This is a genomic window from Enterobacter sp. MF024 (genome assembly GCF_005843915.1).
GTDB lineage: Bacteria > Pseudomonadota > Gammaproteobacteria > Enterobacterales > Enterobacteriaceae > Enterobacter > Enterobacter barmai.
Map to the genome: position 1 here is coordinate 1 of NZ_VCBB01000015.1, position 175,513 is coordinate 175,513.

General features: G+C 57.9%; 163 protein-coding genes and 2 pseudogenes. 92 read left to right on the forward strand and 73 right to left on the reverse strand.

The genetic code is table 11. From position 1 onward, the window contains the following. Positions 1 to 116: 116 nt before the first annotated feature. From murB to FFB58_RS18965, 5 genes and pseudogenes are all read left to right on the forward strand, one after another. Positions 117 to 1,145, forward strand: a complete 1,029-nt coding sequence (murB, locus tag FFB58_RS18945) for a UDP-N-acetylmuramate dehydrogenase (RefSeq protein WP_039032450.1) — start codon at positions 117 to 119, stop codon at positions 1,143 to 1,145. Next, entirely contained in the window at positions 1,142 to 2,104 is a 963-nt protein-coding gene (birA, locus tag FFB58_RS18950) for a bifunctional biotin--[acetyl-CoA-carboxylase] ligase/biotin operon repressor BirA (RefSeq protein WP_039032451.1), read from the forward strand. The genes murB and birA overlap by 4 nt, the downstream gene beginning before the upstream one ends. A 186-nt stretch (positions 2,105 to 2,290) precedes the next feature. Continuing rightward, on the forward strand, positions 2,291 to 4,297 hold the full coding sequence (gene hmsP / locus FFB58_RS18955; RefSeq protein ID WP_205735747.1) for a biofilm formation regulator HmsP: 2,007 nt from the start codon (positions 2,291 to 2,293) through the stop codon (positions 4,295 to 4,297). A 158-nt stretch (positions 4,298 to 4,455) separates the two neighbouring features. Continuing rightward, positions 4,456 to 5,742: a C4-dicarboxylate transporter DctC gene (gene dctA, locus FFB58_RS18960; protein ID WP_039032453.1), complete on the forward strand. Its 1,287-nt coding sequence runs from the start codon at positions 4,456 to 4,458 to the stop codon at positions 5,740 to 5,742. Positions 5,743 to 5,967: 225 nt separating this feature from the next. After that, positions 5,968 to 7,380: pseudogene (locus FFB58_RS18965) on the forward strand (pitrilysin family protein); the annotation flags it as partial. A 102-nt stretch (positions 7,381 to 7,482) separates the two neighbouring features. On the opposite strand, the gene FFB58_RS18970 reads toward FFB58_RS18965, so the two are convergent. After that, positions 7,483 to 8,412 (reverse strand): sugar kinase, encoded by a 930-nt coding sequence (locus FFB58_RS18970; protein ID WP_138370702.1) that lies wholly within the window; start codon positions 8,410 to 8,412, stop codon positions 7,483 to 7,485. 232 nt (positions 8,413 to 8,644) lie between these two features. Here FFB58_RS18970 and pdeH point away from each other — a divergent pair, with 232 nt between their 5' ends. Together pdeH and FFB58_RS18980 are read left to right on the forward strand one after the other, a co-directional pair. Next, positions 8,645 to 9,415, forward strand: coding sequence for a cyclic-guanylate-specific phosphodiesterase (pdeH, locus tag FFB58_RS18975; RefSeq protein ID WP_138370703.1), 771 nt, complete (start codon positions 8,645 to 8,647; stop codon positions 9,413 to 9,415). 120 nt (positions 9,416 to 9,535) lie between these two features. Continuing rightward, a complete protein-coding gene (locus tag FFB58_RS18980; protein ID WP_138370704.1) occupies positions 9,536 to 11,578 on the forward strand; it encodes an AsmA family protein in 2,043 nt (680 codons plus the stop codon). 90 nt (positions 11,579 to 11,668) lie between these two features. Here the strand turns inward: FFB58_RS18980 and FFB58_RS18985 are convergent, their stop codons facing one another. The 3 genes from FFB58_RS18985 to FFB58_RS18995 all read right to left on the reverse strand — a co-directional run bounded on the left by FFB58_RS18985 (position 11,669) and on the right by FFB58_RS18995 (position 15,258). Beyond that, the gene (locus FFB58_RS18985) at positions 11,669 to 12,991 is read right to left on the reverse strand and encodes an MFS transporter (RefSeq protein ID WP_039032457.1); all 1,323 of its coding nucleotides are present in this window, start codon (positions 12,989 to 12,991) and stop codon (positions 11,669 to 11,671) included. 272 nt (positions 12,992 to 13,263) lie between these two features. Next, the gene (gene yhjD / locus FFB58_RS18990) at positions 13,264 to 14,307 is read right to left on the reverse strand and encodes an inner membrane protein YhjD (RefSeq protein WP_039032458.1); all 1,044 of its coding nucleotides are present in this window, start codon (positions 14,305 to 14,307) and stop codon (positions 13,264 to 13,266) included. 51 nt (positions 14,308 to 14,358) lie between these two features. After that, positions 14,359 to 15,258, reverse strand: a complete 900-nt coding sequence (locus FFB58_RS18995) for a LysR family transcriptional regulator (protein WP_138370705.1) — start codon at positions 15,256 to 15,258, stop codon at positions 14,359 to 14,361. Between the two features lie 119 nt (positions 15,259 to 15,377). On the opposite strand from FFB58_RS18995, the gene FFB58_RS19000 reads away from it, so the two are divergent. Continuing rightward, positions 15,378 to 16,136 (forward strand): SDR family oxidoreductase, encoded by a 759-nt coding sequence (locus FFB58_RS19000; protein ID WP_138370706.1) that lies wholly within the window; start codon positions 15,378 to 15,380, stop codon positions 16,134 to 16,136. 32 nt (positions 16,137 to 16,168) lie between these two features. On the opposite strand, the gene FFB58_RS19005 is transcribed toward FFB58_RS19000, so the two are convergent. Further along, positions 16,169 to 16,696, reverse strand: coding sequence for a GNAT family protein (locus FFB58_RS19005; RefSeq protein WP_039032461.1), 528 nt, complete (start codon positions 16,694 to 16,696; stop codon positions 16,169 to 16,171). A gap of 152 nt (positions 16,697 to 16,848) precedes the next feature. Here FFB58_RS19005 and FFB58_RS19010 point away from each other — a divergent pair, with 152 nt between their 5' ends. Continuing rightward, positions 16,849 to 18,450, forward strand: coding sequence for an STY4199 family HEPN domain-containing protein (locus FFB58_RS19010; protein WP_039032462.1), 1,602 nt, complete (start codon positions 16,849 to 16,851; stop codon positions 18,448 to 18,450). A 12-nt stretch (positions 18,451 to 18,462) separates the two neighbouring features. On the opposite strand, the gene FFB58_RS19015 is transcribed toward FFB58_RS19010, so the two are convergent. Both FFB58_RS19015 and FFB58_RS19020 read right to left on the reverse strand, forming a co-directional pair. After that, positions 18,463 to 20,112 (reverse strand): alpha,alpha-trehalase, encoded by a 1,650-nt coding sequence (locus FFB58_RS19015; RefSeq protein ID WP_039032463.1) that lies wholly within the window; start codon positions 20,110 to 20,112, stop codon positions 18,463 to 18,465. A 234-nt stretch (positions 20,113 to 20,346) separates the two neighbouring features. Further along, positions 20,347 to 21,072, reverse strand: a complete 726-nt coding sequence (locus FFB58_RS19020; protein ID WP_138370707.1) for a hypothetical protein — start codon at positions 21,070 to 21,072, stop codon at positions 20,347 to 20,349. Between the two features lie 191 nt (positions 21,073 to 21,263). On the opposite strand from FFB58_RS19020, the gene FFB58_RS19025 reads away from it, so the two are divergent. After that, the gene (locus FFB58_RS19025; protein ID WP_138370708.1) at positions 21,264 to 21,668 is read left to right on the forward strand and encodes a hypothetical protein; all 405 of its coding nucleotides are present in this window, start codon (positions 21,264 to 21,266) and stop codon (positions 21,666 to 21,668) included. Between the two features lie 19 nt (positions 21,669 to 21,687). Here FFB58_RS19025 and gorA read toward each other — a convergent pair whose 3' ends face one another. Further along, positions 21,688 to 23,040 (reverse strand): glutathione-disulfide reductase, encoded by a 1,353-nt coding sequence (gorA, locus tag FFB58_RS19030; protein ID WP_138370709.1) that lies wholly within the window; start codon positions 23,038 to 23,040, stop codon positions 21,688 to 21,690. Between the two features lie 70 nt (positions 23,041 to 23,110). Then, positions 23,111 to 23,953 (reverse strand): 23S rRNA (adenine(2030)-N(6))-methyltransferase RlmJ, encoded by an 843-nt coding sequence (locus tag FFB58_RS19035; protein ID WP_039032467.1) that lies wholly within the window; start codon positions 23,951 to 23,953, stop codon positions 23,111 to 23,113. Positions 23,954 to 24,156: 203 nt separating this feature from the next. Here FFB58_RS19035 and prlC point away from each other — a divergent pair, with 203 nt between their 5' ends. Both prlC and rsmJ read left to right on the forward strand, forming a co-directional pair. Beyond that, entirely contained in the window at positions 24,157 to 26,199 is a 2,043-nt protein-coding gene (prlC, locus tag FFB58_RS19040) for an oligopeptidase A (protein ID WP_138370710.1), read from the forward strand. Positions 26,200 to 26,206: 7 nt separating this feature from the next. Next, positions 26,207 to 26,959: a 16S rRNA (guanine(1516)-N(2))-methyltransferase RsmJ gene (rsmJ, locus tag FFB58_RS19045; protein ID WP_138370711.1), complete on the forward strand. Its 753-nt coding sequence runs from the start codon at positions 26,207 to 26,209 to the stop codon at positions 26,957 to 26,959. Between the two features lie 92 nt (positions 26,960 to 27,051). Here rsmJ and uspA read toward each other — a convergent pair whose 3' ends face one another. Continuing rightward, positions 27,052 to 27,489: a universal stress protein UspA gene (uspA, locus tag FFB58_RS19050; protein ID WP_032615029.1), complete on the reverse strand. Its 438-nt coding sequence runs from the start codon at positions 27,487 to 27,489 to the stop codon at positions 27,052 to 27,054. A 283-nt stretch (positions 27,490 to 27,772) separates the two neighbouring features. On the opposite strand from uspA, the gene uspB reads away from it, so the two are divergent. After that, the gene (gene uspB / locus FFB58_RS19055; RefSeq protein WP_032615027.1) at positions 27,773 to 28,108 is read left to right on the forward strand and encodes a universal stress protein UspB; all 336 of its coding nucleotides are present in this window, start codon (positions 27,773 to 27,775) and stop codon (positions 28,106 to 28,108) included. 55 nt (positions 28,109 to 28,163) lie between these two features. Here uspB and pitA read toward each other — a convergent pair whose 3' ends face one another. After that, positions 28,164 to 29,663, reverse strand: coding sequence for an inorganic phosphate transporter PitA (gene pitA, locus FFB58_RS19060; protein ID WP_039032469.1), 1,500 nt, complete (start codon positions 29,661 to 29,663; stop codon positions 28,164 to 28,166). 229 nt (positions 29,664 to 29,892) lie between these two features. Here pitA and FFB58_RS19065 point away from each other — a divergent pair, with 229 nt between their 5' ends. The 3 genes from FFB58_RS19065 to FFB58_RS19075 all read left to right on the forward strand — a co-directional run bounded on the left by FFB58_RS19065 (position 29,893) and on the right by FFB58_RS19075 (position 32,793). Next, positions 29,893 to 31,086 carry an NAD(P)/FAD-dependent oxidoreductase gene (locus tag FFB58_RS19065; RefSeq protein WP_138370712.1) on the forward strand — a complete coding sequence of 398 codons (1,194 nt, stop codon included), beginning with the start codon at positions 29,893 to 29,895 and terminating at the stop codon, positions 31,084 to 31,086. A gap of 126 nt (positions 31,087 to 31,212) precedes the next feature. Continuing rightward, on the forward strand, positions 31,213 to 31,611 hold the full coding sequence (locus tag FFB58_RS19070; RefSeq protein ID WP_138370713.1) for an ion channel: 399 nt from the start codon (positions 31,213 to 31,215) through the stop codon (positions 31,609 to 31,611). 156 nt (positions 31,612 to 31,767) lie between these two features. Further along, complete coding sequence (locus tag FFB58_RS19075) at positions 31,768 to 32,793, forward strand: TerC/Alx family metal homeostasis membrane protein (RefSeq protein WP_039032472.1); 1,026 nt, start codon at positions 31,768 to 31,770, stop codon at positions 32,791 to 32,793. Positions 32,794 to 32,883: 90 nt separating this feature from the next. Here FFB58_RS19075 and FFB58_RS19080 read toward each other — a convergent pair whose 3' ends face one another. The 3 genes from FFB58_RS19080 to FFB58_RS19090 all read right to left on the reverse strand — a co-directional run bounded on the left by FFB58_RS19080 (position 32,884) and on the right by FFB58_RS19090 (position 35,349). Beyond that, positions 32,884 to 33,546: an HAD family hydrolase gene (locus FFB58_RS19080; RefSeq protein ID WP_082019625.1), complete on the reverse strand. Its 663-nt coding sequence runs from the start codon at positions 33,544 to 33,546 to the stop codon at positions 32,884 to 32,886. Between the two features lie 93 nt (positions 33,547 to 33,639). Continuing rightward, positions 33,640 to 34,434, reverse strand: coding sequence for an SDR family NAD(P)-dependent oxidoreductase (locus tag FFB58_RS19085; protein WP_039032473.1), 795 nt, complete (start codon positions 34,432 to 34,434; stop codon positions 33,640 to 33,642). A gap of 54 nt (positions 34,435 to 34,488) precedes the next feature. Continuing rightward, on the reverse strand, positions 34,489 to 35,349 hold the full coding sequence (locus FFB58_RS19090) for a LysR family transcriptional regulator (RefSeq protein ID WP_138370714.1): 861 nt from the start codon (positions 35,347 to 35,349) through the stop codon (positions 34,489 to 34,491). Between the two features lie 99 nt (positions 35,350 to 35,448). On the opposite strand from FFB58_RS19090, the gene FFB58_RS19095 reads away from it, so the two are divergent. After that, entirely contained in the window at positions 35,449 to 35,955 is a 507-nt protein-coding gene (locus tag FFB58_RS19095; protein ID WP_039032475.1) for a phenolic acid decarboxylase, read from the forward strand. A 5-nt stretch (positions 35,956 to 35,960) separates the two neighbouring features. Here FFB58_RS19095 and acpT read toward each other — a convergent pair whose 3' ends face one another. The 19 genes from acpT to FFB58_RS19190 are packed head-to-tail and all read right to left on the reverse strand — an operon-like array spanning position 35,961 to position 52,215. Then, on the reverse strand, positions 35,961 to 36,542 hold the full coding sequence (acpT, locus tag FFB58_RS19100; protein ID WP_138370715.1) for a 4'-phosphopantetheinyl transferase AcpT: 582 nt from the start codon (positions 36,540 to 36,542) through the stop codon (positions 35,961 to 35,963). Between the two features lie 2 nt (positions 36,543 to 36,544). After that, on the reverse strand, positions 36,545 to 37,774 hold the full coding sequence (locus FFB58_RS19105; protein WP_138370716.1) for a beta-ketoacyl-ACP synthase: 1,230 nt from the start codon (positions 37,772 to 37,774) through the stop codon (positions 36,545 to 36,547). Continuing rightward, the gene (locus FFB58_RS19110; RefSeq protein WP_138370717.1) at positions 37,771 to 38,502 is read right to left on the reverse strand and encodes a 3-ketoacyl-ACP reductase FabG2; all 732 of its coding nucleotides are present in this window, start codon (positions 38,500 to 38,502) and stop codon (positions 37,771 to 37,773) included. The genes FFB58_RS19105 and FFB58_RS19110 overlap by 4 nt, the downstream gene beginning before the upstream one ends. Further along, entirely contained in the window at positions 38,499 to 38,972 is a 474-nt protein-coding gene (locus FFB58_RS19115; RefSeq protein WP_138370718.1) for a 3-hydroxy-fatty acyl-ACP dehydratase, read from the reverse strand. Before FFB58_RS19115 ends, FFB58_RS19110 begins: the two co-directional genes overlap by 4 nt. Next, positions 38,972 to 40,135 (reverse strand): beta-ketoacyl-[acyl-carrier-protein] synthase family protein, encoded by a 1,164-nt coding sequence (locus FFB58_RS19120; RefSeq protein ID WP_138370719.1) that lies wholly within the window; start codon positions 40,133 to 40,135, stop codon positions 38,972 to 38,974. The genes FFB58_RS19115 and FFB58_RS19120 overlap by 1 nt, the downstream gene beginning before the upstream one ends. A 1-nt stretch (position 40,136) precedes the next feature. Next, entirely contained in the window at positions 40,137 to 40,724 is a 588-nt protein-coding gene (locus FFB58_RS19125; RefSeq protein ID WP_138370720.1) for a DUF3261 domain-containing protein, read from the reverse strand. Further along, positions 40,721 to 43,036, reverse strand: a complete 2,316-nt coding sequence (locus FFB58_RS19130) for an MMPL family transporter (RefSeq protein ID WP_138370721.1) — start codon at positions 43,034 to 43,036, stop codon at positions 40,721 to 40,723. The genes FFB58_RS19125 and FFB58_RS19130 overlap by 4 nt, the downstream gene beginning before the upstream one ends. Next, on the reverse strand, positions 43,005 to 43,610 hold the full coding sequence (locus tag FFB58_RS19135; RefSeq protein ID WP_138370722.1) for an outer membrane lipoprotein carrier protein LolA: 606 nt from the start codon (positions 43,608 to 43,610) through the stop codon (positions 43,005 to 43,007). The genes FFB58_RS19130 and FFB58_RS19135 overlap by 32 nt, the downstream gene beginning before the upstream one ends. Beyond that, positions 43,607 to 44,029, reverse strand: coding sequence for a thioesterase family protein (locus FFB58_RS19140; RefSeq protein WP_138370723.1), 423 nt, complete (start codon positions 44,027 to 44,029; stop codon positions 43,607 to 43,609). Before FFB58_RS19140 ends, FFB58_RS19135 begins: the two co-directional genes overlap by 4 nt. A 3-nt stretch (positions 44,030 to 44,032) precedes the next feature. Then, positions 44,033 to 45,724 (reverse strand): glycosyltransferase family 2 protein, encoded by a 1,692-nt coding sequence (locus tag FFB58_RS19145; protein WP_138370724.1) that lies wholly within the window; start codon positions 45,722 to 45,724, stop codon positions 44,033 to 44,035. Continuing rightward, on the reverse strand, positions 45,715 to 46,068 hold the full coding sequence (locus FFB58_RS19150; protein WP_039032486.1) for a hydroxymyristoyl-ACP dehydratase: 354 nt from the start codon (positions 46,066 to 46,068) through the stop codon (positions 45,715 to 45,717). Before FFB58_RS19150 ends, FFB58_RS19145 begins: the two co-directional genes overlap by 10 nt. After that, on the reverse strand, positions 46,055 to 47,401 hold the full coding sequence (locus FFB58_RS19155) for an AMP-binding protein (RefSeq protein ID WP_138370725.1): 1,347 nt from the start codon (positions 47,399 to 47,401) through the stop codon (positions 46,055 to 46,057). The genes FFB58_RS19150 and FFB58_RS19155 overlap by 14 nt, the downstream gene beginning before the upstream one ends. Further along, positions 47,394 to 47,969: a hypothetical protein gene (locus FFB58_RS19160; RefSeq protein WP_138370726.1), complete on the reverse strand. Its 576-nt coding sequence runs from the start codon at positions 47,967 to 47,969 to the stop codon at positions 47,394 to 47,396. Before FFB58_RS19160 ends, FFB58_RS19155 begins: the two co-directional genes overlap by 8 nt. A 6-nt stretch (positions 47,970 to 47,975) precedes the next feature. Next, a complete protein-coding gene (locus tag FFB58_RS19165; RefSeq protein ID WP_039032489.1) occupies positions 47,976 to 48,230 on the reverse strand; it encodes an acyl carrier protein in 255 nt (84 codons plus the stop codon). 13 nt (positions 48,231 to 48,243) lie between these two features. Next, positions 48,244 to 48,501, reverse strand: a complete 258-nt coding sequence (locus tag FFB58_RS19170; RefSeq protein WP_039032490.1) for a phosphopantetheine-binding protein — start codon at positions 48,499 to 48,501, stop codon at positions 48,244 to 48,246. Further along, complete coding sequence (locus FFB58_RS19175; protein ID WP_039032491.1) at positions 48,476 to 49,297, reverse strand: lysophospholipid acyltransferase family protein; 822 nt, start codon at positions 49,295 to 49,297, stop codon at positions 48,476 to 48,478. The genes FFB58_RS19170 and FFB58_RS19175 overlap by 26 nt, the downstream gene beginning before the upstream one ends. Then, a complete protein-coding gene (locus FFB58_RS19180) occupies positions 49,294 to 50,016 on the reverse strand; it encodes a beta-ketoacyl synthase chain length factor (protein ID WP_039032530.1) in 723 nt (240 codons plus the stop codon). Before FFB58_RS19180 ends, FFB58_RS19175 begins: the two co-directional genes overlap by 4 nt. A 58-nt stretch (positions 50,017 to 50,074) precedes the next feature. Continuing rightward, positions 50,075 to 51,136, reverse strand: coding sequence for a methyltransferase (locus tag FFB58_RS19185; RefSeq protein ID WP_138370727.1), 1,062 nt, complete (start codon positions 51,134 to 51,136; stop codon positions 50,075 to 50,077). 5 nt (positions 51,137 to 51,141) lie between these two features. Next, entirely contained in the window at positions 51,142 to 52,215 is a 1,074-nt protein-coding gene (locus FFB58_RS19190; protein ID WP_052246260.1) for an AI-2E family transporter, read from the reverse strand. Positions 52,216 to 52,323: 108 nt separating this feature from the next. On the opposite strand from FFB58_RS19190, the pseudogene FFB58_RS19195 reads away from it, so the two are divergent. After that, a pseudogene (locus FFB58_RS19195) lies at positions 52,324 to 53,563 on the forward strand (MFS transporter). Between the two features lie 4 nt (positions 53,564 to 53,567). Here the strand turns inward: FFB58_RS19195 and FFB58_RS19200 are convergent. Then, a complete protein-coding gene (locus FFB58_RS19200; RefSeq protein ID WP_039032494.1) occupies positions 53,568 to 54,125 on the reverse strand; it encodes a DcrB family lipoprotein in 558 nt (185 codons plus the stop codon). Positions 54,126 to 54,197: 72 nt separating this feature from the next. Beyond that, complete coding sequence (locus FFB58_RS19205; protein WP_138370729.1) at positions 54,198 to 54,863, reverse strand: 7-cyano-7-deazaguanine/7-aminomethyl-7-deazaguanine transporter; 666 nt, start codon at positions 54,861 to 54,863, stop codon at positions 54,198 to 54,200. A gap of 170 nt (positions 54,864 to 55,033) precedes the next feature. Between FFB58_RS19205 and tusA the strand changes: the two genes are divergently transcribed. The 4 genes from tusA (at position 55,034) to FFB58_RS19225 (ending at position 58,295) form a co-directional block, all read left to right on the forward strand. Then, a complete protein-coding gene (tusA, locus tag FFB58_RS19210; protein WP_039032496.1) occupies positions 55,034 to 55,276 on the forward strand; it encodes a sulfurtransferase TusA in 243 nt (80 codons plus the stop codon). 228 nt (positions 55,277 to 55,504) lie between these two features. Further along, the gene (locus FFB58_RS19215) at positions 55,505 to 56,476 is read left to right on the forward strand and encodes a TRAP transporter substrate-binding protein (protein WP_039032497.1); all 972 of its coding nucleotides are present in this window, start codon (positions 55,505 to 55,507) and stop codon (positions 56,474 to 56,476) included. A gap of 12 nt (positions 56,477 to 56,488) precedes the next feature. After that, positions 56,489 to 56,998 carry a TRAP transporter small permease gene (locus tag FFB58_RS19220; RefSeq protein WP_138370730.1) on the forward strand — a complete coding sequence of 170 codons (510 nt, stop codon included), beginning with the start codon at positions 56,489 to 56,491 and terminating at the stop codon, positions 56,996 to 56,998. 10 nt (positions 56,999 to 57,008) lie between these two features. Next, complete coding sequence (locus tag FFB58_RS19225) at positions 57,009 to 58,295, forward strand: TRAP transporter large permease (RefSeq protein WP_138370731.1); 1,287 nt, start codon at positions 57,009 to 57,011, stop codon at positions 58,293 to 58,295. Between the two features lie 89 nt (positions 58,296 to 58,384). On the opposite strand, the gene zntA is transcribed toward FFB58_RS19225, so the two are convergent. Then, positions 58,385 to 60,571, reverse strand: a complete 2,187-nt coding sequence (gene zntA / locus FFB58_RS19230) for a Zn(II)/Cd(II)/Pb(II) translocating P-type ATPase ZntA (RefSeq protein ID WP_138370732.1) — start codon at positions 60,569 to 60,571, stop codon at positions 58,385 to 58,387. A 72-nt stretch (positions 60,572 to 60,643) separates the two neighbouring features. Beyond that, positions 60,644 to 61,270 (reverse strand): lysoplasmalogenase, encoded by a 627-nt coding sequence (locus FFB58_RS19235; protein WP_039032500.1) that lies wholly within the window; start codon positions 61,268 to 61,270, stop codon positions 60,644 to 60,646. 128 nt (positions 61,271 to 61,398) lie between these two features. Between FFB58_RS19235 and FFB58_RS19240 the strand changes: the two genes are divergently transcribed. Continuing rightward, positions 61,399 to 61,758: a DUF2500 domain-containing protein gene (locus tag FFB58_RS19240; RefSeq protein ID WP_138370733.1), complete on the forward strand. Its 360-nt coding sequence runs from the start codon at positions 61,399 to 61,401 to the stop codon at positions 61,756 to 61,758. 57 nt (positions 61,759 to 61,815) lie between these two features. Here FFB58_RS19240 and FFB58_RS19245 read toward each other — a convergent pair whose 3' ends face one another. Continuing rightward, positions 61,816 to 62,097 carry a DUF1145 family protein gene (locus FFB58_RS19245; protein ID WP_039032502.1) on the reverse strand — a complete coding sequence of 94 codons (282 nt, stop codon included), beginning with the start codon at positions 62,095 to 62,097 and terminating at the stop codon, positions 61,816 to 61,818. Further along, entirely contained in the window at positions 62,081 to 62,683 is a 603-nt protein-coding gene (gene rsmD / locus FFB58_RS19250) for a 16S rRNA (guanine(966)-N(2))-methyltransferase (RefSeq protein ID WP_138370734.1), read from the reverse strand. The genes FFB58_RS19245 and rsmD overlap by 17 nt, the downstream gene beginning before the upstream one ends. A gap of 137 nt (positions 62,684 to 62,820) precedes the next feature. On the opposite strand from rsmD, the gene ftsY reads away from it, so the two are divergent. The 5 genes from ftsY (at position 62,821) to FFB58_RS19275 (ending at position 68,554) form a co-directional block, all read left to right on the forward strand. Next, entirely contained in the window at positions 62,821 to 64,323 is a 1,503-nt protein-coding gene (gene ftsY / locus FFB58_RS19255; protein ID WP_138370735.1) for a signal recognition particle-docking protein FtsY, read from the forward strand. Positions 64,324 to 64,325: 2 nt separating this feature from the next. Continuing rightward, positions 64,326 to 64,991, forward strand: a complete 666-nt coding sequence (gene ftsE / locus FFB58_RS19260) for a cell division ATP-binding protein FtsE (protein ID WP_039032505.1) — start codon at positions 64,326 to 64,328, stop codon at positions 64,989 to 64,991. Further along, complete coding sequence (gene ftsX, locus FFB58_RS19265; protein WP_138370736.1) at positions 64,984 to 66,042, forward strand: permease-like cell division protein FtsX; 1,059 nt, start codon at positions 64,984 to 64,986, stop codon at positions 66,040 to 66,042. Before ftsE ends, ftsX begins: the two co-directional genes overlap by 8 nt. Before the next feature lie 255 nt (positions 66,043 to 66,297). Continuing rightward, positions 66,298 to 67,155, forward strand: a complete 858-nt coding sequence (rpoH, locus tag FFB58_RS19270; RefSeq protein ID WP_138370737.1) for an RNA polymerase sigma factor RpoH — start codon at positions 66,298 to 66,300, stop codon at positions 67,153 to 67,155. A gap of 298 nt (positions 67,156 to 67,453) precedes the next feature. Continuing rightward, positions 67,454 to 68,554: a branched-chain amino acid ABC transporter substrate-binding protein gene (locus tag FFB58_RS19275; RefSeq protein WP_082019626.1), complete on the forward strand. Its 1,101-nt coding sequence runs from the start codon at positions 67,454 to 67,456 to the stop codon at positions 68,552 to 68,554. A 174-nt stretch (positions 68,555 to 68,728) separates the two neighbouring features. On the opposite strand, the gene panM is transcribed toward FFB58_RS19275, so the two are convergent. Then, on the reverse strand, positions 68,729 to 69,112 hold the full coding sequence (panM, locus tag FFB58_RS19280; protein ID WP_039032508.1) for an aspartate 1-decarboxylase autocleavage activator PanM: 384 nt from the start codon (positions 69,110 to 69,112) through the stop codon (positions 68,729 to 68,731). A 424-nt stretch (positions 69,113 to 69,536) separates the two neighbouring features. Between panM and livK the strand changes: the two genes are divergently transcribed. The 10 genes from livK to ugpQ all read left to right on the forward strand — a co-directional run bounded on the left by livK (position 69,537) and on the right by ugpQ (position 79,587). After that, the gene (gene livK, locus FFB58_RS19290; protein ID WP_039032509.1) at positions 69,537 to 70,646 is read left to right on the forward strand and encodes a high-affinity branched-chain amino acid ABC transporter substrate-binding protein LivK; all 1,110 of its coding nucleotides are present in this window, start codon (positions 69,537 to 69,539) and stop codon (positions 70,644 to 70,646) included. A gap of 50 nt (positions 70,647 to 70,696) precedes the next feature. Next, positions 70,697 to 71,623 (forward strand): high-affinity branched-chain amino acid ABC transporter permease LivH, encoded by a 927-nt coding sequence (gene livH, locus FFB58_RS19295; RefSeq protein WP_039032510.1) that lies wholly within the window; start codon positions 70,697 to 70,699, stop codon positions 71,621 to 71,623. Continuing rightward, on the forward strand, positions 71,620 to 72,897 hold the full coding sequence (locus FFB58_RS19300; RefSeq protein WP_039032511.1) for a high-affinity branched-chain amino acid ABC transporter permease LivM: 1,278 nt from the start codon (positions 71,620 to 71,622) through the stop codon (positions 72,895 to 72,897). Before livH ends, FFB58_RS19300 begins: the two co-directional genes overlap by 4 nt. Beyond that, on the forward strand, positions 72,894 to 73,661 hold the full coding sequence (livG, locus tag FFB58_RS19305) for a high-affinity branched-chain amino acid ABC transporter ATP-binding protein LivG (protein WP_039032512.1): 768 nt from the start codon (positions 72,894 to 72,896) through the stop codon (positions 73,659 to 73,661). The genes FFB58_RS19300 and livG overlap by 4 nt, the downstream gene beginning before the upstream one ends. Position 73,662: 1 nt before the next feature. Beyond that, entirely contained in the window at positions 73,663 to 74,376 is a 714-nt protein-coding gene (gene livF, locus FFB58_RS19310) for a high-affinity branched-chain amino acid ABC transporter ATP-binding protein LivF (protein WP_138370738.1), read from the forward strand. A 243-nt stretch (positions 74,377 to 74,619) separates the two neighbouring features. After that, positions 74,620 to 75,936 carry a sn-glycerol-3-phosphate ABC transporter substrate-binding protein UgpB gene (ugpB, locus tag FFB58_RS19315; RefSeq protein WP_138370739.1) on the forward strand — a complete coding sequence of 439 codons (1,317 nt, stop codon included), beginning with the start codon at positions 74,620 to 74,622 and terminating at the stop codon, positions 75,934 to 75,936. 112 nt (positions 75,937 to 76,048) lie between these two features. Then, positions 76,049 to 76,936 carry a sn-glycerol-3-phosphate ABC transporter permease UgpA gene (ugpA, locus tag FFB58_RS19320; RefSeq protein WP_039032515.1) on the forward strand — a complete coding sequence of 296 codons (888 nt, stop codon included), beginning with the start codon at positions 76,049 to 76,051 and terminating at the stop codon, positions 76,934 to 76,936. Further along, positions 76,933 to 77,778, forward strand: coding sequence for a sn-glycerol-3-phosphate ABC transporter permease UgpE (gene ugpE / locus FFB58_RS19325; RefSeq protein ID WP_138370740.1), 846 nt, complete (start codon positions 76,933 to 76,935; stop codon positions 77,776 to 77,778). Before ugpA ends, ugpE begins: the two co-directional genes overlap by 4 nt. A 1-nt stretch (position 77,779) precedes the next feature. After that, the gene (locus FFB58_RS19330; protein ID WP_039032517.1) at positions 77,780 to 78,850 is read left to right on the forward strand and encodes a sn-glycerol-3-phosphate import ATP-binding protein UgpC; all 1,071 of its coding nucleotides are present in this window, start codon (positions 77,780 to 77,782) and stop codon (positions 78,848 to 78,850) included. After that, positions 78,847 to 79,587 (forward strand): glycerophosphodiester phosphodiesterase, encoded by a 741-nt coding sequence (gene ugpQ / locus FFB58_RS19335; protein ID WP_138370741.1) that lies wholly within the window; start codon positions 78,847 to 78,849, stop codon positions 79,585 to 79,587. The genes FFB58_RS19330 and ugpQ overlap by 4 nt, the downstream gene beginning before the upstream one ends. Here ugpQ and FFB58_RS19340 read toward each other — a convergent pair. Then, positions 79,584 to 79,964 (reverse strand): DUF2756 family protein, encoded by a 381-nt coding sequence (locus tag FFB58_RS19340; RefSeq protein WP_138370742.1) that lies wholly within the window; start codon positions 79,962 to 79,964, stop codon positions 79,584 to 79,586. The two genes, ugpQ and FFB58_RS19340, sit on opposite strands and share 4 nt — an antisense overlap. A gap of 125 nt (positions 79,965 to 80,089) precedes the next feature. Here FFB58_RS19340 and ggt point away from each other — a divergent pair, with 125 nt between their 5' ends. After that, entirely contained in the window at positions 80,090 to 81,832 is a 1,743-nt protein-coding gene (gene ggt, locus FFB58_RS19345) for a gamma-glutamyltransferase (protein ID WP_138370743.1), read from the forward strand. A 137-nt stretch (positions 81,833 to 81,969) separates the two neighbouring features. On the opposite strand, the gene yhhY is transcribed toward ggt, so the two are convergent. Further along, positions 81,970 to 82,458 (reverse strand): N-acetyltransferase, encoded by a 489-nt coding sequence (yhhY, locus tag FFB58_RS19350; RefSeq protein WP_138370744.1) that lies wholly within the window; start codon positions 82,456 to 82,458, stop codon positions 81,970 to 81,972. A gap of 217 nt (positions 82,459 to 82,675) precedes the next feature. After that, a complete protein-coding gene (locus tag FFB58_RS19355) occupies positions 82,676 to 83,323 on the reverse strand; it encodes a polymer-forming cytoskeletal protein (RefSeq protein ID WP_138370745.1) in 648 nt (215 codons plus the stop codon). A gap of 173 nt (positions 83,324 to 83,496) precedes the next feature. On the opposite strand from FFB58_RS19355, the gene FFB58_RS19360 reads away from it, so the two are divergent. The 5 genes from FFB58_RS19360 to gntU all read left to right on the forward strand — a co-directional run bounded on the left by FFB58_RS19360 (position 83,497) and on the right by gntU (position 88,446). Beyond that, positions 83,497 to 84,534 carry an oxidoreductase gene (locus tag FFB58_RS19360; RefSeq protein ID WP_138370746.1) on the forward strand — a complete coding sequence of 346 codons (1,038 nt, stop codon included), beginning with the start codon at positions 83,497 to 83,499 and terminating at the stop codon, positions 84,532 to 84,534. Between the two features lie 123 nt (positions 84,535 to 84,657). Next, the gene (locus tag FFB58_RS19365) at positions 84,658 to 85,353 is read left to right on the forward strand and encodes a pirin family protein (RefSeq protein WP_138370747.1); all 696 of its coding nucleotides are present in this window, start codon (positions 84,658 to 84,660) and stop codon (positions 85,351 to 85,353) included. A 99-nt stretch (positions 85,354 to 85,452) separates the two neighbouring features. Continuing rightward, complete coding sequence (gntR, locus tag FFB58_RS19370) at positions 85,453 to 86,448, forward strand: gluconate operon transcriptional repressor GntR (protein ID WP_039032524.1); 996 nt, start codon at positions 85,453 to 85,455, stop codon at positions 86,446 to 86,448. Between the two features lie 126 nt (positions 86,449 to 86,574). After that, positions 86,575 to 87,102, forward strand: coding sequence for a gluconokinase (gntK, locus tag FFB58_RS19375; RefSeq protein ID WP_039032525.1), 528 nt, complete (start codon positions 86,575 to 86,577; stop codon positions 87,100 to 87,102). 3 nt (positions 87,103 to 87,105) lie between these two features. After that, on the forward strand, positions 87,106 to 88,446 hold the full coding sequence (gene gntU, locus FFB58_RS19380; RefSeq protein WP_138370748.1) for a gluconate transporter: 1,341 nt from the start codon (positions 87,106 to 87,108) through the stop codon (positions 88,444 to 88,446). Between the two features lie 1,482 nt (positions 88,447 to 89,928). Here gntU and yhgN read toward each other — a convergent pair. Then, positions 89,929 to 90,522 carry an NAAT family transporter YhgN gene (gene yhgN / locus FFB58_RS19400; protein ID WP_039031487.1) on the reverse strand — a complete coding sequence of 198 codons (594 nt, stop codon included), beginning with the start codon at positions 90,520 to 90,522 and terminating at the stop codon, positions 89,929 to 89,931. Between the two features lie 177 nt (positions 90,523 to 90,699). Here yhgN and asd point away from each other — a divergent pair, with 177 nt between their 5' ends. From asd to glgP, 6 genes are all read left to right on the forward strand, one after another. Then, on the forward strand, positions 90,700 to 91,803 hold the full coding sequence (asd, locus tag FFB58_RS19405; protein ID WP_039031488.1) for an aspartate-semialdehyde dehydrogenase: 1,104 nt from the start codon (positions 90,700 to 90,702) through the stop codon (positions 91,801 to 91,803). Positions 91,804 to 92,052: 249 nt separating this feature from the next. Then, positions 92,053 to 94,239, forward strand: coding sequence for a 1,4-alpha-glucan branching enzyme (glgB, locus tag FFB58_RS19410; RefSeq protein ID WP_138370752.1), 2,187 nt, complete (start codon positions 92,053 to 92,055; stop codon positions 94,237 to 94,239). Continuing rightward, positions 94,236 to 96,209, forward strand: a complete 1,974-nt coding sequence (glgX, locus tag FFB58_RS19415; protein WP_138370753.1) for a glycogen debranching protein GlgX — start codon at positions 94,236 to 94,238, stop codon at positions 96,207 to 96,209. The genes glgB and glgX overlap by 4 nt, the downstream gene beginning before the upstream one ends. 18 nt (positions 96,210 to 96,227) lie before the next feature. Next, positions 96,228 to 97,523 (forward strand): glucose-1-phosphate adenylyltransferase, encoded by a 1,296-nt coding sequence (gene glgC, locus FFB58_RS19420; RefSeq protein ID WP_039031491.1) that lies wholly within the window; start codon positions 96,228 to 96,230, stop codon positions 97,521 to 97,523. Then, on the forward strand, positions 97,523 to 98,956 hold the full coding sequence (gene glgA / locus FFB58_RS19425; protein ID WP_039031492.1) for a glycogen synthase GlgA: 1,434 nt from the start codon (positions 97,523 to 97,525) through the stop codon (positions 98,954 to 98,956). Before glgC ends, glgA begins: the two co-directional genes overlap by 1 nt. A gap of 19 nt (positions 98,957 to 98,975) precedes the next feature. Further along, positions 98,976 to 101,423 (forward strand): glycogen phosphorylase, encoded by a 2,448-nt coding sequence (gene glgP / locus FFB58_RS19430; protein ID WP_138370754.1) that lies wholly within the window; start codon positions 98,976 to 98,978, stop codon positions 101,421 to 101,423. Between the two features lie 234 nt (positions 101,424 to 101,657). Here glgP and glpD read toward each other — a convergent pair whose 3' ends face one another. Beyond that, positions 101,658 to 103,166, reverse strand: coding sequence for a glycerol-3-phosphate dehydrogenase (glpD, locus tag FFB58_RS19435; protein ID WP_138370755.1), 1,509 nt, complete (start codon positions 103,164 to 103,166; stop codon positions 101,658 to 101,660). A 220-nt stretch (positions 103,167 to 103,386) separates the two neighbouring features. On the opposite strand from glpD, the gene glpE reads away from it, so the two are divergent. Genes glpE through FFB58_RS19450 form a run of 3 tightly spaced genes read left to right on the forward strand, consistent with a single transcriptional unit; the run spans position 103,387 to position 105,368 of the window. After that, on the forward strand, positions 103,387 to 103,716 hold the full coding sequence (gene glpE, locus FFB58_RS19440; protein ID WP_039031495.1) for a thiosulfate sulfurtransferase GlpE: 330 nt from the start codon (positions 103,387 to 103,389) through the stop codon (positions 103,714 to 103,716). Positions 103,717 to 103,760: 44 nt separating this feature from the next. After that, on the forward strand, positions 103,761 to 104,591 hold the full coding sequence (glpG, locus tag FFB58_RS19445) for a rhomboid family intramembrane serine protease GlpG (protein ID WP_039031496.1): 831 nt from the start codon (positions 103,761 to 103,763) through the stop codon (positions 104,589 to 104,591). A gap of 18 nt (positions 104,592 to 104,609) precedes the next feature. Continuing rightward, a complete protein-coding gene (locus tag FFB58_RS19450; protein ID WP_039031497.1) occupies positions 104,610 to 105,368 on the forward strand; it encodes a DeoR/GlpR family transcriptional regulator in 759 nt (252 codons plus the stop codon). A gap of 79 nt (positions 105,369 to 105,447) precedes the next feature. On the opposite strand, the gene malT is transcribed toward FFB58_RS19450, so the two are convergent. Then, positions 105,448 to 108,153: an HTH-type transcriptional regulator MalT gene (malT, locus tag FFB58_RS19455; RefSeq protein ID WP_039031498.1), complete on the reverse strand. Its 2,706-nt coding sequence runs from the start codon at positions 108,151 to 108,153 to the stop codon at positions 105,448 to 105,450. Positions 108,154 to 108,737: 584 nt separating this feature from the next. Here malT and malP point away from each other — a divergent pair. Continuing rightward, complete coding sequence (gene malP / locus FFB58_RS19460) at positions 108,738 to 111,131, forward strand: maltodextrin phosphorylase (protein ID WP_138370756.1); 2,394 nt, start codon at positions 108,738 to 108,740, stop codon at positions 111,129 to 111,131. Positions 111,132 to 111,140: 9 nt separating this feature from the next. After that, positions 111,141 to 113,225, forward strand: a complete 2,085-nt coding sequence (gene malQ / locus FFB58_RS19465; protein WP_138370757.1) for a 4-alpha-glucanotransferase — start codon at positions 111,141 to 111,143, stop codon at positions 113,223 to 113,225. A 148-nt stretch (positions 113,226 to 113,373) separates the two neighbouring features. Here the strand turns inward: malQ and gntT are convergent, their stop codons facing one another. The 3 genes from gntT to gntX all read right to left on the reverse strand — a co-directional run bounded on the left by gntT (position 113,374) and on the right by gntX (position 116,308). Further along, on the reverse strand, positions 113,374 to 114,690 hold the full coding sequence (gene gntT, locus FFB58_RS19470) for a gluconate transporter (RefSeq protein ID WP_039031501.1): 1,317 nt from the start codon (positions 114,688 to 114,690) through the stop codon (positions 113,374 to 113,376). Between the two features lie 300 nt (positions 114,691 to 114,990). After that, positions 114,991 to 115,566 (reverse strand): Fe-S biogenesis protein NfuA, encoded by a 576-nt coding sequence (nfuA, locus tag FFB58_RS19475; RefSeq protein ID WP_039031502.1) that lies wholly within the window; start codon positions 115,564 to 115,566, stop codon positions 114,991 to 114,993. 58 nt (positions 115,567 to 115,624) lie between these two features. Continuing rightward, positions 115,625 to 116,308, reverse strand: coding sequence for a DNA utilization protein GntX (gene gntX / locus FFB58_RS19480; RefSeq protein ID WP_138370758.1), 684 nt, complete (start codon positions 116,306 to 116,308; stop codon positions 115,625 to 115,627). Between the two features lie 36 nt (positions 116,309 to 116,344). Between gntX and bioH the strand changes: the two genes are divergently transcribed. Both bioH and FFB58_RS19490 read left to right on the forward strand, forming a co-directional pair. Continuing rightward, a complete protein-coding gene (bioH, locus tag FFB58_RS19485; RefSeq protein WP_138370759.1) occupies positions 116,345 to 117,118 on the forward strand; it encodes a pimeloyl-ACP methyl ester esterase BioH in 774 nt (257 codons plus the stop codon). Between the two features lie 114 nt (positions 117,119 to 117,232). Next, positions 117,233 to 117,502, forward strand: a complete 270-nt coding sequence (locus FFB58_RS19490) for a YdgH/BhsA/McbA-like domain containing protein (RefSeq protein ID WP_039031505.1) — start codon at positions 117,233 to 117,235, stop codon at positions 117,500 to 117,502. Between the two features lie 39 nt (positions 117,503 to 117,541). On the opposite strand, the gene feoC is transcribed toward FFB58_RS19490, so the two are convergent. The 5 genes from feoC to greB all read right to left on the reverse strand — a co-directional run bounded on the left by feoC (position 117,542) and on the right by greB (position 123,572). Further along, a complete protein-coding gene (gene feoC, locus FFB58_RS19495) occupies positions 117,542 to 117,778 on the reverse strand; it encodes a [Fe-S]-dependent transcriptional repressor FeoC (protein ID WP_138370760.1) in 237 nt (78 codons plus the stop codon). Positions 117,779 to 117,786: 8 nt separating this feature from the next. After that, entirely contained in the window at positions 117,787 to 120,105 is a 2,319-nt protein-coding gene (feoB, locus tag FFB58_RS19500) for a Fe(2+) transporter permease subunit FeoB (protein WP_138370761.1), read from the reverse strand. Between the two features lie 30 nt (positions 120,106 to 120,135). After that, complete coding sequence (gene feoA / locus FFB58_RS19505; protein ID WP_039031508.1) at positions 120,136 to 120,363, reverse strand: ferrous iron transporter A; 228 nt, start codon at positions 120,361 to 120,363, stop codon at positions 120,136 to 120,138. Between the two features lie 326 nt (positions 120,364 to 120,689). Then, positions 120,690 to 123,011: a Tex family protein gene (locus FFB58_RS19510; RefSeq protein WP_138370762.1), complete on the reverse strand. Its 2,322-nt coding sequence runs from the start codon at positions 123,009 to 123,011 to the stop codon at positions 120,690 to 120,692. Positions 123,012 to 123,098: 87 nt separating this feature from the next. Next, positions 123,099 to 123,572: a transcription elongation factor GreB gene (greB, locus tag FFB58_RS19515; protein WP_039031510.1), complete on the reverse strand. Its 474-nt coding sequence runs from the start codon at positions 123,570 to 123,572 to the stop codon at positions 123,099 to 123,101. 226 nt (positions 123,573 to 123,798) lie between these two features. On the opposite strand from greB, the gene ompR reads away from it, so the two are divergent. Both ompR and envZ read left to right on the forward strand, forming a co-directional pair. Beyond that, entirely contained in the window at positions 123,799 to 124,518 is a 720-nt protein-coding gene (ompR, locus tag FFB58_RS19520; RefSeq protein WP_001157751.1) for a two-component system response regulator OmpR, read from the forward strand. Beyond that, positions 124,515 to 125,861, forward strand: a complete 1,347-nt coding sequence (gene envZ, locus FFB58_RS19525) for a two-component system sensor histidine kinase EnvZ (protein ID WP_138370763.1) — start codon at positions 124,515 to 124,517, stop codon at positions 125,859 to 125,861. The genes ompR and envZ overlap by 4 nt, the downstream gene beginning before the upstream one ends. 95 nt (positions 125,862 to 125,956) lie before the next feature. Here the strand turns inward: envZ and pckA are convergent, their stop codons facing one another. From pckA to FFB58_RS19550, 5 genes are all read right to left on the reverse strand, one after another. Then, positions 125,957 to 127,573, reverse strand: coding sequence for a phosphoenolpyruvate carboxykinase (ATP) (gene pckA / locus FFB58_RS19530; protein WP_138370764.1), 1,617 nt, complete (start codon positions 127,571 to 127,573; stop codon positions 125,957 to 125,959). 378 nt (positions 127,574 to 127,951) lie between these two features. Next, positions 127,952 to 128,830, reverse strand: a complete 879-nt coding sequence (gene hslO, locus FFB58_RS19535) for an Hsp33 family molecular chaperone HslO (protein WP_039031513.1) — start codon at positions 128,828 to 128,830, stop codon at positions 127,952 to 127,954. 23 nt (positions 128,831 to 128,853) lie between these two features. Continuing rightward, on the reverse strand, positions 128,854 to 129,255 hold the full coding sequence (hslR, locus tag FFB58_RS19540) for a ribosome-associated heat shock protein Hsp15 (protein WP_138370765.1): 402 nt from the start codon (positions 129,253 to 129,255) through the stop codon (positions 128,854 to 128,856). Further along, the gene (yrfG, locus tag FFB58_RS19545) at positions 129,252 to 129,935 is read right to left on the reverse strand and encodes a GMP/IMP nucleotidase (protein WP_039031515.1); all 684 of its coding nucleotides are present in this window, start codon (positions 129,933 to 129,935) and stop codon (positions 129,252 to 129,254) included. Before yrfG ends, hslR begins: the two co-directional genes overlap by 4 nt. Positions 129,936 to 129,998: 63 nt before the next feature. Next, a complete protein-coding gene (locus tag FFB58_RS19550) occupies positions 129,999 to 132,134 on the reverse strand; it encodes an intracellular growth attenuator family protein (protein WP_138370766.1) in 2,136 nt (711 codons plus the stop codon). Between the two features lie 322 nt (positions 132,135 to 132,456). Here FFB58_RS19550 and nudE point away from each other — a divergent pair, with 322 nt between their 5' ends. Beyond that, on the forward strand, positions 132,457 to 133,017 hold the full coding sequence (nudE, locus tag FFB58_RS19555) for an ADP compounds hydrolase NudE (protein WP_039031517.1): 561 nt from the start codon (positions 132,457 to 132,459) through the stop codon (positions 133,015 to 133,017). A gap of 40 nt (positions 133,018 to 133,057) precedes the next feature. Here the strand turns inward: nudE and mrcA are convergent, their stop codons facing one another. Next, complete coding sequence (gene mrcA, locus FFB58_RS19560) at positions 133,058 to 135,610, reverse strand: peptidoglycan glycosyltransferase/peptidoglycan DD-transpeptidase MrcA (protein WP_039031518.1); 2,553 nt, start codon at positions 135,608 to 135,610, stop codon at positions 133,058 to 133,060. A gap of 120 nt (positions 135,611 to 135,730) precedes the next feature. Here mrcA and pilM point away from each other — a divergent pair, with 120 nt between their 5' ends. The 12 genes from pilM (at position 135,731) to trpS (ending at position 145,689) form a co-directional block, all read left to right on the forward strand. Further along, positions 135,731 to 136,513, forward strand: coding sequence for a pilus assembly protein PilM (gene pilM, locus FFB58_RS19565; RefSeq protein WP_138370767.1), 783 nt, complete (start codon positions 135,731 to 135,733; stop codon positions 136,511 to 136,513). After that, the gene (locus tag FFB58_RS19570) at positions 136,510 to 137,049 is read left to right on the forward strand and encodes a PilN domain-containing protein (protein ID WP_138370768.1); all 540 of its coding nucleotides are present in this window, start codon (positions 136,510 to 136,512) and stop codon (positions 137,047 to 137,049) included. The genes pilM and FFB58_RS19570 overlap by 4 nt, the downstream gene beginning before the upstream one ends. Continuing rightward, positions 137,033 to 137,494, forward strand: a complete 462-nt coding sequence (locus FFB58_RS19575; RefSeq protein WP_138370769.1) for a HofO — start codon at positions 137,033 to 137,035, stop codon at positions 137,492 to 137,494. Before FFB58_RS19570 ends, FFB58_RS19575 begins: the two co-directional genes overlap by 17 nt. Continuing rightward, complete coding sequence (locus FFB58_RS19580) at positions 137,484 to 137,876, forward strand: HofP DNA utilization family protein (protein ID WP_138370770.1); 393 nt, start codon at positions 137,484 to 137,486, stop codon at positions 137,874 to 137,876. The genes FFB58_RS19575 and FFB58_RS19580 overlap by 11 nt, the downstream gene beginning before the upstream one ends. Then, positions 137,791 to 139,026, forward strand: coding sequence for a DNA uptake porin HofQ (gene hofQ, locus FFB58_RS19585; RefSeq protein WP_138370771.1), 1,236 nt, complete (start codon positions 137,791 to 137,793; stop codon positions 139,024 to 139,026). Before FFB58_RS19580 ends, hofQ begins: the two co-directional genes overlap by 86 nt. Positions 139,027 to 139,322: 296 nt before the next feature. Continuing rightward, positions 139,323 to 139,844 carry a shikimate kinase AroK gene (gene aroK / locus FFB58_RS19590; RefSeq protein WP_010436374.1) on the forward strand — a complete coding sequence of 174 codons (522 nt, stop codon included), beginning with the start codon at positions 139,323 to 139,325 and terminating at the stop codon, positions 139,842 to 139,844. 57 nt (positions 139,845 to 139,901) lie between these two features. Continuing rightward, the gene (gene aroB / locus FFB58_RS19595) at positions 139,902 to 140,990 is read left to right on the forward strand and encodes a 3-dehydroquinate synthase (protein ID WP_138370772.1); all 1,089 of its coding nucleotides are present in this window, start codon (positions 139,902 to 139,904) and stop codon (positions 140,988 to 140,990) included. Positions 140,991 to 141,082: 92 nt separating this feature from the next. Further along, on the forward strand, positions 141,083 to 142,339 hold the full coding sequence (gene damX / locus FFB58_RS19600; RefSeq protein ID WP_138370773.1) for a cell division protein DamX: 1,257 nt from the start codon (positions 141,083 to 141,085) through the stop codon (positions 142,337 to 142,339). A gap of 67 nt (positions 142,340 to 142,406) precedes the next feature. Further along, entirely contained in the window at positions 142,407 to 143,219 is an 813-nt protein-coding gene (gene dam, locus FFB58_RS19605) for an adenine-specific DNA-methyltransferase (RefSeq protein WP_039031524.1), read from the forward strand. Positions 143,220 to 143,260: 41 nt separating this feature from the next. Then, on the forward strand, positions 143,261 to 143,938 hold the full coding sequence (rpe, locus tag FFB58_RS19610) for a ribulose-phosphate 3-epimerase (RefSeq protein WP_039031525.1): 678 nt from the start codon (positions 143,261 to 143,263) through the stop codon (positions 143,936 to 143,938). Continuing rightward, positions 143,931 to 144,692 carry a phosphoglycolate phosphatase gene (gene gph, locus FFB58_RS19615; RefSeq protein WP_039031526.1) on the forward strand — a complete coding sequence of 254 codons (762 nt, stop codon included), beginning with the start codon at positions 143,931 to 143,933 and terminating at the stop codon, positions 144,690 to 144,692. The genes rpe and gph overlap by 8 nt, the downstream gene beginning before the upstream one ends. Next, positions 144,685 to 145,689 (forward strand): tryptophan--tRNA ligase, encoded by a 1,005-nt coding sequence (trpS, locus tag FFB58_RS19620; protein ID WP_039031527.1) that lies wholly within the window; start codon positions 144,685 to 144,687, stop codon positions 145,687 to 145,689. The genes gph and trpS overlap by 8 nt, the downstream gene beginning before the upstream one ends. Before the next feature lie 112 nt (positions 145,690 to 145,801). On the opposite strand, the gene FFB58_RS19625 is transcribed toward trpS, so the two are convergent. The 5 genes from FFB58_RS19625 to nirB form a co-directional block, all read right to left on the reverse strand. Further along, positions 145,802 to 145,972 carry a YhfL family protein gene (locus FFB58_RS19625; protein ID WP_039031528.1) on the reverse strand — a complete coding sequence of 57 codons (171 nt, stop codon included), beginning with the start codon at positions 145,970 to 145,972 and terminating at the stop codon, positions 145,802 to 145,804. 133 nt (positions 145,973 to 146,105) lie between these two features. Further along, positions 146,106 to 147,479 carry a siroheme synthase CysG gene (gene cysG / locus FFB58_RS19630; protein WP_138370774.1) on the reverse strand — a complete coding sequence of 458 codons (1,374 nt, stop codon included), beginning with the start codon at positions 147,477 to 147,479 and terminating at the stop codon, positions 146,106 to 146,108. Positions 147,480 to 147,493: 14 nt separating this feature from the next. Continuing rightward, positions 147,494 to 148,303, reverse strand: a complete 810-nt coding sequence (gene nirC / locus FFB58_RS19635) for a nitrite transporter NirC (RefSeq protein WP_138370775.1) — start codon at positions 148,301 to 148,303, stop codon at positions 147,494 to 147,496. A gap of 199 nt (positions 148,304 to 148,502) precedes the next feature. Continuing rightward, entirely contained in the window at positions 148,503 to 148,829 is a 327-nt protein-coding gene (nirD, locus tag FFB58_RS19640) for a nitrite reductase small subunit NirD (RefSeq protein ID WP_039031530.1), read from the reverse strand. Next, the gene (gene nirB, locus FFB58_RS19645; RefSeq protein ID WP_138370776.1) at positions 148,826 to 151,369 is read right to left on the reverse strand and encodes a nitrite reductase large subunit NirB; all 2,544 of its coding nucleotides are present in this window, start codon (positions 151,367 to 151,369) and stop codon (positions 148,826 to 148,828) included. The genes nirD and nirB overlap by 4 nt, the downstream gene beginning before the upstream one ends. A gap of 240 nt (positions 151,370 to 151,609) precedes the next feature. Here nirB and FFB58_RS19650 point away from each other — a divergent pair, with 240 nt between their 5' ends. Continuing rightward, entirely contained in the window at positions 151,610 to 152,926 is a 1,317-nt protein-coding gene (locus FFB58_RS19650; RefSeq protein ID WP_138370777.1) for a cytosine deaminase, read from the forward strand. Positions 152,927 to 152,929: 3 nt separating this feature from the next. On the opposite strand, the gene tsgA is transcribed toward FFB58_RS19650, so the two are convergent. Continuing rightward, the gene (gene tsgA, locus FFB58_RS19655) at positions 152,930 to 154,114 is read right to left on the reverse strand and encodes an MFS transporter TsgA (protein ID WP_039031533.1); all 1,185 of its coding nucleotides are present in this window, start codon (positions 154,112 to 154,114) and stop codon (positions 152,930 to 152,932) included. A 278-nt stretch (positions 154,115 to 154,392) separates the two neighbouring features. Between tsgA and ppiA the strand changes: the two genes are divergently transcribed. The 5 genes from ppiA (at position 154,393) to FFB58_RS19680 (ending at position 157,735) form a co-directional block, all read left to right on the forward strand. After that, positions 154,393 to 154,965, forward strand: a complete 573-nt coding sequence (gene ppiA / locus FFB58_RS19660) for a peptidylprolyl isomerase A (RefSeq protein WP_039031534.1) — start codon at positions 154,393 to 154,395, stop codon at positions 154,963 to 154,965. A gap of 108 nt (positions 154,966 to 155,073) precedes the next feature. Further along, positions 155,074 to 155,241, forward strand: coding sequence for a YhfG family protein (locus FFB58_RS19665; RefSeq protein ID WP_138370778.1), 168 nt, complete (start codon positions 155,074 to 155,076; stop codon positions 155,239 to 155,241). After that, complete coding sequence (locus FFB58_RS19670) at positions 155,231 to 155,833, forward strand: putative adenosine monophosphate-protein transferase Fic (protein ID WP_039031535.1); 603 nt, start codon at positions 155,231 to 155,233, stop codon at positions 155,831 to 155,833. The genes FFB58_RS19665 and FFB58_RS19670 overlap by 11 nt, the downstream gene beginning before the upstream one ends. A gap of 30 nt (positions 155,834 to 155,863) precedes the next feature. Beyond that, a complete protein-coding gene (gene pabA / locus FFB58_RS19675) occupies positions 155,864 to 156,427 on the forward strand; it encodes an aminodeoxychorismate synthase component 2 (RefSeq protein WP_138370779.1) in 564 nt (187 codons plus the stop codon). 87 nt (positions 156,428 to 156,514) lie between these two features. Further along, positions 156,515 to 157,735 carry an aspartate aminotransferase family protein gene (locus tag FFB58_RS19680; RefSeq protein ID WP_039031537.1) on the forward strand — a complete coding sequence of 407 codons (1,221 nt, stop codon included), beginning with the start codon at positions 156,515 to 156,517 and terminating at the stop codon, positions 157,733 to 157,735. Positions 157,736 to 157,811: 76 nt separating this feature from the next. Here the strand turns inward: FFB58_RS19680 and FFB58_RS19685 are convergent, their stop codons facing one another. Then, on the reverse strand, positions 157,812 to 159,899 hold the full coding sequence (locus FFB58_RS19685; RefSeq protein WP_039031538.1) for a YccS/YhfK family putative transporter: 2,088 nt from the start codon (positions 159,897 to 159,899) through the stop codon (positions 157,812 to 157,814). Between the two features lie 57 nt (positions 159,900 to 159,956). Continuing rightward, on the reverse strand, positions 159,957 to 160,589 hold the full coding sequence (gene crp / locus FFB58_RS19690) for a cAMP-activated global transcriptional regulator CRP (protein ID WP_000242758.1): 633 nt from the start codon (positions 160,587 to 160,589) through the stop codon (positions 159,957 to 159,959). A 310-nt stretch (positions 160,590 to 160,899) separates the two neighbouring features. Here crp and FFB58_RS19695 point away from each other — a divergent pair, with 310 nt between their 5' ends. Beyond that, a complete protein-coding gene (locus tag FFB58_RS19695; RefSeq protein WP_039031539.1) occupies positions 160,900 to 161,304 on the forward strand; it encodes an OsmC family protein in 405 nt (134 codons plus the stop codon). Between the two features lie 69 nt (positions 161,305 to 161,373). Here the strand turns inward: FFB58_RS19695 and FFB58_RS19700 are convergent, their stop codons facing one another. The 4 genes from FFB58_RS19700 to FFB58_RS19715 are packed head-to-tail and all read right to left on the reverse strand — an operon-like array spanning position 161,374 to position 165,412. Further along, on the reverse strand, positions 161,374 to 162,243 hold the full coding sequence (locus FFB58_RS19700) for a phosphoribulokinase (RefSeq protein WP_039031540.1): 870 nt from the start codon (positions 162,241 to 162,243) through the stop codon (positions 161,374 to 161,376). A 30-nt stretch (positions 162,244 to 162,273) separates the two neighbouring features. Continuing rightward, on the reverse strand, positions 162,274 to 162,492 hold the full coding sequence (locus FFB58_RS19705; RefSeq protein WP_039031541.1) for a YheU family protein: 219 nt from the start codon (positions 162,490 to 162,492) through the stop codon (positions 162,274 to 162,276). A 2-nt stretch (positions 162,493 to 162,494) separates the two neighbouring features. After that, the gene (locus tag FFB58_RS19710) at positions 162,495 to 163,511 is read right to left on the reverse strand and encodes a hydrolase (protein ID WP_138370780.1); all 1,017 of its coding nucleotides are present in this window, start codon (positions 163,509 to 163,511) and stop codon (positions 162,495 to 162,497) included. Next, a complete protein-coding gene (locus FFB58_RS19715) occupies positions 163,508 to 165,412 on the reverse strand; it encodes an ABC transporter ATP-binding protein (RefSeq protein WP_138370781.1) in 1,905 nt (634 codons plus the stop codon). The genes FFB58_RS19710 and FFB58_RS19715 overlap by 4 nt, the downstream gene beginning before the upstream one ends. A gap of 124 nt (positions 165,413 to 165,536) precedes the next feature. On the opposite strand from FFB58_RS19715, the gene kefG reads away from it, so the two are divergent. The 4 genes from kefG (at position 165,537) to slyD (ending at position 168,787) form a co-directional block, all read left to right on the forward strand. After that, a complete protein-coding gene (gene kefG / locus FFB58_RS19720) occupies positions 165,537 to 166,088 on the forward strand; it encodes a glutathione-regulated potassium-efflux system ancillary protein KefG (protein ID WP_039031556.1) in 552 nt (183 codons plus the stop codon). Next, positions 166,088 to 167,893 carry a glutathione-regulated potassium-efflux system protein KefB gene (gene kefB / locus FFB58_RS19725; RefSeq protein ID WP_039031544.1) on the forward strand — a complete coding sequence of 602 codons (1,806 nt, stop codon included), beginning with the start codon at positions 166,088 to 166,090 and terminating at the stop codon, positions 167,891 to 167,893. Before kefG ends, kefB begins: the two co-directional genes overlap by 1 nt. 11 nt (positions 167,894 to 167,904) lie before the next feature. Continuing rightward, a complete protein-coding gene (locus FFB58_RS19730; protein WP_039031545.1) occupies positions 167,905 to 168,105 on the forward strand; it encodes a YheV family putative zinc ribbon protein in 201 nt (66 codons plus the stop codon). A 94-nt stretch (positions 168,106 to 168,199) separates the two neighbouring features. After that, positions 168,200 to 168,787 (forward strand): peptidylprolyl isomerase, encoded by a 588-nt coding sequence (slyD, locus tag FFB58_RS19735; protein ID WP_039031546.1) that lies wholly within the window; start codon positions 168,200 to 168,202, stop codon positions 168,785 to 168,787. Positions 168,788 to 168,838: 51 nt separating this feature from the next. Here slyD and FFB58_RS19740 read toward each other — a convergent pair whose 3' ends face one another. Then, positions 168,839 to 169,057 (reverse strand): protein SlyX, encoded by a 219-nt coding sequence (locus tag FFB58_RS19740; protein WP_039031547.1) that lies wholly within the window; start codon positions 169,055 to 169,057, stop codon positions 168,839 to 168,841. Between the two features lie 236 nt (positions 169,058 to 169,293). Between FFB58_RS19740 and fkpA the strand changes: the two genes are divergently transcribed. From fkpA to FFB58_RS19785, 9 genes are all read left to right on the forward strand, one after another. Continuing rightward, the gene (fkpA, locus tag FFB58_RS19745; RefSeq protein WP_039031548.1) at positions 169,294 to 170,112 is read left to right on the forward strand and encodes an FKBP-type peptidyl-prolyl cis-trans isomerase; all 819 of its coding nucleotides are present in this window, start codon (positions 169,294 to 169,296) and stop codon (positions 170,110 to 170,112) included. A gap of 164 nt (positions 170,113 to 170,276) precedes the next feature. Next, the gene (locus FFB58_RS19750; protein WP_039031549.1) at positions 170,277 to 170,999 is read left to right on the forward strand and encodes a transcriptional regulator; all 723 of its coding nucleotides are present in this window, start codon (positions 170,277 to 170,279) and stop codon (positions 170,997 to 170,999) included. After that, the gene (gene tusD, locus FFB58_RS19755; RefSeq protein ID WP_138370783.1) at positions 170,999 to 171,385 is read left to right on the forward strand and encodes a sulfurtransferase complex subunit TusD; all 387 of its coding nucleotides are present in this window, start codon (positions 170,999 to 171,001) and stop codon (positions 171,383 to 171,385) included. Before FFB58_RS19750 ends, tusD begins: the two co-directional genes overlap by 1 nt. Continuing rightward, complete coding sequence (gene tusC, locus FFB58_RS19760; protein ID WP_138370784.1) at positions 171,385 to 171,744, forward strand: sulfurtransferase complex subunit TusC; 360 nt, start codon at positions 171,385 to 171,387, stop codon at positions 171,742 to 171,744. The genes tusD and tusC overlap by 1 nt, the downstream gene beginning before the upstream one ends. A 7-nt stretch (positions 171,745 to 171,751) precedes the next feature. After that, the gene (tusB, locus tag FFB58_RS19765) at positions 171,752 to 172,039 is read left to right on the forward strand and encodes a sulfurtransferase complex subunit TusB (RefSeq protein WP_138370785.1); all 288 of its coding nucleotides are present in this window, start codon (positions 171,752 to 171,754) and stop codon (positions 172,037 to 172,039) included. A gap of 124 nt (positions 172,040 to 172,163) precedes the next feature. Then, entirely contained in the window at positions 172,164 to 172,538 is a 375-nt protein-coding gene (rpsL, locus tag FFB58_RS19770) for a 30S ribosomal protein S12 (protein ID WP_003023654.1), read from the forward strand. A gap of 96 nt (positions 172,539 to 172,634) precedes the next feature. Next, entirely contained in the window at positions 172,635 to 173,105 is a 471-nt protein-coding gene (gene rpsG, locus FFB58_RS19775) for a 30S ribosomal protein S7 (protein WP_004106370.1), read from the forward strand. 96 nt (positions 173,106 to 173,201) lie between these two features. Then, on the forward strand, positions 173,202 to 175,316 hold the full coding sequence (gene fusA / locus FFB58_RS19780) for an elongation factor G (RefSeq protein WP_138370786.1): 2,115 nt from the start codon (positions 173,202 to 173,204) through the stop codon (positions 175,314 to 175,316). A gap of 69 nt (positions 175,317 to 175,385) precedes the next feature. Further along, the coding region (locus FFB58_RS19785) for a GTP-binding protein (RefSeq protein ID WP_016197641.1) at positions 175,386 to 175,513 on the forward strand (128 nt) is incomplete at its 3' end.

The following is a 175,513-nucleotide window of genomic DNA, read 5'->3' on the forward strand; positions in this document are numbered from 1 at the left end:
TGCGCGGAAAAGCCGGGTGGCGGCTCCGCCTTACCCGGCCTACATGTCCCGATTCCAGCCGACAAAGATCCCCCGATGGGGTAAACTATCCCGGTTTTTGCATCTGGATAGCCTTTATGAATCACTCCCTTAAGCCCTGGAATACCTTCGGTATTGACCGAAATGCCCGACAGATCGTGCGGGCCGACGATGCGCAGCAACTGCTGGCCGCATGGAATCACGCGACGCAACACCAACAGCCTGTTCTTATTCTGGGCGAAGGCAGCAACGTTCTTTTTCTGGAAGACTTTTCTGGCACAGTGATCGTTAACCGCATCAGCGGGATCGAGGTTGAAGAGACGCAGGATTGCTGGCGTCTGCACGTGGGCGCCGGAGAGAACTGGCATAACCTGGTGCAGTTTACCCTTGAAAACAACATGCCGGGGCTGGAAAACCTCGCCCTGATCCCCGGTTGCGCGGGTTCATCTCCTATTCAGAACATAGGTGCCTATGGCATCGAACTCAAACACGTCTGCGACTATGTCGATTGCATCGAGCTTGCAACGGGCAACGCGCTGCGTTTAAGCGCAGAACAGTGCCGTTTTGGCTATCGTGACAGCATTTTCAAACATGAGTATCAGGATAAATATGTCATCGTCGCGGTTGGCCTGCGCCTGACAAAAAACTGGCAGCCTGTTCTCACCTACGGCGATCTCACCCGGCTGGACCCTGCAACCGTCACTGCGAAAGACATTTTCGATTCGGTTTGCCACATGCGCATGAGTAAACTGCCCGACCCGAAAGTGAACGGCAATGCCGGGAGTTTCTTTAAAAACCCGGTGATCTCCGGCGAAAAAGCTGATGCCTTAATCGCACAGTGGCCGAATGCACCGCACTATCCCCAGGCCGACGGCAGCGTCAAGCTGGCTGCGGGCTGGCTGATCGATCAGTGTCAGCTTAAAGGCACAACCTGTGGCGGCGCGGCGGTACATCGCCAGCAGGCACTAGTACTGATCAATGAAAACAATGCGACCAGCGACGATGTCGTACAGCTGGCTCATCAGGTGCGTCAGCGCGTAGGTGATAAATTTGATGTCTGGCTGGAGCCAGAGGTGCGCTTTATCGGCCATCATGGCGAAGTGAATGCGGTGGAGGCCATTGCATGAAAGACCATACCGTCCCCCTGAAGCTGATCTCTATTCTGGCCGACGGCGATTTTCATTCCGGTGAGCAGCTGGGTGAACAGCTCGGCATGAGCCGCGCCGCCATCAATAAACATATTCAGACCCTGCGTGACTGGGGAGTGGATGTTTTTACCGTGCCGGGCAAGGGCTACAGCCTGCCGGAGCCAATCCAGCTGCTGGATGAAGGCTTTATCCACAGTCAAATTACCGACAACAGCGTCGCCGTTCTGCCGGTGATCGACTCTACCAACCAGTATCTGCTCAACAGGCTCAACGAGCTAAAGTCCGGTGACTGCTGCGTAGCAGAGTATCAGCAGGCGGGTCGTGGCCGTCGGGGACGTAAATGGTTTTCGCCTTTTGGCGCTAACCTTTATCTCTCTATGTACTGGCGTCTGGAACAAGGGCCTGCCGCGGCGATCGGCCTGAGTCTGGTGATTGGCATTGTGCTGGCAGAAGTTCTGCAGTCGCTGGGCGCCGATAAAGTGCGCGTGAAGTGGCCAAACGATCTCTATCTGAACGATCGTAAACTGGCCGGTATCCTCGTGGAACTGACGGGGAAAACCGGTGATGCTGCGCAGATCGTCATGGGAGCCGGGATCAACCTGATGATGCGCAACGTGCAGGCCGAAGACATCAATCAGGGCTGGATCAACCTGCAGGAAGCGGGGATCGCTATCGATCGTAATGTCCTCGCCGTGCGTGTTATCAATGAGCTGCGCCACTCGCTGAAAATCTTCGAACAGGAGGGGTTAACGCCGTTCCTGCCTCGCTGGGAAAAGCTGGATAACTTTGCCCACCGTGCGGTAAAACTGATCATCGGCGACAAAGAGATTTACGGCACGTCGCGCGGTATCAACGAGCAGGGCGCGTTGTTACTGGAGCAGGATGGGGTGATTAAACCCTGGGTCGGCGGCGAGATTTCGCTGCGCAGCGCCGAATAAATTACCGGGAGCCGCTGGCTCCCGCGTTCTGAAGCTATACCGCCGCCAGCCTCTGTGCGAAGCGGCAACCAGAATAATCCCTAAACACCTGGTTACACTCTCTTAATCAGTTCCCGATAAGGTATACTCTCAAAGCAGCAGGGCACTCGTAGATTAACCTGCCTTTCGCGTTTCTGGAGATACATTTTGCGTGTCAGCCGCTCTTTAACTATCAAACAAATGGCGATGGTCACTGCCGTCACCATGGTGTTTGTTTTCGTCTTTTGCGTCATTTTGCTGTTTCATGCCATTCAGCAGAATCGCTACAACACGGCTACACAACTCGAGAGCATCGCCCGCTCAATCCGTGAGCCCCTTTCTGCCGCCATTCTGAAGGGTGATATCCCCCAGGCGGAGTCCATTATTAAAAGCATCAAGCCGGCAGGCGTCGTCAGCCAGGCGGATGTCGTACTGCCGAACCAGTTTCAGGCGCTGCGCATGAACTTTATCCCGGAGCGTCCGGTACCGGTGATGATGAAACGCCTGTTTGAGATGCCGGTGCAAATCTCTTTGCCGGTCTATTCGCTGCAACGGCCGGCCAACCCGCAGCCGCTGGCCTATCTGGTGCTGCAGTCTGACTCCTGGCGGATGTACAAATTCGTTATCAGCTGGGTCTCCACGTTGGTAACCACTTACTTATTATTGACGCTGATGCTGACTGTGGCGCTGACCTGGTGCATTAACCGGTTGATTGTCCACCCGTTACGTCGAATTGCCCGCGAGCTCGACTCCCTCTCGCCGCAGCAACAGATGGTGCACCAGCTGCCCCTGCAGCGCCTGCACCATGATGACGAAATCGGCATGCTGGTACGCAGCTACAACCTCAATCAGCAGCGCATGATGCGCCAGAATGATGAGCTCAACCACAATGCCACCCGCTTCCCGGTGTCGGAGCTGCCCAACAAGGCGTTTCTGATGGTGCTGCTGGAGCAGGCGGTGAAGCGTCAGCACACCATGGCGCTGATGGTGGTGGCCTGCGAAACCCTGCAGGATACCGCCGGCGTGCTGAAAGAGAGCCAGCGGGAAATGGTGTTACTGACGCTGGTCGAAAAGCTGAAAACTGTGCTGGCGCCCCGCATGGTGCTGACCCAGGTAAGCGGCTATGACTTCGTCATTATTGCCAATGGCGTTAAGGAGCCGTGGCACGCCATCACATTAGGTCAGCAAGTGCTCACTGTTATTAATGAGCGGTTGCCGGTGCAGGGGATCCAGCTGCGTCCGAGCGCCAGTATTGGTATCGCGATGTTTTACGGCAACCTGACCGCAGAACAAATTTACCGCCGGGCGTTTTCCGCCGCGTTTACCGCTCGCCAGAAGGGTAAAAATCAGATTCAGTTCTTCGAGCCTGAGCAGATGGAGAAGGCTCAGCAGCGGCTGTCAGAAGAGAACGACATCCTCACCGCGCTGGACAGCAACCATTTCGCCATCTGGCTGCAGCCGCAGGTGGATCTGCGCACCGGCAAGGTTCATAGCGCCGAAGCGCTGCTGCGGGTGCGGCAGGCCGATGGCAGCTGGGCGCTTCCGGAAGGGCTGATCGACCGTATTGAGAACTGTGGCCTGATTGTGACCGTGGGTCACTGGGTGCTGGAAGAGTCCTGCCGATTGCTGTCAGCCTGGCAGTCGCGGGGGGTGATGATGCCGCTGTCGGTCAACCTGTCGGCACTGCAGCTGATGCATCCGAACATGGTCCCGGACCTGCTGGCGCTGATTCACCGCTACCAGATCAAGCCCGATACCCTGATTCTTGAGGTCACCGAGAGCCGCCGGATTGACGATCCTAACGAAGCCGTGGCAATCCTTCGCCCGCTGCGCAATGCCGGGGTGCGTATTGCGCTGGATGACTTTGGCATGGGATACGCCGGGCTGCGTCAGCTGCAGCATATGAAAACCCTGCCGGTAGACGTGCTGAAGATTGATAAGGCCTTCGTGGAGGGGCTGCCAGACGACAGCAGCATGGTCGAGGCGATTATCCAGCTGGCGCGTAGCCTGAAGCTGAGGATTATCGCGGAAGGTATCGAAACCGAAGCCCAGCGTCGCTGGCTGGCCGATGCCGGGGTTGAATGCGGACAAGGATACCTATTCGACAAAGCGGTGCCGGGCGATATTTTTGAAAGTCGTTATCTGAAACAGGATGACAATAGCGCAGATGACTGAAATGTTGCTGGCTTGTGCGAGCCAGCTCAAAATTCTTAACATTTTCGTTTCAAATTCAGCCTGAACTCCTATCTGTCCTGATTTATGGGTGGTATTTTAAGGCCGCAGGTGAGCAGCAACCCTACAAAACCTGTGGCTTTTCTTCCCAAGGACACCTTATGAAAACCTCTCTCTTCAAAAGTCTTTATTTTCAGGTCTTAACCGCGATTGCCATCGGTATTCTGCTTGGTCATTACTACCCTGAATTAGGCGCCCAGATGAAACCGCTTGGTGATGCCTTCGTTAAGCTGATTAAGATGGTTATCGCGCCGGTTATTTTCTGTACCGTTGTGACCGGCATCGCAGGCATGGAAAGCATGAAAGCCGTTGGCCGCACCGGTGCGGTAGCGCTGCTCTATTTCGAAGTGGTCAGTACCCTGGCGCTTATCATTGGTCTGGTGATTGTTAACGTCGTGCAGCCCGGCGCGGGCATGAACGTTGACCCCTCGACGCTGGATGCAAAAGCAGTCGCGGTCTACGCCGATCAGGCAAAAGATCAGGGCGTGGTCGCCTTCCTGCTGGATGTGATCCCCGGCAGCGTGATTGGTGCCTTCGCCAGCGGGAATATCCTGCAGGTGCTGCTGTTTGCCGTGATGTTTGGTTTTGCCCTGCATCGTCTCGGCAGCAAAGGCCAGCTGATTTTCAACGTCATTGAGAGCTTCTCGCAGGTGATCTTCGGCATCATCAATATGATCATGCGTCTGGCACCTATTGGCGCCTTCGGGGCGATGGCATTTACTATCGGTAAATATGGCGTTGGTACCCTGGTGCAGCTGGGCCAGCTGATTATCTGTTTCTACATCACCTGTATTCTGTTTGTGGTGGTGGTACTGGGAAGCATTGCGCGCGCGACCGGCTTCAGCATCTTCAAGTTCATCCGCTATATCCGTGAAGAGCTGCTGATTGTACTGGGTACCTCCTCGTCCGAGTCGGCGCTGCCGCGCATGCTCGACAAGATGGAGAAGCTGGGCTGCCGTAAATCGGTGGTGGGACTGGTTATTCCGACCGGGTACTCCTTCAACCTCGACGGGACGTCCATCTACCTGACGATGGCGGCGGTGTTTATTGCCCAAGCCACCAACAGCCATATGGATATCTTCCATCAAATCACGCTGCTGGTGGTGCTGCTGCTCTCCTCGAAAGGGGCGGCAGGGGTGACGGGAAGCGGCTTTATCGTGCTGGCGGCAACGATCTCCGCCGTCGGACACCTGCCGGTGGCCGGGCTGGCGCTGATCCTCGGTATCGACCGCTTTATGTCTGAAGCCCGTGCCCTGACTAACCTGGTCGGCAACGGTGTGGCGACGGTGGTTGTGGCGAAGTGGGTGAAAGAGCTGGACCACAAAAAGCTCGACGATACGCTGAATAATCGTGCGCCAGACGGCAAAACACACGGTTTGTCCTCCTAAAATCTTCCCTCTGGCCCGCATTCCCTTGTCGGGGTGCGGGCTCCTGCGCATAATGGCCCTGATTACTTGTCATAATTCGATAAGATTTATTTCGGGTAAATTTCACTTCATGCCGTGACGTTTCGCTTCATGCGCGGTCTAATCGGAGTGTTTTGAACATCATCTTTAGAGTGCGACAGGGCGTGTGGCACTCTTTGTAACCAGGAATGTTGATCAGGGGTTCACATGCAGGGCACAAAAATTCGACTCTTAACCGGCGGTTTGCTCATGATGGCAGCAGCCAGTTACGTGCAGGCTGACGCGCTCCAGCCGGACCCGGCCTGGCAACAGGGAACGCTGGCGAATGGGTTTCAGTGGCAGGTATTAGCCACCCCACAACGCCCCAGCGACCGCATTGAAATCCGCCTTTCCGTCAATACCGGCTCCCTGACCGAGAGCACGCAACAGAGCGGTTTCAGCCACTTTCTGCCCCGCCTGGCGCTGACGCAAAGCGGCAGCCTGCAGGCCGTGCAGGCCCGTTCATTATGGCAACAGGGCATCGATCCAAAGCGCCCGCTGCCGCCTGCAGTCGTCTCCTACGACTACACCATGTTTAACCTCAGCCTGCCAAACAACCGCAACGATCTGCTCAAAGAGGCGCTGACCTGGCTTTCCGATACCGCCGGTAGTGTCTCCATTACCCCTGAAACGGTGAATTACGCCCTGAGCAACAGCGATATGGTGGCGACCTGGCCGGCAGATACCAAAGAGGGCTGGTGGCGTTATCGCCTGAAAGGATCTGCGCTGCTCGGCCACGACCCGGCAGAGCCGCTAAAGCAGCCGGTTGATATTGAGCAGGTGAAGTCCTTCTACCAGACCTGGTACACCCCGGATGCCATGACCCTGATTGTGGTCGGCAACGTTGATAGCCGCGCGGTGATTGAGCAAATCAGCAAAACCTTTGGCGAGCTGAAGGGCAAACGCAGTACGCCTGCACCGGTGCCAACGCTTTCGCCTCTGCGCGCAGAGCCGGTGAGCATCATGACCGATGCCGTGCGTCAGGATCGTCTCTCTATTATGTGGGACAGCCCGTGGCAGCCGATTCGCGAGTCTGCCGCGCTGCTGCGTTACTGGCGCGCCGATCTGGCCCGTGAAGCGCTGTTCTGGCATGTTCAGCAAACCCTGAGTAAGAACAACGCCAAAGACATTGGTCTGGGCTTTGATTGCCGGGTGCTGTTCCAGCGTGCCCAGTGCGCCATTAACGTTGAGTCGCCGGGCGACAAGCTGAACGCCAATATGGCGGTGGTGGCGAAAGAGCTGGCGAAAGTGCGCGACAACGGCCTGAGCGAAGAGGAGTTCAACGCGCTGGTGGCGCAGAAAAACCTCGAGCTGCAAAAACTGTTCGCCACCTACGCCCGCACCGATACTGATATCCTGATCAGCCAGCGTATTCGCTCCCTGCAAAATCAGGTGGTGGATATCGCGCCAGAACAGTATCAGAAACTGCGTCAGGATTTCCTTAACAGCCTGACCGCGGATATGCTGAGCCAGGATCTGCGTCAGCAGCTTTCTCAGGATATGTCGCTGATTCTAATGCAGCCGAAAGGTGAGCCGGAATACGACATGAAGGATCTGCAGGCGACGTGGGACGGGATTATGGCGCCAGCGAAATAAAAGCAAAAAGGCAACGTAAGTTGCCTTTTTTAGTGTTTGCTCCCTCTCCCTGTGGGAGAGGGCCGGGGTGAGGGCATCAGACCGCAGTTACTCCGGCATTGCTTCGCGCGGAATAATGGCCCCGCGATACTGGATCACCGTGCTGGCGGTGAGGTGGCCGCGCTGGGCTGCTGCCTGTGGCGTACCGCCCGTCAGACGCACTGCCAGATACCCGGCGCTGAAGGAGTCACCCGCCGCGGTGGTATCAATCACTTTCTCTTTCGCCAGCTTCACTGCAGGCACTTCGATAACCGCTTCACCGGTAATCGCCACCAGGCAGGAATCCGCGCCGCGCTTAATCACCACTTCGCTGACACCGGCGGCCTGCGTGCGGGCAATCACCTCATCAACCGGCTTCTCGCCCCACAGCGCATCTTCGTCGTCGAGGGTCAGGAAGGCGATATCGGTGCACTCCAGCATCTGGCTATAGACCTGCTGCGTCTCTTCGCGGCTGGCCCACAGGCGTGGACGGTAGTTGTTGTCAAAAATCACCTTCCCGCCGTTGGCGCGACATTCGCGCAGCAGGGAGAGCAGTTTTTCTCGGCTGCTCTGGCTGAGGATCGCCAGGCTGATGCCGCTCAGGTAGATGTAGTCGAAGTGGGCCAGCGTTTCGCAGATCTGCGCCGCGCTGTCGCTCTCCAGCCAGAATTTGGCGGCAGCCTCGTTACGCCAGTAGTAGAAGGTACGCTCGCCGGTGCTGTCGGTTTCGATGTAATAGAGACCCGGCAGGCGGTTCTCCATCCGCTGGGTCAGCGAGGTATCGACGTTCTCACTCTGCCATGCGTCAAGCATCTGCTGGCTGAAGTTATCGGTGCCCAGGGCAGTAACATAGTTTACCGCCAGCGCGTCAGCATCGACCTGACGGGCAATATACACCGAGGTGTTTAAGGTATCGCCGCCGAAACCGCGGCTGACTTCCGCCCCTTTCTGGGACAGTTCGATCATACATTCGCCGATCACGGCAATTTTCTTGGACATAGTCGTGAACCTGGATAATTAAACTGCGGTTAGTTTGCGCTGGAGGCCGGGAGCGGTCAACTGTATTAAAACGACGTTCCATTATTTTTTTGAACTCGGACAAGTTCCTGGCGGGTAAGAGATCCCAGATTTTCATTTTCGTCCGCAACCGGACATAAAGTTCTCTTCCCTGAGGCCGATAATCCTTTGACCAGTCCCGACAGGCTATTCCCCATTCAACAGGATATGTGAAATGAAGTTAAGGCAGGACATCCAGCTGCTGAGCATCCCTGAAGCGAGTATTGAGAACTTACAGGAACATCGCTACTGGCTGCAATGTGAGCGCGCTTACACTTATCAGCCGATCTACCGCACCGACGGTAAGCTGATGGCGATTGAGATCCTGACCGTCGTGACTCATCCTTCAAATCCGGCTCAGCGGATCGCCCCGGATCGCTACTTCGCGGAAGTACCCGTGCGCCATCGTCTGGATATTCTGGAAGAGCAGCTCACCATGCTGGCGGCCAGGCAGGAATTTTTCGCCGACAACAACATTCTGGCTTCGGTTAACGTCGATGGCCCAACCCTGCTGGCGGTGCGTCAGGATGAGAGCCTGCAGAAGCTGATCCAGCGGCTGCCGTGGCTGCGCTTTGAGCTGGTGGAACATGTTCGTCTGCCGCAGGATTCCTCGTTTGCCACCATGTGCGAGTTTGGCCCACTGTGGCTGGACGATTTCGGCACCGGCATGGCTAACTTCTCCGCCCTGAGTGAAGTGCGTTACGACTACATCAAAGTGGCGCGTGACCTGTTCATCATGCTGCGCCAGACCCCGGAAGGCCGTAATCTGTTCACGCTCCTGCTGCAGCTGATGAACCGCTACTGCCAGGGCGTGATCGTCGAAGGCGTCGAGACGCTGGAAGAGTGGCGCGATGTTCAGAACTCACCAGCCGCCGCCGCGCAGGGCTATTTCCTCTCCCGTCCGGTGTCGATGGAGACGCTCGACAACGTTATCATCACCCTCTGAATTCCGGCAGCTTCCCATAATAGCGCGTGCTTAACGCGTTATTACCGGACGCTGCCGCCCCTTTCCCCTTGTCTGGACTATATTCATGAAAGGCAAGTGATTACTGAAAGGGAGAATGGAATGACAAAAACAACAAAGATTATCACCTGGATCCTGGGGGTCTTCTTGTTGTTGATTGTGGTGGCAATCGTCATCATTGCGACGTTTGACTGGAACCGCCTCAAACCGACCATCAACCAGAAAGTCTCAACCGAACTTAACCGACCTTTCGCCATTCGCGGCGATCTGGGCGTCGTGTGGGAGCGCCAGAAGGACGAAACGGGCTGGCGCAGCTGGATCCCCTGGCCGCACGTTCACGCTAACGATGTCCTCCTCGGCAATCCGCCGGAGATACCCGATATCACGATGGTCCATCTGCCGCGCGTTGAAGCCACGCTGGCGCCGCTGGCGCTGCTCACCAAAACGGTCTATCTGCCGTGGATCAAACTGCAACAGCCCGATGCCCGGCTGATCCGCCTGTCGGAAAAAACCAACAACTGGACCTTTGATCTCGCTGATAGCAAAGACAAAGAGGAAAACGCGCAGCCTTCGGCCTGGTCGTTCCGGCTCGACAACATTATTTTCGATCGCGGTCGCGTCGCCATTGATGATGCAGTGAGCAAAGCCGACCTCGAGATCTTTGTCGATCCGCTCGGTAAACCGCTGCCGTTCAGCGAAGTGACCGGCGCGAAGGGGAAAGATGAGAAGGGCAAGGTGGGGGATTACGTCTTTGGCCTGAAGGCCGAAGGGCGCTATAACGATCAGCCGTTACGTGGCACCGGTAAAATTGGCGGCATGCTGGCGCTGCGCAGCGAAGGCACGCCGTTCCCGGTGCAGGCCGACTTCCGCTCCGGTAATACCCGGGTGGCCTTTGTCGGCACGGTGAACGACCCGATGAAAATGGGGGGCGTTGACCTGCGGCTTAAATTCGCCGGGGATTCACTGGGTGAACTCTATAAGCTGACCGGCGTTCTGCTGCCGGATACCCCGCCGTTTGAAACGGACGGCCATCTGGTGGCGAAAATCGATACGGAAAAATCCTCGGTCTACGATTACCGCGACTTTAATGGCCGGATCGGTGACAGCGATATTCACGGCTCGCTGACCTACAGCACCGGTAAACCGCGACCGAAGCTGGAAGGCGACGTGGAATCACGTCAGCTGCGCCTTGCCGATTTAGGGCCGCTGATTGGCGTCGATTCCGGTAAAGGCACGAAAGCGCAGAAGGTCAGAAAGGAGGCACCGCCGTCGGGCAAAGTGCTGCCGAATGACCGCTTCGAAACCGATAAGTGGGACGTGATGGATGCCGACGTGCGCTTCAAGGGGCGTCGAATCGAGCATGGCAGCAGCCTGCCCATCAGCAACCTCTCTACCCATATCATTCTGAAAAATGCCGATCTGCGCCTGGAGCCGCTGAAGTTCGGCCTGGCCGGGGGGACCATCTCGTCAAATATTCATCTGGAAGGGGATAAAAACCCGATGCGGGGTCAGGCGGATATTCAGGCGCGACGGCTGAAGCTGAAAGAGCTGATGCCGGATGTGGAACTGATGCAGAAAACCCTCGGCGAAATGAACGGCGATGCCAAAATTCGCGGCACCGGCAACTCGGTGGCGGCCCTGCTGGGCAACGGCAACGGCAACCTGAAGCTGCTGATGAATGACGGGCTGGTGAGCCGTAACCTGATGGAGATCCTCGGTCTGAACGTCGGCAACTTTATTATCGGGCAGATCTTTGGCGATGATGAAGTGCGGGTGAACTGTGCCGCCGCCAATATCGACCTGGTGAACGGCGTGGCGCGTCCGCAAATCTTTGCCTTTGATACCGAAAATGCGGTGATCAACATTACCGGCACGGCCAGTATGGCCTCGGAGCAGCTCGATCTCACCATCAACCCGGAAAGCAAAGGGATTCGCATCGTGACGCTGCGCTCGCCGCTGTACGTGCGCGGTAGCTTTAAAGATCCGGATGCGGGGGTGAAAGCAGGGCCGTTGATTGCTCGCGGCGCGGTGGCTGCGGCGCTGGCGACGCTGGTGACCCCGGCAGCGGCACTGCTGGCGCTGATCTCGCCGTCAGAAGGGCAGGCTAACCAGTGTCAGACCATTCTGTCGCAGATGAAGAAATAGTGCGGGAGTTGTTGCCCGGCGGCGCGATGCTTGCCGGGCCTTGAGTTTTACAGGCCGGGTAAGGCGTAGCCGCCACCCGGCCTTGTCATATTACAGCGACTGGTGACGGGTTTCGTGGGTCAGCAGCAGCGCAATCAGCGTCAGTGCCGCCATCGCTGCCAGGTAGAACCCCACATACTGCAGACCATAATTCGCCTGTAACCAGGTGGCGATATACGGCGCCACGGACGCGCCCAGAATCGAAGAGACGTTATAGGAGAAGGATGCTCCGGTATAACGCACTTCGGTCGGGAACAGCTCTGGCAGCAGCGCGCCCATCGGGCCGAACGTCAGCCCCATCAGGCTCAGACCAATCAGCAGATACGCCATCACCAGGGCCGGGTTACCGGAACCGAGCAGCGGCGGGAAAACGAACAGCGCAAACACGATAATCAGCGAGGTGATGACGATCATGCTCGGGCGACGGCCAAAGCGGTCGGCCAGCAGGCCCGCGATCGGCACCATCACACCAAAACCGATTACCGCCATCATCAGCATCCACAGCACTTCGTTACGCGGCAGACCCAGACCCACCGGCGCAGCCGTGGTGCTGAAGGTCATGGAGTAGACTGTCATGATGTAGAACAGCGTATAGGTCGCCAGCATGATGAAGGTGCCCAGCACGGTCACGCGAACGTGTTTGGTCAGCAGCGTGCCCAGCGGAACTTTTACCTGTTTCTTCGCAGCGGCCACTTTGGCAAACACCGGCGTTTCGTGCAGGGAGACGCGCACATACAGGCCGATCAGCACCAGCACCGCCGAGAAGATAAACGGAATACGCCAGCCCCAGGTCATGAACTGCTCGTCGGTCAGCAGCCAGGAGAGCAGCAGGAAGGTGCCGTTGGCAAAGAAGAAGCCAATCGGCGCGCCCAGCTGCGGGAAGGAGCCATACAGCGCACGCTTGCGCGGCGGCGCGTTTTCGGTGGCCAGCAGCGCCGCGCCACCCCATTCACCACCCAGCCCCAGACCCTGACCAAAACGGGCCAGCGCCAGCAGCAGCGGTGCCAGAATACCGATGGTTTCATAGGTCGGCAGCAGGCCGATGGCAACGGTGGAGATCCCCATGGTCAGCAGCGAGGCGACAAGGGTCACCTTACGTCCGACGCGATCGCCGAAGTGACCGAACAGCGCAGAGCCGATAGGACGCGCGACGAAGGCGATGGCGAAGGTCGCCAGCGACTGCAGCGTTGCCGCCGTCGGGTCGCCCTGCGGGAAGAAGATATGCGGGAAAACGATAACCGCAGCGGTAGCGTAAATATAGAAGTCGAAGAATTCGATGGCGGTGCCAATCAGTGACGCGACGACGACTTTATTGCGCGAGTTAACCGGGACGTTTTCCTGCTCTGAATTGAGTGTTGTGGCTGTGGCTTGCATAAACTTTTCTTATTTTTGGCGAACGAAAGGCCATATTACGCACAGCAAAAGCGACATTTCAATCTGTAACAAACGCAGCGGGCGGTGAAAAAGGCAGCAAAAAGCGGATAATTTTCAGACCAGGAAAATCACATCTATGAAATGCTTCACAGAAATTAAAAGTTAGAGGATAAAACTGGTTTTCGGTTAAATAAAAGTTACAGGCTGGATTTATATGCTGAAATGATGAATCGGGCTGATATATTTCATTCTTATTCAGCCCGATGGGGTATTTAACGGTGCGTTTTGCCGGGCATTCGCCGGTCATCCGGGTACTCGGCGGTGGCGATCCAGGCCGCGCAGAACAGGGTCAGTCTGGCGAAGAAGTAGAAGAAGGCCATCAGCCCCAGCACGGAGCCAAACGCCGCCCCGGACGGGGAGGTCATCAGCGATGGCAGGGTGTACGTCATCACGATTTTGATCACCTCAAAGCCGATAGCGGCAATGAACGTGCCGCGGATCAGCGCCTTGCGGCGAGGCCGGTGACGCGGCAGACGCCAGAAGATCCAGAAGAACAACAGATAGTTCGCCAGCATCGAGATACCTAACCCCACCAGATGCCAGACGGGTTTCAGCCACTCAATAGTGTCGAGATAGAGCGCGGAGATGATCATCTGCTGCGCCGAGCCCGCCACCGAGGTGATGGTGAGGGTGATAACCAGCGCCACCAGCAGCCCAATCAGCGAGACGAAGTCGCGGAAATATTTGGTCCAGATCTTCTCCTCATCCTGCGGCTTACGTTCCCAGACGTCGCGCGACTGGGCGCGGATCGCCTCCCGCAGGTTACCCATCCAGTTAACGCCGGAGTAGAGCGCCACAAACAGCCCGACAATCCCCACGGTAGTACGCTGCTGGACGGCGGTACTGATGGTGCTTTTCAGGGTGGTGGCCAGCGTCGGATCGCTGACGTTCTGCAGGATTTTAGTGAAGATGTCCTGCAGCAGCGTCGGATGCGACACCAGCACAAACCCTGCTGCGGCAAAGGAGAGCATCAGGATGGGGATCATCGACAGAAATGAGAAGTAGGTGATCGCCGCGCCAAACTGATTGCCCAGCCGATCGTTAAACCGCTCGGTCGCGCGCAGCAGGTGGGCAATCATCGGCCTTTGCTGAATCAGCTGAATGACGTCTTTCGCCTTGTCGAGCAGACTGCCCGTTTTACGCACGGCGGTAATTTTGGCTTCAGCTGGCTTCGGGGGCGGGCTGTTTTCCAGTTTCTTAATCGGCTCGTAATCCAGATCCTGGGTGGGACGTTGCGGGTTGCTATCCGGCATCAGTCACGTTTTCCTTATCGTTTAGCGAGTAGTCCCTGCAATTATAGCCTGCGCTCAGTCAACGTAGGTTTTCATGATTTCCGTGAGCCAGGCCATAAACAGATGCACCCGGCGGGAAAGATTGCGGCGATGGGGATAAATGAGCGACACCGGCATCGGTCTGGCGCGGTACTGCGGCAGGATCTCCAGCAGCTTTTTGGCGCGCAGCGCGTCACGCACGCCGACCCTTGGCACCTGAATAATCCCGAGTCCGGCGAGGGCCGAGGCGTGGTAGGTCTCGGTGCTGTTGACCGTCAGGACGCCGCCGGTCTTGATCCAGTGGCTAATGTCGCCATCAAAATATTCGAACCCCTGGGGGCGGGTGCCGAGATGCGTCGCGTAGTGCACCACCGCATGGGAGGCTAAATCATCCAGCCCGTCCGGATAGCCAAAACGCGACAGATAATCGGGGCTGGCGCAGTTAATCACCGACAGCCTGCCGAGCGGGCGGGCGATTAAGCCGGAGTCCTTCAGGGTGCCGACGCGCACCACGCAGTCAAATCCTTCGCGGATCACATCCACCAGCCGGTCGCTGCTGCTCAGCTCCAGTTCAATGCCGGGATACTGCTGTAAAAAAAGCGGCAGTTTGGGGATGACTAAATTTCGCGCAACGCCTGTCGGCATATCCACGCGTATTCTTCCGCTGACGCTGGCAGGGTCGTGCAAAAAAAGACCATCCAGTTCATCCATGTTTGCCAGCAGATCTTTGGCCCGCTCGTAATAGACCATGCCGTCCTGCGTCAGGCTGACGCGCCGCGTGGTGCGGTGCAGCAACTGCGTGCCAAGCCCGTTCTCCAGCGCCTGAATCTGGCGCGATACGCTACCTTTAGGAAGGCCCATTGAGTCCGCGGCGCGGGAAAAACTCTCCAGTTCAGCGACGCGAATGAACAGCTGCATTGCGTGAATTTTATCCATAGGGAGCGCTCATTGTTGTTGAGTTTGAAACAGTGAAGCGTTGCAGAGCGTATTTATTGATTTTCTATCACCTAATAAGCTCTTTCTCAATCACCACAACAGCCGAAACGAGGTTTCTTATGACTGAACGTATTGCAATAGTGACTGGCGGCAGCCGCGGGCTCGGTAAAAACGCGGCATTGAAGCTGGCAGCGAAAGGTGTCGGGATCCTGCTCACCTTCAACCGCAGCGAGCAGGAAGCGCTTGATGTTGTACGCGAAATTGAGCAAAAAGGGGTGAAAGCGGCAGCATTGCAGCTGAACGTCGGCGATGTCGCCAGCTTTGAGAGTTTTGTTGCTCAGGTGACCGAAAAACTGCATTCGGTGTGGCAGCGCAACACCTTCGATTATTTGTTGAACAACGCCGGCGTGGGTTTATACGCCCCTTATGTGGAGACCACGGAAGCCCAGTTTGATGAAGTGATGAACATCCATTTCAAAGGACCCTTCTTTCTGACCCAGGGCCTGTTACCGCTGATGAAAAACGGCGGGCGGATCCTCAACGTCTCATCCGGTCTGGCCCGTTTTGCCCTGCCGGGCTCCAGCACCTATGCGGCGATGAAAGGGGCGATGGAAGTGCTCACCCGCTATCAGGCCAAAGAGCTGGGCGCGCGTGGCATCACCGCCAATATTATCGCCCCCGGGGCCATCGAAACCGATTTTGGTGGCGGTCGCGTGCGTGATAATAAAGAGATCAATCAGCAGATTGCCTCCCAGACGGCGCTGGGACGCGTCGGGCTGCCGGACGATATCGGCGATGCGATTGCAGCGCTGCTCAGTAACGAACTCGGCTGGATGAATGCCCAGCGCATTGAAGTTTCCGGAGGGATGTTCCTGTAAGAAGGTGCCGGGGAGGGAGCCCCGCGGCACGTTTAGTCGTACTCTTTTCTTAACAGCCCAAACAGCCAGTCGTTATGCCACTCGCCTGCCAGCCAGTAGCTTTCGCGCAGTTCACCTTCCAGCACAAACCCCACTTTTTCCAGCAGGCGTTTCGAGGCCACGTTGCCCGCCGTCACCGTGGCGGTTAAGCGGCGGATGCCCCCCTGAGTAAAGGCGTAATCGCACACTCCCTGTAAAGACTCAAAGCCGTAGCCTTTTCCCTGCGCCTGCGGAGCAAACAGAAAGCCCACTTCGGCGCAGTCATCATCATGATGGATATAGCCCGTGACCCCGAGCGGCGTCTGGCTGGCGTTATCGCGCACTACCAGGCACAGCCAGTGGGCGCTGCCCGGCGTCCACGCGGGCAGACGCGCCGTAAAGGCTTGGCGGATGGCCTCTTCCGGGCGGGCTTCGGCGACGTAGCGCATCACATCGGGGTGTTGCTGCAGCGAGAGAAAAAAGGGCCAGTCTTCTTCCTGTAACGGGGAGCAGGTTAAACGCGGGGTGTGCAACACAGGCATGCCAGATCTCCGGGAGCTTTTGTAAATGATTTTAACATTATCACTGAAATAGTAGCGGTTATCGGTTATGTTTAATCTGGTATAACCACTTAAAAAATAAACGCTCTCCGTTAGCTGCGCCTGAATCTTTGCGCGGCATTTAAAGGAAAATGATGACCCTCAGTAATTCGCACGTGATCCGCGAGCAGTTTGAACGCTGTCTGGGAATTATTCGTCAGGCCTCCGTGGAGATCCTGCTCCTGTTAAAGGTGCATGTTGCCGAAGGCAAAGATCCCCGTTGGTTCCTTGAGCAGCTGGATTCCGCCAGGCTGGCGTTGGGCGGCTGGGCGAGCGTGGCAAAACGGCTGAACCTCAACGATGCCGAGCTGTCGCAGTTCACCCTGCAGCTGCGGCTTTTACAGCAGCGGGTTCCGCAGTATGAGAGCGGGCAGGAGGTGAGCGATAACCAGCTGATTGCCGCGATGCGCTTCGTCACGGCGCTGGAACATCTGCGTTTGCAGCAGCCGCTGCTGACCTACAGTACGGAATTGAGTCCCGGCGATGAGCTTCGCCAGCAGCACGCCCAGAAACAGGTGCGGGCGCTGGAGCTGATGATGAAAGGGCTGATCGTGCAGGCCTGGCCGGACCCGACGCGCCTGAACAATCATCTGAAAACCTTGTTTGGTGCCGATCGGGTTCGTCGCTGGCTGCAGCAGGGCGAACGCAACGACGCCCTCGGCGGCATGATGTTTAGCGAGCTGGCGCTGATGCTGGTGGATAAAAAAGAGTATTCCCGCTCTTATTCGGCGCTGTTCAGCGATCCGGCCCTGCTGACGTTAATGGTGGAGCCGCGTAAAACGCTCCAGTCCTTTCTTGATGATATCCGCCTGATCCGCAATAACATTATTGCCCGGCAGCCGCTGACCTCCGCGCAACTCCTCCTGCTGGATAACTATTACGCCCAGATCGCCAGCCCCGTTCAGCGCGCCTTTAACGAGGGCCGCACCACCGTGAACCCGACGGGGCTGATGGCAGAGGGCACCCACGAGCTGGATCTCTTTTGGGAGAACGCGAGGAAAAAAAATCAGCTCACTGGCGACGACATCTTTGAGGTGCGCGACACCATCGATAAACCGAACCGTCGGCCTGCGCGTACCCCGGAGCAGCGCGATTACCTGATCTCGGTTGTTCTGTGGGGCGCGGTCGGGGTGATGGTGATGGGCATGCTGATGATGGGCACCTGGCTGTTAATTGAGAGCAGCGGCCCGACCCAGGCGGCCAGCACCGTGGCACCCCCTGTGAAGACGGTGGCAACGGAAGAGATGCGCGAGACGCCTTCCTCCCGCGAAACGCTGACGCGTATGGGTGTCACCTGGGATGAAAATAACTTCCGCGCGGCAATCGACAGAAACGACACACGCGTGGCGAAGCTGTTTCTGAAAGCGGGAATGGAGTGGAAACTCTCCTGGACCGAGCATGCGCTCTCCATGAACCATCGCGAGGTGCTGGACCTGCTGATGCGCTACCGTCTGCAAATGGGGCAGGAGAAGCCCTGCCGGCAGTTTATCAATACCCTCGGGCACGCGATGGCAGGCGGTGAGCCGCTGACGGATCTGCGTAAAGAGTATCTCCAGGCCTTCTGCACCGTTCCGGCGGTGGTTGAGCGCCAGCGGCACGATATGGACCAGGCGAAGCGGCGGGCGCAGGCCCAGCCGGACGCCAGCACCAAAAAATGGCAGACCATTCAGACGGCCATTTATGAGGTCATCCGCTGACACGGCGGGGAGTTACGGCTCCCCGTACAGGCCAATCAGTCTACGCACCACGCCGTTGGTCCAGCCAAACCCATCCTGCAGGGGATACTCACCCCCGCCGCCTTCCCGGGGCTGGCTGCTGGCGATGTGATACTTCTCAATCAGCTTGTGATGCGTTTTGTAGAAGTGGTTTACCGTGTGCAGCCAGCTCCAGGCAATTTCATCCCCCAGGGAGTCGTTACCGTATTGCTTGAACCCCTGGATCGCCATCCACTGCAGCGGTGCCCAACCGTTGGGTTTATCCCACTGTTCGCCGGTTTCGTACTCGGTGGCAAGAATACCGCCCGGCGTCAGGAGCCGCGCTTTTACCGCATCGGACAGGCGTTCAGCCTGTTCATGGGTGCACATGCCGACGTACAGCGGCACGATGCTGGCCGCGGAGAACAGCGCCAGCTGCTCACGACGCCAGTCGTAATCGCGATAGCAGCCGTTCTCGTCATCCCACAGATAGCGGTTAACCGCCGCGCGGCGATCGCTCGCCTTCTGGCGGAAGAGTTCTGCGGTCTCTTTATCCCCTTTCGATGCCGAAATATTGGCGATGGCGCTCTCCAGCTTGAACAGGAAGGCGTTGAGATCGATAGGGATAAACTGGGTAGTGCGAATACTCGCCAGCCGGCTCGGATCCCGCAGCCAGCGGGAGGAGTAGTCCCAGCCGGAAGCGGCCCCGGCGCGCAGGTCGCGGTAGACTTCGTTAGGCGGACGTCCGGAGTGGCGGGCGGTTTCGACGTCCTCTATCCAGGATTCGTCCCGCGGCGTGTCACGGTCATCCCAGTAGCGGTTGAGCAGAGAGCCGTCCGGCATACGTACCGCGCTACGGTAGGCCTGGTTGAGCAGCAGCGACTCCGCGCCGTCCATCCAGAAGGCGTACTCCATTTTCAGGTGATCCAGATAGCGCTTGGCGCCGCGCACGCCGTCCTCTTCAAACAGCTCCACCATCAGGGCAAACACCGGCGGCTGGGAGCGGCTCAGGTAGTAGGTGCGGTTCCCGTTAGGAATATGGCCGTACCTTTCGATCATCCATGCAAAGTTATCCGCCATGCACTTAAGCATGTCGTGGCGGCCGCTCTCGGCCAGCCCCAGCATGGTGAAGTAAGAGTCCCAGTAATAGGTTTCGCTGAATCGCCCGCCGGGCACAATGTAGGCCTGCGGCAGCGCCAGCAGCGATGACCAGGGGATGTGATCCTGCGGCTCGCGGGTCAGCACCGGCCACAGGGTGTCGATATGGTCTTTGAGCGAGAACGAAGGATCCGAAACATATTCGCTCGACATGACTTCCGGCAGCCAGAAGTGGTTTTCCACGAACTGGCGCAGGTCAAAGTCCCGGTGGCGTCTCACCTTCCGGTAACGGATGAGAATATCCAGCGGATCCATCTTCGGCGCGCAGTCGGGGAAAGTTTTGCTGTCGGCAAAGAGTCGCGACGACTGCACATGCTCGAAAAGCTCAAGGTAGCGATCGGCAGGGGTGAGCGCATCGGATGCGGGCAGCCCTTCAATCATTTCGGGTTCCGGTTCCGCCTCGAGCATTTCATCCAGTTTTAACTCGCAGGGATCGATTTCGTAGAGAAGTTCTTGTTCTATGTCGAACTCTACGGTCTCTACAGTGCGTATATTCTGGTTGAACATGGTGGTCAGGACCTCCGGTTTACGTTGTCTCAGGTCTGGTTTTATCCGGTTGCCTACTAATCTTAGACATTCGCTTCGGTCTGTGGTGAGGGAAATGTGCGGTAGATCACGTTTTGTAATTGAGGAAAATAGGAGGTTGCTGGAGCCATGTTGATGTTTTTAGGGCAGTAAACAGGGCATCCAGCAGTAAAAAGTGCAGATAAAATTCGGATCTTTCGCTATGCATTAGCGCGCTTATGAGGAGGCCGTTTCCGTCTCTTCATTCAAGCGATACCCTAGCGCCCGTTCAAACACGTTGTTTGATGAGCACTGCGCGCGAAAGCCTCTGCCTTCCGGCTGTATAACAAACTGTAGGGAGTCAGACAGCGCCACATCTTCATCTTTCGCGTTTGAGCCGATGACCGCATTTGGGGCGAATGGCGCGACCGCAGCGGCAAAAGTCTCTTCCATCTCTTCACGCGTTTTATATTGTTCGTCTTCAATATTGAGCGCGCTATGAATGATGGCGCAGTCAAGCATCGTTCCCTGAAGCCAGTAACATGAAGATGAATAGCCTGCGCACCAGGTCAGTTTACTGCCTTCGATAAAAGCTTCCAGGTGTTCGATTTTACTGCCCGCAAAGCATGAGCCAAGCATCAGGCCTTTGATATTAAATTTCTTCGATTTTTCATTAATGGTATAGAGGAGATGGTCCAGGGAAACATCTCCAATATGAGTTCTACTGCCATGCGCCGCCACATAAACGATGGTGTTGTCGAACTTCTGACGACACAGGCACTCCAGCGCAACATCAAAGCTGCTTTTGTTGTAGAAGTTCAGGCAATAGACCTCGGTATTGCCATGCATCTTCGCGATCCCTTGTACAAACGGCAATACCGACGAGCGATGGGCATCGTGATCGTCGAGCTTCCACGGAGATTCCAGAACCAGAATGGCATTCTTATTGCTGTTAATTGGCATAAAATAGACACCTAAGTGAAATTAATTATTTATTGAATTAATAACGCTATGTATTTGAACTTTTATCTCATCGGCCAACTCTGCAAATAATTGTCCAAAATCGATATTGTTTCGCCACGCTGAAATAAGTAATTAAGAGATTCCACTCCGTCGTCATCGTTTCAGATGACAACTTCAAACCAGGGATCCTTATGAACCTTAACGCGAAGCGTCAGGGCGTTACGCCTTTTTCTTTTGAAAAACCTGAAGAATATAAATCCACTATAACAGAACTGGTAGGGCTGCTGGAAAGCCGCCATTTAGCGTGGCTGGATATTTGTGAAGGAGAGAACAAAGCGATTATTTTTCGCAGCAATCTGAAGAAAAGTGTATTCCGCAATATTCAGTTTGGCAGTTTATTAATTAACCGTTGTTATATCGACGGGCTCTGCTTTGAGAGTTGTGATTTGCGCAATATCTTTTTCTCAAATAGTACCGTGACGCAGCCCATTCATTTACGTCACTGTGATGTTGCGGGGATGCGTCTGTTAAATATGCCGTTAAGGATGTTTATTTTTGAGGAGTGTACCGGCGTCGGGCAGATTGTGATTGCCTGACACCGGTCGCTATGCGTGATTAACGCATGGTCACAAACTCTTCTGCCGCCGTCGGGTGAATAGCCACGGTATTATCAAAGTCTTTCTTAGTCGCACCCATTTTCAGCGCCACCGCAAAGCCCTGCAGGATCTCATCCATACCAAAGCCGATACCATGAATGCCGACGATCTTCTCGTCCGGGCCGACGCAGACTAATTTCATGCGGCAAGGCTGACGGTGAGAGGTCACTGCGGTATACATGGCGGTGAAGGCGGATTTATACACTTTCACCTGGTCGTCGCCATAGTGCGCGCGCGCCTGCGGTTCGGTTAAACCAACGGTGCCGATTGGCGGGTGGCTGAAGACCACGGTCGGGGTGTTGCTGTAATCCAGGTGCTCTTCCGGTTTGTTGTTAAACAGACGCTCGGAAAGACGACGACCCGCGGCCACGGCCACCGGGGTCAGTTCGACTGCGCCGGTGTTATCGCCCACGGCGTAGATGCCTGATACGCTGGTGTTCTGGAACTTATCGACAACGATATAGCCTTTCTCGTTGGTTTCAACGCCCGTGACGGCCAGGTTGAAGTTGTCGTTTGCCGGTTCACGACCAATGGCCCAGATCAGGCAATCCACGGTCTGGCTGCGGCCATCTTCCAGCTCCAGGGTCAGGCTGCCGTCGGCGTTTTTCACTACTGCCTTCGGAATCGCTTCAGTGTGCAGATGCGGGCCTTCGGCGTTCATCACTTCTACCAGCGTATCCACAATCAGCGGGTCGAAGTTGCGCAGCGGGGCGTGTTTACGCACAAACAGGTGCGCTTCAGCGCCCAGACCGTTAATCACACCCGCCAGCTCCACGGCGATATAACCTGCGCCCACGATAGCGACGCGTTTCGGCAGGGCAGGCAGTTCGAAGAAACCGTCAGAGTCGATGCCGTATTCCGCACCCGGAATAGCCGGGTGGCTCGGACGGCCACCGGTAGCGATCAGGATATGATCGGCGGTGATCGTCTCGCCGTTGACTTCGATCGTCTTCGCATCCACAAAGCGGGCAAAACCACGGATCACGTCGACGTTGTTCTTGCCCAGCACGTTATCGTAGGAGGTGTGAATACGATCGATGTAGGCGGTACGGCTGGCGATCAGGCGATCCCAGTCGAAGTTGTTGATGGTGGTGTCAAAACCGTAATCCGGGCCATAAAGATGGATAGCCTCGCGGATCTGCGCCGCATGCCACATCACCTTTTTCGGTACACAACCGACGTTGACGCAGGTGCCGCCGAGGTCTTTCGCTTCAATCAGCGCGCACTTCTGGCCATACATGGCCGCACGGTTAATCGAGGCGATGCCGCCGCTGCCGCCACCGATAGCGATGTAGTCATAATGCTTAGTCATGGTCTTATCCTTAATCGTTAATTGCCGCGATTGTATACCTGAAATCAATAGTTTCCATCGATGGCTGCGATTACTCTGGCACGATCCAGCTGACGGTCGTGTGGCCCGTTCCGGCCGGAACCAGCTTTTTGTGCAGCCACGGCAGAACGTTATTCATCTGCGCTTCGAGCTTCCACGGCGGGTTAACCACGATCATGCCGGAGGCAGTCATGCCGCGTCGATCGCTATCCGGAAGAACCGCCAGTTCAATTTGCAGGATCTTACGGATGCCGGTGGCTTCCAGGTCTTTGATCATGCGCTTGATCTGCGAACGCAGCACCACCGGATACCACAGGGCATAGGTGCCGGTGGCAAAGCGTTTATAACCCTCGTTGATGCCCGCAACCACCGCCTGATAGTCGCTTTTGATTTCGTAAGGCGGGTCGATCAGCACCAGGCCGCGACGGGAAACCGGCGGCAGCTTCGCTTTCAGCTGCTGGTAGCCGTCCGATTTCTCCACGCGCGCGCGGCTGTCTTTCTGGAATTCGGATCGCAGCAGCGGGTAGTCGCTCGGGTGCAGTTCGGTGAGCTGGATGCTGTCCTGCTCGCGCAGCAGCTGGCGGGCAATCAGCGGCGAGCCCGGGTAGTAGCGTAACTGGCCGCTGCGGTTGAAGTGGTTGATCACGCTGATGTAGGGCTCAAGCTCTGCCGGCAGGTCGTCCTGCTGCCAGATACGGGCGATACCTTCCAGATACTCCCCGGTGCGCTCGGCGTGTTCGCCGCTCAGCTGATAGCGGCCCGCGCCAGCATGGGTGTCCAGATAGAGAAAAGGCTTATCTTTCTCTTTCAGCGCTTCGATAATCAGGCTCTGAACGGTATGTTTAAGGACGTCGGCGTGGTTGCCCGCGTGAAAGCTGTGGCGATAACTGAGCATGGGTAGATAAATTCCAGATAATGTCGATTGGCCACAGTTTACAGCAGAACGGCACAGATTACCCGCAGGCCCGGCACGCGGCGTCGCAGCGGCTGCTTTTCTGTCACCGCAGCCATTGAAATTCACTACACTTAACCCCATCCTGGAACAATATGCTCGCGCAGGATGCGCGCTTCATTCACTCATTTAACAGGACAGTGTTTATGACCAACCCATTACTGACGCCTTTTTCGTTGCCACCGTTCTCCTCCATTCTGCCTGAACATGTTGTCCCCGCGGTCACTAAAGCACTGGACGATTGCCGTACCGCAGTCGAGAGCGTGGTTGCGCAAGGCGCGCCCTATACCTGGGAAAACCTGTGTCAGCCGCTGGCGGAAGTGGATGATGTGCTTGGCCGCATCTTCTCCCCGGTCAGCCACCTGAACTCGGTGAAAAACAGCCCGGAACTGCGTGAAGCCTACGAACAAACCCTGCCGCTGCTGTCGGAATACAGCACCTGGGTCGGACAGCACGAGGGGCTGTACAAAGCGTACCGCGATCTGCGCGATGGCGATCACTATGCGACGCTGAACATCGCCCAGAAAAAGTCTGTCGATAACGCCCTGCGTGACTTTGAACTGTCGGGCATCGGCCTCGCGAAAGAGAAACAGCAGCGCTACGGCGAAATCGCCACCCGCCTGTCTGAGCTGGGCAACCAGTACAGCAATAATGTCCTGGATGCCACCATGGGCTGGACGAAGCTGATTACCGACGAAGCGGAGCTGGCGGGCATGCCGGAGAGCGCGCTGGCGGCAGCAAAAGCCCAGGCCGAAGCAAAAGAGCAGGAAGGCTACCTGTTGACCCTGGATATCCCGAGCTATCTGCCGGTGATGACCTACTGCGACAACCAGGCTCTGCGTGAAGAGATGTACCGCGCCTACAGCACCCGTGCCTCCGATCAGGGCCCGAACGCCGGTAAATGGGACAACAGCCCGGTGATGGCCGAAATCCTCGCCCTGCGTCACGAGCTGGCGCAGCTGCTGGGCTTTGACAGCTACGCGGATAAATCCCTCGCCACCAAAATGGCCGAGAACCCACAGCAGGTGCTCGATTTCTTAACCGATCTTGCAAAACGCGCCCGTCCACAGGGTGAGAAAGAGCTGGCCCAGCTGCGCGCCTTCGCGAAAGCGGAGTTCGGCGTGGATGAACTGCAGCCGTGGGATATCGCGTACTACAGCGAGAAGCAGAAACAGCACCTCTACAGCATCAGCGATGAGCAGCTGCGTCCGTACTTCCCGGAAAACAAAGCCGTTAACGGCCTGTTCGAAGTGGTCAAACGCATTTACGGCATCACCGCGAAAGAGCGTAACGATGTGGACGTATGGCACGACGACGTGCGTTTCTTCGAGCTGTATGACGACAAAAACGAACTGCGCGGCAGCTTCTATCTCGACCTGTACGCTCGCGAAAATAAACGCGGCGGCGCGTGGATGGACGACTGCGTGGGCCAGATGCGTAAAGCCGACGGCTCGCTGCAGAAGCCGGTGGCCTACCTGACCTGTAACTTCAACCGTCCGGTAAACGGCAAACCCGCGCTGTTCACCCATGACGAAGTGATCACCCTGTTCCACGAGTTCGGCCACGGCCTGCACCATATGCTGACCCGTATTGAAGCGGCAGGCGTTGCCGGTATCAGCGGTGTGCCGTGGGATGCCGTCGAACTGCCAAGCCAGTTTATGGAAAACTGGTGCTGGGAGCCGGACGCGCTGGCGTTTATCTCCGGCCACTATGAGACCGGCGAGCCGCTGCCAAAAGCGCTGCTGGATAAGATGCTGGAAGCGAAAAACTACCAGGCGGCGATGTTTATTCTGCGCCAGCTGGAGTTCGGCCTGTTCGATTTCCGCCTGCATGCCGAGTTCAGCCCGGAGCAGGGCGCGAAGGTGCTCGAAACCCTCGCGGAGATCAAAAAGCAGGTTGCCCTTATTCCAGGCCCGGCCTGGGGTCGCTTCCCACACGCGTTCAGCCACATCTTTGCTGGCGGTTATGCGGCAGGGTACTACAGCTACCTGTGGGCGGACGTGCTGGCGGCAGACGCTTACTCCCGCTTCGAAGAAGAGGGGATTTTCAACCGCGAAACCGGTCAGTCGTTCCTGGATAACATCCTGACCCGCGGCGGTTCCGAAGAGCCAATGGAGCTGTTCAAACGCTTCCGTGGCCGCGAACCGCAGCTGGATGCGATGCTGGAGCATTACGGCATCAAGGGTTAATTGATTCGTGAAGATTCATTTAGTAGATGAAACAGGCGCCGGAGACGGCGCCTTATCTGTTCTGGCGGCCCGCTGGGGGCTGGAGCACGATGAAGAGAACCTGATGGCGCTGGTGATGACGACAGCGCATCTGGAATTACGCAAACGCGACGAGCCCAAACTCGGCGGCATTTTTGTCGATTTCGTCGGCGGGGCGATGGCGCACCGGCGTAAGTTCGGCGGCGGCCGCGGTGAAGCGGTGGCGAAAGCCGTCGGGATCAAGGGCAGCTATCTGCCGGATGTGGTGGATGCCACGGCGGGACTCGGGCGCGATGCCTTTGTGCTGGCCTCGGTAGGCTGTCGGGTGCGGATGCTGGAGCGTAACCCGGTTGTGGCTGCGTTACTGGATGATGGCCTGGCGCGCGGCTATGCGGACCCGGAAATCGGCGGCTGGCTCCAGGAGCGGCTGCAGCTGATCCACGCCTCAAGCCTGACGGCGCTGACCGGCATCACCCCGCGTCCGCAGGTGGTCTATCTCGACCCGATGTTCCCGCACAAGCAGAAAAGCGCGCTGGTGAAAAAGGAGATGCGGGTATTTCAGTCGCTGGTGGGGCCGGATCTGGATGCGGACGGCTTGCTGGAGCCTGCCCGTCTGCTGGCAACGAAGCGCGTGGTGGTGAAGCGCCCGGATTACGCACCGCCGCTGGCGGAAGTTGCGACGACCAATGCGGTGGTGACCAAAGGCCACCGTTTTGATATTTACTCCGGCACGCCGGAATAAAAAAGCCGGGTGGCGGCTTCGCCTGACCCGGCCTACGGTTTGGTTTTGTAGGCCCGGTAAGCGCTAGCGCCACCGGGCATTTCCCATCCCACTTACTCGTCGTCTTCGTCGCGCAGCGGCACAATCAACATATCAACGTGCACGGTGTTAATCAGCTGGCGGGCTGACGACATCAGCTTGCTCCAGAAGTCCTGGTGATGGCCGCAGACCACCAGATCCATATCGTATTTCTTGATGGCATCAACCAGCACCTGGCCCAGGTCGCCGCTGCCGCTCAGGGTTTCGGTAATCGGATAGCCAGCATTGGTGGAGAGTTCGGTCAGCGCCTGGTGGGTCTCTTCGGAGATACGCTTCTGCATATCCCCCAGATTCACGTCAATCAGGCCGGTATAGAGATCGGAGTAATTTACGTCCACGTGAATCAAGGAAACTTTCGCATTGTACGGACGCGCCATGGATACCGCTTTATCAACCAGCACTTTGCTCTCCGGGGAGAGGTCAACAGCGATCAGAATATGTTTATAAGCCATAGTGTTACTCCTTCCTTAAGTTATCGATGACCAATGCGTGTAGCAGTCGTCTACCTGCTTTCATTACGGCCCAGTTAAACAAAATTTTCAAGCATTGGTGTTGATAACGATTAACCTTGTGGCAAAAAAATTAACGGATCTCCTACACTATTGAATAAGCCGTTCGGATAATAAAATGTGAAGCCGATCCGCTTTTGAGTCTCTCTTTCACTGAACCGTCTGTCAGGGCATGGGTGCGGTAGTCCCGAAGCGTTGCTTCGTGGGCGGACGCCGGGGAGGAAGTATGATTAGCACCGTCGCATTGTTTTGGGCGTTATGTGTGGTTTGCATTGTGAATATGGCGCGTTATTTCTCATCCTTGCGCGCGCTGTTAGTGGTACTGCGTGGCTGCGATCCGTTGCTTTATCAATATGTGGACGGCGGGGGCTTCTTCACCTCGCACGGGCAGCCCAGCAAACAGATGCGCCTGGTGTGGTATATCTACGCCCAGCGCTATCGCGATCATCATGATGATGAGTTTATCCGTCGCTGTGAACGCCTGCGTCGTCAGTTTATTCTGACCAGCGCATTGTGCGGCCTGGTGGTGGTGAGCATGATTGCTCTCCTCATCTGGCATTGAGCGCAAAAAAAGCGGGCCAGTTACCTGACCCGCTCTTATCGTTATCTGCCTGCGATTAGATAAATTGCAGGGAGATCCAGTACAGACCGCCAGACAGCAGAATCGATGCCGGCAGGGTAAATACCCATGCCATCAGAATGCTGGTCACGGTTTTGCGTTGCAGACCGCCGCCATCAACCAGCATGGTACCCGCCACGGATGAAGAGAGAACGTGGGTTGTGGATACCGGCATACCGGTGTAGCTGGCCAGACCGATAGAGACTGCCGCCGTCATCTGAGCGGACATCCCCTGGGCATAGGTCATGCCTTTCTTACCGATCTTCTCGCCAATCGTTGTTGCCACGCGACGCCAGCCAACCATCGTACCCAGACCCAGCGCCAGTGCGACCGCCATGATGATCCAGATAGGTGCGTACTCGATGGTGTTCAGCATGTCCACTTTCAGTTTCTTCAGTAGACGTTGGTCGTCAGAAGAGACTTCAGGCAGCTTGGACACTTTATCAGTCACGTCGGAGATGCACAGCATGATGCGACGCATCTGGCCACGCTGCTCTGGAGTGAGCTTGTCGTAGCTTTCGACGTCCGTCAGCATGCCTTTAGCGCGCTCCAGGGCATTGATCGCATTGGCCGGGTGGCAGTGGAACTCGCCTGGGGCGGTGGTTGCACCTGCTTCCGGAGAAGGGATCAGCTGATCAACGCCGGTCGCTTTTTTCAGCAGATCAGGACGCTGCTGGAAATAGGTTTCAACGTTGTTGATGGCGTCACGGGTACGGGTAATTTCGTAACCGGTAGCATTCATATTCACCACGAAGCCCGCAGGTGCCACGCCAATCAGTACCAGCATCACCAGACCAATGCCTTTCTGACCGTCGTTAGCGCCGTGAGAGAAGGCCACGCCGATAGCAGAGATGATCAGGGCGATACGCGTCCAGAATGGCGGTTTTTTCTTACCGTCTTTCTTTTCACGCTCGGCTGGCGTCAGGTGGATACGGGCACGTTTTTTGGTGCCGCTCCAGTAACGACGCAGCAGGAAGATCAAACCACCCGCCACAACCAGACCGACAATCGGGGAGATAATCAGTGAACCGAAAATACCCAGAACTTTAGGGATGTTCAGCGCGTCCACCACAGACGTACCGGTCATCAGCGCATTGGTTAAACCAATCCCGATGATTGCGCCGATCAGCGTGTGGGAACTGGATGCTGGCAGGCCGAAATACCAGGTACCGAGGTTCCAGATAATTGCAGCAAACAGCAGAGAGAACACCATAGCCAGGCCATGGCCGGAGCTGACATTCAACAGCAGATCCGTTGGCAGCATATGCACAATCGCGTAGGCTACGCTCAGACCCCCCAGAAGAACGCCAAAGAAGTTAAACACCGCAGCCATCACTACCGCAACCTGCGATCGTAATGCCCGAGTGTAGATAACCGTTGCGACTGCGTTCGCAGTGTCATGGAAGCCGTTAATCGCTTCGTAGAACAATACAAAGGCCAGAGCAAGCAAGAGTAAAAGCCCGGTATGTAAATCCAGGCCGGCAAACAAATGTAGCATAGGACGTTACGCCATCTTGAGGACATGAACGCGGCGCATTATCCAGGACAAATGCGCAACGGGCAAAGTGAAATATAGCTTTTTTTTGATTTGCCTACTGACATAAGCGTAGCAGTAAAAGAATTATTTTTTAGATTTCAATTAAATGAATGAAATTGCAGATCTTTGCGCTGGTGCGTTTCTTGAGGAAACTTTACAATTCGCGCCCCCAAAACAGGAGGATCGAGACGTGGAAAAGTATGATGCCATCATTATTGGCGCCGGTGCGGCAGGTTTATTCTGTGCGGCGATGGCCGGACAGGCAGGGCGCCGGGTTCTGCTGCTCGATAACGGCAAAAAACCAGGCCGAAAAATCCTGATGTCGGGCGGCGGGCGCTGCAACTTTACTAACCTTTATATCGAGCCTGCGGCTTATCTGAGCCAGAACCGTCATTTTTGCAAATCTGCGCTGGCACGTTATACCCAGTGGGACTTCATTGACCTCGTAGGGAAACACGGCATCGCCTGGCATGAGAAAACGCTGGGGCAACTTTTTTGCGACGATTCTGCGCAACAAATCGTCGATATGCTGGTGGCGGAGTGTGAAAAAGGCGAGGTTACCCTACGACTGCGCAGCGAAGTGCTGGAAGTGGCGCGAGACGATGCGGGATATACCCTGCAACTGAACGGTGAAACCGTGAGCGCCGAAAAGCTGGTGATCGCCAGCGGCGGGCTCTCGATGCCGGGACTGGGTGCGACGCCGTTTGGCTATAAAATTGCCGAACAGTTTGGCCTGAAGGTTTTGCCCACCCGCGCCGGGCTGGTGCCCTTCACCCTGCACAAACCGCTGCTGGAACAGCTGCAGACGCTGTCCGGGGTCTCTGTACCTTCAGTTATCACTGCCGAAGACGGGACGGTGTTCCGTGAGAATCTGCTGTTCACCCATCGCGGCCTCTCCGGTCCGGCGGTGCTGCAAATCTCCAGCTACTGGCAGCCGGGCGAGTTCGTCACCATCAATTTAGTACCGGATTGCGATCTGGAGAGTTTCCTCGACGAGCAGCGCGCGGCACACCCTAATCAGAGCCTGAAAAATACCCTGGCGATGCAGCTGCCGAAGCGGCTGGTGGAGTGTCTGCAACTGCTGGGGCAGATCCCTGACGTATCCCTGAAGCAGCTCAACATCCGCGAGCAGCAGGCGATGGTCGACACCTTAACCGCCTGGCGCGTACAGCCGAACGGCACTGAAGGCTACCGCACCGCGGAAGTGACGCTGGGCGGGGTGGACACCAACGAGCTCTCCTCGCGCACCATGGAAGCGCGCAACGTGCCGGGACTCTACTTTATCGGCGAAGTGATGGACGTGACAGGCTGGCTGGGCGGCTATAACTTCCAGTGGGCGTGGGCCAGCGCCTGGGCCTGCGCAGAAGCGCTGGCGGAGAAGTAGTCCCCCGGCGCAACTATTGCCCCTTTTGTTTCATCCACATCCGCTACACTGCATCTCAAACGTGCCTCTATCCTGCGCCCTGTTCTGCTGAACAGGGCGTATTTCGTTGCCAGCAGAGAGTGTGATATGCAGCTTGTCAGCATTATTATCCTGATTAACCTGACGGTAATCATTCATTCCACGTGGATGTTTTTTGTCCTGAAAGTCATCAACCTGAATGTGGAATCGGTTATCCGCATTGTGTTTCGCAATATCGCCATCATCATGACCGCGCTATTCGCCCATCTGCTTGAAGCCGGCCTGTTTGCCGCCTTTTATCGCTATGTGGAGGCGTTTTCTGACTGCAATACCAGCCTCTATTTCTCGCTGGTCAGCTACGCTACGGTGGGGTACGGCGACGTCACCTTGCCGGAGCACTGGCGGCTGATCGGCGGGATAGAAGGACTGACTGGCGCGCTGATGGTTGGCTGGTCGGTGGCGGTGCTGGTGGCCGTCCTGCAGCGGCTGCGCGGCATGAGCCAGTAAAGCGCCGATGGCAGAACCTCCGCATTGTGAGGTAAAGTACACTCCCTCACGCAGGGTTATGCGTTTTAAGGGAGAAGCCGGTAAACGGTCCCCCTTTTTCTTCACTGGCCTCGCCAGTCTGCATGGTGTGTATTTTGTCTTCAAAAAGGGTTGTCTATGTCATCTGCTCATCTCGGTTTCCCGACGGAAACCGTTGTTGTTTTTGTGGTGATGGCTGTCGGGGCGATGTTTATCGACCTCTTCATGCATCGCCATGACAAACCAATTTCACTAAAAAGTGCCTCGTTGTGGTCCCTCTTCTGGGTGATGATGGCGATGGCGTTCGCCGGGTTCCTCTACGTTCATCACGGTGCCGAAGTGGCGAGCCTGTTCCTCACCGGTTATGCGCTGGAAGAGGTGCTCTCCGTTGATAACCTGTTCGTGATGATGGCGATCTTCGCCTGGTTTGGCGTGCCGGATCAGTATCGTCACCGGGTGCTTTACTGGGGAGTGATCGGCGCTATCGTCTTCCGCGGTATTTTCGTTGCCATCGGTACCAGCCTGCTGAGTCTCGGGCCTTACGTTGAAGTGGTCTTTGCCCTGATTGTGGCCTGGACGGCGGTGATGATGCTCAAGCGCGGCGAAGAGCAGGACGAGATCGAGGATTACTCCCAGCATCTGGCCTATCGCGCGGTAAAACGCTTCTATCCGATCTGGCCAAAAATCACCGGTAACGCCTTCCTGCTGAGCCAGAAAGAGGTGGACGCCGAGCTGGAAAAACCCGAGAACCAGGACGTGATGGTTGGACGGGTGAAGAAGGCGAAGCGCTACGCCACGCCGCTGCTGCTTTGTGTGGCGGTGGTTGAGCTTTCAGACGTGATGTTCGCCTTTGACTCCGTACCGGCGATCATCGCTGTCAGCCGCGAGCCGCTGATTATCTACAGCGCCATGATGTTCGCCATCCTCGGCTTGCGTACCCTCTATTTCGTGCTGGAAGCGCTGAAGCAGTATCTGGTGCATCTGGAGAAAGCGGTGATCGCGCTGCTGTTCTTCGTGGCCTTTAAGCTCGGCCTGAACGCGACGGATCACTTCTGGCATCACGGCTACGGCATCGGTGCCACGGCGAGTCTGCTGGTGGTGTTGGGCGTACTGGCGGCGGGGATCGTGGCGAGCCTGCTGTTCCCGGGGAAACGGGAAGCCTGAGTTTTTTGCCCGGCGGCGCTGCGCTTGCCGGGCCTACGACGGGATATGCAGTTGTAGGCCGGGTAAGGCGAAGCCGCCACCCGGCATGGTTTACGGCTTGATGGGTGAATTACGACGCGCACGCGGCGGATGGAAATGACGCCAGTGCGGATCCTGCGCCGCTGCCAGCAGCTCGTGATCGCCACGGGTGTCGCCCCAGGCGCGCACGTGATAGTTGGTCAGGCTGCCGTAGACGTGCTCAAGCCGCGCCACTTTCTGCGCACAGCGGCAGTTATGGCCGGTGATCCGCCCGGTCAGCTTGCCGTTTTTCACTTCCAGCTGGGTGCCAATCAGTTTAATGCCGAGCTTGTCGGCCCACGGCTGCAGCACCAGCGCCGGGGAAGCGGAACAGATCGTCACTTCCGCACCGGAGTTCACCTCCGCCGCGACCGCCAGCACGCCCTGCGGGCGCATCAGTCTGTCCCAGTACTTTTCGCAGAACCGCTCGGCCTGCTCGCGCAGCCAGTGCTCATCCACGCCGGTCAGGAAGGTTTTGATCAGCACCTCTTTCAGCTCGTCGCGGGTCAGCTTGCGGCGCACGCAGTGAATGGTCGGCAGGGCCATCCGCACCAGGCGACCGGCAAAGTAACGTTTACCGAACGCAAAGCGTAAGAACGGAATAAAGCTGTCGTGATGGGTCAGCGTACCATCAAAGTCGAACACGGAGAGGACGCGGGATTTCGCCACGGCCTCATCGGCAATCATATTGGTCATAACAGGGTCTTAGCGTAAAGAGACATTCTGCCCTCAGTTTACCTGCTTTAGCGGCAGATGCCACCCGCCAGCGGGCGGGCGGCCTTCGGGCGGCTAGATGATGTCGTCCACCACGCCGCCATCCACGCGCAGTGCCGCGCCGGAGGTGGCTGAAGCCTGCTGGGAACAGACGTAAACCACCATGTTCGCCACTTCATCCACCGTGGCGGCCCGCTGGATCACCGAGCTTGGGCGGTTGGCCATCACAAACTCTTTCGCCAGCGTCTCCAGCGACTTGCCGGTTTTCTCTATCTCGTCTTTCATCATCTCCGCAAAGCCGTCCGACATCGTCGGGCCAGGCAGGACGCTGTTGACGGTGACGCCGCTACCGGCCACAAATTTTGCCAGCCCGCGCGCCAGCGACAGCTGCGCGGTTTTGGTCACGCCGTAGTGGATCATGTCCGCCGGAATATTGCAGGCCGACTCTGAGGAGATAAACACCACCCGGCCCCAGCCTTTTTGCACCATGCCGGGCAGCAGGGCGCGTGAGAGGCGCACGCCGGACATCACGTTGGTTTGCCAGTAGTTATTCCAGGTCTCATCGTCGGTGGCGTAGAAATCCTGGGGTCCGTAGATCCCGGCATTATTGACGAGAATATCTACGCCAGAGGCGACCTTCAGCAGCGCGTCCACCCCCTCAGCCGTACTGAGATCGGCAATCGCCGCCCGCACCTGAACGCCGGGGATCTGCTGTTGTAGCTGCTGGATGCCCCGGTTGACCGAGTCGATGCTGCGTCCGTTAACAATCACCTCTGCGCCGCTTTCCGCCAGCCCTCTGGCGATGGCGAAGCCAATGCCGCCGGTGGAGGCGGTCACTAACGCCACTTTCCCCGTAAGATCGATTTTCACGGTCTGCTCCTTGTCATATTTGAAGTTCAGACCGTTAAGCGTAGCAGTTCACCTCTACGACGGCTGTCTGAAGAGGTGCAGTAAGGTTTCAACCTGTTCGTCGAGCGGGGCGAGCGTGCGCTTTACAATCAGATGCAGCGGTGTCGCACGGCGCGTGCCATGGGTCAGGGGCACTGTTTTCAGCACACCGCTTTCCAGCTGCTGCTGAATTCGCTCTTCCGGTAGCCAGCCATACCCCACCTGATACATCACCGCATCGATAGCGGCATCGATGGTGGAGAAGGTCCAGGCTTCGCCGCCGGGAGGCGCGGCGTAACCCTGCCCGGCGATCTGGATGAGTGGCCAGGGGCGTAGCATTTCATCAGTGAGCGGCGTGTTGTGTTCAAACAGTGGATGCTCCCGATGCGCCACGGCGACAAAATCGATATTCATCAGCCATTCGCCGCGCCCGGTCACATCCTGGCGGCGGGTCAGCACCATCACGTCGGCTTCGCTCTGGTTCAGCGCCTCACCGGTGTTCTCAAGTATTTCAGTCAGATGCACCTCGGTTTGCGGATAGCGCTGTTGAAACTGGCGCAGAATGGCAAACAGATGACGGCGAGGGAAAATGCTGTCCACCACCACATCCAGTCGGGTACGCATCCCGTTGCGCAGCGTCGCGGCGCGCGTCTCCAGCAGGGTAAAAGCGTTGAGCAGCGGTTTAACCTGATTTAACAGCAGCTCCCCTTCCGGGGTCAGCACCGCCTTACGCCCCGCCTGAACCAGCAGCGCCACGCCCAGCCGCTCCTGTAACAATGCCAGGTTATAACTGACGGAGGACTGGCTACGATGCGTCTCCTCTGCGGCGCGGGCAAAGCTGCCCAACTCAACGACGCGTTCAAGTAGTGACCACTGCTCAAGGGTAGTTTTGTGCATAACTCATCTGATTTTTGAATGAATTTGATTAAATCATAGCGTTATTCATCCATTTTTTGCAGGCGTAAGATGGGCTCATTGAAACAGAGGAGAAAAAGTATGAGCCATTTTGATAAACATGATTTGAGCGGTTTCGTCGGCAAACATCTGGTCTACACCTACGATAACGGCTGGAACTACGAGATTTATGTCAAAAATGAGCAGACCCTCGACTACCGTATCCACAGCGGGATCGTGGCAAACCGTTGGGTAAAAGATCAGCAGGCTTATATCGTTCGCGTGGGCGAGAGTATTTATAAAATTTCGTGGACTGAACCGACCGGTACCGATGTGAGCCTGATTGTGAACCTCGGCGACAGACTGTTCCACGGCACTATCTTCTTCCCGCGCTGGGTGATGAATAACCCGGAAAAAACCGTCTGCTTCCAGAACGATCATATTCCGCTGATGGTCTCTTATCGCGAGGCGGGCCCGGCCTACCCAACCGAGGTCATTGATGAGTTCGCCACCATTACTTTTGTGCGCGACTGCGGTGCCAATAACGATGCTGTCATTGACTGTGCTGCCAGCGAGCTGCCGGCAGACTTTCCGAATAATTTGAAATAAGCAGGTTACAGAACCCGCAGCGCGTCGTTATGCAGGGTGAAGGGGGTAGGGGTACAGACCGCGAGACTCAGTTCGCCGTACTGAAAATGGCTGACGCTGAGCGCTGAAGGAAAGGTGCTGTCGATACTGACAATCTGCCAGGCGCTGCCGCCGCGCTGTTTGACGATAGCCTCTTTGCGCGTCCAGATACGCCAGAAGGCCGACAGTTTTGCCTCAGGCCGCTCCCGCTCCAGCTCTGCATGTTCGGCGACGCTAAAGACGGCGTTAGCCAGTGCCTGCCAGTTCTCCCGCGGGCGGATCACTTCGATATCGCAGCCCACTTCGCCCTCGTCGCTTAGCAGCAGGGCAATATCATCCCCGCTGTGGCTCAGGTTGAACCAGTATGGCCTGGCATCGACAAACGCCGGTTTGCCCTGTTCACCAAAGACAATTTCCGGTACCGGGGCGGGGGATAAGGCCCGGGCGAGCAGCGTCCGCCCGGCCAGCCAGGGGATGCGGCGCGCGCCTTCCGGCGCCTGCTCAGAAAGCGCTGACGCCAGAGGGTCAGCGCTGAGGGTAGAAATCTTTCCCAGAAGGAACTGGTACATACTCACGCCCAGCGTTTAATGATGATGGAGGTATTAATGCCGCCGAACGCGAAGTTATTGCTTTGAAGGTATTCGCAGTCAAGGTGACGGACTTCCCCCATAATATAATCTAACGCGCCGCATTGCTCATCCGGTTGTCTTAAATTGACGGTGGGCGCGAACCAGCCCTCGCGCATCATCTGCAGACTCATCCACGCCTCCAGCGCGCCGCAGGCCCCCAGGGTATGGCCGAAATAGCTCTTCAGAGATGAGATCGGCACGCTGTCGCCAAACACTGCGGCGGTGGCCTGGCTTTCGGCGATATCCCCCCGGTCGGTGGCGGTGCCGTGCGCCGAAATATAGCCGATATCCTGCGGGCTCAGCCCGGCTGACGTCAGCGACTTCTCCATGCAGATCTGCATGGTTTCCCGCTGCGGCTGGGTGATATGCGCCGCGTCGCAGTTGGTGGCGAAGCCCACAATCTCGCCGTAGATGGTGGCACCCCGCGCCTTCGCATGCTCCAGCTCCTCCAGGATCAGGGTGCCCGCCCCCTCGCCAATCACCAGCCCGTCGCGCTGGATATCGAAGGGAGACGGCGTGGATTGCGGGGCATCGTTACGCTGGCTGGTGGCGAACAGGGTATCAAACACCGCCGCTTCCGACGGGCAGAGCTCTTCGGCTCCGCCTGCCACCATCACCGTCTGATAGCCGTGGCGGATGGCCTCCCACGCATAGCCAATCGCCTGGCTGCCGGAGGTGCAGGCGCTGGAGGTGGGGATCACCCGCCCGCGCAGGCCGAAGAACAGGCCGGTGTTCACCGCCGTGGTGTGCGGCATCATCTGCACGTAGGTGGTGCCGGTGATGTTGTTGGTGTGCTTCTCGGTGAGCATGGTGGCGAACTCGCTGACCGGGCCGGTGCTGCCGGTGGACGAACCGTAGGCAATGCCGGTTTCACCCTGGGTGAGGATCGGATCGTCAATCAGCCCCGCCTGCTCCAGGGCCAGTTCGGTGGCGCGGGTCGACAGCAAAGAGACGCGGCCCATGGCGCGGATGCGCTTGCGGGTGTAGTGATCCGGCAGGGTAAAATCATCGATCGGTGCGGCCAGCAGGGTGTGCAGACCCTCATAGATCGTCCACTCCGGCATCCTGCGTACCGCGTTTTTATACTCCCGTAAGCGGGCCGCCACCGACGCCCACGACTCCCCGAAGGCGGTGACGCCGCCCATGCCCGTGATCACCACCCGACGCGTCATAACATTCCCCCGTTAATGGAGATAACCTGGCGGGTCACATAGCCCGCGATATCCGACATCAGGTAGCTGGCAAGGCCGGCCACCTCGTCCGCCTGACCCATCCGTTTCATGGGGATGCTGGCCATCGCCTCTTTCAGCGCGGCCTCTTCCATCTCGATCATCCCGGTATCAATCAGACCGGGCGCGATGCAGTTTACGGTGATTTTGCGCTTCGCCAGCTCAACCGCCAGGGCTTTGGTGGCCCCGATAATGCCCGCTTTTGCCGCGCTGTAGTTCACCTGGCCGCGATTGCCCATCACCCCGGACACCGACGACAGGGTGATGATCCGCCCGCCCTGACGCGCGCCAATCATCGGCATCATGCAGGGGTGAATGACGTTGTAAAAGCTGTCGAGGTTGGTATGGATCACGCTGTCCCAGTCATCTTCGCTGAGCGCCGGGAAAGCACCGTCCCGGGCGATCCCGGCGTTGCTCACCACGCCATACCAGGGGCCGTTGGCCGCCATATCCTGCTCCAGCACCTCGCGACACTGCGCCCGGTTGCCCACGTCAAACGCCAGCAGACGCCCGCTGCCGCCAGCCTGCTCGATGGCCTCAAGGGTGGCCTCTGCGCCTTCAGCGTCGCGGTGGTAGTGCACGCCGAGGGTAAACCCGTCCGCGGCAAGTTTCAGGGCGATAGCCCGGCCAATGCCTTTGCTGGCGCCGGTAACCAGAACGGAACGACTCATTGACTCACTCCCGTCTTAAACAGTGAAGCTAACTCCTGCTGGCTGGGCTGGAAGGTGTTCACCCGCCCGGTGGCCAGGGTGGAATCATCAAGGGTGATGGCGCACTCGAAGCTGCTGAAGCGCTCATCCTCCATCAGCAGGGTGGCGGTGACGGTTAACGCGCTGTTGGCCGGAAAAAGCCCGGCGGCGCAGACCAGTTCCCGCGCCCCCAGCACCATGCCCAGCGTGCTGCTCTGCAGGCCCTTCTGCTCACGGTGCCAGCCAGACCAGATGCCCACGGTCTGGGCCATCAGCTCAAGGGCGTACCAGCCGGGCAGATCGCCTGCGGTATTTAAAAACGGCGCCAGCACCCCCTGCGGGCTGACGGTGACGCGGCAGACGGCGGATTCAGCGGTGACGCTCTCGACCGACTCCAGCAGCAGCATGGGGGCATCGTGGGGCAGGTACGCTGCCGGGGCTAAATAACTCATCACACTCTCCCCAGCAGGATGCTGGCGTTATTGCCGCCAAAGGCGAACGAATTAGACAAAATCACCGCTTTTTTCAGCGCGGTGGGCTGATGCAGTACGCCGCACGCGGCGAGGGTCGGGTCCGGCGCATAGCGGCTGAAATCCTGGGCGGGCAGGGGGAGATCGCGGGTCAGGATGAGCCAGCTTAGCGCCGCCTCGGTGATCCCCGCCGCCCCCAGCGTATGCCCGGTTAAATGCTTGGTGGAACTGCAGGGCACCGCCTCGCCAAACAGGTCGTGGATCACCTGAGATTCAATCTGGTCATTGAGCAGCGTTGCCGTGCCGTGCAGGTTGATATAGCCCACGTCATCCGGCTTCAGCCCGGCTTCGTTCAGCGCCTGGTGAATGGCGCTGATGGCCCCTTCGCCCTGGGGATGTGGAGCAGAAATATGGTACGCATCGCTCGACTCGCCGCTGCCCAGCAGCGCCACGGGCTGCGGCTCCCGGGTGAGCAGCATCAGGGCCGCCGCTTCGCCAATGGTGATCCCCCGACGGTCGCGGCCAAAGGGCTCGCACAGCGTGGTGGAGAGCGATTCGAGACTGTTAAAACCGTTCACCGGCATCCGGCTCAGCGTATCCGCCCCGCCCACGATAGCGACATCCACCAGCCCGGCGTCAATCAGCCGACGCCCGCTGATGATGGCCCGCGCGCTGGAGGAGCAGGCGGTGGACAGGGTAAAGGCCGGGCCGTCCAGACCGAGCCAGTTCGCCAGAAAGCGCGACGGATCGCCCAGCTCCTGCTGCGCGTACCGCCAGTGGCTACTCTCTTCGCCGCTGTGCGACAGGCGCACGTGCGCGTCGCCCTCGTCGAGCCCGGAGGTGCTGGTGCCCATCACCACCGCCACCCGGTCGCGGCCGTAGCGGGCAATGGCCTCGTCAACGGCAGGCTGGATCTGCGCCAGCGCCGCCAGCAGCAGCTGATTGTTACGCGAGCGGTGCGCGGCAAAGCTGTCCGGGATCGCGGGCAGCTCGCCGTCGACGCCCCCCAGCACCGCATCCTGCCCCTGCAGCCAGCCGCTGCGCGGGCGCATGCCGGGGGCGACGCCGCGCGTCAGGTTAGCGGCAATCTCGTCGGGAGAGTTGCCCAGGGCGTTGATCAGGCCAACGGCAGAAATGTAGATCATCTCAGTCATCCAGATATTGAATGGTGATGTGGTAATGGAACACATGCTGTTCGATGCTGATCGGCTCGCGCTTGCCTTTGCGCTGCAGGTAGACAATCTCCGTCACCAGCCTGCCGTCGGCATTGCGCAGCTCACGCCGGTCGCCTTGATCCTTTAACGTCCAGCCTTGTGGCAGCTGCGGCAGCCAGGCGCTGACCGGCCAGTGGCTCAGCATCACGTCCGCCAGCACCTGGCTGGCCGGAGGCAGTTCTGGCGCAACAATCGACTGTTCAGTATGGATGCCCGTTTCATTATAGGTGGCGAGGAACAGACGGATACCCACCGACGACAGCCCGGCCAGCGTGACCTTCTGCGCGTCGGCATTCAGCATCACCAGCAGCGACTGGGTTTTGCCATTAACGCTGGCGGTCAGCAGCTGCTGGGAGCTTAGCGCCGGGGTAATGCCCGGCGGCGGCAGCGTGACCCGGGTGCCCGGCTGGAGCCAGGCCTGCGGGCGGGTATCGTCACGCTCCTGGGCATTGTGGCTGCAACCGGCCAGCAGCAGCGCGCCGATCAGAGCGGCGGCGCGGTAAAAAGGGGTGATCATCATGTTCTCTCTTTTTTGTCTGGCATCGCCAGCGGGGCCAGCAGAAAGGCGGTGAAAATCCCGCTGACCAGCACGATCCCGAAACTGCTGATGGCCTGCGTGGCGCTGAAGACCAGCATGCCGAGGGTCAACAGGGTGGTCATCATCGCCAGGCTGATGGCCAGCATCGAGGTCAACGGCGTACCGCGCGGGTTGTTGAAGAATAGCGTGTAGTTGATGCCGATGCCGAGGACCAGCACCAGCGCCAGAAGCGAAAACAGGTTAACCGGATGGCCCGTTAGCGTCAGCGCGGCCAGGCCGCAGCCCAGCGACAGCAGGGAGGGCACCAGGGTAATCAGCCCCTTGCGCCAGCCGAGTCGCAGCATCGCGCCACAGGCAATCACTCCCAGCGCGACCGCCAGCAGGCCGGTCAGCACGTTGCGGTAGAGGGCAAACAGGCTGTCGAAACTCGCCTTGCGATCCACCCACACCACCCCCGGATGTTGCTCCGCCAGCTTGCCCAGCGCCGGGCTGTTTTTCACCCCATCCACCGGCACCAGCACGCCGCTTTCGCCGTCGGGCAGGGTGAGCCACAGCAGACGCCAGCCTTCACTGGCGGGGCTGGCAAGCCAGGTTTTGACGTCCACCGGCATCGGGCGCAGATCCGGCGACACGGCGGTCAGCCCGGCGCTTTGCAGCACCTTAATCACCGCCGGGGCCGCCTGACGCAGCAGGGCCAGATCGCGCGCCTGCTGCGCCCGCGAGTTCAGCGGCAGGCTGCGCCAGGATTTAAGCTCACCCGCCTGCTGCGCCCGGGCCAGCGCCGGGGTAAAGGCCTCCAGCCGCTCCAGCGTCTGCTGGGCCGAGTCGCCATGCACCACGAACCATTTTTGATCGACACCCTGGCCGGTAAGCGCCGTGATGGCTTTCTCCTGGGCGAGGATATCCTGCGGCAGGGCCTGAAGCTGGGCGATATCATCATCGATGTGCAGCGTAGCGATCCCTGCTACCGCGACAAGCGTAAGCGCTACCGGCAGCCCCACCGACAGACGTCGGTGGCGCCATGCCGCCAGCCAGCGCCGCATCGGGGTTTTCAGCGGCACCGGGCGCACCGGTAAGCCGCGACAGAGCCACGGATGCCAGAAGATCGCCGTCAGGCATGAGGCGCTGAGCCCCGCGGCGGCAAACACCGCCATCTGGCGAATGCCCGGGAAGGGGGCCAGCATCATAATGAAATAGGCCGCCACGGTGGTAAGCAGCGCCAGCAGCAGGGCGTTGCGCACATTTGCCAGGCTCTGCCAGGGTGAATGTTGATCCCCGTGAACCATCCGCTCGGTCAGGTAGTAAAGGGTGTAATCCGCCGAGATGCCGATGATGCTCATGCTCATCACCAGGGTCATCAGATGCAGCTCACCAGACAGCAGCAGGGTCGCCACCGTCCCCGCCAGCGCGCCAATCGCGATGGAGAGCAGGCACAGCAGGAGCGGGCGCAGGGAGCGGAATACCGCCACAATCAGCAGGATCACCCCGAGGATAGTGGCCACGCCGAGGGTCGAAATGTCCCGTTTCGCCTGCTGGCTGGCGTAGTCGCTGTAAAACGCCGTCCCGCGCGACAGCAGCTGCGCCTGCGGGTAGTGCGTTTTGAGCTGGCCTTCGAGGTCGTGGAGAGTGGTCACCAGCCGGTGGGTTTGCTGCATATCGAACGACGAACCGGCCAGCTCGCCGTGCAGCAGATACCAGTAATTGCCAGCCTCGTCACGGGTCACCAGCCAGCCGTCCATCAGCCGCAGCTTCTGGCTGTTTTGTGAAAGCGAAAGCTGCGAGCCGCGCATCAGCATCAGCGGGTCGTTTTGCAGCTCTTTGCCGCTGACGCCGGAGAAGGCCGAGTACAGCTGGGACAAAATCCACTGGGCCTGCGCTTCGCCGCCGTTTTGCAGCCGCGCGCGGGTGGCGGGGTCGATCAGGCCGTTACGGTGCTGCCAGAAGAACTCGCCCCAGGCCTTCTGCCCGGCGGCGTCCATCGGCCCTTTCACCTCGTGCAGGGAACCGGACTGCTGCAACAGGCTCAGCCAGCGCTGCGCCACCTGCGGGTCGGGCTGTTTGCCGGGGCTGACCAGCCACACCAGCTGCCTGTCGAGGCGTTCGATAAAGCCGTCGTTCAGCGCCGGGGGGATCGCCCCGAGGCTCTGTTTGGGCAGCATCGCCAGCACGCTGCTGTTGAGCCGCGCCCCGGGCAACAGCGTGAGCAGCACCCCCAGCAGCGCCAGGCAGATCAGCGCCCACGCCAGCGCTGGGCGACGGGAATTACGGTGCGGCAAAGCGTTGGCGTTCGGCATCGGTCAGGCTGGCGGGCGTGAGCTGGTGGCGGGATAGGGTGATATCGGTGCGGTCGCCCTGCTTGTCGTTCAGCACAATGGACTCGAGGTAGGACGCGCCACCCAGATCCATCGAGGCGAAAATCTTGTCCAGCGGCGTGGTGGTGGGGGTCAGCACCAGCGACCAGCGGCCATTGCCGAGGTCTTTAAAATCGATGCGGAAGTTCTCCTCCAGCACCTTGCGATCGGCCTGGAACAGGGCGCGCAGCAGGTGGTTGAACTGGAACATCTGCGGATTATTGTCGGCGGTGATGGTCTGCGGCGGCTGGCCGTTGATGGTCTGCACCATCCGCTTGTCGTCCAGCAGTAGCGTCATCGGAAAGGGCGCTTTTTGATCCCACAGCAGGCCATTATCCCGGGCAATCAGCATCTCGCCGCTGGAGCGCAGCGGCTGGGGCAGATCCTTGATGGTGCGGGCCTGCTCAAAGTGGGCGCGCACCACCGGCTGTTCGGTAAAGCGCTGCTGCAGTTCATCCAGCGTCACGGCGCTGACCCACGGGCTGACCAGCAGGGCAAGCAGGGGTAACCACTTCATGGCGTCACTCCCATGCGCTCGAACAGCACGGCCGGGCTGACAAAGCAGAGCTCGCGGCTCTTCTCCTCCACCGCCACCTGAACGGTGTAGCCGGTGGTGGTTCGCTTGCCGCTGGCGGCGTCAAAAATCTGATAAACAATGCGCAGGCGGTTCTCGAACTCGTCGATATGGGCCCGGACGCGAATACGTTGCTCAAAGGTCAGGACGTCGCGGTATTTCACCCGGGTATCCACCACTGGCCAGAGATAGCCGGACGCCTTCATCTGGCGATAGCCATAATCGAACTGGTTGAGAAGGGCCTCGCGGGCGACCTCAAAATAGCGGAAATAGTTGCCGTGCCACACCACGCCCATCATATCGACGTCGTGAAACGGTATGGTCAGCTCTACTTCAGTGGTAAAGCGGGGATCGGTCAGCACTCTTTACTCCTTCTCTTTGGCATCCGGCAGACGCCAGAAATCGAAAAAATTAAACCAGTCGAGCGGGGCCTGCAGGGCATAGTGCTCCAGCCGCTTAGCATAGCGGTCGACGGTCTGCTGTAACGCCTGCTGGCGCTCGCCGCGCGGTAACAGCAGCGGATCGGCAAAGTCTTCGCAGTGGATATGCAGCTTCTGCTGCTGGCGCAGGGCGAAGATCAGCACCACCGGGCAGCGCATCAGCGAGGCGAGGATAAACGGCCCCTCGGGGAACGGCGCGGGCTGGCCCATAAAATCGCTCCACACCACGCGCCAGTTGCCGCCGCGCTGCGGATCGACGGCGATCCGATCCCCGACGATCGCTACCCACTCCCCGCGATCGATCTTCTCTTTCAGCAGGATGGCGGTTTCCGGGCCGATGTCGGTCACCGGGATCAGGTTCAGTCCGGCCTGGGGAGCCATCTCCTGCATGATCTGTTTAAAACGCTGGGCGTTATCGCTGAACACCAGCGCGTTGACGGTTTTGCCCCCTTTGATCTGGGCCAGGGCGCGGCACGCCTCGACATCCCCGAGATGGGAGGCCAGCAGCAGCTTGCCCTGCGGCACGGTCAAATCGAGCTTTTCCCGGGCGCCCGGCGCAAAAAGTATGTCCCGGTCCAGTTTGAGTTCGCCCTGCCAGCTGGCGACTTTGTCCAGCATCACATTGCCAAAGCGCATGAAGTGGAAAAAGCTGTTCAGGCGTGCGGGCTTCGGCTGCTGGCGCTGGGCCAGCGTCTCGCTCACCCGGGCGATCCACTGCTGCGACGCCTGCCGCGCCGGACGGGCGGTAAGCCAGTAGACGGCAATCACCGGCCACAGCAGAAGGGTAAAGGCGCGGCGGCCCAGCAGCTGCCAGACCCGCAGCATCAGGCGCATGCCGTACAGCCCTTTCACCTCCTGCTGCTTCGCCCAGTGCTGAGTGCGGCGGCGGAACAGCAGGGAAGGGATGCGCGGCAGCATGCCGAAGAACAGCCGGGTGTGCATCCACGAGATACGCAGGTTGTCGTGCAGGGCATCGAAATGGGAGACGCCATTCTCGGGGTAGGTCACCCGGGTGGGCAGGAAATGGCTGGTATTGCCCTGCCAGTAGAGGCGCACCATCACTTCGGTGTCAAAATCCATCCGCTTGCCAAGGGGCACGCTGTTTACCAGCCGTAGCGTAGGGGCTACCGGGTAGACCCGAAAGCCGCACATGCTGTCCTTAAGCTGTAATGACAGGGTTTCGATCCACACCCAGACGTGGGTGACCCAGCGGCCATACAGGCGCGAGCGGGGGATCGAGGCATCAAAGATTGGCTGGCCGGAGATCAGCGCCGTCGGGTGGCGTTCGGCCAGCGCCAGCAGCCGGGGAATGTCCTCCAGCGCGTGCTGACCGTCGGCATCCACCTGCACCGCATGGGTAAAACCGGCCCCGGCGCAGACCTTCAGGCCGCGGATCACCGCCGCGCCTTTGCCGCTGTTGTGCGTCAGTCGCACCAGCGTCATCTGTGGATCTTCGGCGGCCAGCCTGTCCAGTTCCTGACGGGTGCTGAGGTCGCTGCCGTCATCCACCACAATCACCGGCAGCTGATAGGGCGCCAGGCAGGCCAGCACGCTCGCCATTGTCGCCCCGTGGTTGTAGCAGGGGATCAGGATGCAGGGGCGGAAGGTTAACGGCACAGGCGAATCTTCCCGCTGCTGGCCGTGTGGCGTGCGTCGCCGTCATGGCGCTGATAGCTGAAGGTGAGCATCTGGCGCTCCGCGTTCCAGTCGAGGAGCAGCGTCACGGTGGCGTCAGGCAGCAGCGGTGCCTGGAACTTCACGTTCTGAATGCTGTGAAAACGGTACTCCGGAGCCAGCAGGGTGGTGGCGTAGTGCATCACCCAGTCGAGCTGGGCCACGCCCGGCAGCAGCGGCTGCACGGCAAAATGGCCCTGGAACCAGAACAGCGCCGGGTCGAGGTGCAGGACGATCTCAAGATGCTGAGGTTGTGCCTGATGGCGCCCGATTTCATGGATCTTCATGAAATAACTCCTGTAACTGCGCATAGACACGCTTGTTCATACTGTTCACCGGCATCTCATCAACAATGCGCCAGTAGCGGGGGATGGCGACCGGCTCCAGCCACGGCCGCAGGGCGCGTCGCCAGGCGAGGATCTGCGTTTTACTGCTGCGCTGGCGAGCGGCATCGCTCAGGACCAGCAGCACGCCAATCCCCTGTCGTCCACCGCGGGTCACCGGCAGCGCCGCCGCCTCGCGGATGCCGTCCAGCGCCAGCAGACGCTGCTCGATCTCATTGAGCGAAATGCGCTTCTCTTCGATTTTTACCACCCGGCCCCGGCGGCCGACAATGCTGAACTGGCCATTATCGGCAAACTGCAACCTATCGTCGAGCAGCACGCCGTCCGCATCAATCAGCGGGGAGCTGACGCGCAGGGCGTCATTATCGCGGGTAAATATGACACCCGGAAAAGGCTGCCAGAGGTTCGCCTCCGCCTGACGATAGCGCCAGGCGAGAACCCCAGTTTCGCTGCTGCCGTAAATTTCATCCGGCCACAGCCCCAGCCAGCGCTGGGTTTCGCAGGCCGCTGCCCATTCCAGCACGCCCCCGGCCGAAACCAGCACCGCGACCGGCGGTGGAGCAAGCTGTGGATCAAGCCGCTTCAGAAACGCCGGGCTGCTGATGAACAGGTAGCGCTTATCGCCCTCCAGCGCCGCCAGCTGCTCGGCGTAGGCGAGCATCGCTGTGTGTAGTACCAGCCCCAGCGCCATCGGCAGCACAATACGAAACGTCAGGCCGTAAAGATGCTGCGGCACCACCGAGGAGACGACGGAGCAACCCTCAATTCGCTCCCCGAAGCGGGCCGCCAGCAGGCGGGCTTCCTGGTCAAGCTGGGCGATGGTTTTACCGATCCGCTCGGGCACCCCGGTCGAGCCAGAGGTGAACAGTTCGATAACCCGGTCGTCATCAATAAGCGGCAGCGGCGTGAAGGTGGTGGCACGGCGACAGGCAGAGCTGACCACCAGCAGGCGACCACTGACGTTAAGCGTTCTGTCGCTCAGCACGCCGCTGAACAGCGCCTTTTGTTCGTCGAGCTGCGATTCGCGGCTGTGGCCGGGCAGCACCGGGGTTTTGCCCGCGTGCAGGGTCGCCAGCAGGGCGACGATAAACAGATAGCTGTCGTCAAAGCAGAGCGCCCAGCGCTCGCCTTCCTGCTGCTGTAAACGAGCCATCAGGGCGTGGGCGTCGTAGCGCAGCTCCCCCAGCGTCCAGCGACGATCGCCGGACCAGGCGACAGGGGTGTCGTCCGGGCGGGGGGCGTTCAGCCACTGGTTCAGAGGCAGGGGGTTAAACATCTTTTTTGATCCGCTGACGTACCAGCCACTCGCATGCCATTAAGGTTCCCATCAGGATGTAGGCGATCATGCCGTTCCACAGCGTCCAGAGCCGCATATCCCCGTGCAATACGGTGAACAGCGCCACGCTGCCGTTAAAGATGAAAAAGCCGCACCATACCCGGGTCACAACGCGGGTATAGCGCACCCCGGCAGGGGGTAAGTTGGGTTCACGCAGGCGCGCCAGCCGCTCGACCAGCGGCATCGCCGTCCACAGCGAGCCGCCAAACACCGCCAGCATCGCGAGGTTCACCACCACCGGATAGAGCAGCAGCCAGTGGTGCGCCTTCAGCAGGTAGCTGGCCGCGCACAGGGCGATGCCCACCAGCGCCACGCTCTGGATCACATAGCGCAGCGGTCCGGCGTTGCGCCGCGCCTGGTAAAAACGGCACAGCAGCAGGATGGCCATCAGCGGCAACAGCCAGTGCAGGTTGTTGTGCGTCAGCCCAAAGCCCACCAGAAAAGGCCAGCCGAGCAGCATCAGCCCCGTCAGCAGCGGGATCGCCGGAAATGACTTGCCGCCACGCATGAGGTATCAGGCTTCGCGCAGCAGTTTTTCTACCGCATCCACCACGTCCTGCACGGTACGCACCGACTTGAAGGTTTCCGGTTTGATGCGGGCACCGGTGCGCTTCTGGAGGTGCACCACCATGTCGACGGCGTCGATGCTGTCCAGCTCCAGATCTTCGTACAGGCGCGCCTCAGGGGTGATGTCATCGGGCGCAACTTCAAACAGGGTGATCAGCAGGGAGGTCACTTCCTGATAAACGGATTTTTGTTCAGTCGTCATGTTCAGTTCAATCTCAGGCGCGTTGGGCAGTAATGAAAGAGGCCAGGGTGGCAACGGAATAGAAGTGCTGACGCATCTCTTCGCTTTCGGCAGATAACACCACGCCGTACTGGTTTTTTACCGCCAGACCCAGCTCAAGGGCATCGATCGAGTCGAGCCCCAACCCATCGCCAAACAACGGGGCATCCGTATCGATATCCTCTGCGGTCAATTCGTCCAGATTCAGGGTCGTAATAATAAGATTTTTAATTTCCAGGTAGAGCGCTTGCATCATTAATTCCTGACAAAGATTGAAGACCGGCTGTTAAGCGATGCTGCAGGTGCCGGTTGAGCTGTCTGGCCGCCAGAGCGGGCTCCTGAACTGCTGCATCGTAAAAATCATTAATATTCACCCGCTCACGGACATCGACCGTGAAAAAGGGTTTGTTCGGCGGTATGTCATACCACCGGCTCTGTTTATCGAGCAGATGCTCGCTGCAGTGGATCAGCACCAGCCGCAGGTCGCTGGCGCACCGCACCGCAATGTTCGCCGCGCCGCGCTGCAGGGTAATGGCTTTTCCCGCCTGCGTGCGCGTCCCTTCCGGGAAGATCAGCAGGGTGTCGCCCTGGCTCAGCCGCTGCTGACAGGCGCTCAGAAGCGTGTCGGCCTCGCTGTTGATCAGGTAATCCGCCGCCCGGATCGCCCCGCTGAGAAAGGGGTTGCGCAGCAGGGCACCTTTCACCAGGCAGTCGGTTTCCGGCATCACCGAGGCGATAAGCACGTAGTCAATCAGCGTCGGATGGTTCGCCACCACCAGACAGCCGCGCTCCTGGCGCAGCACGTCGAGATTGTCGAAGCGGTAATCCAGCACGCCGAGCGCGCGCGCCACGGTTAAAAACGTCCGGAAGCTGGCGGCAATGCTGCGTCGGGCGAGGCGACGACGACGGGCGCGATCCCGCTGGACCAGGTTCAGCAGGTTGAACCACACCAGGGACAGCAGCAGCCCGCCCACGCCAAACAGCACGAAGCACAGACCGGTCATCACCAGCCGCCAGCCGCGGCTCAGCGCCGCCCGGACGGCGTTCATGCCCGCGTCCACTGCCACCGCAGGCGCTCGCCGGGCACCGCAAACTGCGCATCGTCACCCAGGTAGTGGCGCAGGAACAGCAGGCTCTGCGGCAGGGGGAGCTCTTCGTCGCAGCGGGCAGGGCGGGTTTCGCAGCACAGGTCGTTACCGGCCTCGATAACCAGCGCCAGGGCATAGGGCCAGGCAGGCATCTGCTCTGGAAGGGAAGGGCGGTAAAAGTCGGGCAGGGCACCGTCGAAATCCACCATCAGCACTCGCTTATACCCGGCATGCAGCAGGCTCAGCACCTCGCACAGCCCCTGCTGGAAGGTGTCCATTCCGGCGGAGAGCGACGACGAGACAATCGGCTGCCGCGCGGCGATGGTGAGATTGCCCACCGCGGAGTTGTGCACTGACATGGCGAAGTCGGTGGGGGAGACATCCAGCCCGGTCGCCAGGGCGTGCAGGAGACGATAGTTACGCTCCAGCTCGCCATGACGGCTGGTGTATACCACGGCGTCGATAGCGTGCTTTCGCACCATCGCCATCCCGCACTCCACCGCCAGCTTGCTGCCTGAACTCAGGCGGCGGGCGGTCATCATCGGCAGTTCGGACAGTTTGGCCTGCGGCGCAGCAGGATCGATGGCGTGCAGACCCTGTGACCATGCCTGCCACTGACTGGCATCACAAAGGCCTGGCGCTCTGGCTTGCCAGTCGAGAATGTTAAGTGCAAATTTCATCTGCGCGCGTCCGCGAAAACCCGTCATCCGGTAGCGCCGCCAGGATCAGGCGGCGTTATTAGTCATTTTTCTGGCAAATCAACAGGGTGTGGCCCACCCCGAGATTGTCATGCCGCTCTTCTACCCGGAATCCTGCTTGTTCCAGATAGTGATAAAATTTCTCTGCGCTGTAAAAACGGCTGTTGCCGTTCGCCATACAGGTGAAATAGAGCGAGGTGGCGTTCAGGCTGAAGGCGGCCGCTTCGAATCGCTGCACATCCCAGAACAGTTCCAGAATGCACAGGCGGGCACCCGGCTTCATCACCTTCGCCACGTTGCTCAGCAGGGTCACAATCCGATCGGGAGAGAAGCAGTCCAGAAACTGGCTCATCCACCAGACATCAGCGTCATCCGGCAGAGCAGCGTCGCTAAGCATATCGACAGGATGGAACCCAATACGATGAGATAATCCTGCTTTTGCGATATTTTCCTGGGCCAGTGCAATTTGCTGCGGCAGATCGAGCAGCGTAACGGCGACATTTTCATCGTATCTACAGCAGCGTAGCGCCCATTTACCCGTATTGCCGCCGACATCGTACAATTTTGTCGGCTTGCTTGCGAATATAAGGGGCAATGCGGCGTCGAATGCGCCGTCGGAATAGAAGTGATCGAACGCAAACCAGCTCCGCCGCGCCTGGTCGGGCAGGGCAGAGAGCGCCGGATAAATGGTCGGCCAGTCGCCAAAGACCGCAAGCCCCGCCGGTCTCTCCGCTTTCAGGGAGTCGGCAAGGTGAAACAGCCCCTGGTAGCAAACGTCTTGGGTGAAATCCATGTTTACGCGGGTCATGCTGTCGTGCAGCAGATAGTGGCCGATTTTCGCCAGATAGTAGCGGCCGTCGCTGTGGGTCACTATCCGCCCGCTTAACCCCATATCCAGCAGAACCCCGACGCCATAGTCGCCGAGGGTGCTGTTGGCCACGATCTCCTCAAGCGTCGCACCGCGCTGGCCCTGTTGGTCCAGCCAGGCGAGTACCCCGGAGTTACGCAGGCAGAGCGCGGTCTGGAACAGCATCGGGGCAAAGGCGATACGTTGCGCTTCGGTGATAGCCTCAAGCGCGCTGAGGCTGTCCTTTTCGTACATGAATGTTATCCCGGTAGCTTGCTTTTCGGTCTGCCTGGCCCGAGCAGGATCGCCAGTTTGCTCCCGCCCTTAGTGGTCTCCATCCAGATCTTACAGACGCTGGTGAGCGGCACGGACAGTAACATTCCTACCGGACCGAGTAACCAGCCCCAGATCAATAACGACAGAAATACCACCAGGGTGGACATCCCCAGCCGGTGGCCCATCATGCGCGGCTCGACGATATTGCCCAGCACCATGTGGACCACCAGGAACAGCGCGCCCACCATCATGCATTCGTAAAAACCGTTAAACAGAAACGCCTGGATCATCGGCGGCACGGCGGAAATCACCGCCCCGATGTTGGGAACATAGTTCAGCAGGAAGGCCAGCACGCCCCACATCAGGGCAAACTGTACCCCCAGCAGCGCCAGCCCCAGCCAGACGATGGCCCCGGTCCACAGGCTTAACAGCGTTTTCAGCGCCAGATAGTGGGAAACGCCCTTCAGCGCGCGGTGTAAACCGGCGATATGGATCTGCGGATTATTGAGGGCGAAACGCATTTTGTACGGCACGTGGCGCACTTCAAACAGCATAAACACCACGGTCATCACCAGCAGCAGGATGCTGGCCATCGCCCCGGACAGCTGGGTCATCAGCGCCGTGGCAAAGGTCATCACCTTTTCCGAGTCCATCCGTCTCAGCATGCGCTCCGGGGAGATATGCAGGTTGAGGAACGGGAACATCTGCTGCAGATCGACAATCTTGCGCGTCAGCTCTTTGTTGTATTTCGGCAGCATGGCGGCAAATTCATTGAGCGAGGCCGCCAGCACCCCAAACAGCGCCGTCAGGCCAATCAGCATCACCAGCACCACAATGGTGATGGCGACAGGGCGGCTCACCCCCCGGCGCAAAAACCAGGTGACGAGAGGGTTAAGGACGATGGCGAAAAAGAGCGCCAGCAAGAGCTGTACGAGAATATCTGCTGCGGCGTGAATGCCTGCCAGGATGATGACCAGACAGGCCAGCTTCATCAAAATATGAAGACCCGCTTTATCAGTGGGCGGAAGACCCGTTTTATCGGGTGGTGTGATGATCATGGTTTTTCCTCTTATAAGATGCTCATAAGTGTAGTGCGCGCGCGGCGCTTCGGCTGACGCTGTTATTCTTAAAGTCACTGCTGCATTTCTGCCCCTGGCATGGTAATAGTGAAACACTGTTGTAAAAATTCTGGTGAACCTGATGCCCGAACCTGCCGCCGAACCGGCACTGAGTGGATTACGCCTCAACCTGCGTATTGTTTCCGTCGTTATTTTCAACTTTGCCAGCTACCTGACCATCGGCCTGCCGCTGGCCGTCCTGCCGGGCTATGTGCATGACATCATGGGCTTTAGCGCCTTCTGGGCGGGCCTGGTAATCAGCCTGCAATACTTCGCCACCCTGCTAAGCCGCCCCTATGCCGGGCGCTATGCCGATCTGTTCGGGCCAAAAAGCATCGTGGTGCTGGGGCTGTGCGGCTGCTTCCTCAGTGGGGTGAGCTATTTTCTCGCCGGACTCACCAGCGGCTGGCCGGTGGTGAGCCTTGCGTTGCTCTGTTTTGGTCGGGTGATTTTAGGCGTCGGGCAGAGCCTTGCCGGCACCGGCTCCACCCTGTGGGGCGTGGGCGTGGTGGGAGCCTCGCACATCGGGCGGGTGATCTCCTGGAACGGGATTGTCACCTACGGGGCGATGGCAATGGGGGCCCCGCTGGGCGTACTTTGCTATCGCTACACCGGCCTGAACGGGCTGGCGCTGACCATCATGGGGGTGGCGCTGCTGGCGATTTTGTTCGCCCTGCCGCGCCCGAAAGTCAAAGCCAGCAAGGGCAAGCCGATGCCGTTTCGCGCGGTGCTGGGGCGCGTCTGGCCCTACGGCATGGCGCTGGCCCTCGGCTCGGCGGGCTTTGGGGTGATCGCCACCTTCATTACGCTGTTCTACGCCGATAAAGGCTGGGACGGGGCAGCCTTTGCGCTGACGCTGTTTAGCTGCGCCTTCGTCGGTACGCGTCTGCTGTTCCCGAACGGCATCAACCGGCTGGGCGGGCTGAATGTGGCGATGATCTGCTTTGGCGTCGAGATTATCGGCCTGCTGCTGACCGGCATCGCCGGGGAGCCGTGGGTGGCGCGGATCGGGGTGTTCCTCGCCGGGGCAGGCTTCTCGCTGGTCTTCCCGGCGCTGGGCGTGGTGGCGGTGAAGGCCGTGCCGCAGCAGAATCAGGGCGCGGCGCTGGCGACCTACACGGTGTTTATGGATATGTCGCTGGGGATCACCGGGCCGCTGGCCGGGCTGGTAATGGCGTGGGCCGGCGTGCCGGTTATCTATCTGGCAGCGGCGGGGCTGGTGGCGGTGACGTTACTGCTGACGTGGCGGCTAAAAAAATGGCCTCCGGAGGAGGCCATTTCATCGTGATAACTTACTGAATCACGAGGGTATTGATGATGTTCTCTGCGGCGGTCTGCGCTTTCTGCTGATCGTCAGCAGGCAGCGTGATCTGCAGGGTCAGCAGCTTGTTGTCCACTTTTCCCAGCACCACGGAAGAGTAGGCGGTCTGGCCTTTGGCAGAGATGATGCTGTCCAGCTGCTGCAGGTTGTGGCCTTTCAGCTCGATGGTTTTGTTGGTGACCACCTGCAGCTGCGGGTCGCGGCTGCGCTGCTGATCTTCCAGACGTTTCGCCAGCACGCCCAGGTCTTCGCTGGTGTCGTCGCCGACGATCACAATCACCGCTTTTTGCCCGGTGGCATCGGAGTAGACGTGCATGTTATTCGACTGGGTGCCCAGCTTGCCGCTCTGATCGGTCATATCCGCAGGCAGCGAGAAGCTGAGTTTGCCATCCATCAGGCTGACCGGCTGACCCGTGGCATTGCTTTCAGCAGACGCACCCTGAGCAGGCGTTTTGGTGTCGCTGTTGTCACAAGCAGCAAGCCCCATCACCAGCAGGCCAATCCCGACATATTTAACCAGATTGCGCATTGAATTCTTCCTTTCGATAAACGGCCATAACGGCGCATCTGCTCATCTTAACACAACTGTTCAGGGGAACCCTTAACCTGCCCGCAATGCCGACATTTCAGATTTATCCGCGAATCTTTTCAGCAACATATTCAGCAGCACGCCGTACATCGGCAGGAAGAAGACCAGGCTGATAAGCACCTTAAAGGCGTAGTCCACCAGCGCGATTTCCATCCAGTGTTCGGCCATAAAGGCATCCGGGCTACGCCAGAAAGCGATAAAGAAGAAGGCCAGCGTATCGCTGACGTTGCCAAACAGCGTGGAGGCGGTCGGTGCCATCCACCAGCGATGGTTCTGGCGCAGGCGGTTAAACACATGCACGTCGAGGATCTGCCCCAGCGCGTAGGCCATAAAGCTGGCGGCGGCGATACGGGCGACAAACAGGTTAAAGTGCGCCAGCGCCCCGAAGCCCTGCCAGCTTCCCATGTAGAACAGCGAGGAGATCACGTACGAGACAAACAGCGCCGGCAGCATGACGGCAAAAATAATGCGTCGGGCCAGAGGTGCGCCAAAGATACGGACGGTGAGGTCGGTCGCGAGGAAGATAAACGGGAAACTGAACGCGCCCCAGGTGGTATGAAAACCAAAAATGGAGATCGGGAGCTGCACAAGGTAGTTACTGGAGGTGATCACCAGCAGATGAAAAAGCGAAAGCCAGAACAACGCTTTTACGCGCTGCGATTGAGTAAAGGAGTTCATATTGTACCTTTTTGATTAAAAATTTGGGGTGAGGGAACCCAATAAAACCGCCGCATCATACTGCTTTCACTATGCTTTGCAACGGCTAATTTTTACGCAATCGTTAACCTGGTTTGCATTGCCCGGTCCGGGGCGTAAACTACTGCCGTTTTTATCTGGACGAGACGACGATGACCGATCTGTTTACCCACCCGGACCACACCCTTGATGCCCAGGGCCTGCGCTGCCCGGAACCCGTCATGATGGTGCGCAAAACCGTGCGCACGATGCAAACCGGCGAAACGCTGTTAATTATTGCCGACGATCCGGCTACCACCCGCGATATTCCCGGCTTCTGTACCTTTATGGAACATGAGCTGCTGGCGCAGGAGACCGCGTCGCTGCCGTATCGGTATCTTATCCGCAAAGGCTAATGCCATTTTGCCCGGCGGCGCTTCGCTTGCACGGGCCTACGCGTAGGCCGGGTAAGGCGCAGCCGCCACCCGGCATGACCGCCGCCACAAATTTAAACCACCATTTCATTTTTTAGCGCTTTTTGTGAAGTGCTTCACCCACGTTTTCCAGGCAGTAGGCTAGTTTTGAAGCGTTAATAATTAAAACAACGTTCCGATACTCACCCTCACTACCCTGGAGTTGACTCAATGAAAACGACCCTCAAGCCGTTGCTGGCTGCTCTGTGCCTGTCAGCTTTTGCTGCCTCCGTCTCTGCGCAAACCATTAAAGCCGCTGATGTGCATCCCGAAGGCTACCCTAACGTGGTGGCGGTACAGCATATGGGTGAAAAACTCAAACAACAAACCGACGGCAAGCTGGATATCAAAGTCTTCCCGGGCGGGGTGTTGGGTGATGAGAAGCAGATGATCGAGCAGGCGCAAATGGGCGCCATCGACATGATCCGCGTCTCTATGGCGCCGGTTGCGGCGATTCTGCCGGATATCGAAGTCTTTACCCTGCCCTACGTTTTCCGCGATGAAGACCATATGCACAAAGTGATCGACGGCGATATCGGCAAATCCATCGGCGAGAAGCTCACGAATAACCCGAAATCCCGTCTCGTCTTCCTCGGCTGGATGGACTCCGGCACCCGTAACCTGATCACCAAGAACCCGGTGGTGAAACCTGAAGATCTGAAAGGGATGAAGATCCGCGTTCAGGGTAGCCCGGTAGCGCTGGCCACGCTGAAAGATATGGGCGCCAACTCGGTCGCGATGGGGGTCAGTGAAGTGTACAGCGGCATGCAGACCGGCGTTATCGACGGCGCAGAGAATAACCCACCGACCTTTATCGCCCACAACTACATGCCGGTTGCCAAAAACTACACCCTCAGCGGCCACTTTATCACCCCGGAAATGCTGCTCTACTCCAAAGTGAAGTGGGACAAGCTGAGCGCCGACGAGCAGGAGAAGATTAAGACTCTGGCCCGTGAAGCCCAGATGGAGCAACGCAAACTGTGGCAGGAATACAACGCCCAGGCGCTGGAAAAAATGAAGGCCGGCGGCGTGCAGTTCCATGACATCGACAAGGCCGTCTTTATCAAAGCGACAGAGCCGGTGCGCGCCCAGTATGGCGAGAAGCATCAGGATCTGATGAAAGCGATCGCTGACGTTCAGTAAGCCGGAGTCTCTATGTCCGAACTTTATCTAAAGTGGATGGACCGTCTCTACCTGCTGGCGATGGCCGTAGCCGGGCTGTCGCTGCTGGTGATGACTATCGTTATCCCCATTGGCATCTTTTCGCGCTACGTACTCAACCGCGGTGAGTCGTGGCCGGAGCCGATTGCCATTATCTGCATGGTGACGTTCACCTTTATCGGCGCGGCGGTGAGCTACCGCGCCGGCTCGCATATTGCGGTGAATATGCTTACTGACAGATTACCGGCTTCACTGAAAACGCTCTGCGCGCGCGCGGTGGATCTGCTGATGCTGGCGATCTCGGGGATCATGTTCTGGTACAGCTACCTGCTGTGCATTGAACTCTGGGAGCAACCGGTGGCGGAGTTCCCGATCATGACCTCCGGCGAAAGCTATCTGCCATTGCCGATCGGATCGGCGGTGTTAATCCTGTTTGTGCTTGAGCGCCTGATGTTTGGCTCTCAGGAACATCGCCCGGTCGTGCTGATCGGCAACCACAGTTAAGGGGTGAACAATGGATGCATTTGTTTTGTTATTCACCCTCGCCATTCTGCTGGCGCTGGGGATGCCGGTGGCCTTTGCCGTCGGCTTAAGTGCCGTGGCCGGTGCGCTGTGGATTGACCTGCCGCTGGAAGCGCTGATGATCCAGATAACCAGCGGGGTGAATAAGTTCACCCTGCTGGCGATCCCGTTCTTTATCCTCGCCGGGGCGATCATGGCGGAAGGGGGCATTGCCCGCCGTCTGGTGAACTTTGCCTATATCTTCGTCGGCTTTATTCGCGGCGGGCTGTCGCTGGTGAATATCGTCGCCTCCACCTTCTTCGGCGCGATTTCCGGCTCCTCGGTGGCGGATACCGCCTCCATCGGGACAGTGATGATCCCGGAGATGGAGAAGAAGGGCTATCCGCGCGAATACGCGGCGGCGGTGACCGCCAGCGGTTCGGTGCAGGCGATTTTGATCCCGCCCAGCCACAACTCGGTGATTTACTCGCTGGCGGCCGGGGGCACCGTCTCCATCGCCACGCTGTTTATCGCGGGCGTGCTGCCGGGGCTGTTGCTGGGAGTCTGTCTGATGGTACTGTGCCTGGGCTTTGCCCATAAGCGCGGTTATCCGAAGGGCGAACGGATCCCGTTTAAGCAGGCGCTGAAAATCTTCTTCGATGCCCTGTGGGGGCTGATGACGGTGGTGATTATCCTGGGCGGTATTTTGTCGGGGATCTTTACCGCCACGGAATCTGCGGCGGTCGCCTGCCTGTGGGCGTTCTTTGTCACCATGTTTATCTATCGCGACTACAAGTGGAACGAGCTGCCGAAGCTGATGTGCCGCACGGTGAAGACGGTAACCATCGTGATGATCCTGATCGGCTTTGCGGCGGCGTTTGGCGCGGTGATGACCTACATGCAGCTGCCGATGCGGATCACCGAGTTCTTTACTTCACTCTCGGATAACAAGTACGTGATCCTGATGTACCTCAACATCATGCTGCTGCTGATTGGCACCCTGATGGACATGGCGCCGATCATCCTGATCCTGACCCCTGTCCTGCTGCCGGTGACCAATTCGCTGGGCATCGATCCGGTGCATTTCGGCATGATCATGATGGTAAACCTTGGGATCGGTCTGATTACCCCGCCGGTAGGATCGGTGCTGTTTGTTGCCAGTGCGGTGAGCAAGCAGAAGATTGAGGCGGTGGTGCGGGAGATGCTGCCATTCTACGGCATGTTGCTGGTGGTGCTGGGGATGGTGACCTACATTCCGGCCATTTCGTTGTGGTTGCCGCGTATGTTGGGTATGCAGTAGTAAAAATGCCGGGCGGCGCTGCGCTTGCCCGGCCTACGGTTCGAGGACGTTGTAGGCCCGGTAAGGCGCAGCCGCCACCGGGCGTTTTCTTACCGACCACGCAACAACCGCAACGCGTTCGCCGTCACTAATACCGTCGCCCCGGTATCCGCCAGCACCGCCAGCCACAATCCCGTTATTCCCAGTAGCGTGGTCACCAGGAAAATCCCCTTTAACCCCAGCGCAATAGCGATGTTCTGCCGAATATTGGCCCGGGTGGCGCGGGCAAGAGCAATCATCTGCGCCAGCCCGGTCAGGCGGTTGTGGGTGAGCGCCGCATCGGCGGTCTCCAGCGCCACGTCGGTGCCGCTGCCCATCGCGATCCCAATCGTGGCCGCCTTCATCGCCGGGGCGTCGTTGATCCCATCCCCGACCATCGCCAGCGGCGCTTGCGCATTCAGCGCCGTCACCGCCTGCACTTTATCGGCGGGCAGCAGGCCAGCGCGGAAGTCCAGCCCCAGTTCACCGGCAATGGCAGCCGCCGCGCGCGGGTTATCCCCGGTCAAAATCACCCCGTTGACCCCAAGCTGGTGCAGGGCCTGAACCGCCTCTTTCGCATCCTCACGCAAAGTGTCGCGCAGGGTAATCAGCCCTTTTGCCACGCCATCCTGCGCGAGCATGACCACCGTCTGTCCGGCCTGCTCAAGAGACGCGATTTGCGCCGTCAACGGCGGGGCAGGGAATTTATCCGCCGCACAAATCAGGATCGTGCTGTCCGCTACCCTGGCCTCGATGCCCGAACCCATCAGCGCGCGCTGGGCACTCGCTGCCGCAATCGTCAGACTCCGGGCCTTTGCTTCACGTACAATCGCCTGCGCCAGCGGGTGGGTGGAACCTTCCTCCACCGCCGCTGCCAGCGCCAGCAGATCGTTTTCGCTGATGTTGAGAGGATAAACGCCCGTCACCTGCGGCTTGCCGACCGTCAGAGTGCCGGTTTTATCGAAGGCCACCTGCTGCACCTGCGCCAGCTGCTCCAGCGCCGCGCCGCCCTTAATCAACGCGCCACGTCGCGCCGCCGCCGCCAGCCCGGAGGTGATGGCCGCCGGGGTGGAGATCACCAGCGCGCACGGACAGCCAATCAGCAGCAGGGTCAGCCCCTTATAGATCCAGCCCTCCCACGGGGCGCTGAACAGCAGCGGCGGCACCACGGCCACCAGCAGGGCAACCAGCATAATCACCGGGGTATAGATGCGGCTGAAACGGTCGATGAAACGCTCCACCGGGGCGCGGCGCTCTTCGGCCTCTTCGATCAGCTTCAGGATGCGATCGATGGCGCTGTCACCGGGTTCGGACAACACCCTCAGCTCGACCAGCCGATCGACGCTGGTGGCCCCCGCCGGGACTTTTTCCCCGGCGGTGCGATCCACCGGGATGGATTCGCCGGTCAGCGCGCTTTCGTCAAAGCTGGCCGCGGCGGTAAGCAGCGTTCCGTCAGCGGGCAGACGGCCCCCGGCGGCGACTTCGATCACATCCCCCGGACGCAGCGCGGCAATGGGCACGGTTTTGCGCTCGCCGTTAATCACCTGGGTGGCGGTCTCGGGCTTCAGCGCCATCAGCGCGCTCACCCCTTTACGCGCCCGGCTCGCCGCCCAGCCTTCGAGCCGCTCGCCAATCAGAAACAGCAGCAGCACCATCGCCGCTTCCGCCGTGGCGCCGATAAACAGCGCCCCGATGGCGGCCACGCTCATCAGCGTTTCGATGGCGAACCAGCTGCCGCTTTTCATCAGGCGCAGCGCCTGACGGGCCACCGGCCATAGCCCGACGAGGGTGGTGGCGATAAAGGCAAGGTTGCCGAGCGGGTGGTTGAACTGCGTAAGGATCCAGCTCAGCGCCATCAGCACCACCAGCGTGATGAGCGGCAGGTTATCGCGCAGCAGGGGGGGTTTTTCGGCCGGGGCGTTTTCGTTGCGCAGGGTGTAGCCCGCTTTCACCACTGCGGCCTCGACCTGGGTGCTGACGTTGCTTGCCGCATCCACCAGCAGTTTTTCCGTGGCAAACAGCACCTGGACATGATTCACGCCCGGCACCTGGCGAACGGCGGTTTCTACTTTGCGGGCGCAGGCGGCGCAGTCCATGCCGTTGACCACCCAGCTGTAACGCTGGCCTTCTACGGGCGGCACGGTTTCGGCCTGCGGCGCAGCGTGATCCACGGCGCAACAGGCGTCTTTAGCGGGAAGGGGGGCAAGCTTAAGCGCCGAGAACTGCAGCACTTTTTTCGGTGTTTCTGGAGTCGACATGGCACTCTCCGGCAATGATAATTTTCTCATTAACCGCAGTATGCACTCTGGAGTCGACTCCAGAGTCAAGCGTTAAATATAGAGCGAACGCACAATCAGGAAGTGCCCGGCAAAATAGCACGCGGCGGCAATGGCGTTATCGGCGCGGAAACGGCGACGATAGTGGCTACCCAGCCAGACGATATTGCCCAGCAGCAGGAGCGTAGCGCCGATGAAGGCCGACAGCGCCGGAGCCGTTGGACGGAAGAACCACAGCTCGCCCGCAAGCCACACCATCACCAGGGTCATGGCGATAAAAGTACACACCGCCCAGCGCAGCTCTTCCAGACGAGACCAGATCACCGCGATCAGCAGCGCGCCAATCACCAGCAGCGCCAGCGGCAGCGGCCAGAAGAAGGAGAGCGTCATCTGGCTGGCAAAATAGATGGTGTAGAGCAGATGCGATAAGAAGAAGGCCCCCACGGCATACAGCAGACGCTGGCGCGGCAGCAGGGTCAGGGCATCGCCTGCCAGCGAGGCGCAGAGCCCGGCGAGTACCAGGTAGCTGATCGCGTTAAACATCGGCGCCTGCCAGGCCAGCAGCAGCAGGAGCAACAGGGTGACGGGTTTAAAAAGCCAGCGCTGCCAGGCAGGGCCGCGGTAGGACGCATCGACATACAGCCATGCGGAGAAACAGACAGCGATAAATGACCAAAGCATATTAAGTCCCTGTATCTGTTATTGTTGAATAAACAGTTTCACTTCAGTGTAGTGGTGCAGACGGGCCAATAGCAATGCCTGACGCGGCACGCTATTCTGATTTCAGCCTGGTCTTATAGGATGGTCTAATGAGCAAGATGCCGCTCTTTTTTATTATCGTGCTGGCGATTATCGTCGTTGCAGCGTCATTTCGTTTTGTGCAGCAGCGCCGGGAAAAGGCCGATAACGACGCCGCGCCGCTGCTGCAAAAGCGGGTGGTGGTGAGCAATAAACGGGAAAAAGCCCTCAACGACAGGCGCTCGCGCCAGCAGCAGGTGACGCCCGCCGGCACCACCATGCGCTATGAAGCGAGCTTTAAGCCGGAAAGCGGCGGCCTGGAGATGACCTTTCGCCTCGACGAGAAGCAGTACCATCAGCTGACGGTTGGGGATAAAGGGGTGCTGAGCTACAAGGGATCGCGGTTTGAGGGGTTTGATCCGGCGCCGTGATGTGCGGCGAACCCGTAGGCCCGGTAAGCGAAGCGCCACCGGGCAACAGCGCGCACGTTACTTCTTCGCCTGCGCCTTAAACTTATTCATCCATACCAGCAGCTCAAACACGCCAAAAACAAAGACCCGGAACTGCTGCCAGCCGGTCATTTTCGGGCCATCTTTCGGCATCCCGTTTTTCAGCATCACCATCTGCAGGGCGTGCATGAATGAGGTAAAAATCAGCGCCACGTTGACGAAAATGTTCATCGGGCGCGGGAACGGGTGGACGAGGTTGAGCAGTAAAAATGCCCAGACCCCAATCATCAGCAAACGACCCAGATTAATCAGTACCGGCATCAGTCTCTCCTTGTGATTGTCGGTGATAAAGACGATAGGCGACCTGTCCGGCTACTTTTTCCCGGTGCAGATCCCAGTGGGCAGGCACCGGCGGTAAACCGTTTTCTACCTCGCTCTCGACGTAGATTAGCGCATCATTCGCCAGCCAGCCGTTGTTTTCCAGCAGCGTTAACGTCTCTTCCAGCAGCCCTTTTCGAAACGGCGGATCGACAAACACCACATCGTGCGGCGTGCCCGCCTGGGCCAGAAACGCGAGGGAGTTGGTGTTAACGACGCGGGCGTGCGCCGCTTTTAACGTAACGAGATTTTGCTGCAGCTGCTGGGCGACGCTGCGATCCATCTCCAGCAGCGTGGCGCTGGCGGCGTAGCGCGACAGGGCTTCGATGCCGAGCGCGCCGCTTCCGGCGAAGCAGTCCAGGCAGCGGGCATCTACCATTGAAGGTGCCAGCCAGTTAAACAGCGTCTCGCGGACGCGGTCGGTGGTCGGGCGCAGGCCCGGGCTGTCCGGTACGGGAAGTTTACGGCCTCGCCACTGGCCGCCGATAATGCGGATCTGGCCAGCGGCGGCACGGTTGGGTTTCTTCATATTGTTGCTCAGGTCACTCGTACGGCCTGCGCTTGCAGGCGGTGATGTGCGTTAAGTTAAGTGATAAACTATTTCATCATTTTTTTAGCTTCCATGTATATAGCGCCAGTAATTAACCGCGAGGGGTGTAGTCGCAGATGGCAAAAGAGAAAAAACGTGGCTTCTTTTCCTGGCTGGGATTTGGTCAAAAAGAGCAGGAAACCGAGCAGCAGACCGAAGAACAACAGGTCGCAGAGCAGCCGGCGGTTGTTGAACAGCCGCAGCCTGAAACCCCTGTTGAAACCGTCGCTGACGTAGAAGCAGAAGAACACGCCCACAGCCAGCAAGAGACTGAAGCCTTTGCTGAAGAGGTGGTTGAGGTCACTGAGCAGGTTCAGGAGAGCGAAAAACCGCAGCCGGTCGAGCCGGAGCCTGTCGCCGTAGAACCAGAACCTGTCGCCATTGTGCCGGAGCCGGTTGTCGAGCCCGAGCCTGAAGCCGAGCCGGTGCAGGCGGTTGAGCATGAAGAGCTGCCGCTGCCGGAAGAGATCGCCGAACAGATTGAAGAAGTCATTCCGGAAGAGTATCTGCCAGAGTCTGAAGAAGAGGCAATCAGCGACGAAGAGCTGGAAGCTCAGGCGCTGGCGGCCGAGGCGGCAGAAGAGGCGGTGATCGTTGTTCCGGTCGCTGAAGAAGACGAGCCGGTCGAAGAGATTGCTCAGGAGCAGGAAAAACCGACTAAAGAAGGGTTCTTCGCCCGCCTGAAACGCAGCCTGATCAAGACCAAAGAGAACCTCGGTTCCGGATTTATCAGCCTGTTCCGCGGCAAGAAAATCGACGATGATCTCTTTGAAGAGCTGGAAGAACAGCTCCTGATTGCCGACGTTGGTGTAGAAACTACCCGCAAAATCATCAGCAGCCTGACCGAGAGCGCCAGCCGTAAGCAGCTGCGTGACGCCGAAGCGCTGTACGGCCTGCTGAAAGAAGAGATGGGCGAAATCCTCGCAAAAGTTGACGAACCGCTTAATATTGAAGGCAAAATGCCTTTTGTTATTCTGATGGTCGGCGTTAACGGCGTGGGTAAAACCACCACCATCGGCAAGCTGGCGCGTCAGTTTGAGCAGCAGGGCAAATCGGTGATGCTGGCCGCGGGGGATACCTTCCGTGCCGCCGCCGTTGAACAGCTGCAGGTGTGGGGCCAGCGCAACAATATTCCGGTGATTGCCCAGCACACTGGCGCAGACTCCGCATCGGTAATTTTCGACGCCATTCAGGCGGCGAAAGCGCGTAATGTGGATGTCCTGATTGCCGATACCGCAGGGCGTTTGCAGAATAAATCGCACCTGATGGAAGAACTGAAGAAGATCGTCCGCGTCATGAAGAAGCTGGACGAAGATGCACCGCATGAAATTATGCTGACTATTGATGCCAGCACCGGGCAGAACGCCATCAGCCAGGCGAAGCTGTTCCATGAAGCGGTAGGGCTGACCGGGATCACGCTGACCAAGCTGGATGGCACCGCGAAAGGCGGGGTGATCTTCTCGGTGGCGGACCAGTTTAGTATTCCTATCCGTTACATCGGTGTTGGCGAACGTATCGAGGATTTACGTCCGTTTAAATCGGGCGACTTTATTGAGGCACTTTTTGCCCGAGAGGATTAACAATGATTCGCTTTGAACACGTCAGCAAGGCCTATCTCGGTGGGAGACAAGCGCTGCAGGGGGTTAATTTCCACCTGCAGCCGGGCGAGATGGCATTTCTGACCGGCCACTCCGGCGCGGGGAAAAGTACCCTGCTCAAGCTTATCTGCGGGATCGAACGGCCCAGCGCCGGGAAAATCTGGTTCAGCGGCCATGACATCAGCCGCCTGAAAAACCGCGAAGTGCCGTTCCTGCGTCGGCAGATCGGCATGATTTTCCAGGATCACCATCTGCTGATGGACCGCACGGTATTCGACAACGTGGCGATCCCGCTGATTATCGCGGGCGCCAGCGGGGATGATATTCGTCGTCGCGTGTCGGCGGCGCTGGATAAGGTCGGGCTGCTGGACAAAGCGAAGAACTTCCCTATCCAGCTCTCCGGCGGTGAACAGCAGCGCGTCGGCATTGCCCGCGCGGTGGTGAACAAACCGGCGGTGCTGCTGGCGGATGAACCGACCGGTAACCTGGACGACGCCCTTTCCGAAGGGATCCTGCGTCTGTTTGAGGAGTTTAACCGCGTGGGAGTGACAGTACTGATGGCGACGCACGACATGGGGCTTATCTCCCGCCGTTCGTACCGCATGCTGACGCTCAGTGACGGGCATTTGCACGGAGGCCTTGGTGAATAAGCGTGACGCAATGAACCAGATGCGGCAGTTTGGCAGCAAACTCGACCGTTTTCGCAAATCGGCAGGCGGCCCGGGTGACGGCAACCGCAACGTGCCGAAGCGCAGCAAATCCTCGCCAAAACCCAACTCGCGCAAGACGAACGTCTTTAACGAGCAGGTGCGTTACGCCTTCCAGGGCGCGCTGCAGGATCTGAAAAGCAAACCCTTCGCCACCTTCCTGACGGTGATGGTTATCGCCATCTCCCTGACCCTGCCCAGCGTCTGCTACATGGTTTACAAAAACGTCAATGAGGCGGCGTCGCAGTACTATCCTTCCCCGCAGATCACCGTCTATCTCGATAAATCCCTCGACGACAACGCCGCTGCGCAGGTCGTGGGGCAGCTGCAGGCCGAGCAGGGCGTCGAGAAGGTGAACTACCTGTCGCGGGAAGACGCGCTGGGTGAGTTCCGTAACTGGTCCGGGTTTGGCGGCGCGCTGGATATGCTGGAAGAGAACCCGCTGCCGGCGGTGGCGGTGGTGATCCCGAAACTGGATTTCCAGGGCACCGAGTCGCTGAATACTCTGCGCGATCGCGTTTCCCGTATTCATGGTATTGATGAAGTGCGGATGGACGACAGCTGGTTCGCCCGCCTCACGGCGTTAACCGGTCTGGTCGGACGCGTGGCGGCGATGATCGGCGTGCTGATGGTGGCGGCGGTGTTCCTGGTGATCGGTAACAGCGTGCGTCTGAGCATCTTCGCCCGTCGCGACACCATCAACGTGCAGAAGCTGATTGGCGCCACCGATGGTTTCATCCTGCGTCCGTTCCTTTATGGCGGCGCACTGCTCGGTTTTGTCGGCGCATTTCTTTCACTGATTTTGTCAGAAATTTTGGTGATGCGTCTTTCCGCTGCGGTGACCGATGTGGCGCAGGTTTTCGGAACCAAGTTTAATATCAGTGGCTTATCCTTCGATGAGTGCCTGTTACTGCTGCTGGTTTGCTCGATGATTGGCTGGATAGCCGCCTGGTTAGCAACTGTGCAACATTTACGTCACTTTACCCCTGACTAAAAAATCTCTGGTATAATCTTTCCCTGCATTGAGAATCACCGTGCAGGGAAAGAGTCCCCCTGTTGTCTCTGACCCGCATTATCATCCCCGTGTCACAATTTGTGCGTAATTTATTCACAGTTACACACGGAACTTGTGGATAAAATCACTGTCTGATAAAAGAGTGAATGATATTCTCGTTGCTCATTAATTCTGGCATGTTCGTTGCCTGATGGGGACAAACCGCCGCCAGAAAGAATAGATTGAGAGGAATGAATGACCAAAGAAATGCAAACTTTAGCTTTAGCCCCTGTTGGTAACCTGGAATCTTACATCCGGGCCGCTAACACCTGGCCGATGTTGACGGCTGAGGAAGAAAAGGAGCTTGCTGAAAAGCTGCATTACCAGGGCGATCTGGAAGCAGCTAAGACGCTGATCCTGTCTCACCTGCGCTTTGTTGTTCACGTTGCTCGTAACTACGCGGGCTACGGCCTGCCGCAGGCAGACCTGATCCAGGAAGGTAACATCGGCCTGATGAAGGCGGTGCGTCGCTTTAACCCGGAAGTGGGTGTGCGTCTGGTCTCCTTTGCTGTGCACTGGATCAAAGCGGAAATCCACGAATACGTGCTGCGTAACTGGCGTATCGTGAAGGTCGCGACCACCAAAGCACAGCGTAAGCTGTTCTTTAACCTGCGTAAAACCAAGCAGCGTCTGGGCTGGTTCAACCAGGATGAAGTCGAAATGGTTGCCCGCGAGCTGGGTGTTTCCAGCAAAGACGTGCGTGAAATGGAATCGCGGATGGCCGCGCAGGACATGACCTTTGATATGTCCTCCGACGACGATGCCTCCGACAGCCAGCCGATTGCCCCGGTCCTGTATCTGCAGGATAAATCGTCCAACTTTGCTGACGGCATTGAAGACGACAACTGGGAAGAGCAGGCCGCTAACAAGCTGACCTATGCAATGGAAGGCCTCGACGAGCGTAGTCAGGATATTATCCGTGCCCGCTGGCTGGACGAAGACAACAAGTCCACCCTGCAGGAGCTGGCCGACCGCTACGGCGTCTCCGCTGAACGTGTACGTCAGCTGGAAAAGAACGCCATGAAAAAACTTCGCGCCGCTATCGAAGCCTAATCCTCGCGAAGTGCCTCGATAACCCTCGAATGCAAATTCGGGGGTTTTGTTTTTTTAGCCCCTCTCCTGGCGAATTCTCCCTCCTTCGCAAACACTTATCGCAGCGTTGTGTGCTGACTCGTTAAAGCCTCGCTTACCTTATATACATTTCAAAATAGCTATTCCAAATAGATAAAAATGGGGTATGTTTTAGCAGAGTATGCTGAAAAGGCGCGCACGGCAGACACATAATCGAAATAAAGCGCCATAAAACAACATCACAACAAACACAATAACCATCACAATGGGGATTCTCAGGATGAATATGAAGGGTAAAGCCTTACTGGCAGGATGTATCGCGCTGGCATTCAGCACTATGGCTCAGGCGGATATCAAAGTGGCCGTGGTTGGCGCCATGTCCGGTCCGGTAGCGCAGTACGGCGACCAGGAATTTACAGGTGCAGAGCAGGCGGTTGCCGACATTAATGCCAAGGGCGGTATCAAAGGCGAAAAGCTGCAGATCGTAAAATATGATGATGCCTGTGACCCGAAACAAGCGGTTGCGGTTGCCAACAAAGTGGTGAATGACGGCATCAAATACGTTATCGGCCACCTGTGCTCCTCTTCCACACAGCCAGCGTCTGACATCTACGAAGACGAAGGCATTCTGATGATCACCCCTGCTGCCACCGCGCCGGAACTGACCTCCCGTGGCTATAAGATGGTGATGCGTACCACCGGTCTGGACTCCGACCAGGGCCCAACTGCGGCGAAATACATCGTCGATAAAGTGAAGCCGAAGCGTATCGCAATCGTTCATGACAAACAGCAGTACGGTGAAGGCCTGGCGCGTTCCGTGCAGGACAACCTGAAAAAATCTAACGCCAACGTGGTGTTCTTCGACGGTATCACCGCCGGTGAGAAAGACTTCTCTACCCTGGTGGCGCGCCTGAAGAAAGAGAACATCGATTTCGTTTACTACGGTGGCTACCATCCGGAGATGGGCCAGATCCTGCGTCAGTCTCGTGCGGCCGGTCTGAAAACCCAGTTCATGGGTCCGGAAGGCGTTGCGAACGTCTCCCTGTCTAACATCGCCGGTGAATCTGCTGAAGGTCTGCTGGTGACCAAGCCGAAGAACTACGACCAGGTTCCTGCGAACAAACCTATCGTAGATGCCATCAAGGCGAAGAAACAGGATCCAAGCGGTGCTTTCGTATGGACCACCTACGCTGCGCTGCAAACCCTGCAGGCGGGCCTGAATCAGTCAGCTGAACCGGCTGAAATCGCCACCTGGCTGAAAGCGAACTCCGTTGAAACCGTAATGGGGCCGCTGTCCTGGGATGAGAAGGGCGATCTGAAAGGCTTCGAGTTTGGTGTATTCGACTGGCATGCCAACGGCACTGCTACAGACGCTAAATAAAAGCAAAAAGGCAACGAAAGTTGCCTTTTTTAGTGTTTGCACCCTCTCCCTCTGGGAGAGGGCCGGGGTGAGGGCATCAGGCCGCACCGCTGTATCGCCGGGTGGCGGCTTCGCCTTACCCGGCCTACATTGAGCACGTCGTAGGCCGGGTAAGCGTAGCGCCACCCGGCTTTTTTAACGCTTCTCCCAACCATTACTTTGCGCCGTGAACCCCAAGGCCTGCATAAAGGCCGCCATCACGCCCCTGTCTTCCACGCCGACGTCCGCCATCCACCACGAGGCCACGCTCGGGTTGTCGCGAATCACTTCCTCAATCAAATATTGCCCCACGCCGCGACGACGGGTGACTTCGCGCACGCGCAGGGAATCCAGCGCCCCTTGCGTCCCGCTCAGCGTTACCCGCACCGCGCCTAACAGCCGCTCGTTAAAGCGCGCAGCATAAATACGGTGGGTGTCGTCAACGTTGAGGGAGGAAGGGGAATATTCCGGCCAGATCTTGTTGAGGTCGATATGATCCTGGTCGCTAAAGTTCTCCAGACGGTGGATGGTCAGTTTCATTAGCCGCTTGTCCAAATCAAAAAGAGTGCAGGCAGTGTACTCAATTTATTCTGTCAGACGCTTCCACTTTTTAAACCCATTACCTAGCTGATTACTTTTTTAGCGTTGCGTTGCGTAGTTTTAAAACGCAGGGATCGAAAAATAAGCAGAATTTTAACCTAAAAGGCAGCGTTTTATTCGGCGCATTGTACCGTTATTTTATGCTGCAATTCGTACTTTTATTTGTTTATCTCTGCCTGATTTCAGAATATTATCTTTGCTTAATCGCCTGAAATATAGAGATTTTAGTCTGATTTTTGTGAAAAAACTGCGCTAAACCATTAAAGGCAATAGCAAAAGTTGCGTTGTTTATTAAAAGTACAGAATGCTTTTTAACCATAATAAAACAAAATATATACATCACGTCACGAATGGGGATTCACCGATGAAAAGGAACGCGAAAGCATTACTCGCGGGAATGGTTGCACTGGCAGTTTCACAGGCAGCCATGGCGGAAGATATTAAAGTTGCCGTGGTAGGTGCGTTGTCCGGCCCTGTTGCCCAATGGGGTGATATGGAGTTCAATGGCGCGCGCCAGGCAATTAAAGACATCAACGCCAAAGGCGGCATCAAAGGCGACAAACTGGTTGCCGTGGAATATGACGATGCCTGCGACCCGAAACAGGCCGTTGCCGTTGCCAACAAAATTGTTAACGATGGCATTCAGTATGTGATTGGCCATCTCTGCTCCTCCTCCACCCAGCCAGCGTCCGATATCTACGAGGACGAAGGCATTCTGATGATCACGCCGGGCGCCACTAACCCGGAACTGACCCAGCGCGGCTATCAGTACATCATGCGTACCGCCGGTCTCGACTCGTCTCAGGGGCCGACCGCGGCGAAGTACATCCTCGAAAGCGTTAAGCCGCAGCGTATTGCCATCATTCACGATAAGCAGCAGTACGGCGAAGGGCTGGCCCGCTCCGTCCAGGACGGCCTGAAGAAAGGCGGCGCCAACGTGGTCTTCTTCGACGGCATTACCGCAGGCGAAAAAGACTTCTCCGCGCTGCTGGCGCGTCTGCAAAAAGAGAATATCGACTTCGTTTACTACGGCGGTTACTACCCGGAAATGGGCCAGATGCTGCGCCAGGCGCGTTCTATCGGCCTGAAAACCCAGTTTATGGGGCCGGAAGGGGTGGGTAACGCCTCGCTGTCGAACATTGCGGGCGATGCGGGCGAAGGCATGCTGGTGACGATGCCAAAACGCTATGACCAGGATCCGGCGAACAGCGCTATCGTGAACGCGCTGAAAGCCGAGAAGAAAGACGCAAGTGGTCCGTACGTCTGGATCACCTATGCCGCCGTACAGTCTCTGGCCACCGCCATGGATCGTACCGGCAGCAAAGCGCCGCAGGATCTGATTAAAGATTTAAAAGCACACGGGGCAGATACCGTGATTGGGCCGCTGAACTGGGATGAGAAAGGCGATCTGAAGGGATTTGAGTTTGGTGTCTTTAAGTGGCACGCCGACGGTTCGTCCTCGGTCGCCAAATAATCATGATCCCACCGCCCGGCAGGTCCGGGCGGGAATAGAAAGGTTACCTTATGTCCGAGCAGTTTCTCTATTTTCTGCAGCAGATGTTTAACGGCGTTACGCTGGGAAGCACCTATGCACTGATCGCCATCGGCTACACGATGGTGTATGGCATTATCGGCATGATCAACTTCGCCCACGGCGAGGTGTATATGATCGGCAGTTATGTCTCCTTTATGATTATCGCCGCACTGATGATGATGGGGATCGACAGCAGCTGGCTGCTGGTGGCCGCCGGATTTGTCGGGGCGATTGTCATTGCCAGCGCCTACGGCTGGAGTATCGAACGGGTGGCCTATCGCCCGGTGCGAAGCTCCAAGCGTCTGATTGCGCTGATCTCCGCGATTGGTATGTCCATCTTCCTGCAGAACTATGTCAGCCTGACCGAAGGGTCCCGCGACGTGGCGCTGCCAAGCCTGTTTAACGGCCAGTGGATTGTGGGTGCCAGCGAGAACTTCTCGGCGTCGATTACCACCATGCAGCTGGTGATCTGGATTGTGACCTTCCTCGCCATGCTGGCGCTGACCCTGTTTATCCGCTACTCCCGTATGGGCCGCGCCTGCCGCGCCTGTGCGGAAGACCTGAAAATGGCGAGCCTGCTCGGCATCAACACCGACCGCGTGATCGCCCTGACCTTCGTGATTGGTGCGGCGATGGCGGCCGTTGCTGGTGTTCTGCTCGGCCAGTTCTACGGCGTGATCAACCCGTACATCGGCTTTATGGCCGGGATGAAAGCCTTCACCGCGGCGGTACTGGGCGGTATCGGCAGCATTCCGGGCGCGATGATCGGCGGCCTGATTCTGGGCGTGGCCGAAGCGCTCTCCTCTGCTTACCTGAGTACCGAATATAAAGATGTGGTGTCGTTTGCCCTGCTGATTCTGGTTCTGCTGGTTATGCCTACCGGTATTCTGGGTCGTCCGGAGGTAGAGAAAGTATGAAACCGATGCATTTTGCGATGGCGCTGCTTTCTGCGGCGATGTTCTTCCTGCTGGCGGGCGTCTTTATGGGCGTGCAGCTGCAGCTGAGCGGCACAAAGCTGGTGGTGGATTCCGCCTCTGATATCCGCTGGCAGTGGGTGTTTGTCGGCACCGCGGTGGTCTTCTTCTTCCAGCTGCTGCGTCCGCTGTTCCAGAAGGCGCTGAAAAACGTCTCCGGGCCGAAGTTTGTTCTGCCGGCGATTGACGGCTCGACCGTTAAACAGAAGCTGTTCCTGGTGGCGCTGCTGGTGGCTGCCGTGGCGTGGCCGTTCGTGGTCTCGCGCGGGACGGTGGATATCGCCACCCTGACCATGATTTACGTCATTCTGGGCCTCGGCCTGAACGTGGTGGTGGGTCTGTCTGGCCTGCTGGTGCTGGGCTACGGCGGCTTCTACGCCATCGGCGCGTACACCTTCGCTCTGCTGAACCACTATTACGGTCTCGGCTTCTGGACCTGTCTGCCGCTGGCGGGGCTGGTCTCTGCGGCGGCGGGCTTCCTGCTCGGCTTCCCGGTGCTGCGCCTGCGCGGTGACTATCTGGCGATTGTGACCTTAGGCTTCGGCGAAATCGTCCGTATCCTGCTGCTCAACAATACCGAAGTGACCGGCGGCCCGAACGGCATCAGCCAGATCCCAAAACCGACCTTCTTCGGTCTGGAGTTCAGCCGTTCCGCCCGTGAAGGCGGCTGGGACACCTTCAGCAACTTCTTCGGCGTGAAGTACGACCCTTCCGACCGAGTGATCTGGCTCTACCTGGTGGCGCTGCTGCTGGTGGTCATCACCCTGTTCGTGATTAACCGTCTGCTGCGCATGCCGCTGGGACGTGCGTGGGAAGCGCTGCGTGAAGATGAGATTGCCTGTCGCTCCCTGGGCCTGAACCCGACCCGCATCAAGCTGACCGCCTTTACCATCAGCGCCGCGTTTGCCGGTTTCGCCGGAACGCTGTTTGCCGCGCGCCAGGGCTTCGTCAGCCCGGAATCCTTTACCTTTGCGGAATCCGCGTTCGTGCTGGCTATCGTGGTGCTCGGCGGGATGGGTTCGCAGTTTGCCGTTATTCTCGCGGCCATCCTGCTGGTGGTCTCCCGTGAGCTGATGCGCGACTTTAACGAATACAGCATGCTGATGCTCGGTGGTTTGATGGTACTGATGATGATCTGGCGTCCGCAGGGCTTGCTGCCGATGACCCGTCCACAGCTGAAACTGAAAAACGGGCAAGCGAAAGGAGAGCAGGCATGAGTCAGCCATTATTATCCGTTAACGGCCTGATGATGCGTTTTGGCGGCCTGCTGGCGGTCAACAATGTGTCTCTGGATCTGCATCAGAAAGAGATTGTTTCGCTGATCGGCCCGAACGGTGCCGGTAAAACCACGGTCTTTAACTGCCTGACCGGTTTCTACAAACCGACGGGCGGCACCATCATGCTGCGCGACCAGCACCTGGAAGGGCTGCCGGGCCAGCAGATTGCCCGCATGGGCGTGGTGCGTACCTTCCAGCACGTGCGTCTGTTCCGCGAGATGACGGTGATTGAGAACCTGCTGGTGGCGCAACATCAGCAGCTGAAAACCGGGCTCTTCTCCGGCCTGCTGAAAACCCCGGCGTTTCGCCGTGCCCAGGATGAAGCTTTAGATCGCGCCGCCACCTGGCTCGACCGTATCGGCCTGCTGCAGCACGCTAACCGCCAGGCCAGCAACCTGGCCTATGGGGACCAGCGTCGTCTGGAGATTATCCGCTGCATGGTGACTCAGCCGGAGATCCTGATGCTCGACGAACCGGCGGCAGGGCTTAACCCGAAAGAGACCAAAGAGCTGGACGAGCTGATTGTCGAGCTGCGTAACCATCACGACACCACCATCCTGCTGATTGAGCATGATATGAAGCTGGTGATGGGCATTTCGGATCGTATTTACGTGGTGAACCAGGGCACGCCGCTGGCGAACGGGACGCCGGAAGAGATCCGCAACAACCCGGACGTGATCCGCGCTTATCTGGGTGAGGCATAAGATGGAAAAAGCGATGTTATCTTTTGACAAGGTTAATGCCCACTACGGCAAGATCCAGGCGCTGCACGACGTCAGCCTGCACATCAACCAGGGGGAGATCGTCACCCTGATTGGGGCCAACGGCGCGGGGAAAACCACCCTGCTCGGCACCCTGTGCGGCGATCCGCGCGCCACCAGCGGGCGTATCGTCTTTGACGGTAAAGACATTACCGACTGGCAGACCGCCAGAATCATGCGTGAAGCGGTGGCGATTGTTCCGGAAGGGCGTCGCGTCTTCTCCCGCATGACGGTGGAAGAGAACCTGGCGATGGGCGGTTTCTTTGCCGAGCGCGAGCAGTTCCAGACCCGCATCAAGCGCGTGTATGAACTGTTCCCGCGTCTGTTTGAGCGTCGTATTCAGCGGGCGGGCACCATGTCCGGCGGGGAACAGCAGATGCTGGCGATTGGCCGTGCGCTGATGAGCCAGCCGCGCCTGCTGCTGCTCGACGAACCATCCCTCGGGCTGGCGCCGATCATCATTCAGCAGATCTTCGACACCATCGAGCAGCTGCGTAGCGAAGGGATGACCATCTTCCTCGTGGAGCAGAACGCCAACCAGGCGCTGAAGCTCGCGGATCGTGGCTACGTGCTGGAGAACGGTCGTGTGGTGCTGGAAGACACCGGCGACGCGCTTCTGGCGAACGAAGCGGTGCGGAGTGCGTACCTGGGCGGGTAGGTAAAAGCAAAAAGGCAACGCAAGTTGCCTTTTTTAATGTTTGCACCCTCTCCCTGTGGGAGAGGGACGGGGTGAGGGCAACCGACCGCACCCAACTTTTTCATATTTCCATCATCCCCCTGACGCCTTGCTGTCATCTCTCTGTAAACAAAAAGTTATTTTTCTGTAATTCGAGCATGTCATGTTACCTCGCGAGCACAAAACGCGTGATATCGCGCATCCGGCACAATAAGAGAGATGACAATGACATCGTTACGACACACAGCTTTGGGTCTGGCAATGGGTCTGGCGTTTGCGACTAACGCAATGGCCGTCACCACTATTCCGTTCTGGCATTCCATGGAAGGGGAGTTGGGTAAAGAAGTTGACTCCCTGGCGCAACGTTTCAACGACAGCCACCCGGACTACAAGATTGTGCCGGTGTATAAAGGCAACTACGAGCAGAGCCTGAGCGCGGGCATCGCCGCATTCCGTACCGGCAACGCCCCTGCGCTGCTGCAGGTTTACGAAGTGGGCACCGCCACCATGATGGCCTCCAAAGCCATCAAGCCGGTGTATGAAGTGTTCAAAGACGCGGGCATCAACTTCGACGAATCCCAGTTCGTGCCGACCGTCTCCGGTTACTACACCGACTCCAAATCCGGCCATCTGCTCTCCCAGCCGTTTAACAGCTCCACCCCGGTGCTGTACTACAACAAAGACGCCTTCAAAAAAGCCGGCTTAGATCCGGAGCAGCCGCCGAAAACCTGGCAGGATCTGGCGGCGTACACCGCCAAACTGAGAGCGGCCGGCATGAAGTGCGGCTACGCGAGCGGCTGGCAGGGCTGGATCCAGATCGAGAACTTCAGCGCCTGGCACGGCAAGCCGGTGGCGACCGAAAACAACGGTTTCAACGGTACCAACGCGGTACTGGAATTCAACAAGCCGGAGCAGGTGAAGCACATCGCCCTGCTGGAAGAACTAAACAAGAAGGGCGATTTCAGCTACTTCGGGCGTAAAGACGAATCCACCGAGAAGTTCTACAGCGGCGACTGCGCCATCACCACCGCCTCGTCCGGCTCGCTGGCGGATATTCGCCACTACGCCAAATTCAACTACGGCGTGGGGATGATGCCGTACGACGCTGATTCTGAAGGCGCGCCGCAGAACGCCATCATCGGCGGGGCGAGCCTGTGGGTGATGCAGGGCAAAGACAAGGAGACCTACAAAGGCGTGGCCGAGTTCCTCGACTTCCTGGCGAAACCAGAGAATGCGGCGGAATGGCACCAGAAGACCGGCTACCTGCCGATCACCAAAGCCGCCTATGACCTGACCCGCGAGCAGGGCTTCTACGACAAGAACCCAGGGGCGGATATCGCCACGCGCCAGATGCTGAACAAGCCACCGTTGCCGTACACCAAAGGCCTGCGCCTGGGCAACATGCCGCAGATCCGTACCATCGTGGATGAAGAGCTGGAGAGCGTGTGGACCGGTAAGAAAACCCCACAGCAGGCGCTGGATGCGGCTGTAGAGCGTGGTAACCAGCTGCTGCGCCGCTTTGAGCAGTCGACTAAATCGTAATTAAAACCTGCCCCTCACCCCGGCCCTCTCCCCATAGGGGAGAGGGTGTAATCGTTCCCTCTCCCCTATGGGGAGAGGGTTAGGGTGAGGGGAAACCAACTTGAGCTAACCTATGTCCTCATCCCGTCCGGTGTTTCGTTCCCGTTGGCTGCCGTACCTGCTGGTCGCGCCGCAACTGGTCATCACCGTTATCTTCTTTATCTGGCCTGCGGGCGAAGCGCTGTGGTACTCGGTGCAGAGCGTCGATCCGTTCGGGCTCTCCAGCCAGTTTGTTGGCCTGGATAATTTCGCTGCCCTGTGGCACGACAGCTACTACATCGACGCCTTCTGGACGACGATCAAGTTCAGCACCCTGGTTACCTTTAGCGGCCTGATCGCCTCGCTGTTTTTCGCCGCGCTGGTGGATTACGTGGTGCGCGGCAGCCGTCTCTATCAGACCCTGATGCTGCTGCCCTACGCCGTGGCGCCCGCCGTCGCCGCCGTGCTGTGGATCTTCCTCTTCAACCCCGGGCGCGGGCTGATCACCCATTTCCTCGGTGAATTCGGCTATGACTGGAACCACGCCCAGAACAGCGGCCAGGCGATGTTCCTGGTGGTGTTCGCCTCGGTATGGAAGCAGATCAGCTACAACTTCCTGTTCTTCTTTGCCGCGCTGCAGTCCATCCCGCGCTCGCTGGTAGAAGCTGCCGCGATTGACGGCGCAGGCCCGATCCGCCGCTTCTTTAAACTGGCGCTGCCGCTGATCGCCCCGGTGAGTTTCTTCCTGCTGGTGGTCAACCTGGTCTACGCCTTCTTCGACACCTTCCCGGTGATCGACGCTGCCACCGCAGGCGGCCCGGTGCAGGCGACCACCACGCTTATCTATAAGATCTACCGCGAAGGGTTTGCCGGTCTGGATCTCTCGGCCTCTGCCGCCCAGTCGGTGGTGCTGATGTTCCTCGTCATCATCCTCACGGTGGTGCAGTTCCGCTATGTCGAAAGTAAGGTGCGCTACCAATGATTGAGAACCGTCGCGGGCTGACGATTTTCAGCCATACCATGCTGATTCTGGGGATCGTCGTCATCCTGTTCCCGCTGTACGTGGCCTTTGTTGCCGCCACGCTGGATCGCAACGCCATATTCGAAACCCCGATGACGCTCATCCCCGGCGGCCATCTTTTCGAGAACATGGCCACCATCTGGACCCAGGGCGTCGGCGTTAACAGCGCCCCGTTCTGGCTGATGATGCTCAACAGCTTCATCATGGCGCTGGGCATTACGGTGGGCAAAATCGTGGTGTCGATGCTGTCGGCCTTCGCCATCGTCTGGTTCCGCTTTCCGCTGCGTAACCTGTTCTTCTGGATGATCTTTATCACCCTTATGCTGCCGGTGGAGGTGCGTATCTTCCCGACGGTAGAGGTGATCGCTAACCTCGGCATGCTGGACAGCTACGCGGGCTTAACCCTGCCGCTGATGGCCTCGGCCACCGCCACCTTCCTGTTCCGCCAGTTCTTTATGACCCTGCCGGACGAACTGATTGAGGCCGCGCGTATCGACGGCGCGTCACCGATGCGCTTCTTCCGCGACATCGTGCTGCCGCTGTCGAGAACCAACCTCGCGGCGCTGTTTGTGATCACCTTTATCTACGGCTGGAACCAGTACCTGTGGCCGCTGCTGATTATCCAGGACGTCAACCTCGGCACCGCCGTGGCGGGCATCAAAGGCATGATCGCCACCGGCGAAGGCACCACCCTCTGGAACCAGGTGATGGCGGCGATGCTGCTCACCCTTATCCCACCCGTAGTCATTGTTTTAGCCATGCAGCGTGCGTTTGTCCGCGGCCTGGTCGATAGCGAGAAATAAGATGGCAGGTTTAAAACTACAGGCAGTTACCAAAAGCTGGGACGGCAAAACCCAGGTCATTCAGCCCCTCACCCTCGACGTGGCGGACGGAGAATTTATCGTGATGGTCGGCCCGTCGGGCTGCGGCAAATCAACCCTGCTGCGGATGGTGGCTGGCCTTGAGCGCGTCACTTCGGGCGATATCTGGATCGACCGCAAGCGCGTCACCGAGATGGAGCCCAAAGACAGGGGCATCGCGATGGTGTTCCAGAACTACGCGCTTTATCCGCACATGAGCGTGGAGGAGAACATGGCCTGGGGGCTGAAAATCCGCGGCATGGGCAAGGGCCACATTGAGGAGCGCGTCAAAGAGGCGGCGCGCATTCTGGAGCTGGACGGCCTGCTGAAGCGCCGCCCGCGCGAGCTCTCCGGCGGCCAGCGTCAGCGTGTGGCGATGGGCCGCGCCATCGTGCGCGATCCGGCGGTATTCCTGTTTGACGAACCGCTCTCAAACCTCGACGCCAAGCTGCGCGTGCAGATGCGTCTTGAGCTGCAGCAGCTGCACCGCCGCCTGAAAACCACCTCCCTGTACGTCACCCACGATCAGGTCGAGGCGATGACTCTCGCCCAGCGGGTGATGGTAATGAACAAAGGTGTCGCCGAGCAGATTGGCACCCCGGTGGAGGTGTACGAAAAGCCTGCCAGCCGCTTTGTGGCGAGCTTTATCGGTAGCCCGGCGATGAACCTGCTGGAGGGGCGCATCAGCGCTGCGGGCACCCATTTTGAAATGGACAGCGGCATGGCGCTGCCGATCAACTGGTTCTATCGCGGCTATGCCGGACGCAAAATGACCCTGGGTATCCGCCCGGAACATATTGCGCTAAGCTCGCAGGCGGAAGGCGGCGTACCGCTGGTGATGGACACCCTGGAGATGCTGGGGGCCGATAACCTGGCGCACGGACGCTGGGGCGAGCAGAAGCTGGTGGTGCGCATGTCGCATCAGGAGCGCCCGAAAGCGGGCAGCACGCTGTGGCTGCACCTGCCGGAAAATCATCTGCACTTATTTGATGGTGAAACAGGACAACGCATATGAGTAACTGGCCTTATCCCCGCATCGTCGCCCACCGGGGCGGCGGTAAACTGGCCCCGGAAAACACGCTGGCGGCCATCGACACCGGCGCACGCTACGGTCACACTATGATCGAGTTCGACGCCAAATTGTCGAAAGACGGGGAGATCTTCCTCCTGCATGATGACAACCTCGAGCGTACCAGCAACGGCTGGGGCGTGGCGGGGGATCTGCCGTGGCGCGACCTGCTGAAAGTGGATGCCGGAAGCTGGTTCAGCGGCGAATTCACAGGCGAGCCGCTGCCGCTGCTTGCGGAAGTGGCCGATCGCTGTCGCCAGCACGGGATGATGGCCAACATCGAAATTAAACCGACCACCGGCACGGGGCCGTTAACCGGCAAGGTGATTGCGCTCGCGGCACGGGAGCTGTGGGCTGGCATGACGCCGCCGCTGCTGTCGTCGTTTGAGATTGATGCCCTGGAAGCGGCCCAGGCTGCGGCGCCGGAGCTGCCGCGCGGACTATTGCTGGACGAGTGGCGGGAAGACTGGCGCGAACTGACCACCCGGCTGGGCTGCGTGTCGATTCACCTGAACCATCGTCTGCTGAATGAAGGGCGGGTAGAGGCGCTGAAAGCCGCGGGATTACATATCCTGGTTTATACCGTCAACCAGCCCCAGCGTGCAGCCGAACTGCTGCGCTGGGGTGTGGATTGTATCTGTACCGATGCGATTGCCCTTATTGGCCCGGACTTTCAGCCCTAAGGGTTATTGAGCATTGAGCCATTCTGCTGCTGCGGCAGCATATGTTGCTGCTGCACGCCGCTGGCATCGACCCCGCCGCCGCTGAGCATCCCGCCGTTGGTGTTAGGCAGAACCTGCACCCCCGGCTGGCTCTGCTGAACCCGCAGAGTGTTGTTATTCATCTGGGTTTGCAGATGCTGCTGCTGGACGCGGGTCTGCGTCTGCAGCTGCTGGTTGAGCATCCCTGTCTGCTGCTGCTGCTGGATCATCATCTGATTTTGCATTCGCTGCTGGCTGGGGTTCTGATAGCCCGGCTGGTTGGGGTTATTCAGGGTGTTGATCGGCTGCGCGAACACGGCAAACGGCAGTAACGCCGCAACAAGAATGAGTCGTTTCATGGTCATTCCCTCCTTCTGAGGCCTTACCTAAGTTTACCTCGAATCCGCCATTACGATGATTTTTTAAGAGTTATGAACCAGGATTAAGCGGGAGCCCGAGTCCCATCACCTGGAGAATTATAAAGATGAAACCAACGTTTATACGCTGGGTAGCGATTGCTGCCCTGACGGCAGGCGGTACGTTTTGCGTGGCAGCGAATCCTCCGGCGGCACCGCCGGTATCCTACGGCGTGGAGGAGGATGTGTTCCATCCCATACGGGCGCAGAAGGGGATGGTTGCCTCGGTAGATGCTCTCGCCACCCAGGTCGGGGTGGATATCCTCAGGCAGGGCGGTAATGCGGTAGATGCGGCGGTGGCGGTGGGTTACGCGCTGGCGGTCACCCACCCGCAGGCGGGTAACCTCGGCGGCGGCGGTTTCATGATGCTGCGCACCAAAGAGGGCGTGACCACGGCCATCGACTTCCGTGAAATGGCCCCGGATCAGGCGACGCGCGACATGTTCCTCGACGAGCAGGGCAACGCCGACAGTAAAAAATCGCTTACCTCCCATCTGGCGACCGGCACGCCGGGCACCGTGGCGGGCTTCTCGCTGGCGCTGGATAAATACGGCACTCTGCCGCTGAACAAGGTGGTGCAGCCGGCCATCAAGCTGGCGCGCGACGGCTTTGAGGTTAACGACGCCCTGGCCGACGATCTGAAAACCTACGGCAGCGAAGTGATCCCCAACCATGAGAACAGCAAAGCGATCTTCTGGAAGGATGGCGAGCCGCTGAAGAAGGGCGACAAGCTGGTGCAGACCAACCTCGCCAAAAGCCTGGAGATGATCGCGGAGAACGGCCCGGACGCCTTCTATAAAGGGCAGATTGCCGACCAGATTGCCGAAGAGATGAGTAAAAACGGCGGGCTGATCACCAAAGCGGATCTGGCCGCCTACAAAGCGGTGGAGCGCACGCCAATCAGCGGCGACTATCGCGGGTATCAGATCTACTCCATGCCGCCGCCGTCTTCCGGGGGCATCCATATCGTGCAGATCCTCAACATTCTTGAAAACTTCGATATGCACAAATTTGGCTTCGGCAGCGCGGATACGTTGCAGGTGATGGCCGAGGCGGAGAAGTATGCCTATGCCGACCGCTCGGAGTATCTGGGCGACCCGGATTTCGTTAAGGTGCCGTGGCAGGCGCTGACCAACAAAGCCTATGCCAAATCCCTGGCCGATCAGATCGATATCAACAAAGCCAGACCTTCGAGCGAGATCCGCCCCGGCAAGCTGGCGCCGTATGAGAGCAACCAGACCACCCACTTCTCGGTGGTGGATAAGGACGGAAACGCGGTGGCGGTGACCTATACGCTCAACACCACCTTCGGGACCGGGATCGTGGCGGGCAACAGCGGCATTCTGCTGAACAACGAGATGGACGACTTCTCGGCCAAGCCGGGCGTGCCGAACGTTTACGGGCTGGTGGGCGGGGATGCCAACGCCGTCGGGCCGAAGAAGCGTCCGCTGTCGTCGATGTCGCCGACCATCGTGGTGAAAGACGGTAAAACCTGGCTGGTGACCGGCAGCCCGGGCGGGAGCCGCATTATTACCACCGTGCTGCAGATGGTGGTCAACAGCATCGATTTCGGGATGAACGTGGCGGAAGCCACCAACGCGCCGCGCTTCCATCACCAGTGGCTGCCGGATGAGCTGCGGGTGGAGAAGGGCTTCAGCCCGGACACCCTGAAACTGCTGGAGCAGCGCGGGCAGAAAGTGGCGGTGAAAGAGGCGATGGGCAGCACCCAGAGCATTATGGTCGGGCCGGATGGCACGCTGTATGGGGCGTCGGATCCGCGTACGCCAGGGGATTTAACGGCGGGGTATTGAGTTATTTGCCGGGTGGCGGCTTCGCCTTACCCGGCCTACAAGGTCAACGCAAAACGGCAACCTCGGTTGCCGTTTTTAATGTTTGCACCCTCTCCCTGTGGGAGAGGGCCGGGGTGAGGGCACCAGCCCGCACAAAACTACTTAATACGCGCCATATAAAGCGCATCCACAAATTCGCCGTCGCGCAGGGCAAACTTATTCCCGGTGCCTTCCACGACAAAGCCGTATTTGCGGTACAGGGCAACGGCGGACGGATTGTCGGAAAATACCGTCAGCTCAATGCGTTCGATGCGCAGCCAGTTGTCGCACAGGTTGATCATCTCCCGCATTAACGCGCTGCCCACACCGTGGCCCTGCACGTCGGCAGAAACGCCGATGCCAAAGGTTGCCACATGGCTGCGGCGCGGATTTTCCATCACATCCAGCACCAGATGACCGACTACCTTATCGTCCAGGCAGGCCACCAGTTGGCGTCTGCCTGGCTTTCTCATCACCCGTTCCTGCCACATCTCCATCGAAGGATGAGGAAGTTGTAGTGTGTTGTGATACACCCCTGGATGGGCATTTAGCTGGCGTAAAACTTCGGCATCGGCGGCTTCAACGTGGCGTATCACTATCTCACTCATTCCTTCGTCCTCAGTTAGTTAGGTTCCTTTCCAACATCCATGAGATTTAAATGTGAGTCAACTAGCATTTTTTGCAAAAAATGAGTGGACAAGTGCGAATGAGAATGATTATTATTGTCCTGCATTCAGGAAGTCCGCGACGGAAACCTGAAAGCACGACATTGCTCACATTGCTTCCAGTATTATTTTAGCCAGCGTTTCGCTGGCTTTTTTTTGCCTAAAGCTTTTGCAACGGTATGAGTTCAGGCGTGTCAGGCACGTTCTCTTTCATCAGGCCCACCACGTTGTTCTTCTCGGCGAGAGCAGGTAACACCTCCGCCTGGCCGGAAAACACACCGCCTTTTTTGACCGCCAGCGTCCGGTAGAGCAGGGTGCCCGTGACCTGACCGTTCTCGCAGATCTCAATGGCATCGCCGCTGCACTGGCCGATAACCTTGCCATCGACAATCAGCTCCCGGCAGGTGATGTTCCCCTCCACCTGGCCCCCACGCATGATTTTTATCAGGCTATCTTTGGAGTCGATATTGCCGGTCAGCGTGCCGTGAACGTAGACGTGCCCGCCCGAGACGATATTGCCTTCAAAGTGCACATCGCTGGCAATAACGGTGGTGCCGTGTTTCTCCACCGCGGTGGGCTCTTTCTCACTGACCGGGGCCGGTGCGATCATCTCTGGCTTGTCAATTTCGGTGATTTTTTGCTTTTTAAACATAAGGTTGACCTGATTAGATAAGAGGGGAATAGCAAAAGCCATTAGGGTCAATGCCGCGAACAGCCACGTCAGGGAGCGGGCGTTAAAGCACCAGGCGACCAGGGCGAGCAGCCAGAAGAGAAGTGCGCTATTCAACGCGAGATATTTTCTGTCCATAGAAAATGAGCGCGACTCCGTTCGCGAGCAGGTTGATTTGACCGCCTCCTTATCCTGATAATTTCGGCCAGGATCAAGGTCCTGGCTGCCATTTTAGGATTCGTTATAGAAATATATTTCAGCGTCATGTTGCGCTATGGTTGAAAGCAGAGACCTTAGCCAGGAACAACACCATGACACTACACTGCGCATTTATTGGATTTGGCAAAAGCACCACCCGCTATCACCTTCCGTATGTTCTTACCCGTAAAGCCAGCTGGCACGTGGCGCACATCTTCCGCCGCCACCCGAAACCGGAAGAGCAGTCCCCGCAGTACTCCCATATTCACTTCACCAGCGATCTCGACGAGGTGCTGAACGATCCTGAAGTGAAGCTGGTGATCGTCTGTACCCATGCCGACAGCCATTTTGAGTACGCAAAACTCGCCCTGGAAGCCGGTAAAAACGTGCTGGTGGAAAAGCCGTTCACCCCGACGATGGCCGAAGCAAAAGAGCTCTTCGAGCTGGCCCGCAGCAAAGGGCTGACCGTCAGCCCGTATCAGAACCGCCGCTTCGACACCTGCTTCCTCACCGCGAAACAGGCCATTGAGAGCGGCAAGCTGGGCGACATCGTCGAAGTTGAAAGCCACTTCGATTACTACCGTCCGGTGGCCGAGACCAAACCCGGCCTGCCGCAGGACGGCTCGTTCTACGGCCTCGGCGTGCACACCATGGATCAAATCATCTCCCTGTTCGGTCGCCCGGATCACGTGGCCTATGACATCCGCAGCCTGCGTAACAAAGCTAATCCTGACGATACCTTTGAAGCGCAGCTGTTCTACGGCGACCTGAAAGCAATCGTCAAAACCAGCCATCTGGTGAAAATCGACTACCCGAAATTCATCGTCCACGGCACCAAAGGCTCGTTTATCAAATACGGTATCGACCAGCAGGAGACCAGCCTGAAAGCCAACATCATGCCGGGCGAGCCAGGGTTTGCGGCGGATGATTCCGTGGGCGTGCTGGAGTACGTTAACGACGCGGGCGTGACGGTGAAAGAGGAGATCAAACCGGGCACCGGCGACTACGGTCAGGTCTACGACGCGCTGTTTGAAACCCTCACCAACGGAGCCCCTAATTACGTCAAGGAAATTGAAGTGATGACCAACCTTGAAATCCTTGAACGGGCCTTTGAACAGGCTTCACCTGCCACAGTAACCCTTGCCAGATAAGCCTGAATGACTCCTCTGTGTTTGTTCAGATATTTTGAACAGAGGAGTCAATTTTCACCCTCTATGATCCCAGGTCGATTGCGTCCACACTTACTCCATCGAAACGAACTGAGGGTAAAAACAATGATCTTCTTACGCAAAGCAAACGACCGCGGTCACGCAAACCATGGCTGGCTGGACTCATGGCACAGCTTCTCGTTCGCCGATTATTACGACCCGAATTTTATGGGTTTCTCGGCACTGCGCGTGATTAACGATGACGTGATCGATGGCGGCCAGGGCTTTGGTACCCACCCGCACAAAGACATGGAAATCCTGACCTACGTGCTGGAAGGGGCGGTTGAGCACCAGGACAGCATGGGTAACAAAGAGCAGGTTCCGGCGGGCGAGTTCCAGATTATGAGTGCCGGTACCGGGGTACGTCACTCCGAGTACAACCCAAGCAAAACCGACCGTCTGCGTCTGTACCAGATCTGGATCATTCCGGAAGCGAAAGGCATCACCCCGCGCTACGAGCAACGCCGCTTTGACGCGCAGCAGGGTAAACAGCTGGTGCTTTCCCCGGATGCGCGTGACGGCTCGCTGAAAGTGCATCAGGACATGGAGCTCTACCGCTGGGCGCTGGCGAAAGACGAGCAGTCTGTGCACCAGATTGCCGCCAACCGCAAAGTGTGGATCCAGGTGGTGAAAGGCGAAGTGACCATCAACGGCACTAAAGCCACCACCAGCGATGGTCTGGCTATCTGGGATGAGCAGGCGATCTCCGTGCATGCCGACAGCGCCGCTGAAGTCCTGCTGTTCGACCTGCCGCCGGTCTAAATCATAAATAATTTCCAGCCTTCTCCTTTCGCAGGGGAAGGTTGGTCTTTGTCCGTGATAAACTGAGGAAATCTATTGCTACCGATTTCTCTCAGGACGATGAAAAAGAAAAGACCCGTACTTCAGGATGTAGCCGATCGCGTCGGTGTGACTAAAATGACGGTCAGCCGTTTCTTACGTAACCCGGAGCAGGTCTCCGTGGCGTTACGTGGCAAGATTGCCGCTGCTCTCGATGAACTGGGTTATATTCCTAACCGCGCCCCGGATATTCTCTCCAACGCCACCAGCCGCGCGGTGGGTGTCCTGCTTCCCTCCCTGACCAACCAGGTTTTCGCCGAAGTGCTTCGCGGCATTGAAAGCGTGACCGACGCCTTTGGCTATCAGACCATGCTCGCCCACTACGGCTACAAGCCGGAGCTGGAAGAGGAGCGTCTGGAGTCGATGCTCTCCTGGAACATTGACGGCCTGATCCTCACCGAGCGCACCCACACCCCCCGCACCCTGAAGATGATCGAAGTGGCGGGTATTCCGGTGGTGGAGCTGATGGACAGCCAGTCACCCTGTCTCGATATCGCGGTCGGATTCGACAACTTTGAAGCCGCCCGCCAGATGACGGCGGCGATCATCGCCCGCGGCCATCGTCATGTCGCCTATCTTGGCGCACGTCTGGATGAACGTACTATCATCAAACAGAAGGGGTACGAGCAGGCGATGCTCGACGCGAACTTAACGCCGTACAGTGTGATGGTCGAGCAATCCTCTTCCTACACCTCCGGCATTGAGCTGATGCGTCAGGCGCGTCGTGAATATCCGCAGCTTGATGGCATCTTCTGTACCAACGATGACCTCGCGGTGGGCGCCGCTTTCGAATGCCAGCGTCTCGGGCTTTCCATCCCGCAGGATATGGCGATCGCCGGTTTCCACGGTCATGACATCGGCCAGGTGATGGAGCCGCGTCTGGCGAGCGTCCTGACGCCGCGCGAGCGCATGGGCCGTATCGGTGCGGAACGCCTGCTGGCGCGCATTCGCGGTGAGACGGTGACGCCTAAAATGTTAGATTTAGGTTTCACGCTGTCACCAGGTGGATCTATTTAGCCTGACAAGTTTGAACTAGCTCACACTTATTCACTTCGCGCACGTTTGGATATTGCTTCTCGATAGCCCCGGCAGGACAATGTTACCGATAACTGTTACCCGTAACAATCGACTGAGGGACATACCTTGAGCACCACTAATCCTGATCACCACGTTTATGTCCTGATGGGCGTTTCCGGTAGCGGTAAGTCCGCCGTTGCCAGTGAAGTGGCGCATCAAATTCATGCCGCGTTCCTTGATGGTGATTTTCTCCATCCGCGCAGCAACATCACCAAAATGGCCTCCGGTGAGCCGCTGAACGACGACGATCGTAAGCCGTGGCTGCAGGCGCTGAACGATGCCGCCTTTGCCATGCAGCGTACCAATAAAGTGTCGCTGATCGTCTGCTCCGCGCTGAAAAAGACCTACCGCGACCAGCTGCGCGAAGGTAATGCCAATCTCTCCTTTATCTACCTGAAGGGCGATTTCGACGTGATCGAAACCCGTCTGAAAGCGCGCAAAGGGCACTTCTTCAAAACCCAGATGCTGGTGACGCAGTTCGAAACGCTGCAGGAACCGGGCGCTGACGAAAGCGATGTGCTGGTGGTGGATATCGATCAACCGCTGGACGGTGTTGTAGCAAGCACCATTGAGGTCATTAACAAAAGGCAGTAAGTTTTGAGTACGTTAACGCTTGTTTTAACAGCAGTCGGCTCCGTGCTGTTGCTGCTGTTTTTAGTGATGAAGGCCCGTATGCACGCCTTCGTTGCTTTGATGGTGGTCTCTATTGGTGCAGGTCTCTTTTCCGGAATGCCGCTCGATAAAATCGCAGTGACCATGGAAAAAGGGATGGGAGGCACGTTAGGCTTCCTGGCGATTGTGGTCGCGCTTGGCGCGATGTTCGGCAAAATTCTGCATGAAACCGGCGCGGTCGATCAGATCGCCGTCAAAATGCTGAAATCCTTCGGTCACAGCCGGGCGCACTACGCCATTGGTCTGGCCGGTCTGATCTGCGCGCTGCCGCTGTTCTTCGAAGTGGCGGTGGTGCTGCTGATTAGCGTGGCCTTCTCTATGGCCCGCCATACCGGCACCAACCTGGTGAAGCTGGTGATCCCGCTGTTTGCCGGTGTGGCCGCCGCCGCGGCGTTCCTGCTGCCGGGGCCTGCGCCGATGCTGCTGGCCTCGCAGATGCACGCTGATTTTGGCTGGATGATCCTGATTGGTCTGTGCGCGGCGATCCCGGGGATGCTGATTGCCGGTCCGCTGTGGGGCAATTTCATCAGCCGTTACGTTGAGTTGCACATTCCTGATGACGTCTCCGAGCCGCATCTGGGCGAAAACAAAATGCCGTCCTTCGGCTTTAGCCTCGCGCTGATCCTGCTGCCGCTGGTGCTGGTGGGGCTGAAAACCATTGCCGCGCGCTTTGTGCCGGTGGGCTCGAGTGCTTACGAGTGGTTTGAGTTTATCGGCCATCCGTTCACCGCGATCCTGGTGGCCTGTCTGGTGGCGATTTACGGTCTGGCGATGCGCCAGGGTATGGCGAAAGACAGGGTAATGGAGATCTGCGGTCACGCGCTGCAGCCGGCGGGCATTATCCTGCTGGTGATCGGTGCGGGCGGGGTGTTCAAGCAGGTGCTGGTCGATTCCGGCGTTGGCCCGGCATTGGGTGGGGCGCTCACCGGAATGGGCCTGCCGGTTGCGGTGACCTGCTTCGTGCTGGCTGCGGCGGTGCGTATCATTCAGGGCTCTGCAACCGTGGCCTGTTTAACCGCCGTCGGGCTGGTGATGCCGGTGATTGAGCAGTTGAACTACTCCGGCGCGCAGATGGCAGCACTGTCTATCTGTATCGCGGGTGGGTCGATTGTGGTGTCGCACGTTAACGACGCCGGTTTCTGGCTGTTCGGTAAATTTACCGGGGCGACGGAAGCGCAAACCCTGAAAACCTGGACGATGATGGAAACCATCCTCGGGACGACCGGGGCGATTGTGGGGATGATTGCGTTTACGTTGTTGAGCTAGCGGCTACAAAGCCAGACCGTAAATCGTAGGCCGGGTAAGGCGTAGCCGCCACCCGGCTTCTGGCACCCCGCACTGGGGTGAACATGTGGCAACGGTGGTGGTTCCGTTCACTTCAGGTTCCGTCCTTCTCTGTATGCCATGTCACCCGTGAACGTGTCAGGGGGGCTTGCCGCCGCCCCCCTGACCACCCCGGCTCCCGGCAAAGAAAATCGCCGCTTCGCGGTACCCTCAGCTTATTCCTTTCGGCTATCGGGTCGGGGGCGATCCTACATCCCTGTAGGTCGCCCCCTCCCGGCGCATCCATGCGCCTCGCCCCGGCCTCCAGTCAACGCTTCGGCGATTTTCAGCCGGACCAGGGAGCCGCTGCGGGTGTTTTGCTTACCTGACTATTTTCGCGGCTGGAGATTTAATTTCTGGATATGAGGGCAGGGACGTAGGCCGGGTAAGGCGTAGCCGCCACCCGGCGTGAACATGTGGCAACGGTGGTGGTTCCGTTCACTTTACGTTCCTTGCTTCTCTGTATGCCACGTCACCCGTGAACGTGTCAGGGGGGCTTGCCGCCGCCCCCCTGACCACCCCGGCTCCCGGCAAAGAAAATCGCCGCTTCGCGGTACCCTCAGCTTATTCCTTTCGGCTATCGGGTCGGGGGCGATCCTACATCCCTGTAGGTCGCCCCCTCCCGGCGCATCCATGCGCCTCGCCCCGGCCTCCAGTCAACGCTTCGGCGATTTTCAGCCGGACCAGGGAGCCGCTGCGGGTGTTTTGCTTACCTGACTATTTTCGCGGCTGGAGATTTAATTTCTGGATATGAGGGCAGGGACGTAGGCCGGGTAAGGCGTAGCCGCCACCCGGCGTGAACATGTGGCAACGGTGGTGGTTCCGTTCACTTTACGTTCCTTGCTTCTCTGTATGCCACGTCACCCGTGAACGTGTCAGGGGGGCTTGCCGCCGCCCCCCTGACCACCCCGGCTCCCGGCAAAGAAAATCGCCGCTTCGCGGTACCCTCAGCTTATTCCTTCCGGCTATCGGGCCGGGGGCGATCCTACATCCCTGTAGGTCGCCCCCTCTCGGCGCATCCATGCGCCTCGCTCCGGCCTCCAGTCAACGCTTCGGCGATTTTCAGCCGGACCAGGGAGCCGCTGCGGGTGTTTTGCCAGCTTTTAACTCAATTGCTGTTGAGCAAATCGCTGTCAAAAAATGATGAAAGAGTGGCAGGAGATTTACTTCAGGAACTGGTTGGGTTTTATAGCGATACGCTAAAAGCACCGCGCTGGCTGCGTACAGATGAAGGTGTCGTGCTGCTGTAAAAAGCCGGGTGGCGCTAGCGCTTACCCGGCCTACATTTCGTGCCTGACGGTTTTGTAGGCCGGGTAAGGCGTAGCCGCCACCCGGCGTCTGGCACCGGGATGAACGGAACGACCTGGAAAGCCGCAAGTTCCCCTCACCCTAACCCTCTCCCCAAAGGGGCGAGGGGCTCGTTAGTCACCCCTTCATCCACGCCCGAATCCCATCCAAAAACATCTGCGTCGCCATCATCACCAGTATCAATCCCATTAATCGCTCCAGCGCATTCACCCCTTTCTCCCCCAGCAGGCGTAAAAACAGCGACGACTGCAGCAGGATGATAAAGGTCCCGCCCCAGGCTATCAGCAGGGCAATCACCAGATGGCTCATCTGATTCGGATACTGATGCGACAGCAGCATCAGCGTCGCCAGAATGGTCGGCCCGGCGACCAGCGGGATCGCCAGCGGCACAATAAACGGCTCTTCACCCGCAGGCAGGCCGCTGCTGTTGCCTTCGCTGCTCGGGAAAATCATTTTAATGGCGATCAGGAACAGAATAATCCCGCCGGAAATCGAGACCGTTTCAGCACGTAAATTCAGGAACGCGAGGATTTTCTCGCCGGCAAACAGGAAGATAAACATCACCAGCAGAGCGATGAGCAGCTCGCGGATCATGATGGCCCGACGGCGCTTCGGCTCGGTGTGCTTCAACACCGACATGAAAATAGGCAGGTTTCCGAGTGGATCCATAATTAGGATCAATAAAACAGCTGCGGAAATGATTTCGCTCATCGTAGGTTATCCCTGATACTTGTATGGTTTCTCGGATGATTAGCTCTTTTTCTGATAGCCGGGCAATCATCGATTAATTTCGCTTGCGACTTTGGCAGCATTTTGTAATGTGAAGCATATCCCAGTTCAATACTGGCTTGCATAAACAGCACACACCCTCTGCAGGAAAAAAATGCTATGAAAAACGTTGGTTTTATCGGCTGGCGCGGTATGGTCGGCTCTGTACTCATGCAACGCATGGTTGAAGAGCGCGACTTCGACGCTATCCGCCCGGTCTTCTTCTCCACTTCCCAGCTCGGCCAGGCTGCTCCGTCCTTTGGGGGTTCCACAGGCACGTTGCAGGATGCTTTTGATCTGGAAGCGTTGAAGGCGCTGGACATTATCGTGACCTGCCAGGGCGGCGATTATACCAACGAAATTTATCCAAAGCTCCGTGAAAGCGGCTGGCAGGGCTACTGGATTGACGCGGCCTCTTCGCTGCGCATGAAAGACGACGCCATCATTATTCTTGACCCGGTTAACCAGGATGTCATCACCGATGGCCTGAACAAGGGCGTGAAAACCTTCGTCGGCGGCAACTGCACCGTCAGCCTGATGCTGATGTCGCTGGGCGGCCTGTTTGCTCAGGATCTGGTGGAGTGGGTCTCGGTTGCCACCTATCAGGCAGCCTCCGGCGGCGGCGCGCGTCATATGCGCGAGCTGCTGACCCAGATGGGCCAGCTGCACGCAAGCGTTGCGCAAGAGCTGGCAAATCCGGCGTCCGCCATTCTCGATATCGAGCGTAAAGTGACTCAGCTGACCCGCAGCGGCGAGCTGCCGGTGGATAACTTCGGCGTACCGCTGGCCGGTGGCCTGATCCCGTGGATCGACAAACAGCTGGATAACGGCCAGACCCGCGAAGAGTGGAAAGGCCAGGCCGAGACCAACAAAATTCTGCGTACCTCTTCCGTGATCCCGGTTGACGGCCTGTGCGTGCGCATCGGGGCGCTGCGCTGCCACAGCCAGGCATTCACCATCAAACTGAAAAAAGATGTGTCTATTCCGACGGTGGAAGAGCTGCTCGCATCGCACAATCAGTGGGCGAAAGTAGTGCCAAACGACCGCGACATCACCATGCGCGAGCTGACCCCTGCGGCAGTGACCGGCACATTATCTACCCCTGTTGGACGCCTGCGTAAACTAAATATGGGGCCAGAATACCTTTCCGCCTTTACCGTCGGCGACCAGCTGTTATGGGGTGCCGCCGAGCCGCTGCGCAGGATGCTGCGTCAGCTGGCGTAATAAATACTTAATACTAAGGGGTGATTTATCACCCCTTTTTTTGCGTACTAAAGGACGAAAACGCAAATGATCCATTATTTTTCGGGAGTCATATAAAGCGTTGGCTATGCTTTATGCGGGATGCCACATATTCCGCCTGGAGGTTGGATGGAACAGAGAGGATGCACAGTGTGCTGTTCCATTCAGGTCACATCAAGGTCGTACCCGGCGCGCGAAAGGGGCGGCAACTAAAAAAACAGGATGAACACCATGTCTGTTCGTATTGATAGAGACGTGATTAATGCGCTTATTGCGGGTCACTTTGCGGATCCGTTTTCTGTACTTGGCATGCACCGCACTGACGCCGGGCTGGAAGTCCGGGCACTGTTACCTGACGCAACGGAAGTGTGGGTGATTGAACCCAAAACCGGTCGCAAGGTCGGTAAACTCGAATGTATCGATTCACGCGGCTTCTTCGCTGGCGTGATGGCCCGCCGTAAAAACTTCTTCCGCTATCAGCTCGCCGTGATCTGGCATGGTCAGCAGAATCTGATCGACGATCCCTATCGCTTTGGTCCTCTGTTGCAGGAGATGGACGCCTGGCTGCTGTCGGAAGGTACGCACCTGCGGCCTTATGAAACCCTCGGCGCGCACGCCGACACGATGGACGGCGTCACCGGCACCCGCTTTACCGTCTGGGCACCGAATGCCCAACGCGTCTCCGTGGTGGGGCAGTTCAACTACTGGGATGGCCGCCGCCACCCGATGCGCCTGCGCCGTGAAACCGGCATCTGGGAGCTGTTTATCCCCGGCGCGCAAAACGGCCAGCTGTACAAATATGAGATGATCGATGCTCACGGCAAGCTGCGCATCAAGGCCGACCCCTATGCCTTCGAGGCACAGATGCGCCCGGAAACGGCGTCACTGATTTGCGGCCTGCCGGAGAAAGTCGCCCAGAGCGAAGAGCGCGCCCGGGCCAACCAGTTCAATATGCCGATCTCCATTTACGAAGTCCATCTTGGCTCCTGGCGTCGTCATACCGATAACAACTTCTGGCTCAGCTACCGGGAGCTGGCCGACCAGCTGATCCCCTATGTGAAATGGATGGGCTTTACCCATCTGGAGCTGCTGCCGATCAACGAACACCCGTTTGACGGCAGCTGGGGCTACCAGCCGACCGGGATGTATGCCCCGACCCGCCGTTTCGGCACCCGGGATGACTTCCGCTACTTTATCAACGCCGCGCACGCCGCCGGGCTGAATGTGATCCTCGACTGGGTCCCGGGCCACTTCCCGTCCGATGATTTTGGCCTGGCGCAGTTCGACGGCACCAGCCTGTATGAGCACAGCGATCCGCGGGAAGGCTATCACCAGGACTGGAATACCCTGATCTACAACTATGGCCGTCGGGAAGTGACCAACTACCTGGTGGGCAATGCGCTCTACTGGATCGAGCGTTTCGGCATTGATGCCCTGCGCGTGGATGCGGTGGCGTCGATGATCTATCGCGACTACAGCCGCAAAGAGGGGGAGTGGATCCCGAACGAATTCGGCGGCCGCGAAAACCTCGAAGCGATCGAGTTCCTGCGTAACACCAACCGCATTCTCGGCGAGCAGTCGCCGGGCGCGGTGACGATGGCCGAAGAGTCCACCGACTTCCCGGGCGTCTCCCGTCCGCCTTCCATGGGCGGCCTCGGCTTCTGGTACAAGTGGAACCTCGGCTGGATGCACGACACCCTGGATTACATGAAGCTCGATCCAGTGCATCGCCAGTATCACCACAACAAGCTGACCTTCGGCATGCTCTATAACGGCACCGAAAACTTTATCCTGCCGCTCTCCCACGACGAAGTGGTTCACGGCAAAAAATCGATTCTCGACCGTATGCCGGGCGACGCGTGGCAGAAATTTGCCAACCTGCGCGCCTACTACGGCTGGATGTTCGCCTTCCCGGGCAAAAAGCTGCTGTTTATGGGCAACGAGTTCGCCCAGGGCCGCGAGTGGAACCACGATTCCAGCCTCGACTGGCATCTGCTGGAAGGGGGCGACAACTGGCACCACGGCGTTCAGCGCCTGGTTCGCGACCTCAACCATACTTACCGTCATCACAAGGCCCTGCACGAGCTGGACTTCGATGATTACGGCTTTGAGTGGCTGGTGGTGGATGACCACGAACGCTCGGTGCTGATCTTTGTCCGTCGCGATAAAGCGGGCAACGAAATCATCGTCGCCAGCAACTTCACCCCGGTGACGCGCCATCACTACCGGTTCGGCATCAATCAGCCGGGCAAATGGCGCGAGGTGCTGAACACCGACTCCATGCACTACCACGGCAGCAATGCGGGTAATGGTGGGCTGGTGCAGAGCGATGAACAGGAGAGCCATGGTCGTCCACAATCCCTGAGCCTGACGCTGCCGCCGCTGTCCACTATCTGGCTGGTCCGGGAGGGGGAATGACGCAACTCACTGCCGGTAAACCCGCCCCGCTCGGTGCGTGCTACGACGGGAAGGGGGTGAACTTCACGCTCTTCTCCGCCCACGCGGATCGGGTTGAACTCTGTGTGTTTGACGGCAAAGGCATTGAACATCGCTACGATCTGGTGGCGCGCAGCGGCGATATCTGGCACGGCTATCTGGAACATGCCCGCCCCGGCATGCGCTACGGCTATCGGGTGTATGGCCCCTGGGATCCGGCCAAAGGGCTGCGCTTTAACCCGGCGAAACTGCTGCTCGACCCCTGCGCGTATCAGGTCGATGGCACGCTGAATGACGACGTTCTGCTGCACAGCGGCAAAGAGACCCCGGATCATCGTGACAGCGCCGCCGTCGCGCCGAAAAGCGTGGTGGTCAACGATCATTACGACTGGGAAGAGGATGCCCCGCCCAACACGCCGTGGGGCAACACGGTCATCTATGAAGCGCACGTCAAAGGGCTGACCTGGCTGCACCCTGACATCCCGGAAGAGATCCGCGGCACCTATCAGGCGCTCAGCCATCCGGTGATGATTGCCTATTTTAAGCAGCTCGGCATCACGGCCCTGGAGTTATTGCCGGTGGCCCATTTCGCCAGCGAGCCGCGCCTGCAACGCCTCGGCCTCAGCAACTACTGGGGCTATAACCCGATGGCGATGTTTGCCCTCGAGCCGCGCTACGCCTCGCATCCCGACCGGGCGCGGGATGAGTTTCGTGACGCGGTGAAGGCGCTACACGAAGCGGGTATCGAGGTCATTCTGGATATCGTTCTCAACCACAGCGCCGAGCTGGATCTTGAAGGGCCGACCTTCTCCCTGCGCGGAATTGATAACCCTAGCTATTATTGGTTAAGAGAGGACGGGGATTATCACAACTGGACCGGGTGCGGTAACACCCTCAACCTCAGCCATCCGGCGGTAACAGACTACGCGTACGCGTGCCTGAAATACTGGGTTGAAACCTTCCACATCGACGGTTTTCGTTTTGACCTGGCCCCGGTAATGGGACGCACGCCGGAATACAGCCAGCAGGCGCCGCTGTTTGAGGCCATCAAAAACTGCCCGCTGCTCTCGGGCGTGAAGCTGATTGCTGAACCCTGGGATGTCGGCCCGGGCGGTTACCAGGTGGGGAATTTCCCGCCGCTGTTTGCCGAGTGGAACGATCACTATCGTGATGCGGCGCGCCGCTTCTGGCTGGCGCGCGATCTGTCGCTGGGGGCCTTTGCCGGACGTTTCGCGGCGTCCAGCGATCTGTTTAAACGCAACGGGCGTTTGCCTTCTGCGTCGGTCAATTTGCTGACGGCGCACGACGGATTCACCCTGCGTGACTGCGTTTGTTTCAATCAGAAACACAATGAAGCAAACGGCGAAGAAAACCGTGACGGCACCTTCAATAACCACAGTTTTAACCATGGTGTTGAAGGATTAAGTGGCAATCTGGATGTGATTGAACGGCGGCGCGCCAGCGTGCATGCGCTGCTGACCACCCTTTTGCTGTCACAGGGGACGCCGATGCTGCTGGCGGGCGATGAACATGGCCACAGTCAGCACGGCAACAACAACGCGTATTGCCAGGATAACGCGTTAACCTGGCTGGACTGGCAACAGGCCAACGAGGGATTGGTCGCCTTTACGGCCGCGCTGGTGCATCTGCGCAAGCAGATCCCGGCGCTCACCCTGAATCAGTGGTGGGAAGAGGGCGATGGCAATGTTCGCTGGTTAAATAAAAAGGCGCAACCCCTGGACGCGCACGAGTGGCAGAGCGGCGTGCCGTGCCTGCAGATCCTGCTTTCGGATTGCTGGCTCATCACCTTCAACGCCACCAATGAGGTCGCAGAAATTGCTTTACCCGAAGGGGAGTGGCGGGCTATCCCCCCCTTTGCCGGAGAGGATAATCCGGTCGTTATGACTGCCTGGCATGGGCCTGCGCACGGTGTATGTGTATTCCAGAGATGATAATAAAAGGAGTTGATCATGGTTAGGTTAGATAAGAACGACCCTCTAATGTTGGCGCGTCAGCTGCCATTGAAGTCTGTTGCCCTGATTCTTGCTGGTGGACGCGGTACCCGATTAAAAGATTTAACGATTAAACGTGCCAAACCCGCCGTCCACTTCGGCGGTAAATTCCGTATTATCGATTTTGCTCTGTCAAACTGCCTTAACTCCGGTATTCGCCGTATTGGCGTGATCACCCAGTATCAGTCCCATACCCTGGTGCAGCACATTCAGCGCGGCTGGTCGTTCTTCAGTGAGGAGATGAACGAGTTTGTCGATCTGCTGCCTGCCCAGCAGCGCGTACACGGCGAAAACTGGTATCGCGGCACCGCCGATGCGGTCACGCAGAACCTCGACATTATTCGTCGCTACGACGCCGAGTATGTGGTGATCCTTGCCGGGGACCACATCTACAAGCAGGACTACTCGCGCATGCTGATCGACCATGTCGAAAAAGGGGCGCGCTGCACCGTAGCCTGTATGCCGGTGCCCGTTGCCGAGGCGACGGCGTTTGGCGTTATGGCGGTGGATGAAAACGACAAAGTCATCGAGTTCGTGGAAAAACCGGCGAACCCGCCTTCAATGCCGGGGGATGACACTAAGTCGCTCGCCAGTATGGGTATCTATGTCTTTGATGCCGATTACCTTTACCAACTGCTGGAAGAGGATGACAAGGACGAGAAATCCAGCCACGACTTCGGCAAAGATATTATCCCGAAAATCACCAAATCTGGCATGGCCTATGCACATCCGTTCCCACTGTCCTGCGTACAGTCCGATCCGAATTCAGAACCGTACTGGCGCGATGTGGGCACCCTGGAAGCGTACTGGAAGGCCAACCTCGACCTGGCCTCTGTAACGCCAGAACTCGACATGTACGACCATAACTGGCCGATCCGCACCCACATGGAGTCTCTGCCTCCTGCGAAATTTGTGCAGGACCGCTCGGGCAGCCACGGCATGACGCTGAACTCGCTGGTTTCCGGCGGGTGCATTATCTCGGGCTCGGTGGTGGTGCAGTCGGTGTTGTTCCCGCGCGTGCGGGTGAACTCCTTCTGCAACATTGATTCGTCAGTATTGTTACCCGACGTCTGGGTGGGCCGCTCGTGCCGCCTGCGTCGTTGCGTTATCGACCGTGCCTGCGTCATCCCGGAAGGCATGGTAATTGGAGAAAATGCGGAAGAGGACGCGCGCCGTTTCTACCGCTCAGAAGAAGGTATCGTGCTGGTTACGCGTGAAATGCTGCGTAAACTGCAGATCAAACAGGAGCGATGATGCAGGTTTTACACGTTTGTTCTGAGATGTTCCCGTTGCTAAAAACCGGCGGGTTGGCGGATGTGATTGGGGCGTTACCGGCGGCGCAAATCGCCGGTGGGGTCGATACTCGCGTGCTTCTCCCTGCTTTTCCGGATATTCGTCGCGGCGTGCCTGACGCGCAGATTGTCAGCCGCCGTGAGACCTTTGCCGGGCGCATCACATTACTGTTTGGCCATTACAACGGCGTGGGCATCTACCTGATTGATGCCCCGCATCTTTATGACCGCCCAGGGAGCCCGTACCACGACACTAACCTGTTTGCCTATACCGACAACGTGCTGCGTTTCGCGCTGCTCGGCTGGGTCGGTGCGGAGATGGCCTGCGGGCTGGATCCGTTCTGGCGTCCGGACATCGTGCATGCCCACGACTGGCACGCCGGGTTAGCACCGGCGTATCTGGCGGTGCGTGGCCATCCAGCAAAATCGGTCTTTACCGTGCATAACCTGGCGTATCAGGGGATGTATTTAGCCAAACACATGGATGAAATAGAACTGCCATGGTCGTTCTTTAATATCCATGGGCTGGAGTTCAACGGGCAAATTTCGTTCCTCAAGGCCGGGCTGTACTACGCCGATCACATCACCGCCGTAAGTCCGACCTACGCGCGGGAGATCACCGAAGCGCAGTTTGGCTACGGCATGGAAGGGCTTTTGACCCAGCGCCACCGCGAAGGCCGCCTGTCGGGCATTCTCAACGGCGTGGATGAAAAAATCTGGAGCCCGGAGACCGATCTGCTGCTGAGCGCGCGCTATAACCGCGATTCGGTGGAAGATAAGGCCGAGAACAAACGTCAGCTGCAGATTGCTATGGGGCTGAAGGTCAACGACAAGGTGCCGCTGTTTGCGGTGGTGAGCCGTCTGACCAGCCAGAAAGGGCTCGATCTGGTGCTTGAAGCGCTCCCGGGTCTGCTGGAGCAGGGCGGACAGCTGGCGCTGCTGGGGGCCGGCGATCCGGTGCTGCAGGAGGGCTTCCTCGCCGCCGCCGCCGAGCATCCGGGGCAGGTGGGGGTGCAGATTGGCTATCACGAAGCGTTCTCCCATCGCATCATGGGTGGCGCCGACGTTATCCTGGTGCCGAGCCGTTTTGAGCCCTGCGGCTTAACCCAGCTGTATGGCCTGAAGTACGGCACGCTGCCTCTGGTGCGCCGTACCGGCGGGCTGGCGGATACCGTATCCGACACTTCGCTGGAGAACCTGGCAGACGGAATAGCCAGCGGATTTGTCTTCGAGGACAGTAATGCCTGGTCGCTGTTACGCGCGATTCGTCGTGCCTTCGTGTTGTGGTCACGTCCCTCTTTATGGCGTTTTGTTCAACGCCAGGCGATGGCCATGGATTTTAGCTGGCAAGTTGCGGCGCAGTCCTACCGCGATCTTTATCAACGCTTGATGTAACAACGCTGGAATCAGAGATATGAATGCACCCTTTTCCTATGCGTCTCCCACGGTAAGCATTGAGGCGTTAAAGCACTCTATCGCTTACAAGCTGATGTTCACCATCGGCAAAGATCCGGTCATCGCCAACAAACACGAATGGCTTAACGCCACGCTGTTTGCGGTGCGTGACCGGCTGGTTGAACGCTGGCTGCGCTCCAACCGCGCCCAGCTCTCACAGGAGACTCGCCAGGTTTACTATCTGTCGATGGAGTTTTTGATTGGCCGCACCCTTTCCAACGCGCTGTTGTCGCTGGGTATTTATGACGACGTCAAAACCGCGCTGGAAGAGATGGGGCTGGATTTAGAAGAGCTGATTGACGAAGAGAACGACCCCGGCTTAGGCAACGGCGGTCTGGGTCGTCTGGCGGCCTGCTTCCTCGATTCGCTGGCGACCCTCGCCCTGCCGGGGCGTGGCTACGGCATCCGCTACGATTACGGCATGTTCAAACAGAACATCGTCGATGGCCGACAGAAAGAGTCCCCGGACTACTGGCTGGAGTACGGCAACCCGTGGGAGTTCAAGCGCCACAACACCCGCTATAAGGTCCGCTTTGGGGGTCGTATTCAGCAGGAAGGCAAGAAGAGCCGCTGGGTCGAGACCGAAGAGATCCTCGCCGTGGCCTACGACCAGATTATCCCCGGCTACGACACCGATGCCACCAACACGCTGCGCCTGTGGAACGCCCAGGCCAGTAGCGAGATCAACCTCGGTAAATTCAACCAGGGCGACTACTTCGCGGCGGTGGAAGATAAAAACCACTCCGAGAACGTCTCCCGTGTGCTTTACCCGGACGACTCCACCTACTCGGGGCGCGAGCTGCGTCTGCGCCAGGAGTACTTCCTGGTCTCCGCGACCATTCAGGATATCCTGAGCCGCCACTACCAGCTGCACAAAACCTACGCCAACCTGGCCGAGAAGACCTGTATCCACCTGAATGACACCCATCCGGTGCTGTCGATCCCCGAGCTGATGCGTCTGCTGATCGACGAGCATAAGTTCAGCTGGGACGAGGCCTTCGAGGTGACCTGCCAGGTCTTCTCCTACACCAACCACACGTTGATGAGCGAAGCCCTGGAGACCTGGCCGGTGGATATGCTCGGCAAAATCCTGCCGCGCCACCTGCAGATCATCTTTGAGATTAACGACTTCTTCCTGAAAACGTTGCAGGAGCAGTATCCGCACGACACCGGCCTGCTGAGCCGCACCTCCATCATCGATGAATCCAATGGCCGCCGGGTGCGCATGGCGTGGCTGGCGGTGGTGATCAGCCACAAGGTCAACGGCGTGTCTGAGCTGCACTCTAACCTGATGGTGCAGTCGCTGTTCGCCGACTTTGCAAAAATCTTCCCGATGCGTTTCTGCAACGTCACCAACGGGGTGACGCCGCGCCGCTGGCTGGCGCTGGCTAACCAGCCGCTCTCCGAGGTGCTCGACGAGAACATTGGCCGTACCTGGCGCACCGATTTAAGCCAGCTGAGCGAGCTGGAGCAGCACGCTGATTTCCCGACGGTGATTAAAGCGGTACGCGACGCCAAGCTGCTGAACAAAAAGCGGCTGGCGGTGTGGATGGCGCTGCATCTGAACGTGGTCGCCAACCCGAAAGCGCTGTTCGACGTGCAGATCAAACGTATTCACGAGTACAAGCGTCAGCTGATGAACGTGCTGCACGTGATCACCCGCTACAACCGCATCAAGGCCGATCCGGATGCCGAGTGGGTGCCGCGCGTGAACATCTTCGCCGGTAAAGCGGCCTCGGCCTACTACACGGCGAAACACATCATCCATCTGATCAACGACGTGGCGAAGGTGATCAACAACGATCCGCAGATTGGTGACAAGCTGAAGGTCGTCTTTATCCCGAACTACAGCGTGAGTCTGGCGCAGCTGATCATTCCGGCGGCCGATCTCTCGGAGCAGATCTCGACCGCAGGCACTGAGGCTTCCGGCACCAGTAATATGAAGTTTGCCCTGAACGGCGCGCTGACCATCGGCACGCTGGACGGCGCCAACGTTGAGATGCTGGAGCACGTGGGTGAAGAAAACATCTTTATCTTCGGCAACACCACGGAAGAGGTGGAGGCGCTGCGTGCGAAGGGTTACTCGCCGCGTGACTATTACGAAAAGGATGAAGAGCTTCGTCAGGTGCTGACCCAGATCGCCACCGGGGTATTCAACCCGGACGAGCCTGGCCGCTACCGCGACCTGGTGGATTCGCTGATTAACTTTGGGGATCACTACCAGGTGCTGGCGGACTACCGCAGCTATGTGGATTGTCAGGACCGCGTGGACGAGCTGTACCGCAAGCCGGAAGAGTGGGCCACCAAAGCGATGCATAACATCGCCAACATGGGCTACTTCTCGTCGGATCGCACCATCAAAGAGTATGCCGAGACGATCTGGCATATTGATCCGGTGCGGTTGTAAAAGCAAAAAGGCAACGAAAGTTGCCTTTTTTAGTGTTTGCACCCTCTCCCTGTGGGAGAGGGCCGGGGTGAGGGCATCAGGCCGCACCGCTGTTTTTTTGCCGGGTGGCGGCTTCGCCTTACCCGGCCTACGTTCCTTAGTCTTTTGTAGGCCCGGTAAGCGTCAGCGCCACCGGGCGAGAAGCGCGCACGAATCTTGCAGGCCCGGTAAGCGTCAGCGCCACCGGGCATTTCCTCACGACGCTAACGACAGCTCACGCTTTCCCGTCCGTTCAGCCAGCCACTGCGCTACGCGCGACTGCTGCTCCGCGTTCAGCCACATTCCCTCTTTGGTGCGACGCCACAGCGCATCGTCCGCGCGGCGTACCCACTCGTGGTCGACTAAATAACGCAGCTCCGCCTCGTAGAACTCATGACCAAAATGTTCGCCCAGATCGGTCAGATCCTTGGCTTCTTTCAGGATCAACTCGCAGTTGCTGCCGTAGGTGCGGGCAAAGTGGCGGGCCATGGATTCGCTGATAAACGGATAGCGACGGCGCAGTTTGGCCGCGTAGTCATCGCGGTTGCCGCCGAGATCGCCGCCAGGCAACACTGCCCCTTTGGTCCAGGCCGGGCCGATACCTTTATAATACGGCGCCAGTTTTTCCATCGCGTGCTCCGCCAGCTTACGGTAGGTGGTCAGCTTGCCGCCAAACACCGACAGCAGCGGTGCGTTGCCGTGGTCATCGTGAATATCAAGCGTGTAATCGCGGGTGATGGCCTGCGGTGAGTCGGACTCGTCATCGCACAGCGGACGCACGCCGGAGTAAGTCCAGACCACGTCGTCGCGCCCCAGGGTCTTCTTAAAGTGCGCGTTATACACCTTCAGCAGATAGCTGATTTCGCTCTCGTCGATCTCGACGTTCTTCGGATCGCCTTTGTACTCCACGTCGGTGGTGCCGATGATGGAGAACTCATCCATCCACGGGATCACAAACACGATACGTTTGTCTTCGTTTTGCAGAATGTAGGCCTGCTTCTGGGTGTGCACGCGCGGCACCACGATATGGCTGCCCTTGATCAGGCGGATACCATATGGCGACGGCAGCTGCATCCCGTGGTCAAAGAAGTGTTTCACCCACGGGCCGGTGGCGTTGACCAGGCCACGCGCCTGCCAGCTGAAACGCTCGCCGGTATCGATATCTTCGGCTTCAACGATCCACAGCCCGTTTTCCCGACGCGCCGAGACCGCTCGGGTGCGGGTTTTGACCTCGCCGCCTTTGCGTTCAACCATTTGCGCGTTAGCGAGCACCAGACGGGCATCGTCCACCCAGCAGTCGGAATATTCGAATCCGCGCACGATCTCCGGCTTCAGCACCGAGTCTGCGCCAAAACGCACACCGGCAGAGGCCGGCAGGCTGGTGCGTTTGCCCAGGTGATCATACATAAACAGACCAATGCGGATCATCCATGCCGGACGCAGATGCGGACGGTGCGGGAGACGAAAACGCATCGGCGTGGCGATATGCGGGGCCATTTTCAGCAGCACTTCACGTTCGGCCAGGGCTTCACTCACCAGGCGGAACTCGTAGTGTTCCAGGTAACGCAGGCCACCGTGGATCAATTTGGAGCTGGCGGAGGAGGTGGCACAGGCGAGATCCTGCGCTTCCAGCATCAGGACAGATAGCCCGCGCCCTGCGGCATCCGCCGCAATGCCCGCACCGTTGATACCGCCACCTATTACAATCAGATCTTTGGTTTCCATTGTATCCTCACGCCGCTTTCGTTAAAGCTCAAAAATGTTCGATATCGCTCATACTAGCAAAGGAAATGGATTTTTGTAACATCAAAAAAACAATTTTGAGTGATAGAGCTAACATAATGGCGTTTACCCGCCGCCACGACGTACACTACGCGGTATATTTTTCCCCTCACCCCGGCCCTCTCCCCAAAGGGGCGAGGGAGCAAACAGACAAGAGAGCACCATGGAACAATTTGAATGTATTAACGTAGAAGAAGCCCATCAGAAGATGCACCAGGGAACGGCGGTGCTGGTGGATATTCGCGATCCGCAAAGTTTTGCCATGGGCCACACGCCGGGCGCATTCCACCTGACCAATGCCTCGCTGAGCGAGTTTATGCGCGACAACGATTTCGATACCCCGGTGATGGTGATGTGCTATCACGGTAACAGCAGCAAGGGTGCGGCGCAGTATCTGCTGCAACAGGGCTATGACGCGGTTTACAGCGTGGACGGCGGATTCGATGCCTGGCACCGTCATTTCCCGGCAGAAGTCGAGCACGCCGGCATTTAGGGTATATACTGTCCCCTTTTGTGTGGAATAAGCGACTGCCGCCGATGCTACTGATTACCTCTTTTAACAACCCGCGCGTTGCCCAGGCGTTTGTCGACTACATGGCGACGCAGGGGGTTATCCTCACCATTCAACAACATACGCAGACCGACGTCTGGCTGGCGGATGAGAGCCAGGCCGACCGGGTTAACGCTGAACTGGCGCGCTTTATGGAAAACCCCGGCGATGCGCGCTATCTGGCGGCGAGCTGGCAGTCCGGCCATACCGGGAGCGGTTTGCGTTACCAGCGCTTTCCTTTCCTTGCGACCGTGCGCGAACGCGCGGGGCCGTTCACCCTGGTGTTGATGGCGGCCTGTATTCTGGTCTTCATTATGATGAGCGTGGTGGGCGATCAGCAGGTGATGCTGATGCTCTCCTGGCCCTATGACGCCTCGGTGGAGTTCGAATTCTGGCGCTACTTTACCCACGCGCTGATGCACTTCTCGTTCCTGCATATTCTCTTTAACCTGCTGTGGTGGTGGTATCTCGGCGGGGCGGTGGAGAAGCGGCTCGGCAGCGGCAAGCTTATTGTGCTTACCCTTATCAGCGCGCTGCTCAGCGGCTTTATACAGCATAAGTTTGGCGGCCCGTGGTTCGGGGGGCTTTCCGGCGTGGTCTACGCGCTGATGGGCTACGTCTGGCTGCGCGGCGAGCGCGATCCCCAGAGCGGCATCTACCTGCAGCGCGGGTTGATGACCTTTGCCTTAATCTGGATTATTGCCGGATGGTTTGATCTGTTTGGAATGGCGATTGCCAACGGCGCACACGTAGCCGGGCTGGCGGTCGGGCTGGCGATGGCGTTTGCCGATACGCTAAATGCGCGAAAACGAACATAAATCTGGCAGGGAACTCCGATGAAACAAACACAACGTCATGACGCCATTATCGATCTGGTGAAAAAGCAGGGATACGTCAGTACCGAAGAGCTGGTGGAGCAGTTTGCCGTCAGCCCGCAGACCATCCGCCGCGACCTTAACGACCTGGCCGATCAGAACCGCATCCTGCGCCACCACGGCGGCGCGGCGCTGCCGTCCAGCTCGGTGAACACCTCCTGGCACGACCGCAAGGCGACGCAGACCTCCGAGAAGGAGCGCATTGCCCGCAAGGTGGCGAGCCAGATCCCCAACGGCGCGACGCTGTTTATCGACATCGGCACCACGCCGGAAGCGGTGGCTCATGCTCTGCTCGGGCATGAAAACCTGCGCATCGTCACCAACAACCTGAACGTGGCCACCACCCTGATGCAGAAAGAGGACTTTCGCATCATTCTGGCGGGCGGTGAGTTGCGCAGCCGCGACGGCGGCATAATCGGCGAGGCGACCCTCGACTTTATCTCCCAGTTCCGCCTCGACTTTGGCATCCTGGGTATCAGCGGCATCGACAGCGACGGCTCGCTGCTGGAGTTTGACTACCACGAAGTGCGCACCAAGCGGGCGATCATTGAGAACTCGCGCCACGTGATGCTGGTGGTGGATCACTCCAAGTTTGGCCGTAACGCGATGGTCAATATGGGCAGCATCAGCATGGTGAATGCGGTCTATACGGACGTGATGCCGCCGGAAGGGGTGTTAAAAGTGATTCGGGATAATAAGTTGCAGTTAGAACTGTGCTGAGTTTTTGTCGGGCGGCGCTACGCTTGCCCGACCTACGAAAAGCGTAGGCCCGGCAAGCGTAGCGCCGCCGGGCAATGAATTACACCCCATACCCCATCATCTTCAACAGCTGCTGCGCATGCAGCACCGCATCCTGACGGTGGGCAACCCCCAGCTTCTGATACAGATTACGAATGTGCGTTTTAATGGTGGTGGCCGCCACGGCCAGCTCACCGGCGATCTGCTCGTTGCTGTAACCTGAGTAAATCAGCCCCAGAACCTGCCACTCGCGCTGGGTCAGCGGGCTGGTGCGGATCAGCTCCGGCACTTCCGGGTGGGTCAGCAGACGCTCGACAAAGGTCTCATCGAAGTGGGCAAACTTGTGACGGTGATGCTGGTTAATCTCCCGCAGGATGCGCTGGGCGCGGTGCTGATCCAGCTCCGGCAGGGTGTTGAGCTGAATCAGCTGGCGCAACTGCTGCGCCATGGTCTCGCCTTCAATCACAAAGTGGCTGATAAACCCGGTGCGGTTCGCCAGCTGCAGCGCTTCGAGCAGTACGCGCTGGGCGTCATTTTTACGACCTGCCTGCCAGTAGAGCTGGTTTTGCAGCAGCAGGTTGCGGTTGAGATCGCTCATCAGACGCAGGCTGCGGGCATTCTCGTTCAGCTCTTCCAGCACCATCTCTGCCGGTTCGAACTCGCCTAACAGGATCTGCGCCCGGGCAATGTTGCGCCACTGGCTCTGCAGGAAATGGTTATTGGCGAACGCCGGCTTCGGCGTCTGGCGCAGCCAGTTGGCCGCCGATTTCTTGTCACCGGTCATCTGCCAGTAGATCACCCGCACCTTATCGGCGTTGGATACCCAGTCGCTGTGGTACTGACCGTTGCCGAGCAGGTTTTCCAGACGGTTAAGGTGGTTACGGGCATTGTCCAGATCGCCGCGCGCCAGAGAACACTGCACCAGCAGGCCCAGACACTGTAACTGCTGCTGCGGCTGGTAGGTGGAGAGCACGTCGACCCCGTGACGGGCGGTGCTTTCAGCTTCGTCCAGACGCGCCCACGCCCACAGCAGCTGGGCGCGAATGCGCAGCAGGAACTCGTGCATCGGCAGCTGTTCCAGATGCTGATCGCGGATCAGGTTGAACGCTTTTTCCTGCGTCTCCCAGGCGGCCTGCAGGAAACCCTGGGCAAATAAAATTTCGCTCTGCTGGATCATGCTCCACAGGGCGTAGTGCCAGACGTCGTGACGGCGCGCCATCTGCTCGGTCTGCTGCATCAGCGACAGGGAGCGGGTGAGATCGCCCTTACAGTGCAGCACCTCGCCATGCACCGAGGTGGCAACGATACGGCTGTAGAAGTTTGCCAGCGGCAGCTCTTCCAGCGCGACCATCGCCAGCCGCTCGGCCTCTTCCTGGTCGCCGTCGTTGATCGCCACCTGCGCGCGCAGAGCGTTAAATTCGCCGTGCAGGGCGGCGTCCATCTCGCCTTTCATCTCCTGCTCGGCGCGGGCCAGCAGGGTGTTCACTTCGCTGTAGCGATGCTGGCTCTGCATCAGCCAGGCCTGCAGCAGTACCAGACGCGGGTTTTCCAGCAGGCTTTCCCACGGCAGGGCGCGCAGCGACTCCTCCAGCAGGGCCAGTTCGCTGTGATTAAACAGGCTCCAGGCGTGGTTGAGCAGGATATCGCGCAGCATATGGGCGTCGCCCGCTGCCAGCGCGTGGTGGATAGCCTCGCTCGGGAAACCCTGTGCCATCCAGCTCTCCGCTGCGGCGCGGTGGATTTCCGGCAGTTCGGTCGCCAGCTCCCACTGACAGCGCTGGCGCAGGAAGCTGCCAAACAGAGGGTGGTAGCTGAACCATTCGCCGGAGTCGTCCATGCGCTGCAGGAACAATCCCTGGCGTTCAATCTCTTCCAGGCGCATCTGGCCGTTGTCTTCGCCGGTGACGCGCACGATCAGCGCATCGTTCATCGAGCGCAGCAGGGAGCTTTTTAACAGGAACTGGCGGGTGGATTGATCGACGCTGTCGAGCACTTCATCCACCAGGTAATCGGAGAGGTGGCTGGCGTTGATCCCCGACAGGCGGCGGGCGGACTGCTGCGTCGAGCTGTTGTTATGCCGTGCGGAGAGGGCAATCAGCTGCAGGGCGGTCGCCCAGCCTGCCACGTCGTCGCACAGACGGCTGCTCTCGGCCACCTCAATTGGGGATTTCAGACGGCAGTCGAAGAACTGCTTCGCTTCCTGATGGGTAAAGGAGAGCTGCTGGCTGCCCACTTCCAGCAGCTGATCGCGCACGCGCAGGTTGGCAATGCCCAGCTGCGGCAGGTTGCGCGACAGAACCACCAGGGTCAGGTTCTCCGGCTGATGGCGCAGGAAGAAGCGCATCGACTCGTGAATGACCGGGTTGGTGATCAGGTGGTAATCGTCAATGACCAGATAAAGCGGGCGATGCCATTCGGCCAGCTCAATAAACAGTTGGGAAAACAGCGAGGAGAGGCTGGCGTACTGCCGCTTTTGCACCATGCTTTCGCTGGTCACGCAGTGTCCGTTGGTCGCCTGCTGAATGGCGGCGATCAGGTAACTGGCGAAACGCTCCTGCTGGTTATCGCCCTCATCCAGGGAGTACCAGCCGAGATCGGTTTTGCCGGATGCCCACTGCGAAATGAGCGTTGTTTTGCCGTACCCGGCAGGGCTCGTTACCAGCGCCAGTCGAAAATTGTTCGCGCCGGAAAGTTTCGCCAGCAACCGTTCGCGGACCACAGTATGGTCAAGACGAACCGGGCGACTTAATTTGGACGGAATCAACATAGGTTTCACTTCACTGTGTGGAAATCGAGATTTTTGATTTTTTTTGCGCTTCGTAATTAATGCATATAAGGTCGGTCAGAAACCTTTTTATTGCAAGTTATGTCCGGGTTTTATGTCCCTGAATTTGCACTCTGTCACAAAAAGTTATGTGGGGGGAAGGGAACTTTTCCAGTGAGCCTCCAAAGCGCATGGATACTGGCCTGGCGAGTTTTCGGACGGTTAAGCATAAAAAGGAATATAGAAGCGTAAATGCTGTGAAAAGTTAATTAAGTCGCGGAATCATTACTTTCCTGAAATAACGATTTGAGATGCAGTAAATTCTGAGTGATATTACGTCGGGTAAGTAATTATTTCCGTGCGGTATATTTCAGGCGAAACCGCATTTCATTTTTTTGAGCCTCTTCCCGTTAATTTCATCCTCAATGCCCCACACTCCGGCAGCAGAAAGTGGCCGCGATCACACTTTATCGCTCATCCCCGCTACTCCTCCCCGCCTAATCCCCGGCGGGAGGAGGAAGAGCCATAAGGAGCCAGGCACACTAGCACCAACGTGTTAATTTCTCTCTACAGGATGCAGATTCCCTATGTCACAGCCTACTTTCAACAAAGCTCAATTCCAGGCTGCCCTGACGCGTCAGTGGCAGCGTTTTGGACTACATGCCGCTGAAGAGATGACCTCCCGCCAGTGGTGGCAGGCCGTCAGCGGAGCGCTCGCCGAGCTGCTGAGCGCCCAACCCGCGGTAAAACCGGTGAAAGGTCAGCGCCACGTCAACTATATTTCGATGGAGTTCCTGATTGGCCGTCTGACCGGCAACAACCTGCTGAACCTCGGCTGGTATCAGGAGGTGAGCGACGTGCTGAGCACGCACAACATCCACCTGACCGACCTGCTGGAAGAGGAGATCGATCCGGCGCTGGGCAACGGCGGCCTGGGTCGTCTGGCGGCCTGTTTCCTCGACTCGATGGCGACGGTAGGCCAGTCGGCTACTGGCTATGGTCTGAACTACCAGTACGGTCTGTTCCGCCAGTCATTCGCCGACGGCCAGCAGATGGAAGTTCCGGATGACTGGCATCGCGGCAGCTACCCGTGGTTCCGCCACAACGAAGCGCTGGATGTGCAGGTGGGCATTGGCGGTAAAGTGACGAAAGCGGGCCAGTGGGAGCCGGGCTTCACCATCACCGGCCAGGCCTGGGATCTGCCGGTGCTGGGCTATCGTAACAGCGTGGCGCAGCCGCTGCGCCTGTGGCAGGCGACGCACGCTCATCCGTTCAACCTGACCCGATTCAACGACGGCGATTTCCTGCGTGCCGAGCAGCAGGGCATCGACGCCGACAAGCTGACCAAAGTTCTCTATCCGAACGACAACCATCTGGCGGGTAAAAAGCTGCGCCTGATGCAGCAGTACTTCCAGTGCGCCTGTTCCGTGGCCGATATCCTGCGTCGCCATCACCTGGCGGGCCGCAAACTCACCGAGCTGGCGGATTACGAAGTGATCCAGCTGAACGACACCCACCCGACCATCGCCATCCCGGAACTGCTGCGCGTGCTGATCGACGAGCATCAGCTGAACTGGGACGACGCCTGGGCCATCACCAGCAAGACCTTCGCCTACACCAACCACACCCTGATGCCAGAGGCGCTGGAGTGCTGGGACGAGAAGCTGATTAAAACCCTGCTGCCACGTCATATGCAGATCATCAATGAGATCAACAACCGCTTTAAGAAGCTGGTCGATAAAACCTGGCCGGGCGATAAGGCCGTCTGGGCGAAGCTGGCGGTGGTCTTCGATAAGCAGGTTCGCATGGCTAACCTGTGCGTGGTGAGCGGTTTTGCGGTGAACGGCGTGGCGGCACTGCACTCCGACCTGGTGGTGAAAGATCTGTTCCCGGAATATCACCAGCTGTGGCCGAACAAGTTCCACAACGTCACCAACGGCATCACGCCGCGTCGCTGGATCAAACAGTGCAACCCGAAACTGGCCGCGCTGCTGGATGCCTCGCTCGACAAAGAGTGGGCTAACGATCTCGACCAGCTGATCAACCTGGAAAAGTATGCTGACGATGCGGCGTTTCGCGAGACCTACCGCACCATCAAGCAGGACAACAAAGTGCGCCTGGCGGCGTTCGTCAAAACCCGCACCGGGATTGAGATCAACCCGAACGCGATTTTTGATATCCAGATTAAACGTCTGCACGAGTACAAGCGTCAGCACCTGAACCTGCTGCACATTCTGGCGCTCTACAAAGAGATCCGCGAGAACCCGCAGGCCGACCGCGTGCCGCGCGTGTTCCTGTTTGGCGCGAAAGCGGCGCCGGGTTACTACCTGGCAAAAAACATCATCTTCGCTATCAATAAAGTGGCCGACGCGGTGAATAACGATCCGAAGGTGGGCGACAAGTTGAAAGTGGTCTTCCTGCCGGATTACAGCGTCTCTGCGGCTGAGCTGCTGATCCCGGCGGCGGATGTCTCCGAGCAGATTTCGACTGCCGGTAAAGAGGCCTCCGGTACCGGCAACATGAAGCTGGCCCTGAACGGCGCGCTGACCGTGGGTACGCTGGACGGCGCGAACGTGGAGATCGCCGAGCAGGTGGGCGACGAGAACATCTTTATCTTCGGCCATACTGTGGAAGAGGTGAAAGCCATCAAAGCCAAAGGTTACGACCCGGTGAAATGGCGTAAAAAAGACAAACTGCTGGATGCGGTACTGAAAGAGCTGGAGAGCGGCAAATACAGCGACGGCGACAAGCACGCGTTCGACCAGATGCTGCACAGCATCGGCAAGCAGGGCGGCGACCCGTACCTGCTGATGGCGGACTTTGCCGGCTACGTCGAGGCGCAGAAGCAGGTTGATGTTCTGTACCGTGACCAGGAAGCCTGGACCCGGGCGTGCATTCTGAACACCGCGCGCTGCGGCATGTTCAGCTCCGACCGTTCAATCCGCGACTACCAGGCCCGCATCTGGCAGGCAAAACGCTAAGGAAGCGCGATGGAAAGTAAACGTCTCGATAATGCCGCGCTGGCGGCGGGGATCAGCCCCAGCTACATCAATGCTCATGGTAAACCGCAGTCTATTGGTGCTGAAACCAAGAGACGTTTGCTGGATGCCATGCATAAAGCCAAACCCGTCGCGAAAGCGGCGGTGACTCCCGTCCCGAACGTGATGGTCTACACCACCGGGAAAAAGATGCCGCTGACCCTCGAAGGCAGCGGCGAATTTAGCTGGCTGCTGACCACTGAAGAGGGGCATCAGCACAAAGGCCATGCCACGGGCGGTAAAAAACTCAACCTTCCGGCAAAACTGCCGGAGGGCTACCACACCCTGACGCTGACCCAGGACGGCAGTCGCTGGCACTGTCGGGTGATTGTGGCGCCAAAACGCTGCTACGAGCCGCAGGCGCTGAAAGAGGGCAAGAAGCTTTGGGGCGCCTGCGTGCAGCTCTACACCCTGCGCTCTGAGGCTAACTGGGGGATTGGCGATTTCGGCGATCTGAAAAAGATGCTGACCGATGTCGGCAAGCGCGGCGGGGCCTTTATCGGCCTCAACCCTATTCACGCGCTCTATCCGGCCAACCCGGAGAGCGCCAGCCCGTACAGCCCGTCGTCCCGCCGCTGGCTGAACGTGATTTACATCGACGTGAACGCCGTTGAAGATTTCCGCAACAGCGACGAGGCCCAGGCGTGGTGGGGCATGGAGACCACCCGCCAGGCGCTGCAGCGCGCCCGCGATGCCGAGTGGGTGGATTATGCCAGCGTCACCGCGCTGAAGATGGCCGCCCTGCGCATGGCGTGGAAAGGCTTTGCGCAGCGTGAGGACGACCAGATGGCGGCGTTCCGCGAGTTTGTTACCCGGGAAGGGGAGAGCCTCTACTGGCAGGCGGCGTTTGACGCGCTGCATGCGTATCAGGTGAAAGAGGACGAAATGCGCTGGGGCTGGCCGGTCTGGCCTGAGCAGTATCAGTCCGTCGATTCCCCGGCGGTAAAAGCGTTTTGCGAAGAGCATGCCGAAGAAGTCGATTTCTACCTCTGGCTGCAGTGGCTGGCTTACAGCCAGTTTGCGGCCTGCTGGCAGGAGAGCCAGGGCTATGACATGCCGATTGGTCTTTACCGCGACCTGGCGGTGGGCGTGGCCGAGGGCGGGGCGGAGACCTGGTGCGATCGCGAGCTCTACTGCCTGAAAGCGTCTGTTGGTGCGCCGCCGGATATTCTTGGCCCGCTGGGTCAGAACTGGGGCCTGCCGCCGATGGATCCGCACGTGATTGCGGCCCGCGCCTACGAGCCCTTTATCGAACTGCTGCGCGCCAACATGCAGAACTGCGGCGCGCTGCGTATCGACCACGTGATGTCGGTCCTGCGCCTGTGGTGGATCCCGTACGGCGAAACCGCCGACCACGGGGCCTACGTGCACTATCCGGTGGACGATCTGCTCTCTATCCTTGCCCTCGAGAGCAAGCGCCACAACTGCATGGTGATCGGCGAAGATCTCGGCACCGTGCCGGTGGAAATCGTCAGCAAGCTGCGTGACAGCGGCGTTTACTCCTACAAAGTGCTCTATTTTGAAAACGACCTTGAGAAGAACTTCCGCGCGCCGGAGGCGTATCCAGAACAATCAATGGCAGTCGCGACGACGCATGACCTTCCTACGCTTCGGGGCTGGTGGGACAGCGGTGACCTTACCCTGGGCAAGACGCTGGGTCTCTACCCTGACGACGTGATGCTGCGTGGGCTGTACCAGGATCGCGAGCTGTCGAAGCAGGGTTTGCTGGATGCGCTGCACGCGCACGGTTGCCTGCCGAAACGCACCGGGCATAAGGCGTCGATGATGTCGATGACCGCCACGCTTAACCGCGGCCTGCAGCGTTACATCGCCGACAGTAACAGCGCCCTGTTAGGGCTGCAGCCGGAAGACTGGATCGATATGGCGGAGCCGGTAAACATTCCGGGCACCAGCTACCAGTACAAAAACTGGCGGCGTAAGTTGTCCACCTCGCTTGAAGCGATGTTTGCTGACGAAGGGGTGAACAAGCTGATTAAGGACCTGGACAAGCGGCGAAAAGCGGCTGCGAAGAAGTAAAACAAAAACCCGCCAGATGGCGGGTTTTTTATTGCCCGGTGGCGCTGCGCTTACCGGGCCTACGGGGATTAGGCGGATAATTGTCGCACGTTCACCGGTTCAGTTTTGTAGGCCGGGTAAGGCGTAGCCGCCACCCGGCAATGTCACATCAAACAACCATACCCAGCAGCAGACACCCGATCAGCCCGCAAACCGAGATGATGGTTTCCAGCATGGACCAGGACTTGATGGTCTCACCGATGGTCAGGTTGAAGTACTCCTTGAACAGCCAGAAGCCCGGATCGTTTACGTGGGAGAAAATCACGCTACCGGAACCGACCGCGATAACCATCAGCTCAGGGCTGACGCCGGTGGTCGCAATCAGTGGTGCAACGATGCCACCCGCAGTGATAGCCGCAACGGTTGCGGAACCCAGCGCGATACGCAGGACTGCCGCGATAGACCATGCCATCAGGATTGGGGATATGTTGGTTTCATGCATCATGGAAGCGATGTACTTGTCCACGCCGCTATCAACCAGAACCTGTTTGAACGCACCGCCACCACCGATGATCAGCAGCATCATGGCGATGATTTTGATCGAAGAGCTCAGGGTGTCGTTGATCTGGTCCATGGAACGGCCACGGTTCAGACCGAAGGTGAACAGCGCAATCAGAACGGCAATCAGGGTTGCCATCACCGGGTCACCCAGGAACTCGGCGACGCCCAGAACCGGATGGCCTTTCGGCAGGATCATCTCGCAGACGGCACGCATAGCCATCAGCACGACCGGTACCAGAGAGGTCCAGACGCTGACCGCAAAGCTTGGCATCTCGGCTTCGGTAAAGGTTTTCGCGCTGTACAGACCTTCCGGGATCGGCTTGTCGATACCTTTCAGGCAGCGGGCAAAGACCGGGCCGGCCAGAATAACTGTCGGGATCGCAAGGATGGTACCGAACAGCAGGGTTTTACCCATGTCCGCATGGAAGATGGTGGCGATAGCGGTTGGGCCCGGGTGCGGCGGCAGGAAGCCGTGCGTTACGGACAGCGCAGCGGCCATCGGTACGCCCACATACAGCAGCGGGATGCTGGCAGACGCGGCGATGGTAAACACCAGCGGCAGCATCAGCACGAAGCCCACTTCGTAGAACAGGGCGAAACCCACGGTGAAGCCGGTTAAAACCACCGCCCACTGAATGTTATTTTTGCCGAATTTGGCAATCAGCGTGGTCGCGATGCGCTGTGCGCCACCGCAGTCAGCCAGCATTTTACCGAGCATGGCGCCGAAGCCCATGATCAGCGCCAGGCTACCGAGCGTACCGCCCACCCCAGCTTTAATGGAACTGATAACTTTTACCAGCGGCATACCCTGCATCAGGCCGACAGCAAGTGCCACCAGAACAAGGGCGATAAAACCGTTCATTTTGAAACGGATCATCAAGAGCAGTAACAGGATTACACCGATAGCGACGATGACTAATGGCATGATTATCTGGCCTTAAAATTGTTATGGGTAACGTCATTGTTTCAACGACATATTAATGTTGCCCCAACTGGGAACGGCTAACTGATGGCACACAGGCTGGCTGCCTTCTAAATCTTAAGTTTAGTCGGTCGGCGTAAAGCTGTTTTAGTGCCCACGAGAATGATACGGGTAACATGTGCGGCTTGAGAATGACCCTGGCGGTCAAAATGTGAATTCTGAGACGCAGGTCATGTTATGAGGCAGGGAAAGCAGGGGAGTTTGCCCGGCAGCGTTTAGCGCCGGGCAACAGATAGCGGAAACTTAATAGTAAGAGTGTTCGCCGCGCTGGTGTTCGGTCAGATCGCGCACGCCTTTCAGCTCCGGGAACTCGTTCAGCAGCTGCTTCTCGATCCCTTCTTTCAGGGTGACGTCGACCATGGAACAGCCGTTACAGCCGCCACCAAACTGCAGAATGGCCAGACCGTCTTCGGTGATCTCCATCAGGGAGACGCGACCACCGTGGCCAGCCAGCTGCGGGTTAATCTGGGACTGCAGCAGGTACTCAACGCGCTCCATCAGCGGGGCATCGTCGGTCACTTTACGCATTTTGGCGTTTGGCGCTTTCAGCGTTAACTGTGAACCCAACTGGTCGGTTACAAAATCAATTTCCGCATCTTCCAGATACGGTGAGCTCAGCTCATCGACATAGGCAGTGAGTTGCTCAAACTTCAGGGCGGTGTCAGTTGCTTCCACAGCATCCGGTGGGCAATAAGAGACGCCGCATTCTGCATTCGGGGTGCCCGGGTTGATCACGAATACGCGGATCTGGGTCCCTTCTTCCTGATTTGCCAGCAGTTTGGCAAAGTGTGCTTGTGCAGCATCGGAAATACGGATCATAGCATTGGCCTAATAGTTGACTAAATTACCTGGGTATAATACGCCCAACCAGAGGGCGCTACAAGGTTCGACACAGACACCATACCTGAACCGACGCCGCGCCGCTTCGCAAAAGCAGGCGGGAGAGTTCCGCGACGGTAGCGCCTGTTGTCACGACATCATCCACCAGAGCGATATGGCGTCCCGCCACCGGTAATTCAAGCGCAAAAGCGTGCTGCAGGTTGCGTTTACGTAATCTCGCGCTGAGCTGATGCTGCGCCGGAGTGGCGCGAATACGGCGGATGGCATCGGGAGCATAGCGGCAGTTCAGCCAGCGGGCCAGCGGACGACAGAGCAGGTCGCTCTGGTTAAACCCGCGCCGCCAGTGGCGCCGGGACCAGAGCGGCACGCAGACCATCATATCGACACGCGGCAAACCCCGGCTGCGTCTGGCAAGCAACAGCGCCAGCAGTAACAGTCGCGCCAGCGGCTGTGCCAGCTGGGTGCGGCGGGAAAATTTGAGCTGATGCACCAGCGGGCTCACCGGCGGCGTATAGCCGCACACCGCCACCAGGGCCTGCCACGGCGGCGGCTTGCGCAGGCAGCGTCCGCAGGGCAGGTGAGGGTGGAAGGCCGGTAAGCCGCACTGGGGGCAGCAGCACGCCCGCGCCGCAATCCCCCTTTCGCACAGGGAACAGACTCCCCAGTGGCCGAGCGCAAGCGGCATCCGGCATAGCCAGCACAAGCCGGGCACTGTTAGCATAGACAACCTCCTTGTGAAAAAAGAGAACAGTAATCGATGAACACGCTTTGGTGGCAGACCGTTGGGACAGGAAATTGTCATCTTGTGCTGCTGCACGGATGGGGACTGAATGCTGAAGTCTGGCGTTGCGTCAGTGAGGAACTGGCCTCGCAATTTACGCTGCACCTGGTGGACCTGCCGGGCTTTGGCCGCAGCCGCGATTTTGGGGCGATGTCGCTTGAGGAGATGGCGGAGCAGGTATTGGCCCAGGCGCCGGATAAGGCGATCTGGTTGGGCTGGAGCCTCGGCGGGCTGGTGGCGAGCCAGATCGCCCTTGACCACCCGGAACGCGTCCAGGCGCTGGTGACGGTAGCGTCATCCCCCTGTTTTAGCGCCCGCGACGGGTGGCCAGGCATTAAGCCTGAGGTATTAGCCGGTTTTCAGCAGCAGCTGAGCGACGATTTTCAGCGCACGGTGGAGCGGTTTCTTGCGCTGCAAACCATGGGGACCGAAAGCGCGCGGCAGGATGCGCGTCTGCTGAAAAGCACGGTCCTCGCCCTGCCGATGCCTGAGGTGAACGTACTCAACGGCGGGCTGGAGATCCTGAAAACGGCCGATCTGCGGGAGCCGCTGGCGGCATTGTCGCTGCCGCATCTGCGTATTTATGGTTATCTTGACGGGCTGGTACCGCGCAAAATCGTGCCGATGCTGGATGCGCAGTGGCCGCAGAGCGAAGCCCTGATCCTGGCCAAAGCGGCGCATGCGCCCTTTATCTCTCACCCCGCTGAATTTTGCGCGGCATTGATGGCCCTAAGTCAGCGTTTAAACTGATTATTTTCTTTTCCACCTGGAAAAAGTGACGTACCGCAACAATACTCACTATATCGTTGCGGTTGTCCCGCTTTCGATAATCAAAATTACAATCCTTCTTTGGGAGTCATAACTATGAAACTTGTCACAGGTATTGTTGCTTCTCTGGTTATTGGATCACTCTCTTTTGGCGTGATGGCGGCAGAAGAGATCCAGAAAGATAAAGTGAAAGAGATGAATTTGACGAAGGTTGGTACTGTCTCTACGTCTGACACCACTGCGCCAATGGATGCCAGAAAAGAGCTTTCACAGAAAGCAGATGAGCTGGGCGGTAAGTACTATGTCGTCACCAGCGCCAACAAAGATCAGAAAGACATCCGCGCGACCGCAGAAGTCTACAAATAAACAGATGAAGCCGGGCAGCCCTGCCCGGCTTTATTACGATTAACGCAGCGCCCACCACTCCCTGAGGCAGGCTTTTCCTTCAGGGCAGCTTTTACAGCTGCCGGTTAAGCAGCCGTCGGCATCCTCCTGAATGCGCTTCGCTTTGCCCATCGCCTCAAGTCGTTGCAGCATGGCCTCTATCATCGCCTGCGGAGTATGCAGGATCTGGCTGAGCTGGGTGGCCTCCATTCGTCCCTGCAACGCCAGCAAATCACGCACTTCAATTAACGATGCCATGCCGCCTCCTAATGACAGTCGCTGGCCGGACTTTCGCAGCAGGCCGCCGCGGTCCTGCCTTTCACCAGCAGATTGACGTCCACGCGGCTACGGGCCCGGCGCAACAGTCCGATCACCAGCACGTTAAACAGCACCACCGCCAGGATACACGCCAGGCTGTACTGCGGATGCTGGTTGAAATTGACCGTCTGGTAGTAGACCGTTGCCAGCGAGTAGGCGATATTCAGCCCCCACAGCACGGAGAAACCCATCCAGCCGCGGCTTGATTCGCGGGCGATGGCGCCCATCACCGAGATGCATGGAATGTAGAGCAGAACGAAGATCAGGTAGCTGTAGGCCGCCGAAGCGCTGCCGAATTTCTCGCTCATCACGCCCATGGCGCCGGTCGCCATCTCGCCGTCGCCCTTGCTGGCTTCAATCGGGTTCGCCAGCACGCTCAGGCTGAAGGTCTCTTTCAGGCTCTGCCAGGTTTCATCCACGGCGCTGAACAGTTCGTCGCCGAGGTGGAAATCGGCCGGGCTAAACTCCGCTTCCTGAATATTTTCAGCGGTATAGAGGGTGTTCAGGGTACCAACCACCACCTCTTTCGCCATCGCGCCGGTGAACAGCCCGACGGTGGCCTGCCAGTTGTCTTCGTGCACGCCAATCGGCTTGAACAGAGGAGTGATGACGCGGCTGACGGAGGCCAGCGCGGAGTCGTTAATGTTATCCGCCGCCTGGCCGCTGAGGGTAAAGCTGTTCAGCGCGCTCAGGAAAATACTCACCACCACAATCACTTTACCCGCCCGCAGGACAAAGCCTTTCAGGCGCTGCCAGGTCTGGATCAGCAGGCTTTTCAGGTGCGGAACGTGGTAGACCGGCAGCTCCATCACGAACGGCGTGGCTTCACCGCGCATGATGGTGTGTTTGAGCATCAGGCCGGTGAGGATAGCCATGACGATGCCCAGCACGTAGAGCGAGAAGACCGCCAGCGCCCCCTCCTGACCGAAGAAGGCGGCGGCAAAGACCGCAAAAATCGCCAGCCGCGCGCCGCAGGACATAAACGGCGCCATCATGATGGTCATCAGGCGTTCGCGCGGCGCATCCAGCGTGCGGGCGCCCATCACCGACGGCACGTTGCAGCCGAAGCCCACGATCAGCGGCACGAAGGATTTACCCGGCAGGCCGAGAGCCTGCATCAGGCGATCCATCACGAAGGCCGCGCGGGCCATGTAACCGGAGTCCTCCAGAAAGGAGAGGAACAGATACATCATGCCGATCTGCGGCACCAGCGGCAGGACGGTGTTGATCCCGCCGCCCAGCCCCTGGGCGAGGAAAATGGTCAGCCATTCCGGCAGGTGCAGCGTATAGCCCAGCCACTGAATGCCGTGAATGAAGATCGCCACGGAGCCGACGTCAAACAGCGGCTGCAGCGCGCCGCCAATGTTGATGGCCAGCAGGAACATCACGTACATCACCAGCAGAAACACCGGCAGGCCGAGGAAACGGTTGAGGATCACCCTGTCCATCGCCCGGGTAAAGCGGCTTGGCTCGGCGGTAAGGGCGTTGCTGACCACGTCGCAAATGGCATTGATGCTTTGATAGCGGGCATCGGCGATGTGCAGGGCAGGATCGTCCAGTTCGTCGTTCAGGCGCGCCAGGGACGCATCAAGCTGTTGCGCGGCATCACCGGCGTAGGCGCGGCTGTAGATATCGCCTTCCAGCATCTGCAGGCCGAGCCAGTTGCGCTGTTTTAACGGCATGCTGTGCGCCATTTCCTGAGCGAGGATCCCGGCTTCACGCAGCAGCGGCTGGGGGTAGTGCACCAGCTCCACGTCGGCGTTACGGCTGTGTCGGTCAATGGCGAGCTTCAGGGCGTCGATACCGCGGGCGCGTGTAGAAACCAGCGGCACCACCGGGCAACCCAGGCGAGCAGAGAGGGCGTCGACGTCGATGCGGATCTGCTGCTTCTCGGCAATATCGAGCATATTCAACGCCACCACGCAGGGGATGCCCAGCTCGAGAAGCTGCAGCGTCAGGTAGAGATTGCGCTCGAGGTTCGAGGCATCCACCACGTTGATCAGCAGGTCGGCGTCGCCGCTCAGAATATAGTGGCAGGCGATCTGCTCATCCAGCGAGGTCTGGGAGGAAATAGTGGTTAACGAGTAGGTGCCGGGCAGATCGACGAGCGTAACCTGGTTGTCGGTAGTGGTGAACAAACCCTCTTTACGCTCGACCGTGACGCCCGCCCAGTTACCGACGCGCTGACGTGCGCCGGTAAGCTGATTAAATAAGGTGGTCTTGCCGGAATTGGGATTGCCAATTAAGCCAATGGTTAATTTTTTCATTCTTTTAGACTCGCTACGAAAGCTGGCGTTTTATTGAGACAGAGCTTCAACTTCTATTAATGCGAGATCTTTCTTACGCAGAACCAGATTCACACGTCGGGTTTCGATATGGATCGGATCGCCCAGCGGGGCAACGCGAACAACGTTAAACGAGGAGCCGGGAAGCATCCCTAAAGAGAGCAGTTTCTGGCGATAGGCCGGGCTGATTTCGCGGGTGAAACCGGTAATTTTCCACGCGCTGTCTGGAGTGAATTGCATAGTGCCTACTTAACGAGAGGTTAAATAATCTACAGGCACAATGGTAATGAGAATAGTTTCTATCATCAATGCTAAATATGTGACGGAATGTGCATGGCGCTATTAATTTGCAGCCGGATTGACCTTGCTCAATATTTGCGAAAACTGCTGGTGAGAGAAAAAAAGACTTATTGTTAATAGAGTGATAATTATCGGTTTAAATATGGATATGCAATCGGTTCCATATTTATTTAATTCCTGCGCTCTGTTTGCCGGGCGGCACAGCGCTTGCCCGGCCTACGGTTTTACAGGCCCGGTAAGCGAAGCGCCACCGGGCACTGCCAATATTAACGCTTCTTACCCATTGCCGCTGCCAGCGCATCCATCATCGCGCTGTTACCGGATGGCTGTGCTTCACGACCGCGCGGTTTCGCCGCCGGACGCTGCTGGCGCGCCTCGCTGTTTCCGCCGCCGCGACGGGCGTTGGTCTCGCCAGGCTGCTCGTCCAGACGCATGGTCAGGGCGATACGCTTGCGCTGCAGATCCACTTCCAGCACTTTCACCTTCACGATGTCGCCGGCTTTCACCACGGTATGCGGATCCTGCACGAACTTGTCGGCCAGAGAGGAGATGTGTACCAGGCCATCCTGGTGAACGCCGATATCCACAAACGCACCGAAGTTGGTGACGTTGGTGACGGCGCCTTCCAGCACCATACCCGGCAGCAGGTCGTTCATTGTCTCGACGCCTTCCGCAAACTGCGCGGTTTTGAACTCCGGACGCGGGTCGCGACCCGGTTTCTCCAGCTCTTTGATGATGTCGGACACCGTCGGCACACCAAATTTCTCATCGGTGAAGTCGACCGCTTTCAGGTTACGCAGTTCGCTGCTGTTACCCATCAGCGCGTTCAGCGCCTGCTGGGTGGCCGCCAGAATGCGTTCCACCACCGGATAGGCTTCCGGGTGAACGGTGGAGGCGTCCAGCGGGTTGTCGCCGTGGTTGATACGCAGGAAGCCCGCACACTGCTCGAACGCTTTAGGTCCGAGGCGGCTCACCTTCAGCAGCTGCTGGCGGTTCTGGAACTGCCCGTTCTCATCGCGCCAGGCAACAATGTTCTGCGCCATCATCCGGGTTAAACCCGCCACGCGGGTCAGCAGGGCGACGGAGGCGGTATTCAGGTCAACGCCAACGGCGTTTACGCAGTCTTCCACCACCGCATCCAGCTTACGCGCCAGCTGCGTCTGGCTGACGTCGTGCTGGTACTGGCCCACGCCGATGGATTTCGGGTCGATCTTCACCAGCTCCGCCAGCGGATCCTGCAGACGGCGGGCGATAGAGACCGCACCGCGCAGGGATACGTCCAGATCCGGGAACTCCTGCGCTGCCAGCTCGGACGCCGAGTACACCGACGCACCCGCTTCGCTGACAATCACTTTTTGCGCCGTCACTTTCGGGAACTGCTTTTGCAAATCGAGGAAGAAACGTTCGGTTTCGCGGGAGGCGGTGCCGTTGCCGATCGCCACCAGCTCAACGTTGTGCTTCTCGCAAAGCGCCGCCACGGCAACCGCGGCTTTCGCTGCCTGACCGGTATGAGGATAGATGGTATCGGTAGCCACCAGCTTGCCGGTGCCATCCACCACGGCCACCTTCACGCCGGTACGCAGGCCCGGATCGAGGCCCATGGTGGCGCGCAGGCCCGCCGGGGCAGCCATCAGCAGATCGTGCAGGTTACGGGCAAAGACATTGATCGCCTCGTCTTCGGCGCGTTCGCGCACGGTGCCCATCAGTTCGGTTTCGAGGTGCATCAGCACCTTGATACGCCAGGTCCAGCTCACCACGCCTTTGCGCCAGCTGTCCGCCGGAGCGTTGTTCAGGCGCAGGCCGAGATGGTCAATGATGATCTGCTCGCCGTGGCTCTCTTTTGGCGGCTCGTCAAACTGCGGGTCGGCGTTCAGGGAGAGCTGTAGAATGCCCTCGTTGCGACCGCGGAACATCGCCAGCGCGCGGTGGGACGGCACGGTTGAGATCGGTTCATGGTGATCGAAGTAGTCGCGGAATTTCGCCCCTTCTTCCTCTTTGCCGCTGACCACGGTGGAGACGATATGGGCGTTCTTCCACAGATAATCACGCACTTTTGCCAGCAGGGCAGCGTCTTCGGCAAAGCGCTCCATCAGGATGTAGCGGGCGCCATCGAGGGCGGCTTTGGTGTCGGCCACGCCTTTATCGGCATCGATAAACTTCGCGGCTTCGGTTTCCGGGTCGTGGGACGGCGTCGTCCACAGCAGATCGGCCAGCGGCTCCAGGCCTGCTTCAATGGCGATCTGTCCACGGGTGCGGCGTTTTTGTTTATACGGCAGATAGAGATCTTCGAGTTCGGTTTTATTCAGGGTGCCGTTGATGGCTGCTTCCAGTTCGCTGGTCAGCTTGCCCTGTTCGCCGATGGATTTCAGAATCGCCTGGCGCCTGTCTTCCAGTTCACGGAGATAGCCGAGGCGGGTCTCCAGGTTACGCAGCTGCGTATCATCCAGACCGCCAGTCACTTCCTTACGATAACGTGCAATAAACGGCACGGTGTTCCCTTCATCAAGCAGGCGAACGGCAGCTTCTACCTGTTCAGCCCTTGCCTGAAGTTCACCCGCAATAATGCGGCAGAGCGAATCTTTCATCATGGCTATTTCATCTTGTGGGTCGAAAAATCAGGGGATAGTTATACGGACTGGCACTGCAAAATGCCAGTCGTGGAGGGCGCTCTCGGACTATTTTACGTACTCGATTTCATTGACGTACCAGCTGGCTTCACCCGCCGGGGTATGGACGACAGCCAGATCGCCCACCTCTTTTTTCAGCAGCGCCCGGGCCATCGGTGAATCGATGGAGATGTAATCCTTACGACCAAAAATTTCATCGTAGCCGACAATACGAAAGCGCTTGAGATCGCCGTCGTCGTTTTCGATCTCGACCCACGCGCCGAAGAAGACCTTGCCCTCCTGCTGCGGGGAATAATCGACGATTTTCAGGTTCTCGAGGCATTTGGTCAGATAACGCACCCGGCGGTCTATCTCGCGCAGCCGCTTCTTGTTGTACTGGTAGTCGGCATTCTCACTGCGGTCGCCGAGGCTCGCTGCCCAGGTCACTTTTTTTGTCACCTCCGGGCGCTCTTCACGCCACAGGGTGTCCAGCTCTTTCTTCAGATTTTCATACCCTTCGCGGGTGATCAGGGGCGTTTTCATTCTCTGGCCTTACAACAGGGTTGCTTACCGTGCGCACATTACGTATCACTTATCTTATCAGACAGGATTAATAATGAGTTATGTGACGGAATGTACAGATAAGCTGCTGTTAAATATGCTTTGTAACAATTTCGACTAGAATTTATACCAGAATTAGCTGGTCGTGGACGCGCACTTTTTTAGAATACGCTGTTCAAGATTATCCGAACCTTTGGGAGTACTGACAATGCAAGAGAATTATAAGATTCTGGTGGTGGATGACGACATGCGCCTGCGTGCGCTCCTTGAGCGTTATCTGACCGAGCAGGGCTTCCAGGTTCGTAGCGTCGCCAACGCCGAACAGATGGACCGCCTGCTGACGCGTGAATCCTTCCACCTGATGGTGCTGGATCTGATGCTGCCGGGCGAGGATGGTCTCTCCATCTGCCGTCGTCTACGTAGCCAAAGCAACCCGATGCCGATCATTATGGTGACGGCGAAAGGGGAAGAGGTTGACCGTATCGTGGGCCTGGAAATTGGCGCCGACGACTACATTCCAAAACCGTTTAACCCGCGCGAGCTGCTGGCCCGTATCCGTGCCGTGCTGCGCCGTCAGGCGAACGAACTGCCGGGCGCGCCGTCCCAGGAAGAGGCGGTGATTGCCTTCGGCAAGTTCAAGCTGAACCTCGGCACCCGCGAGATGTTCCGTGAAGATGAGCCAATGCCGCTGACCAGCGGTGAGTTCGCGGTACTGAAAGCCCTGGTCAGCCATCCGCGTGAGCCGCTCTCCCGCGATAAGCTGATGAACCTGGCGCGTGGCCGTGAATATTCCGCGATGGAGCGTTCCATCGACGTACAGATCTCCCGCCTGCGCCGCATGGTGGAAGAGGATCCGGCGCACCCGCGCTATATCCAGACCGTCTGGGGTCTGGGCTACGTGTTTGTCCCGGACGGCTCTAAAGCATGAGGCGAATGCGTTTCTCGCCGCGTAGCTCGTTTGCCCGCACCCTGTTACTGATCGTCACCCTGCTGTTTGTCAGCCTGGTGACGACCTATCTGGTCGTGCTGAACTTTGCGATCCTGCCGAGCCTGCAGCAGTTTAATAAGGTCCTGGCCTACGAAGTCCGTATGCTGATGACCGATAAACTGCAGCTGGAAGATGGCACGCAGCTGGTGGTTCCTCCGGCGTTTCGCCGTGAAATCTACCGTGAGCTGGGGATATCGCTCTATTCTAACGAAGCGGCGGAAGACGCAGGCCTGCGCTGGGCCCAGCATTATGAATTCCTCAGCCAGCAGATGGCGCAGCAGCTGGGCGGCCCAACGGAAGTGCGCGTTGAGGTCAACAAAAGCTCGCCGGTCGTCTGGCTGAAAACCTGGCTGTCACCCAATATCTGGGTGCGCGTGCCGCTGACCGAAATCCATCAGGGCGACTTCTCGCCGCTGTTCCGTTACACCCTGGCGATCATGCTGCTGGCGATAGGCGGCGCGTGGCTGTTTATCCGTATTCAGAACCGACCGCTGGTCGACCTGGAGCACGCGGCGCTTCAGGTCGGTAAAGGGATTATTCCGCCTCCGCTGCGCGAGTATGGCGCGTCGGAAGTGCGTTCGGTGACCCGCGCCTTCAACCATATGGCGGCCGGGGTGAAGCAGCTGGCGGATGACCGTACCCTGCTGATGGCCGGGGTCAGCCACGACTTGCGCACCCCGCTGACGCGTATTCGTCTGGCGACGGAGATGATGGGCGAGAAGGACGGCTACCTGGCGGAGTCCATCAACAAGGACATCGAAGAGTGCAACGCCATTATCGAGCAGTTCATCGACTACCTGCGCACCGGTCAGGAGATGCCGATGGAGATCGCGGAACTTAACGCGGTGCTGGGCGAAGTGGTGGCGGCCGAGAGCGGCTACGAGCGTGAAATCGAAACCGATCTGCAGCCGGGCGATATCACCGTGCGCATGCACCCGCTCTCCATCAAGCGCGCCGTGGCGAATATGGTGGTGAACGCCGCCCGCTACGGTAACGGCTGGATCAAGGTCAGCAGCGGCTCCGAGCTTAATCGCGCCTGGTTCCAGGTGGAAGATGACGGACCGGGGATCAAACCGGAACAGCGCAAACATCTGTTCCAGCCGTTTGTGCGTGGCGACAGCGCCCGCAGCACCAGCGGCACCGGTTTAGGCCTGGCGATTGTGCAGCGTATCGTGGATAACCATAACGGTCTGCTGGAGATTGGCACCAGCGAGCGGGGCGGGTTGAGTATCCGCGCGTGGCTGCCGGTTCCGTTTCCGCGCAGGCAGGTGAAAGAGAGCTAAAAAATGGGGTGCGGCCTGATGCCCTCACCCCGGCCCTCTCCCACAGGGAGAGGGTGCAAACATCAAAAAAGGCAACCGAGGTTGCCTTTTTGCGTTTACCTTGGTCCTGCAACAACCAACGCCGCACCCGCTGGCGTATCGGTGTACTTCTCAAAGTTTTCCACAAACAGCTTCGCAAGCTGAGTGGCTTTTTCCTGCCACTGCTCCGGCGACGCGTAGGTGTTACGCGGGTCGAGGATATGGCTGTCCACGCCTGGCAGTTCGGTCGGGATCGCCAGATCGAACATCGGCAGGGTGAAGGTTTCCGCATCATCCAGCGAACCGTTCAGAATGGCGTCGATAATGGCGCGGGTATCTTTGATAGAGATACGCTTGCCGGTGCCGTTCCAGCCGGTGTTGACCAGGTACGCCTGGGCGCCTGAGGCCTGCATGCGTTTCACCAGCACTTCGGCGTACTGCGTCGGGTGCAGCGACAGGAAGGCTGCGCCGAAGCAGGCGGAGAAGGTTGGCGTTGGCTCAGTGACACCCCGCTCGGTACCGGCCAGCTTGGCGGTAAAACCGGAGAGGAAGTGGTACTGTGTCTGGCTGGCGGTCAGGCGTGAAACCGGCGGCAGCACGCCAAACGCGTCGGCGGTGAGGAAGATCACCTTGGTCGCGTGGCCCGCTTTTGAGACCGGCTTAACGATGTTGTCGATGTGGTAGATCGGGTAGCTGACGCGGGTGTTTTCGGTTTTTGACGCATCGTCAAAATCCACCGAGCCGTCGGCGCGTACCGTCACGTTCTCCAGCAGCGCATCGCGGCGGATCGCCTGGAAGATATCCGGCTCCGCTTCTGCCGACAGACGAATGGTCTTGGCGTAGCAGCCGCCTTCAAAGTTAAACACCCCGTCATCGTCCCAGCCGTGCTCGTCGTCGCCAATCAGGCGGCGTTTCGGGTCGGTGGAGAGGGTGGTTTTACCGGTGCCGGAGAGGCCAAAGAAGACCGCCACATCGCCTTTCTCGCCGACGTTCGCCGAGCAGTGCATGGAGGCAATGCCCTGCAACGGCAGCAGGTAGTTCATCACCGAGAACATCCCTTTCTTCATTTCGCCGCCGTACCATGTGCCGCCGATCAGCTGGATACGTTCCGTCAGGTTAAAGGCGACAAAGTTTTCGGAGTTCAGTCCCTGCTCTTTCCAGTTCGGGTTGGTGCACTTCGCACCGTTCATCACCACAAAGTCAGGCTCGAAGCTCTGCAGCTCTTCATCGGTGGGGCGAATGAACATGTTCTTCACGAAATGCGCCTGCCAGGCCACCTCGGTGATAAAGCGAACGGAAAGACGGGTGTCGGCGTTGGCGCCGCAGTAAGCGTCGATAATGAACAGACGCTTGCCGGAAAGTTGTTGGGTGACGAGGGTCTTCAGGTGCTGCCAGGTTTCAGGGGAGATCGCTTTGTTGTCGTTCTTCCCTTTGCCATGATCGGCCCACCACAGGGTGTCGCGGGTGGTGTCGTCACGGACAATGTATTTATCCTTCGGCGAACGACCGGTAAAGATACCGGTATCGACAGCAATGGCGCCGGTCGTCGTCAGGATCCCGCGCTCGTAGCCTTCCAGCGCTGGATTGAGCTCTTCCTGATACAGCGTATCGTAATCGGGGTTGTAGACGATATCCTGAGCATCGTTGATACCATAAGCCATGAGATCTTGCGGGGTTAAACCATTAACACGCATATCACTGCTCCTTAGCCAATTTATACTGCCTGAAATTGTAGGGTTTTTCTTCGAATGTTAACCGCGACCGGGCTCATAGATTTGCGTATCTGGACAAAAACCCTTAATGACGGAAAACGCTGTGACTCCTGTCACTCGCGGAGCAGATTATGGCAGGAATCACTTTTCGGTTGGGGAAAATGTTCTTAAAAGGTTAATGGGCGGTAAATTTAACTACGAGAATGTGAATGTAAGCGCATACATGAAAGAAAATTACGAAAGCCTTACATGACTGGTAACGATTCAGCAGGGGGAGGAGGAATAGTGAATGAAATTAAAGAGTAGCGGGAAAGGGAAGAAGGTCAACTGCCCCCACAGGAGGGCAGTTAACGACAGGGCTTAGTGCAGCTGAGGATCGGCCGGAGAGGCGTTGTTGCGGATCTCGGCAATGTCCATTGCATTGAAGACGTAGTGAGAGCCACAGTAATCGCAGTGCATGTCGATCTCGCCATCTTCCGCCAGGATGCTGTCGATCTCTTCATCCGGCAGCGTTTTCAGGGCACCCGCACAGCGTTCACGGGAACAGGTGCACTTGAACTCAACGTCCTGCGGATCGTACAGGGTCACCTCTTCTTCGTGGTACAGACGCCACAGCACGTCGTTCGCCGGCAGGGTGAGCAGCTCTTCGGCTTTGATGGTTTCGGTCAGGGTCGCCAGGTGCTCAAAATCATTGGTCTGAGCGTCCTGTGCAGGCAGAACCTGCAGCAGCATCCCGCCTGCCGCCGGCTGGCCATCGACTTCGCCGGTACGGATAAACAGGCGCGTCGGCAGCTGTTCGGAACGCATGAAGTAATCTTCCAGGCAGGCCGCCAGGGTATCGCCCTCCAGACCCACAACGCCCTGATAGCGCTCGCCCTCTTCCGGGGAGATGGTGATCACCAGATAGCCGTTGCCGACCAGCGTTTTCAGATCGGCATTTTCCGGGACGTCGCCCTGAACGCGCGCCACGCCGCGCATCTGCTGCTGGTTGTTGCCGTTGATCACCGCCAGGCTCATCGGGCCATCACCCTGCAGCTGCACGGTGATGTCACCGGCAAATTTCAGGGTCGCAGTCAGCAGGCTGGTGGCGACCAGCAGCTCACCCAGCACGGTCTTAACCGGCAGCGGATAGTTGTGGTTTTCCAGGATCTGTTTCCAGGTTTCGGATACCGTAACCAGCTCGCCGCGAACGGCAAATTGTTCAAACAGATAGCGGTGTAATTGGTCGTGTTGGGCCATAGTCATCTCTCGTTCAGCAAGAATCACTCATTCTCGCCATTTTTAAATTTAATCAGATCGCGACGCTCTTTCTTGTCCGGTCGCCTGTCGGGATGCGGCATGGTCAGGGCATTGAGCTTGCGCGCATGGGCCATCTTCTCGCGTTTTTCAACGCTTTCTGCCGTCTCTTCGTACAGGGTGCTGGCTTCCGCTGCCGGGCGACGCTGTTCGGTGACGTTTTTTACGATCACCGTTCGTTCGTCATTGCCCTGACGCAGCGTCAGGGTGGCGTTCAGCTCCACGAGCTTGCTCGGTTTGCTGCGCTGCCCGTTGTAATGCACCTTGCCGCCTTCAATCATTTCGCGGGCGAGGGCGCGCGTTTTGTAAAAGCGGGCAGCCCACAGCCATTTATCCAGTCTTACCCCTTCGGAGGGTTTCTCTTTCATGGCTTCTCCTTCACGGTGAGTGAGGGGATCATCCGGCGATAGTCGTTCATCCCCGGATGGCGAAGATAGCTTTTTTCAGCCAGGCCAGAATCAGGATTGGTCACGCCAAGGCAATAACGAATGCCAAATTTTGCCGCCGCATCCAGAATGGGTTCGCTGTCATCAATGAACAACGTTCTCTCTGGCTGCAGGCCGGTCTCTTCTGCCACCGCCTGCCACAGTCGCTGATCCTCTTTCGGATAACCAAATGTGTGGGTGGAAAGTAATAAATCAAGGTGTGAACCCAGTCCGGTATGTTCCAGCTTCACCGCCAGATTATGTGGGTGCGCGTTGGTCAACAGAATGCGCCGCTTACCGCTGGCTTTGAGCGCGTCCAGAAAGGGAACAGTATCTTCACGCAGTACGGCGCGCGCGCCCTGAGCGGTAGTCATCGCGCAAATATCCAGTCCGAGGCGTTCGCTCCAGTAGTCCAGGCAGTACCAGTTTAGCGTATGTTGTACGGCGGTATATTGCTGGCGTATGAATTCCTGCGCCTCCAGCGGGGTGATCCCTTGCTGCTCGCCGTAGGTCTCCGGCACCAGTTTTTGCCAGAAGTAGTTATCAAACGCGAGATCGAGCAGCGTGCCGTCCATATCCAGCAGGACGGTATCAACGTCCTGCCAGGCGATATCAAGATGCATGGGGAATACTCCAGCCAGAAGAAACGTGCGCGACAGGGTAGCATATCTTGTCGCGCACAGAAGTTATCCGATCAGGCTCTCAGGGGTGGGGATCAGCTTCGGATTGAGGCAATTTTCGTAGTACTGCTGGATCTCGGCCAGGCGGGTGCGCGAGCGCTGGTAGCGGCGCAGGGCCATCACGCCGTTCCAGATAATGCACAGCACCATCGCCAGCATCAGCAGCGAGGTGGCGATGTAGCGCCATAAAGCGGCGCTATCCGGTATGCGGTGCAGTTCGATATGGCGGGTGCCGTTGGCATCGGTAAAGATGTTGGTCACAATCCCTTCCGCGCTGAACGGCGTGCGCATCAGCATCTGCGCCAGCCGCTGAAACTCACCCCACTGCTCCTGGGCCGGGTAGTCGTACAGCGCTACCGGCGGATAAGGCTGATCGACCAGATCGCTGCCCTCATCGCTGACAATCACAAAGCCGCCGGGCGCCGGGCTGTTAAGGGCCTGTGCGGCACGGGAGGTTTCGCGCATCACGAACGGCGCGGTAGAGGTGGCGACCAGGTTTTCCAGCGACTCGGCGCTCACCGGACGCAGCAGGACGTTAACGCCATCAAGACGGCCAGCGGTAGCGCGCTTGACCAGCGCTTCCCAGTCCTTGCTGTTACCGAGATTCACCAGCGCGTTCTTCAGCCTGACGCATTCGTCCGCCTCTGCGCACAGATCCTGGGTTTTCAGGACGATATCGCCAAAATCATCCAGCAGGATCATGCCCGATTTCTGAATGGCGGAGCGTAATGCCGGGCTGACGCGCGTCTCATCTTCCGGTTTAGGATGGAGCTGGCGGCTCAGGGCCTGAGTCAGCGCCGTGGCTTTGTTAACGGTATCCGATTCAGGCAGCGGCAGCGGGGCCGCGTCATTCCAGATCAGCTGCGAGCAGTCAAAAGGTGCAAAAGGCGAGCTCTGGCGCGCGTTCCAGTTGCCCGCCGCGTGGATATTACACATCCCGGTGCCCTGCAGATGCAGAGTATCACCGATGCGCACCCCGGCGTTTTCAAGCTGATCGACGCTGGTGGCCTCGATGGTCTGGGCGCCCTTGATCCATGAGAGGGTAAATTTGATCGGCATATCCAGCGGCACGAGGAGAACAAGCATCGCCAGTACGAGCCCTGCGCCAACCGCAATTACCGTGCTGCGCAGCCAGTGCTGCAGCGGGAAGTTCTTCACCTCGTCATGCAGGGATAAATAGCGCCCCTGGCGCACCACGTGGCGGTCCAGATAGATATCAACGTCGGTCTTTTGCCCTAAATCCTGGGCCAGCCACGGCTGCCAGTGGCGCGGGTAGATCAGGTCAATAATGCCCATCGAGATATTATTGACGTGATCCTGATCGTTCTCGCCAAACAGACCCCAGCGCTTTGGCGTCCCGCGCAGACAGTGGATCTCACGCAGCGCGTTTTTCGCCGGTGGGGCGAAGAGTCCCCATAATCCCGCCGCCAGCAGCAGCACGCCGCCACCGGCAAGCCAGGGGGCAAAGACGTCCGGGCTCATCAGGCAGAAGAAAAACAGCAGGAAGGCGGCGACAATCAGCAGCGCTTCACGAATGCCGTCCGGGCGGCTGAGAGCGTACTCTTCGTGCGTCTCCTGGCGAATGTTCAGCAGCTCAATCTGCTCGGTCTCTTCGCCACGAATCGAGGCCTGGGTTGAGCTGACGTGTTCCAGCGCCAGGTGCGGGGCTTCCTGAACATATTCGGCGATGGAGTGGCCGTTCAGGGCAATCACCAGCGGGATAGAGTCGGTGTGGATCAGCTCAACGCTGTTTTCATCGTTGATGTACTGTTCCCAGAACGGCGGCAGATGCACTTCGACGGAGTCGAGGTAGTAGCGCCATTTATTGGGATCGTCGGTGGTAATACCGTAGCGGGTAATGGAGCGCGTCAGGCTGTGCACGGTATTGCTCTGGGCATTCAGGCTTAACGATACCGGTGCGGCGCTGGCACCTGTTGCAGGCGTCTGCTGGATACGGTTAAACGACTCGAGATATTGCTCAATCGCGCTGCGCTCTTCTGCGGTGAGTTTGCGTGTGCTCGCCCCGGTAAAGGCATTGAGATAAGGCAGGCGATATCGATGCTGCGCCCGACGTCTGTACAACCACCCTGCAATGAATGCGCAGGCCAGCATAGCAGCGATGACAATCAAAATGGTGCTCATGCTTTCCCCATCTTACTTTTTCTTACAGGTGTAGTCAGTAGCACCTTAACAGTGAATGCGTGTCTGTGGTTGGCTATCGGCATGTAAGGCGTTGAACTTGAGCAATTTGAAGCGCATCCCAGTGATCGCTGATGATAGCAAAGGCAACCGTGGCGGAATATCAGCAAATTCCTGGAACAATTTCAACCTATTGACTTTTGACTTGAAATGAGGAATGAATCTCATAAAGTTGCAATAATGTAAATAAAGCGCGATTGACATTGCCGAAACCGTGCGGCATATCGCACAATGACGCCAGTTCACCCAGCAAAGACCCGTCAAAATGAGCAAACCCTTACAAAAGCCCACCATCCTGAATGTTGAAACCGTCGCCAAATCGCGCCTGTTTAACGTTGAGAGCGTGGACCTGGAGTTTAGTAACGGCGTGCGCCGCGTCTACGAGCGTATGCGTCCTTCCACGCGCGAAGCTGTCATGATTGTGCCTATTGTCGACGAGCACCTGATTTTAATCCGCGAATACGCGGTGGGAACGGAATCCTACGAACTGGGCTTTTCAAAGGGGCTTATCGATCCCGGCGAGTCGGTTTATGAAGCCGCAAACCGTGAGCTGAAAGAAGAGGTCGGTTTTGGTGCGAAAGAGCTCACTTTCCTGAAAAAACTCAGCATGGCACCCTCTTATTTCTCCAGCAAAATGAATATTGTGCTGGCGGAAGATCTCTATCCTGAGTCGCTGGAAGGGGATGAACCGGAACCGCTGCCGCAGGTGCGCTGGCCGCTGGCGCATCTGATGGATCTGCTGGAAGAGCCTGATTTTAACGAAGCCCGGAACGTAAGCGCGCTGTTCCTGGTGCGTGAATGGCTGAAAGGGCAGGGAAGGCTGTAGCGTAAAATCCCCCTCTCCACAGGGAAAGGGGGAAGATGTATCAGAAGAGCTCTTGCGTTTCGCCGTTATCAATCAACGTTGTACCCACCTCATGCACCACCTGATGCGTTGGTTGCGTGCCTTCGATGAAATACTCTTCGCGACTGTTACCGCCGTTAGCTAACTGACCGCTGCTGCGATCGATATTGACCGTAACGATACCCGGCGGTGGCGTGAGCGGCTGTTCCGGTACACCATCAAGAACGACTTTCATAAAGGCATCCCACGCCGGCTGGGCGCTTTTGGCTCCGCCTTCGTAACCGGAAATCTGATCTTTAATCGCCCCGGACGCCGTGGTACGGCCTAAATCACGACGGTGATCGTCAAAGCCGATCCACACCGACGTTACCGCACCCGGACCGTAACCCGAGAACCAGGCATCTTTCGAGCTGTTGGTGGTCCCGGTTTTACCGCCGATGTCCTTGCGCTGCAAATCACGACCCGCACGCCAGCCCGTGCCCTGCCAGCCTGGTTCACCAAAGATGTTGCTGTTCAGCGCGCTTTTGATCAGGAACGCCAGCGGGGTGTTAATCACGTGCGGGGCATACTCCTGAGCACCGGTCTGGGCAACCAGCGCCTGGTTCGCCTGCTGGAGCTGCGGCATCGGCACCGCCGCATTCTGCTGCTCCTGAGAAATCGCGACATCTTCCATGTCCTGGTTGTTCAGCGCCTCTGACTTAGGCGTGTCACCGTAGATCACCGGAATATCACACTCTGCGCAGGCGATTTTCGGTCTGGCGTCAAACAGGACACCGCCCTGATCGTTCTCGATTTTGCTGATGAAGAACGGATCGACCAGGAAGCCGCCGTTGGCCATCACCGCATAGCCGCGCGCAACCTGCAGCGGGGTAAAGGAGGCGGAGCCCAGCGCCAGCGACTCGGTATGCACGATATTTTGCGCCGGGAAGCCGAAGCGCTGCAGATATTCCGCCGCATAATCGACGCCCATGGCACGCATGGCGCGCACCATCACCACGTTTTTCGACTGTCCCAGCCCCTGACGCAGGCGAATCGGACCGGCGTACTCTGCGGGTGAGTTTTTCGGACGCCAGTCGGAACCGGCCCCGGCATCCCAGCGGGAGATCGGCACGTCATTGAGGATACTGGCGAGGGTCAGACCCTTATCCATTGCCGCGGTGTAGAGGAAGGGTTTGATATTGGAACCGACCTGACGCAGCGCCTGAGTGGCACGGTTAAATTTGCTCTGGTTAAAGTCGAAGCCGCCAACCAGCGCCAGCACCGCGCCGTTATGCGGATCGATGGAGACCAGCGCCGAGTTAACGTCCGGGATCTGCCCCAGCCACCAGGCGTCATTCACCTGGCGAACCCAGATTTGCTGACCCACCTGTACCGCATCGGTCACTTTACGTGGCGTCACGCCCTGCTGCGTATCAGAGCGATACGGACGCGCCCAGCGTACCCCTTCCATCCGCAGCGACACGGACGTGCCGTCCGCGAGCATCGCCGTGGCTTCCTGCGGATTGGCCTGGGTCACCACCGCCGCCACGAACGGCCCGTAGCCCGGAAGCGGCTTCAGGGTATCGGTGATTTTTTTGCTGTTCCACGCCGATTCACCCACTTTCCACAGCACGTTTGAAGGACCGCGGTAGCCGTGACGCATATCGTAATCAATCACGTTGTTACGCACCGCCTGCTGCGCGCCCTGCTGGACGTTGCGGCTGATGGTGGTGTAAACGCGGTAACCATCTTCGTAGGCCTGCTCGCCGTAGCGGGAAACCATCTCCTGACGAACCATCTCGCTGAGGTACGGCGCGGAGAAGGCAATTTCCGGGGCATGGTAGTTGGCGTCAATCACATCGTTGCGCGCCTGATCGTACTGGGTCTGGCTGATATAGCCCTCGCTCAGCATACGCGACAGCACCACGTTGCGACGCGCCGTAGCGCGATCCAGCGAGTAGAGCGGGTTAAAGGTGGAAGGCGCCTTCGGCAGACCGGCGATGGTGGCCATCTCACTCAGGGTGAGCTGCTCGATGGATTTACCGAAATAGACCTGCGCCGCCGCGCCCACGCCATAGGCACGGTAGCCGAGATAGATCTTGTTGAGGTAAAGCTCAAGGATCTCATCTTTGTTCAGCAACTGCTCAATGCGGATCGCCAGGAACACTTCCTTAACCTTACGCATCAGCGTTTTTTCAGGGCTCAGGAAGAAGTTACGCGCCAGCTGCTGGGTGATGGTACTAGCCCCCTGCGAAGCATGGCCGGAGAACAGCGCTACGCTTGCAGCACGGAAAATCCCCACCGGGTCAACGCCGTGGTGCTCATAAAAGCGGCTGTCTTCTGTGGCAATAAAGGCTTTCACCATGACTGGCGGAATTTGATTCAGCGTCAGCGGGATACGGCGCTTTTCACCGTACTGGGCAATCAGCTCGCCATCGGCGCTATAAACCTGCATCGGGATCTGAAGTCGTACGTCACGAAGCGTAGCGACATCAGGCAGTTGCGGCTCAATATATTTGTACAAACCAAAAATCGAGCCTGCTCCAAGCAGAATGCAACAGACTGCAAGGATCAATAAATACTTTACGAACTTCACTGGAGATTTCCCATTTAGTTTGAACTGGGCAGTTTCTAAACAATCGCGCGGTAGTATAAAGGCAAGCCTGTAGCATTGATATAGCCGTCATCCCCAGGGACGATAAGGAGATCGTGAAACATGGCGTTTAAAACATGGCGAACAGGCGTTCATATTCAACAGGATAAGGTTCTGGCCGTCGCGCTGGTGCGCGAAAAGTCGGGGTGGGGGCTGCGCCGCTGGTGGCAGCTTCCCCTGGCGGAGGGCATTATCCACGACGGGCAAATTCTTCAGCCCGAACAACTGGCTGCGGCCCTGCGCGAATGGCGTCAGACGCTGCCGCATCAGCATCAAATATTTCTCGCCTTTCCGGCTGCCCGCACCCTGCAGCGCACGCTGCCGCGCCCGGCGATGACCCTGCGCGACAGCGAGCAGACGGCCTGGATTGCATCCGCGTTGAGCCGTGAACTGGAGATGGCGCCCGAAGCCCTGCGTTTTGACTATGCAGAAGATACCTTCAGCCAGACATTTCAGATTACTGCCGCACAAAATAAGGAGATCGACGCGCTTCTGGAGCTGGCCCGGGTCCTGCGCCTGCAACTCACCACCATCACGCCCGATGCCGGAGCGCTGGCGCATCTGCTGCCTTTTGTGCAGGCGCCCGCCCAGTGTATCGCCTGGCGCGATCGGGACCAGTGGCTCTGGGCGATGCGCCACCAGTGGGGCAGGCGCGGGCTGGCGGAAGCCCCCGACGTCGAACGGCTGGCCGTGCTGCTGGCGCTCAGGGTTGAGGAGATCGCCTGCTGCGATATGGCCAGTTTCGATCCCTGGTGCGTGGTACCCCACCGGCAGCCGCCGCTGCCTGAAAATGGCGCGGATTTTAGCGTCGCGCTGGCGCTGGCGGCGGGAGTCTATCCGGTATGAGGACCGCAAACCTGCTGCCGTGGCGTCAGCAACAAAAACGCCACTGCCTGCGCTTCTGGGGCCTGCTGTTTACCGGCTCGCTGCTCTTAACGCTGCTGCTCTGGACGGCCCTTCGGGCCAGCTCATCTCTGCAGACGGATGTTTACGCCCATAGGCAGGCCAGCGATCTGGCGCTGCGACAGGCGCTGGAGCAGCGGCAAACGCAGTGGGCGGCGCGTGTTGTTCAGCGCCAGCAACGCCAGCGCTGGGCGCGGCAAAAAGCCAGCACGGAGGCCTGGCAGGCGGAACTGATCGCCCTGGCCCACGCCCTGCCAGAGCAGGCATGGCTGGCGCAGCTTCGCTTTAAGCAGTCCACGCTCTCGCTCCACGGATACGCCACTACCTTATCGGCGCTTGCGGCGCTGGAGACGGCACTACGCCTGCTGCCCGGATTCGGGCCGGGAACGCCGGGGGAGATGCGCCAGGACGCGCAGGGACGCTGGGAGTTTAGCTGGACGCTGACCCGCAAGGAGCAGGCTTATGCGGATCCATCCTGACATCTGGTACAGGCTGTCTCCGCGCTGGCGCGGCCTGTGCTGGGGCGTCAGTTCCGGGCTGATGCTGTTCGGCGTCACCGGTGTGCAGCTACACATACAGCATCAACAGCTCACGACGCAGCAGGCTCAGCATGAACAAGATGCGGCGATCAACGCCCGCTTATGGACCGCAGTGCGTAAGCTCTTCCCCGACGATGACGTCCCAGCGTCCGTGGCAACGCGCCCTTTTTCGCCGCTGGAGTTCGATACCGGTGAGATGCGGATGGTGCGCTGGCAGCCCGTCAGCGCAGGCGGGGAGCTGGTGGTCGATGCGGTGTGGGCGCAGATCCCCACGCTGTTTGCCACCCTCGCCCGGCGCGATGTGGCGGTCGGGCGTTTTACCATCCAGCCAGAGCAGCAAAAGCTACGGATTACCCTGCACCTGGAGCGCCAGAATGCGGGTTAACCGGGGTGTGCTGCTTTTACTGCCGCTGCTTCTCGGCATGCGCGATCCGTTTCAGGCCCCGGTGTCACGCTGCCCCGATGCCACTTTGAGCCAGTGGCGATATGCCGGGCTGGTGTCCGGCGCGGTACCGGTGGGGATCGTCAGGGATGAAACGTCTCGCTGGCTGCGGGTGCGCCGCGGCGAGACGCTGCCTCAGGGCTGGCGGGTAATGACGCTGGATGAAAAGGAGCTGGTCATCGACACCTCAGAGGCCTGTGAACAGCCGCTGTGGCGATGGCAACGACAAGGAACGAAACATGAAAACAGGGATCGTGGCACTGCTGCTGATCGCCAGCCAGGCGCTGGCAGCGGAAACGGCGGCCGTCAATCTGGTGGTGGATGACGTACCGGTCGCCCAGCTTCTGCAGGCTCTGGCGGAGCAGGAGAACCGCAACATGATTATCGCCCCGGACGTGAGCGGCAACGTCTCGCTGCGTCTGCAGAAGGTGCCCTGGCTACAGGCGCTACAGACGGTAGTGACCAGCGCCGGGCTGGTGATGCGCCAGCAGGAGGGCATCTTTTATATCCACAGCGCCGCCTGGCAGCAGCAGCAGCAGGCCAGAAAAGAGGCGGAGCGCGCAAAGCGCCAGCTCAGCGTGCCGCTGGAGGCGCGCAGCTTCCCTCTCTCGTATGCGGATGCGAGCGATCTCCAGCAGGCGGCCGAAAAGCTCCTTAGCCCGAAAGGCAGCCTTGCGGTGGACAAGCGCACCAATCGTCTGCTGGTGCGCGACACCCGGGCAGCGCTGGACGCACTACAGCACTGGGTGACGCAGATGGATCTGCCGGTAGCGCAGGTCGAGCTCGCGGCGCACATCGTCAGCATGAGTGAAAAAAGCCTGCGCGAGTTAGGGGTGAAGTGGAGTCTGGCCCAGGCTCAGCAGGCGGGTAAGCCCGGTCAGCTGACGATACTCAGCGCCGATCTTGCGGTTAACGCCGCGACCACGCAGGTGGGCTTTAATATCGGGCGGATTAATGGCCGGCTGCTGGACATTGAGCTCTCCGCCCTCGAACAAAAGCAGCAGGTGGATATCATCGCCAGCCCGCGGCTGTTGGCATCCCACATGCAGCCCGCCAGCATCAAACAGGGGAGCGAGATCCCTTATCAGGTCTCCAGCGGAGAGAGCGGGGCGACGTCGGTGGAGTTTAAAGAGGCGGTGCTGGGCATGGAGGTGACGCCGGTGGTGCTGGCCAACGGTCGGGTACGCCTGAAGCTGCGTATCAGCGAGAACAGTCCGGGCCAGGTGTTGCAGCAGGCCGACAGTGAAACCCTGACCATCGATAAGCAGGAGATTGAAACCCAGGTTGAAGTTAAAAGTGGTGAAACGCTGGCCTTAGGGGGAATTTTTTCTCAGAGGCATAAAAGCGGCAGCGAAAATGTGCCAGGCTTGAGCCGTATTCCTCTCCTGGGGCAACTTTTCCGCCATCAGGGTAAAGACAACGAGCGCCGGGAATTAGTGGTTTTTATCACCCCACGTCTGGTTGCAACGCCATAATGGGCAGCAATGCCCCGCGTGATTTTGCATTCTGTTTGTTGCAGATGTTTGACGTGGGGCATGAATTAGCATACAAGGAGTACCGATTTGAGAATCAGCTTACACAATCTCACCCCTTAATAACTTAAGCGGCAAGCCTGGTGATTTATTCTGTTGCCAAACAAGCTGGAGTACTGAGATAATTTTTAGTCTGACTCTCGCTCTATCGCATATGAGGTTTCAGTTCATGTCCTGTTACGCCAGGTATCGGCGAAGCGGGTTTACCATTAACGAATAGTCTTAGTAGTACCGAAAAAATGGCAGAGAAACGCAATATCTTTCTGGTTGGGCCTATGGGTGCCGGCAAAAGCACTATTGGGCGCCAGTTAGCTCAACAACTCAATATGGAATTTTACGATTCTGATCAAGAGATTGAGAAACGAACCGGAGCTGATGTGGGCTGGGTCTTCGACGTAGAAGGCGAAGAGGGTTTCCGTGACCGTGAAGAAAAAGTCATCAATGAACTTACGGAAAAGCAGGGCATTGTGCTGGCTACCGGCGGCGGCTCTGTAAAATCTCGCGAAACTCGCAACCGTCTCTCCGCCCGCGGTGTCGTGGTCTATCTCGAAACGACCATCGAAAAACAACTGGCGCGTACGCAGCGTGATAAAAAACGCCCGTTGCTACAGGTTGAGACGCCTCCACGCGAAGTTCTGGAAGCACTGGCTGGTGAACGCAATCCGCTGTACGAAGAGATTGCTGACGTCACCATTCGCACAGACGACCAGAGCGCAAAAGTGGTCGCAAACCAGATTATTCATATGCTGGAAAGCAACTGATTCTGGCTTTATATACACTCGCCTGCGGGTAAAAGCATTTAAGGTGGATGTCGCGTTATGGAGAGGATTACAGTCACTCTCGGTGAACGGAGTTACCCTATCACTATCGCGGCTGGTTTGTTTAACGACCCAGCTTCCTTCTTACCACTGAAAGCGGGTGATCAGGCAATGCTGGTCACCAATGAGACTCTGGCTCCGCTTTATCTCGACCGCGTACGTCAGCTGCTCGAACAGGCTGGCGTGAAGGTCGACAGTGTGATTCTGCCTGATGGCGAGCAGTATAAAAGCCTGACGGTACTCGATACCGTCTTCACCGCATTACTGCAAAAACCGCACGGTCGCGACACTACACTGCTGGCTTTAGGCGGCGGTGTCGTTGGCGATCTGACGGGGTTTGCTGCGGCAAGCTATCAGCGCGGTGTCCGTTTTATTCAAATTCCTACCACGCTGTTGTCGCAGGTCGACTCTTCCGTTGGTGGCAAAACCGCCGTTAACCATCCGCTTGGCAAAAACATGATTGGCGCGTTCTACCAGCCCGCTTCGGTGGTGGTGGATCTCGACTGTCTGCAAACGCTGCCTCAGCGCGAGCTGGCCTCTGGCCTGGCGGAAGTGATCAAGTACGGCATTATTCTGGACGGCGAGTTCTTTAGCTGGCTTGAAGAGAATATGGACGCCCTGTTGCGCCTGGATGGTCAGGCGATGGCGTACTGTATTCGCCGTTGTTGTGAGCTGAAAGCAGAAGTGGTTGCCGCAGACGAGCGCGAAACAGGCTTACGTGCTTTACTGAATCTGGGGCACACCTACGGTCATGCTATCGAAGCCGAAATGGGCTACGGTAACTGGCTGCATGGCGAGGCCGTGGCGGCGGGAATGGTAATGGCCGCACGCACCTCGGAGCGTCTGGGTCAGTTCAGCAAGGCGGATACACAACGCATTATCACGCTGCTTGAGCGCGCCGGTTTGCCGGTGACGGGGCCGCGAGAAATGTCAGCGCAGGCCTACTTGTCGCACATGATGCGTGATAAAAAAGTATTAGCAGGCGAGATGCGTCTGGTACTCCCGCTTGCCATCGGAAAGAGTGAAGTTCGTGGCGGTGTGCCGCACGATGTCGTTCTTGGCGCTATTGCTGATTGCCAGCAAGCGTAACTATTAGAAAGGTCCGGCTGCGGTAACACGTAGCCAGTTTGCTTCAGGTGATGTGCAAAGTTGTAGGCATAAGCCTTTTAGTGGGGTGTTAAATGGATGAATTCAAACCAGAAGACGAGCTGAAACCCGATCCCAGCGATCGTCGTACTGGTCGTACTCGCCAGTCTTCAGAACGTGATAACGATCCGCAAATTAACTTTGATGAGGTCGATCTGGACAATGACGATCCTCGTCCTTCGCGTGGCCGCGCCGCCCGCGACGAGCGTGAAGAAGAGGATTATGAGTCCGAAGAAGATTCAATGGACGAAGAGCCCGTAGAGCGTCGCCCGCGTAAGCGTAAAGCCGCTCCGGCGAAGCCCGCCTCCCGCCAGTACATTATGATGGGCCTGGGTGTGCTGGTCCTGCTGCTGCTGATTATCGGCGTCGGCTCGGCACTCAAAGCCCCGTCAACCACGCCTGCTGAACAAACCGCGTCCGGCGAGAAGAGCATCGATCTCTCCGGCAGTGCTGCCGATCAGGCGAATGGCACCCAGCCTGCGCCGGGTACCACTTCTGCAGAGAATACTGCCGGGAATAACCAGCAGGAGATCTCTCTGCCGCCGGTTGCCTCCACGCCAACTCAGGGCCAGTCTCCGGCGACCCCGGAAGGCCAGCAGCGTGTTGAAGTGCAGGGCGATCTGAATAATGCCCTGACGCAGCAGCAGGTCAACAACGTGGTGGTGAACTCTACGCTGCCGACCGAGCCTGCGACCGTCGCGCCAGTTCGTGGTGCCACCGGGCAGCAGCAGACGGCGGCTACAGAAACTGCGCCACGTCAGACTAAACCTGCACAGCATCAGGAACGTAAGCAGACGGTTATCGAGCCGAAGCGTGAAGTGAAGCCACAGCCAGTTGCCAAAGCCGAAACGCCGAAAGCCGCCGCGCAGCCGAAGCACACTGAAACGGCAACCAGCGCCCCGGCCAAAGCGCCAGCGGCAACCGTGACGGCACCGAAAGCGACGGCTACCGCCTCGACGCCAGCTGCAACCGCGCCTGCGGCTTCTGCCAGCACCGGTAAATCTACAGGGAATGTGAGTTCACTGAAGTCTGCGCCGTCCAGCAACTACACGTTGCAGCTGAGCAGCTCTTCCAGCTATGACAACCTCAACGGCTGGGCGAAAAAATCAAACCTGAAAAACTTCGTTGTTTACGAGACCACCCGTAACGGTCAGCCATGGTATGTGCTGGTGAGCGGTGTGTACTCTTCTAAAGATGAAGCAAAACGCGCGGTTGCCACGCTGCCAGCCGACGTTCAGGCGAAAAATCCGTGGGCGAAGCCGATCCGTCAGGTTCAGTCCGATTTGAAGTAATCTGTGAAGCGCAGGATGCTGTCGGAGCTTTCTCCACAGCCGGAGAAGGTGTAATCAGTTAGTCAGCATGAAAAAAAATCGCGCTTTTCTGAAATGGGCAGGGGGGAAATACCCCCTGCTCGATGATATTCAAAAACACCTGCCAGACGGCGAGTGTCTTGTCGAACCCTTTGTTGGCGCGGGCTCGGTATTTCTCAATACCCACTACTCCCGCTATATCCTTGCGGATATCAACAGCGATCTGATCAGCCTCTATACCATCGTAAAAGAGCGTACCGATGAGTACGTCGATGAGGCGCGCAAGCTGTTTACGCCAGAGAACAACAACCCGGACGTTTACTATCAGCATCGCGCTGAGTTTAATCAGAGCCAGGACAAGTTCCGCCGTGCGCTGTTGTTCCTCTATCTTAACCGCCATGGCTACAACGGCCTGTGCCGGTATAACCTGCGTGGTGAATTCAACGTGCCCTTTGGTCGCTACAAGCGCCCGTACTTCCCGCAGGCTGAACTGTATCACTTTGCTGAAAAAGCGCAGAATGCGGAGTTCCATTGCCTCTCGTATGAAGAGTGTATGGATAAAGCTGACGCCAACTCGGTGGTCTACTGCGATCCGCCTTATGCTCCACTGTCGGCAACGGCGAACTTCACCGCCTATCATACCAACAGCTTCAGTCCCGCCGAGCAGGCGCGTCTGGCGGAGATGGCGGAAAAACTGGTCAGCAAAAGTATCCCGGTGTTAATTTCGAATCACGACACGCCCGATACGCGCGAATGGTACAAGGCCGCTGAGCATTTTCAGGTCAAGGTCCGGCGCAGCATCAGCAGCAACGGCGGTACACGTAAAAAGGTGGACGAACTGCTGGCTCTCTATCTGCCCTGAGCCGTTTCGCCCGCCGTTAAACAAAGTTCAAGGAGATGCGGATGAAACAGTATTTGATTGCACCCTCAATTCTTTCGGCTGATTTTGCCCGGCTGGGCGAAGACACCGCGAAAGCCCTGGCTGCCGGTGCGGATGTCGTTCATTTCGACGTTATGGATAACCACTACGTGCCTAACCTGACCATCGGCCCGATGGTCCTGAAGGCGCTGCGCAACTATGGCGTCACCGCACCCATTGATGTGCATCTGATGGTGAAGCCGGTTGATCGCATCGTGCCGGATTTTGCCGCCGCGGGCGCCAGCATCATCACCTTCCATCCTGAAGCCTCCGAACACGTTGACCGCACGCTGCAGCTGATCAAAGAGCACGGTTGTAAGGCGGGCCTGGTCTTTAACCCGGCCACGCCGCTGAGCTACCTTGATTACGTGATGGACAAGCTGGACGTGATCCTGCTGATGTCCGTGAACCCGGGCTTTGGCGGGCAGTCCTTCATTCCACAAACGCTGGATAAGCTGCGTGAAGTGCGCCGCCGTATCGACGAGTCTGGCTTTGATATCCGCCTCGAAGTGGATGGCGGCGTGAAGGTCAACAACATCGGCGAAATCGCTGCGGCGGGCGCGGATATGTTTGTCGCGGGTTCGGCTATTTTCGATCAGCCGGACTACAAAAAAGTCATTGATGAAATGCGCAGTGAACTGGCGAAGGTAAGTCATGGATAATTTGCAGGCAATTCGGGGCGTTGCATTTGACCTCGACGGCACGCTGGTGGACAGCGCGCCGGGTTTAACAGCGGCAGTGGATCAGGCGCTGTACGCGCTGGAACTGCCGGTCGCGGGCGAAGAGCGCGTGGTTACGTGGATCGGTAACGGGGCGGACGTGCTGATGGAACGCGCGCTGACCTGGGCGCGTCAGGAACGGGCGATCCAACGTGCGGCGCAGGGCAAGCCGGGTGTCGATCATGCGGATATCCCGCAGGAAGAGCAGGTTCGTGTCCTGCGTAAGCTGTTTAACCGTTTTTATGAAGAGACGGTGGAAGAGGGCAGCTTCCTGTTCCCGGATGTGGCCGGTACGCTGGGCGCGCTGCATGCTAAGGGTATGCCGCTGGCGCTGGTGACCAATAAGCCGACAGCGTTCGTCGCGCCGTTGCTGGAAGCGCTGGATATTGCCCACTATTTCTCGGTGATTGTCGGTGGCGATGACGTGCAGAACAAGAAGCCGCATCCCGAACCGCTACTGCTGGTGGCAGGAAAATTATCTTTATCGCCTGAAGCACTGCTCTTTGTAGGTGATTCGCGCAATGATATTCTGGCTGCCAGGGCCGCAGGCTGCCCGTCCGTTGGCCTCACCTATGGTTATAACTACGGTGAATCCATTACGCTGAGTGAGCCGGATTTTGTCTTCGACCACTTCAAAGATTTACTGCCCGTTCTCGGGCTTTCGCACAGTGAAAATCAGGAATTGAAAAATGACTAAGCCCATCGTATTTAGTGGCGCACAGCCCTCAGGTGAACTGACCATTGGCAACTATATGGGTGCGCTGCGTCAGTGGGTGAACATGCAGGATGAGTATCACTGTATCTACTGCATCGTTGACCAGCACGCCATTACCGTGCGCCAGGATCCGCAGCAGTTGCGTAAAGCGACGCTCGACACCCTTGCGCTCTATCTGGCCTGCGGTATCGATCCTGAGAAAAGCACCATTTTCGTTCAGTCCCATGTGCCGGAACACGCGCAGCTGGGCTGGGCCCTGAACTGCTACACCTATTTCGGCGAACTGAGCCGTATGACCCAGTTCAAGGATAAATCTTCCCGTTACGCCGAAAACATCAACGCCGGTCTGTTCGACTATCCGGTGCTGATGGCCGCTGACATCCTGCTGTACCAGACCAACCAGGTTCCGGTGGGTGAAGATCAGAAGCAGCACCTGGAGCTGAGCCGCGATGTCGCCCAGCGCTTCAATGCAATCTACGGCGACATCTTCAAGGTGCCAGAGCCGTTTATTCCGAAGTCCGGCGCTCGCGTGATGTCCCTGCTGGAACCAACCAAGAAGATGTCCAAGTCAGACGATAACCGCAACAACGTTATCGGCCTGCTGGAAGATCCAAAAGCGGTGGTTAAGAAGCTCAAGCGTGCGGTTACCGACTCGGACGAGCCGCCTGTGGTGCGTTACGACGTGCAGAACAAAGCGGGCGTCTCTAACCTGCTGGATATTCTCTCCGCCGTGACGGGGCGCAGCATTCCTGAGCTGGAGCAGCACTTCGAAGGCAAAATGTATGGTCATCTGAAAGGCGAAGTGGCTGACGCGGTTTCCGGCATGTTGACCGAACTGCAGGCGCGTTATCACCAGTTCCGTAATGACGAAGCCTTCCTGCAGAAAGTGATGAAAGAGGGGGCCGAGAAGGCCAGCGCACGCGCCTCTGAAACGCTGAAAGCGGTGTACGAAGCGATTGGGTTTGTGGCGAAACCTTAAGCTTGTTTGCCGGGTGGCGGCTTCGCCTTACCCGGCCTACGGGGTAGTGTAATAGCGCCACTCTGCGAAAAAAAACCGGGAACTCCCCGGTTTTTTTATGCCTGAAAAACGTTTACTGACTCGCTGCCGGGCCACAGCCGCCGATGATCTTGGAGATAGAGATCGCCGGGTGCAGCAGGTAATCGTAGCTGCAGTTATTTTTGGTGTTTTCAACACGGCCGGTACATGCCGTCAGAGTCGTTAAGATGCCTGCAACCAGGGCAATCTTTGCCAGTTTGAACATAACGCTTCCTTGTCTGTAACATGAGGGAATATATGAAAATGTGCTTTCGCGGAAGGTATGTTATCGACAGGGGTAAGAGAGGAGTAGTCCATAACAGGACTACTCATTTCGCGGGAAATATGTTCAGTCTGGCTTAGTGGTTGGAGAACCAGTTGAGTCTGTCACGCAGCGCCACCACGCGGCCTACGACGATCAGCGCCGGGCTTTCAACCTGTTGGGCAAGCTCGCCCAACTGGGTTAACACGCCGCTGACCACACGCTGTTTGATCGACGTGCCGTTCTCCACCAGCGCAACCGGCATTTCTGCATCCATGCCGTGTTCAAGCAGTTTCGCCTGAATGGTCGCCGCCTGGTTCAGCCCCATATAGAACACAAGGGTCTGTTTTTCCGCGGCCAGGTTATGCCAGTCCAGTTCGCAGCCGGTTTTCAGGTGGCCGGTAACCAGACGCACGCTTTGGGCGTATTCACGGTGGGTCAGTGGGATACCGGAATAGGCCGAGCAGCCAGAGGCGGCGGTAATGCCCGGCACCACCGAGAACGGAATGCCTGCGTCACACAGCGTCTCCAGCTCTTCGCCGCCGCGCCCGAAGATAAAGGGATCGCCGCCTTTCAGACGCACCACGCGTTTCCCCTTTTGCGCTTCACGCAGCAGGATCTGGTTAATCTCTTCCTGCGGTACGCAGTGATATCCGGCGCGCTTGCCGACAAACACCCGGTCGGCATCCCGGCGCACCAGGTTCATGATGTCATCAGAGACCAGACGGTCATAAACCACGATATCCGCCTGCTGGATCTGCTGCAGCCCTTTCAGGGTTAATAGGCCGGCATCGCCCGGACCTGCGCCCACCAGCACCACCTCGCCACGGTGATCGAGCGGTGCACTCAGCAGCTGCTCGGTGGTGTCATCCACGGCTTTGCGATCCTGGTTAGCCAGCGACTGCGCCAGCCGGTCGTTGACAAAGAATTTTTCCCAGAAGCGGCGGCGTTCGCCGACGGTGGCGTACTGCTTTTTCACCCGGGCGCGCAACTGCCCCGCATAGTGGGCTACATGGCCTAAGTGCTGCGGCAGAATGGCTTCGAGCTTTTCGCGCAGCAGGCGCGCCAGCACCGGCGAGGTACCGCCGGAGGAGACGGCGACCATCAGCGGCGAGCGGTCGATAATCGACGGCATGATGAAACTCGCCTCTTTCGGCGCATCCACCACGTTGCAGAAGATCCGCCGGGTTTCACAGGCGTCGCTGACGCGCTGGTTAACCACATCGTCGTCGGTAGCGGCAATGGTCAGCCAGCAGGTATCGAGCAGAGATTCGTTGAACTCACCCTCAACGAGGGTGAGCATCCCTTCCTGCGCCCACACGGTAAACTGCGGGGCGAAGTCGAGGGCGTTTACGGTGAGTCGGGCACCTGCGTCTAACAGCAGGCGGGCTTTACGTTCAGCCACATCGCCACCGCCCACGAGCAGGCAGTCACGATTGCGTAATTGACAGAATATTGGCAGGTGATCCACGACATTACCTCTTCTTACTGGTTGGCTTTCGCCTGAACGGTTGCGATGGTGGCAGGAGTCGGACGCTCCGCTTTAGGGGTAGCATACCAGTAACCCCAACCCATAAATACAACCCCAGAAAGGGTATTGCCAAGCGTTACCCACAACAGGTTATGGCCGATGCCTGACAGGGTATAGGCTTCGCTGTGGTGACCAAACCAGGAAAGGGCAAACAACGTCATGTTGGCAACGGAGTGTTCGTAACCGGAGGCGATAAAGGCCAGCAGGCACCACCAGATCGCGATGAACTTCGCGGCACCTTCAGTACGGATTGCCATCCAGATCGCAAGACACACCAGCCAGTTACAGAGCGCGCCTTTAAAGAACAGGACCATCGCCGGGGCGGTGGTTTTCGCCAGAGCGACGGTGTGAACGAGGCTGGTATCCACCGGCAGCAGGCTACCGCCACCCCAGCAGTAAAGCAGCGCGACAAACACGGAGCCCACCAGGTTACCGAGCCAGGTCTGCGGCAGAATGCCCCACATCTGGCCCTGGGTGATGGTGCCGGCTTTCACGCCCAGCGTCAGGAACATGGTGTGACCGGTGAAAAGCTCAGAACCTGCGATGATGACCAGGGTCAGCGCGATCCCGAAGGTAGCGCCCATCACCAGCGGACGAACGGATGGGTCGACGAGATTACCGAGGGTGAAAATTAAAATGATCCCCAGGCCCACATAAGCACCGGCCATCGCGGAACTGATCCAGAATCCGAGAGGACTATTTTTGCTGAGGCGTGCGATGCGCGCAGCGTTAGCCGCACACTTATTAATAGTGTCTGTAAACATTTGATTATCCATTACACTTTATCCTTCGCGCTGCCTCTTTGTTGGCTGCCTTCACTCACCCCAGTCACATAGTGAACTATGCTCCTGGGGATTCGTTCAGTTGCCGCCGCGATGCAGCACAAATGATTTCGTGTAAAAAGTTGAAAAGCTCCCGAACGGGAGAACATTTAAAAGCGGGGGCATTGCGCCCCCGTATCAATCAGCCTCTCAGCTGCACCTTGCCGTCTTTGACGCGGACGTCATAGTGCTTCACGGAGTGGCTCTCATCTTCCATGCAGTGGCCGTCGCTCAGGCGGAAACGCTGCTTTTTCAGCGGGCTGGCAACCCACAGCTCGCCCTGATGTTCCGCGATGATCCCGCGGGAAAGCACGCTGGCCTCAAAGAACGGGTCGATATTGCTGATGGCAAAAACCTGTTCGTCGTGACGTGGACGGAAAATGGCAACCTGCTCATGACCCAACAGCGCACACACGCCGGTGGCTGGCAGGATCTCGTCGATTTTGCAGATGTTTACCCACTGGCTCATGCGTTTTCCTCCACCAGAGTCACCGGAATGCGTTCATACGGCGTCGCCGGACGATGCTGTTCGCGCTCAGGCACGACCTGCACGCTCGGGTCGCGCTGGTTGCTGTTGATAAAGTGTTTGAAGCGAACCTGCGCCGACGGGGTGTTGACGGTTTCGGTCCATTCGCAAATCACGGCATCGCGCAGGCGAGCCATCTCTTCTTCCAGCGTCGCGTTCAGGCCCAGCTTGTCGTCGATGATAACGGACTTCAGGTAGTCAATGCCGCCTTCCAGGTTATCCAGCCACGGCGCGGTACGGGTCAGTTTGTCCGCGGTACGGATGTAGAACATCATGAAGCGGTCGAGGTACTTAATCAGCGTTTCACGGTCGATATCCGCCGCCAGCAGGTCCGCGTGACGCGGTTTCATCCCGCCGTTACCACAGACATACAGGTTCCAGCCTTTCTCAGTGGCGATGATCCCCACGTCTTTACCCTGCGCTTCAGCACATTCACGGGTACAGCCAGAGACGCCGAACTTCATTTTGTGCGGAGTGCGGATGCCTTTGTAGCGGTTTTCCAGCTCGACGCCGAAGCCGACGCTGTCGCCGACGCCGTAGCGGCACCAGGTGCTGCCGACGCAGGTTTTCGCCATGCGCAGCGCTTTGGCATAGGCGTGACCGGTTTCGAAGCCCGCTTCAATCAGCTGACGCCAGATTTCCGGCAGGTCGTCTTTCTGCGCACCAAACAGGCCGATACGCTGGGAACCGGTGATTTTGGTGTAAAGGTTAAATTCGCGTGCGATGCGACCGACAGCCACCAGCCCTTCCGGGGTGATTTCACCGCCGGCAGAACGTGGAATCACGGAGTAGGTACCGTCTTTCTGGATGTTCGCCAGGAAGTTGTCGTTGGTGTCCTGCAGCGGGGTGTGCTGCGGCTTGAGCACGTACTCATTCCAGCACGAGGCCAGCAGAGAACCGACGGTCGGTTTACAGACTTCACAGCCATAGCCCTGGCCGTGTTTTTGCAGCAGCTCGTCGAAAGATTTGATGCCTTCAACGCGGATCAGGTGGTACAGCTCCTGGCGAGAGTAAGCGAAGTGCTCGCACAGGTTGTTGTTGACTTCGATGCCCTGTTTCGCCAGCTCGGCGTTCAGCACCTGGGTCACCAGCGGGATACAGCCGCCGCAGCCGGTACCGGCTTTGGTTTCAGCTTTCAGCGCCGCAACGGTGTGGCAGCCTTTGTTGATGGCGGCAACCAGCATGCCTTTAGTGACGTCGAAGCAGGAGCAAATCTGCGCGCTGTCCGGCAGCTTATCAACCCCGATGGACGGCTTGCCGCTGGCCGCGTGGGCTGGCAGGATCAGCGCGTCCGGATTCTCCGGCAGCTCAATGGCGTTCAGCACCAGCTGCAGCAGGTTGCCGAAATCGCTGGTATCACCCACCAGCACCGCGCCGAGCAGGGTTTTGTTATCCGGGCTGACGATAAGACGTTTATAAACTTCTTTGCTTTCGTCGAGGTAGACGTAGCTGCGGGAGTTCGGCGTGCGACCGTGCGCATCGCCGATACCGCCTACGTCCACGCCCAGCAGCTTCAGCTTGGCGCTCATGTCCGCGCCGGTGAAGGCGTTTTCATTGCCGAGGATATGGTCGGCAGTCACCTGCGCCATCTTGTAGCCCGGGGCAACCAGACCGTAGACGTGATTTTCCCAGCTGGCGCATTCACCGATGGCGTAGATATCCGGATCGGAGGTCTGGCAGGTGGAGTTGATCATGATCCCGCCGCGCTGGGCAACGGCCAGACCGCACTGGGTGGCCAGCTTGTCGCGCGGGCGAATACCGGTTGAGAAGACGATAAAGTCGACTTCCAGCTCGCTGCCGTCGGCGAAGCGCATGGTTTTACGCGCTTCGGTGCCTTCCTGCACGATCTCTTTGGTATTTTTGCTGGTGTGAACTTTCACACCCATGCTTTCAATTTTGCGTTTCAGCTGCTCGCCACCCATGTGGTCGAGCTGCTCTGCCATCAGCATCGGGGCAAATTCGATGACGTGGGTTTCAACACCTAAGTTTTTCAGCGCGCCAGCGGCTTCGAGGCCGAGCAGGCCGCCGCCGACAACCGCGCCGCGTTTGCTGCGACGGGCGCAGGATTCAATGGCGTTCAGATCTTCAATGGTGCGATAGACGAAGCAATCCTGAGTTTCAGACCCTTTGATCGGCGGGATCCACGGGTATGAGCCAGTCGCCATGATCAGCTTGTCGTAAAAAACCGTGCGTCCCGCACTGGAATGAATCACTTTTTCCTGACGGTTGATGGTGATAGCGCGCTCGCCCACCAGAACCTTCACGCCATGTTTCTCGTAAAAACCTTCGCGCACTAAAGAGAGCTCTTCGGCGGTGTGGTGAGAGAAATAGGAGGAGAGGTGCACGCGGTCGTACGCCTTACGGGGTTCTTCACAGAACACGGTAATGTCGAACCGGTTGGCATCGGCTTTATCAAGGAGATCCTCAATAAAGCGGTGGCCGACCATGCCGTTACCGATGATAGCGAGTCTGACTTTGCTCATTTTTGCCTCGATTTCTTTTCTATTACTGCCTACCTTAACGATTCAGCAAAGCCGCTTATTGATGCAAATCAAATACGCCTTCAACTACTCCTTAGTGGGTAGTTTGTTGATTTGTCAGGTTTTTTCTAAGTAGTGGAAATCTCAGGCTTTTCGTAATAGATGGTTTTGTGTACAAAATAGGAGGCTAATTTTTAATTTCAGCTACTCCTGAATTTCAGCCCTCATTTTAGGGAGAACATGATGTCTACAGCACCGCTTTGGCTTATCCAGAACGTCCGTTTACCGGGACGGGATGGCTTATGGCAACTGGCTATTGAGAACGGTCGTTTTGGCGAAATCACCCCAACGGGCGAGAAGCAGAGCGAGAGCTATGAGGTGTTAAACGCTCGCGGCGGGCTGGCCATTCCGCCCTTTATCGAGCCGCATATCCACCTGGATACCACCCAGACCGCGGGTGAGCCGAACTGGAACCAGTCCGGGACGCTGTTCGAGGGCATCGAAAGATGGGCAGAGCGCAAGGCGCTGCTCAGCCACGAGGATGTTAAAGCCCGGGCCTGGAAGACCCTGAAGTGGCAGATCGCCAACGGCATCCAGTTTGTACGCACCCATGTGGATGTCTCGGATCCGACCCTCACCGCCCTGAAGGCGATGCTGGAGGTGAAGCAGGAGGTCGCGCCCTGGGTCGACCTGCAAATCGTCGCGTTCCCGCAGGAGGGGATCCTCTCCTATCCCAACGGCGCCGCACTGCTGGAGGAGGCGTTACGGCTGGGGGCTGACGTGGTAGGCGCCATCCCGCACTTTGAGTTCACCCGGGAATATGGCGTGCAGTCGCTGCATATCGCCTTTGAACTGGCGAAGAAGTACGACCGTCCGCTGGATATTCACTGCGATGAGATCGACGACGAGCAGTCGCGGTTTGTCGAAACGGTTGCCGCGCTGGCGTATGAGGCGGGGATCGGCCCGCGCGTTACCGCCAGCCATACCACCGCGATGCACTCCTATAACGGGGCTTATACCTCGCGGCTGTTTCGTCTGCTGAAGCTCTCCGGGATTAACTTTGTCGCCAATCCGCTGGTGAATATCCATCTGCAGGGGCGCTTTGACGACTATCCGAAGCGGCGCGGCATTACCCGGGTAAAAGAGTTGCTGGAGGCGGGGATTAACGTCTGCTTCGGCCATGACGACGTGTTTGACCCCTGGTATCCGCTGGGTACCGGCAATATGCTGCAGGTTCTGCACATGGGGCTGCACGTCTGTCAGATGATGGGCTATGAGCAAATTGATAGCGGACTCAACCTCATCACCCACAACAGCGCGCGCACGTTTGGGCTGAGCGATTACGGTATCGAAACGGGGAACCCGGCAAACTTAATTATCTTGCCAGCGGAAAGCGGCTTTGAAGCGGTGCGCTGCCAGGTGCCGGTGCGCTGGTCGATTCGTCAGGGCAGGGTGATTGCGACGACCCAGCTGGCGCAGACCTGGGTACAGACGGACAGCGGCGGAGAAGAAGTGTTCTTTACCAAAAACAGCCCCTTTACCGAGCGCAAAGGGGCTTAAGGGTTAGTGTGCCGCTGCTGCCGCGTTGTGCTGGCGGTGGCGGGTCACAAAGCCCAGCACCAGACACATCACAAACACCACAGCATAGAGGCCGTTCGCGGTGTGTAACGCCGCCAGCGGGCCGCTGTGGGCAACAATCGGGCCGGTAACCACGAAGGTCAGCATGGTGCCGATGGTGCCGCAGGTCAGCACGAAGTTAACCAGCTTCGGCGAAGCCACTTTGGTCTGCAGGGAGCCCAGGGTGATGATCGAGGTGTAAATGGCGCTGGAGAAGAAGCCGAGCGTCAGAATGAACCACGGCATCTGCTCCGGGGAACCGTTGATGAACAGGTACATCAGCACGGTGGCGGCGCCTGCCAGCACGGTGAGGATGCGCTGCAGATCGAAGAAGCGCAGGATAAAGCTGAACGCCCACATGCCGAACATGTACGACATCCAGAAGTCACTGACCAGCTTGCCGGCATCGTTCAGGCTCATCCCCAGACCTTTGGCGTACTCCGGCACCCAGGAGATAAAGCCCAGCTGGCCCAGGATGTAGCACAGGGCGGCAACGGAGAGGAACAGGACGCCAATACCCCATTTTTCTTTCACAACCGGCTCGCTGGTGGTCTGCGCTTTTTTGCCCAGAACCGGGAAGTCACAGCCGAAGGTCAGAATAAAGATCGCCACGTAGACCACACCGATGCAGGCATAGACCCAGTACCACTCGATGCTGCGGGCCAGCAGCGCGGCGGCCACCATCGGGAAGATCATCCCGGCCATGCTGAAGAAGGAGTCGGTGAACAGCAGACGTGCGCCGCGCTGGCGACCTTCATACATGTGGGTGATGAGGAATGTCCCGATGGACATGGTGATCCCGCTGACCAGACCCAGCACAAACATGGCAGCGGAGAAGAGGGCGATGCTGTGGCTGAGCATCAGACCCGCCACGGCAAGCACCATCAGCACAAAGCCAAAACGCAGCTGGGTTTTCAGCGGGACGATTTCCATCAGCCAGGCATTGAGGAAAATGGAGATCAGGATCCCGGCGTTAAGGAAGGTAAAGGTGTTACTCATGCTGGAAACGGGCAGGTTGAAATAGTCTGCGATATTTCCCATCACCATCCCGGTGACAATTACCAACGCACCGGTGAGGGCGTAGGAGAAGAAGCTGATCCATGTGAGCTTGATACGATTGCTGTTAGTCATGACTGGCCTGTGAATAGAGATGTAAAGCGCGTTGACTGCGCTGCGGGCGGCCAGATTTTAATCGTGAATGTGATCTAATTAAATCTTTTAAGATAAATTATTCATCAATTGCATAGAAAAGAGTGATATTAATCACGTTAACTTCGCTGGCCTGAGTTTGCCCGGCGGTTACATCTGTTTCAAATTGGTAAAATTAGGTAAATGGCTGGCCTAGGTTCATACTGCTCTTTAGAATCAAGCCATTCGCTTTCTTTACTGCGCTTTGTTAAGGAATTCTCATGCTCAAATCAACCCTGGCGGCTGTCGCGGCTGTACTTGCTCTCTCAGCCCTCTCTCCTGCTGCGCTGGCAGCGAAAGGAGACCCGCACGTTCTGTTGACCACCTCTGCCGGCAACATTGAGCTGGAACTGAACAGTCAGAAAGCCCCAATTTCTGTGAAAAACTTCCTCGATTACGTGAACAGCGGTTTCTATAACGGCACCACTTTCCACCGTGTGATCCCAGGCTTCATGCTGCAGGGCGGCGGCTTCAACGAGCAGATGCAGCAGAAGCAGCCGAACCCGCCAATCAAGAACGAAGCGGATAACGGCCTGCGCAACAGCCGCGGCACCATTTCAATGGCGCGTACTGCCGATAAAGACAGCGCCACCAGCCAGTTCTTCCTCAACGTGGCGGACAACGCCTTCCTCGACCACGGCCAGCGTGATTTTGGCTATGCGGTATTTGGTAAAGTTGTGAAAGGCATGGATGTGGCCGATAAAATTTCTCAGGTGCAGACGCACGACGTCGGCCCTTACCAGAATGTGCCGACAAAACCGGTAGTTATCCTCTCTGCGAAAGTCCTGCCTTAATCTCTGATGGCGCGGGCAGTCTTTGCCCGCGTTGCCTTTACCTCCCTGCGAAACCGCAGTTTGCTGCTTATACTTGTGGCAACACGGGCACAAGCAGGGAGGTAACAGGTGAAAAAACTCACTGAGAAACAAAAATCCCGTCTCTGGGAACAACAGCGAAACGCGAATTTTCAGGCCAGTCGCCGTCTTGAAGGGGTCGACAGTCCGCTAGTCACGCTCAGCGCCGACGAGGCACAGCTGCGTCTTGAGGAGCTCAGGAGGCACTATGAGCGATAAATACGGCAACGATCGCGATCCCTATCTCTATCCCGGACTGAATGTGATGCGTAACCGGCTGGGCATCCGCCAGGCGGAGCGTCTTGCGCAGGCGGCGTATGAACTCACTGCCCTGCGCGCGGCTACCCTCGGCCTGGGGCCGCTGCTGCGCGGACTGCCGCATCTGTGCGCCATTCATCAGCATATCTATCAGGATATCTTCGACTGGGCAGGTGATATTCGTGAAATGGATATCTACCAGGGCGATACCCGCTTCTGCCACTTCGCCTACATCGAAAAAGAGGGCAACGCCCTGATGCAGGATCTGGAAGAGGAGGGGTATCTCGTTGGGCTTGAGAAAGCGGACTTCATTAACCGTCTCAGCCACTACTATTGCGAAATCAACGTCCTGCATCCGTTCCGCATCGGCAACGGCATTGTTCAGCGCATCTTCTTTGAGCAGCTGGCGATCCATGCGGGCTATCAGCTCGACTGGCGCGATATCGATCCTGAGGCGTGGGCGCAGGCCAACCAGAGCGGGGCGATGGGGGATCTGAGCGCGTTGAACGCAATCTTCAGTAAAGTGGTAAGCGAAGCCCGGGAAACTGAGTAGAATAGGGCGGCCATTTTTTCGGGAGCCGCCATGATTCTGCTGATTGATAACTACGATTCCTTCACCTGGAACCTGTACCAGTATTTTTGCGAACTGGGGGCGGAGGTGGAGGTCCGGCGCAACGACGTGCTCTCTCTGGAGGATGTCGCGGCGCTCAATCCGCAGAAAATCGTGATCTCTCCCGGGCCCTGCACCCCGGATGAGTCCGGCATTTCGCTGGCGGTGATCCGCCACTATGCCGGTCAATTACCCATTCTGGGCGTTTGCCTCGGCCATCAGGCCATCGCCCAGGTCTTTGGCGCCACCATCGTGCGGGCCGCCAAAGTGATGCACGGCAAAACCTCCCCGGTAACGCACACCGGCACGGGAGTGTTCCTTGGCCTGAATAACCCGCTTACCGTCACCCGCTACCACTCCCTGGTCATCGATCCGCCTACCTTACCCGACTGCTTTGAGGTCACCGCCTGGAGCGAAGCGCAGGAGATCATGGGTATCCGCCACCGGGAATGGGATCTGGAGGGGGTGCAGTTCCACCCGGAAAGCATTCTCAGCGAGCAGGGCCACCAGCTGCTGGCTAATTTCCTCAATCGTTGATTTTTAGTTGCCATGAAGTGATTTTTTAAGCATATTTCGTGATTATATTTTCACTTCTGCTTTTTGCTTAAAAAAGGGTAGGGTTACATGGCAACTGAACAATCTGCAATTACGCGCGCGACATTCGATGAGGTGATTCTGCCAATTTATGCACCGGCTGAGTTTATTCCGGTGAAAGGGAAAGGTAGCCGCGTCTGGGATCAACAGGGCAAAGAGTACATTGATTTTGCGGGCGGCATTGCAGTGACGGCGTTAGGTCACTGTCACCCGGCGCTGGTCGAGGCGCTGAAAAGCCAGGGCGAAACCCTGTGGCACACCAGCAACGTCTTTACCAACGAACCCGCGCTACGTCTGGGTCGTAAAATCATCGACGCCACCTTTGCCGAACGCGTGCTGTTTATGAACTCCGGCACCGAAGCCAACGAAACGGCCTTTAAGCTGGCCCGGTATTACGCGTCCACCCGCCACAGCCCGTTTAAAAGCAAAATCATCGCTTTCCATAACGCGTTCCACGGTCGTTCGCTGTTTACCGTGACCGTGGGCGGTCAGCCAAAATATTCCGACGGCTTTGGCCCGAAACCGGCCGATATCATCCACGTGCCGTTTAACGATCTGCATGCGGTAAAAGCGGTGATGGACGATCACACCTGCGCGGTAGTTGTCGAGCCCATCCAGGGCGAAGGCGGCGTGATGGCGGCAACGCCAGAATTTTTGCAGGGACTGCGCGATCTGTGCGACCAGCACCAGGCGCTGCTGGTCTTTGATGAAGTGCAGAGCGGCATGGGGCGCACCGGGGATCTGTTTGCCTATATGCACTATGGCGTGACGCCGGACATCCTGACCAGCGCCAAGGCGCTCGGCGGCGGTTTCCCGGTCAGCGCGGTGCTCACCACCCAGGATATCGCCTCGGCGTTCCACGTGGGCTCTCACGGCTCCACCTACGGCGGCAACCCGCTGGCGTGCGCGGTCGCAGGGGCGGCGTTCGATATCATTAATACTCCGGAAGTGCTGAGCGGCGTTAATACGAAGCGCGAGCAGTTCGTGAAGCATCTCCAACAGATCGACGCCCAGTACGATGTCTTCAGCGATATCCGTGGCATGGGGCTGCTGATTGGCGCCGAGCTGAAGCCGCAGTACAAAGGCCGGGCGCGTGATTTCCTCTATGCCGCCGCCAGCGAAGGGGCGATGGTGCTCAACGCCGGACCGGACGTGATGCGCTTTGCGCCGTCGCTGCTGGTGGAAAGCGCGGATATCGACGAAGGGATGAACCGCTTTGCGAACGCGGTGAAGCGGGTGGTTCAGGCGTAGTTGTGTTGCCCGGCGGCGCTGCGCTTGCACGGGCCTACGGATTTGTAGGCCGGGTAAGCGCAGCCCCACCCGGCAATTAATACGGCGTGCGTTTCAGCCGCCGGATCAACCAGATACCGTGATGCGGGCGCTGGCGCCACGCCACCGACGAAATGGTGTGCATGGTATTCAGATGCCCCAGAATACGCTGCAGATGCTGTTCCAGCGTGCTCATGGGGCCGTGTGTCAGGGTCTCTGGCGCTTCCAGAATATTACTGTCTCCGCTCTCCCCCGGCGCGTCATACTCCAGACGCTGCTGACAGCGCTGAAGCGCAATTTCACACGACTGCAGATACCGCTGCGCCAGATCGGGCGTCAGCATCGTATGCTCCCGCGCCAGCGTCGTCATCGCATTGATATGTTCGACGATAAACTGGCTGTGCGTCACCCACAGTCGCATATCCGCCAGATAGGCTGAATTGAAGCCCGGCTCCTGCATCGCCTGATTCAGGGAGTTGAACAGCGCGTTGTGCGCCTGGTTAACCTTCATGCGCTGCCACGCCAGCGGTGTGGGTTGCGGATCGTCGCTGAGGATCAGGCGGATGGCCTCCTGATCGGCCTCCAGCGCGTCGTGGGCGTTCTGGCGCAGCAGCCCGCTTTGCCATTGCGGCCACAGCCATACCATCCCGCCGAAAGCGATTAAACAGCCAATCAGGGTGTCGGCCAGTCGGGCGATAATAAACTGCTCCCCGTTCAGCGTGATCAGCTGAAGGGTGTACACGGCGGTCACCGTGAAGCCCACCGTCGCCCAGCCGTAGTTCTTACGAATGAACAGATAACTTACCAGGGTGACCATCAGCATCCCCGCCAGGGTGTAGCCTTCCGGAACGTGGAAGTGCAGGGTAACGCCGGCAATAACCAGCCCCGCCAGGGTACCGGCCGCCCGGTGGAGAATGCGTACCCGCGTGGCGCTGTAGCCGTTTTGCGTCACCAGCAGGACGGTCATTAAGATCCAGTAAGGCTTAGGCAGATGCAGCGCCACGCCCATCAGGCTGGCGATACTCAGCATCACGCTGATGCGGGCCGCGTTACGCAGAGCGGCAGATTTAAGCGACAGATAGCTTCTCAGGGCGGGGATCAGCGGCAGGCGCTTCTGCTTGTCCGCCATCAGATCGCGCGGATAGAGCGGACGTTGAGTGCGGAGCACGCGGGCAATACGGCTGAAGTGCCATGCGCAGAACTGGCCCACCGGGTTATCCGGGTGCTGGCGGGCGATTTTTTCCAGCGCGCCAAGCTGCTTGTCCATGTTGAAGCGGGTGGGATAGCGATGATAGAGAATGTCATCCGCCAGCACGCGCAGACGGGCGGCGACGGTCAGGGCGTTCCAGCGGATCACCGCTTCGGCGTGGCTGCGCTCCACCAGCGTTTGCACCTCCTTCGGATGATGCAGGCTGACGGAGATGTGCTCCTGCAGATCCAGCCCCACCTGGAAGGTACGCAGCAGCCGCTTGTATTCATGATTTTTGTTCGCGGCAAGCATGTGCAACTGCTGATAACACTGGCTAATCAGGTCGACCACCTTCTGCTGGCGGGCCAGCAGCGGCGGTAACGATTTTTCAGGGTCGGTATGCTGGGTCAGCAGGGTGTATTTGGCTTCGCAGTAATCAGCCAGCTGGCGATAAAGCACGCTCAGGGATTCACGCAGCGGCTGCTCGCGCCACATCCAGAACCAGAACCAGTTGAACAGCCCGTACCACAGGGTGCCCAGCGCGTAGATGAGCAGCGGCGCCCAGATCGGCATATTTCCCGCCAGGCTCAGGGTAAAGATGGCGGCAATCAGCGAGGCGGGCAGCAGGCGGGCATGCAGGGCGCTGATCTCTGCCGTGACCCCTAACGTCATCGCCAGCACCGTCAGAATGAGGGGCAGCGGAATATCGCGCGCCAGCAACAGCTGCACGGCCAGGCTACAGCCGGCAAACAGCGAGCCGCCAATAATCAGGCGTTTAAAAAAGCGTTTATGGGGCGTGTCGAGGCCAGCAATGTTGCAGCAGGCGGGGACGAGGGAGAACAGCAGACCGTATTGCAGATAACCGAGAACTAAACCCACAGCCACAGGGAGACACAGCACCAGGGTTTGCCGCAGTGCGTAGTTAACTTCCGGGTGATAGATGAGCCTGCGCCACATGGGTGAGAGAGACAAAAACGGCGTGTCATCGTGCGATGCCACGCCGTCTGAGTGGAATTAACGTGTTCCGTAAACCACGATGGTTTTACCGTGGGCGGAAATCAGGTTCTGATCTTCCAGCATTTTCAGAATACGACCCACCGTCTCACGAGAACATCCGACGATCTGACCAATTTCCTGACGGGTGATTTTAATTTGCATACCGTCCGGGTGGGTCATGGCGTCTGGCTGTTTCGCCAGGTTCAGCAGAGTCTGAGCGATACGGCCCGTCACGTCCAGGAAGGCGAGGTTGCCCACTTTCTCGGAAGTGACCTGCAGACGGCGAGCCATCTGCGAAGAGAGGCGCATCAGGATATCCGGGTTAACCTGGATCAGCTGGCGGAATTTCTTATAAGAGATCTCAGCCACTTCACACGCGGTTTTCGCACGGACCCAGGCGCTACGCTCCTGACCTTCTTCAAACAGGCCCAGTTCACCGATAAAGTCTCCCTGATTCAGGTAAGAGAGGATCATCTCTTTGCCTTCTTCATCTTTGATCAGCACTGCTACTGAGCCTTTGACGATGTAATACAACGTTTCCGCTTTTTCACCCTGGTGAATCAGCGTGCTCTTCGATGGGTACTTATGAATATGGCAATGAGACAAGAACCATTCGAGAGTCGGGTCTGTTTGCGGTTTGCCAAGCACCATGCGCTGTTATCCTCTGTTATAAGCTGTCTCCAGAGTCTGGCTGTGTACCTGTACTCTGGGGGTTGCAATCGAATTCTTCCCCCTGCCTGGGGAGCGGCTGTCACAATAATTAGCAGCCTGTAATGTGTGATGTCCTCTGCATACATGTGTAACGTCAATGTATTACTGTAGCATCTCGACTGTTTTAGCATAGGTTTTGCCGCGTGTCTCCTGGTGTCTCGCTTCAGCTTGATGCAGGTCGACTTCCGTTGCCAGAATTGTTACTGGCGCGTAATCTGACAGGAAAAATGCAATCCTGGAGTTAATAAAAATGCAAGCACGTGTGAAATGGGTTGAAGGGTTAACCTTTCTCGGTGAGTCTGCCTCGGGCCACCAGATACTGATGGATGGCAACTCCGGTGACAAAGCGCCAAGTCCGATGGAAGTGGTTCTGATGGCGGCGGGTGGATGCAGCGCAATCGACGTGGTATCGATTCTGCAAAAAGGCCGTCACGACGTGACTGACTGCGAAGTAAAGCTGACCTCAGAACGCCGGGATGAAGCGCCGCGCCTGTTTACTCATATCAATCTTCACTTCGTGGTGACCGGCAAAGAGCTGAAAGACGCTGCGGTCTCCCGCGCGGTGGATCTCTCTGCGGAGAAGTACTGCTCCGTGGCGCTGATGCTGGAAAAAGCGGTCAAAATTACCCATTCGTATGAAGTGATCGAGGCATAAGTTCTGGTAAAGTGCGGGGCCTACGGATCCTGTAGGCCCGGTAAGCGCAGCGCCACCGGGCAAAAAGCCTCAGGCGATCTTCTTGCCTTCCATCAGCCGCTGCACCAGCGGCGTCATGATTAACTCCATCGCCAGCCCCATCTTGCCGCCCGGCACCACCAGCGTATTCATGTGCGAAATAAACGAGCCCTGCAGCATCGCCAGCAGCCAGGGGTAATCGATCTCGTCCAGATTGCGGAAATGGATCACCACAAAGCTCTCGTCCAGCGAAGGGATGGCTTTTGCCGCAAACGGGTTCGAGGTGTCCACGGTCGGGACGCGCTGGAAGTTAATATGGGTGCGGGAAAACTGCGGCGTGAGGAAGTTAATGTAATCCTCCATGGAGCGAACCACGGAATCCATCACCGCTTCACGGGAGTGGCCGCGCTCGCTGGTATCCCGCGTCAGCTTCTGGATCCACTCCAGGTTGACGATAGGCACCACGCCCACCAGCAGATCGACATGGCGCGCCACGTCGTGTTGCGGCGTGACGACCCCGCCGTGCAGACCTTCATAAAACAGCACGTCGGTGGGTTCCGGCAGCGGCTGCCAGGGAGTAAAGGTACCCGGCACCTGGTTCCACGGCACCGCTTCGTCATAGGTATGCAGGTATTTGCGCGACTGGCCGGTCCCGCTGCGTCCGTATTCCGCGAAGGTCTGCTCCAGCAGGCCAAAGTCGTTGGCATCGGGGCCAAAGTAGCTGATATGTTTGCCGAGATCGCGCGCTTTGCGGATTGCCATATCCATCTCAGGACGGGTGTAGCGGTGAAAGCTGTCGCCCTCTACCTCGGCTGCGCGCAGATGAAGTTGCGAGAAGATCTTACGGAAGGCGAGGCTGGTGGTGGTGGTGCCTGCACCACTCGACCCTGTAACGGCAATAACCGGATGTCTGGCGGACATAGCAACTCCCTGAGTGGAAAGAGTGTGCGATCAGTCGCGAAACTGACCACGGGGCATGATATTCACCGTCTCGTGCAGTTCGGACCACACCAGAACGGCCTCACCGCTTTTAAGCTGCTGTTTAACATCGGCGACTTTCATTTCAAGCGTGCGTTCATGTTCACCATAATCTGTGCCCTCACGCAATACAAAGCTTTCAATCAGATTATCCAGCGTTTCGGGAGCCAGATCCTGCCAGGGAATGATCATGTTTACTTTTCCAGATATGTGGTCAGCCAGTCCGGGATACGTGTCTCCAGCCACATCTGCGGTCGACGCAGCGTGCCGCCGATAAAGCCCACGTGTCCGCCATGTTCGGTTAGTTGATACTGCACGTTGGCCGGTAAATGGTCCGGCGCCGGGATCGAGTGATGATCCATAAAGGGATCGTCTTTCGCATGAATAATCAGCGTAGGCCGGGTGATTTGATTCAGCAACGGCATGGCGCTGCACTGGCGATAGTAGTCTATAGCATCGGCAAAACCGTGGATTTTCGCGGTGATCAGATCGTCAAATTCGCGCAGGCGACGCACCTGTTTCAACTGCTGAAGGCTGACAGGCAGCGTGTCCGGGTAGGCCTTGAGCTTACGGGCGGCGTTGGCTTTCAGTAAGTTCAGCAGATAGCGCTGATAAACGCGCGAAAACCCCTTCTCCATATGATAACTACACTGCTCAAGCATGAACGGCGCAGAGACAATGACCGCCGCGTCGAGCGGGACGTTATCGCCCTCTTTTGCCAGCAGGCAGGCGAGCATATTGCCGCCCAGTGAATAGCCTACCGCCGCGGTGGGTGCCGGGGCGTGGGTCTGCACCAGCCAGTTCAGAAACCAGCGGCCATCTTCGATCTCGCCGGAGTGGTAGATCCGTTTTTGCCGGTTCGGTTCGCCGCTGCAGCCGCGAAAATGCATCACCACGCCAAGCCAGCCGCGCTCTTTCGCGGCGTGGATCAGACCGTGGGCATAAGGGCTGTGCAGGCTCCCCTCCAGACCATGAAACACCACCAGTCGCGGTTTATGCTGCGCCTGAGAGGGATCTTCACTCCAGGCGAGATCCACGAAGTCATCATCAGGCAGGTCGAGCCGCTGCCAGTAGGGCGTGAACTGTAACTTCCGGCGCAGCAGGCGCGGGAGCATGGTTTGCAGATGCGGGTTCGCCACGCCGCGCATGGGGACAAATGTCGCGCTCTCGTCGTGGGGAAAATTGAAATCAGATGGGATTGTTTGTGTCATAGGGATGCGAGCATGTCCTCAAGCTGCTCCTGCGCGTCGAGCCAGGCCATTTCACACTCTTCGAGGCTGGATTTGGCTTTTGCCTGAACCTGCAGACACTCTGTCAGTTCGGCTTTGCGGCTCTGGTCGTACAGGCCGCTGTCACCGAGCTTCTCTTCCACGGTGGCAAGCGTGGCGTTGAGCTTCTCCATCTCTTTTTCCAGACGGGTAATCTCTTTACGCAGCGGCTGGGTTTGGGTGCGCAGCTCTGCTTCGCGACGCTTCTGATCCTTACGGGCCTGGGCGCTGTTGACGTTCTCTTTAGCCCCTTCCACAGGCTGGCTTTCCTGCTTCTGAATGTCGCTCAGCCACTGCTGATAATCTTCCAGATCGCCATCGAACGGCTCGACTTTGCCGTCATGCACCAGATAGAGATCGTCGGTGGTGGAGCGCAGCAGGTGACGGTCGTGCGAAACGACCACCAGCGCGCCTTCGAATTCGATTAACGCTTCGGTCAGCGCCTGACGCATGTCGAGATCGAGGTGGTTAGTCGGTTCATCGAGCAGGAGCAGGTTAGGGCGCTGCCAGACGATCAGCGCCAGCACCAGACGGGCTTTTTCGCCGCCGGAGAAGCGTTCGGTATTCTCGCTGACTTTATCGCCCTGGAAACCGAAGCCGCCCAGATAATCACGCAGCTTCTGCTCCAGCTCCTGCGGGGCCAGACGCGCCAGGTGCTGCAGCGGTGATTCATCAGCGCGTAAAAATTCCAGCTGATGCTGGGCGAAGTAGCCGAGCTTAATGCCCTTCGCCAGACCGATGTCGCCACGCACAGGCGCAAGCTCGCCCGCCAGCAGCTTAATCAGCGTCGATTTACCGGCGCCATTGCGCCCGAGCAGACCGATACGGGAACCCGGCACCAGGTTGAGCTTGATAGAATCCAGGATAATGCGATCGCCATAGCCGGCGCTGACCTTTTCCATTTTCAGCAGCGGGTTGGGCAGGCTTTCCGGGGCCCGGAAGCTAAAGTGGAACGGGTTGTCGACGTGCGCCGGGGCAATCATCTCCATGCGTTCCAGCATCTTAATGCGGCTCTGAGCCTGTTTAGCTTTTGACGCCTTCGCCTTGAAGCGATCGACAAAGCTCTGCAGGTGCGCCACGCGCTGCTGCTGGCTTTCGTACATCGCCTGTTGCTGGGAGAGACGGACCGCACGCTGACGCTCAAACGAGCTGTAGTTGCCGGTGTACTCGAACATGGTTTCCTGTTCGATATGAATAATTTTGTCCACCACCGGATCGAGGAAGTCGCGGTCGTGGGAGATCAGGATCAGCGTGCCCTGATAGCTCTTCAGCCACTTTTCCAGCCAGATGACCGCATCCAGATCGAGGTGGTTAGTCGGTTCATCAAGCAGCAGCAGGTCAGAGCGGCAGATCAGCGCCTGGGCCAGGTTAAGGCGCATGCGCCAGCCACCGGAGAAATCACTTACCGGACGCTCCAGCTGCTCGTTGCTGAACCCCAGACCGTGCAGCAGGCTGGCGGCGCGGGAGCGGATGGTCCAGGCATCAATGGCGTCGAGTTTGCCGTGTACGGTGGCGATCGCATGACCGTCGTTACGTTCGTTGGCGGCGTGCAGTTCGGCTTCGAGCTTGCGGTACTCCCGGTCGCCGTCGATAACATAGTCCATCGCCGGGACGCTCAGGGCTGGCGTCTCCTGGTTTACCCAGGCCAGCTGCCAGTTGCCAGGGTAGGTGAAGTTACCGCCGTCGGCAGTGATTTCGTTTTTCAGCAATGACAGTAACGTGGATTTACCACAGCCGTTTTTGCCCACCAGGCCCACTTTCTGGCCCGGGTTGATGGTGGCTGTAGCGTTGTCCAGCAGGACACGTACGCCGCGACGAATTTGTAATGAGGAGAAAACAATCATAGAGCGCCGTATGTTCCGACTATGTTAAGTTGTCATTATAATCAGGTTAAATGTGCCGCCACGCGCCGCGTGGGTGTGCCATGGTAGCCCAAAATAACAGTGATGACGACCCGGGAGAGGAATGATGTCCCAGACAGCAAAAGTGCTGCTGCTGTATGCCCATCCGGAGTCTCAGGACTCGGTCGCCAACCGGGTTTTGCTACAACCGGCATTACAGCTCAGTAATGTGACGGTGCACGATCTCTACGCGCACTACCCCGATTTTTTTATCGATATCCCTCGTGAACAGGAGCTGCTGCGCCAGCACGACGTTATCGTGTTCCAGCATCCGCTCTATACCTACAGCTGCCCGGCGCTGCTGAAGGAGTGGCTGGATCGCGTGCTGAGCCGCGGGTTTTCCAGTGGCCCGGGAGGAAACCAGCTGGCGGGAAAGTACTGGCGGAACGTCATTACCACCGGCGAGCCGGAGAGTGCTTACCGCCACGATGGGCTTAACCGCTATTCAATGAACGATATTTTACGCCCGTTCGAGCTGACGGCGGCCATGTGCCGCATGCACTGGCTGAGCCCGATCGTCGTTTACTGGGCTCGTCGGCAGCCTCAGGACGAGCTCGCCAGCCATGCAAGAGCGTACGGCGACTGGCTGGCAGCGCCAACGCTGACGGGAGGCCACTGATGGAAGGCTCAGATCTTTTGCTGGCAGGGGTGTTGTTCCTGCTCGCCGCGGTGGTGGCGGTGCCGCTGGCGTCGCGTCTGGGGATTGGCGCGGTGCTCGGTTATCTGCTGGCGGGTATTGCCATCGGCCCATGGGGGCTGGGGTTCATCAGCGACGTGGACGAAATCCTGCATTTCTCGGAGCTGGGCGTCGTCTTTCTGATGTTTATCATCGGCCTCGAGCTGAACCCGGCGAAGCTCTGGCAGCTGCGGCGCTCTATCTTCGGCGTTGGCGCCGCGCAGGTGCTGTGCAGCGCGGTGATCCTCGGCGGACTCCTGATGCTGACCCAGTTCTCATGGCAGGCCGCGGTGGTCGGCGGGATTGGTCTGGCGATGTCCTCCACGGCGATGGCGTTACAGCTGATGCGCGATAAGGGCATGAACCGCAGCGAGGCGGGACAGCTGGGCTTCTCGATCCTGCTGTTCCAGGATCTGGCGGTGATCCCGGCGCTGGCCCTGGTTCCGCTGCTGGCGGGGTCGGGAGATGAACATTTCGACTGGATGAAGATCGGCATGAAGGTGCTGGCCTTCGCCGGCATGCTGGTGGGCGGGCGCTATCTGCTCCGTCCGGTGTTCCGCTTTATTGCGGCGTCCGGGGTGCGGGAAGTGTTTACCGCCGCGACGCTGCTGCTGGTGCTGGGCTCGGCGCTGTTTATGGATGCGCTGGGGCTGTCGATGGCGCTGGGCACCTTCATTGCGGGCGTGCTGCTGGCGGAGAGTGAGTACCGGCACGAACTGGAAATTGCCATCGATCCCTTTAAAGGGCTGCTGTTAGGGCTGTTCTTTATCTCTGTCGGCATGGCGCTGAATCTTGGCGTGCTCTACACCCATATCCTGTGGGTCGTGATGAGTGTTGTCGTGCTGGTGGCGGTCAAAATGCTGGTGCTCTACGTACTGGCGCGGGTTTACGGTTTGCGTCAGACGGAGCGGGCACAGCTTGCCGGGGTGCTGAGCCAGGGGGGAGAGTTTGCTTTTGTGCTCTTCTCCACAGCATCATCCCAGAGATTGTTCCAGCATGATCAGATGGCCTTGCTGCTGGTGACCGTTACGCTGTCGATGATGACTACCCCGCTGTTGATGAAGCTTATCGATAAGCAGTTATCCCGCCGCATCAATGCCCCGGAAGATGAGCATGAAGCCCCGTGGGTGGAAGATGATAAACCCCAGGTGATTGTAGTGGGCTTCGGACGTTTTGGTCAGGTCATCGGGCGTCTGCTGATGGCGAATAAAAAGCGCGTGACGGTGCTGGAGCGCGACATCAGCGCGGTCAACCTGATGCGAAAATACGGTTACAAGGTCTATTACGGTGATGCCACTCAGGTCGAACTTCTGCGCTCCGCAGGGGCAGAGGCGGCAGAGTCGATCGTCATCACCTGTAACGATCCTGAAGACACCATGAAGCTGGTGGAGATCTGCCAGCAGCATTTTCCGCATCTGCATATTCTTGCCCGTGCGCGAGGACGTGTTGAGGCACACGAGCTGCTCCAGGCCGGGGTAAAGTATTTTACCCGCGAGACCTTCTCCAGTGCGCTGGAGCTGGGGCGTAAAACATTAGTGACGCTGGGGATGCATCCGCATCAGGCCCAGCGCGCGCAGTTACATTTTCGTCGTCTGGATATGCGCATGCTGCGCGAGCTGATGCCGGTGCATACCGATACGGTGCAGATCTCCCGCGTACGGGAGGCGCGTCGTGAGCTGGAAGAGATTTTCCAGCGAGAGATGCAGCAGGAGCGTCGGCAGCTGGATGGCTGGGATGAGTTTGAATAACGAGGTAGAGAATGGCGGTACGTAAACGTTTTATCGCCGGCGCGAAATGCCCGGCCTGTCAGGCTCAGGATTCACTGGCCATGTGGCGTGAGAACAATATCGATATTGTTGAGTGTGTTAAGTGCGGGCACCAGATGCGTGAGGCCGATAAAGAGGCGCGCGAGCACGTTCGCAAAGAAGAACAAGTGATCGGCATTTTTCATCCGGACTAGCGATATGTCCCGAGTTTTTTTAAGCTAAAGGGTACACGGGTGCAGAATTCGGCTACAATCTGCGCCAGCAATTTTCCCACGCTCAGGAGATATCATGAAAGTAGCAAAAGACCTGGTGGTCAGCCTGGCCTATCAGGTACGTACAGAAGACGGTGTGTTGGTTGATGAGTCTCCGGTGAGTGCGCCGCTGGACTACCTGCACGGTCACGGTTCCCTGATTTCCGGTCTGGAAAACGCGTTGAACGGTCATGAAGTTGGCGACAAATTTGACGTAGAAGTTGCGTCTAACGACGCTTACGGTCAGTACGATGAAAACCTGGTGCAGCGTGTTCCTAAAGACGTCTTCATGGGCGTTGACGAGCTGCAGGTTGGCATGCGTTTCCTGGCTGAAACTGACCAGGGTCCGGTTCCAGTAGAAATCACTGAAGTTGAAGACGACCACGTTGTGGTTGACGGCAACCACATGCTGGCTGGCCAGAATCTGAAATTCAACGTTGAAGTAGTTGCCATCCGCGAAGCCACTGAAGAAGAGCTGGCTCACGGCCACGTTCACGGCGCGCACGGTCATGACCACGATCACGGTCACGACGGCTGCTGCGGCGGTCACGGCCACGATCACGACCATGGTCACGACCACGGTAAAGGCGGTTGCGGCGGTAACGGCGGCTGCGGTTGCCACTAATCGTTACGCCTTAAGCGCAAAAAAGCGGGATATTCCCGCTTTTTTTACGTCTTAATAGTGGGGCGGCGGCGTCTCTTCTGACTGCGACGCGATGTGCGAGGCCTGCGACGCTTTCACTTTTTCGGTTAACAGACGCAGCAGATCCCGCAGCTTGGCCATTTCCAGTTCGTGTGCGGTGACGGTCTGATTCAGCTCATCGATGGTGATCTCCTGAAAAGCCAGACGGCTTTCAAGCTCAGCCAGACGCGCTTCCATTTCTGTATTCTGCATGATTCACCTCGTTTGTCTCTTTAACCCCGACCGGGGCTGGCGGCGGCGAATATTACCCGAGATTATCCCCGCGCGCAGTAAACATCCCATTGCTGCGAAACTAATTTAAACAAAAATAGTCTGAAATGTGGTGCTAATCAGGGGTGTCTACCTGTAGATTTGTTCCTCAACGTTTTATAGTACGCTACTCATTTACGCTTAACACGGGGTGAGAGTCCCCGGCCCTGGAGAAATGGATGAAATCACTGTTTAAAGTAACGCTGCTGGCGACCACGATGGCTGTCGCTCTGCATGCGCCGCTGACTTTCGCTGCTGATACTGCTGCGAAACCTGCTGCGACTGCTGACAGCAATGCGGCGTTCAAAAATGACGACCAGAAATCAGCCTACGCACTGGGCGCATCTCTGGGCCGTTACATGGAAAACTCTCTGAAAGAGCAGGAAAAACTGGGCATCAAACTGGACCAGGCTCAGCTGATCGCGGGCGTTCAGGATGCGTTTGCGGACAAGAGCAAACTGTCTGACCAGGAAATCGAGCAGACTCTGCAGGCTTTCGAAGCGCGCGTGAAAGGCGCAGCGCAGGAGAAGATGGAGAAAGACGCGTCTGAGAACGAAACGAAAGGCAAAACCTACCGTGACGCTTTCGCTAAAGAGAAAGGCGCGAAAACCTCTCCTACTGGCCTGGTCTACAAAGTAGAGAAAGAAGGTACCGGCGACGCACCGAAGGACAGTGATACCGTTGTTGTTAACTACAAAGGTACGCTGACCGACGGTAAAGAATTCGATAACTCTTACACCCGTGGTGAGCCGCTCTCCTTCCGTCTGGATGGGGTTATTCCTGGCTGGACTGAAGGCCTGAAGAACATCAAGAAAGGCGGTAAAATCAAGCTGGTCATCCCACCGGATCTGGCTTATGGCAAAACTGGCGTCCCGGGTATCCCGGCTAACTCCACGCTGGTATTCGACGTAGAGCTGCTGGACATCAAGCCAGCGCCGAAAGCGGATGCTAAGCCTGACGCAAAGCCAGAAGCGCCGGCAGAAGCCACCAAGAAGTAAACCGGTAAAAACCGCCGCCCCTGAAGCGGCGGTTTTTTTATTGTGGTGCAGATATAATTAACACTGGAAGCGCTACCTACGCTGTATTAATTTAATTGCCCGTGTAAATAATGAGCCTGCCCTGAAAACCTACCGACAGGCTCCTGAAAAGGAGTGTTTTTTTCATGACCAGGTCGCTTTTAACCAACGAAACCAGCGAACTTGATTTGCTGGATCAACGTCCTTTCGATCAGACCGATTTCGATATTCTGAAATCCTACGAAGCGGTAGTGGACGGGTTAGCGATGCTCATTGGGTCCCACTGCGAAATCGTTTTGCACTCCCTGCAAGATCTGAAATGTTCTGCCATCCGCATTGCCAATGGTGAGCATACTGGCCGTAAAATTGGCTCGCCGATCACCGACCTTGCACTGCGTATGCTGCACGACATGACCGGCGCGGACAGCAGCGTCTCCAAATGCTATTTCACCCGCGCGAAGAGCGGCGTTCTCATGAAGTCCGTGACCATCGCCATCCGCAACCGTGACCATCGCGTGATTGGCTTACTGTGCATCAACATGAACCTTGATGTGCCGTTCTCCCAGATCATGAGCACGTTTATTCCGCCAGAAACGCCGGATGTCGGATCCTCTGTCAACTTTGCCTCCTCCGTTGAAGATCTCGTCACCCAGACGCTGGAATTCACCATCGAAGAAGTTAACGCCGATCGCAATGTCTCTAACAATGCCAAGAATCGTCAGATCGTGCTTAACCTCTATGAAAAAGGCATCTTCGATATTAAAGACGCTATTAACCAGGTGGCCGATCGCCTCAATATCTCCAAGCACACGGTCTATCTCTACATCCGTCAGTTCAAAAGCGGCGATTTCCTGGGGCAAGAGAAGTAATGCGTTTTACACTCATGGTGACAGGCCCGGCGTACGGTACACAGCAGGCCAGCAACGCGTTGCAGTTTGCCCGCGCACTGCTGGCGGCCGGTCATGAGCTTGTCAGCGTCTTTTTTTATCGGGAAGGCGTATATAACGCTAACCAGCTGACGTCGCCGGCATCAGACGAGTTCGATCTTGTGCGTGCCTGGCAGGCGCTGAACCAGGAGCACGGCGTTGACCTGCATATCTGCGTGGCGGCGGCGCTACGTCGGGGCGTGAGCGATGCGAACGAAGCGCAACGCCTGGGCTTGCCGGCTGCGAATCTTAATGACGGCTTTTCCCTCAGCGGCCTCGGGGCGCTGGCTCAGGCTGCATTAACCTGCGACCGGATGGTGCAATTCTGATGAACCGCGTTGCGTTTGTATTTAATTCTGCCCCGCATGGCAGTGCTTCCGGAAGGGAAGGGCTGGATGCGTTACTGGCTACTTCTGCGCTGACGGAAGAGATCGGTGTTTTCTTCATTGGCGACGGCGTGTTTCAGCTGCTTGCCGGTCAGCAGCCGCAGGTGGTGCTGGCGCGCGATTACATCGCGACATTTAAAGTCCTGCCGCTGTATGACATCGAAACGTTCTACGTTTGTGCGGCTTCCCTGCAGGCGCGTGGCCTGAATGAGAGCACGCCCTTTGTTCTGGACGCTACCGTACTCGCACCGGCGTTACTGCGTGAACAGCTTTCCCATTACGACACCATACTGACATTCTGAGGCGGTCATGCTCCATACCCTGAGCCACTCCCCCTGGCACTGCGACATCGAGAGCCTGTTAAACATGCTGCGAGAGGGCGATGCCGTGCTGCTTATTCAGGATGGCGTTCTGGCGGCAGTAGAAGGCAGCCGTTTTGTTGATATTCTCTGCAATGCCCCCATCTCTGTCTCAGCGCTTAAAGATGACATCGATGCACGCGGTCTCTCTGGTCAAATTTCAACCAAAATTGACGTGGTTAGCTATACTGATTTCGTCAATCTGGCCATTCAGCACACCGGCCAACTGAACTGGTGATCTGAGATCGCTGTATAATTCTTGACACCTTTTCGACGTAGCCCTAAAATTTCGCGTCCTCATATTGTATGAGGTCGTTTTATTACGTGTTTACGAAGCAAAAGCTAAAACCAGGAGCTATTTAATGGCAACAGTTAACCAGCTGGTACGCAAACCACGCGCTCGCAAAGTTGCAAAAAGCAACGTGCCTGCGCTGGAAGCCTGCCCGCAGAAACGTGGCGTATGTACTCGTGTATATACCACCACTCCTAAGAAACCAAACTCCGCACTGCGTAAAGTATGCCGTGTGCGTTTGACCAACGGTTTTGAAGTGACTTCCTACATCGGTGGTGAAGGTCACAACCTGCAGGAGCACTCCGTGATCCTGATCCGTGGCGGTCGTGTAAAAGACCTCCCGGGTGTTCGTTACCACACCGTTCGTGGTGCGCTTGACTGCTCCGGCGTTAAAGACCGTAAGCAATCTCGCTCCAAATACGGCGTGAAACGTCCTAAGGCTTAATGGTTCTCCGTTAAGTAAGGCCAAACTGATTTATCTTAATGTCACACTAAACTCTTAGAGTTTTGGACAATCCTGAATTAACAACGGAGTATTCCCATGCCACGTCGTCGCGTCATTGGTCAGCGTAAAATTCTTCCAGATCCGAAATTCGGATCAGAACTGCTGGCAAAATTTGTAAATATCCTGATGGTAGATGGTAAAAAATCTACTGCAGAAGCAATCGTATACAGCGCGCTGGAGACCCTGGCTCAGCGTTCTGGTAAAAATGAACTGGAAGCTTTCGAAGTCGCTCTCGACAACGTGCGCCCGACTGTAGAAGTTAAGTCTCGCCGCGTTGGTGGTTCTACTTATCAGGTACCAGTTGAAGTTCGTCCGGTTCGTCGTAATGCTCTGGCAATGCGTTGGATCGTTGAAGCTGCTCGTAAACGCGGTGATAAATCCATGGCTCTGCGTCTGGCGAACGAACTTTCTGATGCTGCAGACAACAAAGGTACTGCAGTTAAGAAACGTGAAGACGTTCACCGTATGGCAGAAGCCAACAAGGCGTTCGCACACTACCGTTGGTAATCCCTTCGGAGTATTAGTCACCAGGCGGGCGCTTCAGCGAAGCAGCCCGCTTTGGGTTACTTAACTGAACGCCTAAAAAGATAAACGAGGAATCAAATGGCTCGTACAACACCCATCGCACGCTACCGTAACATTGGTATCAGTGCGCACATCGACGCCGGTAAAACCACTACCACCGAACGTATTCTGTTCTACACCGGTGTAAACCACAAAATCGGTGAAGTTCATGACGGCGCCGCTACCATGGACTGGATGGAGCAGGAGCAGGAGCGTGGTATTACCATCACCTCTGCAGCGACTACTGCATTCTGGTCTGGTATGGCTAAGCAGTATGAACCGCATCGCGTAAACATCATCGACACCCCGGGCCACGTTGACTTCACTATCGAAGTAGAACGTTCCATGCGTGTTCTTGATGGTGCGGTAATGGTTTACTGCGCAGTTGGTGGTGTTCAGCCACAGTCTGAAACCGTATGGCGTCAGGCAAACAAATATAAAGTTCCACGCATTGCGTTCGTTAACAAAATGGACCGTATGGGTGCGAACTTCCTGAAAGTTGTTGGTCAGATCAAATCCCGTCTGGGCGCGAACCCTGTTCCGCTGCAGCTGGCAATTGGTGCTGAAGAAGGTTTCACCGGTGTTATCGACCTGGTGAAAATGAAAGCCATCAACTGGAATGAAGAAGACGCAGGCGTTACCTTCACTTATGAAGATATTCCGGCTGACATGCAGGACCTGGCTGACGAATGGCACCAGAACCTGATCGAGTCCGCTGCTGAAGCTTCAGAAGACCTGATGGAGAAATACCTGGGTGGTGAAGAACTGACTGAAGAAGAGATCAAAAAAGCTCTGCGTCAGCGTGTTCTTAACAACGAAATCATCCTGGTAACCTGTGGTTCTGCGTTCAAGAACAAAGGTGTTCAGGCGATGCTGGATGCGGTAGTTGACTACCTGCCATCCCCGGTAGACGTTCCTGCGATCAACGGTATCCTGGACGACGGTAAAGACACGCCGGCTGAGCGTCACGCAAGTGATGACGAGCCGTTTGCTGCTCTGGCGTTCAAAATCGCTACCGACCCGTTCGTGGGTAACCTGACGTTCTTCCGCGTGTACTCTGGTGTGGTTAACTCCGGTGACACCATCCTGAACTCCGTGAAAGCTGCACGTGAGCGTTTCGGTCGTATCGTACAGATGCACGCGAACAAACGTGAAGAGATCAAAGAAGTTCGTGCGGGCGACATCGCTGCTGCTATCGGTCTGAAAGACGTGACTACTGGTGATACCCTGTGTAACCCAGATCACCCAATCATTCTGGAGCGCATGGAGTTCCCAGAGCCGGTAATCTCTATCGCCGTTGAACCAAAAACCAAAGCTGACCAGGAAAAAATGGGTCTGGCTCTGGGCCGTCTGGCTAAAGAAGACCCATCATTCCGCGTATGGACTGATGAAGAATCTAACCAGACCATCATCGCCGGTATGGGTGAACTGCACCTGGACATCATCGTTGACCGTATGAAGCGTGAATTCAACGTTGAAGCTAACGTAGGTAAACCTCAGGTTGCTTATCGCGAAGCGATTCGTCAGAAAGTTACCGATGTTGAAGGTAAACACGCTAAGCAGTCTGGTGGTCGTGGTCAGTATGGTCACGTTGTGATCGACATGTACCCACTGGAGCCGGGCTCTAATCCGAAAGGTTACGAGTTCATCAACGACATCAAAGGTGGTGTAATTCCTGGCGAATACATCCCTGCCGTTGATAAAGGTATCCAGGAGCAGCTGAAGTCTGGTCCACTGGCTGGTTATCCGGTAGTAGACATGGGTGTTCGTCTGCACTTCGGTTCTTACCATGACGTTGACTCCTCTGAACTGGCGTTTAAACTGGCAGCTTCTATCGCCTTTAAAGAAGGCTTTAAGAAAGCGAAACCAGTTCTGCTTGAGCCGATCATGAAGGTTGAAGTAGAAACTCCTGAAGAGAACACCGGTGACGTTATCGGTGACTTGAGCCGTCGTCGCGGTATGCTGCGTGGTCAGGAATCTGAAGTAACTGGCGTTAAGATCCACGCTGAAGTTCCGCTGTCTGAAATGTTCGGATATGCAACTCAGCTGCGTTCTCTGACCAAAGGTCGTGCATCATACACTATGGAATTCCTGAAGTATGATGATGCGCCGAACAACGTTGCTCAGGCCGTAATTGAAGCCCGTGGTAAATAATCCACAGGATTAAAACCTAAGTCCCGTGCTCTCTCCAAAGGGGAGAGCACTATAGTAAGGAATATAGCCGTGTCTAAAGAAAAATTTGAACGTACAAAACCGCACGTCAACGTTGGTACTATCGGCCACGTTGACCACGGTAAAACTACCCTGACTGCTGCAATCACTACCGTTCTGGCAAAAACCTACGGTGGTTC

What these genes read in the sequence shown, in the direction of transcription:
- FFB58_RS19215 (WP_039032497.1), top strand. Translation starts at nt 55,505, where the DNA reads ATGAAAACGACCCTCAAGCCGTTGCTGGCTGCTCTGTGCCTGTCAGCT.
- FFB58_RS18980 (WP_138370704.1), top strand. Translation starts at nt 9,536, where the DNA reads ATGACAAAAACAACAAAGATTATCACCTGGATCCTGGGGGTCTTCTTG.
- nfuA (WP_039031502.1), bottom strand. Translation starts at nt 115,566, where the DNA reads ATGATCCGTATTTCCGATGCTGCACAAGCACACTTTGCCAAACTGCTG.
- gntR (WP_039032524.1), top strand. Translation starts at nt 85,453, where the DNA reads ATGAAAAAGAAAAGACCCGTACTTCAGGATGTAGCCGATCGCGTCGGT.
- FFB58_RS19105 (WP_138370716.1), bottom strand. Translation starts at nt 37,774, where the DNA reads ATGACGCGTCGGGTGGTGATCACGGGCATGGGCGGCGTCACCGCCTTC.
- FFB58_RS18995 (WP_138370705.1), bottom strand. Translation starts at nt 15,258, where the DNA reads ATGGATAAAATTCACGCAATGCAGCTGTTCATTCGCGTCGCTGAACTG.
- FFB58_RS19150 (WP_039032486.1), bottom strand. Translation starts at nt 46,068, where the DNA reads ATGAAGATCCATGAAATCGGGCGCCATCAGGCACAACCTCAGCATCTT.
- glpG (WP_039031496.1), top strand. Translation starts at nt 103,761, where the DNA reads ATGCTACTGATTACCTCTTTTAACAACCCGCGCGTTGCCCAGGCGTTT.
- FFB58_RS19160 (WP_138370726.1), bottom strand. Translation starts at nt 47,969, where the DNA reads ATGCGTGGCGGCAAGTCATTTCCGGCGATCCCGCTGCTGACGGGGCTG.
- FFB58_RS19025 (WP_138370708.1), top strand. Translation starts at nt 21,264, where the DNA reads ATGAACCTTAACGCGAAGCGTCAGGGCGTTACGCCTTTTTCTTTTGAA.
- glgB (WP_138370752.1), top strand. Translation starts at nt 92,053, where the DNA reads ATGTCTGTTCGTATTGATAGAGACGTGATTAATGCGCTTATTGCGGGT.
- feoA (WP_039031508.1), bottom strand. Translation starts at nt 120,363, where the DNA reads ATGCAATTCACTCCAGACAGCGCGTGGAAAATTACCGGTTTCACCCGC.
- FFB58_RS19180 (WP_039032530.1), bottom strand. Translation starts at nt 50,016, where the DNA reads ATGAAATTTGCACTTAACATTCTCGACTGGCAAGCCAGAGCGCCAGGC.
- FFB58_RS19695 (WP_039031539.1), top strand. Translation starts at nt 160,900, where the DNA reads ATGCAAGCACGTGTGAAATGGGTTGAAGGGTTAACCTTTCTCGGTGAG.
- FFB58_RS19700 (WP_039031540.1), bottom strand. Translation starts at nt 162,243, where the DNA reads ATGTCCGCCAGACATCCGGTTATTGCCGTTACAGGGTCGAGTGGTGCA.
- asd (WP_039031488.1), top strand. Translation starts at nt 90,700, where the DNA reads ATGAAAAACGTTGGTTTTATCGGCTGGCGCGGTATGGTCGGCTCTGTA.
- bioH (WP_138370759.1), top strand. Translation starts at nt 116,345, where the DNA reads ATGAACACGCTTTGGTGGCAGACCGTTGGGACAGGAAATTGTCATCTT.
- gph (WP_039031526.1), top strand. Translation starts at nt 143,931, where the DNA reads ATGGATAATTTGCAGGCAATTCGGGGCGTTGCATTTGACCTCGACGGC.
- ugpE (WP_138370740.1), top strand. Translation starts at nt 76,933, where the DNA reads ATGATTGAGAACCGTCGCGGGCTGACGATTTTCAGCCATACCATGCTG.
- FFB58_RS19170 (WP_039032490.1), bottom strand. Translation starts at nt 48,501, where the DNA reads ATGCAAGCGCTCTACCTGGAAATTAAAAATCTTATTATTACGACCCTG.
- ftsE (WP_039032505.1), top strand. Translation starts at nt 64,326, where the DNA reads ATGATTCGCTTTGAACACGTCAGCAAGGCCTATCTCGGTGGGAGACAA.
- envZ (WP_138370763.1), top strand. Translation starts at nt 124,515, where the DNA reads ATGAGGCGAATGCGTTTCTCGCCGCGTAGCTCGTTTGCCCGCACCCTG.
- FFB58_RS19130 (WP_138370721.1), bottom strand. Translation starts at nt 43,036, where the DNA reads ATGCCGAACGCCAACGCTTTGCCGCACCGTAATTCCCGTCGCCCAGCG.
- hslR (WP_138370765.1), bottom strand. Translation starts at nt 129,255, where the DNA reads ATGAAAGAGAAACCCTCCGAAGGGGTAAGACTGGATAAATGGCTGTGG.
- FFB58_RS19330 (WP_039032517.1), top strand. Translation starts at nt 77,780, where the DNA reads ATGGCAGGTTTAAAACTACAGGCAGTTACCAAAAGCTGGGACGGCAAA.
- tsgA (WP_039031533.1), bottom strand. Translation starts at nt 154,114, where the DNA reads ATGACTAACAGCAATCGTATCAAGCTCACATGGATCAGCTTCTTCTCC.
- FFB58_RS19240 (WP_138370733.1), top strand. Translation starts at nt 61,399, where the DNA reads ATGAGCAAGATGCCGCTCTTTTTTATTATCGTGCTGGCGATTATCGTC.
- FFB58_RS19005 (WP_039032461.1), bottom strand. Translation starts at nt 16,696, where the DNA reads ATGCCTGTGTTGCACACCCCGCGTTTAACCTGCTCCCCGTTACAGGAA.
- ppiA (WP_039031534.1), top strand. Translation starts at nt 154,393, where the DNA reads ATGCTCAAATCAACCCTGGCGGCTGTCGCGGCTGTACTTGCTCTCTCA.
- rpoH (WP_138370737.1), top strand. Translation starts at nt 66,298, where the DNA reads ATGACCAAAGAAATGCAAACTTTAGCTTTAGCCCCTGTTGGTAACCTG.
- ompR (WP_001157751.1), top strand. Translation starts at nt 123,799, where the DNA reads ATGCAAGAGAATTATAAGATTCTGGTGGTGGATGACGACATGCGCCTG.
- nirB (WP_138370776.1), bottom strand. Translation starts at nt 151,369, where the DNA reads ATGAGCAAAGTCAGACTCGCTATCATCGGTAACGGCATGGTCGGCCAC.
- FFB58_RS19360 (WP_138370746.1), top strand. Translation starts at nt 83,497, where the DNA reads ATGACACTACACTGCGCATTTATTGGATTTGGCAAAAGCACCACCCGC.
- FFB58_RS19115 (WP_138370718.1), bottom strand. Translation starts at nt 38,972, where the DNA reads ATGAGTTATTTAGCCCCGGCAGCGTACCTGCCCCACGATGCCCCCATG.
- FFB58_RS19670 (WP_039031535.1), top strand. Translation starts at nt 155,231, where the DNA reads ATGAGCGATAAATACGGCAACGATCGCGATCCCTATCTCTATCCCGGA.
- yhgN (WP_039031487.1), bottom strand. Translation starts at nt 90,522, where the DNA reads ATGAGCGAAATCATTTCCGCAGCTGTTTTATTGATCCTAATTATGGAT.
- FFB58_RS19205 (WP_138370729.1), bottom strand. Translation starts at nt 54,863, where the DNA reads ATGAACTCCTTTACTCAATCGCAGCGCGTAAAAGCGTTGTTCTGGCTT.
- FFB58_RS19580 (WP_138370770.1), top strand. Translation starts at nt 137,484, where the DNA reads ATGCGGGTTAACCGGGGTGTGCTGCTTTTACTGCCGCTGCTTCTCGGC.
- FFB58_RS19650 (WP_138370777.1), top strand. Translation starts at nt 151,610, where the DNA reads ATGTCTACAGCACCGCTTTGGCTTATCCAGAACGTCCGTTTACCGGGA.
- FFB58_RS19185 (WP_138370727.1), bottom strand. Translation starts at nt 51,136, where the DNA reads ATGTACGAAAAGGACAGCCTCAGCGCGCTTGAGGCTATCACCGAAGCG.
- trpS (WP_039031527.1), top strand. Translation starts at nt 144,685, where the DNA reads ATGACTAAGCCCATCGTATTTAGTGGCGCACAGCCCTCAGGTGAACTG.
- hslO (WP_039031513.1), bottom strand. Translation starts at nt 128,830, where the DNA reads ATGGCCCAACACGACCAATTACACCGCTATCTGTTTGAACAATTTGCC.
- FFB58_RS19120 (WP_138370719.1), bottom strand. Translation starts at nt 40,135, where the DNA reads ATGATCTACATTTCTGCCGTTGGCCTGATCAACGCCCTGGGCAACTCT.
- panM (WP_039032508.1), bottom strand. Translation starts at nt 69,112, where the DNA reads ATGAAACTGACCATCCACCGTCTGGAGAACTTTAGCGACCAGGATCAT.
- FFB58_RS18985 (WP_039032457.1), bottom strand. Translation starts at nt 12,991, where the DNA reads ATGCAAGCCACAGCCACAACACTCAATTCAGAGCAGGAAAACGTCCCG.
- FFB58_RS19490 (WP_039031505.1), top strand. Translation starts at nt 117,233, where the DNA reads ATGAAACTTGTCACAGGTATTGTTGCTTCTCTGGTTATTGGATCACTC.
- FFB58_RS19245 (WP_039032502.1), bottom strand. Translation starts at nt 62,097, where the DNA reads ATGCCGGTACTGATTAATCTGGGTCGTTTGCTGATGATTGGGGTCTGG.
- FFB58_RS19095 (WP_039032475.1), top strand. Translation starts at nt 35,449, where the DNA reads ATGAGCCATTTTGATAAACATGATTTGAGCGGTTTCGTCGGCAAACAT.
- feoC (WP_138370760.1), bottom strand. Translation starts at nt 117,778, where the DNA reads ATGGCATCGTTAATTGAAGTGCGTGATTTGCTGGCGTTGCAGGGACGA.
- birA (WP_039032451.1), top strand. Translation starts at nt 1,142, where the DNA reads ATGAAAGACCATACCGTCCCCCTGAAGCTGATCTCTATTCTGGCCGAC.
- FFB58_RS19200 (WP_039032494.1), bottom strand. Translation starts at nt 54,125, where the DNA reads ATGCGCAATCTGGTTAAATATGTCGGGATTGGCCTGCTGGTGATGGGG.
- FFB58_RS19135 (WP_138370722.1), bottom strand. Translation starts at nt 43,610, where the DNA reads ATGAAGTGGTTACCCCTGCTTGCCCTGCTGGTCAGCCCGTGGGTCAGC.
- tusD (WP_138370783.1), top strand. Translation starts at nt 170,999, where the DNA reads ATGCGTTTTACACTCATGGTGACAGGCCCGGCGTACGGTACACAGCAG.
- FFB58_RS19705 (WP_039031541.1), bottom strand. Translation starts at nt 162,492, where the DNA reads ATGATCATTCCCTGGCAGGATCTGGCTCCCGAAACGCTGGATAATCTG.
- glpD (WP_138370755.1), bottom strand. Translation starts at nt 103,166, where the DNA reads ATGGAAACCAAAGATCTGATTGTAATAGGTGGCGGTATCAACGGTGCG.
- livK (WP_039032509.1), top strand. Translation starts at nt 69,537, where the DNA reads ATGAAAAGGAACGCGAAAGCATTACTCGCGGGAATGGTTGCACTGGCA.
- yrfG (WP_039031515.1), bottom strand. Translation starts at nt 129,935, where the DNA reads ATGCATCTTGATATCGCCTGGCAGGACGTTGATACCGTCCTGCTGGAT.
- ugpA (WP_039032515.1), top strand. Translation starts at nt 76,049, where the DNA reads ATGTCCTCATCCCGTCCGGTGTTTCGTTCCCGTTGGCTGCCGTACCTG.
- glgX (WP_138370753.1), top strand. Translation starts at nt 94,236, where the DNA reads ATGACGCAACTCACTGCCGGTAAACCCGCCCCGCTCGGTGCGTGCTAC.
- FFB58_RS19715 (WP_138370781.1), bottom strand. Translation starts at nt 165,412, where the DNA reads ATGATTGTTTTCTCCTCATTACAAATTCGTCGCGGCGTACGTGTCCTG.
- FFB58_RS19750 (WP_039031549.1), top strand. Translation starts at nt 170,277, where the DNA reads ATGACCAGGTCGCTTTTAACCAACGAAACCAGCGAACTTGATTTGCTG.
- FFB58_RS19275 (WP_082019626.1), top strand. Translation starts at nt 67,454, where the DNA reads ATGAATATGAAGGGTAAAGCCTTACTGGCAGGATGTATCGCGCTGGCA.
- ugpB (WP_138370739.1), top strand. Translation starts at nt 74,620, where the DNA reads ATGACATCGTTACGACACACAGCTTTGGGTCTGGCAATGGGTCTGGCG.
- glgC (WP_039031491.1), top strand. Translation starts at nt 96,228, where the DNA reads ATGGTTAGGTTAGATAAGAACGACCCTCTAATGTTGGCGCGTCAGCTG.
- FFB58_RS19625 (WP_039031528.1), bottom strand. Translation starts at nt 145,972, where the DNA reads ATGTTCAAACTGGCAAAGATTGCCCTGGTTGCAGGCATCTTAACGACT.
- rpsG (WP_004106370.1), top strand. Translation starts at nt 172,635, where the DNA reads ATGCCACGTCGTCGCGTCATTGGTCAGCGTAAAATTCTTCCAGATCCG.
- aroK (WP_010436374.1), top strand. Translation starts at nt 139,323, where the DNA reads ATGGCAGAGAAACGCAATATCTTTCTGGTTGGGCCTATGGGTGCCGGC.
- dam (WP_039031524.1), top strand. Translation starts at nt 142,407, where the DNA reads ATGAAAAAAAATCGCGCTTTTCTGAAATGGGCAGGGGGGAAATACCCC.
- pitA (WP_039032469.1), bottom strand. Translation starts at nt 29,663, where the DNA reads ATGCTACATTTGTTTGCCGGCCTGGATTTACATACCGGGCTTTTACTC.
- glgA (WP_039031492.1), top strand. Translation starts at nt 97,523, where the DNA reads ATGCAGGTTTTACACGTTTGTTCTGAGATGTTCCCGTTGCTAAAAACC.
- FFB58_RS19110 (WP_138370717.1), bottom strand. Translation starts at nt 38,502, where the DNA reads ATGAGTCGTTCCGTTCTGGTTACCGGCGCCAGCAAAGGCATTGGCCGG.
- FFB58_RS19175 (WP_039032491.1), bottom strand. Translation starts at nt 49,297, where the DNA reads ATGAACGCCGTCCGGGCGGCGCTGAGCCGCGGCTGGCGGCTGGTGATG.
- ftsY (WP_138370735.1), top strand. Translation starts at nt 62,821, where the DNA reads ATGGCAAAAGAGAAAAAACGTGGCTTCTTTTCCTGGCTGGGATTTGGT.
- ugpQ (WP_138370741.1), top strand. Translation starts at nt 78,847, where the DNA reads ATGAGTAACTGGCCTTATCCCCGCATCGTCGCCCACCGGGGCGGCGGT.
- glpE (WP_039031495.1), top strand. Translation starts at nt 103,387, where the DNA reads ATGGAACAATTTGAATGTATTAACGTAGAAGAAGCCCATCAGAAGATG.
- FFB58_RS19000 (WP_138370706.1), top strand. Translation starts at nt 15,378, where the DNA reads ATGACTGAACGTATTGCAATAGTGACTGGCGGCAGCCGCGGGCTCGGT.
- FFB58_RS19340 (WP_138370742.1), bottom strand. Translation starts at nt 79,964, where the DNA reads ATGAAACGACTCATTCTTGTTGCGGCGTTACTGCCGTTTGCCGTGTTC.
- pilM (WP_138370767.1), top strand. Translation starts at nt 135,731, where the DNA reads ATGGCGTTTAAAACATGGCGAACAGGCGTTCATATTCAACAGGATAAG.
- FFB58_RS19450 (WP_039031497.1), top strand. Translation starts at nt 104,610, where the DNA reads ATGAAACAAACACAACGTCATGACGCCATTATCGATCTGGTGAAAAAG.
- FFB58_RS19225 (WP_138370731.1), top strand. Translation starts at nt 57,009, where the DNA reads ATGGATGCATTTGTTTTGTTATTCACCCTCGCCATTCTGCTGGCGCTG.
- livF (WP_138370738.1), top strand. Translation starts at nt 73,663, where the DNA reads ATGGAAAAAGCGATGTTATCTTTTGACAAGGTTAATGCCCACTACGGC.
- FFB58_RS19575 (WP_138370769.1), top strand. Translation starts at nt 137,033, where the DNA reads ATGCGGATCCATCCTGACATCTGGTACAGGCTGTCTCCGCGCTGGCGC.
- tusA (WP_039032496.1), top strand. Translation starts at nt 55,034, where the DNA reads ATGACCGATCTGTTTACCCACCCGGACCACACCCTTGATGCCCAGGGC.
- gorA (WP_138370709.1), bottom strand. Translation starts at nt 23,040, where the DNA reads ATGACTAAGCATTATGACTACATCGCTATCGGTGGCGGCAGCGGCGGC.
- crp (WP_000242758.1), bottom strand. Translation starts at nt 160,589, where the DNA reads ATGGTGCTTGGCAAACCGCAAACAGACCCGACTCTCGAATGGTTCTTG.
- FFB58_RS19035 (WP_039032467.1), bottom strand. Translation starts at nt 23,953, where the DNA reads ATGCTCAGTTATCGCCACAGCTTTCACGCGGGCAACCACGCCGACGTC.
- yhhY (WP_138370744.1), bottom strand. Translation starts at nt 82,458, where the DNA reads ATGAGTGAGATAGTGATACGCCACGTTGAAGCCGCCGATGCCGAAGTT.
- FFB58_RS19070 (WP_138370713.1), top strand. Translation starts at nt 31,213, where the DNA reads ATGCAGCTTGTCAGCATTATTATCCTGATTAACCTGACGGTAATCATT.
- fusA (WP_138370786.1), top strand. Translation starts at nt 173,202, where the DNA reads ATGGCTCGTACAACACCCATCGCACGCTACCGTAACATTGGTATCAGT.
- hofQ (WP_138370771.1), top strand. Translation starts at nt 137,791, where the DNA reads ATGAAAACAGGGATCGTGGCACTGCTGCTGATCGCCAGCCAGGCGCTG.
- slyD (WP_039031546.1), top strand. Translation starts at nt 168,200, where the DNA reads ATGAAAGTAGCAAAAGACCTGGTGGTCAGCCTGGCCTATCAGGTACGT.
- uspB (WP_032615027.1), top strand. Translation starts at nt 27,773, where the DNA reads ATGATTAGCACCGTCGCATTGTTTTGGGCGTTATGTGTGGTTTGCATT.
- FFB58_RS19570 (WP_138370768.1), top strand. Translation starts at nt 136,510, where the DNA reads ATGAGGACCGCAAACCTGCTGCCGTGGCGTCAGCAACAAAAACGCCAC.
- nudE (WP_039031517.1), top strand. Translation starts at nt 132,457, where the DNA reads ATGAGCAAACCCTTACAAAAGCCCACCATCCTGAATGTTGAAACCGTC.
- kefB (WP_039031544.1), top strand. Translation starts at nt 166,088, where the DNA reads ATGGAAGGCTCAGATCTTTTGCTGGCAGGGGTGTTGTTCCTGCTCGCC.
- FFB58_RS19075 (WP_039032472.1), top strand. Translation starts at nt 31,768, where the DNA reads ATGTCATCTGCTCATCTCGGTTTCCCGACGGAAACCGTTGTTGTTTTT.
- malP (WP_138370756.1), top strand. Translation starts at nt 108,738, where the DNA reads ATGTCACAGCCTACTTTCAACAAAGCTCAATTCCAGGCTGCCCTGACG.
- nirD (WP_039031530.1), bottom strand. Translation starts at nt 148,829, where the DNA reads ATGAGCCAGTGGGTAAACATCTGCAAAATCGACGAGATCCTGCCAGCC.
- malQ (WP_138370757.1), top strand. Translation starts at nt 111,141, where the DNA reads ATGGAAAGTAAACGTCTCGATAATGCCGCGCTGGCGGCGGGGATCAGC.
- pckA (WP_138370764.1), bottom strand. Translation starts at nt 127,573, where the DNA reads ATGCGTGTTAATGGTTTAACCCCGCAAGATCTCATGGCTTATGGTATC.
- FFB58_RS19020 (WP_138370707.1), bottom strand. Translation starts at nt 21,072, where the DNA reads ATGCCAATTAACAGCAATAAGAATGCCATTCTGGTTCTGGAATCTCCG.
- zntA (WP_138370732.1), bottom strand. Translation starts at nt 60,571, where the DNA reads ATGTCGACTCCAGAAACACCGAAAAAAGTGCTGCAGTTCTCGGCGCTT.
- FFB58_RS19710 (WP_138370780.1), bottom strand. Translation starts at nt 163,511, where the DNA reads ATGACACAAACAATCCCATCTGATTTCAATTTTCCCCACGACGAGAGC.
- tusC (WP_138370784.1), top strand. Translation starts at nt 171,385, where the DNA reads ATGAACCGCGTTGCGTTTGTATTTAATTCTGCCCCGCATGGCAGTGCT.
- FFB58_RS19300 (WP_039032511.1), top strand. Translation starts at nt 71,620, where the DNA reads ATGAAACCGATGCATTTTGCGATGGCGCTGCTTTCTGCGGCGATGTTC.
- gntT (WP_039031501.1), bottom strand. Translation starts at nt 114,690, where the DNA reads ATGCCATTAGTCATCGTCGCTATCGGTGTAATCCTGTTACTGCTCTTG.
- FFB58_RS19080 (WP_082019625.1), bottom strand. Translation starts at nt 33,546, where the DNA reads ATGACCAATATGATTGCCGATGAGGCCGTGGCGAAATCCCGCGTCCTC.
- malT (WP_039031498.1), bottom strand. Translation starts at nt 108,153, where the DNA reads ATGTTGATTCCGTCCAAATTAAGTCGCCCGGTTCGTCTTGACCATACT.
- aroB (WP_138370772.1), top strand. Translation starts at nt 139,902, where the DNA reads ATGGAGAGGATTACAGTCACTCTCGGTGAACGGAGTTACCCTATCACT.
- FFB58_RS19125 (WP_138370720.1), bottom strand. Translation starts at nt 40,724, where the DNA reads ATGATGATCACCCCTTTTTACCGCGCCGCCGCTCTGATCGGCGCGCTG.
- rsmD (WP_138370734.1), bottom strand. Translation starts at nt 62,683, where the DNA reads ATGAAGAAACCCAACCGTGCCGCCGCTGGCCAGATCCGCATTATCGGC.
- FFB58_RS19235 (WP_039032500.1), bottom strand. Translation starts at nt 61,270, where the DNA reads ATGCTTTGGTCATTTATCGCTGTCTGTTTCTCCGCATGGCTGTATGTC.
- feoB (WP_138370761.1), bottom strand. Translation starts at nt 120,105, where the DNA reads ATGAAAAAATTAACCATTGGCTTAATTGGCAATCCCAATTCCGGCAAG.
- FFB58_RS19165 (WP_039032489.1), bottom strand. Translation starts at nt 48,230, where the DNA reads ATGACGACTGAACAAAAATCCGTTTATCAGGAAGTGACCTCCCTGCTG.
- FFB58_RS19510 (WP_138370762.1), bottom strand. Translation starts at nt 123,011, where the DNA reads ATGATGAAAGATTCGCTCTGCCGCATTATTGCGGGTGAACTTCAGGCA.
- uspA (WP_032615029.1), bottom strand. Translation starts at nt 27,489, where the DNA reads ATGGCTTATAAACATATTCTGATCGCTGTTGACCTCTCCCCGGAGAGC.
- livH (WP_039032510.1), top strand. Translation starts at nt 70,697, where the DNA reads ATGTCCGAGCAGTTTCTCTATTTTCTGCAGCAGATGTTTAACGGCGTT.
- damX (WP_138370773.1), top strand. Translation starts at nt 141,083, where the DNA reads ATGGATGAATTCAAACCAGAAGACGAGCTGAAACCCGATCCCAGCGAT.
- acpT (WP_138370715.1), bottom strand. Translation starts at nt 36,542, where the DNA reads ATGTACCAGTTCCTTCTGGGAAAGATTTCTACCCTCAGCGCTGACCCT.
- FFB58_RS18970 (WP_138370702.1), bottom strand. Translation starts at nt 8,412, where the DNA reads ATGTCCAAGAAAATTGCCGTGATCGGCGAATGTATGATCGAACTGTCC.
- murB (WP_039032450.1), top strand. Translation starts at nt 117, where the DNA reads ATGAATCACTCCCTTAAGCCCTGGAATACCTTCGGTATTGACCGAAAT.
- pabA (WP_138370779.1), top strand. Translation starts at nt 155,864, where the DNA reads ATGATTCTGCTGATTGATAACTACGATTCCTTCACCTGGAACCTGTAC.
- livG (WP_039032512.1), top strand. Translation starts at nt 72,894, where the DNA reads ATGAGTCAGCCATTATTATCCGTTAACGGCCTGATGATGCGTTTTGGC.
- FFB58_RS19355 (WP_138370745.1), bottom strand. Translation starts at nt 83,323, where the DNA reads ATGGACAGAAAATATCTCGCGTTGAATAGCGCACTTCTCTTCTGGCTG.
- FFB58_RS19220 (WP_138370730.1), top strand. Translation starts at nt 56,489, where the DNA reads ATGTCCGAACTTTATCTAAAGTGGATGGACCGTCTCTACCTGCTGGCG.
- rpsL (WP_003023654.1), top strand. Translation starts at nt 172,164, where the DNA reads ATGGCAACAGTTAACCAGCTGGTACGCAAACCACGCGCTCGCAAAGTT.
- FFB58_RS19155 (WP_138370725.1), bottom strand. Translation starts at nt 47,401, where the DNA reads ATGTTTAACCCCCTGCCTCTGAACCAGTGGCTGAACGCCCCCCGCCCG.
- FFB58_RS19090 (WP_138370714.1), bottom strand. Translation starts at nt 35,349, where the DNA reads ATGCACAAAACTACCCTTGAGCAGTGGTCACTACTTGAACGCGTCGTT.
- FFB58_RS19685 (WP_039031538.1), bottom strand. Translation starts at nt 159,899, where the DNA reads ATGTGGCGCAGGCTCATCTATCACCCGGAAGTTAACTACGCACTGCGG.
- FFB58_RS19010 (WP_039032462.1), top strand. Translation starts at nt 16,849, where the DNA reads ATGACCCTCAGTAATTCGCACGTGATCCGCGAGCAGTTTGAACGCTGT.
- rpe (WP_039031525.1), top strand. Translation starts at nt 143,261, where the DNA reads ATGAAACAGTATTTGATTGCACCCTCAATTCTTTCGGCTGATTTTGCC.
- prlC (WP_138370710.1), top strand. Translation starts at nt 24,157, where the DNA reads ATGACCAACCCATTACTGACGCCTTTTTCGTTGCCACCGTTCTCCTCC.
- FFB58_RS19365 (WP_138370747.1), top strand. Translation starts at nt 84,658, where the DNA reads ATGATCTTCTTACGCAAAGCAAACGACCGCGGTCACGCAAACCATGGC.
- ggt (WP_138370743.1), top strand. Translation starts at nt 80,090, where the DNA reads ATGAAACCAACGTTTATACGCTGGGTAGCGATTGCTGCCCTGACGGCA.
- FFB58_RS19550 (WP_138370766.1), bottom strand. Translation starts at nt 132,134, where the DNA reads ATGAGCACCATTTTGATTGTCATCGCTGCTATGCTGGCCTGCGCATTC.
- FFB58_RS19740 (WP_039031547.1), bottom strand. Translation starts at nt 169,057, where the DNA reads ATGCAGAATACAGAAATGGAAGCGCGTCTGGCTGAGCTTGAAAGCCGT.
- pdeH (WP_138370703.1), top strand. Translation starts at nt 8,645, where the DNA reads ATGAAGTTAAGGCAGGACATCCAGCTGCTGAGCATCCCTGAAGCGAGT.
- FFB58_RS19730 (WP_039031545.1), top strand. Translation starts at nt 167,905, where the DNA reads ATGGCGGTACGTAAACGTTTTATCGCCGGCGCGAAATGCCCGGCCTGT.
- nirC (WP_138370775.1), bottom strand. Translation starts at nt 148,303, where the DNA reads ATGTTTACAGACACTATTAATAAGTGTGCGGCTAACGCTGCGCGCATC.
- fkpA (WP_039031548.1), top strand. Translation starts at nt 169,294, where the DNA reads ATGAAATCACTGTTTAAAGTAACGCTGCTGGCGACCACGATGGCTGTC.
- kefG (WP_039031556.1), top strand. Translation starts at nt 165,537, where the DNA reads ATGTCCCAGACAGCAAAAGTGCTGCTGCTGTATGCCCATCCGGAGTCT.
- FFB58_RS19015 (WP_039032463.1), bottom strand. Translation starts at nt 20,112, where the DNA reads ATGTTCAACCAGAATATACGCACTGTAGAGACCGTAGAGTTCGACATA.
- FFB58_RS19190 (WP_052246260.1), bottom strand. Translation starts at nt 52,215, where the DNA reads ATGATCATCACACCACCCGATAAAACGGGTCTTCCGCCCACTGATAAA.
- greB (WP_039031510.1), bottom strand. Translation starts at nt 123,572, where the DNA reads ATGAAAACGCCCCTGATCACCCGCGAAGGGTATGAAAATCTGAAGAAA.
- tusB (WP_138370785.1), top strand. Translation starts at nt 171,752, where the DNA reads ATGCTCCATACCCTGAGCCACTCCCCCTGGCACTGCGACATCGAGAGC.
- glgP (WP_138370754.1), top strand. Translation starts at nt 98,976, where the DNA reads ATGAATGCACCCTTTTCCTATGCGTCTCCCACGGTAAGCATTGAGGCG.
- FFB58_RS19680 (WP_039031537.1), top strand. Translation starts at nt 156,515, where the DNA reads ATGGCAACTGAACAATCTGCAATTACGCGCGCGACATTCGATGAGGTG.
- dctA (WP_039032453.1), top strand. Translation starts at nt 4,456, where the DNA reads ATGAAAACCTCTCTCTTCAAAAGTCTTTATTTTCAGGTCTTAACCGCG.
- gntX (WP_138370758.1), bottom strand. Translation starts at nt 116,308, where the DNA reads ATGCTAACAGTGCCCGGCTTGTGCTGGCTATGCCGGATGCCGCTTGCG.